The organism is Brachymonas moutaii (nom. illeg.) (assembly GCF_049977365.1).
Taxonomy (GTDB): Bacteria; Pseudomonadota; Gammaproteobacteria; order Burkholderiales; family Burkholderiaceae_C; genus Brachymonas.
Map to the genome: position 1 here is coordinate 1 of NZ_JBNGEN010000006.1, position 185421 is coordinate 185421.

At 66.0% G+C, this 185421-nt stretch carries 151 protein-coding genes, 1 tRNA gene, 2 pseudogenes and 3 riboswitches; of the genes and pseudogenes, 82 read left to right on the forward strand and 72 right to left on the reverse strand.

Annotated elements, in window-relative coordinates; translation table 11 throughout:
- Nucleotides 1-1081: 1081 nt before the first annotated feature.
- From ACP2WS_RS07885 to ACP2WS_RS07905, 5 genes are read left to right on the forward strand one after another with little or no spacing between them, the layout of a single operon-like run.
- Complete coding sequence (locus tag ACP2WS_RS07885; RefSeq protein ID WP_426460305.1) at nucleotides 1082-2734, forward strand: efflux transporter outer membrane subunit; 1653 nt, start codon at nucleotides 1082-1084, stop codon at nucleotides 2732-2734.
- Nucleotides 2731-3843: an efflux RND transporter periplasmic adaptor subunit gene (locus ACP2WS_RS07890; protein WP_426460306.1), complete on the forward strand. Its 1113-nt coding sequence runs from the start codon at nucleotides 2731-2733 to the stop codon at nucleotides 3841-3843. The genes ACP2WS_RS07885 and ACP2WS_RS07890 overlap by 4 nt, the downstream gene beginning before the upstream one ends.
- A gap of 51 nt (nucleotides 3844-3894) precedes the next feature.
- Nucleotides 3895-4350: an SRPBCC family protein gene (locus ACP2WS_RS07895; protein WP_426460307.1), complete on the forward strand. Its 456-nt coding sequence runs from the start codon at nucleotides 3895-3897 to the stop codon at nucleotides 4348-4350.
- On the forward strand, nucleotides 4347-7520 hold the full coding sequence (locus ACP2WS_RS07900; protein WP_426460308.1) for an efflux RND transporter permease subunit: 3174 nt from the start codon (nucleotides 4347-4349) through the stop codon (nucleotides 7518-7520). Before ACP2WS_RS07895 ends, ACP2WS_RS07900 begins: the two co-directional genes overlap by 4 nt.
- A 1-nt stretch (nucleotide 7521) precedes the next feature.
- Nucleotides 7522-7866 carry a DUF3147 family protein gene (locus tag ACP2WS_RS07905; RefSeq protein ID WP_374494066.1) on the forward strand — a complete coding sequence of 115 codons (345 nt, stop codon included), beginning with the start codon at nucleotides 7522-7524 and terminating at the stop codon, nucleotides 7864-7866.
- Nucleotides 7867-7943: 77 nt separating this feature from the next.
- On the opposite strand, the gene ACP2WS_RS07910 is transcribed toward ACP2WS_RS07905, so the two are convergent.
- The 6 genes from ACP2WS_RS07910 to ACP2WS_RS07935 form a co-directional block, all read right to left on the reverse strand.
- Nucleotides 7944-8789, reverse strand: coding sequence for an FTR1 family iron permease (locus ACP2WS_RS07910; protein WP_426460310.1), 846 nt, complete (start codon nucleotides 8787-8789; stop codon nucleotides 7944-7946).
- Nucleotides 8790-8794: 5 nt separating this feature from the next.
- Nucleotides 8795-9118, reverse strand: coding sequence for a cupredoxin domain-containing protein (locus ACP2WS_RS07915; RefSeq protein ID WP_374494068.1), 324 nt, complete (start codon nucleotides 9116-9118; stop codon nucleotides 8795-8797).
- Nucleotides 9119-9340: 222 nt separating this feature from the next.
- Nucleotides 9341-10105: a 3,4-dihydroxy-2-butanone-4-phosphate synthase gene (gene ribB, locus ACP2WS_RS07920; protein ID WP_374494069.1), complete on the reverse strand. Its 765-nt coding sequence runs from the start codon at nucleotides 10103-10105 to the stop codon at nucleotides 9341-9343.
- Nucleotides 10106-10324: 219 nt separating this feature from the next.
- Nucleotides 10325-10504: riboswitch (FMN riboswitch) on the reverse strand.
- A gap of 104 nt (nucleotides 10505-10608) precedes the next feature.
- On the reverse strand, nucleotides 10609-12051 hold the full coding sequence (locus tag ACP2WS_RS07925; protein WP_426460311.1) for a TolC family protein: 1443 nt from the start codon (nucleotides 12049-12051) through the stop codon (nucleotides 10609-10611).
- Nucleotides 12052-12068: 17 nt separating this feature from the next.
- Nucleotides 12069-13964, reverse strand: a complete 1896-nt coding sequence (locus tag ACP2WS_RS07930; protein ID WP_374494078.1) for a MacB family efflux pump subunit — start codon at nucleotides 13962-13964, stop codon at nucleotides 12069-12071.
- 451 nt (nucleotides 13965-14415) lie between these two features.
- The gene (locus tag ACP2WS_RS07935) at nucleotides 14416-15618 is read right to left on the reverse strand and encodes an efflux RND transporter periplasmic adaptor subunit (RefSeq protein WP_426460312.1); all 1203 of its coding nucleotides are present in this window, start codon (nucleotides 15616-15618) and stop codon (nucleotides 14416-14418) included.
- Nucleotides 15619-16384: 766 nt separating this feature from the next.
- Here ACP2WS_RS07935 and ACP2WS_RS07940 point away from each other — a divergent pair.
- Together ACP2WS_RS07940 and ACP2WS_RS07945 are read left to right on the forward strand one after the other, a co-directional pair.
- Nucleotides 16385-16816, forward strand: coding sequence for a hypothetical protein (locus ACP2WS_RS07940; protein ID WP_426460313.1), 432 nt, complete (start codon nucleotides 16385-16387; stop codon nucleotides 16814-16816).
- 48 nt (nucleotides 16817-16864) lie between these two features.
- On the forward strand, nucleotides 16865-17839 hold the full coding sequence (locus ACP2WS_RS07945) for a hypothetical protein (RefSeq protein ID WP_426460314.1): 975 nt from the start codon (nucleotides 16865-16867) through the stop codon (nucleotides 17837-17839).
- 278 nt (nucleotides 17840-18117) lie between these two features.
- On the opposite strand, the gene ACP2WS_RS07950 is transcribed toward ACP2WS_RS07945, so the two are convergent.
- The 3 genes from ACP2WS_RS07950 to ACP2WS_RS07960 all read right to left on the reverse strand — a co-directional run bounded on the left by ACP2WS_RS07950 (nucleotide 18118) and on the right by ACP2WS_RS07960 (nucleotide 20968).
- Nucleotides 18118-19635 carry an acetyl-CoA hydrolase/transferase family protein gene (locus tag ACP2WS_RS07950; RefSeq protein WP_374493353.1) on the reverse strand — a complete coding sequence of 506 codons (1518 nt, stop codon included), beginning with the start codon at nucleotides 19633-19635 and terminating at the stop codon, nucleotides 18118-18120.
- Between the two features lie 563 nt (nucleotides 19636-20198).
- Complete coding sequence (locus ACP2WS_RS07955; RefSeq protein WP_374493351.1) at nucleotides 20199-20603, reverse strand: barstar family protein; 405 nt, start codon at nucleotides 20601-20603, stop codon at nucleotides 20199-20201.
- Between the two features lie 62 nt (nucleotides 20604-20665).
- Nucleotides 20666-20968: a ribonuclease domain-containing protein gene (locus tag ACP2WS_RS07960; protein WP_374493368.1), complete on the reverse strand. Its 303-nt coding sequence runs from the start codon at nucleotides 20966-20968 to the stop codon at nucleotides 20666-20668.
- A gap of 622 nt (nucleotides 20969-21590) precedes the next feature.
- On the opposite strand from ACP2WS_RS07960, the gene ACP2WS_RS07965 reads away from it, so the two are divergent.
- Nucleotides 21591-22295, forward strand: coding sequence for a metallophosphoesterase (locus ACP2WS_RS07965; protein WP_426460315.1), 705 nt, complete (start codon nucleotides 21591-21593; stop codon nucleotides 22293-22295).
- A 200-nt stretch (nucleotides 22296-22495) separates the two neighbouring features.
- Here ACP2WS_RS07965 and gcvP read toward each other — a convergent pair whose 3' ends face one another.
- The 3 genes from gcvP to gcvT all read right to left on the reverse strand — a co-directional run bounded on the left by gcvP (nucleotide 22496) and on the right by gcvT (nucleotide 27263).
- Entirely contained in the window at nucleotides 22496-25399 is a 2904-nt protein-coding gene (gcvP, locus tag ACP2WS_RS07970; protein WP_426460316.1) for an aminomethyl-transferring glycine dehydrogenase, read from the reverse strand.
- 177 nt (nucleotides 25400-25576) lie between these two features.
- A complete protein-coding gene (gcvH, locus tag ACP2WS_RS07975; protein ID WP_426460317.1) occupies nucleotides 25577-25948 on the reverse strand; it encodes a glycine cleavage system protein GcvH in 372 nt (123 codons plus the stop codon).
- 184 nt (nucleotides 25949-26132) lie between these two features.
- Nucleotides 26133-27263, reverse strand: coding sequence for a glycine cleavage system aminomethyltransferase GcvT (gcvT, locus tag ACP2WS_RS07980; protein WP_426460318.1), 1131 nt, complete (start codon nucleotides 27261-27263; stop codon nucleotides 26133-26135).
- Between the two features lie 84 nt (nucleotides 27264-27347).
- A riboswitch (glycine riboswitch) is annotated at nucleotides 27348-27458 on the reverse strand.
- Nucleotides 27459-27468: 10 nt separating this feature from the next.
- Nucleotides 27469-27564, reverse strand: a riboswitch (glycine riboswitch).
- Nucleotides 27565-27880: 316 nt separating this feature from the next.
- On the opposite strand from gcvT, the gene ACP2WS_RS07985 reads away from it, so the two are divergent.
- Nucleotides 27881-28096 (forward strand): glycine zipper 2TM domain-containing protein, encoded by a 216-nt coding sequence (locus tag ACP2WS_RS07985; RefSeq protein WP_374493341.1) that lies wholly within the window; start codon nucleotides 27881-27883, stop codon nucleotides 28094-28096.
- Nucleotides 28097-28292: 196 nt separating this feature from the next.
- Here ACP2WS_RS07985 and ACP2WS_RS07990 read toward each other — a convergent pair whose 3' ends face one another.
- Nucleotides 28293-28790 carry a YqaA family protein gene (locus ACP2WS_RS07990; RefSeq protein ID WP_426460320.1) on the reverse strand — a complete coding sequence of 166 codons (498 nt, stop codon included), beginning with the start codon at nucleotides 28788-28790 and terminating at the stop codon, nucleotides 28293-28295.
- A gap of 176 nt (nucleotides 28791-28966) precedes the next feature.
- On the opposite strand from ACP2WS_RS07990, the gene dusB reads away from it, so the two are divergent.
- The 3 genes from dusB (at nucleotide 28967) to purH (ending at nucleotide 32128) form a co-directional block, all read left to right on the forward strand.
- A complete protein-coding gene (dusB, locus tag ACP2WS_RS07995; protein WP_374493335.1) occupies nucleotides 28967-30112 on the forward strand; it encodes a tRNA dihydrouridine synthase DusB in 1146 nt (381 codons plus the stop codon).
- The gene (locus ACP2WS_RS08000; RefSeq protein ID WP_374493334.1) at nucleotides 30067-30318 is read left to right on the forward strand and encodes a helix-turn-helix domain-containing protein; all 252 of its coding nucleotides are present in this window, start codon (nucleotides 30067-30069) and stop codon (nucleotides 30316-30318) included. Before dusB ends, ACP2WS_RS08000 begins: the two co-directional genes overlap by 46 nt.
- Before the next feature lie 220 nt (nucleotides 30319-30538).
- Complete coding sequence (gene purH / locus ACP2WS_RS08005) at nucleotides 30539-32128, forward strand: bifunctional phosphoribosylaminoimidazolecarboxamide formyltransferase/IMP cyclohydrolase (RefSeq protein WP_374493332.1); 1590 nt, start codon at nucleotides 30539-30541, stop codon at nucleotides 32126-32128.
- A gap of 157 nt (nucleotides 32129-32285) precedes the next feature.
- On the opposite strand, the gene ACP2WS_RS08010 is transcribed toward purH, so the two are convergent.
- The gene (locus ACP2WS_RS08010) at nucleotides 32286-33170 is read right to left on the reverse strand and encodes a metal ABC transporter substrate-binding protein (protein ID WP_426460321.1); all 885 of its coding nucleotides are present in this window, start codon (nucleotides 33168-33170) and stop codon (nucleotides 32286-32288) included.
- Between the two features lie 192 nt (nucleotides 33171-33362).
- Between ACP2WS_RS08010 and ACP2WS_RS08015 the strand changes: the two genes are divergently transcribed.
- The 4 genes from ACP2WS_RS08015 (at nucleotide 33363) to ACP2WS_RS08030 (ending at nucleotide 36757) form a co-directional block, all read left to right on the forward strand.
- Nucleotides 33363-34148: a transporter gene (locus ACP2WS_RS08015; protein WP_426460322.1), complete on the forward strand. Its 786-nt coding sequence runs from the start codon at nucleotides 33363-33365 to the stop codon at nucleotides 34146-34148.
- Between the two features lie 88 nt (nucleotides 34149-34236).
- Nucleotides 34237-34749: a Fur family transcriptional regulator gene (locus ACP2WS_RS08020; protein ID WP_426460323.1), complete on the forward strand. Its 513-nt coding sequence runs from the start codon at nucleotides 34237-34239 to the stop codon at nucleotides 34747-34749.
- Nucleotides 34750-34916: 167 nt separating this feature from the next.
- Nucleotides 34917-35342 (forward strand): universal stress protein, encoded by a 426-nt coding sequence (locus tag ACP2WS_RS08025; protein ID WP_426460324.1) that lies wholly within the window; start codon nucleotides 34917-34919, stop codon nucleotides 35340-35342.
- A gap of 119 nt (nucleotides 35343-35461) precedes the next feature.
- Nucleotides 35462-36757: a solute carrier family 23 protein gene (locus tag ACP2WS_RS08030; RefSeq protein ID WP_426460325.1), complete on the forward strand. Its 1296-nt coding sequence runs from the start codon at nucleotides 35462-35464 to the stop codon at nucleotides 36755-36757.
- A gap of 63 nt (nucleotides 36758-36820) precedes the next feature.
- On the opposite strand, the gene ACP2WS_RS08035 is transcribed toward ACP2WS_RS08030, so the two are convergent.
- Nucleotides 36821-37378 (reverse strand): lipocalin family protein, encoded by a 558-nt coding sequence (locus ACP2WS_RS08035; RefSeq protein ID WP_426460326.1) that lies wholly within the window; start codon nucleotides 37376-37378, stop codon nucleotides 36821-36823.
- A gap of 1 nt (nucleotide 37379) precedes the next feature.
- Nucleotides 37380-37910, reverse strand: coding sequence for a ferritin-like domain-containing protein (locus tag ACP2WS_RS08040; protein ID WP_374493321.1), 531 nt, complete (start codon nucleotides 37908-37910; stop codon nucleotides 37380-37382).
- Nucleotides 37911-38487: 577 nt separating this feature from the next.
- Here ACP2WS_RS08040 and ACP2WS_RS08045 point away from each other — a divergent pair.
- Together ACP2WS_RS08045 and ACP2WS_RS08050 are read left to right on the forward strand one after the other, a co-directional pair.
- The gene (locus tag ACP2WS_RS08045; RefSeq protein WP_374493319.1) at nucleotides 38488-38952 is read left to right on the forward strand and encodes an Lrp/AsnC family transcriptional regulator; all 465 of its coding nucleotides are present in this window, start codon (nucleotides 38488-38490) and stop codon (nucleotides 38950-38952) included.
- 239 nt (nucleotides 38953-39191) lie between these two features.
- Nucleotides 39192-39740 carry an RrF2 family transcriptional regulator gene (locus ACP2WS_RS08050; RefSeq protein ID WP_426460328.1) on the forward strand — a complete coding sequence of 183 codons (549 nt, stop codon included), beginning with the start codon at nucleotides 39192-39194 and terminating at the stop codon, nucleotides 39738-39740.
- A gap of 75 nt (nucleotides 39741-39815) precedes the next feature.
- Here the strand turns inward: ACP2WS_RS08050 and ACP2WS_RS08055 are convergent, their stop codons facing one another.
- Genes ACP2WS_RS08055 through ACP2WS_RS08070 form a run of 4 tightly spaced genes read right to left on the reverse strand, consistent with a single transcriptional unit; the run spans nucleotide 39816 to nucleotide 46474 of the window.
- The gene (locus tag ACP2WS_RS08055) at nucleotides 39816-40997 is read right to left on the reverse strand and encodes an ABC transporter permease (RefSeq protein ID WP_426460330.1); all 1182 of its coding nucleotides are present in this window, start codon (nucleotides 40995-40997) and stop codon (nucleotides 39816-39818) included.
- 1 nt (nucleotide 40998) lies between these two features.
- On the reverse strand, nucleotides 40999-43842 hold the full coding sequence (rbbA, locus tag ACP2WS_RS08060; RefSeq protein WP_426460331.1) for a ribosome-associated ATPase/putative transporter RbbA: 2844 nt from the start codon (nucleotides 43840-43842) through the stop codon (nucleotides 40999-41001).
- Nucleotides 43839-44912: an HlyD family secretion protein gene (locus tag ACP2WS_RS08065; RefSeq protein WP_426460332.1), complete on the reverse strand. Its 1074-nt coding sequence runs from the start codon at nucleotides 44910-44912 to the stop codon at nucleotides 43839-43841. The genes rbbA and ACP2WS_RS08065 overlap by 4 nt, the downstream gene beginning before the upstream one ends.
- A complete protein-coding gene (locus ACP2WS_RS08070; RefSeq protein WP_426460333.1) occupies nucleotides 44909-46474 on the reverse strand; it encodes an efflux transporter outer membrane subunit in 1566 nt (521 codons plus the stop codon). Before ACP2WS_RS08070 ends, ACP2WS_RS08065 begins: the two co-directional genes overlap by 4 nt.
- Nucleotides 46475-46760: 286 nt before the next feature.
- Between ACP2WS_RS08070 and ACP2WS_RS08075 the strand changes: the two genes are divergently transcribed.
- Nucleotides 46761-47453, forward strand: coding sequence for a TetR/AcrR family transcriptional regulator (locus ACP2WS_RS08075; RefSeq protein ID WP_426460334.1), 693 nt, complete (start codon nucleotides 46761-46763; stop codon nucleotides 47451-47453).
- A 13-nt stretch (nucleotides 47454-47466) separates the two neighbouring features.
- On the opposite strand, the gene ACP2WS_RS08080 is transcribed toward ACP2WS_RS08075, so the two are convergent.
- Complete coding sequence (locus ACP2WS_RS08080) at nucleotides 47467-48075, reverse strand: P-loop nucleotide/nucleoside kinase family protein (protein ID WP_426460335.1); 609 nt, start codon at nucleotides 48073-48075, stop codon at nucleotides 47467-47469.
- A gap of 193 nt (nucleotides 48076-48268) precedes the next feature.
- Between ACP2WS_RS08080 and ACP2WS_RS08085 the strand changes: the two genes are divergently transcribed.
- Nucleotides 48269-48958, forward strand: a complete 690-nt coding sequence (locus ACP2WS_RS08085) for a DUF2238 domain-containing protein (RefSeq protein ID WP_426460336.1) — start codon at nucleotides 48269-48271, stop codon at nucleotides 48956-48958.
- A gap of 29 nt (nucleotides 48959-48987) precedes the next feature.
- Here ACP2WS_RS08085 and ACP2WS_RS08090 read toward each other — a convergent pair whose 3' ends face one another.
- The 5 genes from ACP2WS_RS08090 to ACP2WS_RS08110 form a co-directional block, all read right to left on the reverse strand.
- Nucleotides 48988-49209 carry a DUF2788 domain-containing protein gene (locus tag ACP2WS_RS08090; RefSeq protein WP_374493303.1) on the reverse strand — a complete coding sequence of 74 codons (222 nt, stop codon included), beginning with the start codon at nucleotides 49207-49209 and terminating at the stop codon, nucleotides 48988-48990.
- A 246-nt stretch (nucleotides 49210-49455) separates the two neighbouring features.
- Nucleotides 49456-49902, reverse strand: coding sequence for a Spy/CpxP family protein refolding chaperone (locus ACP2WS_RS08095; protein ID WP_426460337.1), 447 nt, complete (start codon nucleotides 49900-49902; stop codon nucleotides 49456-49458).
- Between the two features lie 150 nt (nucleotides 49903-50052).
- Nucleotides 50053-50526: a Cu(I)-responsive transcriptional regulator gene (gene cueR, locus ACP2WS_RS08100; RefSeq protein WP_426460338.1), complete on the reverse strand. Its 474-nt coding sequence runs from the start codon at nucleotides 50524-50526 to the stop codon at nucleotides 50053-50055.
- Nucleotides 50523-51104, reverse strand: coding sequence for a YceI family protein (locus ACP2WS_RS08105; protein ID WP_426460339.1), 582 nt, complete (start codon nucleotides 51102-51104; stop codon nucleotides 50523-50525). The genes cueR and ACP2WS_RS08105 overlap by 4 nt, the downstream gene beginning before the upstream one ends.
- Nucleotides 51105-51256: 152 nt before the next feature.
- Nucleotides 51257-51466, reverse strand: coding sequence for a heavy-metal-associated domain-containing protein (locus tag ACP2WS_RS08110; protein ID WP_374493297.1), 210 nt, complete (start codon nucleotides 51464-51466; stop codon nucleotides 51257-51259).
- Between the two features lie 251 nt (nucleotides 51467-51717).
- Between ACP2WS_RS08110 and ACP2WS_RS08115 the strand changes: the two genes are divergently transcribed.
- From ACP2WS_RS08115 to ACP2WS_RS08165, 11 genes are all read left to right on the forward strand, one after another.
- The gene (locus ACP2WS_RS08115; protein WP_426460340.1) at nucleotides 51718-54129 is read left to right on the forward strand and encodes a heavy metal translocating P-type ATPase; all 2412 of its coding nucleotides are present in this window, start codon (nucleotides 51718-51720) and stop codon (nucleotides 54127-54129) included.
- A 1019-nt stretch (nucleotides 54130-55148) separates the two neighbouring features.
- On the forward strand, nucleotides 55149-57107 hold the full coding sequence (mnmG, locus tag ACP2WS_RS08120) for a tRNA uridine-5-carboxymethylaminomethyl(34) synthesis enzyme MnmG (protein ID WP_426460341.1): 1959 nt from the start codon (nucleotides 55149-55151) through the stop codon (nucleotides 57105-57107).
- A complete protein-coding gene (rsmG, locus tag ACP2WS_RS08125) occupies nucleotides 57104-57790 on the forward strand; it encodes a 16S rRNA (guanine(527)-N(7))-methyltransferase RsmG (RefSeq protein ID WP_426460343.1) in 687 nt (228 codons plus the stop codon). Before mnmG ends, rsmG begins: the two co-directional genes overlap by 4 nt.
- A gap of 89 nt (nucleotides 57791-57879) precedes the next feature.
- Nucleotides 57880-58650, forward strand: coding sequence for a ParA family protein (locus ACP2WS_RS08130; RefSeq protein WP_374493288.1), 771 nt, complete (start codon nucleotides 57880-57882; stop codon nucleotides 58648-58650).
- A gap of 17 nt (nucleotides 58651-58667) precedes the next feature.
- Nucleotides 58668-59252: an RBBP9/YdeN family alpha/beta hydrolase gene (locus tag ACP2WS_RS08135; RefSeq protein WP_374493286.1), complete on the forward strand. Its 585-nt coding sequence runs from the start codon at nucleotides 58668-58670 to the stop codon at nucleotides 59250-59252.
- 7 nt (nucleotides 59253-59259) lie between these two features.
- Nucleotides 59260-60213 (forward strand): ParB/RepB/Spo0J family partition protein, encoded by a 954-nt coding sequence (locus ACP2WS_RS08140; protein ID WP_426460344.1) that lies wholly within the window; start codon nucleotides 59260-59262, stop codon nucleotides 60211-60213.
- A 250-nt stretch (nucleotides 60214-60463) separates the two neighbouring features.
- Nucleotides 60464-62275 carry a PglL family O-oligosaccharyltransferase gene (locus ACP2WS_RS08145; protein WP_426460345.1) on the forward strand — a complete coding sequence of 604 codons (1812 nt, stop codon included), beginning with the start codon at nucleotides 60464-60466 and terminating at the stop codon, nucleotides 62273-62275.
- Between the two features lie 238 nt (nucleotides 62276-62513).
- Nucleotides 62514-62789, forward strand: a complete 276-nt coding sequence (gene yajC / locus ACP2WS_RS08150; protein ID WP_426460412.1) for a preprotein translocase subunit YajC — start codon at nucleotides 62514-62516, stop codon at nucleotides 62787-62789.
- 255 nt (nucleotides 62790-63044) lie between these two features.
- Nucleotides 63045-64958, forward strand: a complete 1914-nt coding sequence (gene secD, locus ACP2WS_RS08155) for a protein translocase subunit SecD (protein WP_374493279.1) — start codon at nucleotides 63045-63047, stop codon at nucleotides 64956-64958.
- Between the two features lie 5 nt (nucleotides 64959-64963).
- The gene (gene secF / locus ACP2WS_RS08160; protein ID WP_374493277.1) at nucleotides 64964-65920 is read left to right on the forward strand and encodes a protein translocase subunit SecF; all 957 of its coding nucleotides are present in this window, start codon (nucleotides 64964-64966) and stop codon (nucleotides 65918-65920) included.
- 127 nt (nucleotides 65921-66047) lie between these two features.
- Nucleotides 66048-66809, forward strand: coding sequence for a sulfite exporter TauE/SafE family protein (locus ACP2WS_RS08165; protein WP_374493275.1), 762 nt, complete (start codon nucleotides 66048-66050; stop codon nucleotides 66807-66809).
- Nucleotides 66810-66871: 62 nt separating this feature from the next.
- Here the strand turns inward: ACP2WS_RS08165 and ACP2WS_RS08170 are convergent, their stop codons facing one another.
- Nucleotides 66872-67567: a DUF4124 domain-containing protein gene (locus tag ACP2WS_RS08170; protein ID WP_426460347.1), complete on the reverse strand. Its 696-nt coding sequence runs from the start codon at nucleotides 67565-67567 to the stop codon at nucleotides 66872-66874.
- A 166-nt stretch (nucleotides 67568-67733) separates the two neighbouring features.
- Entirely contained in the window at nucleotides 67734-68447 is a 714-nt protein-coding gene (gene pyrE, locus ACP2WS_RS08175; RefSeq protein ID WP_374493271.1) for an orotate phosphoribosyltransferase, read from the reverse strand.
- Nucleotides 68448-68471: 24 nt separating this feature from the next.
- On the opposite strand from pyrE, the gene ACP2WS_RS08180 reads away from it, so the two are divergent.
- The 3 genes from ACP2WS_RS08180 to ACP2WS_RS08190 all read left to right on the forward strand — a co-directional run bounded on the left by ACP2WS_RS08180 (nucleotide 68472) and on the right by ACP2WS_RS08190 (nucleotide 71531).
- The gene (locus ACP2WS_RS08180) at nucleotides 68472-69263 is read left to right on the forward strand and encodes an exodeoxyribonuclease III (protein WP_426460348.1); all 792 of its coding nucleotides are present in this window, start codon (nucleotides 68472-68474) and stop codon (nucleotides 69261-69263) included.
- Between the two features lie 13 nt (nucleotides 69264-69276).
- The gene (locus ACP2WS_RS08185) at nucleotides 69277-69915 is read left to right on the forward strand and encodes an MBL fold metallo-hydrolase (protein ID WP_426460349.1); all 639 of its coding nucleotides are present in this window, start codon (nucleotides 69277-69279) and stop codon (nucleotides 69913-69915) included.
- A gap of 191 nt (nucleotides 69916-70106) precedes the next feature.
- Nucleotides 70107-71531 (forward strand): AmpG family muropeptide MFS transporter, encoded by a 1425-nt coding sequence (locus tag ACP2WS_RS08190; protein WP_374493266.1) that lies wholly within the window; start codon nucleotides 70107-70109, stop codon nucleotides 71529-71531.
- Here ACP2WS_RS08190 and ACP2WS_RS08195 read toward each other — a convergent pair.
- From ACP2WS_RS08195 to radA, 8 genes are all read right to left on the reverse strand, one after another.
- Complete coding sequence (locus ACP2WS_RS08195; RefSeq protein ID WP_426460350.1) at nucleotides 71420-72769, reverse strand: O-antigen ligase family protein; 1350 nt, start codon at nucleotides 72767-72769, stop codon at nucleotides 71420-71422. The genes ACP2WS_RS08190 and ACP2WS_RS08195 overlap by 112 nt on opposite strands.
- A 145-nt stretch (nucleotides 72770-72914) precedes the next feature.
- Nucleotides 72915-73856: a glycosyltransferase family 32 protein gene (locus tag ACP2WS_RS08200; protein ID WP_426460351.1), complete on the reverse strand. Its 942-nt coding sequence runs from the start codon at nucleotides 73854-73856 to the stop codon at nucleotides 72915-72917.
- Nucleotides 73857-73864: 8 nt separating this feature from the next.
- Nucleotides 73865-74902, reverse strand: a complete 1038-nt coding sequence (locus tag ACP2WS_RS08205; RefSeq protein WP_426460352.1) for a glycosyltransferase family 2 protein — start codon at nucleotides 74900-74902, stop codon at nucleotides 73865-73867.
- 13 nt (nucleotides 74903-74915) lie between these two features.
- Nucleotides 74916-75962 (reverse strand): glycosyltransferase family 2 protein, encoded by a 1047-nt coding sequence (locus tag ACP2WS_RS08210; protein WP_426460353.1) that lies wholly within the window; start codon nucleotides 75960-75962, stop codon nucleotides 74916-74918.
- Nucleotides 75963-75972: 10 nt separating this feature from the next.
- Entirely contained in the window at nucleotides 75973-77088 is a 1116-nt protein-coding gene (locus ACP2WS_RS08215) for a glycosyltransferase (RefSeq protein ID WP_426460354.1), read from the reverse strand.
- A 37-nt stretch (nucleotides 77089-77125) separates the two neighbouring features.
- Nucleotides 77126-77344, reverse strand: coding sequence for a zinc-finger domain-containing protein (locus ACP2WS_RS08220; RefSeq protein WP_426460355.1), 219 nt, complete (start codon nucleotides 77342-77344; stop codon nucleotides 77126-77128).
- A 54-nt stretch (nucleotides 77345-77398) separates the two neighbouring features.
- Complete coding sequence (locus tag ACP2WS_RS08225; protein WP_426460356.1) at nucleotides 77399-78334, reverse strand: branched-chain amino acid transaminase; 936 nt, start codon at nucleotides 78332-78334, stop codon at nucleotides 77399-77401.
- A gap of 207 nt (nucleotides 78335-78541) precedes the next feature.
- Nucleotides 78542-79942 (reverse strand): DNA repair protein RadA, encoded by a 1401-nt coding sequence (radA, locus tag ACP2WS_RS08230; RefSeq protein ID WP_374493250.1) that lies wholly within the window; start codon nucleotides 79940-79942, stop codon nucleotides 78542-78544.
- A gap of 210 nt (nucleotides 79943-80152) precedes the next feature.
- On the opposite strand from radA, the gene ACP2WS_RS08235 reads away from it, so the two are divergent.
- The 3 genes from ACP2WS_RS08235 (at nucleotide 80153) to ACP2WS_RS08245 (ending at nucleotide 84078) form a co-directional block, all read left to right on the forward strand.
- Entirely contained in the window at nucleotides 80153-81361 is a 1209-nt protein-coding gene (locus ACP2WS_RS08235) for a polysaccharide export protein (protein WP_426460357.1), read from the forward strand.
- Between the two features lie 74 nt (nucleotides 81362-81435).
- Nucleotides 81436-81876, forward strand: coding sequence for a low molecular weight protein-tyrosine-phosphatase (locus ACP2WS_RS08240; RefSeq protein WP_426460358.1), 441 nt, complete (start codon nucleotides 81436-81438; stop codon nucleotides 81874-81876).
- 21 nt (nucleotides 81877-81897) lie between these two features.
- Nucleotides 81898-84078 carry a polysaccharide biosynthesis tyrosine autokinase gene (locus ACP2WS_RS08245; protein ID WP_426460359.1) on the forward strand — a complete coding sequence of 727 codons (2181 nt, stop codon included), beginning with the start codon at nucleotides 81898-81900 and terminating at the stop codon, nucleotides 84076-84078.
- Between the two features lie 111 nt (nucleotides 84079-84189).
- Here ACP2WS_RS08245 and ACP2WS_RS08250 read toward each other — a convergent pair whose 3' ends face one another.
- Nucleotides 84190-85107, reverse strand: a complete 918-nt coding sequence (locus tag ACP2WS_RS08250; protein WP_426460360.1) for a LysR family transcriptional regulator — start codon at nucleotides 85105-85107, stop codon at nucleotides 84190-84192.
- Between the two features lie 158 nt (nucleotides 85108-85265).
- Here ACP2WS_RS08250 and ACP2WS_RS08255 point away from each other — a divergent pair, with 158 nt between their 5' ends.
- The 7 genes and pseudogenes from ACP2WS_RS08255 to ACP2WS_RS08285 form a co-directional block, all read left to right on the forward strand.
- On the forward strand, nucleotides 85266-86138 hold the full coding sequence (locus tag ACP2WS_RS08255; protein ID WP_426460361.1) for a DODA-type extradiol aromatic ring-opening family dioxygenase: 873 nt from the start codon (nucleotides 85266-85268) through the stop codon (nucleotides 86136-86138).
- A gap of 210 nt (nucleotides 86139-86348) precedes the next feature.
- Entirely contained in the window at nucleotides 86349-87911 is a 1563-nt protein-coding gene (locus ACP2WS_RS08260; RefSeq protein WP_426460362.1) for a class I SAM-dependent DNA methyltransferase, read from the forward strand.
- Nucleotides 87901-89265 (forward strand): restriction endonuclease subunit S, encoded by a 1365-nt coding sequence (locus tag ACP2WS_RS08265; protein WP_426460363.1) that lies wholly within the window; start codon nucleotides 87901-87903, stop codon nucleotides 89263-89265. The genes ACP2WS_RS08260 and ACP2WS_RS08265 overlap by 11 nt, the downstream gene beginning before the upstream one ends.
- Nucleotides 89262-92006 carry an McrB family protein gene (locus ACP2WS_RS08270; protein ID WP_426460364.1) on the forward strand — a complete coding sequence of 915 codons (2745 nt, stop codon included), beginning with the start codon at nucleotides 89262-89264 and terminating at the stop codon, nucleotides 92004-92006. The genes ACP2WS_RS08265 and ACP2WS_RS08270 overlap by 4 nt, the downstream gene beginning before the upstream one ends.
- Complete coding sequence (locus ACP2WS_RS08275) at nucleotides 92003-93340, forward strand: McrC family protein (RefSeq protein ID WP_426460365.1); 1338 nt, start codon at nucleotides 92003-92005, stop codon at nucleotides 93338-93340. The genes ACP2WS_RS08270 and ACP2WS_RS08275 overlap by 4 nt, the downstream gene beginning before the upstream one ends.
- A gap of 153 nt (nucleotides 93341-93493) precedes the next feature.
- Nucleotides 93494-95683: pseudogene (locus tag ACP2WS_RS08280) on the forward strand (type I restriction endonuclease subunit R); the annotation flags it as partial.
- A gap of 66 nt (nucleotides 95684-95749) precedes the next feature.
- A pseudogene (locus ACP2WS_RS08285) lies at nucleotides 95750-96742 on the forward strand (DUF3387 domain-containing protein); the annotation flags it as partial.
- Nucleotides 96743-96840: 98 nt separating this feature from the next.
- On the opposite strand, the gene ssb reads toward ACP2WS_RS08285, so the two are convergent.
- The 12 genes from ssb to ACP2WS_RS08345 form a co-directional block, all read right to left on the reverse strand.
- Entirely contained in the window at nucleotides 96841-97380 is a 540-nt protein-coding gene (ssb, locus tag ACP2WS_RS08290; protein ID WP_426460366.1) for a single-stranded DNA-binding protein, read from the reverse strand.
- 218 nt (nucleotides 97381-97598) lie between these two features.
- Nucleotides 97599-98855 carry an iron-containing alcohol dehydrogenase gene (locus ACP2WS_RS08295; protein ID WP_426460367.1) on the reverse strand — a complete coding sequence of 419 codons (1257 nt, stop codon included), beginning with the start codon at nucleotides 98853-98855 and terminating at the stop codon, nucleotides 97599-97601.
- 144 nt (nucleotides 98856-98999) lie between these two features.
- A complete protein-coding gene (locus tag ACP2WS_RS08300; protein WP_426460413.1) occupies nucleotides 99000-100208 on the reverse strand; it encodes an MFS transporter in 1209 nt (402 codons plus the stop codon).
- A gap of 241 nt (nucleotides 100209-100449) precedes the next feature.
- Nucleotides 100450-100761 carry a hypothetical protein gene (locus ACP2WS_RS08305; protein WP_374493225.1) on the reverse strand — a complete coding sequence of 104 codons (312 nt, stop codon included), beginning with the start codon at nucleotides 100759-100761 and terminating at the stop codon, nucleotides 100450-100452.
- 65 nt (nucleotides 100762-100826) lie between these two features.
- Nucleotides 100827-102668, reverse strand: coding sequence for a potassium transporter Kup (locus tag ACP2WS_RS08310; RefSeq protein ID WP_426460414.1), 1842 nt, complete (start codon nucleotides 102666-102668; stop codon nucleotides 100827-100829).
- A 268-nt stretch (nucleotides 102669-102936) separates the two neighbouring features.
- A complete protein-coding gene (locus ACP2WS_RS08315) occupies nucleotides 102937-104814 on the reverse strand; it encodes a potassium transporter Kup (RefSeq protein WP_426460368.1) in 1878 nt (625 codons plus the stop codon).
- Between the two features lie 539 nt (nucleotides 104815-105353).
- Nucleotides 105354-106940 carry a sensor histidine kinase gene (locus tag ACP2WS_RS08320; RefSeq protein WP_374493362.1) on the reverse strand — a complete coding sequence of 529 codons (1587 nt, stop codon included), beginning with the start codon at nucleotides 106938-106940 and terminating at the stop codon, nucleotides 105354-105356.
- 75 nt (nucleotides 106941-107015) lie between these two features.
- The gene (locus ACP2WS_RS08325; protein WP_374493221.1) at nucleotides 107016-107690 is read right to left on the reverse strand and encodes a response regulator; all 675 of its coding nucleotides are present in this window, start codon (nucleotides 107688-107690) and stop codon (nucleotides 107016-107018) included.
- 164 nt (nucleotides 107691-107854) lie between these two features.
- Nucleotides 107855-108088, reverse strand: a complete 234-nt coding sequence (locus tag ACP2WS_RS08330; RefSeq protein ID WP_374493219.1) for a GlsB/YeaQ/YmgE family stress response membrane protein — start codon at nucleotides 108086-108088, stop codon at nucleotides 107855-107857.
- Nucleotides 108089-108372: 284 nt separating this feature from the next.
- Nucleotides 108373-109353, reverse strand: a complete 981-nt coding sequence (locus ACP2WS_RS08335) for a WaaS/CpsH family glycosyltransferase (protein ID WP_426460369.1) — start codon at nucleotides 109351-109353, stop codon at nucleotides 108373-108375.
- 127 nt (nucleotides 109354-109480) lie between these two features.
- Nucleotides 109481-110365: an orotidine-5'-phosphate decarboxylase gene (gene pyrF / locus ACP2WS_RS08340; protein WP_426460370.1), complete on the reverse strand. Its 885-nt coding sequence runs from the start codon at nucleotides 110363-110365 to the stop codon at nucleotides 109481-109483.
- Between the two features lies 1 nt (nucleotide 110366).
- Entirely contained in the window at nucleotides 110367-111182 is an 816-nt protein-coding gene (locus ACP2WS_RS08345) for a helix-turn-helix domain-containing protein (RefSeq protein WP_426460371.1), read from the reverse strand.
- 229 nt (nucleotides 111183-111411) lie between these two features.
- Here ACP2WS_RS08345 and ACP2WS_RS08350 point away from each other — a divergent pair, with 229 nt between their 5' ends.
- Both ACP2WS_RS08350 and ACP2WS_RS08355 read left to right on the forward strand, forming a co-directional pair.
- Nucleotides 111412-112806: a DUF3422 family protein gene (locus tag ACP2WS_RS08350; protein WP_426460372.1), complete on the forward strand. Its 1395-nt coding sequence runs from the start codon at nucleotides 111412-111414 to the stop codon at nucleotides 112804-112806.
- A 396-nt stretch (nucleotides 112807-113202) separates the two neighbouring features.
- Entirely contained in the window at nucleotides 113203-115170 is a 1968-nt protein-coding gene (locus tag ACP2WS_RS08355; protein ID WP_426460415.1) for an MFS transporter, read from the forward strand.
- Nucleotides 115171-115404: 234 nt separating this feature from the next.
- Here the strand turns inward: ACP2WS_RS08355 and ACP2WS_RS08360 are convergent, their stop codons facing one another.
- From ACP2WS_RS08360 to glnE, 3 genes are all read right to left on the reverse strand, one after another.
- Nucleotides 115405-116172, reverse strand: a complete 768-nt coding sequence (locus ACP2WS_RS08360) for a hypothetical protein (RefSeq protein ID WP_426460373.1) — start codon at nucleotides 116170-116172, stop codon at nucleotides 115405-115407.
- Nucleotides 116173-116182: 10 nt separating this feature from the next.
- Nucleotides 116183-116683 carry a Pycsar system effector family protein gene (locus ACP2WS_RS08365; protein WP_426460374.1) on the reverse strand — a complete coding sequence of 167 codons (501 nt, stop codon included), beginning with the start codon at nucleotides 116681-116683 and terminating at the stop codon, nucleotides 116183-116185.
- Nucleotides 116684-117373: 690 nt separating this feature from the next.
- Nucleotides 117374-120307, reverse strand: coding sequence for a bifunctional [glutamate--ammonia ligase]-adenylyl-L-tyrosine phosphorylase/[glutamate--ammonia-ligase] adenylyltransferase (glnE, locus tag ACP2WS_RS08370; RefSeq protein ID WP_426460375.1), 2934 nt, complete (start codon nucleotides 120305-120307; stop codon nucleotides 117374-117376).
- 46 nt (nucleotides 120308-120353) lie between these two features.
- Between glnE and ACP2WS_RS08375 the strand changes: the two genes are divergently transcribed.
- Nucleotides 120354-124925, forward strand: coding sequence for a YhdP family phospholipid transporter (locus ACP2WS_RS08375; protein ID WP_426460376.1), 4572 nt, complete (start codon nucleotides 120354-120356; stop codon nucleotides 124923-124925).
- 79 nt (nucleotides 124926-125004) lie between these two features.
- Here the strand turns inward: ACP2WS_RS08375 and gorA are convergent, their stop codons facing one another.
- The 3 genes from gorA to ACP2WS_RS08390 are packed head-to-tail and all read right to left on the reverse strand — an operon-like array spanning nucleotide 125005 to nucleotide 128601.
- On the reverse strand, nucleotides 125005-126390 hold the full coding sequence (gene gorA, locus ACP2WS_RS08380; protein WP_426460377.1) for a glutathione-disulfide reductase: 1386 nt from the start codon (nucleotides 126388-126390) through the stop codon (nucleotides 125005-125007).
- Nucleotides 126380-127915, reverse strand: coding sequence for a heavy metal sensor histidine kinase (locus ACP2WS_RS08385; protein ID WP_426460378.1), 1536 nt, complete (start codon nucleotides 127913-127915; stop codon nucleotides 126380-126382). Before ACP2WS_RS08385 ends, gorA begins: the two co-directional genes overlap by 11 nt.
- Entirely contained in the window at nucleotides 127912-128601 is a 690-nt protein-coding gene (locus ACP2WS_RS08390) for a heavy metal response regulator transcription factor (RefSeq protein WP_426460379.1), read from the reverse strand. The genes ACP2WS_RS08385 and ACP2WS_RS08390 overlap by 4 nt, the downstream gene beginning before the upstream one ends.
- Before the next feature lie 180 nt (nucleotides 128602-128781).
- Between ACP2WS_RS08390 and ACP2WS_RS08395 the strand changes: the two genes are divergently transcribed.
- From ACP2WS_RS08395 to ACP2WS_RS08420, 6 genes are all read left to right on the forward strand, one after another.
- A complete protein-coding gene (locus ACP2WS_RS08395; protein ID WP_426460381.1) occupies nucleotides 128782-130680 on the forward strand; it encodes a copper resistance system multicopper oxidase in 1899 nt (632 codons plus the stop codon).
- A 93-nt stretch (nucleotides 130681-130773) separates the two neighbouring features.
- A complete protein-coding gene (locus tag ACP2WS_RS08400; protein ID WP_426460382.1) occupies nucleotides 130774-131925 on the forward strand; it encodes a copper resistance protein B in 1152 nt (383 codons plus the stop codon).
- Nucleotides 131926-132184: 259 nt separating this feature from the next.
- The gene (locus tag ACP2WS_RS08405) at nucleotides 132185-133591 is read left to right on the forward strand and encodes a DUF2130 domain-containing protein (RefSeq protein WP_426460383.1); all 1407 of its coding nucleotides are present in this window, start codon (nucleotides 132185-132187) and stop codon (nucleotides 133589-133591) included.
- A 12-nt stretch (nucleotides 133592-133603) separates the two neighbouring features.
- On the forward strand, nucleotides 133604-135565 hold the full coding sequence (locus ACP2WS_RS08410) for a site-specific DNA-methyltransferase (protein ID WP_426460384.1): 1962 nt from the start codon (nucleotides 133604-133606) through the stop codon (nucleotides 135563-135565).
- A gap of 10 nt (nucleotides 135566-135575) precedes the next feature.
- On the forward strand, nucleotides 135576-136691 hold the full coding sequence (locus ACP2WS_RS08415) for a Fic family protein (protein ID WP_374493921.1): 1116 nt from the start codon (nucleotides 135576-135578) through the stop codon (nucleotides 136689-136691).
- 208 nt (nucleotides 136692-136899) lie between these two features.
- Entirely contained in the window at nucleotides 136900-140028 is a 3129-nt protein-coding gene (locus ACP2WS_RS08420; protein ID WP_426460385.1) for a type III restriction-modification system endonuclease, read from the forward strand.
- A 23-nt stretch (nucleotides 140029-140051) separates the two neighbouring features.
- On the opposite strand, the gene ACP2WS_RS08425 is transcribed toward ACP2WS_RS08420, so the two are convergent.
- The 3 genes from ACP2WS_RS08425 to rsmI all read right to left on the reverse strand — a co-directional run bounded on the left by ACP2WS_RS08425 (nucleotide 140052) and on the right by rsmI (nucleotide 146027).
- On the reverse strand, nucleotides 140052-140579 hold the full coding sequence (locus ACP2WS_RS08425; protein WP_426460386.1) for a 4'-phosphopantetheinyl transferase family protein: 528 nt from the start codon (nucleotides 140577-140579) through the stop codon (nucleotides 140052-140054).
- A 44-nt stretch (nucleotides 140580-140623) separates the two neighbouring features.
- Nucleotides 140624-144691 (reverse strand): Pls/PosA family non-ribosomal peptide synthetase, encoded by a 4068-nt coding sequence (locus ACP2WS_RS08430; protein WP_426460387.1) that lies wholly within the window; start codon nucleotides 144689-144691, stop codon nucleotides 140624-140626.
- Nucleotides 144692-145058: 367 nt separating this feature from the next.
- The gene (gene rsmI / locus ACP2WS_RS08435; RefSeq protein ID WP_426460416.1) at nucleotides 145059-146027 is read right to left on the reverse strand and encodes a 16S rRNA (cytidine(1402)-2'-O)-methyltransferase; all 969 of its coding nucleotides are present in this window, start codon (nucleotides 146025-146027) and stop codon (nucleotides 145059-145061) included.
- A 20-nt stretch (nucleotides 146028-146047) separates the two neighbouring features.
- On the opposite strand from rsmI, the gene ACP2WS_RS08440 reads away from it, so the two are divergent.
- Nucleotides 146048-146470: a YraN family protein gene (locus tag ACP2WS_RS08440; RefSeq protein ID WP_374493929.1), complete on the forward strand. Its 423-nt coding sequence runs from the start codon at nucleotides 146048-146050 to the stop codon at nucleotides 146468-146470.
- 89 nt (nucleotides 146471-146559) lie between these two features.
- Nucleotides 146560-147288 carry a BON domain-containing protein gene (locus ACP2WS_RS08445; RefSeq protein WP_426460388.1) on the forward strand — a complete coding sequence of 243 codons (729 nt, stop codon included), beginning with the start codon at nucleotides 146560-146562 and terminating at the stop codon, nucleotides 147286-147288.
- 13 nt (nucleotides 147289-147301) lie between these two features.
- Here ACP2WS_RS08445 and ACP2WS_RS08450 read toward each other — a convergent pair whose 3' ends face one another.
- Both ACP2WS_RS08450 and proC read right to left on the reverse strand, forming a co-directional pair.
- Nucleotides 147302-147817 carry a methyltransferase family protein gene (locus tag ACP2WS_RS08450; RefSeq protein WP_426460389.1) on the reverse strand — a complete coding sequence of 172 codons (516 nt, stop codon included), beginning with the start codon at nucleotides 147815-147817 and terminating at the stop codon, nucleotides 147302-147304.
- A gap of 11 nt (nucleotides 147818-147828) precedes the next feature.
- On the reverse strand, nucleotides 147829-148662 hold the full coding sequence (gene proC, locus ACP2WS_RS08455; protein ID WP_426460390.1) for a pyrroline-5-carboxylate reductase: 834 nt from the start codon (nucleotides 148660-148662) through the stop codon (nucleotides 147829-147831).
- A 379-nt stretch (nucleotides 148663-149041) separates the two neighbouring features.
- Here proC and rplN point away from each other — a divergent pair, with 379 nt between their 5' ends.
- From rplN to ACP2WS_RS08550, 19 genes are all read left to right on the forward strand, one after another.
- Nucleotides 149042-149410 (forward strand): 50S ribosomal protein L14, encoded by a 369-nt coding sequence (gene rplN, locus ACP2WS_RS08460; protein ID WP_374493937.1) that lies wholly within the window; start codon nucleotides 149042-149044, stop codon nucleotides 149408-149410.
- Nucleotides 149411-149421: 11 nt separating this feature from the next.
- Entirely contained in the window at nucleotides 149422-149742 is a 321-nt protein-coding gene (rplX, locus tag ACP2WS_RS08465; protein WP_374493939.1) for a 50S ribosomal protein L24, read from the forward strand.
- A 2-nt stretch (nucleotides 149743-149744) separates the two neighbouring features.
- Complete coding sequence (gene rplE, locus ACP2WS_RS08470; RefSeq protein ID WP_374494004.1) at nucleotides 149745-150284, forward strand: 50S ribosomal protein L5; 540 nt, start codon at nucleotides 149745-149747, stop codon at nucleotides 150282-150284.
- 8 nt (nucleotides 150285-150292) lie between these two features.
- Nucleotides 150293-150598, forward strand: a complete 306-nt coding sequence (gene rpsN, locus ACP2WS_RS08475; protein ID WP_374493940.1) for a 30S ribosomal protein S14 — start codon at nucleotides 150293-150295, stop codon at nucleotides 150596-150598.
- An 18-nt stretch (nucleotides 150599-150616) separates the two neighbouring features.
- On the forward strand, nucleotides 150617-151012 hold the full coding sequence (rpsH, locus tag ACP2WS_RS08480; RefSeq protein ID WP_374493941.1) for a 30S ribosomal protein S8: 396 nt from the start codon (nucleotides 150617-150619) through the stop codon (nucleotides 151010-151012).
- Nucleotides 151013-151033: 21 nt separating this feature from the next.
- On the forward strand, nucleotides 151034-151567 hold the full coding sequence (gene rplF / locus ACP2WS_RS08485; RefSeq protein WP_374493942.1) for a 50S ribosomal protein L6: 534 nt from the start codon (nucleotides 151034-151036) through the stop codon (nucleotides 151565-151567).
- Between the two features lie 11 nt (nucleotides 151568-151578).
- The gene (gene rplR / locus ACP2WS_RS08490) at nucleotides 151579-151944 is read left to right on the forward strand and encodes a 50S ribosomal protein L18 (RefSeq protein WP_374493943.1); all 366 of its coding nucleotides are present in this window, start codon (nucleotides 151579-151581) and stop codon (nucleotides 151942-151944) included.
- A gap of 17 nt (nucleotides 151945-151961) precedes the next feature.
- On the forward strand, nucleotides 151962-152483 hold the full coding sequence (rpsE, locus tag ACP2WS_RS08495; protein WP_426460392.1) for a 30S ribosomal protein S5: 522 nt from the start codon (nucleotides 151962-151964) through the stop codon (nucleotides 152481-152483).
- An 11-nt stretch (nucleotides 152484-152494) separates the two neighbouring features.
- Complete coding sequence (gene rpmD / locus ACP2WS_RS08500) at nucleotides 152495-152677, forward strand: 50S ribosomal protein L30 (protein WP_374493946.1); 183 nt, start codon at nucleotides 152495-152497, stop codon at nucleotides 152675-152677.
- 9 nt (nucleotides 152678-152686) lie between these two features.
- Nucleotides 152687-153118, forward strand: a complete 432-nt coding sequence (gene rplO / locus ACP2WS_RS08505) for a 50S ribosomal protein L15 (protein WP_374493948.1) — start codon at nucleotides 152687-152689, stop codon at nucleotides 153116-153118.
- Nucleotides 153119-153148: 30 nt separating this feature from the next.
- On the forward strand, nucleotides 153149-154468 hold the full coding sequence (gene secY / locus ACP2WS_RS08510) for a preprotein translocase subunit SecY (RefSeq protein ID WP_374493950.1): 1320 nt from the start codon (nucleotides 153149-153151) through the stop codon (nucleotides 154466-154468).
- A gap of 3 nt (nucleotides 154469-154471) precedes the next feature.
- Nucleotides 154472-154690 carry a translation initiation factor IF-1 gene (gene infA, locus ACP2WS_RS08515; protein WP_374493952.1) on the forward strand — a complete coding sequence of 73 codons (219 nt, stop codon included), beginning with the start codon at nucleotides 154472-154474 and terminating at the stop codon, nucleotides 154688-154690.
- Nucleotides 154691-154712: 22 nt separating this feature from the next.
- Nucleotides 154713-154826 (forward strand): 50S ribosomal protein L36, encoded by a 114-nt coding sequence (gene rpmJ / locus ACP2WS_RS08520; RefSeq protein WP_012348927.1) that lies wholly within the window; start codon nucleotides 154713-154715, stop codon nucleotides 154824-154826.
- 21 nt (nucleotides 154827-154847) lie between these two features.
- Entirely contained in the window at nucleotides 154848-155213 is a 366-nt protein-coding gene (gene rpsM / locus ACP2WS_RS08525) for a 30S ribosomal protein S13 (protein WP_374493956.1), read from the forward strand.
- Between the two features lie 22 nt (nucleotides 155214-155235).
- Nucleotides 155236-155637, forward strand: coding sequence for a 30S ribosomal protein S11 (gene rpsK / locus ACP2WS_RS08530; RefSeq protein ID WP_374493958.1), 402 nt, complete (start codon nucleotides 155236-155238; stop codon nucleotides 155635-155637).
- Between the two features lie 92 nt (nucleotides 155638-155729).
- Nucleotides 155730-156353 (forward strand): 30S ribosomal protein S4, encoded by a 624-nt coding sequence (rpsD, locus tag ACP2WS_RS08535; protein WP_374493960.1) that lies wholly within the window; start codon nucleotides 155730-155732, stop codon nucleotides 156351-156353.
- Nucleotides 156354-156517: 164 nt separating this feature from the next.
- Nucleotides 156518-157507: a DNA-directed RNA polymerase subunit alpha gene (locus ACP2WS_RS08540; RefSeq protein ID WP_374493962.1), complete on the forward strand. Its 990-nt coding sequence runs from the start codon at nucleotides 156518-156520 to the stop codon at nucleotides 157505-157507.
- An 89-nt stretch (nucleotides 157508-157596) separates the two neighbouring features.
- Complete coding sequence (gene rplQ / locus ACP2WS_RS08545) at nucleotides 157597-157998, forward strand: 50S ribosomal protein L17 (protein ID WP_374493964.1); 402 nt, start codon at nucleotides 157597-157599, stop codon at nucleotides 157996-157998.
- Nucleotides 157999-158022: 24 nt separating this feature from the next.
- Nucleotides 158023-158099 (forward strand) — tRNA-Met (locus ACP2WS_RS08550).
- 681 nt (nucleotides 158100-158780) lie between these two features.
- On the opposite strand, the gene ACP2WS_RS08555 is transcribed toward ACP2WS_RS08550, so the two are convergent.
- The 3 genes from ACP2WS_RS08555 to ACP2WS_RS08565 all read right to left on the reverse strand — a co-directional run bounded on the left by ACP2WS_RS08555 (nucleotide 158781) and on the right by ACP2WS_RS08565 (nucleotide 160760).
- Nucleotides 158781-159293: a GNAT family N-acetyltransferase gene (locus ACP2WS_RS08555; protein WP_426460394.1), complete on the reverse strand. Its 513-nt coding sequence runs from the start codon at nucleotides 159291-159293 to the stop codon at nucleotides 158781-158783.
- Nucleotides 159294-159326: 33 nt separating this feature from the next.
- Nucleotides 159327-160031, reverse strand: coding sequence for a cytochrome b/b6 domain-containing protein (locus ACP2WS_RS08560; RefSeq protein ID WP_374493967.1), 705 nt, complete (start codon nucleotides 160029-160031; stop codon nucleotides 159327-159329).
- A gap of 111 nt (nucleotides 160032-160142) precedes the next feature.
- Complete coding sequence (locus tag ACP2WS_RS08565) at nucleotides 160143-160760, reverse strand: glutathione S-transferase family protein (protein ID WP_426460395.1); 618 nt, start codon at nucleotides 160758-160760, stop codon at nucleotides 160143-160145.
- 290 nt (nucleotides 160761-161050) lie between these two features.
- Here ACP2WS_RS08565 and purB point away from each other — a divergent pair, with 290 nt between their 5' ends.
- The gene (gene purB, locus ACP2WS_RS08570; RefSeq protein ID WP_374493970.1) at nucleotides 161051-162445 is read left to right on the forward strand and encodes an adenylosuccinate lyase; all 1395 of its coding nucleotides are present in this window, start codon (nucleotides 161051-161053) and stop codon (nucleotides 162443-162445) included.
- A gap of 147 nt (nucleotides 162446-162592) precedes the next feature.
- On the opposite strand, the gene ACP2WS_RS08575 is transcribed toward purB, so the two are convergent.
- From ACP2WS_RS08575 to ACP2WS_RS08590, 4 genes are all read right to left on the reverse strand, one after another.
- Entirely contained in the window at nucleotides 162593-163903 is a 1311-nt protein-coding gene (locus tag ACP2WS_RS08575; RefSeq protein WP_426460396.1) for a tryptophan--tRNA ligase, read from the reverse strand.
- Nucleotides 163904-163998: 95 nt separating this feature from the next.
- Nucleotides 163999-164901, reverse strand: a complete 903-nt coding sequence (locus tag ACP2WS_RS08580; RefSeq protein ID WP_426460397.1) for an NAD(P)-dependent oxidoreductase — start codon at nucleotides 164899-164901, stop codon at nucleotides 163999-164001.
- A 115-nt stretch (nucleotides 164902-165016) separates the two neighbouring features.
- Nucleotides 165017-165802: a type IV pili methyl-accepting chemotaxis transducer N-terminal domain-containing protein gene (locus ACP2WS_RS08585; protein ID WP_426460398.1), complete on the reverse strand. Its 786-nt coding sequence runs from the start codon at nucleotides 165800-165802 to the stop codon at nucleotides 165017-165019.
- 244 nt (nucleotides 165803-166046) lie between these two features.
- Entirely contained in the window at nucleotides 166047-166754 is a 708-nt protein-coding gene (locus tag ACP2WS_RS08590) for a dienelactone hydrolase family protein (RefSeq protein WP_374493979.1), read from the reverse strand.
- A gap of 339 nt (nucleotides 166755-167093) precedes the next feature.
- On the opposite strand from ACP2WS_RS08590, the gene ACP2WS_RS08595 reads away from it, so the two are divergent.
- The 4 genes from ACP2WS_RS08595 to ACP2WS_RS08610 all read left to right on the forward strand — a co-directional run bounded on the left by ACP2WS_RS08595 (nucleotide 167094) and on the right by ACP2WS_RS08610 (nucleotide 176504).
- On the forward strand, nucleotides 167094-168440 hold the full coding sequence (locus ACP2WS_RS08595) for an MdtA/MuxA family multidrug efflux RND transporter periplasmic adaptor subunit (RefSeq protein ID WP_426460401.1): 1347 nt from the start codon (nucleotides 167094-167096) through the stop codon (nucleotides 168438-168440).
- Nucleotides 168441-168530: 90 nt separating this feature from the next.
- Nucleotides 168531-171818: an MdtB/MuxB family multidrug efflux RND transporter permease subunit gene (locus tag ACP2WS_RS08600; RefSeq protein WP_426460402.1), complete on the forward strand. Its 3288-nt coding sequence runs from the start codon at nucleotides 168531-168533 to the stop codon at nucleotides 171816-171818.
- Nucleotides 171815-174946 carry a multidrug efflux RND transporter permease subunit gene (locus tag ACP2WS_RS08605; RefSeq protein WP_426460417.1) on the forward strand — a complete coding sequence of 1044 codons (3132 nt, stop codon included), beginning with the start codon at nucleotides 171815-171817 and terminating at the stop codon, nucleotides 174944-174946. Before ACP2WS_RS08600 ends, ACP2WS_RS08605 begins: the two co-directional genes overlap by 4 nt.
- Complete coding sequence (locus tag ACP2WS_RS08610; RefSeq protein ID WP_426460403.1) at nucleotides 174933-176504, forward strand: efflux transporter outer membrane subunit; 1572 nt, start codon at nucleotides 174933-174935, stop codon at nucleotides 176502-176504. The genes ACP2WS_RS08605 and ACP2WS_RS08610 overlap by 14 nt, the downstream gene beginning before the upstream one ends.
- A gap of 126 nt (nucleotides 176505-176630) precedes the next feature.
- Here the strand turns inward: ACP2WS_RS08610 and ACP2WS_RS08615 are convergent, their stop codons facing one another.
- From ACP2WS_RS08615 to ACP2WS_RS08630, 4 genes are read right to left on the reverse strand one after another with little or no spacing between them, the layout of a single operon-like run.
- The gene (locus ACP2WS_RS08615) at nucleotides 176631-177569 is read right to left on the reverse strand and encodes an alpha/beta hydrolase (protein ID WP_426460405.1); all 939 of its coding nucleotides are present in this window, start codon (nucleotides 177567-177569) and stop codon (nucleotides 176631-176633) included.
- 25 nt (nucleotides 177570-177594) lie between these two features.
- Nucleotides 177595-178488 carry a sterol desaturase family protein gene (locus ACP2WS_RS08620; protein ID WP_426460406.1) on the reverse strand — a complete coding sequence of 298 codons (894 nt, stop codon included), beginning with the start codon at nucleotides 178486-178488 and terminating at the stop codon, nucleotides 177595-177597.
- A gap of 10 nt (nucleotides 178489-178498) precedes the next feature.
- Nucleotides 178499-178891 (reverse strand): EF-hand domain-containing protein, encoded by a 393-nt coding sequence (locus ACP2WS_RS08625; protein WP_426460407.1) that lies wholly within the window; start codon nucleotides 178889-178891, stop codon nucleotides 178499-178501.
- Nucleotides 178892-178934: 43 nt separating this feature from the next.
- Nucleotides 178935-179456: a hypothetical protein gene (locus ACP2WS_RS08630; protein WP_426460408.1), complete on the reverse strand. Its 522-nt coding sequence runs from the start codon at nucleotides 179454-179456 to the stop codon at nucleotides 178935-178937.
- Nucleotides 179457-179761: 305 nt separating this feature from the next.
- On the opposite strand from ACP2WS_RS08630, the gene ACP2WS_RS08635 reads away from it, so the two are divergent.
- Both ACP2WS_RS08635 and ACP2WS_RS08640 read left to right on the forward strand, forming a co-directional pair.
- The gene (locus tag ACP2WS_RS08635; protein WP_426460409.1) at nucleotides 179762-180517 is read left to right on the forward strand and encodes a response regulator; all 756 of its coding nucleotides are present in this window, start codon (nucleotides 179762-179764) and stop codon (nucleotides 180515-180517) included.
- Nucleotides 180514-181911, forward strand: coding sequence for an ATP-binding protein (locus ACP2WS_RS08640; RefSeq protein ID WP_426460410.1), 1398 nt, complete (start codon nucleotides 180514-180516; stop codon nucleotides 181909-181911). The genes ACP2WS_RS08635 and ACP2WS_RS08640 overlap by 4 nt, the downstream gene beginning before the upstream one ends.
- Here the strand turns inward: ACP2WS_RS08640 and ACP2WS_RS08645 are convergent.
- Nucleotides 181868-182935, reverse strand: coding sequence for a homocysteine S-methyltransferase family protein (locus ACP2WS_RS08645; RefSeq protein WP_374494001.1), 1068 nt, complete (start codon nucleotides 182933-182935; stop codon nucleotides 181868-181870). The genes ACP2WS_RS08640 and ACP2WS_RS08645 overlap by 44 nt on opposite strands.
- A gap of 596 nt (nucleotides 182936-183531) precedes the next feature.
- Between ACP2WS_RS08645 and ACP2WS_RS08650 the strand changes: the two genes are divergently transcribed.
- A partial coding sequence (locus tag ACP2WS_RS08650) for an ESPR-type extended signal peptide-containing protein (protein ID WP_426460411.1) occupies nucleotides 183532-185421 on the forward strand: 1890 nt, incomplete at its 3' end.

Here is a 185421-nt window from a genome sequence, read left to right on the forward strand (position 1 = left end):
ATCAATCCTGATGGTTATCTCATAGACATGCTGTGGATGCTTTTTGCGGTGCCCGTACACAGGGCCGTCACCTGAAAAGACATTGAGCAGAATATCCGATGGTGTGCCCCCATTGGGGGTGATGGAGTTTTGCATATGGCACGCAGAAAGAGAGAAGATGGAAAGAAGGGCTGCACTTCCGCGGACCAGGTGCCGAAAGAGCGGATGGCGGTGCAGGCGCGTCAGAGGGGGAGAGGGTGGTCTCAATGGGGGCTCCTGTCCGGTGGGGAGATGTGCATCTGGGTAAGGCTGGCGGGGTGTTTTCTGCCGACAAAGGGTGCTCGGGTCTGGGAGGGCTGCGATCGGGAGGGGGCGGTTCGGGATGCCCTGTTCCGTGCCCTCCGGGAAGACGTGGCAGGAGGAACGCCTGACAGGCACAGTTCCCGTACGAAGCGCACGGCGCTTTCTGGATGCACTGGCGCAGGCATGGCACGATCTATCGTAGCAATGAATTCTCACTAACTACAACTTTGAATTTAATACAGACCGTGCCCCATGGGGGATGATGCCCGCAGCTCCCAGTGGATTGATGCCCCCAGCGGGGATGTGTCTCCGGGTGGTGCCGGATGCTGCCGGTGTGCTGCGCCGCCAGGCCGCTTCCTGGCACAGTGCAGGGGATGCCGGGCATTCAAAATGCATCACAGCGTTCTGCCGCTCCGTGGCAGGGCTGCCCCGTGCGGGGTGGGCATGGCTGTGTCTGGTGCGGAAATCGAAAAATTGCAACGCGCATGCACAGCCAGGAGGCAAATATTCCTGACGGTGCCAGAATGCGCGGGTGGCGTGCTGCCGCATGCGCCTGAAGCATGCCGTCCCGACACGGTGGGAGGCGGTCAGAGGGATCTGTATGATTTCTGCCGTGTGGTGGTGCCGCTCGAGGCGGCCGTGCCCAGGGGACGCCTCCATGCCGATACCCTCTCCTTTCATGGGCATCGCCCCGCTTTCTTTCATGCCGTTTTTTTCTTTTGTGTGCCTTCGCTCTGGAGACACGCCTGTGCCATGGCGCAGGCCTGCGGGGAAATGGCCAGCAGGCATCGCAGTGGGCATGGCCCTGGCCCTGCTTGCGGGATGCATGCATGTGCCGCCCCGCACGGTGGACGCCGATGAGGCGCAGGTGCCAGAGCGGTGGCATGCGCCGCTGACCGTCGAGCCTGCAGCCTCTGTGGCGGTGCCCAAAGAGGCCGCTTCGGCTGCATCCACGCCTGCCACGGGCGCACAGGCTCCGGGTCTCGATGCCCTCTACGACTGGTGGGGACGCTGGAACGATCCCGCCCTGCTGACGCTCATCGGTGCTGCCGAGGAGGCCAGCCCCACGCTGGCGACGGCGGCGGCCCGCATTGCCCAGGCCCGTGCGGCAGTCGTTGGGGCACAGGCAGCGCTCGCCCCTTCGGTAGATGCGCAGGCCAGCGTATCGCGCGGCACCTACAACCAGCTGCCCGATCCCTCGCTGCTGATGACCACGAAGCAGCTGGGAGGCCAGCTGCAGTGGGAGCTGGATCTGTTCGGCCGTCTCCGCCAGGCCCGCTCGGCCGCCGATGCGCGGCTGCAGGGCGCGCAGGCCCAGTGGCACGATGCACGGCTCACGCTGGCGGCCGACACGGCACGGCAGTATTTCGCCCTGCTGGCCTGCCAGGACCAGCGCGACATTGCACTGGCCGATGCACGCTCGCGCACCGACACCGAACGCCTCACCCGGCATCTGGCGGGCGCGGGATTCACCGCTGCGGCCAATCTGGCGCTGGCCGAGGCAGGCACTGCCCAGGCCGAGGCCCAGCGGCAGGAGGTGGCGACCCAGTGCGCAGCGGCACTCAAGAGCCTGTCGGCCCTCACGGCGCTCGATGCCTCCCGCCTGCAGGAGCGGCTGGGCAGCGCCCGCCTGGGCACGGCGCCGGTGCCGAATCTCACGCTCGTGGCGGTCGACCGGGTGCCGGCCGATGTGCTGGCCCACCGGCCGGATGTGTACGCCGCCGCGCAGGCGGTGGCGGCCGCCAGCGGCGATGTGGGGGCGGCCGAGGCGGCCCGCTACCCTTCGCTGGGGCTCAGTGGCAGCATTGCCCGCATGCAGGTGGGCCTGGGTGGCTACGGCCAGGCCTCGGGCTCGACCTGGAGCTTCGGCCCCCTGGCGCTTGATCTGCCCCTGTTCGATGGGGGAAGACGCCGCGCCCAGGCCGCTGCAGCCCGCACCCAGTATGAAGCCGCCGTGAGCCAGTACCGCGCCACGGTGCGCGATGCCGTGCGCGAGGTGGAAACGGCGCTCGATGCCCTGGCGGGTGCCCGCGCACGCAGCCAGCACATGGACCAGGCCGTGGCAGGCTTCCGGCGCCAGTTCGAGGCTGCGCAGGCCCGCTACCGCGCCGGCATGGGCAGCCTGCTCGATCTGGAACAGGCCCGCCACGACCTGCTCGCCGCGCAGACCGCCCAGACCCGCCTGCGGCAGGAGACCCGTGACGATGCGGTGGCGCTGTACCGGGCACTGGGGGGAGGCTGGGATGCCCGCATGCTGCCCGACACCCAGCCGGACCGCACGCTGGTGGCCGAGGGAGAGGCACGCCGCCTGCTGGCTGCCCAGCGCCGCGCGGCCACCGTTTCTGCTCCGGCACGCACGGCGGCTCTGCCTGGCTCCACGGCTGCCGCACCCAGGCTGGCGGCCAGCGCCACGGGGTCTTCCTCTGCCTCTCTTACACCTTCTGTCCCATGAATCTCAAAGCCTTTTCGATCATCGCCGCGTCCGTGGTAGCGGCCCTGGTGGGCGGCTACTGGATCACGCAGCGCAGCTCGGTGCCTGCCCCTCCGCCGGGCACGGCGGCCGGCCCGGCCCGACCCGCCCTCACGGTGCAGACCGTCACGCCCGTGCGCGGGCAGGTGCCGCTGACGCTCACGGCACAGGGCGGCATTGCGGCCTGGCAGGAGGCCATCGTCGGCGCCCAGAGCAACGGACTGCGGCTCACCCGGCTGCACGCCCAGGTGGGCGACTGGGTGCGCAAGGGCCAGCTGCTCGCCGAGTTTGCCGCCGATACGGTGCATGCCGACCTGCTGCAGGCCCGCGCGGCACTGCTCGAAGCGCAGGCCCAGGCGGCCGACGCGCGCTCCAACGCCGACCGCGCACGCAGCATTGCCGACACGGGAGCCCTGAGCACGCAGCAGATCCACCAGTTCGACACGGCGGCCAAGGCCACCTCGGCCCGTGTGGAGGCTGCCCGGGCCGCGCTCGATGCCCAGCAGCTCCGGCTGGGCTACACGCGCGTGCTGGCTCCGGATGCGGGGGTGATTGCCGCCCGCAGTGCCACAGTCGGCGCCGTGGTGCCGGCAGGCACCGAGCTGTTCCGCATGGTGCGACAGGGCCGCCTCGAATGGCGGGCCGAGGTGGTGGCCCGGGATCTGCCGCTTCTGCAGCCCGGGCAGAAGGCCCGCGTGCGCACGCCCGCTGGCACCATGCTCGACGGCACCGTGCGCCAGATCGCCCCCACGCTCGATGCGCAGCGCCGGGTCGCACTGGTGTATGTGGATCTGCCCGATGCCATGGCGCACGGCACGCGCGCGGGCATGTATGCCAGCGGCACCTTTGTGCTCGGCGAGGCAGCCGGCTGGCTGGTGCCGCAGAGCGCAGTGGTGTCGCGCGACGGGCTCAGCTACGTCTTTGCCGTCGGCCCCAACGGCCGGGTGCAGCAGCGCCGGGTCGAAACGGGTGCCCGCATGGGCGAACAGGTCCAGATTCTGCAGGGTGTGGACGGCTCCGCGCCGCTGGTGCGCACCGGCGGCGGATTCCTCAACGACGGGGACACGGTGAGCATCCAGTCGGCCCGATGACGATGCTGCTCCCGCCTCCTTCCGCCCTCCCGTTTCCGAAAGGCGCACGCCATGCTGGTGCTTGAAACCTCGATCGATATTCCAGTCCCCCGCGCCCAGGTGTGGGCCATCCTGACCGACCTTGCGGCCTATCCGGAGTGGAATCCCTTCATGCGCGCTATTCAGGGCCCCCTGCAGCCTGGCGCACGTCTGCAGGTGGATCTGCAGCCTCCGGGCGGCCGGAGCATGCGCTTTCGGCCCCGGGTGCTCGCGTGCCGCGAGGGGCATGAACTGCGCTGGCTGGGGCGCCTCGGCATACCCGGCCTGTTCGATGGCGAACATGCGCTCCTGCTGACCGACGCGACTCACGGCCACACGCGCTTCACCCAGCACGAACGCTTCACGGGCCTGCTGGTTGCGCCGCTGCGGCGCAGTCTGCTGGGGGCCACCCGCCAGGGGTTCGTCGCCATGGACGAGGCCCTGCGGCAGCGCGCCATGGCCCGGGCCAGTGCCGGAGGGCCGGCGTGAACTTTTCAGCCTTCTCCATCCGTAACCCGGTGCCGGCGATTCTGCTGTTCGCACTGCTCACGCTCGCCGGGCTGCTGGCCTTCCGCATGACGCTGGTGCAGGACTTCCCGGACATCCAGCTCCCGATCGTCACCGTGACCGTCACCCAGCCGGGCGCCGCACCCGCCCAGCTCGAAACCGAGGTCGCGCGCAAGATCGAGGACTCGGTCGCCACCGTCACCGGCATCAAGAACATGTACACCACGGTGCTCGACGGGGTGACGACGATCACCGTCGAATTCCAGCTCGAAAAGAACATCACCGATGCCGTCACCGAGGTGCGCGACGCCGTCTCGCAGGTGCGCTCCGACCTGCCCGCCGACATCCGCGAGCCCATCATCAGCAAGCTGCCCACCTCCGGCCGCGTGGTGGAGGTGTACGCGCTGCGGCTCGAACCCGGCTCCGGCTGGGACGCGCAGCAGCTCTCGTGGTACGTGGACCATACCGTCGCCAAGCGCCTGCTGAGCATTGCCGGCGTGGGCGCGGTTAAGCGCGTGGGGGGCGTGACACGCGAGGTGCAGGTGGTGCTCGATCCCGACCGCATGCAGGCCCTGGGCGTGACGGCGGCCGAAGTCTCGCGCCAGCTCGCGCTGGTGCAGCAGGACGCTCCCGGCGGCCGTGGCGATGTGGGCGGCGCCGAGCAGACCGTGCGCACCGTGGCCTCGGCCCAGACGGCCGACCAGCTCGCCGGCATGGCCATTCCGCTCGCCAGCGGCGCCACGGCCCGGCTCGGCGACGTGGCCGATGTGCGCGACACCGTGGCCGAGCCGCGCGCCGTGGCGCTGGTCAACGGCCAGCCCGTGGTGGCGGTCGAGATCTTCCGGGCCAAGGGAGCGAGCGAGCTGGAGGTGGCCCAGGCCGTGGCGCGTGCCATGGACGAGCTGCAGGCCGGCCATCCGCAGGCGGTCATTGCCCGCATCGTGGACAACGCAGCCCCGGTGCAGGAGAACTTCGACGGCAGCATGCACCTGCTCTACGAGGGCGCGCTGCTGGCGGTGCTGGTGGTGTTCCTATTCCTGCGCGACTGGCGGGCCACGCTGGTGGCCGCCACCGCGCTGCCGCTGTCGATCATTCCGACCTACCTCGGGCTCTACCACTTCGGCTACAGCCTCAACGGCGTCACGCTGCTCGCCCTGGCGCTGGTGGTCGGCATTCTGGTGGACGATGCCATCGTCGAGATCGAGAACATCTCGCGCCACCTCGCCATGGGCAAGACGCCCTATCAGGCCGCGATGGAGGCCGCCGACGAGATCGGTATGGCCGTGATCGCCACCACCTTCGCCCTGGTGGCCGTGTTCCTGCCCACGGCCTTCATGAGCGGCATCTCGGGTCTGTTCTTCAAGCAGTTCGGGTGGACGGCCGTGCTCGCCATTCTGGCGTCGCTGGTGGTGGCCCGGCTGCTCACCCCCATGATGGCCGCCTACCTGCTCCGCCCCCAGGCCGGCGCCGGGGGCCATGCCACGCACACCAACGCCCTTTCCCCTTCCGGCAACGCACCAGCGGACGACGGCCCCCTCATGCGCCGCTACATGGCCACCATGCGCTGGTGTCTGGATCACCGGCGCTTCACGGTGCTGGCAGCGGTGGGCTTCTTCGCCGCCTCGCTGACCCTGGTGCCGCTGCTGCCCACGGGCTTCGTGCCCCAGGCCGACCGGGGCCAGACGCAGGTCACCATCGAGCTGCCCCCTGGCGCCACCCTCGCGCAGACCCGGGCCCTGGCCGAAACCGCCCGCCAGCGCATCGCGCAGGACCCGGACGTGGTGAGCGTGTACGCCTCGGTGGGCGGGGGATCGAGCGGCGACGGCTTCCACCCCGGGGCCGCCGCCGAAGTGCGGCGTGCCGTGCTCACGCTGGTGCTGCTGCACCGGCGCGACCGGGCCGACACCATTGCCGACATCGACGCGCGCATGCGCACCCTCGTGCAGACCCTGCCCGGTGCCCGCTTCCAGATCGGCAGCGGCGACATGGGCAGCAAGATGGAGCTCACGCTGCTCGGCGACGAGCCGGCCACCCTCACCGCGACGGCCCGCGAGGTCGAACGCCAGCTGCGCACCCTGCCCGGCATCGGCGGCGTGACAAGCGACGCGGCCCTGGTGCAGCCCGAACTCATCGTCCGCCCGGACAGTGCCCGCGCGGCCGAACTGGGCGTGACCACCGCCGCCATTGCCCAGACCGTGCGCGTGGCCACGGCAGGCGACTACGAACAGCAGCTCCCCAAGATGAACCTGCCCGACCGGCAGGTGCCCATCCGCGTCAAGCTGCCCGACAGCTTCCGCGCCCACGTGGGCGACCTCGAACGCCTGCTGGTGCCGGGTCGCACCGGGCTGGTCCCGCTCGCCGATGTGGCGAGCATCCGGCTCGAGAGCGGCCCCTCGGTCATCAACCGCATCAACCGCAGCCGCAGCGTGCGCTTTCAGATCGAGCTGGGCTCGCGCACCCTGGGCCAGGCCAATGCCGCCGCCCGTGCGCTGCCCGCCATGCAGCACCTGCCGCCCGGCATCCGCATCGCCGAGCTGGGCGATGCCGAGGAAATGCAGACCCTGTTCGCCAGCTTCGGCACCGCCATGGCCATCGGGGTGCTGTGCATCTACGGCGTGCTGGTGCTGCTGTTCCGCGACTTCATGCAGCCGGTGACCATCCTCGGCGCGCTGCCCATGGCCATCGGGGGCGCCTTCGTGGCCCTGCTGCTCACACACCGCGCGCTGTCCATGCCCTCGATGATCGGGCTCATCATGCTCATGGGCATCGTCACCAAGAACTCCATCCTGCTCGTGGACTACGCCATCATGGCGCGACGCGCAGGCATGGACCGCCGCGCCGCCCTCGTCGATGCCTGCCACAAGCGCAGCCGCCCCATTCTCATGACCACCATCGCCATGGGCGCCGGCATGCTGCCGCTCGCGCTCGGCCTGAGCAAGGGCGACCCGAGCTTCAACTCGCCCATGGCCATCACCGTCATCGGCGGCCTGCTCACCAGCACCCTGCTGAGCCTGCTGGTGGTGCCTGCCCTCTTCACCTACGTCGATGACCTCAAGCTCGCGCTGATGCGGCGCATGCGGCACACACCGCCGCCCACCCGCACGCCACCGGCCTCCTCATCCCCTGATCCAGCCCCCGAGGAAGCCGTCTGACATGACTGCCCTGCTCCTCAAGACCCTGCTGTCTGCCGTGCTCATCGTGGCCATCTCGGAGCTGTCGCGCCGCAGCAGCTTCTGGGGTGCGCTGCTCGCCTCGCTCCCCCTCACCTCGCTGCTGGCGCTGGTCTGGATGCACCTGGACGGCGCCGGCAGCGAGCGCATCGCCACCACCACGCTCGACATCTTCTGGCTCGTGCTGCCTTCGCTGGTCTTCTTTTTGCTGCTGCCCGCGCTCCTGCGCGCAGGGGCGGCCTTCTGGCCCAGCCTGCTGCTGAGCTGCGCAGCCACGGCCGGCGCCTACGGCCTCATGGGACTGTTCCTGCACCGCGCGGGGAGTTGACGCGAGCGCACAGAATCTGGCCGCCCGAGGCGACCGGACCGGCACAGAGACGGGAGGCCAGCCCCGCCCGCCCGGTGTCAGTGCGTGGCCGGCACAGCACTCGGGGCACGCGGCGCCCCGGCAGGCACACGCGTGAGCCGCATGCCAACCAGAATCGCCACCACCGTGCCCACCTGCACCAGCACCTGCATGCCAGAGGGCATGGCCTCGTAGCCCACGAGCGTGTGCAGCACCCGGCCAGCCAGCGCGTCATCCCCGAGCAGCCAGGAACTGTCCCACAGCGGTGTGGCCAGACTCGGCAGCCAGTCCGCCTGCACCAGAAAGCGCGCCGCCTGCCCGGCCATGGCCGCTGCCAGCAGCACGATGAAACCGCCTGTCGCCGCAAAGAAAACCCGCGTCGGAATCCGCACGAATCCCGCATACAGCCCCACTCCGGCCAGCGCCCCGGCCAGCAGGCCCAGCGCCCCACCGCCTGCCACCTGCATGGGAGTCTCGCCCCCGCCTGCCAGCAGGCCGTAGAGGAACAGCACCGTCTCGGCCCCTTCGCGCAGCACGGCCAGCGCCACCACCACCGCCACGGCCGACATCTCGCGTGCACCGGCCTGCACCTCGGCCCCCAGCGCATGCACCTCCTGCGCCATGCGGCGGCCGTGGCGCGCCATCCAGATGACATGCCAGGCCAGCATGGCCGCCGCCAGCAGCAGCACACCCGCATTGAGCAGCTCCTGCCCCACGCCGTCGGCCAGATCGGCAATGGTGCGCATCAGCGAGGCCACGAGCACCGCGCCCAGCACCCCCGCGCCCACCCCGCCCGCAAGCCAGCGTCCCCGGCCCGGCAGCGCACGGGTGGCTGCAGCCACAATGCCCAGAATCAGGGCAGCTTCCAGCGTTTCACGAAACACGATGATGGCAGCTCCGATCATGGCATTCACTCCGCAATGACCACGCCGCGCGCGGTCTTTTCATGAAACTCGCCAAAGAACGGGTAGCGTCCCGGCTTGAGCGGACCGATCGGAATCTGCACCGTGGCCCCAGGCGCCACGATCTTCTCGCGGTGCAGCGTGTAGCTCTCGAACTCCTCGGGCGTGGGGTCCTGGTTGTGCACCATCAGCCGCACCTTCTGCCCCGCCGGCACCTTCACCTCGACGGGCATGAAGCGATGGTTGCGAATGGTCAGCGCCACCTCCGGGTCGGCCGCGAGCGCACCGGTGGCAACGAGGCACAGCCCCAGCGAAATGAACAGGCGTGTCATGCGTCTCTCCTTGGTCAAAGATGCGCATGATAACGATTCTCATTTGTAATGCAACCCCAAGGGGCTTTTCCCACACACCGCTCCATCGGCCGCACAGGTGCGGCCAGCAGCAAATGGAATGCGGAATGCATGGCCGGGAAGAAACCGGCCATGCGGCCTGCCAACCTGTCCAGCGTTCGGCGTTCGGCGTTCGGTTCGGTCAGGCTCGTCTCCCTGCCCGCCTCAGCAGGCCGTGCAGGCCTCGTCTGCCGGCACCGGCGTGCTGCGGCCCTGCCGCGCGCCGCGTGCATCCGCTTCCAGAGCGGCACGGTACTGGGCCAGTTCCGCCACCGACAGCTGGCACAGCCCATGCTGCGCGGCATAGTCCCGCACCTGGGCGCCGCGCATCATGGTGCCGTCCGGATTCATGAGCTCGCACAGCACCGCCATGGGCGCACAGCCCGACAGCCGGGCCAGATCGACGGACGCCTCGGTATGCCCCCGGCGTTCCAGCACCCCGCCCGGACGCGCCACGAGCGGAAACACATGCCCCGGGCTCACCAGCCGTCCGGCATCGCGCGTCTGCACCCCGGCCAGCGCGGCCCGGATGGTCGTGAGACGGTCCGTGGCGCTCACGCCGGTCGTCACGCCCGTGGTCGCCTCCACCGACACCGTGAACGCCGTGCCCTGGCGGCTGCGGTTGCGCGCCACCATGGGCGCCAGCCCCAGCACATCGGCATCGGCCTGGGGCATGCACACACAGACAATGCCGCTGCCGTCGCGGATCATCTGCGCCATCTGCGGCACGGTCATGTGCTCAGCCACGGCGATGAGATCGACTTCGTCCTCGCGCTCGGGATCGTCGTGCACCAGCACCATCGCCTGCTGCCGCAGGGCCTGCAGCCCGGCCTGCACGCGCTCGCGCACCCGCGCCGGCAGGGCCGCCACAGCAGCACCAGCACCGAGTGCAGACAGGGAGGAAAGGGAAGAATCAAGGGAAGTGGACATGTGAAAGCTCCTTCATGGGAAATCCAGGAAAAACGCTTTCAAGGCGTGAAGCCTCCACCCGTGCCCGGGCAGCGCAGACATGCAGACGATGCACGCCCACCATGCGCAGCCCTGCCGCCCTGGCCGGACAACCCGAACCGGGGCAGATGCAGGGGCCGCACAGACACGGCGGACACGGTGCGCCAGCCAGACAACTGGCGACCGCGGTCCAGGGGTGGAGCTGGTCTTCTTTCATCCGGACTGTCACCGTCGGCCGGGGCTTTGCACCCCGTCTGCTGACCTCCGGGCCACCACATGTTTCCATGCGCGGCACACCGGAGCGCTCGCGGGCTCGCGCCGGGTGACACCCACCCTGCGCCTACCGCCGGTAGGGAATTGCACCCTGCCCTGAAGACGTGCCGGCAACCGGCCACCCGGCCGATCCCCGACGCAGACCAGTGTACTCGGCAGCCCATCCCCCTGCCAGCGGCAGTGGTTCCGGCATGCGGGAAGGAATCGCCCCGTTACCGTGCAGGTCCGCCGACAGGCACCGCCTGCAACACGGGTGCGCCACCCAGTGCCTGGTAGGTGGTGACCAGGTTGTCGGCGCGGTTGAGCTGCACGTCGAGGAGGGCCATTTCGGCAGTGCGGCGGGTTTCCTGCGCGTCGAGCCAGGTCTTCATGGCCACGGCCCCTGCGCGGTAGCGGATGCGGGTGAGCTCCTCGGCGCGACGGGCCTGCGCCAGCGATTCGGTCAGCCGCGCCTCCTGCGTCTGGAGCTGGGTGCGGTTGGAGAGCGCGTTCTCCACGTCCGCCAGCGCGCTGTAGAGCGTCTTGCGGAAGGAGATGATGGCCTGCTCGTAGCTGCTCTGCGCAATGGCGGTGTTGCGCTGCATCTCGCCGAACTTCAGGAAGGGCAGCACCAGCCCTGCCCCCAGCGTGGCCACCGGATTGCCGAGCACGTTGGCCAAGCTGGCACTGCCGCTGCCGAGCGTGCCGGTGAGCGTGAGCGTGGGGTAGTAGCTCGTGCGGGTGGCGTCCACATTGGCGAGCGATTCGCGCAGGCGCATCTCGGCGGCCTGCAGGTCGGGGCGCCGCCCCAGCACGTCTGCCGGCACTCCGGCCGGTATGGCCGGCAGCGCTGCCAGTGCGGGCAGACGTGGATGCTGCGCCGCCTCGGGCAGCGATTCGGGCGGTGCGTCGAACAGAATCGACAGCGCATGACGCTGCTCCACGCGCTGCTGCACATAGGTGGTGAGCGCCGCTTCCTGACTCGCCAGGGTCTGGCGGCTCTGGGCCAGATCGAGCCCCGAGATGGATCCGGCCCTGTACTGCACCTCGGCAATCTGCAGGGTCTTGCGGGCGGTGTCGATGCTGGCGCGCTGGCGCTCGATCTTCTGGTCCAGGGTGGCGATCTGCCAGTAGGTCTTGGCCACGGTAGCCACCAGCGCCTGCGCGGCGGCCTCGCGGTCCTGCTCGGTGGCAGCGGCTTCCCAGTCGGCCATGCGCTTGCTGGCGGCCAGCCGACCCCACAGATCCACCTCCCAGCTCACGCCCAAGCTGGCCGATGAGCTGCGGCTGCTGTTGGCTGTATCGCTGTCGAGGGCACGGCTGCTGGACACCGACACGTTGGCCGACGGCGTGGGCAGCATGTTGCCCACGGCATTGCCCACGGCCAGGCGCGCGCTGCGCACCTTCCAGGCCGCCACGGCCAGGTCGGGATTGCGGGCGAGCGCATCGTCGATGAGCGCCGTGAGCTGGCTGTCGCCCAGGCTGGTCCACCAGCGGCTGCCGTACACGCCCTCGCGGGTATGGCCGGCCGCCTGCTTCCACTGGTCGGGGAGCTGCACTGCAGGGGTGTGATAGGGCGTGCCGGCACAGCCGGCAAGCACGGCGCCCGCCACCAGTGCCGCCACCAGGCGGACAGATGGCACGGCGCGAACGGAACGAAATGCAGAATTTTTCATGGTGGCAGACACAGGCATCATTGGCGCGAAAGCGCCTCCACAGGATCGAGTTGGGCAGCACGGCGCGCCGGCAGAAAGCCGAACAGCACCCCGATGAGCGTGGAGCAGCTGAACGCGGCCACGATGGACGACACCGAGAACACCATGCTGAAGCTGCCTCCGCCGAGCGTATCGAACGCCCAGCCGATCATCAGTGCCAGCGCAATGCCGCCGAGCCCGCCCACCAGACACACCAGCACGGCCTCGATCAGGAACTGCCGCAGAATGTCGCTCTGCCGCGCTCCCACTGCCATGCGCACGCCGATTTCCTGCGTGCGCTCGATCACCGACACCAGCATGATGTTCATCACGCCGATGCCCCCCACCACCAGCGAGATCACGGCAATGGCCGAGATCAGCAGCTTCATGGTCTGGGTGGTCTTCTCGACCGTCTGGCGGATGCTGTCGGAGTTCTGGGTGAAGAAGTCCTTGGAGCCGTGACGCTGGGTCAGCAGGCTGATGATGCCCTCCTCGGCCGCGCTGCTGTCGGAGCCGTCGGCCACGCGCACGGTGACCGAGCGCAGATAGTCCGTGCCCATGAGGCGGTTCATCACGGTCGAATACGGCAGCCAGATGTTGAGCGCATCGGAGTTGCCGAAGGGGCTGTCCTTGGGCGCCGTCACCCCCACCACCCGCGCGGGCATGCTGCCGATGAGCAGCACCTTGCCGAGGGGATTCTCGTCATCGCCAAAGAAGGCATTGCGCGTGTTGGGGTCGATCACCGCATCCTGCAGCTCGCGCCGCACGCTCTCGTCGGTGAACGAAGCGCCATCGGCAATCTCGTAGCCGCGCACGCGGAAGTAGCTCTCGCCCACGCCATTGATGGTGGCCGTCTTGCTCACGTTGCCCCGCAGCACCGTCTTGCTCGTGCTCACGTTGGGCGAAACGCTGTCCACATACCCCAGCTTGGAGAGCGCGGTCGCATCGCCCGGCTTGAGCGTGCGGATGCGCCCGGCCGTGCGGTCGCCAAAGCCGGTGCCCGGCATGATGTCGATGGTGTTGGTGCCCATGCTGGCAATGTCGGCCAGAATCTTCTGCTGCGAGCCGTTGCCCAGCGCCACCACCGACACCACCGAGGCAATGCCGATGATGATGCCCAGCATCGTCAGCAGCGTGCGCAGCTTGTGGCCCACCATGGAGCGCACGGCCATGTGCAGTGCCTCGCCGAACTGCGCCAGGCTCGCGTGCCAGCCCGGCTTGGGCGGCGGCACCGGCTCGTGCGGCTTCTGCACGATGCCGGGCTGGTCCTTGTTGAGGTAGTCGCGCACGATCCGGCCATCGGTGATCTCCAGCACGCGCTCGGCCTCGGCCGCCACCTTGGCATCGTGCGTCACGAGAATGATGGTGTGGCCATCGGCATGCAGCTCCTTGAGAATCTGCATCACCTCATGCCCGCTGGCCTGGTCGAGCGCCCCGGTCGGCTCGTCGGCCAGGATCACGTCGCCCCCGTTCATCAGCGCCCGGGCAATCGACACCCGCTGCTGCTGCCCGCCCGAAAGCTGCCCCGGCTTGTGGTCGAAGCGCTGCCCCAGCCCCAGCCGCGTCAACAGCTCCTCGGCACGCCGTGCCCGCGTGCCGGCATCGACCCCGGCATAGATGGACGGAATCTCCACATTGCCCACCGCCGTCAGGTCGCCCATGAGGTGATAGCGCTGGAAGATGAACCCGAAATGCTCCCGCCGCAGCCGCGCCAGCTCGTCGGGCTGCATCTCGCGCGTCTCCTTGCCCGCCACGCGATAGCTGCCGCGCGAGGGCCGGTCCAGACAGCCGAGAATGTTCATCAGCGTCGACTTGCCCGAGCCCGACGGCCCGATGATCGCCACCATCTCCCCGGCCCGGATGGTCAGGTTGATGTCCTTGAGCACGGCCACCATCTCGTCGCCCGCCGGAAACTCGCGCACCAGGTTGTGCACCTCCAGCAGCGGATGACGGCTGTCGTCCTGGCTGAAATCGGCATCGACCCCCACCGGCCCGGAAGATACAGACGCAGAAGCCGCTGCGGGAGCCGACTGCCCCGCCGCTTCTGCAGTGGTGGAGGACGCGGAAACGGAAACAGGAGCGGCAACGGCTGCGCCTTGCACCGCCCCGGCGGCCTCAGCCGACGGCAAGGCAGGCACAGAGGGAGATGCGGGCTCCGAGACCAGCGCAGAGGCTGGTGCAGTGGGCGTCACCGGCACCGCGCCAGCTCCGGTCGCCGCCCCTGCCACCGTCTCAGGAGACAGATCGTCGTGGTTCTTCATGCGATCCTCCCCGTCAGGGAGTCGCCCGGCAGCGCAGCCCATGCCACGCCCCCGGCCAGCAAAATGTGCGGACAGCGGCTCATCGTCAGAACATCCTCGGGCCACGCGTGGAACTCGTGCCGGTGTTGGCGCTGGCATCGCCCACCACCACCTGCTCGCCCTCGGACAGGCCGGACTTCACCTCCGCCTGCACGCGGTTGTTGAGCCCGATCTGCACCGCACGCGGCGTCACCTTCTGCTCGCCCTTCTTGCCCGTCACCACACGCACCGTGTAGCTGCCGTCCTTGTTGCGCTTGCGGCTCAGCGCCCCGGAAGGAACCGTGAGCACGTTCTTCGCCTGCTGCAGCACCACCGTCACCTGCGCCGTCATGTTGATGCGCAGCCGGTGATCCGCATTCGGCACCTTGAAAATCCCGTTGTAATACACCGCCGTGCTGCTCGAACTGTCGGTGTTCGTACCCTCGTAGGAACTCATGTTGATCGGGCCCGGCTCGATGCTCGCGAGCGACGTGTCGTACTTGCGGTCCGGATCCCCCAGAATCGTGAAGTACGCCGGCATGCCCGTCTTGATGCGCGGCACATCCGCTTCCGAAATCTGCGCCTCGATGCGCATCGTGTCCAGATTGGCCAGCTTGATGATCGTCGGCGCAGACTGGCTCGCACTCACCGTCTGCCCTTCCTTGGTCACAATCGCCACCACCGTCCCGTCCGACGGCGCCGTGATGCGCGTATAGCCCACGTTGGCCTGCGCCGTCTCCACCTGCACGCTGTACTGCTTGATCAGCGCATCCGTCGCCTTCACATCGGCCACCGCCGCATCCAGCGCCTGCCTGGCGCTTTGCATGTCGGCCTGACTGCCCGCGTCATGTTCGTACAGATACTTCTGCCGCGTGTAGGTCTGCTGCGCCAGCACCAGCGTGCTCTGCTTGGACGCCTTCTGTGCCTTGTAGTTCGCCACTGCCTCCTGTGCCGCAATCAGGCTGTTGTGCTGCGTGGTCGAGTCGATCTGCGCAATCAGCTGCCCCTGCTTCACGTTGTCGCCCACCTTGACGTAGAGCTTCTTGAGCTGCCCCGACACCTGCGAGCCGACATCCGTGAGCTGCGCTGCCTGAATCGCCCCCGTGGCCAGCACCGAATCCTCGATGTCCCCCCGCGTCACCGTGGCCGTAATGAGATTCGGCCCCGGCTTGGGTGCGAACCACTGCCGATAGACCAGCCAGACCACGGCCGCGATCAGCACCACGGCAATGACCGTCCACCAGGGATGCGTCTTGATTTTTTTCCACATGATCGGGAGACAGAAAGAGATGAAAGAAGAAGAAAAAGAGGAAGGAGAAGAAGAACCCCCCTTCATCCCGCGCCCCAGCCACCACGCAGGCCCCAGAGTCACCCCCAGAAGCCCACCAGCCAGCCGCCAGGCTGCACAGGAACATTGTGACCGATCCCGCAGGAGGCAAAAGGTTCCTCTGCCTCATCAAAAAATACAGAGGTTGATTCAGTTTTTGCGCTGTGATTGCCCATTGTCAGCCCACAGGCACCCGTGTTCACCTCGCACGGGCAAGTGGGTCGCAAACACCCTTCTGAGGGCGGGAAGGTCACGCCTGCGCCTCATCCCTGCGCCCACAAAGATCGGGGGCTGATGCCCAAATATGGAGCACATCGGCACAGCTGCAAAAGCAGGCGTTTTATGACCACAAGCCTCAGGAACCCATAGGGATGCTGGCCGCGTTCCAGCGCAAGCGTTTGGGCATCACTCGCAACATGGAGACACACCCACTACGGCCCAGCCCACCACTTGACCGAGCGGGAGTGTAGGCCTACTACCAGCGGCCAAGCAGAACTACAGGAAAGCAGAGGGACCATACCCAAAAATACAACCTTAGTAGTCAAATAATTTGCATGAATTTACCTTTTGTTGGTAGCATGTTCCATGCATGGACATCTTCGACGTCTACGTTTCGACATGAATGCAGATCATGCAATAAAAATCGTGACAAACTCCCACATACATTTCTTTCATACAACCATGAATAAAATATCTGGCAGATATTCTCATGAACACCACTGACCACAAAAAAAACAGATCAATAGCAAAGAAATTTGCTTTTTTGTTTTTTCTTCTCCTGATGTTGATCATGCCTTTTTTCACATTAATGATTCAGTACAAAAACAGGGATGGAGAATTTTGGAACAAATACATTGTGGCAGATTATTTTTTTTGGGCAGCTCCAATATTACTGCTTGAATTCCTGGCAATATGGAAAAAATTCCGCACACATGCTCTTATTGGAATTCTTTTTTTAAACAACTTACTTCAAATAAGCGTCATTGCATTTTTTAATTCACATCCATCCGATGATGATGCCCTGGCCATGGGACTCATTTACCCCATGGCCTCCATATTTATTTCATCAATATTCATGTTCATTTGGCTATTTTTCTCAAGAGAAGAAAAAAGCAATGCCGATGGAAATAATGTCACCTGAAAATCATTTATTCATGATTTCATCAAATATTCACTAAAATAAAATGCGATGGCATATACGGTAACAATTTACGTGGCGGCGCCCGGCACTCCTCTGAAAGAAGGTGGCACTTCTATGCCTGGGCATATGTATTACGTGACGAGCAACGGAGAGAAAAAAGAGTCCTATGGGTTTGCCCCCATCCATCATGGTTCTGTTCATGGCTCTGGAAAGAGGTATGACAATGACTTGGAAAATTATCGCAATCCACATTACTCCCGCACCATCGAAATCACAAAAAATCAATACGAAAAATTAAATGACTTCGGGAAAAATCCAGAAAAATATGGATTTGATACAACCTACGGTCCTGCAAATAATTGCGTAGACTATGTATGGAAAGGACTTAATTTATCTGGAATGCATGCACACGTAGGCACACCAACTCATGGAAAATACATTGATGGTTCAGGGGCATTACGTCCAAACTACAACATCCATGCCATTCGCAGCATCGATTCTCCTCTAAAAAGCAGCCCACTCAATGCCGAGCATTTCAACAAAGAACCAAAGATTGAAATCTATGAAGATCCCCTGCGCTGGTTATTAAGCGAAGAAGAAAAAAATACACCGAAAACAACTGCTGTTCATGAAACCGAACTTCTAGCGAGACACAGCAATTCTGCGATAGTCACTTTCCACGACCGGGTGCAGAACGAATCCACGCTAGCCAGCTATTCCGAAACGGACCGTTCCCGCATAGCCGCAGCCGCTTGCCTGGAATGCCAGAAGACCGGCAAGAACATCGCAAGCATGACCGAAGTGGAGTGCTACGAATACAAGGGCAAGGCCATATTCCTTGCGGACGATCCGGTGAAGGCCGCCCACAACCCCTACATCAGCAGCGCAGCGGTAGATGTAGCCAAGGCTGTAGATACTCCGGTACAGGACAGTCTGAACCAGATGCAAAGCGTGCACATCGCACAAGTCCAGGCCCAGGAACAAGCCCAAACCCGCGCAGCCGGCGGCCCCGTTATTTCCTGAACTCTTCAAGAAATGCCATGAAAACTTCCGTCCATGCGACGGTGCTTGCTACTGCATGGCTACTTTCCAGGTCCAGGAATCGCCATTTACGTTCCATGCATCCTTGCACGTTCGGTCACCCTCTCGCAGTTGCGTTTGACTTTGCTCACTGTGACAGGCTCACAGCGGGACCGCTTCCACAGGTGTGCCCCATGATGAGCCACAAAAAACCCGCACAGCAACCAGGTCGCCATGCGGGTGTGAATCATGCAATGGGGGCTGTGCCCCTTGTGGTGTAGTTAGGCATGCATGGTGCCTGTCTCCTCGAAACGCTGGTGCCACGAGAGGGCCTCGGGCAGGAGGTGGGGGGTGTGCTTGCCGTGGGAATCACGGAGCGCACGTTCGTAGTAGTCGCTGATCTGGTCGCGGTAGCTGGGGTGGGCGCACTTGTCGATGATGAGGCGGGCGCGCGCCTTGGGGGCGAGGCCGCGCAGGTCGGCAAGGCCCTGTTCGGTGACGAGCACCTGCACGTCGTGCTCGGTGTGGTCCACGTGGCTGACCATGGGGACGATGCAGGAGATGGTGCCACCCTTGGCGGTGGAGGGAGTCATGAACGCGGAGATGTAGGCGTTGCGGGCAAAGTCGCCGGAGCCGCCGATGCCGTTCATGATGCGGGTGCCCATGACGTGGGTGGAGTTGACGTTGCCGTAGATGTCGGCCTCGATCATGCCGTTCATGGCGAGCACGCCGAGGCGACGGATGATTTCGGGGTGGTTGCTGATTTCCTGCGGGCGCAGCATGATCTTGCTGCGCAGTTCTTCGAGGTGTTCCTTGAAGTACTGGAACTTGGGCCCGCTCAGGCTCACGGCGGTGGCCGAGGCAAAGGCGAGCTTGCCGCTGACGATCATGTCGAGCATGCCGTCCTGCAGCACCTCGGTGTAGGAGGTCATGTTGTTGAAGGGGCCCTTGTTGAGCCCGGCGAGCACGGCGTTGGCGATGTTGCCCACGCCGGACTGCAGCGGCAGCAGGCTGGGGGGCAGGCGGCCGACCTTGACTTCGTGCTGGAAGAAGTCGAGCAGGTGCTCGGCGATGCGCTCGGAGTCGGCATCGGGCTCGGAGAAGGCGGTGTTGCGGTCGCTGGCATCGGTTTCGACCACGGCCACGACCTTGGCAGGATCGACGCGCAGATAGGCATCGCCGATGCGGTCGCTGGCGCGCGTCATCATGATGGGCTGGCGGTTGGGCGGAACCTGCGTGCCGTAGTAGATGTCGTGCATGCCCTGGAGCGCGAGGCTCTGGTGGCTGTTGACTTCGAGGATGACCTTGTCGGCCTGGTCGAGCCAGGTTTTGTTGTTGCCGATGGAGGTGGAGGGCACGAGGGAGCCGTCTTCCAGCACGGCGGCCACTTCGACCACGGCGACGTTGAGCTTGCCGTAGAAGCCGAACCACACATACTGCGCAACGTGCGACAGGTGGATGTCGGCGTACTGCATGGTGCCTTCGTTGATCTTGTGGCGGCAGATGGGGTCGGACTGGTAGGGCAGCCGCATCTCGATGCCGTTGACCTTGGCGAGGGCGCCGTCGAGTTCGGGGGCAGTGGAGGCCCCGGTCCAGACGCTGATGCGGAAGGGTTCGCCGCGTGCGTGGGCGCCTTCGATGCGGCGGGCGAGTTCCAGCGGAACAAGCTTGGGCGCACCGGAGCCGGTGAAGCCGCTCATGCCGACGTTGTCTCCGGGCATGATGTGGGCGGCTGCCGCTTCGGCGGACATGATTTTTTGACGGAACGCAGGGTGCAGGACGCGCGAGGAAGCTGTCATGGCATGGAACTCGGTTGCGAGAGAGAGCCGGCGACCAAAATCAGGAAGGATTGCAAGGCTGGCCAGCCGGTGCGGTGCTTGAATCTCCTAGGGGTTTCCCTCTTCGTGGAAACCCTCAAAGCCAGAAAATTCTAGGCAGGCAATCCTACCCTCTGCTTACAGATTGAACGCAACTGGACGCAAATTCCATGCGGAATTACCCCTCATCTGGCGGCATTTTTATGCTGCAATGCAGCATCTGCGCTTATCTTGCACTGCAGCACGCAAGAAAAAACCGCCGGCAAGCGGCGGTTGAGAGGGGTGGGGCGGAGGAGGTGAACCGGGCCGCCCCGGGAGAAGCGCAGGGCTTGCTCAGGCAGCGGCCACCGTGTCGCCATCGACGGCGGAGAGCCAGTACTGCGCGTTGAAGGGGCTGCTCATGCGCAGCGCCATGGGGGTGACGTCCACGATCTTGTCGGTGGGCATCTTTTCCTCGGATTCTGCTGCCTCGACTTCGGCAGCTTCTTCATGTTCGGCGTGGGCCAGGTGCGCCCGTTCTGCTTGGCCAGCGTGTGCAGAACGGGCTACTGAAAAGAATAGAAGCACCTGAAGGGGACCTTGCGGTCCGACCAGTAGTCGGCGGCATCACGGAAGATGTCGAGCAGCTGCTCGCGGCTTTCCTTGTCGAACTTGGCGTTGGTGGGGATCTGTTCGAGCACCACGATGAAGCCGGGCTGGGGGCCAGACTTGTGCAGGGGGTCGGTGATGCAATCGTAGAGGGCGTCGAAGTTCTTGCCGTAGTGGGCAGGCAGGTTGAACTGTTCGCCGAGCAGGTCGAGCACGTCCTGCTTGGTGTGGGCCTCTCCGAGGTTGGCGTACAGGAAGTGCTGACCCAGGCGGGCTGCGGTGGCCTGCAGGTCGGGCACCCGGAATGCCCGGATGGACTGGACGATGTTGCTGCGCACATTGCCCAGGAGGTTGTCGTGCATGGTTGCTTCTGGATTCACGGTGATTTCGGGCGACCGGGTAAGAGGCCGCCCCCTTGGTTACGTTATGGCTCTATCTTCTGGAAACTCGCGTAGTGGTCGGCGCTGTAGTAGCACGCGTCCGGCTGCTGTCTGGGGCCACCGCACACGATGCGGCGCGGGCCCCGGTTGCGGGCATCGGGTTCGGCCACGGTGTATTCGCGGTAATAGCCACGCGGGTGGGCGGGCAGAATGCGTTCGCGGTTGGCAAAGATGACGCCGTCCTTGTCGAAGGCGTAGGGGCCTCCGCCAAGGATGGCGGCATAGACCTGCTGGCCGCGCGGCGGCAGCTGGGCCAGGGCGATGGTGGAGCCACCGGAGGGCAGCAGCGCACGCGCTGCGGGTGCAGCCCAGCGGCCGCGCGATGCAGCAGCGGCAGGCGCGGTGGCGTGCGCCACAGAAGAGGGAACGGGAGAGGAGGGCGCCTGCTGCTCGCGTGGAGAGCAGCCCGCCCACAGCACGGACAGGGCCGCGAGGAACGGGAGCACGAGGGCAAGGGAGGCCCGGAAGCGTCCCTGCTGCGTTCTGCTGCTGCCCGGAGCCTGGCGCGGCGCGCGGCAGCCTGTGGGCAGTTCGGCAGTCTTCGGGGCGGTGGGAGCCATGGGCAGGGAGTAACGCAAAACCTGTGCAGATGACCATGGCGGCATCTGCGGATTGTTCTTTTGGAAGGCCCGCATCCGGCCCGTGAAAAGGCGGGGCGGGGCAGGTGTTTCGGGGCGCAAGTTTGCCCCAAACGTCTCGAAAGATCAATACTTTCGCTGCATTGTGGGGGCCTGTGCATGGGTTACGGCAAAAGCTTGCAGGGGGCAGGGGGATGTGCTATTGCGCCGCATCATGGCGACCCGATCTGCAGCATGGAACGACGGGAGACAGGGCCGGCGGCCGGTCTGCTGGGTGTCCGGCAAGGGCCGGGGGTGGATGGAAGGCGGAGGGTGGGCACATACTATGCACATGGCTTCCTTTTTCGTGCGGCATGGCCGCAATCTCCGGGGCACGGATTACGCGGTGGGGGATATTCACGGCTCCTTCACGGCGCTGGCCGCGATGCTGGAGCGGGTGGGATTCGATCCGGCACGCGACCGGCTGTTTTCGCTCGGCGATCTGGTCAACCGCGGGCCGGATTCGGCACGGGTGCTGGAGTGGCTGGACAAGCCGTGGTTCCATGCGGTGAGCGGCAACCACGATTTCATGGTCTGGCGCGATGCGGCGGGTGATCCCTACCCCTATGTGGATCACCGCGAGCATGGCGGAGGCTGGTTCGCGCGGCTGCCGGCGGGCGAGCGCCGGCTCATTGGCCAGCGGCTGCGCGCGCTGCCGCTGGCAGCCGAGGTGGAAACGCCCGACGGGCCGGTGGGGCTGCTGCATGCCCAGTGCCCGACGGATGACTGGGACGATGTGCGCGAGGGCCGCCTCTCGCCCGAGCAGTGGCACACCTGTCTGTGGGCGCGCACGCGCTACCGGGCGCAGGACCCGGCCGTGATTGCCCATGTGCGGGCCGTGGCGCACGGCCACACCACCATTGCCGAGGCCCGCCGGCTGGGCAACCGCCACTATCTGGACACGGGGGGCTGGATGCCGGGGCAGGGGCATTTCACGCTGCTGAACCTGCACACGCTGGAGACGGTGAAGGAGCCGGATGCACCGTCCCTGAAATAAGAAGCGGGGGTGTGAGCAGGACCAAGGACAGCCCCTGTCCCGGGACGACCCGAGACGGATCAACACCAGACGAGACAGGGCCCCTGACTCCCGGAAGGTTCCGGAAGGGCAGGGGCCCTGCAGATCCAGCAGCCGGTGACTGCCCGACGCCCACGATGGACGCCGGCCAGCGATCACGCTGCCGGAGGGACTGTAGCGGCTCAAAGGCCGTCGGCGTAGGCACTCACGGGCACGCAGCTGCAGAACAGGTGGCGGTCGCCGTAGACGTTGTCGATGCGTCCCACGGGCGGCCAGTACTTGGCCTGGGCGCCGACGCTGCCGGTGTGGCGTGCCGCCGCGATGTCGCGCGGGTAGGCATGGGGCCAGTCTCCGGCCAGGAGGCTGTCGGCGGTGTGCGGGGAGTGCTTGAGCGGGTTGTCGTCCTGCGGCCATTCGCCCTGTTCGACGCGGCGGATTTCGTCACGGATGGCGAGCATGGCGTCGATGAAGCGGTCCAGCTCCTCGCGGGTTTCGCTCTCGGTGGGCTCGACCATGAGGGTGTTGGGCACCGGGAAGGACAGTGTGGGGGCATGGAAACCGTAGTCCATGAGCCGCTTGGCCACGTCTTCGGCCATGACGCCGCTGGTGTCCTTGAGCGCGCGCAGGTCCAGGATGCACTCGTGTGCCACATGGCCGCTGGCGCTGGCGTACAGCGTGGGGTAGGCGTCGGCCAGGCGGGTGCTGATGTAGTTGGCACTCAGGATGGCGGCCTCGGTGGCATGGCGCAGGCCGTCGGCGCCCATCATGCGGATGTACATCCAGGAGATGGGCAACACGGAGGCGTTGCCGTAGGGAGCGGCACTCACGGCACCGCCCTGGCTGGGTACGCCGCCGGTGCGATGGCCGGGCAGGTAGGGAGCCAGATCGGCCACGCAGCACACGGGACCCACGCCGGGACCGCCACCGCCGTGGGGGATGCAGAAGGTCTTGTGCAGGTTGAGATGGCTCACATCGCCGCCGAATTCGCCGGGAGCGGCCACGCCGACGAGTGCGTTCATGTTGGCGCCGTCGACATAGACGCGGCCACCGTGGCGGTGCACCAGCTCGCACAGCTCCTTGACCTGGGTCTCGAACACGCCGTGGGTGCTGGGGTAGGTGATCATGACGCACGCAAGGCGGTCGGCGTACTCGGCGCACTTGGCGGCCAGGTCGGCCATGTCCACGTTGCCCTGGGCGTCGCACGCGACCACCACCACGTCGAGCCCGGCCATGTGTGCGCTGGCGGGGTTGGTGCCGTGGGCACTGCTGGGAATGAGGCAGATGGTGCGGTGTGCATCGCCACGCGCGGCGTGGTAGCCACGGATGGCCAGCAGTCCGGCGTACTCGCCCTGCGAACCGGCGTTGGGCTGCAGGCTCACGGCGGCATAGCCGGTGGTCTGGGCCAGCCAGGTGCAGAGCTGGTCATTGAGCTCGGCATAGCCTGCCAGCTGGTCGGCCGGGGCGTAGGGGTGAAGGTTGGCGAACTCGGGCCAGGTGATGGGAATCATCTCGCTGGTGGCGTTGAGCTTCATGGTGCAGGAGCCGAGCGGGATCATGCTGCGGTCGAGCGCCAGGTCCTTGTCGGAGAGCATGCGCAGGTAGCGCAGCATGCCGGTCTCGGAGTGGTAGCGGTGGAATACCGGATGCGCCAGGTAGCCGCTGGTGCGCAGGAGGTCTTCGGGCACGAGGGCCGGGGCGCTGGCGTCGAGGGCGTCGATGTCCGGCAGGGCGGCACCGTCCTGCCCGAAGATGCGCCACAGCAGGGCGAGGTCGTCACGGGTGGTGGTTTCGTCGAGCGACACGGCGACCAGATCGGCGGCCACGCGGCGCAGGTTGGCGCCCAGGGTCACGGCACGCGCCTGCAGGCGGTCGGCCTCGGCAGCGCCCACGCGCAGGCAGAGGGTGTCGAAGGCGCTGTCGTGGTGGTAAGCGGTCCAGCCCAGGCTCACCAGGCCGGCCTTGAGGATGGCGGTGTAGCGAGCCACGCGGCTGGCGATGCGGCGCAGGCCGTCGGGGCCGTGGTAGACCGCGTACATGCTGGCAATGACGGCAGGCAGCACCTGCGCCGTGCAGATGTTGCTGGTGGCCTTTTCGCGGCGGATGTGCTGCTCGCGGGTCTGCAGGGCCAGCCGGTAGGCGGGATTGCCGTGCACGTCCTTGCTCACGCCGACCAGACGGCCCGGCATGGAGCGCTTGTAGGCATCCCGGCAGGCCAGATAGCCTGCGTGGGGGCCACCGGCACCCATGGGCATGCCGAAGCGCTGGGTGGTGCCCACGACGATGTCGGCTCCCATCTCGCCCGGCGCCTTGAGCACGGCAAGGGCCAGCAGGTCGGCCGCGAGGATGAACGCTGCGCCCTTGGCATGGATAGCCTCGGCCGAGGCGCTCCAGTCGGCCAGCCAGCCGGTGCTGGAGGGGTACTGCTGCAGGGCTGCGAAATAATCGTCCCCGGCCAGGGCCTGCCACCATTCCTCCTGGCTGCGCAGAAGGCGCAGGGTGAGGCCCAGCGGCGCAGCGCGGGTCTGCAGCACCTCGATGGTCTGGGGATGGCAGTCGGCCGACACCAGCAGCACCTGCCCCTTGGCCTTGACGGAGCGGCGCGCCAGGGTCATGGCCTCGGCGGCGGCGGTGGCCTCGTCGAGCATGGAGGCGTTGGCGATCGGCATGGCGGTGAGATCGCTGATCATGGTCTGGAAGTTGACCAGCGCTTCCATGCGGCCCTGGCTGATTTCGGCCTGATAGGGCGTGTAGGCGGTGTACCAGGCGGGATTTTCCAGAATGTTGCGCAGGATCACGCCAGGCAGGAAGGTGCCGTAGTAGCCCTGTCCGATGAAGCTGCGGAGAACCTGGTTGCGGGCTGCGATGGTCTTGAGCTCGGCCAGGGCGGCGGCCTCGGTCGTGGCAGGCGGCAGATCCATGGGGGCGGCACGGCGGATGGTCGCCGGCACGATGGCGTCCATCAGCGCGGCACGGCTGGCCACACCCACGGCGGAGAGCATGTGGGACTCGTCGGTGGCGCTCAGGCCGATGTGGCGGGCGACGAATTCGGAGGGATTTTCAAGAGCGGCAAGCGTGGGGGAGGTCATGTGCGCACCGGAGAAAGGGAAGGGGCAGAGAGCGCCCCGGCACCAGGCGGGGACGTCAGGAAGAAACGGCCGTGCAGCCGCAGGCCCTCCCGCAGCGGCGGAAGGAGCGGCACCTCACGGCAGGGCACAGCCAGCCGGCACCCGCGCAGGATGCCGGCGAAGGGCCCGGGAGCTGCCTCAGGCAGCGTCTGCGAGGCGGGTGTAGGCGGTGGCGTCGAGCAGGGCGTCGAGCTGGGACGGATCGGCAAGGCGCACCTTGAAGAACCAGCCGGCTTCCATGGGGTCGCTGTTGGCCAGGGAGGGGTCGTCACGCAGGGCCTCGTTGACCTCGGTGATCTCGCCGGACACCGGTATGTAGACATCGGCGGCAGCCTTGACGGACTCGACCACGCCAGCCACGGCCTTCTGGTCGTAGGACGTGCCGACTTCAGGCAGCTCGACGAACACCACGTCGCCAAGCGCATCCTGCGCGTGGTGGGTAATGCCGACGGTGGCGATATCGCCGTCGACCTTGATCCATTCGTGGTCGGGGGTGTATTTGATGGTCATGTGTAGTCTCCGCAAGACGAGGACAGGAAGAAAGGAAGAGAAGAAAGGAAAGAAAAGATTCCAAGGGGGCCGCAGCCGCAGCGGGGCTCGCAGCCCCTCCCTGCCTGTGCCGGCCGCGCCATGCGCCGGGCGGACACGAGGCAGGAGAGTCGGAGCGCTGGCCCAGCCGGCGCCCCTGCGGCCATCAGCCGCGGTAGTACCGGGTGGGCACGAAGGGCATGGAAGCCACCACCATGGGCACCGGCTTGCCACGCACGATGGCCAGCACCTCGGTGCCAATGGCGGCAGAGCCAGCCTGTACATATCCCATGGCAACGGGCTGGTTGAGGCTGGGGCTCAGCAGCCCGCTCGTGACATGGCCGATGGGGGTGCCGTCTGCCGCCTGCAGCGGGGCGGGCTCGCGCACCGGCACGCGCTCACGCGCCACCAGCCCCACGCGCACGCGCTCGGGCGGAATGCGGCCATCGAGCTGGTCGAGCACGATGCCGGCACCGGGGAACCCGCCTGCACGCGCGCCACCGGTGCGACGCACCTTCTGGATGGCCCAGGTCAGGGCAGCTTCCACCGGCGTGGTGGTGGTGTCGATATCGTTGCCGTACAGGCACAGGCCCGCTTCGAGGCGCAGGCTGTTGCGTGCGCCCAGACCGGCGGGGCGCACTTCGGGCTCGGCCAGCAGCGCACGGGCAAAGGCCTCGGCCTGTTCGCCGGGCACGGAAATCTCGAATCCGTCCTCGCCGGTATACCCGCTGCGGGTGACGAACAGATCGACCACGCCCCAGCGGAAGCGACCGCCCGTCATGAACACCAGCGATTCAACCCCGGGCACCAGGCGCGACAGGGCCGCGACGGCCTGCGGCCCCTGCAGCGCAAGCAGGGCCTGGGTGGGCAGGGGCACCACTGTGCAGCGCGCGCCGATGCGGTCCTGGATATGGGCGATGTCACCGGCCTTGCAGGCGCCGTTGACGATGACGAACAGATCCTCGCCCGTGTTGACGAACATCAGGTCGTCGATGATGCCGCCTGCATCGTTGAGCAGAAGGCCATAGCGCTGGCGCCCCGGAGCCAGACCGACCACATCGACGGGCATGAGGGTTTCGAACGCGGCAGCTGCATCCGACCCCACAAGGCGCAGCTGTCCCATGTGAGACACATCGAAGAGACTGGCCGCCTGGCGGGTGTGCTGGTGCTCGGCCAGCAGGCCGGCGGGATACTGCACCGGCATGGAGTAGCCGGCAAAGGGCACCATGCGGGCACCGAGTTCGAGGTGCAGTGCATGGAGAGGGGTGAGGAGCAGGTCGGTCGAGGGAGCAGACATGGGAGATCTCCGGTGGGGACTGCGGAATCCGTCGTTGAAGGGGGCGGCCGATCCGTTGCGCCATGCAACGGCGTGCGGCAAGCCGCTCACCCCGCTGTCCACTTTACCTGAGAGATTCGCCGGCACGATGGTCGGCTTGCTCCTTCGGTGGCGGTGGGGTGTCGCTCCCCACGCGCGCTCTCCAGCGAAGAACATTCCCGCCTGGGAATGGCTGCCAGTCCTGGTGCCTGAGCGTTGCTGTGCGCCTTCGGCGGTCCGGCTGATCGATGTACGCTCCCGGACGCTCTCCTGACAGGGCCCGATTATAGGAGGAGGCGCCCCTGCGGCGGCCAGCAATCTGCAGGCGGCCGTGGCGCGCCCGCCGCAGTCGCGGCCCCATCGGCCGCCCATGCCCCCACAGAATTTGTGAACGAGTGCGACGCATGTCACAGAAAGATCGTCCCCGGGGCTTGACGACAGACAGCACAGGCCACTCCACCCCACAATTTGTAGCAATCCTGCCGGCGCCCCCGGCGCGGAACTTTTACCATGGAGGCGTCTGCGATACGGGAGGACTGTCAGGAGCCTGCGTCGCAGGTTCCTGCTAGGTCTATATCCCTTTTCCAAGGAGAACGATGATGAAAAAATGGATCGCCCTGCTGGCCGTGGCCAGCCTGTCTACCCTGGCCACCGGTTGTTCCACGTGGAACGGCATGAGCCGCTCCGACAAGGGTGCCGTGATCGGTGCCGGTGCTGGCGCCGTGGTGGGTTCCAACCTGGGTGACGGCAGCCTGCTCAACACCGTCGGCGGTGCCGCAGTCGGTGGCCTGATCGGTCACGAAGTGGCCAAGTAAGCCGACAGCAGCTGCGCACACACAGCCGGTGCCCAGATGCACCGCACAAGGCGAATCCACACGGGTTCGCCTTTTTTCATGCGCCCAGTCGCTGGTGGTGGCTTCCCTACTGGGCTCCGCAGAGGGATCCGTATCGGTATCCACCGTCGGCGGGGGCAGTGCCCAACCCACAGGTCAACAGGCCTCCCTCATCTCCTCAGCCCGCAAGCAGGCGGGCAGCCCATTCGGGGGGGAGGCCCCAGAGGAGCAGGCTGGTCATGAGCACGTAGCGCACGAACTTGCCGAGGGCCATCCAGCCCATGCAGGGCCAGCCCGGCATGCGCAGCCAGCCGGCCACGGCGCACAGGGGGTCGCCGATGACCGGGAGCCAGGCCAGAAAGCAGGCCTTGGGGCCCAGTCGATGCATCCATGCGAGTGCCCGCAGGTGCACCCGGCCATGCCGGGCTTTTTCGGCGAGCTCGTTGGCACCCAGGCCCATCCACCAGGTGAGCATGCCGCCCAGGGTGTTGCCCAGGGTTGCGACGCCGATGGCGGGCCAGAACAGGTGCGGATTGAGTGCCACCAGCCCATAGACCGCAGGCTCCGATCCCATGGGCAGCAGGGTGGCGGAAACGAATGCCACCACAAACACGGTGCTGAGACCGTACTGGGGCATGGCGAGCGCGTGCAGCAGCGACGTGAAGAAGGCGTCCATGCCGCCGGAGTATACGGGGCACGGCAGTCCCGACAGACTCGGCAGCGGAGTGCCGCGCCGGTCAGTCGGGTGTATGCCGCAGCTTGATTGCGTAAAAAACAAGCAGTACAATCGATCCCCTTTCTCCCCCGCTCGCGCCGTTCGCGCGCGTCGCTCTCCCCCGCCTTTTCCTGTTCATGCAACTCGCCCAGTTCACCCTGCCGAATCGGCTGTTTGTCGCCCCCATGGCGGGCGTGACGGACCGACCGTTCCGCCAGCTGTGCCGGCGCTTCGGCGCCGGGCATGCCGTGAGCGAAATGGTGACCTCGCGCAAGGAGCTGTGGCACAGCCTCAAGACTTCGCGCCGTGCGGACCATGACGGCGAGCCAGGCCCGGTGGCTGTGCAGATCGCCGGCGTGGATGCGGCAGAGATGGCCGAGGCCGCACGCTACAACATCGACCGGGGCGCCCAGATCATCGACATCAACATGGGTTGCCCGGCCAAGAAGGTGTGCAACAAGTGGGCCGGCTCGGCCCTGATGCAGAATGAGGCGCTTGCGCTCTCCCTCATCGAGGCGGTGGTGGCAGCCTGCGCGCCGCACGACGTGCCCGTGACGCTCAAGATGCGCACGGGCTGGCGCCATGACCAGCGCAATGCGCCCCGCCTCGCACGACTGGCGCAGGAGGCAGGGGTGGCGCTCGTGACGGTGCATGGCCGCACCCGCGAGCAGGGCTACGGTGGCGAAGCCGAATACGCCACCATCGCCGCGATCAAGTCGGCGCTGCGCATTCCGGTGGTGGCCAATGGCGACATCGACTCGCCCCGCAAGGCCGCTGCGGTGCTGCGCGCCACAGGTGCCGATGCACTGATGATCGGCCGTGCGGCCATGGGCCAGCCCTGGATCTTCCGCGACATCGACCATTACCTTGCCACGGGCACCCTGCGGGAGCCGCCCACGGTGCGCGAGGTGGGCTCCGCACTGCTCGACCACCTGCGCGATCACTATGCGCTGCATGGCGACTGGGCCGGCGTGCGCAGTGCCCGCAAGCACATCGGCTGGTACGTGGCTGGCCTGCCCGGAGGCGATGCCCTGCGGCAGACGGTGAATGCCCTGGAAGACGCCGAGGCGCAGTGGCAGGCCGTGCACGACTGGCTCGATGCCCTGGGAGAACACCACCTGCACTGGCCCTCGCCAGCCGCCGATGCCGCACGCACCGTGGAGAACTGGCGTCCCGCCACGCCGCGTGCTGCCGCCGGCCCCGATTCAAGAAATACGACAAAGGAAACCGCAATCCCATGGGACATGAACGTCTTGAAGAATGCGTGCGCAGCAACCTGCTGACGTACCTGGATGACCTGCAGGGGCAGGAACCGAGCAACATGTACGACATGCTGCTGCGCGTGGTCGAGAAGCCGCTCCTGGAGCTGGTGATGGAACAGGCACGCAACAACCAGAGCCGGGCCGCGCAATGGCTCGGCCTCAACCGCAACACCCTGCGCAAGAAGCTCGTCGAGCACGGCCTCCTGCCTACCACCGACAAGGATTGACGCCATGGAGCCGCAAGTTCCCGTTCGCCCGCATCCGCTGCCCGTGCCGGGCCCCGCCCCCGATCCGGCCCCGGAGCCCACTCCCGCACCGGACGTGCCCGATCCTGCGGCCCCGCCGGCCTGAGGGGGCGGGAATCCGTTCCGCCCTGGCCTTTTTTTCCTGGCACCTTTTTCTGTCCGTCTGATTTTTTTTCGTTGATTCGTTTCTGGAACCTGAAACATGACCCAACTGACTGCCCTGCTGTCCGTGTCCGACAAGACCGGCATCGTCGACCTCGCCCGTGAGCTGCATGCTCTGGGCATCAAGCTGCTGTCCACCGGCGGCACCGCCCGTCTGCTCGCTGACAGCGGCCTGCCCGTGACCGAGGTGGCCGATCACACCGGCTTCCCCGAGATGCTCGACGGCCGCGTCAAGACCCTGCATCCCAAGATCCACGGCGGCCTGCTGGCCCGCCGTGACCTGCCCGAGCACATGGCTGCGCTGGCCGCACACGACATCCCCACCATCGACCTGCTGGTGGTGAACCTCTACCCGTTCGAGGCCACCGTGGCCAAGACGGGCTGCACGCTGGCCGACGCCATCGAGAACATCGACATCGGCGGCCCGGCCATGGTGCGCAGTGCCGCCAAGAACTGGAAGGACGTGGCCGTGCTGACCGACGCCAACCAGTACGCAGGCGTGATCGCCGAGCTGCGCGACGCCGGCCAGGTGAGCCTGGCCACGCGCTTTGCACTGTCGGTGGCTGCGTTCAACCGCATTGCCCAGTACGACGGCGCAATCAGCAACTACCTCTCCTCGGTTGCGTTCGACGCTGCCGGCATCGAGGGCACGCCCGTGCGTGGCGAGTTCCCCGGCCAGGTCAACCTCGAATTCGCCAAGGTGCAGGACCTGCGCTACGGCGAAAACAGCCACCAGCATGCCGCGCTGTACCGCGAACCGCAGCCGCCGGTGGGCTCCATCGTCACGGCCGAGCAGCTGCAGGGCAAGGAGCTGAGCTACAACAACATTGCCGATGCCGATGCCGCCTGGGAATGCGTCAAGCAGTTCGACGTGCCCGCCTGCGTGATCGTCAAGCACGCCAACCCCTGCGGCGTGGCCATGGGCAAGGATGCCGCCGACGCCTATGCCAAGGCCTTCCAGACCGATCCCACGAGCGCCTTCGGGGGCATCATCGCCCTCAACCGCCCGCTCGACCGCGCGGCAGCCGAGCACATCGTCAAGCAGTTCGTCGAAGTGCTGATGGCTCCGGACTTCACGCCCGAAGCCCTGGAAGTCTTCAAGCCCAAGACCAATGTGCGCCTGCTGCGCATTGCGCTGCCCGCCGGCACCTCCGCCACGGCCAACGCCCACGACTACAAGCGCGTGGGCGGCGGCCTGCTGGTACAGACCTCCGACAGCCACGAGCTCCACCTCTCCGACCTCAAGGTCGTCACCCAGCTCCAGCCCACCGAGCAGCAGCTCCAGGATCTGCTGTTTGCCTGGAAGGTGGCCAAGTTCGTCAAGAGCAACGCCATCGTCTTCTGCAAGGACGGCATGACCATGGGCGTGGGCGCCGGCCAGATGAGCCGCCTCGACTCGGCCCGCATCGCCAGCATCAAGGCCCAGGCTGCGGGCCTGAGCCTGGCCGGCACGGCCGTGGCGAGCGATGCCTTCTTCCCGTTCCGCGACGGGCTCGACGTGGTGATCGACCACGGCGCCACCTGTGTGATCCAGCCGGGCGGCTCCATGCGCGACCAGGAAGTGATCGACGCCGCCAACGAGCGCGGCGTGGCCATGGTGTTCAGCGGCGTGCGCCACTTCCGCCACTGATCTCCCTGACCGGTCCCGCAGGGCCGTGCCTTCCGGCCGGCCCCGCGGCCCTGGCCCATGCACAAAGCCGGCAGTTCCCATCGGGAGCTGCCGGCTTTGTGCATGGGCACACCGCCCGGACACCCCGGGCAGCACAGTGCTGCCCCGGGAACACCCCTTACCGCATGGCGCGGGCCAGCAGCTGCACGTTGTGGCGCACCAGCTGCAGGTAGGTCGGGGCGGGTCCGCCTGCGCGGCTCAGGGCGTCGGAATACAGCTCGCCCTGCACCTGCACACCTGCCTCGCGGCCGAGCTGCTGCACGAGACGCGGGTCCTTGATGTTTTCGACGAACACGGCCTTGATGTGCTCGCGCCGCACCTGCTGCACGATCATCGCCACCGTGCGGGCGGAGGCCTCGCTCTCGGTGCTCACCCCCTGCGGCGCGATGAAGCGCAGCTGGTAGCGGCGCGCGAAATACCCGAACGCATCATGCCCCGTGAGCACTTTGCGCTGGGCCACCGGAATCGGCGCGAACTGCTGGCGCACCCACTGGTCGAGCGCCCTGAGCTGCCCCTCGTAGGCCGTGAGGCGCTGGGCATAGTAGGCACGGCCCGCCGGATCGGTGCGCATGAGCGCAGCCGCCACATTGCGTGCATAGGTCTGCATGAGCACCGGATCGTTCCACACGTGCGGATCGAACACCGCATGTCCGTGCTCGTCGGTCATGCGCGTCGGGGTGATGCCCTGCGAGGCCACGGCCACCGGAATGTGGCTGGAGGCAAAAGCCCGCTGCATCCCCGCGCCCTCGAAACCCAGGCCGCTCAGGAGCCCGAGACGGGCAGCGCGCAGCTTGCGGATGTCGGCCGGGCTCATCTGGTAGACGTGCCCGTCCTGATCGGGACCCACGAGCGTCTGCACGCTCACCCGGCTGCCCCCCACCTCGCGCGCCACATCGCCGAGAATGCTGAAGCTCGCCACCACCGGCATCGGCGCCGCCCAGGCGGCGGCCGCCCACAGACCACAGGCTGCCAGCAGCCCCTTGAACCAACTCGTTTTCTTCATGTCCATTCTCCTCGGTGACAGCGAAGACCGGAATCGCGCAGACCTGCATCCGATGCGTTTCATCGCGCAATAGATGAAAACGGTTATCGTTTGCATTATCATCTGCAGCACCTTCCGATCTGTCTATAATTGCAACACAGTTGCGATAATAGCACCGTTTGTCTTTTCATTTCCGACTCTGCAAGGCTCCCCATGTCCCTGACATCCCTCCGCTCGCTGTCCCGTGCACTCCTGGTTCCGCTCGCCCTTGGCGGGGCGGGGCTGGCCGCTTCGCTGCCCGCACAGGCCGCCCATCCGCTCATCACCGATGACACCGGCACCCAGGGCACCGGCCACTGGCAGTTCGAGCTCAACACCGACCAGACCCGTGTGCGCGACGAGGACGGAACTTCCACCCACACCCAGGCCGTCAATGCCACCCTGACGCGCGGCATCACCGACACCCTGGATCTGGCCATGAACCTGCCCTACCAGCACCTCCGCACGGATGGGGACGACGCGGTCAGCGGCGTGGGAGACATCACGGCCCAGGCCAAGTGGCGCTTCCACGAGGCCGGCAACTGGTCATTCGCCCTCAAGCCGGCCGTCACCCTGCCCAGCGGCAATGCCTCGAAGGGGCTCGGCACCGGCCGCAGCACCCAGGCGCTCAGCCTCATCGGCCAGTACCAGAACGGCCCCTGGACCTGGCTCACCAATGCCGGCGCCACCCACTACGACAACAATCAGGGCCTGCGCACCGGCCTGTGGAGCGCCTCTACCGCCGTGCTCTATGCCCCCAGCGAGCGCTGGAGCCTTGCTGCCGACGTCGGCGCGAGCCGCAACCCGGATGCGACCGGCCCCTCCACGCTGTCCTATGCCCTTGCCGGCGCCATCTACCACTGGGGCAAGAACGTGGACCTCGATGTGGGCTACCGCCAGAGTCTGCAGAGCGGCCCCATCGAGCGCACCCTCGGCGCCGGCGTGACCATGCGCTGGTAAGCAGCGCACGGGAACGGATACGGCCCCGACCTGCACACAAGCGCGCTGCCAGTGGCGACGCCCGGGGCCTTGGTGTAGAGTGGGGGTGATGTCTGCGATTTCCTCCGTTCCTTCCCGTTCTTCCGCTCCCGTCCTGGCGCCCGTGCCGGATGCAGGGCATGACCATGGGTGGGCCCACGTACTGCGCGAACGCGGACTGCGCGCCACGCGGGCAGGCGTGCGGGTGCTAGAGATCGTGCACGAGGCACGCGTCCCGCTGAGCCACGACGATCTCATGCAGGCCCTGCAGGCCAGTGGCGGACATGATTCGGTCACCGTTCCCAACAAGGTGACGCTCTACCGCCTGCTCGACCGCTTCGTGCACGCAGGGCTGCTGCGCAAACTCCAGGGCAGCGACCGCACGTGGCGTTTTGCCATGGCCGAGCTCGCGGGCGCTGGGCTGTTCGAGTGTGACAAGTGCCACCAGATTTCGGCCCTGCCCGACACGCCCGAGCTGCCCGCGCTTCTGTCCCGCATCCAGAACGTGCTGCGGCAGGAGGGGCTGGCCGGCAACGATCTCGCCCTCACCGTGCACGGACTGTGCAGGGACTGCAATCACTGACCTCTCCCCGCTGGGAGCCCTGTGCCACGGCAGGAGCAATGTGGTCCAATTCTTCCTGACGGAGACAGAGGTGCCGATGGTCTGGCTTGCCCGGGCGGTGCATGGTGCGCCTGTCTCCTCCACCGGCAGCCCCGTGTCCGGGGACTGTTGTCTCACAGGAGATTGCCATGAAAGTCCTGCTCGCCGTCGACGGCAGCCCCTACACCAAGAAAATGCTGGCCTATCTCGTGGAAAACCGCGAGATGTTCATGTCCGACCGCAACGACTATGTTCTGCTGACCGTCGTGCCCCAGCTGCCCAACCGGGCCACCAGCGCCATCAGCAAGGAAGTCCTGCTGCAGTACTACGCCGAGGAATCCGCCAAGGTGACGGACCCGGTGGTCAAGTTCCTGGCCATGCATGACATCCACCCACGCGTCGTGGGCAAGGTCGGCACCCCCGGATCGATCATCGCGCAGGTCGCCCAGGAAGGCGACTTCCACCTCGTGGTGATGGGCTCGCACGGCTACGGGGCGCTCGGCAGCCTGGTCATGGGCTCGGTCGCCACCAAGGTACTGGCGGAGTGCACGGTGCCCGTGCTGCTGGTGCGCTGAGTCTTTCTGCGGCGCCTCTTCCTCGTTCTGCAGCTCCTCCGTGCCCTGCGCCAGCCCCCTGCCAAGCGGGGTGGGGCAGGGACGCAGAGGGGCTCGCTTGCTTGTTCAGGAGTATTCGGATGTCCTTTGTGCAATGGACGGAAAAGACCACGGCGGTGCTGCGCAACGGTGGCGTGATCGGGCCGGAGGAACGGCTCTCGTGGCCCCAGACCGGGCTGATGGGCATGCAGCACGTGGTGGCCATGTTCGGCTCCACGGTGCTGGCCCCCATCCTGATGGGCTTCGATCCCAACCTCGCCATTCTGATGAGCGGAATCGGCACGCTGATCTTCTTTGTGCTCACGGCCGGCCGCGTGCCGAGCTATCTGGGCAGCAGCTTTGCCTTCATCGGCGTGGTGATCGCCGCCACCGGCTATTCCGGCAAGGGCCCCAACATGGGCATCGCGGTAGCGCTCGGGGGCATCATCGCGTGCGGACTTGCGTATGCCCTCATCGGGGCGGTGGTGCAGGCCATCGGCACACGCTGGATCGAGACCCTGATGCCGCCGGTGGTCACCGGCGCGGTCGTGGCCGTGATCGGGCTCAACCTCGCCTCCATTCCCGTCAAGAACATGGCCCACGGTAACTTCGACAGCTGGATGCAGGCCGTCACCTTCCTGTGTGTGGCACTGGTGGCCGTGATGACGCGCGGCATGCTGCAGCGCCTGCTGATCCTGCTGGGGCTGCTGGTGGCGACGGCCGTGTATGTGCTGCTCACCAACGGGTTCGGCCTCGGCACCCCGATGGATTTCTCCGGCATCGCGCGGGCCGCCTGGCTGGGCACGCCGACCTTTGCCCACCCTGTGTTCCACAGCGACGCCATGCTGCTCATCGTGCCGGTGGTGTTCATTCTGGTGGCCGAGAATCTGGGCCACATCAAGGCCGTCACGGCCATGACGGGCCGCAAGCTCGATGCCTACATGGGGCGCGCCTTCATCGGCGATGGTCTGGCCACCATGGTGAGCGGAGCCGCCGGCGGGCCCGGGGTGACCACCTATGCCGAAAACATCGGCGTGATGGCTGCCACCCGCATCTATTCCACCGCCGTGTTCGTGGCCGCAGCCTGCATTGCCATCGTGCTCGGGTTCAGCCCCAAGTTCGGGGCGGTGATCCAGGCCATTCCGCTGCCGGTGATGGGGGGTGTGAGCATCGTGGTGTTCGGCCTGATCGCCGTGTCGGGGGCCAACATCTGGGTGCGCAACCACGTGGATTTTGGCGATACCGGAAACCTCATGGTGGCAGCCATCACGCTGGTGCTGGGCACCGGGGACTTCACACTGGCGTTCGGCAACTTCCGGCTCGGCGGCATTGGCACTGCCACGTTCGGCGCCATCCTGCTGCACCAGATGCTGCGCCTGCGACGCGCAGCGGAGTGATGCATCCCCGCTCCCCCGCAGGCCAGGGCCCGCTCCTGCAGCCAGGAGCCGGTACGGTAGAGTTCAGGGCTGGGCCGCCTGCTGGCGTGGGTAGACGAGGCGGTCGGTGTCGAAGCCCGCTGCCCGTGCCTGCAGCAGCAGAAGATCGAGCTCTCCTGCGGGCAGCGTGGGCGTGCGCGACAGCACCCACAGATACGACCGGTCTGCCCCGCTCACCAGGGCATAGCGGTACTGCGGATCGAGCACGAACACGCCGTAGGCCCCATAGAACGGACCAAAGAACGAGACCTTGAGATGGGCCACATCCGGCCCCTGCACGAACCGGGCCTTGCCGGTGGCCTGCTTCCAGCGCCCGGCGCGGGGATCGAAGCCCCGGTTGACCACCTGCACGCTGCCATCAGACTGGAGGCTGTAGGTGGCAGTGGTCTGCTCAAGCCCGCGCTCGAACGAGTGGTCGAGCCGGGCAATCTCGTACCAGGTGCCCAGATAGCGGTCGAGGGCAAAGTGGCGCACGGGCTCGATGCCCGCAGGCAGGCGGGTGGCGCAGCCCTGCAGAGCCACGGCCCCCGCCACTGCACCAGCCACGCCCAGGGCTCCCCAGGCCAGACGGCGGGCACGCATGTCAGTCCTCCAGCCAGTCAGAAAGCTCCTCGGCGTGTTCCTCTTCCTGTTCGAGGATGCCTTCGAGCATGCGCTTGGTGGTGGGGTCCTTGTCGGCCACGAGTTGGATGATCTGGCGGTAGGTTTCCACCGCGACGCGCTCGGCCACCAGGTTGGCCCGGATCATGGCCTTGAGGTCGGTGCTGTCGTCGTAGTCGGCATGGCTGCGCTTGGACAGGGTATCGGGGTTGAGATCGGGCGAACCGCCCAGCTGCACGATGCGCTCGGCCAGAAGGTCGGCATGGGCCAGCTCCTCGTTGGCATGCACCAGAAACTCCTCGGCGATCTTGGGGGAGGCCAGCCCCTTGGCGGTGCAGGCATGGCGGCGATAGCGCAGCACGCAGACCCACTCGGTCGCGAGCGAAGCATTGAGCAGCGCACAGATGTCTGCGGCCCACGGCGCAATGCTGGGGGTGACGGCACCGTCATCCAGACTTTTCTTGGACTTCTCGATAGCCGACTGATCCAGCTTGAGGGAAGAATGACTCGTCATGACAGATTCCTTTACAAGAATTGAAAATGAAAAGATCCAACTGCCCTGAAAATATAGCGCCAAGGCACTCAGTGGAGAACGGATTGCTGCAGTTGCTGGCGTCTCTTACAAAATGACAATCCTGCCGCTGTGCCGGCAGCGGCAGAGAAGGCTGAGCCAGCAATCCCCGGACACAGGCCACGCCACACAGGCCCCGAAAGTCCCCTGCAAGGGGCATCGTCCAGGATGGGGGAGGAAAAAAAGCAGGAAGGGGAAAGAGGAGAAGAAGCAGCCGGGGCAGCCCTGCAGGGCGCCCGGTGCAGACGGGTATGCGCCCGAGTCCCTCGTGAGGAGCTGGCCGCCTGTGGGCTCCCTCTCGTGAAGGGGGTACAGGGTGGAAGCTGCCGTGTCGTGTGTCACACGGAGTGGCCGGTGGGCGATCCCTTTGGCATCGTGCGGCAGAAGCCGGAGCGGTTGCCGATGCGATATCCAATGTGTGTATGGTAGGCCGCACGCTGCGCAATATGCTGGCGTTGTGCAGGCAGATTCGCCAAAATGAAGCAGATAATTTCTCTTTTCATCGAAAGTGAGCAATTTCATGGAAATGGACCGTTACGACCGCAAGATTCTCGCCGTGCTGCAGGAGCATGGACGCCTGAGCAACCAGGAGCTCGCCGAGCAGGTGGGACTGTCTCCTTCGCCCTGTCTGCGGCGTGTGCGGGCGCTGGAGGAAAGCGGCCTGATCGCAGGCTACCGGGCCATGCTCGATGCCCACAAGATGGGATTCACGCTCATGGCCCTGATCGGCATTTCCATGGACAAGCACACGCCCGAGCGGTTTGCCCACTTCGAGACGCTGGTGCAGGACATCCCGGAAGTGCTGGAGTGCCTGCTCATCACCGGACAGCAGTCCGACTACCAGATCAAGGTGGTGGTGCGCGACATGAAGGACTTCCAGCAGCTGCTGCTCGGCAAACTCACCCGCATCGAGGGGGTGACGGGGGTGCACACCAGCTTCGTGCTGCGTCCGGTGTTCATGCGCACCTCGCTGCCGGTGGACTGAGAAACGCCTGTTCGGCAAGCGGAGGACCGACCCGGCAGGGGAGGCCGATGGACAAGGACAGAGGGCTGCATCACGATCTGCAGGTTTCATGACATAGGTCACGCAACAGAGCAGAAGCTGTTGCAGAACACCCCAGACAGGGGGAAAAGGCGCCCCGAAAGCAAGGTAAGGCAACGTGACAGCAAAAATTCCCCCACGTATACTGCCTTGCATTCATTTGCAGTTCTCTTTCCCTCACCGTGCACATTACCCAGCATACGGATTACGCGTTGCGTGTCCTGATCTATCTGCAGGCCAATGGCCACCGGCTGGTGACCATCCAGGAAATCTCCGATCGCTTCGGCATTTCCCGCAGCCATCTCATGAAAGTCGTCAACCAGCTCATCCGCGCCGGCTACGTGGATGGCCTGCGGGGCAAGGGAGGGGGCCTGCGGCTGGCACGGGAGGCCAGCAAGATCGTCATCGGCGATGTGGTGCGCCACATGGAGCGGGACTTCCATCTGGTCGAATGCTTTGCGGACGGCAGCCAGTGCCTGCTCACCGGCAGCTGTCACCTGCGCGGGGTGCTGGGCAAGGCCCTGCATGCCTTTCTGGTCGTGCTTGACCAGGTCACGCTGGAAAGCATCATGTCCGAGCACGAACAACGCATTCTGTTCATGCCCTCGATGGGCACGGGCCTGCGCAAGCCCGTGGATGCCGAGGACCCCCTCATGGCCTGTCGGCGGGTACCTGTCTCTGCCTCGCTCGACGCAGCCAACGACGCCGACGACGCCCTTTCCGGCACCTGAGGGCGCGGCACCAGCCGCCTTCGTATCCCGCCGCCGTCACACGGGGCAGCGCTCTCCTGCGGGTGGCGCCTGTGCCTATTCCATTTCGCCGATGGTCTTGCGCAGCCGGACGTTGGCGATCCAGAAGAAGACCGATCCCGTCACGCAGATGGCCAGGAGCGAGGGCCAGATGGTCTCGATCCCGGCGCCCCGGAACAGCACGCCCTGTGCGAAGCTCACGAAGTGGATGGTGGGCGTCGCCGACATGAGCAGGCGCACGGCCTCGGGCATGCTTTCGAGCGGCGTGATGGACCCCGAGAGCACGATGAGCGGCAGCAGCACCAGGATGGCCAGCAGGCCGAACTGGGGCATGCTGCGCGCGAGCGTGCCGAGAAAGATGCCGAGCGAGGTGGTGGAGAACAGGTAGATGAGCGTGCCGAGGGCGAACAGCGCCACCGAGCCGTTGACCTGCACGCCGAGCACCCCCCGCACGATGACGGTGAGCGCCAGCAGCGCTCCCCCGAGCACCACCACGCTCATGCTCCAGACCTTGGAGAGCATGATCTCCAGCGAGGTGACGGGCATGACCAGCAGGTGCTCGATGGTGCCGTGCTCGCGCTCGCGGATGAGCGCCGCCCCTGCGAGCACGATCGACAGCAGGGTGAGGTTGTTGATGATGCTGGTCAGCCCCCCGAACCACGAGCCGTAGAGGTTGGGGTTGTACTTGACGCGCACCACCAGATCGGTGGGCAGGGGCAGATCGGCACTGCGGTGGTTCTGGGCCCAGGCGAGCACTTCCTCGACCAGGATGGTCTCGACGTAGCCGGGGCCGGAGAGGGCCTGGCTCTGCCGGGTGGCATCGACGTTGAGCTGCAGGGCCGGATGCCGGCCTGCCACCAGATCGCGCTGGAAGTTGGGCGGGATGTCGAGCACGAAGGTGTCCTCGCCCATGTCCATGACGCGGTCCATCTGCTCCCGGCCTATGAGACGCGGGGGCATGAAGTAGGGGGGACGCAGCGCGTCGATGAGCCGCTGCGAGAGGGCTGACTGGTCCTCGTCGACGACGGCGATGGCCGCGTTGCTCAGGGTGTCGGGCTTGGCGCGTGCATCGGCGAGCACGGCCCCGGTGAACATGAAGACGATCACGCCCATCATGGCCCAGTCGCGCAGCAGGCTGAAGAATTCCTTGATCCCCAGGAAGTAGATGTTCTGCAGGCTGCGCCGCACGCTGGCGCGCGCGGCCTGCAGGCGGATGGCGGTGCGGTCGTCGTCGGACATGTCAGTCGGCCTGTTTCTTGAGAAAGCGCACAGACAGCAGGGTCAGCACGGGCACCATGAGCAGCAGGGGCCACAGGGCGCTGGCGAGTTCGCCAAAGCCCAGCGCCTTGGAAAAGGCCCCCCGGCTGATGGTGAGGTAGTAGGAGGTGGGATAGATCATGCCGATGAAGCGTCCCAGCCCCTGCAGCGAGCTGACCGGGTCGATCAGCCCTGAGTACTGGATGGCCGGGATCATCGAGGCAATGGCCGTGCCGGCAATGGCAGCCACCTGGCTGCGGGTGAGCGAGGAGGCCAGCAGCCCCAGCCCCGTGGTGGCCGTGACATACACCAGCGTGCTCAGCACATAGGCCGGCAGGCTGCCGGTGAAGGCCACCCCGAACTGCAGCAGGGCCTGCAGGAACACGAGCAGGAAGCTCATCATGGCAAGGGCGATGTAGGGCAGCTGCTTGCCGAGCAGGAACTCCACCCGCGTGACCGGGGTGGTGTACATGTTCATGATGGAGCCCAGCTCCTTCTCGCGCACCACTCCGAGCGCCATGAGCATCGAGGGGATGAAGACGAGCAGGATGGGGATCATGGCGGGCACCATGGCCACAAGGCTCTTCATGTCCGGGTTGTAGCGGTAGCGGGTATCGACCGACAGCGGCACCTGCATCGACTGCCCGGTGAACTCCCGGGCCCAGGTCTGCAGCGTCTGCAGATGCATGGCCTGCAGGTAACCGGACACGGTCTCGCCACGCAGCGGCATGGAGCCGTCCACCCAGGCCCCGATCTGCGGACGGGCACCGCGTTCCAGATCGCGCCCGAATCCCGGCGGGATCTGCAGCGCCAGCGCCAGCTCGCCGGTCTTCATGCGTGCATCCAGCTCCTGCAGGCTGTGCAGGGCAGGGCGCTGCCGAAAGTAGCGCGAGCCCGCGATTTGCAAGGTGTAGTCCTGGCTCAGACGGCTCTGGTCCTGGTCGAGGACGGCGTAATTGAGGTTTTCCACATCGAGCCGGATGCCGTAGCCGAGCACCATCATCAGCAGCACGCTGCCGAGCAGCGCCATGGCGAGGCGGATGGGATCGCGGCGCAGTTCGAGCGTTTCGCGGGCGCTGTAGCTCAGCAGCCGCGCCAGGCTCCAGCGCGGCGGGGCCGCCACCACAGCAGGCCGTGCTGCGGGCACCGGGGACGAGGCTGGGGAAGACGGGGCTGGCACAGCTGCCTGGGCCGCTTCTTCCGGCAGGGCGGCCTCGCCGCTGCGGCCCATGGCGTCTTCCAGGTAGTCGATGAAGGCCGCCTCCAGCGTGGGCGCTCCGCGCGCGGCCACCAGCGCGGCGGGGGTGTCGCAGGCCAGCACATGGCCGGCATGCATGAGCGAGATGCGGTCGCAGCGCGCCGCCTCGTTCATGAAGTGGGTGGAGATGAAGATGGTGACCCCGTCCCGGCGGGACAGGTCGATCATGAGGGACCAGAATTCGTCGCGGGCGATCGGATCGACCCCCGAGGTCGGCTCGTCGAGGATCAGCACATCCGGATGGTGCAGGACGGCCACGGCGAGCTGCAGCCGCTGCCGCATGCCGAGCGGCAGGGCATCGGGCTGCTGGTCGAGCACGTCGTCGAGGCCAAATCGCTCGGTGAGCTCGCGCATGCGCGGCGCGATCCGCTCGGCCGGCAGGTGGAACAGCCGGGCGTGCAGCAGCAGGTTCTGCCGCACCGACAGCTCCGAATACAGCGAGAACCCCTGCGACATATAGCCCACCCGGCTGCGGGTGGCCATGTTGTCGGCGTCCATGCGCTCGCCGAACAGCAGGGCTTCTCCCCGGGTCGGCGGCAACAGGCCGGTGAGCATCTTCATGGTGGTGGACTTGCCGCAGCCGTTGGAGCCGAGAAAGCCGAAGATCTCGCCCCGGCGCACCTGCAGCGTCACGTCATCCACAGCCACGAAGTCGCCGAAGGCTTTGCGCAGCCCCTTGGCGTCGATCACCACCGGAGCCTGTGCCACGTCGAGCGGTGGAATGACCAGGGCCTCGTGACCCTGCAGGCGCTCGGGGGGGAGCAGGTGCAGAAAGGCCTCCTCCAGGGTGGCCGTGCCGGTGCGTGCCCTGAGCTCCCCGGGCGTGCCGGTGGCCAGCACCCGCCCTGCATCCATGGCCACGAGCCAGTCGTACTGCTCGGCTTCTTCCATGTAGGCGGTGGCAACGAGCACGCTCATCTGCGGCCGTCCCCGGCGGATGCGGTCGATGAGTTCCCAGAACTGGCGCCGCGAGAGCGGGTCGACCCCCGTGGTGGGCTCGTCGAGGATGAGCAGATCGGGATCGTGGATGAGCGCACAGCACAGCCCGAGCTTCTGCTTCATGCCCCCCGAGAGCTTCTGGGCAGGGCGATCGGCAAAGGGCGACATGCCGGTGGCCGCCAGCAGCTCGGCGATGCGGCGCCGGCGCTCGGCCCGTGTCTGCCCGAACAGGCGCCCGAAGAAGTCGATGTTCTCGAACACCGACAGGGTGGGGTAGAGATTCTTGCCGAGTCCCTGCGGCATGTAGGCAATGCGTCCGCAGCTCACACGGCGGTGCTCGGCATCGGCCATGTCGCCATCGAGCACGCGCACCTGTCCTTCCTGGATCCGGCGGGCGCCCGCAATGAGCCCCAGCAGAGTGGACTTGCCCACCCCGTCCGGCCCGATCAGGCCCACCATGCATCCGGCCGGCAGGTCGAGGTCGATGTGGTCGTTGGCCCGCGTGGCGCCGTAGCGGTGGGTCACTCCGCGCAGGCTGGCCACGGACGGAACCGCAGGCGCCCCGGCCGGAGTCGCGGGAGCAGAAGGAGCGCTCCCCACGGCAAGAGGGGCGTCGGAGGCAGCGGTCATGGCAGATGGACTTGCAGGTTCTGCGGCCAGTCATGGCGCGCATCGAGCCGCACGTGGGCCACGCCGGTCATGCCGGACTTGACCTGGTTCTGGTACTTCTGGAGCAGTGCCGGGTCCACCCGCGCCTTGACACGGAACATGAGCTTCTGGCGCTCGTTCCGGGTCTCCACCGCCTTGGGCGTGAACTGCGCCACACCCGCCACATAGCTCACCGTGGCCGGAATCACGAACCCGGGCGCGGCATCGAGCACGATGCGCACCTCGTTGCCGAGTCCGACCTGCCCTGCCACCTCGTCGGGCAGGAAGAAGGTCATGTAGACATCGTGCAGATCGAGCATGCTGAGCACACGCCCCCCTGCACCCACCACCTCGCCGGGCTGCACCACACGGTACTGGATGCGGCCGCTGCGGGGCGCCTTGAGATCGGTGTCGTCGAGCTCGCTGCGGATGCGGGCCACCCCTGCCTGGGCCGCATCAATGCCGGCCTGCGCCTGCCGCACCTGGGCCTGTGCCACCTGCAGCCCTTCCTTGACGGCCTGAATCTGGGCACGTGCCACCGACACGGCCGATTCGGTGCTGTTCACGCGCGTGCGGTCCTCGTCGACCTGCTGCTGCGAAATGGCCCGATCGGCCAGCAGCGACTGGGTGCGCCCGAGCGTGGTGCGCGCCATGCCGCGCTCTCCCTCGCGCTGGCGCAGCACGGCCTCGGCGGTGACAAGGTCGGCACGGGTCTTGGACACCAGCGCCAGGGCCGACACCTTCTTGCTCTGCGCATCGAGCAGCTGGGCCTCGGCCTGGTGCAGCACCGCCTGCATGGAGGCGTTGTCCATGTGGGCCACCACCTGCCCCACCTTCACCGGATCGCCCTCATTGACCAGAATGTCCTGCACCCGTCCGGCGCCCTTGGCGGCAATGTCCACCTCGGTGGCCTCGATGCGGCCGTTGCCCGACGCAAAGCCCTCCGGATCGCGGCCAGCCTGCTGGTGCTGCCAGTACCACCAGCCCCCGGCAACCACGGCGACTGTCGCCGCTGCAGCTGCCAGCCATTGTTGCTTGCGAGTGAATGTCACGGTTGAATTCCTTCCTGAACGGTGGCCGCCGGTGCGGCGGCACGCATGGATGCCGATGCAGCCCCTGCGGGCGCCGTGGGCACGAACGCAATGGCCGCATCGCCGCCGAGCGCCTTGTACAGTCCCACCAGACTGCTCAGGCGGGCGCGGTGCAGCTGCACCAGCCCCTGTTCGGCCGCAAAGCGGGAACGCTCGGCATCGAGCACCTCGAAATAGCTGTTGTAGCCACGGTCATAGCGCTTCAGGGCAATGCGCTCGCGATCGCCCTGCGCCGCCACCAGCTCCCGGACGTCCCTTTCCTGCTCGGCCAGCCAGTGCCGGGCCGCCATCAGTTCGGACACTTCTCGAAACGCCCCACGGATGCTGCTCTCGTACTGCGCCACCAGCTCGTTGCGCCGGGCTTCGGCCAGATCGAGATGCGCCTGGGTGCGTCCGCCGTCGAACAGCGGCATGTGAATGCTCGGCACAAACAGCCACGCCCCGTAGGCATGGTCGAACAGATTGGAGAAGGAATCGCTGATGGCGCCCCCCGCCCCCGTGAGCGTGACGCTGGGCAGAAATGCAGCCCGGGCTGCCGCGACATTGGCCCGCGCGGCGCGCAGCTGCCATTCGGCCGCACGGATGTCCGGTCGCCGCGTCAGCAGCGTGGAAGGCAGCCCCGCTGGCAGCGGGCGGTCTGCCAGCCGGGTGAGCGGATGCTCGCCCTGTGCCTTGGGGGGATCGGGCAGGTGCGTGAGCTGGGTGAGCAGGGCGCGGTTCTGTGCCAGACTGCGTTCGAGTGCCGCCACATCGGCGCGGGTGCTCGCCACCAGACTCTCGGTCTGGCGCACCTCCATGTCCGAAATCAGTCCCACCGCTGCCCGGCGCCGCATGATGCGGTGGCTTTCCTCGTTGGCCGCCAGCGTGCGGTGCGCCAGCGCCAGCCGCTCCTGCAGCTCCAGCCCCTGCAGCCAGGTGTCGGTGACCAGCGCCATCAGGCTGGTGCGGAATGCCTGCTGCGCCTCGGCGCTGGCCAGATAGGTATCGCGCGCGGCCTGATTGAGCTGGCGGATCTTGCCCCAGAAGTCGATTTCATAGGGCGTGAGCACCACCCCGGCCTGGTAGGTGGAAAGAATCTGTGTGCGATCGACCGATTGCAGCATCGAGGCCCATGGCTGCGGCAGCGCCCCCGAGGGCACCTGATCGATGGGCAGATCGACCCGGCTGCGGATGCCCTGCGCTCCCATCCCGATGGCGGGCAGCGAATTGGCCCGCTGCAGCCCGGCCGAGGCGCGCGCCTCCTCCACACGGGCGACGGAAGCCCGCAGGTCGCTGTTGTAATCGAGCGCCGCCTGCAACAGCCGGTGCAGGTCCGGATCGGGAAAAAGATCGTCCCAGCGCAGCACCGGCGCAGCCGCTTCCTGCTGCTCCTGGGCTCGCACGGCCACCGGATAGGAAGAGGGCAGGGCCGCCACCGGCGGCTCGGGCCGGGGAGCGGATGCACACCCCAGAAGCCCCAGGGCCACCATGGTCCCCGCCATGATCGTGCGCAACGGACAGAAAGAATGCTCGGGCAAGTTCATGACACCTCATCATCTCAGGCCACAATACCCGCAAAGATCCCGGGCAGCCTGCAGGACACAGCCCCGCTCCGGCGCGAGGCACCACGGCAGAGGCAGGTCATGGAATCATTATGGGAGGAAACCGGGGACCCGTCTGTCAGGCGGCAGACCACAGATCCACACCTCTTTCCACATGCACCAGCGCGCCACAGCATCTTGCACCGCAGCCCCGGACCTCCGATGATCCGCATTGTAATTCAACACATGTTGAATAAATGAGTCCGACATCCTTCCGAGCCGTTTCGCCATGACCGACGTCCTTGCTTCCTCGCCCCCCCGCACCACCCGGCGCCCGGGTCGACCGGCTGCTTCGCAGACCCCCTGTGCGGACGGCCGATCCCGGCTGCTGGAAGTGGCTGTCACCATCTTCGGCCAGCACGGATTCGATGGCGCCAGCCTGCGCACCATTGCCGAAGGTGCCGGACTCGACCCGGCCATGGTGAGTCACCACTTCGGCTCCAAGGCGCGACTCTGGCAGGCGGCCCTCGGCGCCATTGTCGAACGGCAGGAGGAGCATGCCCCCACCCTGCGCGCCATCATCGGCGGGGCAGAACCGCTCGTGGCCCGCATGCATGCCGCCATCGATTTCTTCATCGGCCTGGCCGCGCAGCGGCGCGAGGTCTTTCTCTTCTTCAGCCGCGAGCTGCACTCCCCGGGCTGGCGGCTCGATGCGCTCAACACCAGCCTGGCAGAACCTTTCTACCGCATCTGTGAACCCCTGTGGCAGGAGGCCATCGACGCCGGCATCGTGCAGAGCCAGCACCCGGCCGTCTTCCATACGCTGGTGCTGGGGGCCATCTGCATCACGCTCGATTCCAGCCCCACCATCACCCACCTGGCTGGCCAGGAGATCGACCGTCCTGCCATCACCCGGGCGCTGCGGGCCATTCTGCAGGGGCACTTTCCGGCCACACCGGACGCGGGCGGCTCTGCCATCTGACTCCTGTCCACGCCTACCGGAAGGCCGGGCCTCTCCCCATGCGGGCGTCGAGCGCCGTGCACAGCCGCTCCCATCCGGCCTCTCCCGGCTCCGTGTTGTCGAACACCAGCAGCTCGGGATACTCGGCCGGCTCCGGCCGAAAGAGGCGCGGATGGTACTGGTCCCAGTGGGCCAGCTTCCAGGCATCGCTGGGATGGGCACGCCGCTCGATGCGACGCCGGGCCTCCGCTTCCGCAAGCTGCACCCACACAATGCTGATCTGCACCTCGGGCCCCACCCCCAGCCATGCCCGGTCGATGAGCCGGTGCGCCCGCACCTCGCGCGACAGCGGCCCGACCACCACCACATTCCCTCCTGTGGCCAGGTTGTCACGTGCCGTGTCCAGCAGCCCCCGGTACTCGGGATCGCGCAGATGCTGGAGATACACAGGGCTGTCCCGGTCGTTCGGGTCGCCCGTGAGCAGGCCCATCACCTCGGCGCTGTAGGCGCCATAGAGCGTGTCCTTGTCGAGCAGGCACCACGCTCCCGCCGCCGGCTGCGCATGCCAGTGGCGCACCAGACGTCTGGCCAGCGTGGTCTTGCCCGTACCGGCATGGCCACAGAAAAAGAGAAGTTGCGACATGGGAAACGTCCTCCTGCAGGCAGGGCCACCATGGCCCGCCCGGGTGATCGGGAAACTCGACTATCCAGCCCCGAAGCATAGGCCATGGCAGCAACCAGCCCCGCTCCCAGCCTGTTCCCACACACAGAGCCCAGGGCATACTCGGGACATCCTCCCTTTCCTGCACCTCCGCATCCTCCGGAACAGACCTGCCATGGACCTTTCTTCTCTCTCCCGGGACGCCTCGGCAGCCTCCCGCACCGATCCCCGCACCCCCTGGCTGGTGGCGGGGGGACTCCTCCTGCTGTGCATCATGATCGCCACCTGCTGGCAGACCGCCGACCGGCTCACCTGGTTCCTCGAAACCTTTCCGGTGATGGTGGTGGTGCCGCTGCTGGTGGCCACCCACAGGCGCTATCCCCTCACCACGATGCTCTACGCCCTGATCTTCGTGCATGCGCTGGTGCTGATCCACGGTGGGCTCTACACCTACGCCAAGGCTCCCCTGGGCTTCTTCATGGAACACTGGCTGGGCACCTCGCGCAACCCCTACGACAAGGTCGGGCACTTTTTCCAGGGACTGGTGCCGGCCCTGGCGGCACGCGAGATTCTGGTGCGGGCGCGCTATGGCCTGGGGCCGCGCATGCTGGCCTTTCTGTGCGTGTGCATCGTGATGGCCGTGAGCGCCTGCTATGAACTCGTCGAATGGGGCGTAGCCGAAGCCTCGGGCCAGGCGGCCGATGCCTTTCTCGGCACCCAGGGCGATCCGTGGGACACCCAGTCGGACATGGCCTTCGCACTCATCGGGGGCCTGTGCGCCATGCTGTTTCTGCGCCGGCTGCATGACCGGCAGCTCGCGCGGCTGCCCGGTGCATGCCCTGGGCGCGTGGCATCCGAGGTCTGAATCCGGGGCACGGAGGCCTCTCCTCGGCCTCAGAGCAGGTGGCGGGATTCAATCACATATTCGATCAGCAGCTTGGCCACAAAACCGGTAAAGCCAAGGCCCAGAGCCAGAAAGAGCCAGAACGTCCCCGCCTTGCCGGCCTTGGACTTCCAGGCCAGATTGGCAATGATGAAGATCATGTAGAGCATGAAGGCACCGACCCCGAAGGTCAGGCCGAATTGGGAAATCTGGGCTTCAGTCAGTCCGAACATGGGTCAGGGTCATCCAGCAGGTCAGGGAGCGGATCAGGGGCGGTCGACAGCATAGCCGCAATCCCGGCACCCCATATCCGCGGTTGCGCCAAGTCCTTGCCCCGACACGGGAAATCACGGCGCCTCCGAGTGCGCACTGCGGCACAGTCGGCTGCCGCAGGCATGAAAAATCCGCCTCGTGGGCGGATCGGGTGCAGGCATGCCATGCACACCACCCGGTGACACCACCGGGCGGGAGGCAGATGCTTACTTGTGCTTCTTGCCCTTGGCAGGCGCAGCCGGCTGGTTGCTGGCCACGGGGGTGGCAGTCATCATGTCGAACTGCTTCTTCTGTTCGTCGTTGAGCTGGCCATAGAGCGCCACGGAAGCGTCATAGCGCTTGTTGATGAAGGCGGTTTCCTCGCCGCGCAGGCTCTTGAGGAAATCGACGCGCTGGGGAGTCTTCCAGCTGTTGAATTCCTGGGGAGAGGGGTTGCGGCTCGGCACGAAGCGGTTGGAATAGGCCGCCACGAAGTTGTTCCAGGCTCCTTCCTGCGCGGAGGAGATCTTCAGTGCGGACTTGAGCTGCATCATGGGATTGGCCTGCTTCTGGGCAGCCGGAGCAGCCTTTTCTGCGGCAAATGCGGCACCGCCGAGCAGGCCGAACATGGAAGCAGCGATCAGGGACCGCGTGAACAGTTTTTGAACAGACATGGTAATCCTCGGGTTGTCTAGCAATGCGGCGGTGCCTTTGTGGCCTGGGCCGCCTCGCGCACAGTATGCCCTGAAAGTTTGCCTCCCGACTACCCGGGGCGGTACGTTTGTAACAGAATCGCGGATTCGGCGCCTCTGGCTGCGGATCCGTTACATTCTGCCGCCCTCGCAGCAGGCAGGCTCCTGCGCGCTGCCCAGCGAATCGAGAATCGCACACTCGGGACGCTGGTCGCCATGGCAGGCATGCACCAGCGTCTCGAGTGTGACCTGCATGGCCTGCAGGTCGGCGATGCGGCGCTCCAGGCGTTCGACCTGCGCCTGCGCAAGCGCCTTGACCTGCGCACTGCTGCGCGTGGGGTTGTGCCACAGATCGAGCAGGCTGGCCGTCTGCTCCATGTCGAATCCCACGGCACGGCTGCGCCGGATGAAGCACAGGGCCTGCACCTCCGACTGGCCATAGAGCCGGTATCCCCCCTCGCTGCGGGCAATGTCGCCCAGCAGCCCCAGACTCTCGTAGTACCGCACCATCTTCGGGCTGAGGCCCGCGAGACGCGCAGCCTGGCCGACATTCACCGGCCAGCTCACCGAAGCCAGGGAGGGGAGGGGGGCTACCGGGTGGCTCACTTCTGCACGGCCTCGATCTGCGTGATGAGGTGCACGGAAGTGGGCATGCCCATCTTCACGAGGTAATCCATGCCCCACTGGGTACGGTCGATGGTGGTCTCGAAGTCGCCGCCGCAGACTTCACGGCCATTGAACATCGGGCTCTTGTAGCAGTTGAAGTGCACAGCCTTGAGCGTGACCGGATGGGTCTTGCCCAGCAGGGTGAGCTGGCCCGGAACCGACACGAGCTTGTCGCCCTGGAACACGAAGCGGTCCGACACGAAGCGGACGGTCGGATAGCGTGCGCTGTCGAACAGGTCGGCGCTCTTGAGATGGGCATCGAAATGCTCGGTGCCGGAGCTGATGGTGTCGGTGTGGATGGAGACATCGACACGGCCGCGATGGTGGGCACGGTCGAGCTCGATGGAGCCCGTGGTCTTGTCGAAGCGCGCACGGTTGGTGGAAGTCCCGAAGTGGCCGATCTCGAACGTGGTGTGCGTATGGGCGGGATCGATTTCATAGCTGGCGGCCTGCGCCGCTGTGGCGCCCAGGGCCAGGGTGGCCGCCACGGCCATCAGGGAAAGACGAACTGTCTGCATGTCATTGCTCCTTGCATAGGGGGCAGCCCTGTCTGCATCCCCATGATGTGGACAAGGCTGTGTATAAAGTGTGCATCAGGACGGGATAACCGCCTGCCATACGGGGACAAGCCAAACTGCTCTATAGGAGAAGGGCGCATCCCCTTGCCGAATCAGGCCTGGGGCGCAGCCTGGTAGCCCTCTTCGGTGATGGCGGCACACAGGGCCTGCGGATCGGCCGAGGTCTTGACCTCGACCAGATTGGCGGCTCGGTCGATATGGACTTCGGCCTGGGCATCGAGCTGGTGAATGGCACGGGTCACGGCTTTCTCGCAGTGGCCACAGGTCATGCCGGTGACCGTCAGACGAAGGGCTTCGCTCATGGATATCTCCTCAACAGAAAACGACGAAAAATGAAAACCACGCATCAGTCTCCACCTTGCCACCATGGCAAGGTCAAGGTCAAGACACAGCCCGCCTCCGGGCAGGGGAGATGCCATCGGGTTGACCTTTCCCTCATGGCAAGGTCTAGCCTCTGCGCTGTCGGGGCTCCTCCCACGCCAGGAACCGGGCTTCCATTCTCCCCTTTCCGGCCGGACCCCCTCCCGCTTCCTCTTTTTCCCCCTGCATCGCCATGAACAGTTCCTCTCGTCCTCCCACCCCCGCTCCCGTCCCTGCACCGACCTTTCCAACCCACTCCCCCGACGGCGCGGCGCAGTGCACCCTGGACATCGGCATCGACGGCATGACCTGTGCCTCCTGCGTGGCCCGCGTCGAACGGGCCCTCAAGAAGGTCGACGGCGTGGCGGATGCCAATGTCAATCTCGCCACCGAAACGGCCCGGGTCACGCTCACGCCCGCCCTCGCGCATACGGCCTCCTCGCCCACGCAGGCCCCGGCCGCGCTGCTGCGAGCCATCCGCAACGCCGGCTATGTGCCCCGCGCCCACGCCGGGCTCCAGCCGCTGTCGCAGGAGCGGGTATTCGGCATTCCACGCGATTTTCTGCCTGTGCTCGCAGGCCTGATCCTGTGCATCCCGCTGGTGGCCCCCATGCTGGCCATTCCCTGGCTGGGCAGCGAGCGCGCCCACATGCTGGTCCCCGTGTGGCTGCAGTTCCTCCTCGCCACCCTGGTGCAGTTCACTCTGGGCCTGCGCTTCTACCGCGCCGCATGGCATGCCCTCCAGCAGCGCACCGGCAACATGGAACTCCTGGTTGCCCTGGGCACTTCCGCAGCCTGGCTCCTGTCCGTCTGGCTGTGGATGCGCCACGGCATCACGATGCCTGTGCACGGCGACATGCCCATGGCATCCGGCGGCCCTGCCACGGAGACGGCTCCCCATGTGTACTTCGAGAGCTCCGCCGTGGTCATCACGCTGGTACAGCTCGGCAAGTGGATGGAAGGCCGCGCCAAGCGCCAGACCACGCAGGCCATTGCAGCGCTGCAGTCGCTGCGCCCGGATGTCGCCCACTGGCTCTCGCCGCTCGACGGCGAACAGGACGTTCCCGTCGCCGAGCTCATGCTGGGCGACACCATCGTCGTCAAGCCCGGTGAACGCATCCCGGCAGACGGCCTCGTCCGAAACGGCGCAAGCCAGGTCGATGCCAGCATGCTCACGGGAGAACCACTCCCCGTCGAGGTGTCTGCCGGAGACCGCGTGACCGGAGGCACCCTCAACGGCGATGGCGTGCTGCAGGTGGATGTCCGAGCCACCGCCTCCGAAAGCGTGCTCGCCCACATCATCCGGCTCGTCGAGGACGCCCAGGCCGCCAAGCCTCCGATTCAGAAACTCGTCGACAGGGTGGCGGCCGTGTTCGTGCCCACCGTGCTTGCAGTGGCCACCATCACCTTCGTGGGCTGGCTGCTGGCAGGGTTGCCCATGGAACCGGCTCTGCTGCGTGCCGTCGCCGTGCTGGTCATCGCCTGCCCCTGCGCACTCGGCCTGGCCACGCCCGTCGCCATCATGGCCGGCACCGGAGTCGCCGCACGCGCCGGCATTCTCATCAAGGACAGCATTGCACTCGAACGCGCCCACCAGGTCCGTATCGTCGCCTTCGACAAGACCGGCACCCTCACAGTCGGCGAGCCCCGGCTCGCCGCCACGCTGGATCTGCACGCCACTGCGTCCTCGTCCGCACCTTCCGTCCTTGCCATCGCTGCGGCACTGCAGGCTGGCAGCACCCATCCTCTGGCACATGCCATCCTGCTCGAAGCCCAGAAACAGGCGGTGACGGCGGCAGAAGGAGCGCATGCGCTCCAGACCACACCGGGTCGCGGCATCGAAGGCCGCATCGGCGACACCCTCTGGCTACTCGGCAGCCTGCGCTGGATGCAGGAACTCGGTGCAGCGCTCGATGCTCCTGCCTGCAGGGACTTCATTGCGCACTGGCAGAGCCAGGGCGCCACACTGTCCGCCCTGGCGCTGCGCTCCCATCCCGATGCTCCCGTGCAGCTGGCGGCACTCTGGGCCTTTGCAGATCACCCGAAACCCGAAGCTGCCAGCGCCGTGCACACTCTGCAGTCCCGCGGCATCCGCACGGTGCTCATCAGCGGCGACAACCGGGCCGCTGCCCTGGCCCTGGCACAGCAGGTCGGCATTCCATCCGACGCGGTCCATGCCGACGTCCTTCCCGGCGACAAGGCCCTCACCATTGCGCACCTGCAGCACCCTGCACGGGCAGGCGATGCACCGCAGGTCGTCGCCATGGTGGGCGATGGCATCAACGACGCTCCTGCCCTTGCACAGGCAGATGTCGGAATGGCCATGGCCAATCCACAGGGAGGTACCGACGTTGCCCTCCATGCGGCCGATGTCACCCTGATGCGTGGAGATGTACGGCTCGTGGCCGCAGCACTCGATGTTTCCAGAGTCACCGTCCGCAAGATCCGCCAGAACCTGTTCTGGGCCTTTGCCTACAACGTGGTCGGCATTCCACTCGCGGCTTTTGGCTACCTCAACCCCATGCTCGCCGGTGCCGCCATGGCACTCAGTTCCGTTTCCGTTGTCAGCAATGCGCTCCTGCTTCGTCGATGGAAGCCGTTCTGACAGCCCGTTTTCTTTCTGACTTCTTCCCGAACCGGACCGCGAGGTCCGGTTTTTTTTTGCTCTCTGCTCCTGACCGACTGCAGCGAGCGTTCTGCCTGCTCAAACGCCGTTTTTTGCCCTGAGCCCATTGTAGGCAGTCCGTTCCTTGCGGTCAGCCCCCTCGTCCTGCAGGCAGCCGGGAAAGTTGTCCAAGGTCTTTTTCTGTATTTTGATATATCAGTAGTGGTAGTAAATAGAAGCCCGACCGTTTCTGTGGATAACTGCATTTTTCTCAATTTCCGCGCGCAGTTGGAGAAAAAAAATCCCTGTGCAGCTCCGCCGTCGCGCCCTGTGCACGAACAGACCACAACCTGAGCACGTCCCCGCTTTCGGTGCACAACTCCTCATTTGCCCGCAAATTGCCCACAAGGTTGTGCCTGCACATTTTTTTTGGATGTTCTGTTGTTCCTGTGGCGTGCCGGCATCGAAATGCCACAGCGAAGGGGCCGGTGCTTCACAAAAGGTTCCCCGATCGCCCATGCGGGCAGCAGCAGGAGGGCGCGACAGGAGCAGAGGGGGCCGATAGAATCGGAAGCCTTGGGCAGGACGTGGAACAGCCTGGGTTCTGCTGTTGTCTGTGATCCAGTGGGCAGGGGCTGTCTGATCCCTGAAGTGAGCGAAAAAACCGGTCCTGCATGGCAGGCTGTTCTGGGAACTCTGTGAGCTCTGGTCAGGAAAGGGCACTGCAGCTTTCCCGTGCCGTCATGCGCGCATTCGGCCGGCGGAACGCCAGGCCAGGCTGTGAACGGGCCCATTACCTTCATATTTCGTATTGTGAAATATGAATGTGATTTTTCCACGTCTTTTCTGGATTGCCATGGTGTCCATGGCGTCCGATTGCGCGCTGGGCGCTCAAGCGCGTGCACCACGCCATTTCTTTGAATCTGTGGAACCCGTGGCTTCCGGAGCCAGGTTCCCGATGCCGTTCCCGATGCCCTGTCTGTCAGGGATGCATCGCACGGCGTGAAGGGGAGTCATCCGTGATCTATCCGGAGCAATTTGACGTCATCGTGGTCGGTGGAGGCCATGCTGGGACCGAAGCGGCCCTGGCCTCGGCGCGCATGGGGTGCCGCACCCTGCTGCTGACCCACAACATCGAGACGCTGGGGCAGATGAGCTGCAATCCCAGCATCGGTGGCATCGGCAAGGGGCATCTGGTCAAGGAGGTGGATGCACTGGGTGGGGCCATGGCTCTGGCCACGGACGAAGCCGGCATCCAGTTCCGCATTCTCAACAGCAGCAAGGGGCCCGCCGTGCGTGCGACCCGTGCGCAGGCAGACCGCCTGCTGTACAAGGCCGCCATTCGCCGCATGCTGGAAAACCAGCCCCATCTGCAGCTCTTTCAGCAGGCAGTCACTGATCTGGTGGTCGAAGGCGACCGGGTGACAGGCGCCGTCACTCAGGTGGGCATTACCTTTCGCGCCCGGGCGGTGGTGCTGACTGCCGGCACCTTTCTGGATGGGCGCATTCATGTGGGGCTCGACAACTACCAGGCTGGACGGGCAGGGGACCCGCCGGCCGTGGCACTGTCGGCCAGGCTCAAGGAACTTCAGTTGCCACAGGGGCGGCTCAAGACCGGCACGCCTCCGCGCATCGATGGCCGGACCATCGACTTCAGCCGCTGTGAAGAACAGCCCGGTGACGGCATGCCCGGCAGCCCCAATCCCCATATGCCTGTCTTCAGCTTCATGGGCCAGGCGCGCATGCATCCTCGGCAGCTGCCATGCTGGATCACCCACACCGACGCGCGCACCCACGAAATCATCCGCAGCGGGTTCGACCGCAGCCCGATGTTCACAGGACGCATCGAAGGGGTGGGCCCCCGGTACTGCCCGAGCATCGAGGACAAGATCAACCGCTTTGCGGACAAGGACAGTCACCAGATCTTTCTGGAGCCCGAGGGGCTGACCACCCATGAGTTCTATCCCAACGGCATCAGCACCAGCCTGCCATTCGACATTCAGCTGGCGCTGGTGCGCAGCCTGCCGGGTCTGGAACAGGCCCATATTCTGCGTCCGGGCTATGCCATCGAGTACGACTATTTCGATCCGCGCAGTCTGACCGACAGCTTCGAAACGCGCCAGATCAAGGGCCTGTTCTTTGCCGGGCAGATCAACGGGACCACAGGCTATGAAGAGGCCGCAGCCCAGGGATTGTTTGCCGGACTGAATGCCGCCCTGCAGTGCAAGGGGGAGCCGGCCTGGCTGCCGCGTCGGGATGAAGCCTATCTGGGCGTGCTGGTCGACGACCTGATCACCAAGGGAGTGACCGAACCCTATCGCATGTTCACGAGCCGCGCGGAGTTCCGTCTGCAGCTTCGTGAAGACAATGCCGACATGCGTCTCACCGAGACCGGGCGCCGGCTTGGACTGGTGGACGATGCGCGCTGGGATGCCTTCAACCGCAAGCGCGATGCGGTTTCACGTGAAACACAACGGCTTCGGTCGACCTGGGTGCATCCACAGACCCTGCCGGCGCATGAGGCTGAGGAGGTGCTGGGCAAGGCCATCGAACGCGAATACAACCTGGCCGATCTGCTTCGTCGCCCTGAAGTCGGTTACGCTGACCTGATGCGCATGCAGGGCGGACGTCATGCGAATCCCGAGATTCCTGTCAATGTTTCACGTGAAACAGAAGAGGGGGAAGCCCTTTCCCAGCTCATCGAACAGGTGGAAATCGGCATCAAGTATGCCGGCTATATCGATCGGCAACGGACCGAGGTCGAGCGGGCTGTCAGCTACGAAACGCTGGAGCTGCCCCGTGATTTCGACTACATGCAGGTGCCAGCCCTGAGCATCGAAGTGCGGCAGAAACTCAATCGCCACCAGCCTGCCACTCTGGGGCAGGCATCCCGCATCAGCGGGGTGACGCCAGCAGCCATTTCGCTGCTGCTGATCCATCTGCGCAAGTCGCGCAAGGATTTTGGAGTCCAGGCATGACATCTCCTGTTTCGCGGAATGGTGCAGTCGTCTCTGCTTCGCAGCTCGATGCCCGGCTGCGGGCGGGGCTGGATGCCATGGGCCTCTCGCTGGAAGAAGAGGGGGTCGAACGGCTGCTCGCTTATCTGGATCTGATGGGCAAGTGGAACCGGGTCTACAACCTCACGGCTGTGCGGGATCCCCTGGAAATGCTCACCCACCACGTGCTCGACAGCCTGAGCGCAGTGCAGCCTCTTCGGCGTCATCTGGGACAGACGCAAGGTCAGCCCCAGTTGCTGGATGTCGGTTCGGGCGGAGGCTTGCCAGGAGTGGTGTTTGCTGTCTGTCAGCCCGACCTGCGGGTTGACTGCGTGGACGCCGTGGGCAAGAAGGCTGCCTTTGTGCAGCAAGTGGCGTCTGCGCTGCAGTTGCGCAATCTGCGCGGTCTGCATGCACGGGTCGAGCAGGTGCGTGAGGTCTATGACGTGGTCAGCAGCAGGGCGTTTGCATCGCTGGCGGACTTCACGGCCTGGTCGCAGCAGACCGTGGCTCCTCAGGGTGTCTGGCTTGCCATGAAAGGGCGGCGACCCGACGAGGAAATGGCTGCATTGCCGTCCACGGTCGAGGTGTTTCACGTGGAACCATTGCAGGTGCCACAGCTCGATGCCGAACGCTGCATCGTCTGGATGCGCAAGAAATCCTGAAGCCGATGGCAGTCGGCAGGCGGACTGCCGGTTCCGGCATGGAGACGTGCTGGCTACAATTTCGATTTGTTTTGTGAGCGAGCAAGCATATGGCCAGAATTTTCTGTGTGGCGAATCAGAAGGGCGGAGTGGGCAAGACCACCACCGCGGTCAATCTGGCCGCCGGCTTGTCCAAGATCGGTCAGCGTGTCCTGTTGGTGGACCTGGATCCGCAGGGCAATGCCACCATGGGGTCGAGTGTCGACAAGCGCACCCTGCAGCCCAGCGTGTACGACGTGTTGCTGGAAGAGTGCAGCGTGAGCGAGGCCCGTGTGCATCCCGAGCGCTGCGGCTATGACGTGCTCGGAGCCAATCGGGAGCTGGCCGGAGCGGAAGTGGAACTGGTCGATCAGGATCGTCGCGATCGTCGTCTCAAGACAGCCCTGGAGGCTGTCGATGCCGATTACGACTTTGTGATCGTCGACTGCCCTCCGGCGCTGAGTCTGCTCACCCTCAATGGCCTGTGTGCAGCCGACGGGGTCATCGTGCCGATGCAGTGCGAATACTTTGCCCTGGAAGGGCTGACCGATCTGGTCAATACCATCAAGCAGATCCACGCCAACCTCAATCCCAAGCTCAAGGTCATTGGCCTGCTGCGGGTCATGTTCGATCCGCGCATCACCCTGCAGCAGCAGGTGAGCGAGCAGCTCTCCGAGCACTTCGGTGACAAGGTCTTTCATACCGTCATCCCGCGCAATGTGCGGCTGGCCGAGGCGCCCAGCTATGGAGTTCCGGGCGTGGTGTTCGATCCCTCGGCCAAGGGCAGCAAGGCCTTCATCGCCTTTGCCGACGAAATGGTCGAGCGCGTCCGCGCCCTCTGAAAGCGGGAGCGACGTACATGCACGATACAGACTCCCCGGCCTTCCGGGTGCTGACCCTGCCAGGGTGGCAGGGCAGTGGGCCGGAGCACTGGCAGAGCCGGTGGGAACGGCTGCATGGCTGCGTGCGCGTGGCCCAGCACGATTGGCAGCATCCCCTGCGGGGTGACTGGATGATCCAGCTGGAAGAGGCCGTGCTGGCATCTCCTGTTCCGGTGGTGCTGGCAGCCCACAGTCTGGGCTGCATTCTGGTGGCGGCATGGGCCGCCCACAGCCAGCAGGTGGCGCGGGTTCGGGCGGCTCTGCTGGTGGCTCCGGGCGATGTCGAGCAGCCAGCCCTCAGCTTCCTGCATCCAAGCTGGCGTCCCATCAGTCGGCAGCGGCTGCCTTTTGCCAGTGTGCTGGTGTCGAGCCAGGATGATCCCTACTGCAGTCCTGCCCGTGCCCAGGAACTGGCGCAGGGCTGGGGAAGTCGATGGGTGGATGTGGGCGCGCGCGGACACATCAACGCCGAGAGCGGCCTGGGCGACTGGCCCGAAGGATATGCCTGGCTGCAGTGGCTCATGGGGCAGGGGCAGGAGCCCCACCCGATCAACAAGGAGTAAGCCCTCGATGGCAACGAGCAAACGCAAGAGTGGGCTGGGGCGTGGACTGGAGGCCCTGCTGGGCCCCAAGGTCATGGACACCCCGGTGAGCGAAGATTCCCATGCAACGGCGGATGCCGTGCAGCCGCCGACCGTGCTTGCGCTCGACCGGATGGTGCCCGGGCAGTATCAGCCGCGCACGCGCATGGATGAAGGCGCTCTGTACGAGCTGGCCGAGAGCATCAAGGCCCAGGGCATCATGCAGCCCATTCTGGTGCGGCAGCTGGTTCAGGGCGACATGGCAGGACGCTACGAGATCATTGCCGGGGAACGCCGGTTCCGTGCTGCCCGTCTGGCAGGGCTGGCCGAGGTGCCGGTGCTGGTGCGCGATGTGCCCGACGAAGCTGCCGCCGCCATGGCACTGATCGAGAACATCCAGCGTGAGGATCTGAATCCGCTGGAAGAGGCGCAGGGGCTGCAGCGTCTGGTGGGCGAATTCGGCCTGACCCATGAGCAGGCAGCCCAGGCTGTGGGCCGCAGCCGCAGCGCTGCCAGCAATCTGCTGCGTCTTCTGCAGCTCGCCGAACCGGTGCAGACCATGCTGATGGCTGGCGATCTGGACATGGGGCATGCACGGGCGCTTCTGAGCCTGGACAAGGCCGAGCAGATCACGGCTGCGCACCAGATTGCAGGCAAGAAGCTTTCCGTGCGAGAGGCGGAAAACCTCGTGCGCCGCATGGGCAGCATGCAGGGCGATGCTCCGGCCCGGACTGCGCCCGAAAAATCCGGTGATGTGCGCAGGGTCGAGGAGGAGTTGTCCGACCTGCTGGCGGCGCAGGTCGAGATACGCATCAGGAAGCAGGTGCGCCGCGGAGGAAAGAGCGACCAGGCCGGAGAGCTGGCCATTCAGTTCGGCTCCATCGACTCGCTCAACGGGCTGATCGACCGGCTGCGCCTGCTGGCGCAGGATGCCGCCGACTGATTTATTTGAAATAAAATGTAATCTAACGGTGAGTGAACCCATTGGCCGGTGCCTTCGGGGGCAAGGGCTGCAGGCTGCATGGAGGGCGACCCTGCGCGGGGGGAGCTACGGCATAATCTGGAACCATTGTCTTTCCCACCGTGGTATCGCCATGCACGTTTCGGATTCTTCCGCGGGTTCTGTCAGCACTCCGCCCGGTTCCTCACGCAACGCCGCCTTTCTCGCGGCGTTTTTCTTGATCTGCGCATGCGTGCCCTGGCTCAATCCGTTTGCGGGAGGGGCCATGACGCCGGCCATTCCGCTGCTCACGGGCTGGATCTGCATTGCGATGCTGTTCACCGTGTTTCCGGCCCGGCGCTGGACGCCGGGCGCTGCGGTGCTGGCGGCAGTGCTGGTGGTGCTGTGCGCAGTCGGTGTTGCGGCGGATCAGCCCTGGCAGCTGCTGGCTTTCGGGTGCACGGCCATGGCCGCTTCCGCCGTGGTGGGGGCCCGCATGGCGCAGGATGCGGACAGCGCCCTGGATCTGCCGGAGGCGGGGGAACTGTTCATGCGCCACGGCATCACCCTGATTGCCTGGAGCTGGTTGCTTGCCGGCCTGGCCAATGCGGCCATCGGATTGCTGCAGTATTTCCAGAACACGGCCTGGCTCGGCGACTGGGTGAACCATGCGCCGCGCGGGCAGGTGTACGGCAACATCCGGCAGCGCAACCAGTACGCCACGTTGATGAACATCGCGCTCTGGGCGCTCTGGTTCGTGTGGCGGGAAGGCAGTCTGCAGCGCCTTGCAGCCCGGTGTCTGCCCCGCACTGCGCAGCAAGGCACTGCCGCTCTGGGCGCAGGGGTGCTGGCCTGGCTGTGCATGGTGCCGCTGGGCATCTGTCTGGCCCTCACGCTGTCGCGCACCGGGTTCATGCAGCTGCTGTTCCTTGCGGTGCTGCTTGCGGGCTGGACGTGGCGTTTCGATCGCGCGCGCATGGCGCGTGTCGGGTGGTGGCTGGCTGGCCTGATGGCTGTCTACGCCCTGGCCGGATATGTCATGCCGATGCTGGCGGGCATGACGGACATCTGGGTGCGCCTCGAAGGCAAGGACAGCCGCGCCTGCATCAGCCGCACGGTGCTGTGGGGCAACGTGCTGCAGCTGGTGGCGCAGAAGCCGCTGACCGGCTGGGGCTGGGGCGAGCTCGATTACGCCCATTACTATGCCGACTATCCCGGCATGCGCTTCTGCGAAATGCTCGACAACGCCCATGATCTGCCCTTGCATCTGGCCGTTGAACTGGGCGTGCCGGCCGCCCTGGCTTTCTGTGCGCTGGTGGTCTGGGGAGTGGTGCGCAACCGTCCATGGAGCGAGGCCCGGCCCGAGCGGCAGCTGATGTGGGGGGTGCTGGGAGCGATTGCCATCCACAGCCTGCTCGAATACCCCCTGTGGTACGCGCCCTTCCAGCTGGCCTGCGGGCTGGCCCTGGGGGTGCTGTGGACTACGCGCAGTGCATCGCCCCGGGCGTCTGCAGCTGCCGGGGAAGCATCCTTGCTGTGGACGCGCGTCCTGCCGCAGGGGCCTGTGCTCATGGCCCAGCTGCTCGTGGCATGCGCCATGACGGTGGCATTGATCTATGCCTGCTTTGATTTCGTCCGCGTCACCCAGCTCTATACCGACGCGGAAGAACGCATGCCGCCCTTCCGCCAGAACACTCTGGCCCAGGCCAGTCGCACCGTGCTGTACCAGAACGCCGTGCATTTTGCCCAGCTCACCACCGAGCCGCTCACGCCCGAGAATGCCGCCGTGCAGCTCGCGCGTGCCCAGGATCTGATGCACTACAGTCCCGAGGCACGGGTGGCCGAGCGCATTGTGGAGTCCCTGCGCATGCTGGGCCGCGATGCGCAGGCCGATGCTGCCGAACGCCATCTGGCACAGGTGTACCCGCAGGAATATGCCCACTGGAAGAAGAAGATGGAGGGCGATGCAGCCGAAGAGGCATCGGGCGACGAAGGAGAGGCCCTGACCGATGACGCCAGCGCAGCGACACAGGAGTCTGGTGGCGCTTCCGGAGCGCAGGAGTAAGACGGGCACCGGCTGCGGGAGCCCGTGCCAGTGTGCGCAGGCGTTCCGCGCGCCTGTTTCCTTGCCTTCGCTCCCACCCCTTACAATAGATTTTCTGCATGCGGGAGATACCGGCGGCACGGCACGTGTCTGGCTCGGGCTTTCGCATCGTGATGTTCACTACAGGAGTATGTCCGTGTTTCTGATTTCCGACGCGTATGCGCAGGCAGCCGCGCCTGCCGGAGCCGCTGCTGGCCCGATGGGGTCGATCATGTCGTTCCTTCCTCTCGTTGCCATGTTTGCGGTGCTGTACTTCATCATGGTGCGCCCGCAGATCAAGCAGAACAAGGAACGCCGCTCCATGATCGATGCCCTGGCGCCCGGCGATGAAGTGGCTACCCAGGGCGGTCTGATGGGTCGCGTCACCAAGGTGCGCGACGACCAGGTGGATCTGCTGCTGGCACAGAACGTCACGGTGCATGTGCAGAAGCATGCGGTCGTGCAGCTGCTGCCCAAGGGCACGCTGAGTCTGTGAATGGTGCCGCCCCGTTTCCGGGGCGGCAGTCACATGGAGATGCCCCGTGGCCTGGTTCTCCGTGTCCGGAGGTGCATTCGCCTGGAGGTGGATGCACTGCAGGGGGCGGGACCATCTTCACGGTATGGTGGCCGCGCAGCGGGTGCAGAACCCATGCGCGGCATTTGTGTTTGACGGACAGGCTCGACGGGGAGGCGCCTTCTGCGGAAGCGCTCTCCGGGTCGGCCACCGTCAGTTGTTGGAAAGACGCTTGCCATGAACCGTTATCCGGTCTGGAAATACGCCATCATGCTGGTGGCGCTGCTGGTGGGGCTGATCTACACCCTGCCCAACTTCTTCGGCGAGGCGCCGGCGGTGCAGGTGTCGCCGGCCAAGTCGGTGGTCAAGGTGGATCCGTCCGTGCAGGACAAGGTGAAGGCGGCCCTGGCGGCTGCCCAGCTCAGTCCGGACATGACCACGGTCGAGGCCGATTCGATGCGGGTGCGCTTCACCTCCACCGATGCGCAGATCAAGGCGCGCGACGTGATCGAGAAGACGCTCAACACCGATCCCACCGATCCCTCCTACGTGGTGGCACTCAATCTGGTGTCCCGGTCGCCTGCCTGGCTGACGGCGCTGCATGCAGCGCCGATGTATCTGGGGCTGGACCTGCGGGGGGGCGTGCACTTCATGCTCCAGGTGGACATGAAGACTGCAGTGTCCAAGCGGCTCGACACCATTGCCGGCGACGTGAAGGCGCTGCTGCGCGACAAGAGCCTGCGCTATGACGCCGTGGCCCGTGCGGGAGACACCGTGCAGGTGAACTTCGCCGATGCCACTGCGGCCGAAAGTGCCAGGAACGCCATCGAAGACGCGATGCCCGACATGCAGGTGACGCAGGGGACGGCTCCGACCGGACAGGTGCAGCTCGTGGTGGGCTACAAGCCGCCGGCACTCGTCAAGTTCGAGGAGCAGGCTCTCAAGCAGAACATCATGACCCTGCACAACCGGATCAACGAGCTGGGCGTGGCCGAGCCGGTGATCCAGCAGCAGGGGCTCGACCGTGTGGTCGTGCAGCTGCCGGGCGTGCAGGACACGGCCAAGGCCAAGGAAATCCTCGGACGCACCGCGACCCTTGAGGTGCGCATGGTCGACGAAAGCACCGAAGGCCATGCTGCAGAAGCCGGCAGCGGACCGGTGCCCTTCGGCAGCGAGAAGTTCAATGACCGCAGCGGCCACCCGGTGATCGTCAAGAGCCAGGTGCTGCTGACGGGTGAGAACCTGACCGACGCGCAGCCCGGCTTCGACAGCCAGACGCAGGAACCCACCGTCAATCTCACGCTCGACAGCAAGGGATCGACCATCTTCCGCAACGTCACGCGCGACAACGTGGGCAAGCGCATGGCCATTCTGCTGTTCGAAAAGGGCAAGGGCGAAGTGGTGACTGCTCCCGTGATCCGTACCGAGATCGGCGGCGGACGCGTGCAGATCAGCGGGCGCATGAGCACGCAGGAAGCAGCCGATACCTCGCTGCTGCTGCGCGCCGGTTCGCTGGCCGCTCCCATGGACATCGTCGAGGAACGGACCATCGGCCCGAGCCTTGGGGCTGACAACATCAGCAAGGGTTTCCATAGCGTGGCCTGGGGCTTCCTGGCCGTGGTGGTGTTCATGATCCTGTACTACCACCTGTTCGGGCTGTTCTCGGCGCTGTCGCTGGCCATGAACCTGCTGCTGCTTGTGGCCATTCTGTCGATGCTGCAGGCCACGCTCACGCTGCCCGGCATGGCGGCCATGGCGCTGGCGCTGGGCATGGCCATCGACTCGAACGTGCTCATCAATGAGCGCATCCGCGAGGAGCTGCGCAACGGCGTGTCGCCGCAGGGGGCCATCCAGGCCGGCTACCAGCATGCCTGGGCGACGATTCTGGACTCGAACGTCACTTCGCTCATCGCGGGTCTGGCCCTGCTGACCTGGGGCACGGGGCCGGTGCGCGGCTTTGCCGTGGTGCACTGCCTGGGCATCGTGACGTCGATGTTCTCCTCGGTGTTCTTCTCGCGCGGTCTCGTCAATCTCTGGTATGGACGCAAGCGCAAGCTCAAGAGCCTGTCGATCGGTACGGTGTGGAAGCCTGCGGCCTCGCATACCGATTCGCTGGCTGCCCTGGCCGACAAGCGCGTGGACAAGGAGTAAGCGCCATGGAATTCTTCCGCATTCACAAAGACATCCCCTTCATGCGCCATGCGCTGGTGTTCAACCTCGTCTCGGCGGTCACCTTCGCGCTGGCGGTGTTCTTCCTGGTCACCAAGGGACTGCACCTGTCGGTGGAATTCACCGGCGGGACGGTGGTCGAGGTGGCCTACAGCCAGCCCGCGCAGATCGACAAGGTGCGCGGAGCCGTGGAAAAGCTCGGCTACAAGGACGTGCTGGTGCAGAACTTCGGCTCGTCGCGTGACGTGATGATCCGCCTGCCGCTGCAGAAGGGCGTGAGCTCCTCGCAGCAGAGTGGCAACCTCATGGCAGCCCTCAAGGCGCAGTCGCCCGACGTGGCCCTGCGGCGTGTGGAGTTCGTGGGGCCGCAGGTGGGCGAGGAGCTCATGGGCAATGGCCTCAAGGCGCTTGGCTTCGTGGTGCTCGGCATCATCATCTATCTGGCCGTGCGATTCGAGTGGAAGTACGCCGTGTCGGCCATCATCGCCAACCTGCACGACGTGGTGATCATCCTGGGCTTCTTCGCCTTCTTCCAGTGGGAGTTCTCGCTGGCGGTGCTGGCGGCGGTGCTGGCCGTGCTCGGCTATTCGGTCAACGAGTCGGTGGTGATTTTCGACCGGATCCGCGAGGCCTTCCGACGCTATCGCAAGATGAACACGGTGCAGGTCATCAACCATGCCATCACCAGCACGATCAGCCGGACCATCATCACCCACGGGTCCACGCAGATCATGGTGCTGTCCATGCTGGTGTTCGGGGGCGAGACGCTGCACTACTTTGCCATGGCCCTGACCATCGGCATTCTGTTCGGCATCTATTCGTCGGTGTTCGTGGCGGCGGCCATCGCCATGTGGCTCGGCATCCGGCGCGAGGATCTGGTCAAGGGCAATTCCCGCAAGGATGGCGGAGCCTCCAGTGACCCGAACGCCGGCGCGGTGGTCTGACGGAGCCTGCTGCAGAGAGGGGCTGCCCGGCGCCTTGTCGGGCGCTGTCTCTGCCTGAGGGGTCCCGCCGCCCGGGGAGGCGGCAGGGGCTCCTGTCTTTTTGTCCTGCATCCCCGAAGGCATCATCATGGATTGGCTGCTGGTCGTGACTGCTTCGCTGTTTGCGGGCTTCGTCGATGCGATTGTGGGGGGTGGGGGACTGATTCTGGTGCCGGCGCTGTTTGCCACCTTTCATCAGATGGCGCCGGCCACCCTGCTCGGGACCAACAAGTCGGCCTCGGTGTGGGGCACGGGTTTCGCGGCCTGGCAGTTCCACCGCCGGGTGCAGATGCGCCGTGCCGCCATGCTGCCGGCCGTGGCGGGAGGATTTTTGGGATCGCTGGTCGGGGCGTGGCTGGTGACGCAGATCGATCCCGGCTATCTGCGTCGGGCCCTGCCGTTCGTGCTCACGGCCATTCTGATCTACACGGTATTGCGCAAGGATCTGGGACAGCACCATGCACCCCGATGGCAGGGGAGGCAGGAAACCGCCATCCTGACCGGGATCGGGGTGGTCATCGGCACCTATGACGGCTTCTTCGGGCCCGGCACCGGCAGTTTCCTGGTGTTTCTGCTCGTGCGGGTGCTGGGATACGACTTCCTGCATGCCTCGCTGGGAGCCAAGCTCATCAACGTCGCCACCAATCTGGCTGCCATTGTGCTGTTCGCAAGCCAGGGCCATGTGTGGTGGCAGCTGGGGGCGGCCATGGCCGTGGCCAATGTGATGGGCAGCGTGCTGGGAGCCCGCATGGCCCTGCGGCACGGGGCAGGCTTTGTGCGGGTGATGTTCATTCTGGTGGTGGCGGCGCTGATTGCCAAGACCGGTTATGACGCCTTCCTGCGCGTCTGAAGAAGGTTCCTGCAGGTGCTGCGCATCGGGCGGATGCGCTCACGCTCTGGCACTCCCGGGTGTCAGAGCCGCCCGGCGAGTTTCCAGTAGGGGATGAGGCGGGCGTGCTCCTCGTCGAACCGCCGGTTGGTGTTTGCCAGGGCCTGCTGCTGCTGGGCCATGTAGCGCAGGACCATCTGCTGGCTGTCGGTGTTGGCCTGGATGCGGGCCCGCAGCGAGGCGGGGGCCCGGTCCGGCTGACGGCGATAGAACGCCATTTCCTGGTCCAGCTGAACCCGTTCCTGCCGCATGCCGTTGAGGCGTCGCTGGGCATCGGCAATGAGCGTGGCGATTTCGTCTCCGGCCCGCTTGCGGGCGGCCAGGTGGCTGGCCGGAGTGGGGTAGCGCTGCAGGAGCGCCGTGCGTTCGCGGGTCTGCAGGGCCTCGTGCTCGCGGGCCGCCTGTTCCGCGCGCTGGCGCTGGGCCAGCGCGGCGCGTTCCTCGCCGGTATAGCTCGGGGGAATGATGCGGCGCAGGGTCCCGTTGCTGCCGAGCTGCCGCTGCTCGCGGTCGATGCAGGCCGCGATGGGGCGATCCGAGGTGATGCGCTTGCCGTAGCGGTCCGTGCAGGTGTAGATGCCGCCCTTGCCTTCGGCCATGACCTGTCCTGCCACAGCCAGCAGGCCCGCCAGCAGCAGGGTGGTGCGCAGTCTTCGGGCTGGAAGCTGCTGTGCGCAGCTTCTCTGAAGGGGGGATCGATCCTCGCGGTTCATGTACATGGCGGGAGAAAAGGCAAGTTCCGGGCCATCGTGTCCAGCCGTTTCCGGTCTGCCTCAGGGAGCGGCCAGGACAGGAGAATGCAGGCTCGGCCCGCTCCCTGTTGAGGGAGCATGCCACAAATCGTCACCATGTCGACAAAAATTGGCAGTCTGGCGCGTGCGGGGGTCAGCGGGCGGTGGTGTCTCCGGCAGTCTGGGACACGCCATAGCGTTCGCGGTAGGCGAGAACCTGCGCCTTGTGGCTGGCCAGTGCGTTGTCCTGCGCAGCGGCCGGGCTGGAGAGGTAGCCCAGCAGGTCATCGAGGGTGGCAATGGCACACACGTCCATGCCCAGCTGCTGCCGCACGTACTGCACGGCGCTGTAGGGCACGTCATGGCCGTCCTCTGTGGCCATTTCCTGGCGGTCGAGTGCGACGGCCACGGCCGACGGAGTGGCACCGGCCGCACGGATGAGGGCAATGGACTCGCGCACGGCGGTGCCGGCGGACATCACGTCGTCCACGATCAGCACGCGTCCCTGCAGCGGCGCGCCGACCAGGCTGCCGCCTTCGCCATGGTCCTTGGCTTCCTTGCGGTTGTAGGCAAAGGGCAGGTTGTGGCCGAGGCGGGCGAGTTCGATCGCCACGGCAGCCACCAGCGGAATGCCCTTGTAGGCGGGGCCGAAGAGCATGTCGAAGGAGGTGCCGCTCGCCAGAATGCGCTGCGCATAGAATTGAGCGAGCCGGCCGAGCATGGCTCCGTCCTGGAACAGGCCGGCATTGAAGAAATAGGGCGACTGGCGGCCAGCCTTGGTGGTGAAGCTGCCGAAGCGCAGCACGCCGCAGTCGACGGCAAAAGCCACAAAATCCTGGGCGAGGGTGTCGGGGGAGGTGGTGCTCATGGAAAACGTAAGGGAGAAACAGCAGTGTTCCGGTTGACCAGCCTCAATCTCAACGGCATCCGCTCGGCCACGGCCAAGGGGCTGGAGCCATGGCTGGCCGCGCATGCCCCTGATTGTATGTGCGTGCAGGAAATCAAGGCGCAGCAGGCCGACGTGGTGAACCGCTTCGAGGAGCTGGCAGGGCTGCGGGGCTATTTCCACTTTGCCGAGAAGAAGGGCTATTCCGGCGTGGGTGTCTACACGCGGCATGCCCCGAGCGATGTGCGGGTGGGCTTCGGATCGGCCGAGTTCGACCGCGAGGGGCGTTATCTGGAGCTGCGCTTCGATACGCCCGCGCGCAGGTTCTCGGTCATCAGCTGCTATTTTCCGAGCGGGTCCTCCGGAGAGGAGCGCCAGCAGGCCAAGTACCGGTTTCTCGGCGAGATGGCTCCGTGGCTGCAGGAGCTGCGGCAGGAGCGCGAATACATTCTGTGCGGGGACGTGAACATTGCCCATCAGGAGATCGATCTCCGCAACTGGAAGGGCAACCGCAAGAACAGTGGCTTTCTGCCCGAGGAGCGCGACTGGATGACGCAGCTGCTGACCGCAGGAGGGCTGGTCGACGTATACCGCCTCCTGCAGCCCGATGCCACCGATGCCTGCTATACCTGGTGGAGCAACAGGGGTCAGGCCTATGCCAAGAACGTGGGATGGCGCATCGACTACCATCTCGCCACGCCGGTCATGGCCCGGCATGCGCGAACCGAATCCGTCTACAAGGGCGAGAAGTTCTCCGACCATGCCCCGCTGACCGTCGATTACGACTTTGCTCTCTGAAAGGCTGCCCCGCATGCTGCGCTACCACACGATTCCCGTCACGCCGTTCCAGCAGAACTGTTCCATCGTCTGGTGCGATGCCACCATGGAGGGAGCGGTGATCGATCCGGGGGGCGAGACCACGCGCCTGCAGGAGTATGCGCATGCCCACGGCATCACCCTGCGGCAGATTCTGGTCACGCATGGCCATGTGGACCACTGTGCCGGGGCAGCCACGCTGGCCGAGGCGCTACAGATTCCCATCGTGGGCCCGCACGAGGCCGATCTGTACTGGATCGAGGCGCTGCCTGCCACGGCGGCCCGCTACGGTTTTCCACCGGCCCGGAGTTTTGTGCCGGACCGCTGGCTGCAGGATCAGGACACCGTGCAGGTGGGACAGGTGGTGCTGCAGGTGCGTCATTGCCCGGGACACACCCCTGGGCATGTCGTGTTCCATGCGGCCGAGGCGCAGCGTGCGTTCGTGGGTGATGTGCTGTTTGCGGGATCGATCGGCCGTACCGATTTTCCCGGTGGCGACCATGACCAGCTCATCGACAGCATCGTCCAGCGCCTGTGGCCCATGGGGGACGACACGGTGTTCATTCCCGGTCACGGGCCGGAAAGCACCTTTGGCCGCGAACGCCGCACCAACCCCTACGTGCGCGGGACCTGACAGCCGGCAGGGCGCAGCCGCGGCTGTATCCTGCGGTAATCCCCCTGCCGATGGGCGGGGGTGGGTCGATAATGCACCGATGCCCGGAGCTCCTGCAGCCGGGTGCCGGGATGCGAGCCTTTGCTGCAGCAAAGGTCCGCCTTCCCTGCCTTGTTCGGGCGGATCGGTATCCTGACTGACGATCGCCCCTGATGGATGTACCCGTGACCGACACCCCCACCGAATCCCGCCCCTCTTCCGCTGCCCCCTCGTGGGCGCAGTCCATGCGCGTCTATCTGGAACCTGCGAGCGTGCGCATGCTGTTTCTGGGATTTTCCTCGGGGCTGCCCCTGCTGCTGGTGCTGGGGACGCTGGCCTTCCGGCTGCGCGAGGCGGGCATTGACCGCACCACCATTGGGCACATGTCCTGGGTGGGGTTGATGTACGGCTTCAAGTGGGTGTGGTCGCCGCTGGTGGATCGCATGCCCATACCCCTTTTCACCCGCTGGCTGGGCCGGCGCCGGAGCTGGCTGCTTCTGGCCCAGTGCGGGCTGGTGGCGGGGCTGGTGGCCATGGCCCTCGTCGATCCCCGCCAGGGGCTGGAGCCCCTGACCTGGGCGGCGCTGCTGGTGGCCTTCTGTTCGGCCACCCAGGACATCGCACTCGATGCCTACCGCATCGAATCGGCGTCATCCGACCGGCAGGCTGCGCTTGCCGCCACCTACCAGACCGGTTACCGGCTGGCCATGCTCTGGGCGGGAGCAGGGGTGCTGTGGCTGGCGGCCGGGGCCGAGAGCCAGGGTGCGGCGGCCATCTACCAGAACGGAGCCTGGCGTTTCGCCTATCTGACCATGGCAGCCTCCATGCTGGTGGGAATGGTGACGGTGCTGCTGGCGCCCGAACCCGATCCGCGTCCCCTGCCACCGGCACGCAATGCACGCGAATGGCTCCGGGGGGCACTGATCGACCCGTTCATGGATTTTTTCGAGCGCTACAAGTGGCATGCCCTGCTCATTCTGGCCCTGATCGGCCTGTACCGCATCAGCGACATCGTGCTCGGCATCATGGCCAATCCCTTCTATGTCGACATGCACTACACCAAGACCCAGGTGGCGCTCGTGACCAAGGTGTGGGGGGTGATTTTCACGCTGGCAGGGACCTTCATCGGCGGCGTGCTGGCGGTGCGCCTGGGTGTGATGCGGGTGCTGATGCTCGGCACCACCCTGTCTGCCGGCACGCATCTGCTGTTTGCCTGGCTGAGCACCTTCATCCAGGTGCAGGGTGACTGGTGGCCGGTGACCGTGGCCGGCCATGCCTTCATGCTGCACAAGATGGTGGCGCTGACGCTCGTCATCATCGCCGACAACCTCGCCAGCGGCATCACTTCGGCCGCCTTCATCGCCTTTCTCTCCGGGCTCACCAGCGTGAGCTACTCGGCCACGCAGTACGCCCTGTTCAGCTCCCTGATGCTGCTCCTGCCCAAGTATGTGGCCGGGTACGGGGGCGCGTTTGTCGACCACTTCGGCTACACCACGTTCTTCCTCTGTGCCTCGCTGCTCGTGGTGCCGGTGCTGGCACTGGTGTGGGTGGCGGGCAGGGTGCTGGGCGTGCAGGGACAGGCGCCCCGGCCGGCCTGAACGGCTGCGTCGTCGTGACCAGCCGCCGCCGTGCTGCGGGTGGCGAGAACGGCGATCAGGAAGAAGTACAGGGCAATGGGGCCGTTGTTCCAGAACAGAATGGCCTCCGTCAAGCCGAAGATGCCGTAGGCCAGCGGGATCAGCATTCCCAGCAGCGCGAGGGTGCGCGACAGGGAATCGGGTGCGGACCGACGCCACTGGCGTGCGAAGTAGGCCAGCGGCATTCCATAGACCAGCAGCAGAAACACGATGCCGACCACGCCGCTCTTGGCGGCTTCGTTCAGGAACTCGTTGTGCGGGTGGTGGAACTGTTCCATCATCGGATCGACGCGCTTTTGCCGCACGGCAATGTCGCGCTGGGCCTCATACCCCTGCTGGTTCCAGCCCAGCCAGGGCTTCTCGCAGAACAGCTCCCAGGCAAACTGCCACATCTGCAGCCGTGCGCCTACCGAGGTGGAGGCCACCTCTCTGGTTTCGTAGAGGGTGACTTCATGCTGCGCGGCGGCAATGCGCTCATAGACCTTGTGCGTGATGCCGGAGGGGCTGAGCACCGTCAGTGCCCCGATCAATGCGGCCATGCCGGCCAGCATTTTCAACGAGGGGCGGTAGCCCCCCCGCAGCATCACGGCGGGCACGAGCAGCAGAAGCAGCCAGGCTCCCCGCGTCATCGACAGCACCGAGGCCCCCGCAAAGGCCAGCGCACTGGTCCAGGCAAGCAGCTGCAGGCGGCGCGAGGCGGGCATGCGCAGCCCGGCTACCCACAGCAGCAGGGCGAACAGGGCCGACAGATCACCGAAGTGGATATAGAAGAAATCTCCCCCCTCTGCCCGGCGGTTCAGGTGCAAGAACTGGTAGGCGGCCTCACCCAGGGCAACGGGGGCCGCGATGCAGGCGGCCAGGACCATGGGCCGCAGGGAGGGAAGGGGGTGGCGCCACGTCCAGACCAGCAGGGGCAGGGCGGCCAGGGGCAGATACAGGCGGAATGAATTGATGTACACCGGCGCACTGGCTTCCCGCTGCCACCACCAGTACAGAGTGGCCAGCAGGCACAGGCCCACCAGGAGGGCACGTTCTCTGAGCGAGGCGCGGACAGGAGCCCATGCCAGAGCGGGCATGGACACCAGCAGGCCGATGTCCATCAGCAGGCGGTAGCCGTTGGGAATGCTCACGGCGCTGAAGATCAGCAGGAACAGACCCAGGTAGAAGGCTTCCAGGTGGCGGGAATAGAACGAATCCATGGGCGATGCAGGGGAGAGGCGGTGGCCGCAGGCAAGGGGTGCGACCGGACGGGAGATTCTCCCCCATCCCGGTTCCGGGGATCGCCGGGGACACGAATTGTCACCAGAGTGCGGCAGCAGGCCGCATGTCGGGCCTGCTGGTGGGTCAGGTCAGGTAGCGGGCCACGAAGCTGTGGGGAGCATGGCGGTGTGCTTCCAGGTCCTCGTCGAAATGGCGCCGGTCTGCGCCGCGCAGCTTGACCAGGGAGGGAACCCCTGCCGAACAATTGCCCCGGAACAGCAGCCGGTGCAGCCTTCTGCGTTTCCAGTGGGCCAGCACATGGTAGAAGTAGGGGCCATCCTCGACACGCTGCAGGGTGAGGCGATAGTGCCCCTGCGTCTGCAGGATCTGCTGGAAGGCCAGGTGCATGCTCAAGTAGTCGAGATAGAGGATCTTCTGCCGGATCCGGTCGAAGTGCCCCTGCTGCTCCAGGTGCCGGACATAGGCCGCGCCACTGTCCACGATGGCATGGCGGGTGAATTCCTCCTGCCATTCCTCGATGAGCGGGCTGTGGGCCGGTGCGGCCAGAAACCAGTTTTCCACCACCGGATAGCGGGGCAGGGAGGTGAATCCCTCCAGGTAGAACCCCACGAAGTCGCTCTGCTGTGCCTCCTGCAGCGCATGCACCCAGTCCAGCGGGCGGGTCAGAACGATGGAGGCATCCAGCCAGATGCCGCCATGGCGGCGCAGCAGTTCCAGTCGGATCCAGTCGGCCCGCTTGGCGGGAATGAGCCGCTCGACTGCGGCAGGCAGGTGGGGAATGTAGCGGGAGAGCTCCGCATCGGAGAGCACACGGATGTCGTGCTCCGGGTGCAGCCGCTTCCATCCGGCGATGCAGCGCTGTACCAGCAGGGGCGGGGTACCGCCGGTCCAGTAGGACCAGATCGTGGCGGGGATGGCTTGGGTCTGCGGCCGGGAGCCAGGGTAGTCGTAGAGCGTGAAGACCGGTTCGGGGGGAGCCGGAAGACGCGGCGAAAACGGCAGGGGGAGCCCCAGTGCTGCCGGCAGATGGGGGAGGCGATGGGAAAAGGAGGACAGCAAAGACATGATGGCGTTCAGCCTTGGGCCAGAAAGGCCAGCCAGCGGCGGAAGCGCCGGTAGCGCCCCCACCATCCCCTGCACAGACAGGCCTTGAGCCATGCGGCTGGGGCGAGGGGCGAAATGGCCTCGAAATCCTGTTCTGCACGCTGGGCCAGAGCCCGGATGTCGGAGGCCGGAAGGCTGCCATCCGTGCGGCGCTGGCGCAGGAAGGACAGGATGCCCTGCACATTGCGGGCTGCCGCCTGCGCCAGGGCCAGCCGGACCGCAGGGGTGTGTGCCCAGGGGCTGGCATCGAGCTCGGTGCGGAACGTGCGCAGGGCCCGGGACCAGTCCTGCACCTTCTGCGTGGACATGGTGGCCAGAATGCTGGAGGGATGCTGGCGGTAGGCAATCCAGGCCGAGGGCTCGTAGTAGAAGGAACGGGCGATCAGTGCCAGTCGGGGGCTGGTGGCCATGTCCTCGAAGTAGCAGCCTTCGGGAAACTGCAGCCCCTGGGTCTGCCACAGGCTGCGGCGTGCGATCTTGGACCAGACGTGGGTTTCGCCTGCCTGCAGCATGCCTTGCAGCAGCCGCGCCCTGTCGCTGGACAGGGTGCGCACGGGCCCTCCCCGGAAGGTGTGGACCTGGCTTCTGCCCCCGATGCGGCGCGGTACCGGGAGGGGGCCTTCCTTCCAGGAGAGATAGTCGCACAGCACCAGATCGGGCACTTGCTGCGTGACGATGCGGTGCAGGGCCGCCATGGCGCCGGGCATGAGGCAGTCATCTGCATCCAGAAACCACAGATAGTCGCCTTGGGCCTGGTCTATGAGCGTGTTGCGGGTGGCGCCGGGCCCCCTGTTGCGGGAGTGGGTGCCGATGCGAATGCGTTGCGGATGGCGGTCGGCATAGCGCTGCAGCAGTGCCAGAGAGTCATCCGTGGAACAGTCGTCCATGGCGATCAGTTCCCAGCCATCGGTCTGCTGACTGATCACGGAGTCGAGACAGGCCTCCAGATGCGGGGCCGAATTGAAGACCGGCACGAGGATGCTCAGCCAGGGAGAGGAGTGCTGCATGGGGCGGTGCGCTTCAGCGCAGGCTGAAATGGCGGTGAAACTTGAGCCCCCGCAGCCACCAGCCGCGCGTCACATAGGCCCGTTCGAGCTGAGCGGGAGACAGGGGCGACTGCTGCAGAAAATCATCCCGGCAGCGGGCCATGGCAGTGGTCCATTCGGCAGGCGGCATCTGCGTGCGGCAGCGCGCCAGATGGCCTGCAGCTCCGATGAAGTTGCGGGCCGCCACGTGTGCGACCGCAAACCGCACTGCCGGCTCCGCGTCCCACTCTGTGCCCTGCAGGGCATGGCGAAAAGTCGTCAGGGCGCCCGACAGGTCACGGGCCTTGGCCGGCGTCATCTGCGACAGGATGCTGCTGCCCCGCTGCCGGTAGGCGACCCATGGCAGGGGTTCGTACCAGACGGTGCGTGCGCGCAGCGCCAGATGCGGCATGGTGGCCATGTCCTCGAAGTACGCGCCTTCGGGAAACCGCAGGTCTGCGCTCCACAGCGCACGGCGCGAAATCTTGGACCACGCGTGCAGCTGGCCCGGCCGCAGCAGGTCGGCCAGAAAGCGGGCAGGCCCGGTAAGCAGCGTGCGCGCCGGTCCCGCAAACGAGCGGCGGTGCCGTTCGCCTCGCAGCCGGTGCTTGAGACGCGGAGACTCCCGCCAGACCGCAAAGTCACACACCACCATGTCGGGATGCTGCTGCCCGACGATGCGCTGCAGTGCCGGAATGGCGCCGGGCAGCAGTTTGTCGTCGGAGTCGAGAAACCACAGATAGTCGCCGTGTGCCGCCTCGATCAGGGTATTGCGCGCGGCGCTCAGTCCCCGGTTGCGGGTGTGCTGCAGCAGCTGCAGGCGTCCCGGCCAGCGGGCTGCCAGCGCATGCATGCGTGCGGGAGAGGCATCGGTGGAGCAGTCGTCGAGCAGGAGCACTTCCACGCCAGGGTCGGCCTGTGCCATGACCGATTCCACACATTCGACGAGATACGCCTCGACGTTGTAGACCGGAATGAGCACGCTCAGCCAGGGGGCCGGAGCGGAAGCGGGAGCAGGAGAGGAGGAGGAGGAAGAAGACATGGGCCGTGGGTCAGTCTTCGGGCAGGATGTCGGGGATTTCGTCGTGCTGCACCCGCATCAACAGATGGGCATACCGCCGCTGCATGAGCCCGATGTCGAAGGCGCGCAGGGCTTCCTGTCGCGCAGCCTGTGCCAGGCGGCGGGCCTCGTCAGGATGCGCGAGCAGGCGCTCCAGCGCATCGGCGAGGGCCTGGGCATCGTTCTCGGGCACCAGCAGACCGGTCTGGTCTGGCCGGATCACCTCGCGGACGCCGACCACGTTGGTACCGATGCAGGCGCAGCCGGCCGCCATGCCCTCGACGAGCGACAGCGGCATGCCCTCGTAGTGGGTGGACAGCACACAGATGCGGCTGTGCATCAGCAGATTCGGCACATCGGACACCTGCCCCAGAAAATGCACCTGCCCGGCGATGCCCAGCCTGGCAGCCAGAGCGCGATTGCGCGCGAGCAGCCTGGACTTGCCCAGGCCGGCCAGCTGCAGGGCAGGATGCCACCCACGCTCCCCCAGCAGGGCCACGGCGCGGATCAGTGTGGCGTGATCCTTCTGGCGCGCAAAGCGGGCCGCCATGACGATGGAGACCTCCCGGTCTTCCCAGGGAACGAGGGACGCCTGCGGAAAGCGGCCGGTGTCGATGCCGTTGGGAATGGCCACGCACTGTGCGGCAGGGAATCCCAGGTCGACCAGATGGCCGCGCACCCCTTCGGACACACCGACACTCACGGCCGTCCGGCGTTCGAGCCACAGGGCCTGTCTGAGCCGCCAGGGGGTGTAGCGTTCGCGCGAATTGTGCTCCACGTGCACCATGTGCGGCACCCCTGCGAGCCATCCCGCATAGCGTCCCCACAGATGCTCGCTGAAGCCGTGCGCCACCAGAATGTCCGGTTTCCACTCCAGGGCCAGGCGGCGGACGGCCAGCACGGTGGCCAGATGGTTCCATCCCGGCACGAGACGGACATCCAGCCCTTGGGCACGGAGCGCCTCGACGCGCCGCATGTCCGTGTGGCGCTTGCGGCGCAGCACCAGCAGCACCTCCATGGAGCCCGATCGCTGGGCTTCGAGGCACAGATCCACCGCCACCTGCGTGGCGCCGGAGAACCCTCCGGTGACGAAATGCAGGACGCGCATCGGGCCGGCGGCGCGGGGGGAACCGGACGGCACCCGCTCAGTGCCCGTGCGCCACGACCTCACCCGCCGCCAGGCGGTAGACGGTGCCGCAGTAGGGGCAGCGGGCCTCGCCAGTGGCGGCCACCTGCAGGAAGACACGCGGGTGGCCGTTCCACAGCTCCATGTGGGCCAGGGGGCTGGGGCAGGCGATTTCACCCTGTTCGGTCAGGTCGCTGGCCTTGACCTCGACGGGGGCGGAGGAATGGGAGGTGCTCATGTCTGGAAACTCCGGAGAGAGGGGAGGGGGCGGGCAGGCACGCGGCGGTGCCGGTCAGACCGCATCCAGCCAGTGGGCATAGCGGGGATTCTTGCCCTGCACGATGTCGAAGAAGGCCTTCTGGATGCGTTCGGTGACCGGGCCACGGTGGCCTGCGCCGATCTGCACCCGATCATATTCGCGGATGGGGGTCACTTCGGCAGCGGTGCCGGTAAAGAACATTTCGTCGGCGATGTAGCACTCGTCGCGCGTGATGCGCTTCTGCACCAGCTCGATGCCCAGGTCCTTGCAGACGTACTGGATGGTGTTGCGGGTGATGCCGTTGAGCGCACCTGCCGACAGGTCAGGGGTGTAGACCACGCCATCCTTGACGATGAAGACGTTCTCGCCGGAGCCTTCGCTCACGAATCCGGCGCTGTCGAGCAGCACGGCTTCGTCGTAGCCGTCATCGGTGGCTTCCATGTTGGCAAGGATCGAGTTGGTGTAGTTGCTCACCGCCTTGGCCTGCGTCATGGTGATGTTCACATGGTGGCGCGCATAGCTGCTGGTGCGCACGCGGATGCCGCGTGCCATGCCGTCCTCGCCCAGGTAGGCGCCCCAGCCCCAGGCGGCGACCATCACGTGGGTCTTGGTGCCCTTGGGGGAGACGCCGAGCTTTTCGGAGCCGAGCCACACCAGCGGGCGCAGGTAGCAGCTTTCCAGACCGTTGGCGCGCACGACCTCCTTCTGGGCCTCCATGACCTCTTCCTTGGTGAAAGGCATGGGAATGCGCAGGATCTTGGCGCTGTTGAACAGACGGTCGGTGTGGTCCTTGAGACGGAAAACGGCCGTGCCCTTCTCGGTCTGGTAGGCGCGCACGCCCTCGAACACCCCGCAGCCGTAGTGCAGGGTATGGGTCAGGACGTGGACCTTGGCATCGCGCCATTCCACGAGCTGGCCATCCATCCAGATTTTCCCGTCGCGGTCGGAAAGGTCGTTGGCGGCATTCATGATTTTTTCTTCCTTTGGTGTTGACGTCGGCACCTGGCGGCACGAAAGTGCCCGTCATGCCTGACGGATAACTGTCAAGTTTACGCCGTTTTCCCCGGGGCGGGGGGAGATTGGCGGCAGATGGGCACAGTTGCGCCCCGTTCGTGCCAGACGCCGTTTTGCCCTGGCCCTTCTTTCTCTCATGTCCCTGCAGGGGACGGAGCCGGGTCAGCTCCCCTGCAGCTGGCGCACCAGATCGAGGGCCTGCTCCACGCGGTCCACGGCATGGATGGTCAGCCCCTCGACCTCCCTGCCCAGCTTGCGGGGCACGTTGGCGCGCGGCACGATGGCCGTGGTGAACCCCAGCTTGGCGGCTTCCCTGAGGCGTTCCTGTCCCCGTGTGGCTGGACGCACCTCGCCCGCGAGCCCCACTTCGCCGAACGCGAAGAAGCCCTTGGGCAGGGCCTTGCCGCGCAGGCTGCTGGCAATGGCAAGCAGCACAGCCAGATCGGCCGCCGGTTCGCTGATGCGCACGCCCCCCACCGCGTTGACGAACACGTCCTGATCTCCCGTGGCCACGCCTCCGTGGCGGTGCAGCACGGCCAGCAGCATGGCCAGCCGGTCGCGCTCCAGCCCCACGCTCAGGCGGCGGGGGTTGGCTCCCGAGCCGTCGACCAGGGCCTGGATCTCCACCAGCAGCGGGCGGCTGCCTTCGAGCGTGACCAGCACGCAGCTGCCCGGCACAGGGTCGCCGTGCGTGCTCAGGAAGATGGCACTCGGGTTGCTCACGCCCTTGAGCCCCTTGTCCGTCATGGCGAACACGCCCATCTCGTTGACGGCGCCGAAACGGTTCTTGAACGCGCGCACCAGCCGGTAGGCGCTGTGGGTATCGCCCTCGAAATACAGCACCGTGTCCACGATGTGCTCCAGCACCCGGGGGCCGGCCAGCTGCCCGTCTTTGGTCACATGCCCCACGAGCACCACCGACGTGCCCTGGGCCTTGGCAAAGCGGGTGAGGTGTGCGGCGCACTCGCGCACCTGGGCCACGCTGCCGGGCGCGCTCGTGAGGGCGTCGCTGTACACCGTCTGGATCGAGTCGATCACGGCCACCTGGGGCCGTTCGGCCTGCAGGGTGGCCAGAATCTTTTCGAGCTGGATCTCGGCGAGCACGCGCACCTGAGAGCCCTCCAGCCCCAGCCGGCGCGACCGCAGCGCCACCTGGGAGGCACTTTCCTCGCCGGTCACGTACAGCGTGTGCAGGCCCTGCAGCTGGAGGGCATCGAGTGCCTGCAGCAGCAGGGTCGACTTGCCGATGCCGGGATCGCCGCCGATGAGCACCACGCCGCCTTCGACCATGCCGCCCCCGAGCACGCGGTCCAGCTCGGTCAGGGTGGTGGGAGTGCGCGCCACGTCCTCGGCCCGGATGTCGGCCAGCGTGGCCACTTCCGAGGCCCCTGCGAGCGACTGGTGCCCGCCGCTGAGCCGGTTCTTGCCCACCACGCCCTGGGCGGGGTTGAGGATGGTTTCTTCCAGACTGTTCCAGGTGCCGCAGGACGGGCACTTGCCCAGCCAGCGGGGACTGACGGCACCACAGGCGGTGCAGGTGTATTGGGATTTGGGGGCGGCCATGCGGGCATTGTAGGGAAGACGCCGCATCGCTCCGCGCGTGTCTCGGGGGGCAGCAGGGCCATGCAGACAGGCATCTCCGGGCACCGCCTGCAGGGTCGAGGGGGTTTGGGCCTATACAATCATTGCAATACTCCATGGGCGCATGGGGCCATGCCCTGCCCATGGAGAAATAGGCATCAACCCCTCTGTGCGATCTGAGACAATCGAACGATGTCGCCATTTCTCCTCAAACTTCTCATGCAGAAGAAAAGCCTTTGCCTTGCAGCCGTGGCGCTCCTCCTCGGGGGATGTGCCATTCCGGGGTCCCACCTCTCCCTTGCCAACAAGCATGTGGTGCCTCCGCCGGAAGCCCAGGCCGGTGGCACTCCCTTCGATCTCGACCGCCTCTTCGACGTGCACCTGCTCACTCCCGGCGTGATCGAGCAGCTGCAGGGAGAGCGCACCGCGCGGGACGACGCACCGGGCAGAGCAGGGGGCGCTGCACGCTACGAATATCGCGTGGGCCCCGGCGACATTCTCAATGTCGTGGTCTGGGATCACCCCGAGCTGGGCAGCCCCATGATCACCAATCCCACCCTGCCTTCGCAGGTGCTGAATGGCCAGAGCACGGCCACCGGAAATGAAACCGCCCGCACCGGCACCTGGGTGGACGCGCAGGGCAGCATCTTCTTCCCCTACGCGGGCAGACTGCAGGTGGCGGGGCGTACCCTGCCCGAGATCCGCTCGGCACTGGCGCGGCGGCTGGCCAAGTACATCCGCAATCCGCAGGTGGACGTGACCGTCATGGCCTTCCGGTCCCAGCGCGTCAACGTGAGCGGCGCCGTCGAAAAACCCGCCCAGCTGGCTCTCACCACCGTGCCCCTGACGCTCATGGATGCCATCAGCCAGGCCGGCGGATTCAGCAAGAATGCCGACACCACCCACGTGCGCTGGACCCATCGCGGGGTCGACCACGTGGTGTCGGTGTACGACTACATGAACCGTGGCGATGCCCGCAAGAATCCGGTCCTGGGCCCCGACGACGTGGTCTTCGTCCCGAACGGCGACCAGATGAAGGTCTACGTCATGGGCGAGGTCAAGAAGCAGAATGCCCTGCGCATGAGCGAAGGAGGCATGAGCCTGACCGATGCCCTGGCCCAGGCCGAAGGCATGAACCAGGAAATGGCCGATGCCAGCGGCGTGTTCGTCATCCGGGCACGTGCCCACGCGCAGGCGGGCCAGAAGGTGGCTGACATCTACCAGCTCAATCTGCGCGACGCCTCGGCCTTTGCGCTCGGCAACCAGTTCAAGCTCGAACCCAGCGACATCGTGTACGTCACGGTGGCGCCCATGGCCAAGTGGAACCGCGTGATCAACCAGATCCTGCCGAGTCTGACCAGCGTGGGCTGGGTGGCCACCATCTACAGTTCCGTCAAGTAACCCGGGGTGCCCCGAGCCCCGCAGGGGCGAGGGGAGCCTTTCCTTCCTTCTTTCCTCGCTTCTTCCGCTTACCCATGTTCAACAGGATTCTGGTGGTCTGTATCGGCAACATCTGTCGCTCGCCCCTGGCCGAGGCGGCTCTGCGCCAGCTGGCGCCGGTCGGGGTCAGCGTGCAGTCGGCAGGGCTGGGGGCTCTGGTGGGGCAACCCGCCGATCCCGAGTCGCTGCGCCAGGGGCAGCTCCATGGGCTGGACCTGAGCCAGCACGTCGCCCGGCAGCTCACGCCCGCCCTCTGCGCCGAGAGCGACCTCATCCTGGTCATGGAAGACGAACATGTCGATGCGGTCTGTCGGCTCAGCCCCAGCGCGCGCGGCAAGGTCATGCTGCTGGGCCGCTGGGAAAGCGGCAAGCAGATACCCGATCCCTACCGCAAGAGTGCCGAAGTCTTCGCCGATACCTACCAACTGATTGCAGCTTCCTCCGAGCAATGGGCCCGGAAGATGCAGTGGATCTGATTTCTCCAAGATTCCTTCCCTATGTCCTCCACGACGCATACCGCATCCCGCACGCAGGAAACCGATGACGAAATCGATCTGCGCAAGCTCTTCCACGCCATTCTGATCAACCGGTTCTGGATCGTCCTGAGCCTTCTGGTGGGGCTGGTGCTGGGCGTGATCTACGCCTTTGCCACCACGCCGGTCTACCAGGCCAATGCGTTGCTGCAGATCGAGCCCAAGAACAAGAACTCCCTGCTCGGCGATCTCAAGAATCTGCCTCTGGGTGGCGACACCAAGGGCGACGCCGATGCTGAAATCCAGATCATCCGTTCCCGCCTCGTGCTGGGCAACACGGTCTCGGCGCTGCATCTGGCCACGGAGCCGGTGTATGTACCGCCGCCCTTCTACACGCGCATGTTTGCCGATTCCGCACCCCGGCAACCCCGGCTGGGGCTGGAGCAGTTCGTGGCGCCAGCGGCCCTGCATCATGAAAAGTTCAGCATCGTGTTCAAGGATGCAGCAGGACACTATCAGCTGACTTTGCCGTCCGGCAAGGAATACACCGGCAGCACCGGCAATGTGCTCTCCACCCCCGAAGGCGTGGTCGTGCTGCTGGCGCCCTCGGCCGTGCAGACGGGCGATGTCTTCGAGGTGCGCCCCGTGAGCGAACAGGAAGCGCTGGAGCGCCTGTCCAAGAACCTGATGGTGGGCGAAAACGGCAAGAACACCAACATCCTGGGCCTGCAGCTCAACGACTACAGCCCCGACAATGCCCGCCGCGTGCTCGACACCATCGTCGACCTCTACGTCAAGCAGAACAGGGAATATGCCGCCCAGGTGGACGGCGCCAGCCTCGGATTCCTGGAGCAGCAGCTGCCCAAGACCCGCGAGGCCCTGGACCGTGCCGAAAACGCCTACAACGCCTACCGCCACAAGAACGCCACCGTGGACGTCACCGTGGAATCCAAGGGGCTCATCGAAGGGCTCAACCAGCTCGAAATGCAGCTCACGGACCTGAAGGTCAAGGAAACCGAAGTCACCCGGCTCTACACGCCCGACCACCCCATGGCGCAGGCCATTGCCGAGAAGAAGCAGATCCTGGAGAAGGCCCGCAAGCAGCTCCTGTCCAAGATCGAGGGCATGCCCGGCACCCAGCAGGACGTCATCCGCCTCAAGCGCAATGTCGACATCCAGCAGGCCATCTATCTCCAGCTGCTCAACAAGCAGCAGGAACTGGGCATTTCCCAGGCCAGCAAGATCGGCAACGTCCGCGTCATCGACCGTGCCCAGACCCTGGACAAGCCCGTCAAGCCGCAGAAGGCTCTTGTCATTCTGGCAGCGACCCTTGGCCTTGGCTTTCTGGCCGTGCTGGTCGTGATCATGCGCACGCTCTTCCGCCAGGGCATCGACGATGCCGAGGATCTGGAGAGCATCGGCATTCCGGTGCTGGCTTCTGTGCCCTTCTCCGAGATTCAGCGCAAGCGCGACAAGATTCTCAAGTACCTGCGCAAGCGCAACAAGAATGTCCGCTCGGACTTCCTGCTGGCTGCGAGCAAGCCCGACGACATTGCCGTGGAAGCCCTGCGGGCGCTGCGCACCAGCCTGTACTTCTCCATGATGGAGGCACGCAACAACATCCTGATGGTGACCGGGGCCACCCTCAAGGTGGGCAAGACCTTCATCAGTGCCAACCTGGCCACGGTGATGGCGCAGTCCGGCAAGCGCGTGGTGCTGATCGATGCCGACATGCGCAAGGGCTACCTCCACGAGCTCCTGCGCATGGAGGTCGAGGACGGGCTGGCGGACTATCTGGCGCAGAGCGGGGAAGGCAAGCCCCATGTGCGCGCCACCGAGGTGGCCAACCTGTCGTTCCTTTCGCAGGGCCATCTCAAGGACGGCAACAATCCGGCCGAGCTGCTGGGCCATGCCCGCATGCAGACCCTGCTGGAGCAGCTGGCCGCAGAGTTCGACTACGTGATCCTCGACGCACCGCCGGCCCTGGCCGTCACCGATGCCAACATCCTGGGGCAGCATGCCGGAACGGTGATCGGCGTCACGCGCTTCGAGATGACCACCCTCAAGGAAGTCGAGATGATGCTCAGCCGTCTCTCCAACAACCACATCGCGCTCACGGGCACGATCCTCAACGGCATCCAGCGCACTGCCGCGACCTACCACACCTACAAGGCCTACACCCACTACAAGAAGGACGAGGCCTGAGACGGAAGCGCCCCCATGGCAAGGCCCAGCCGAAGGGCCACCCCGCAAAGGGGCCCGCATGCGGGCCCTTTTGTCATTCTGTCAGCCTGCGGAGGATGAGGCAGGTGCCTCTCATACCATGGGGGGCAGGGCCTCGCCGCCCAGCTCCGTGGCCAGAAAGTCGATGAGCAGGCGCACCTTGGGGGCGAGGTGGCGGCGGCTGGCGTAGACGGCGTCGATGCCCAGCAGGTGGTGGGTGTCGTCGGCACAGAGGGGCACCAGGGTGCCGGCCTGCAGCGCACGTTCCACGATGAAGTCCGGCTCGTAGAGAATGCCTTCGCCAGCGACGGCCATGGCCACGCAGGTGTCCCCGTTGTTGCTCCGGAAAGCCGGAGCCACGCGCACCGTCAGCGGGGCTGCGCGTGCCTCCTGGCGGCGGAACACCCATTCGTCCCGTGCGGTTCCCACCAGGTGTCCCAGCAGGCGGTGGTGCGGCAGCTCTACCGGCGATGCAGGGGTGCCTGCGCGGGCCAGGTAGGCCGGCGAGGCGCACAGCCGCATGCGGGCCTGCCCGAGGCGGCGGGCGATCAGGTGCGGGCCCGGCTGGTGGGAGATGCGGATGGCCAGATCGAGCCCCTCGTGGGCCAGGTCGGCAAACAGGTCCGAGAGCGTCACTTCCAGCTGCACCTGCGGATGCAGGGCGGCAAAGCGGGACCACAGCGGCGCCAGCCGGCACAGGCCGTAGCTCACCGGCACACTCACGCGCAGCACGCCCATGGCCTTGCCGTGGTGTGCGCTCAGCTCGGCCTCGGCGGCGTCGAGTTCGGCCAGCAGGGTCCTGCAGCGGGCATGGAAGCGCTCGCCGTCGGCCGTGAGGGAGAGCCGGCGGGTGGTGCGGTGCAGCAGGCGCACGCCGAGCCGGGCCTCCAGCTCTGCCACCTGCCGCGACACGGCGGCCTTGGAACTGTCCAGCGCCTCGGCGGCCGCGACAAAGCTGCCGCTGTCCACCACCTGCACAAAGGCCCGCATCTGTTGGAATCTGTCGCTCATCGTTCGTATTATCGGAACAATGTGTTGAAGATTTCCATCTTTATCTCTCCTGCTGCTGCCAATACATTCAAGCCATCGCGCACCGTGCGCTGCGCCCATGCCCCCATCAAGGCGCGGGCGTCCCACGGGCATCCGTTCTGATCTCTGGAGTGATTGCCATGTCTGCTTCTTCCGTCTCTGCCCCCGTGGCTCCGGCTGCTGCCGGCACGCGCCTGCCGGTGTTCTACATTTCCCATGGCGGCGGCCCCTGGCCGTGGATGGCGGGCATGGTCCAGGGGCCCTACGCGCGGCTGGCCCAGTCGCTGGCGCGTCTGCCTGCCGATGCCGGTGGGGCGCCGCGTGCCATTCTGATGGTGTCGGCACACTGGGAGGAGCCTGCCTTCACGGTGCAGGCCCATCCGCACCCGCCCATGGTCTATGACTACTACGGCTTTCCGCAGGATACGTATGCGATCGAGTACCCCGCGCCGGGCGATGCGGCCCTGACGCGGCGCGTGGTGGAACTGCTGCAGACGGCCGGGCTGCCCGTGGCGGTCGATGCCGAGCGCGGCTTCGACCACGGCATGTTCGCCCCCATGGCCGTGGCCTATCCGCGCGCCGACATGCCCGTGGTGCAGCTCTCTCTGCGCACGGGGCTCGATCCCGCCGAGCACCTGGCGCTGGGCCGGGCGCTGGCGCCGCTGCGTGACGAGGGCATCCTCATCATCGGCAGCGGGCTGAGCTACCACAACCTGCGCGCCTTCGGGCCGGCGGCGCTGGGGGCGTCGAGCGCGTTCGACCAGTGGCTGCGCACCACCATGGCGCTGCCCGCCGCAGAGCGCGAAGCGGCCCTGCGCCACTGGGAGCAGGCCCCGGCGGCCCGGCTGGCCCATCCGCGCGAGGAGCATCTGCTGCCGCTCATGGTCGCGACCGGAGCCGCCCCCGACGAGGTGGGCGAGCTGGTCTATCACGAAGACCGCTTCATGGGCGGCGTCACGGCGTCGAGCTTCCGGCTGGGAGCACCCGCCCGGCAGGCACCTGCCGCAGCCTGATCGGCCCCTCCCGCAGGGCACCCCGGCATCGGCGCAGGTGGGGCGGGGAGGGGACGGGAGGTGCAGGCCCGGGCGGGACACAAATTCCGACGCAGACGCTCCCCCGGCCCCGCCATGTGCGGCAATGGAAATTAAGATGCATGCATCCGGCCACACCCCTGTGGCCGCCTTGCCATTTTTCCTTTTCCTTCCATTCCGCTCACGGGCCCCATGCTCGACGACATCAAGAAAACCCTCTGGGCCACCGCCGACAAGCTGCGCGCCAACATGGACGCTGCAGAGTACAAGCATCTGGTGCTTGGCCTCATCTTCGTCAAATACATCTCTGACACCTTTGCCGCCCGCCAGGCCGAGCTGCGCACCCGCCTCACCGACCCCGACGACGAATACTTCTACGGCAACGCTGCCCCCGAAGACATCGACGCCGAGCTCGAAGACCGCGACTACTACCGCGAAGTCAACGTGTTCTGGGTGCCCGAGCCCGCCCGCTGGGAAACCCTGCGCGCCGCCGCCAAGCAGCCCGCCATCGGCCTGCGCATCGACGAGGCCCTGGACCTGATCGAGACCGAAAACCCCCGGCTCAAGGGCATCCTCGACAAGCGCTACGCCCGCGCCCAGCTGCCCGACGGCAAGCTCGGCGAGCTGGTCGACCTCGTCTCCACCATCGGCTTCGGCCAAACCCCCGGCACCGCCCGCGACGTGCTCGGGCAGGTGTACGAATACTTCCTCGGCATGTTCGCCAGTGCCGAAGGCAAGCGCGGCGGGCAGTTCTACACCCCCGCCAGCATCGTCCGGACCCTTGTGGCCGTGCTCGCCCCGCATCGCGGCCAGGTGTACGACCCCTGCTGCGGCTCGGGCGGCATGTTCGTGCAGAGCGAGAAATTCATCGAAGCCCACGGCGGCCGCATGGGCGACGTGTCCATCTACGGACAGGAAGCCAACCCCACCACCTGGCGCCTCGCCGCCATGAACCTCGCCATCCGGGGCATCGACTTCAACCTGGGCCGAGAGCCCGCCGACACCTTCACCCACGACCAGCACCCCGACCTGCGGGCCGACTACATCCTGGCCAACCCGCCCTTCAACATCAGCGACTGGTGGCACGGCAGCCTCGAAGGCGACCCCCGCTGGCAGTACGGCACCCCGCCGCAGGGCAACGCCAACTACGCCTGGCTGCAGCACATGCTCCACCACCTCAAGCCCACCGGCCGTGCCGGCATCGTGCTCGCCAACGGCAGCATGAGCAGCAGCCAGAACAGCGAGGGCGCCATCCGCGCCGCCATGGTCGACGCCGACGTCGTCGAAGTCATGGTCGCTCTGCCGGGGCAGCTCTTCTTCAACACCCAGATCCCCGCCTGCCTGTGGTTTCTGGCCAAACAGAAGCAGCGCAGCGGCGAAGTGCTGTTCATCGACGCCCGCAAGCTGGGCAAGATGATCTCCCGCGTGCAGGCCGAACTCGACGATGCCGCCATCGCCCGCATCGCCGACACCGTTGCCGCCTGGCGCGGCGAAGCCCGCCCCGGCGCAGAAATGGCCGCCTATGCGGACGTACCCGGCTTCTGCCGCAGCGTCCCCCTGGCCGAAATCGCCCAGCACGGCCACGTCCTCACCCCCGGCCGCTATGTGGGCGCTGAAGAGGTGGAAGACGACGACGAAGCCTTTGCCGACAAGCTGCAGCAGCTCACCACCCGGCTGGGCGAGCAGATGACCAAGGGCGCGGAGCTGGATGCGCTGATTCGGGAGAAACTGGGGAGGCTGGGGTATGAGTTCTGAGTGGCTAATCAAGCGCTTGGGGGACTGTTGCGAAAAAATTGGTAGTGGAGCCACTCCAAAAGGTGGCAAAGATGCTTACCTCGATCAAGGGCCAGTCAGGCTGATTCGCAGCCAGAATGTCCACAACAATGGCTTCTCGTCGTCCGGGCTCGCTTACATCAGTGAAGAGCAGGCAAGAAAATTGGAAGGCGTTTCGGTCAAGGCTGGAGATGTCTTGTTGAACATCACTGGCGACTCAGTTGCTCGTGTATGTCAAGCACCACAACAATTCGTTCCGGCGCGGGTAAATCAACATGTAGCCATCATTCGACCAACACAGCGAGACTTCGACGCTCGTTTTCTTCGATACTTTTTGGCATCTCCGCAGCAGCAAGACCTGATGATGGGATTGGCCGCGGCAGGGGCTACGAGAAATGCGCTGACTAAGCGGATGATTGAGGATTTCCAAGTTCCCTGCCCACCGTTGTGTGTGCAGCAAAACGTCGCAGATACGCTGGGTTGTCTCGACGACCGCATCACCCTCCTGCGCGAAACCAACGCCACCCTCGAAGCCATCGCCCAGGCGCTGTTCAAGTCGTGGTTCGTCGATTTCGACCCCGTGCGCGCCAAAATGACCGGCCACCCCCCCGAAGGCATGGACGCCGCCACCGCCGCCCTGTTCCCCGATTCGCTGGAAGAATCAGAGCAGGGGCTGGTGCCGAAGGGGTGGAAGCTTGTTCCCTTTGGCAATTTGCTTTCGCACACGATCGGCGGGGACTGGGGAAGCGACGCCCCAGATGAGAAAAATGATACGCGAGTAGCGATCATTCGAGGGACTGATATCCCTGATCTGCAATCAGGCGGGGAAAACCGTGTTCCGATCCGATATACCAGTGCAAAGAAGTTGGCTTCGCGTGAGATACAGGACGGCGATATCGTCTTGGAGGTTTCTGGGGGCAGTAAAGATCAACCCACAGGTCGATCGCTCTACATGACGGAAATGTTGTTGCGGAAGTTTGAGTGCCCTGTTGAACCTGCCAGTTTTTGTCGCTTGTTCCGGCCGACAGACAGGGGGCTTGGCATCTTGTTGAGTCAGCACCTGACGTTCATATATGCGGCAGGCAAGACATGGGAGTATCAAAACCAAAGCACGGGAATTGCGAACTTCCAGACCACACACTTTCTCGAAAAGGAGTTGGTTGCTGTTCCTGGCGGGGGAGTCCTCGAATTATTTGCATCGCTAGTAAGGCCGATTTTTGATCGGGTGCAAGCTGCACAAATAGGTGAACTAGCTAAACTGCGCGACACCCTTCTCCCCCGCCTCATCTCCGGCCAGCTCCGCATCACCGACATTGCTGAAGAGGTTGCTGCATGAGCACGCATCTAGACGAGCCAACGGTAGACGAACGCGAGGCCTTGTGGACACATTTCCTGGCTCGCTGGCCACTGGAGCGTCTCTCAGAGATGACGCTGCAGCAGTACAACCAGGCGGGCGATGACGATCACTTCTGCCGCTGGCTGGAAAAACACACCGAAGCCTTGGGCTCCATCTGGGGCGGCTCTTCCCTGAAGTTCGGTATCTACTCGCGCAGCGGCACGACCTCGAAAGAGCCCTCGGCCCAAAAAGGCGTGCTGCAAGACGCCCACTACGGCTGGTACGCCAAGTACGGTGCCACCCCTGACGAAGCCTTTGCCAAGGTCCGTCAGTTGATTGTGCAAACCGCGCAGGCCGCCCGTGCGGGCCGTCTGGACGAGGTGGAAAGCATCGACCTGTGGCCCATCTTCCGCCGCAAGATCGCCTTCCTGTACCAAGACCGTCAGAACCCCTGCTTGCTGCCCATCTACCTGCGACCCATGCTGCAGTTGGCCTGGCAGGGCGATACCGATGCACCTCAAGATGCCGCATCGCTGTACCGCGGCATCATGGCCCAGCGCGGCAACCGGGGATTGATGGCGTTCTATCAAGACCTGCTCGTAAACATCAAGGCCGCGCAGGCTCAGCAAGCCACCGCGCAGGCGTCAGAAGTCCTGTCTCACTTTGCCGCTGTGCCCGACCTGGCCAATCGTCTGCAAGCCGCTGGGCAAGCCGAAGCCTTCTGTCGCCTAGCCCTGGCCTTGAACGAAGCCGGTCTGGACTGGTGGATCACCGGCACACAAGCCATGCATGCCGGCCGCACCGACGACCCCAAGGTGTGGCAAACCGCCGTGGCCTTGGAGCTGGAATGCACCGCGCAAGGCCTAAGGGGGCGGCTCAACACACCGGCCGATGGCGCACCGCCACCGGCTTGGCAGATGTTGGACAGCACCTTGGCCGAGCATTGGGCTGAACAGGCCGCTGCAGACAGCCGGGTGTCTGACCTGATCAGCCGAGAGGCCTGCTGGCCTGACGACTACAACCAGTCCAGCACCACACTCACGGTGCTGTTGAGCGGTGGTGCGGTGCGCAATGGCTACATCAAGGTGCCCAAGTTGCAGGCGTTGTTCCCTGAGCACGTCATCGCGGCTGACGAGAAGGCGACCTCTGGCACCTTCCAGCTCATCTTGCCCAACGGCACGCAGATTGAAACCTGTTTGCTTGCCAATCGAGGTCGGATCAAGGCGCGCTTCAATGGCCTGTTCAACCAGCTCGGCGTGCAAGAAGGCGACCGGGCGGTGATTCAAAAAGAAGCCGACGGCCTTTACCGCCTGCTGATCAACGCCGTGCCGCACGCTGCGGCCGCTCCCGCCTCATCCACCAGCGCACCGCCCACCTCAACATCCTCTCAGGCCAGCCCCATGAGCTCTGAACCCTTGAACCAGATCCTCTATGGCCCGCCCGGCACCGGCAAAACCTACGCGACCATTGAGCGCGCCCTGCGCATCCTGGACCCCGCGCTGCTGGCTGCGCTCAAAGCCGAGACCAACCCTGATCAGCGTCGCGCAGCCATGAAGGCGCGTTTTGATGCGCTGAAGGCGGCTGGCCGTGTGCGGTTCGTCACCTTCCACCAAAGCTTCAGCTACGAAGACTTTGTCGAAGGCATCCGAGCCCAGTCCAGCCCGGAGGGGCTGCGCTACAGCGTCGAGCCCGGCGTGTTCAAGCAACTGTGCCAGGACGCGGCAGACATGCCCGATGTGGACAAGGTCATCCAGCAGTTTCTGGACGATGCCGCCGACACGCCCCAGACTTTGACAACGCCCAAAGGCAAGCCCTTCACGGTCACGTATCAGGAAGGCAATGAAACGGTGGCGTGCTTGCCAGCCTCGTCCACCACCAACAAGGCGTTACCGGCCAACATTGACGCGGTCAAGCAAGTGCTCAGGGGGCAGCCTCCGCAGAAGATCTACTGCGAAAGCTATGTCCTGGGTATCGCGAACCACCTCAAGCCCAAGCTACCGGCCAGCGGTGCGGCTGCGCAGGTGCGTCAACCTCATGTGCTCATCATCGACGAAATCAACCGGGGCAACGTGTCTCGCATCTTCGGTGAGCTGATCACCCTCATCGAGCCCTCCAAGCGGGCCGGTCAGGCTGAGGCCTTGTCCACCACCTTGCCGTACTCGCGCGAACCGTTCACCGTGCCTGACAACGTGTACCTGATCGGCACCATGAACACGGCCGACCGCTCGCTGGCCAGCCTGGATGTGGCCTTGCGCCGTCGCTTCGTGTTTGAAGAACTGCCTCCTGAGCCAGCTTTGCTCAATGGCGTGAAGGTGGCGGGCCGCGTGCCGGCCGATGCACTGCTGTCGGTGATGAACCAACGCATCGAGGCCTTGCTGGACCGTGACCACCTGATCGGCCATGCCAGCTTCATGCCCCTGGTCGCCGAGCCCACCTTGTCCAAGCTGGCCGAAGTGTTCAGACGCCAGGTGCTGCCCTTGCTGCAAGAGTACTTCTTCGAAGACTGGCAGCGCATTCAGTGGGTGCTCAACGACCACCGCAAGCCCAAGGCCTTGCAGTTCGTACGTCAAAGCCCGGTGAAGGTGGCGGACCTGTTCGGCGCCAACGTGCAGGTGTCTGCCCGCCCCTTGTGGGACATCAACGAGGCCGCGTTTGACAACATCGAGGCGTATGCCGGCGTGATCAACAGCCCTACGTCGTCAGCCGAAGAGGCTGGTGCACAGGCTGAGGACGCGCCGTGAGCCACGTCATCGTCTGCGAGCATGCCTCGTTGACGACCGAGGCGTGTGTGCCCACGCTGAGCTTGGCCGGGGTCTCACCCACGGCTTTTGATTACCTCTGCCAGCTCAGCGAAGGCTTCAAGCGCAGTGGAGCAAGCTTGTTGCAGATCGAGGGGCAGCAGCGTTTGCGCCTGGATGGCTATGTGGGTGTCATTCAGACCCCATGCGGCACCACGGTGGAGGTGCTACCCAAGCACATGGACGCGGAAGCCCCCGAAGCCGCGCCGGCATGCCGTCGGCTTCTGCACAAGCTGATTCAGTCGTTCTTCGATGTGCCTAGCCGCGAGGTGGGCGCTGCCAGCCTGGAAACCTTCAAGCTGCCACTGCATGAGTGGTTGATGCAGCGCTTTGTGGAAGAGCTGGACCGCATCGTCCAGCGTGGGGTGCGTTTCAGCTACCAGCGCGTGGAAGAAGAGCAGTCATTCTTGCGTGGGCAGCTGAACGTTGTGGCTCAGCTACGCCAGCCTCTCGGTCGGGCTAACCACTTCCAGATCCGACATGATGTGTTCACGCCTGATCGCCCGGAGAACCGTTTGCTCAGGACGGCGTTGGAGCGTGTCTGCAAGCTGACTCAGCAGCCCGATACTTGGCTCTTGGCGCACGCACTCAGTCTGAGGCTGGCGGACATCCCTATCAGTACCCAGATCGAAGCCGACTTCAAAGCCTGGCGCAACGATCGACTGGCGGCGCATTACCAGGCCGCGCGGCCGTGGTGCCAACTGATCTTGCGCCAGATGATGCCTCTGGCCGTGCATGGGTCAACCCAAGGCATGAGCCTGCTGTTCTCGATGGACAAGCTGTTTGAGCGGTATGTGGCTGCTTGGTTGCGCAATCGGCTGGATGGTACCTGCCGCATCAGAACCCCAGCAGCCAGCAAATACCTGTGCCGGCAAGGCAGCGAGCAAATGTTTCGCCTGGAACCAGACATCTTGGTAGAGCATGGCCAGCAGCGTAAATGGGTGCTTGATGTCAAGTGGAAGGTGCTGGATGAAAGCGACCGAGATGGCAAGTACGGGATGTCTCAGCCTGACCTTTATCAGTTGTTTGCCTATGGGCACAAGTACATGGGCGGTGCGGGTGACATGGCACTGATCTACCCCATGAGCCCCAGATTCCGTAAGCCCTTGCAGCCGTTCTGCTTCTCGGATGAACTGCGGCTGCACGTAGTGCCATTTGATCTGGAGGCAGACCAATTGATTGAGTCATCGCAACTGACGCTTCCAATGGCCCGGCTTCGAGCTTCGCGGAGCACTGATACTGCTCACCTCAGTTTTCCTTATCAGCCAATCTACTGATGACTTACCCCAAAGTCCTAATCACCGACGAGTGGGTGTTGCCGGTTTCATCTCGAGGTTTGCCGATGAACTGGATGGCTGACGCCAAGCCTCTTCTGCAACAATTTCAACTGATACACCTGATTCTGGGTATCTGAAGGGGCTGGGAGGCCTATGACCGAAGACCAACTTGAAAAGGATGCTCTGAGCTGGCTCGTCGAGGTCGGCTATACCCATCTGAGCGGGTACGACATCGCCCCTGATGGCCCCGCTCCTGAGCGCGACCACTTCCGCCAGGCGCTGCTGCCGGAGCGCCTGCGCGATGCCATCGCCCGCCTGAATCCGCACATTCCGCCTGCGGCGCGGGAGGATGCCTTCCGGCAGGTGCAGGATCTGGGCGTGCCCGCACTGCTGTCGGCCAACCGGCGTTTTCACCATCTGCTGGTGGGCGGGGTGCCGGTGCAGTACCAGAAGGACGGCGAAACGCGGGGCGACCTTGTGCGGCTGGTGGACTGGGAGCATCCGCAGGCCAATGTCTGGTGGGCGGTGAACCAGTTCTCGCTCAGGGGGCCGCACCACACGCGCCGGCCCGACATCGTGCTGTTCCTCAACGGTCTGCCCGTGGTGCTGCTGGAGCTGAAGAACCCGGCCGACGAGAACGCCGATGTCTGGAAGGCCTACGAGCAGATCCAGACCTACAAGGAGCAGATTCCCGATGTGTTCCAGTACAACGAGGTGCTGGTGGTGTCGGACGGCTCCGAGGCCCTGATGGGCGCGCTGTCGAGCACGGCCGAGCGCTACATGGCCTGGCGCACCATCGACGGCGTGACGCTCGATCCGCTGGGCGCGTTCAACGGGCTGGAGACGCTGGTGCGCGGGCTGCTGGCGCCGGCGAACCTGCTGGAATACCTGCGCTACTTCGTGCTGTTCGAGGATGACGGCGGGCTGGTCAAGAAGATTGCGGGCTACCACCAGTTTCATGCGGTGCGTGCGGCCATCGAGCATGTGGTGGCGGCCTCCCGTCCGGGCGGCTCGCACAAGGGGGGCGTGGTGTGGCACACCCAGGGCAGCGGCAAGAGCATCACCATGACCTGCTTTGCGGCGCGGGTGATGCAGGAGCCGGCCATGCAGAACCCCACCATCGTGGTGCTGACGGACCGCAACGATCTGGACGGCCAGCTCTTTGGCGTGTTCAGTCTGGCGCAGGATCTGCTGCGCGAGCAGCCGGTGCAGGCGCACACCCGGCAGGACCTGCGCGCCAGGCTGGCCAACCGTCCTTCGGGCGGCATTGTGTTTGCCACCATCCAGAAGTTCATGCCGGGGGAGGACGAGGACACCTTCCCGCTGCTCTCGGACCGCAGCAACATCGTGGTGATTGCCGACGAGGCGCACCGCACGCAGTACGGCTTCGAGGCCCGGTTCAAGACCCTGCGGCCCCGGGCGGCTGTGGCGTCGGCCGCAGCCGATGGCCGCACGCCTGCCCTGACGACCGGCCACAGGCGCGGAGCCGGGGAGGCGCTGGCAGCGCGTCTGGCGCCGCCCGCCGCGTATGGCGTGACGCCTGCCGCAGCGCCCGAGGTGCACAGGTACCAGGCCGGCTATGCCCAGCACCTGCGCGATGCGCTGCCCCATGCGACCTTCGTGGCGTTCACCGGCACGCCCGTGTCCAGCGCGGACCGCGACACGCGGGCGGTGTTTGGCGACTACATCCATGTCTACGACATGCAGCAGGCCAAGGAAGATGGCGCCACGGTGGCCATCTACTACGAGAGCCGTCTGGCCAGGCTCAGCCTGAAGGAGGACGAGCTGCCCCATCTCGACGAGGAGGTGGACGAGCTCACCGAGGACGAGGAGGAAAGCACCCAGGCCCGCCTCAAGACCCGCTGGGCTGCGCTGGAAAAGGTGGTGGGGGCGGAGCCCCGGGTGGCGGCGGTGGCGGCCGATCTGGTCAGCCACTTCGAGGAACGCAACCGGGCGCAGAGCGGCAAGGCCATGGTCGTGGCCATGAGCCGCGACATCTGCGTGCACCTGTACGACGCCATCGTCCGGCTGCGCCCCGACTGGCACGACCCCGACCCCGCCCGGGGTGCCATCAAGATCGTGATGACGGGATCGGCCAGCGACAAGGCGCTGCTGCGCCCGCACATCTACAGCGCCCAGGTCAGAAAGCTGCTGGAACGGCGCTTCAAGGACCCGGCCGACCCGCTGCGTATGGTGATCGTGCGCGACATGTGGCTGACCGGCTTTGACGCCCCCTGCGTGCACACCCTGTATGTCGACAAGCCCATGAAGGGCCACACCCTCATGCAGGCCATTGCCCGCGTGAACCGCGTGTTCCGCGACAAGCAGGGCGGCCTGGTGGTGGACTACATCGGCATCGGCAACGAGCTGAAGGCCGCGATGAAGGAGTACACCGCCAGCCAGGGCCGTGGCAAGCCCACGCTCGATGCCCACGAAGCCTACGCCGTGCTCGAAGAAAAGCTCGACGTGCTGCGCAGCATGCTGCATGGTTTCGACTACAGCGGCTTTCTCACGGGCGGACACCGCGTGCTGGCCGGCGCGGCCAACCACATTCTGGGGCTCCGGGGAGACGGCCCGCGCGACGGCAGAAAGCGCTTTGCCGACGCGGCGCTGGCCCTGGGCAAGGCCTTCACGCTGTGCTGCACGCTCGACGAAGCCCGTGCCGTGCGCGAGGAAGTGGCCTTCATGCAGGCCGTGAAGGTGATTCTGACCAAGAAGGACACGACCCGGCAGCGCAAGACCGACGAGCAGCGCGAGCTCGCGATTCGCCAGATCATCGGCTCGGCCGTGGTCTCGGACAGCGTGGTGGACATCTTCGATGCCGTGGGGCTGGACAAGCCCGACATCGGCCTGCTCGACGACGACTTTCTGGCCCAGGTGCAGAACCTGCCGGAACGCAATCTGGCTGCGGAGCTGCTGGAGCGCCTGCTGGAGGGCGAGATCAGGAGCCGGTTTGCCACCAACCTGGTGCAGGAGCGCCGGTTCTCGGAGCTGCTGGGCAACGTCATCCGGCGCTACCAGAACCGCTCCATCGAAACCGCGCAGGTCATGGAAGAGCTGGTCGACATGGCCCGCAAGTTCCGCGAGGCCGCATCACGCGGCGAGCGCCTGGGACTGAGCGAGGACGAGGTGAAGTTCTACGATGCGCTGCTCGCCAACGAGTCCGCCGTGCGCGAGATGAGCGACGAAACGCTCAAGAAGATCGCCCACGAGCTGACCCACAACCTGCGGCAGAACATCAGCGTGGACTGGGCCCAGCGCGAGAGCGTGCGGGCCAAGCTGCGGCTCATGGTCAAGCGCATCCTGCGCAAGTACAAGTACCCGCCCGACCTGGCCGACGCGGCAGTGGAGCTGGTGCTGGAGCAGGCCGAGACCATTGGGGACGAGTGGATGCCGGCCTGAGAGCGCAGGGCCTGCGCCCGCCTGTCCGCCCGCACGGCAAAAAGCCCGCGTCCTTGCGGGAGTGCGGGCTTGCAGCATGTGGCCGGGAGGCGGGGCGATCAGAACGGGATGTCGTCGTCCATATCGCCGAATCCGCCTGCGTCGGCTGCCGGGGCCGGAGCGGCGGGGGCTGCTGCGGGGCGGGGAGCCGGTGCGCGGGGGGCGGCAGCGGCACGGGCCGGGGCGCTGTAGCCGCCGGCGGACTGGCCGTAGCTGTCGTCCTCGCCATAGCCGGAGCCGCCGCCTTGGCCGCCCATGCCTTCGCGGCGGCCGAGCATCTGCATCTGGTCGACGCGGATTTCGGTGGCGTAGCGGTCCTGGCCGGTGGCCTGATCCTGCCACTTGCGGGTGCGGATGCTGCCTTCGACGTAGATCTGCGAGCCCTTGCGCAGGTACTGGCCGGCGATTTCGGCCAGGCGGCCGTTGAAGACGAGACGGTGCCACTCGGTGTGCTCGCGGCGCTCGCCGGTCTGCTTGTCCTTCCACTGGTCGGTGGTGGCCAGGGTGACGTTGGCGATCTGGTCGCCGCTGGGGAAGCTGCGCATTTCGGGGTCGCGCCCGAGGTTGCCCACCAGAATGACTTTGTTGACGGATGCCATGGAATTCGTTCCTTCCTAGTCCCTTGCCTGTCAGCCGGAGGGAGGCAAGGGGGGTGATGAAAAAATAAGGACACATTCCCGCCGCAGGCGGCCGGTGCGCATGCCTGCGGGAGACGCATGGCATTGTGCAGGATGCGGAAGCCCTTGCCAATTCCCCGGACGGCGGGGGCATGGGGTGGCAGGAAAGGACCGGGATGATACCGCGTGCGGAATGCGGATCACGCCGGCGATGCCGGAAAGGAGGCTGCGGGCGTCGCTGTGGCCTCGGGCGATGCCGGGAGCAGGCGGGCGAGCAGGGCGCGGGCGGTGGGGCGGTCGAGGTAGCGGGGAATGCCGTAGGTGCCGTGGGCCTCGGCAAAGGCGCGGTCGATGAGCAGGTCGACATCCTGCGCCCGCAGCGCCTGCACGGTGGAGGGAATGCCCATGGCGGCGTTGAGCTGGCGGATGTGGGCGATGAAGGCCGTGGCGGCATCGGCATCGGGCAGGGAGGCCTGGGCCACACCGGCGCAGCGGGCCAGATCGGCCAGCCGGTGCGTGCAGGCCGGCAGGGCGTGGGCGAGCACTTCGGGCAGGACGATGGCGTTGGCCAGCCCGTGCGGCACGCCATAGAGCCCGCCGAGCTGGTGGGCGAAGGCGTGCACATACCCTACGCCGGCCCGGGTGAAGGCAAGACCCGCCATGCTGGAGGCCAGGAGCATGTCCTCGCGGGCGGTCAGGTCATGCCCGTTGCGGAAGACCTGCGGCAGCGTGCGCACGAGGGTGGCGCAGGCGGTGCGGGCGAGGGTGTCCGTATCGGGCCGGGCCAGCGTGGAGAGGTAGGCCTCGATGGCGTGGGTGAGGGCATCCATGCCGGTGCAGGCGGTCAGAAAGGGCGGCAGCCCGAGCGTGAGCAGCGGGTCGAGCGCCACCATGTCGGGGGTGAGTCTGGGGTCGATCAGGGCGATCTTGGTGTGGCTGTCGCGGTCGGCGATGACGGCCGCAATGGTCACCTCGGAGCCGGTGCCTGCCGTGGTGGGCACGGCAAAGAGCGGCAGCCCCCGGCGGCGGGGGCGCGCATACAGCCACAGCCCGCGCAGCTCCGCCGGGGGGCGGTGGTTGGCATGGCACAGCACCATGGCCTTGGCGCAGTCGATGGAGGAGCCACCGCCGACCGCCAGCACGGCATCGGCGCCGGTCTGGCGCAGCCGTGCCACGCCGCGCAGCACCAGCGCATCGTCGGGATCGGGCTGCACCTCGTCGAACAGGTTCATACGGACGCCGGCATCCTCCAGCGCATGGCGCAGCGGATCGACCAGACCGAGCTGTACCAGCGGCGCATCGGTGACGAGCAGCACCTGTCGGGCACCGCTGCGGGCGATGGTGCGGCACAGGCTCAGGGCAGCATGCGGCCCGACCAGGGACAGCGGCCGGGGAAAGACGAGAAAGGGCAGGGCGGCGCGGTTGATGGCCACGCGCAGGCGGCTTGCGAGGTACATGCAGGAGCTCCCGGAAGAGGGCCATCTTCGCATGGGGAGCTTCTTTTTCCGCACGGTCGTGCAGAAAACCGGGTTTTCCCCGGATGTCCGGCTTTCCGCAGGCCCCGGCGGGCCTGCTGGGGCCGAGGCCGGGATGCGGGGGCCTCAGGCCGCGCGAGCCGCTGGACGGGGCGGGCGGGCCGGCGGGCGCAGGCCCCACACGGCCACGAGCCACAGCACGGTCAGGGCCGCGCTGCCCAGGAACAGGGCCTGGGCACCGGCCACCTTGAGCAGCACGCCGCCGAGCGCACCACCCGTGAACAGGCCGAGCGACTGCATGGTGTTGTAGACGCCCAGGGCCATGCCGCGGGTCTGCGGCGTGGCCAGGCGCGACATGATGCTGGGCTGGGAGGCTTCGAGCATGTTGAAGCCGCTGAAGAACACCAGCAGCGCCAGCGCGATGCTCCACATCGAGGGTGCGATGCCGATGGCCTGGCGGCCGGCGAGCCACCACAGCGCGAGCTGCACCAGCCCCACGAGCACGATGGAGGTCAGGAACACCTCGCGCAGCCGGCCCTGGCGCTCCATGCGGAACAGCACGCCGCCCATGACCACGAAGGAGCCGATCACGGCCGGGAGGTACACCTCCCAGTGGTGGTTCTTGTCGAGCCCGGCCTGCACCAGCAGCATGGGCACCACCATCCACATGGCCAGCTGCACGGCATGCAGCACGAACACGCTGACGTTGAGCCGCAGCATGTCGGGGTGGCGCAGCACGGCCGCGAGCGAGCCGCCGACGGCGTGGCCCTTGTGCAGCGGGGGTTCGTCCGGCACGATCAGGTACAGGCCGGCGATGGCCAGCAGGGCGAGCACGGCCACGAGCCAGAACATGCCCGACAGGCCCATGAGCGCGTCGAGCAGCGGGGAGAGGATCAGCGCCACCGAGAACACCAGGCCGATGCTGCCGCCGATGATGGCCATGGCCTTGGTGCGCACCGCATCGCGGGTGAGGTCGGCGAGCAGGGCGGTCACGGCGGCCGACACGGCTCCCGCTCCCTGCAGGGCACGGCCCCAGAGCAGGCCGTCGAGCGAAGTGGCCAGCGCAGCCACTGCGCTGCCGATGGCAAAGACCACCAGCCCCAGCGTGATCATGCGCTTGCGCCCGAAGCGGTCGGACGCCATGCCGAAGGGCAGCTGCAGCACCGCCTGGGTGAGGCCGTACACGCCCATGGCCAGGCCGATGCTCGCCGGATTGGCGCCGGGGTAGTGGCTCGCCTCGATCTCGAAGACCGGCACGACCAGAAACAGGCCCAGCATGCGCAGGGCGAAGATGAGCGCCAGGCCCAGACTGGCGTGGCGCTCGGAGGGATTCATCTTGCTGGAGGAGTCCGCGTCGCCAGCGGCGGGGACGGAGGAGGCAGGGGTGTTCACGAAGGCGGTCCTTGCAACGGAAGTGCCGCCCGGCAGCCGTCCTTCGCGGGGGGAGGGGCTGGCGTGGCGGCAGGAGCTGTGCGTGTCGCAGGACAGGGCGGCACGCAGGGCGCTGAAAACGCCATTTTCAGGGATTTTACGGATATCGGAGCACAAAGGCCCTGATCGTGCCGTGGGGGTGGCGTCAGCGGCAGCCGTGGTAGTTCTTGCGGCCGGAGGGCGTCAGGGTATAGCGGCCGCCGCGTTTGCCCACCAGGCAGGGGCGCGCCTCGCCGCGTGTGCTGCGGCGGTGGGTGGTCACGCGCGTGACCTTCTGGCGGCCCGAGGCACAGGCCGACTGCTGCATGGAAGTGCGGCCGTCGGGCGTCTGGCAGTGGTAGACGTACATCTCGGTGGGGGCCGAGGGCGCGGCGGAAGCTGCCAGGGGGGCCATCAGCAGGCCAAGCACGGCAGCCAGCAGGCATCGGAACGGACGGGATGGGAGCAGGGCATGCATGTCAGAACGGAGCGTGTGAGAGGAAGGGAAGGAGGCAGGGCGCCCCCGCATGAGCGGCAGGAGGTTCAGATTTCCACCTTGGAGCCGAGTTCGACCACCGCGTTGCTCGGCAGGTGCAGGAAGTCGGCGGCGCCGCTGGCGTTGTGGTGCATCTGGGCAAAGAGCTTTTCGCGCCAGGGTGCCATGCCGTCGCCCACCGTGGGCACCACGCTGTCGCGCGAGAGGAAGTAGCTCGTGAGCATGGGGTCGAGCTGGCAGCCGTGGGCCGTGAGCACGGACAGCGCCTGGGGCAGGTTGGGCTCGTCCATGTAGCCGTAGTTCACCACGACCTGCCAGCAGTCATGCCCGAGCGACTCCACCGTCACGCGCTCGGCCGGGTCGATCCAGGGCGACTCGTGGTTGCAGACGGTCACGAAGATGTTCTGCTCGTGCAGCACCTTGTTGTGCTTGAGGTTGTGCAGCAGGGCGTTGGGCACGTTCATGCGGTTGGCGGTCAGGAACACGGCGGTGCCGGCCACGCGCGTGGGCGGGGCCATGAAGACCGCATCCAGAAAGGGCTTGAGCTCCATGCCTTCCGAGACGAGCTTGCGGTTGAGCAGGGCCCGGCCGTCGCGCCAGGTCACCATGAGGGCGAACACCGACCCCGCAATGAGCAGCGGAAACCAGCCCCCGTGGGCGAGCTTGAGCAGGTTGGAGCCCCAGAACGCCAGATCCACCACCAGGAAGAAGCTCGTGGCCAGCAGGGCCGGCAGCATGCGCATGTGCCAGCCGTAGTGGATCACCACAAAGGTGAGCAGCGTGGTGATGAGCATGTCGGTCGTCACCGCAATGCCGTAGGCAGCCGCCAGGTGGCTCGACGAGCGGAACAGCATCACGGCGAGCACGATCATCACGAACAGGCTCCAGTTCACCAGCGGCACGTAGATCTGGCCCGCCTCACGCGCGCTGGTGTGCAGCACCTGCAGACGGGGCAGGAAGCCGAGCTGCACCACCTGCTTGGTGACGCTGAAGGCGCCCGAGATGAGTGCCTGCGAGGCGATGACCGTGGCGGCGGTGGCCAGCACCACGAGCGGCACCAGGCCCCAGGTCGGCGCGAGCAGGAAGAAGGGGTTCTTCACGGCCGAGGGGTGGGCCAGCAGCAGGGCGCCCTGCCCGAAATAGTTGAGCGTGAGCGCGGGCATGACCATGAAGTACCAGGCCAGCCGGATCGGCCGCTTGCCGAAGTGGCCCATGTCGGCGTACAGCGCCTCGCCGCCGGTGACGCACAGCACCACGGCCCCCAGGATGATGAAGGTCACCTTGGGCTGGCTCCAGATGAAGTGCAGGGCGTAGGTGGGGCTGATGGCCTTGAGGATTTCCGGGTGGCCGGCGATGTGCCAGATGCCGAGCGCGGCGATCACCAGGAACCACAGCGACATGACCGGCCCGAAGAAGCGCCCGATGCCGGCCGTGCCGTGCTTCTGCACCCAGAACAGCACCAGCAGCACGACGAGGGTGATGGGAATCACGTACTCCTGAAAGGTCGGGGAGACGACTTCGAGCCCCTCGACCGCCGAGAGCACCGAGATGGCCGGGGTGATGACCCCGTCGCCGTAGAAGAGGCAGGTGCCGAAGATGCCCACCAGCAGCATCCAGTGGCGCAGCCGGGGCCGGTCCTGCACCGCCTGCGAGGCGAGCGTGAGCATGGCGACCAGACCCCCTTCGCCGTTGTTGTCGGCGCGCAGCACGAGCGTCACGTACTTGAGCGTGACGATGACCGTGAGCGTCCAGAAGAAGATCGAGAGAATGCCGTAGACGTTGGTGGGCGTGAAGGGCACATGGCCCGACCCGAACACCTCCTTGACCGCGTAGAGCACGCTGGTGCCGATGTCGCCGTAGACGATGCCCATGGCACCGAGGATGAGCATGGGCAGGGAGGTGGGGGCGTGGTGTTCCTGATTCTGCAAGGGCGATGCGTGTGCCAGGGGCCCTGACCCGTGCAGGACGGTCCACGGGCCATGGCGCACGTCCATGAAAGGGGAAAAGGCTCGGGGTCCCGTGGGCACACGTCTTGCAGGCGCAGGCCGGGGACCGGCGTGTGATCAAGTGTACCGAATTGTGAACGGCACTCCCACCCCGCGTTTCCCCCGCGCGTGCCCGCTCCCCCGTGGTGCGGGCACAGCGGGAGCCGCAGGCTCAGATTTCGACCTTGGAGCCGAGTTCCACCACGCCGTTGCTGGGCAGGCGCAGGAAGTCGGCCACCGAGCTGGCGTTGTGGTGCATCTGGGCAAAGAGCTTTTCGCGCCAGGGCGCCATGCCCTCGCCCAGCGTGGGCACCACGTTGTCGCGCGAGATGAAGTAGCTCGTCTTCATGGGATCGAGCGGGCAGCCCTGCTCCTGCAGAGGCTGGATGGCCAGCGGCAGGTTGGGTTCGTCCATGAAGCCGTAGTTGAGGCAGACCTGCCAGCAGTCGTGCCCCAGGGGGGTGACGGTCAGGCGGTCTTCGGGGGCGATCCACGGCACCTCGTGGTTGCGCACGTTCACGAACAGGTTGTAGCGGTGCAGCACCATGTTGTGCTTGAGGTTGTGCAGGAGCGCGTTGGGCACGGTGCCCGGGTTGGCGCTCAGGAACACCGCCGTGCCGTTGACGCGTACCGGCGGCTCCAGAAAGAGCGCGTCCAGGAACTCCGACAGCCCCAGGCTGTCGCGCCGCAGCTTGCTCGTGAGCAGCGTGCGCCCCTGCTTCCAGGTCAGCATCAGGATGAACAGCGCCCCGGCGATGAGCAGCGGAAACCAGCCGCCTTCGATGAGCTTGAGCAGGTTCGACGACCAGAAGGCGAAGTCGATCAGTATGAAAAAGGACGTGGCCCCCAGCGCCACCGGCAGCGGGTAGTGCCACACATGACGCACCACGAAGTAGGTCATGAAGGTGGTGATGATCATGTTGGTCGTCACCGCGATGCCGTAGGCACCCGCGAGGTTGGCCGAGGAGCGGAACAGCACCACCGCCAGCACGATGGCCACGAACAGCGCCCAGTTCACGAAGGGCAGGTAGATCTGGCCGGTTTCCTGGGCGTTGGTGTGCAGCACCTGCAGGCGCGGCAGAAAGCCGAGCTGGATGATCTGCTTGGTGGCGCTGTAGGCCCCCGAGATCAGCGCCTGCGAGGCAATGACCGTGGCGGCGGTGGCCAGCCCCACCAGCGGCAGCGTGAGCCAGGCCGGAGCCATGAGGAAGAAGGGGTTCTTCATGGCGGCCGGATGGGCGAGCAGCAGCGCGCCCTGCCCGAAGTAGTTGATCGTGAGTGCGGGCATCACCAGCGCATACCATGCGATCTGGATCGGGCGGCGGCCGAAGTGGCCCATGTCGGCATACAGGGCCTCGCCGCCGGTGACGCACAGCACCACGGCACCGAGCGTCACGAAGGTGACGAGCGGCTGGCGGGCAATGAAGCGCAGGGCAAACAGGGGGTTGATGGCACGCAGGATGTCGGGATGTCCGGCGATCTGCACTGCGCCCATGACCGCGATCACGATGAACCACAGCACCATCACGGGCCCAAACAGTCGCCCGATGCCGGCCGTGCCGTGCTTCTGCACCAGAAACAGCCCCAGCAGGATCACCAGCGTGAGCGGAATCACCCAGGGCTTGAAGGCGTGCGAGACCACCTCCAGCCCCTCGACCGCCGAGAGCACCGAGATGGCCGGGGTGATGACCCCGTCGCCGTAGAACAGGCAGGCTCCGAAGATGCCCAGCAGCAGCAGCAGGTTGCGCGTGCGCGGGCGGTCATGCACCGCCTGGGTGGCTAGGGCCAGCAGGGCCACGAGGCCGCCTTCGCCGTGGTTGTCGGCACGCAGCACCAGCGTCACGTACTTGAGCGAGACGATGAGGGTGAGCGTCCAGAAGAAGAGCGACAGTATCCCGTACACATTGGCCGGAGTGGGGCTGATCTGCCCCACGTCGAATACCGTCTGGACGGCATACAGCACACTGGTGCCGATGTCGCCGTAGACCACGCCGATGGCGCCCAGGATGGCGGCGCCCATGGCCGTCTTTGCGTTGTCATGGTGTTGCATGCATGTGCCACGCACCGTCGGAGGGGCCGGTCTGCGCGCACCGTGCAGGCACGGCGGCAGCGGCGGGTGGCCCGCTCCTCTCCTGCCGCACAGGGGCAGCAGGTAACCTGCACCCATTTCCGGCAGGCCGGGAATGGACAAGGCGGTGATAGATCGCGTCCTTGAAACAAGATGTGTGCATTGTGCCGTTTCGCATGCAAATGGCAACAGGATGCTGAATGGATTTTCTGTGCCCCAGGCAGGGGGCTGCTGCGCGGTGTGTGGCGTGCGATCGACAGAAATGCTGCCCTGCAGCATGCTTTTGCACTGGAGGGCGGCGCTGCGTGCGCAGTTCCTGCAAGCGGAAGTATGCAGCGCGGTCGCTGCGGGAGCTGGGGGGAGGGGCACGGGATGCCTCCCGGATTTTTCGGAGCCCGGCCCGGCATGCATGCCGGAAGACACGGCACGGCCTGGCATGGTGGGGGTGCTGCGCGGCAGATGCGGTGGAGGATGCCATGTCGGGCGATGGCCGGCGGCGGCCTCGTCCCGTGGCGTGGGCTTTACGCGGCAGGGGCGGGCGGGACGGGAGGATCGTCCGCTGCGCTTCCCACGGCTGGCGTCGTGGGAGCTGGTGTCGGCGTGGCGTCAGGCCTTTCCGCCAGGGGGGCGGTGGGCAAAGGTGCAGGAGCAGCCGGGGACGGCGCACGTCCCGGCGGGTCGATGGATTCGAAGCGCACCGAGAACAGGGCGCCACGGCGGGTGGCGCGGGGCTGGGCGTCTTCCAGCGTGATGGTGGCACCGTGGCGGCGGGCGATCTCGCGCACGATGGGCAGGCCCAGCCCGGACCCGTCCGCCCCGTTGCCCAGCGTGCGGTAGAAGGGCTTGAACACCTCCTCGCGCTCGCTCGGGGCGATGCCGGGGCCATTGTCTTCCACCTGCACCATCAGCACCCGGCCGTAGGGGTCGGAGAGCACGCGCGCCGTGACCATGCCGGGCAGGCTTTCGTCGTCGGCAGGGGTGTAGTTGATGGCGTTGTCCACCAGATTGCGCACCAGTTCCTGCAGCAGCACGGGGTTGCCTTCGACCCAGGCGCCTTCGTCGCCGGGGCCGATGCCCTCGTAGCCGAGGTCGATGTGCTTGTCGAGGGCGCGCGGCAGGCAGTCCTGCACCACCTCGCGGATCAGCCTGGGCATGTTGCAGGGCAGGCGTTCGAGCGTGCCGTTCTCGGCGCGCGACATGGCCAGCAGCTGGTTGACCGAGTGCGTGGCGCGCATGCTGGAGCGGCCGATCTGTTCGAGCGTGTGCTTGAGCTCCTCTGCGCTGGTGCCGGTGCGCAGCGCCAGGTCGGCCTGCATGCGCAGACCTGCCAGCGGCGTCTTGAGCTGGTGGGCCGCATCGGCCAGAAAGCGCTTCTGGTTGGCGGCCAGCTGCTTCTGGCGGTCGATGAGCTCGTTGACCGAGCCCACGAGCGGCGACACCTCGATGGGCACCGAACGCGCATCGAGCGGGCTCAGGTCGTCCGGCGAGCGGGCGCGGATGCGCTCCTGCAGCTCCCCGAGGGGCCGTATGCCGCGCGACAGCGCGAGCCAGATCAGCACCAGCGTGATGGGCAGGATGATGAACTGCGGCAGCATCACGCCCTTGATGATCTCGGTGGCCAGCAGCGAGCGCTTCTCGCGCGTTTCGGCCACCTGGATGGTGATGGTGTGGTCGGCGATCTCGCCCCGGGAGGCATAGGGGGCGAGGGCCGTCTCGCCGGCCAGCACGCGCAGCTCCACGATGCGCACATCGAGCGACTGCCCCTGCCCGGTGTGCATCACGCCGTCGCGCAGCTGCACCTGGCCGATGGGGGGCTCGGGCAGGTCGGAGTCGGGCGGCGGAAAGCCGCTCTCGCCGCCCATGAGCTCCCCGCGCGGGCCCCGGATCTGGAAGAACACCTGGTCGGTGCCGTCGGCGCGCAGCAGGTCGCTCGCCTGGGGCGGGAGCGAGAACGAGGGGTGGCCCTGGGCATCCATGCCCACGAGCTGGGTAAGGGCCTGGGCGCTGTTGATGAGGGCGCGGTCGAAGGGCTTGTTGGCGATGTTCTGCGCCACCAGCCACGTCAGGCCCAGGCTGATCGGCCACAGGAGCAGCAGCGGCGTGAGCATCCAGTCGAGAATCTCGCCGAACAGCGAGCGTTGCTCGCGGCGGAACAGTCTCCAGCGCACGCGGGGCCGCTCCGGTCAGGGGGCGATCTTTTCGAGACAGTAGCCCAGTCCGCGCACCGTGGCGATGCGGATGGGCCCCTTCTCGATCTTCTTGCGCAGGCGGTGGATGTACACCTCAATGGCGTTGTTGCTCACCTCCTCGCCCCACTCGCACAGGCGCTCGACGAGCTGGTCCTTGCTGACCAGTCGCCCGCTGCGCTGCAGCAGCACTTCCAGCAGGCCCAGTTCACGCGCCGAGAGATCGATCATCTTGCCGTCGATGGTGGCCACGCGGCCGGTCTGGTCGTAGACGAGCGGGCCGTGGCGGATGATGGACGATGCTCCACCCATGCCACGCCGCACCAGCGCACGCACCCGGGCTTCGAGCTCCTGCAGGCTGAAGGGCTTGGCCATGTAGTCGTCGGCACCGTAGTCGAGCCCCTTGACGCGCTCTTCCACGCTGTCGGCGGCGGTCAGGATGAGCACGGGCATGTGCGAGCCGCGGGAGCGGAGGTTGCGCAGCACCTCCAGCCCGTGCATCTTGGGCAGACCGAGGTCGAGGATCAGGAGGTCGAATTCCTGGCTCGTGAGCAGCGCCGCCTCGGCCTCGCTGCCCGTGCTGACATGGTCCACGGCCGCACCGGCGCTGCGCAGGCTGCGCATCAGGCCATCAGCCAGCACCTGGTCATCTTCGGCGATCAGAATTCGCATGTCATCTCCTGCTCTCGTGGCGTGCGGCGCCTTGTCTCTGGGCGTTTTATCGAATTGTAAAACGGTCTTTCAACGCCCGAGGACAAGGCCCCTGATGCGGACCGGCCACAGGGGCCGGCGCACGCGGGACATGCAGGAAACGGCAGGGGCTGTTCCGCCCCGCTTCACGCTCGCTTGATGAGGCGCAGCACCACGATGAGGATCACGGCGCCGAGCGTGGCCACCAGGATGCGGCCCAGCAGCCCACCGCCCGAGCCGCCGAAGATGAAGCCGCCGATGAGGGCACCGAGCACCCCCACAGCCATGTCTCCGGCCATGCCAAAACCGCCACCCCGCATCAGCGTGCCTGCCAGCCAGCCTGCCACGAGACCCACGAGAAGAAGATAAAGGATTCCCATGATCCATGACTCCCATCTCCGCACTTTGGGGCATTCCGGGTGGAATGCGCCTTCCGAGTCCGGTGCAACCAGTCTAGTGCGGGCATGGCTGCGCCTTATGGAACATGGCGTAAATGTCTGTTTCGGTCACTACGATCCGTAGGTGGGCAGGTGTTCTGTCGTTATCGGAATGGATCGGCGGTCATCTTGTGGTGATTTTTCAGGGTGCGCCATGGATCTCGGCGTCTGGGGGAGCGGGCTGGAGGGGGCAATTGGCCCAGCCACCCGGGAGCGGGCCACCCGGTTCAGGGGCTCTGGAAGTGCTGGAGCCAGTGGTTGATCTCGTGGGCCTGCAGGGCCTGATCGTCGGGCGAGCCCAGAGGCGTGTCCATGAAGGAGGCTATCCGGGCCATGTCGATGTGTGCCCCGGCAGGGTCTGTGCCATCGAGCACCAGCACGCGCCGCGCATCGAAGCCGGGCTCCTGGCGGGCCAGAGGGCTGGTGGTGATGATTTTCCTGTGGAAGAACAGCGCTTCCACGCCGCGCATGGTGCTGCCGAACTGGTTGTGCTGCACGATTTCCAGCAGGCAGCGCGAGCGGGCGACGTACTCCAGATTTTCGGCATAGGTGAGCGATGCGTGGCTGAGGAAGGTGCGTTCCTCGGCGGAATACACGGCCCCCCTGTCCGGCACGATGCGAAAGAAGCACCGGTAGCCGTTCTGTTCTGCCAGTGTCTTGAAGCGCATCAGAAAAGGCAGGCGCCCCTTGTCCATGCCGATGAAGCAGAAATCGTAGTCCATCGCGGCAGACGCCGTGGCGGGCAGGGCGACATGGCGAAATGGCTGGGGCAGCAGCGTGAATCCGTACGTCTGCGCATCCTGGGCATCGAAGGTGGTGACGTGGTCCGAGACCTTCCGTATGGCGCGCAACCGCTGTGCGATCCTGAACTTCTTGCCCCTGAATTCCACGACCGGATTCCACAGGAATGAAAAAATCCGGCCGCGTCCCACGTACTTGTGGAGCAGGCGCAGATCCTTGGCATTCATGACGGAAAAAAGAATCACCACGTCCTGCGGCGTGATGTCCTTGGCCAGTTGCATGAGATCGGCCGAGCCATACAGGTTCAGCGGAACCACCGGGAAGAAGGATTCCAGCCAGCGCCGGATTTTCTGCGCCAGTCCCTTTGTCTTGGAGCTGTACTGCACCAGACGCACATCGGTGCGGTGCAGCCCTTCAAAAATGAAGCGGGTCAGGTCTGAGCTGAAGTCGGCAATGACGTAGATCATGGTGAGTTTCTGCGTCCCCGGTGGCGCATGGTGCTGTGGTTTTCGGAGCGCAGCGCAGTGCAATCTGCCACCCTGCGGTGGCGACAGGCGCGTGCCTTGCCCGTCCACCGCCTTGAGGGACGTGAAGTCAGCCTGCGCAGGCCTGGCGCTGGGCCTGCTGCAGCAGGGTGCGCGTGCGCAGGGCCTCGGCGCGGGCGGCGGCAGCATAGTCCTCGCCTTCGGAGGCGTACAGAATGGCCCGGGACGAGTTGACGATGGCGAAGGCCGTGCTGCGGGCGCTGCCGTCGGCGGCCAGGCTGCCGCGCCAGCCGGCCGCGATGGTGGCATGGGCGTCTCCGCCCTGCGCGCCCACGCCGGGGATGAGGAGCGGCAGATCGGGGGCAAGCTCGCGCACGCGGGCAATTTCGCCGGGGTAGGTGGCGCCGGTGACCAGACCCAGCTGGCCGTTGCGGTTCCACGGGCCCTGGGCGAGGCTGGCAATGTGCTCGAACACGCGGGGCTGGCCTTCCACCGAGGCGAGACGCTGGAACTGCAGGTCGTCTCCGCCGGGGTTGGAGGTGCGGCACAGCAGAAAGGCGCCCTTACCATGGCGGCGCAGGTAGGGCTCGACCGAATCGAAGCCCATGAAGGGCGAGAGCGTCACGGCGTCGCAGCCGTAGCGCTCGAACGCCTCAATGGCGTACTGCTCGGCCGTGCTGCCGATGTCGCCGCGCTTGCTGTCGAGGATGACGGGCATGTGTGGGGCCACTGCGCGGATGTGGGCCACGAGCTGTTCGAGCTGGGCCTCGGCACGGTGGGCGGCAAAGTAGGCGATCTGCGGCTTGTAGGCCAGCGCCAGGTCGGCGGTGGCGTCCACGATGGCGGCGCAGAAGTCGAAGATGCGTCGCACATTGCCGCGCAGTGCGGCGGGAAAACGCTTCGGGTCGGGATCGAGTCCCACGCACAGCGAGGACTGGTTGCGCTGTTCTGCCGCGCCAAGCATCTCGAGGAAGGTCGGGGTCATGCGCGCCATTCTAGAGCCAGTCAGGGGGCTGCGCGGGAGGGTTTTGAGGGGCTTTTTTGGGGGCGGCCCGGTGATCGGGAGGCGGCGGGCGCCGGGGGCGCTGCAGACGGGCAAAGGCGCTGAATTCCCAGGCGCGCATGGTCAGCAGCAGGGTGTAGCCCTCGCGGTCGCGGGCGGCCACCTTCTGGTCGGCCAGATGCTGCTGGCTGAAGTCGGCCGCGAGCTTCTGCATGCGTTCCACGAACAGCGGGGCGTCGGCGCGGGTGATGCTGCCGTGCACGAACAGCAGGCATTCGTCCTCGCCCGCGAACGGGCCGCCGAAGTATTCGAGCAGCGCGTGCTCGCGGAAGTAGGTCATCACCGGCCCGTTCGGCCGCCAGCGGAAGCCCTTGGCGATGCGCAGGCGGTAGCGGTTGAGCGGGCGCAGCTCCAGGATGCCGAGGTGGTCGAGCTGCACCAGCAGCGCCGTGCATTCGGCCTCGCCAAGGCGGTAGTGCGCCACCATCTGCTCGAAGGTCCAGTGGCTCAGGGCGCAGATGGCCACGAGCAGGAGGCGCTCGTCGGCCACCACGGCGTGCTCCTGTTCGGCGGTGAGTTCGATGAGTTCGGGCTGGTGCTCGACCACGCGGCGGGCCAGGTCGGCAAAGTCGAGGTGCAGCACGCGGCAGATGGCGTCGATGCGGGTCAGGGGCATGTCGGCGCGGGCGAACATGCGCTTGACGCTCGATTCGGCCAGCCCGAGCTGGCGGGCCAGACCCGCATAGGTCACACCGGCCTGCCGGAGTTCGGCCTTGAGGGCGGCAATCAGGTCGGCGGTGCTGGACATGGCGGCAGAGAAGGGCGGGAGTGTGTGTGGGACGGCCACAGGCGGGCAGAGCGGCCTGCGCGGGCATTGTGGCATGTTCGTGCCGTGCACAGGCCTGCGCGCATCGCGTGGATGCCACGTGGATGCCGGCCTGGTGCCACGCCGGTGCCATGACCAGCCCCTAGAATGGAATGGCCCTCATCCCCCTTTCTTCTTCGCGCATCGTGCGCGTTCCTGCGAGCTGTCTGCCATGTCTTCCGCCTCCCTCTATGCTCCCCGCCTGCCGGCCGACGATGCCCTGCGGCATGTCGTGCACAACGAGGTGCACACCCGTCCCACGGCTCTCATCGAGATGCCTGCGCGCGTGCTCTACATTGCCGTGCTCAACCGGGGGGTGGACAAGGCGCAGGAGCTGGCCCACCTGCAGGCGCTGCCCGGCCATGCCGGCCTGACGCTGCGCGACCTGGACACCAGCTTTGCGCGTTTCACCGTGGCCGACCCCGCCGATCCCGCCCGCACTGTGACGCTGCAGTGGGAGCGCCACACCGAGTTCACCCGCTATGCGGTGCTGGTGCCCCTGCCCGAGGCGTCGGAGGAGGACTGCATCCCCGCCCCCGCTCCGGCCGATGCTGCTCCGCTGCCACCGGACTGGATCGCGGGCATTCCCGGAGCCACCTTCGCCGCCATCGACCTCTGGATGTGGCACGACGAGCTGGTGCCCGAGCACAAGGCTGCCCGCATGACCGAGGCGCGCCGCTGGTTTGCCCGCATGCACGGCGACGACGGCCGCAAGGTGCGTCTCTTTGGCTCGCAGATGGGCAACGGGCACTCCTGGGGGCTGAGCGATTTCCGCATCGGGGCCGACGGCTTCGAGCGCCTGCTGGTGCTCGCTCCCTCGGACACCAGCGACGAGCGCGCCGGCCGCATTGCCCAGCGTCTGCTGGAGCTCGAAACCTACCGCCTCATGGCCCTGCGCAGTCTGCCCACGGCCAAGAAGCTGGCGTCCTTTCTGGCCCAGTCCGAGCAGGAGCTGGTGCAGATCACGGGGCTGATGGAAGAAGGGCGGCAGATCTCGGAGCAGGTGCTCATGGACCGCCTGACCGCTCTGGCCGGCGCCGTGGAACGTGCCACGGCCGAGCATGACTGGCGCTATTCGGCCAGCCGGGCGTACTTTGCGCTGGTGCATGCCCGCATGGACGAGTTGCGCGAGAAGCCCATCACCGGCACCCAGACCATGCGCGACTTCATCCAGCGCCGCACCTCGCCTGCCATGGCCACCGTGGCTGCCTCGGAGCGGCGGCTCGCCACCCTGGCCGAGCGCATCGGACGGGCCAGCGCGCTGCTGCGCACCCGCATCGACATTGCCGCCGAGCAGCAGAACCGCGAGCTGCTCGAACAGCTCACCAAGGGCCAGACCCTGCAGCTCAGCCTGCAGTCCACGGTGGAAGGGCTGTCCATTGCGGCCATCTCGTACTACATGGTGAGCCTGGTGCTCTATGCCGGCAAGGCAGCCAAGGATCTGGGCTGGCTGCCCGTGGCTCCCGAGCTGGTGGCGGGGCTGTCCATTCCGCTCATTCTGTTCGGGGTGTGGTGGATCACCCGCCGCATCCATGACCGGCTGCACCATGCGCTCGGCGAGCATTGAGCCGCCGCCTCGGCCCTTGCTCTGTCTCCTGTCGCTGCGGTCGTTTCTGCCGCTCTTGGGGCCTGTCCGGTGTGGCGGGGGCCGCAGGGACTGCAGGGGGAGCGGGCGGGAGGCGCGTGTCTGGTATCGCCCAGTGCTCCCGGGCGGGGCGCAGTATCGTTCCGTGATGTTTCGGGCGCTGCCGCAGCTCTCAGGGGCGGCAGCATGAATGCACCTTCCGCACCGTCGGGCGTGGGTGCTGCCCCAGGTTTGCAGCCGTCCGTGCGACCGGAGCAGGCGTCCGCGTCGGAGCCTGCATCGTCCCGTCTCCCTTCCTGTTCCATGCCGCCCATGTCCTCTCTGCCGTCTTCTTCCTCATCTTCCGCTTCTTCCCTGGCTGCGGCCGCGTGCAGCGACATGGGCGCAGGCCCAGATGCCGCTGCCGGGCTGCCCGCGCCTGACGGCCGGGGCGCTGCCCCTGCGGCGGCGGGGCATGCGAGCCAGTTTGCCCTGCTGCGCGAGCGGCGCTTTGCGCCCTTCTTTCTCACGCAGTTCCTGGGGGCGGCCAATGACAATCTCTTCAAGTTCGCCCTCACGGTGCTCGTCACCTACGAGCTGCAGCTGGCATGGCTGCCGCCCGCCACGGCCGGGCTGGTGATCGGGGCGCTGTTCATCCTGCCGTTTCTGCTGTTTTCGGCCACCAGTGGCCAGCTCACCGACCGCTACGCCAAGGACCGCATGATCCGCGCCGTCAAGACGCTGGAGGTCGGCATCATGGGGCTGGCGGCGGTGGGCTTCGTCACCGCCAACGTGCCGGTGCTGCTGGCCTGCGTGTGCCTCATGGGCGTGCACTCGACCCTGTTCGGGCCGGTCAAGTACGCGCTGCTGCCCCAGGTACTGCAGGAGCGCGAGCTCACGGGGGGCAACGGGCTGGTGGAGACCGGCACCTTTGTCGCCATCCTGCTCGGCAACATGGCAGGGGGACTGCTGGTGGCCGTGCCCGGCGTGGGGCCGAGCCTGGTGGCGGGCGTCTGCTTGACGCTGGCCGTGGCCGGGTGGCTGGCCGCCCGTGCCGTGCCGCCCGCGCCGTCGGCCCAGCCCGACCTGCGCATCAACCCCAACCCACTGAGCGAGACCTGGCGCAATCTGGCCGTGGCACGCGCGCATCCGGCCGTGTTCCGCTCGCTGCTCGGCATCAGCTGGATGTGGTTTGTGGGCGCCGTGTTCCTGGCCCAGTTTCCGGCGCTCGCGCGCGAGGTGCTGCACGGCAACGAGCAGGTGGCATCGCTGCTGCTCATGACCTTCTCGGTCGGCATCGGGGCCGGATCGCTCCTGTGCGAGAAGCTCTCGCGCGGCCATGTCGAAATCGGCCTCGTACCGCTCGGTGCGCTGGGCATGACGCTGGCTATGCTCGACCTGTATCTGGCCCTGCAGCCTGTGCTCGGTGCTCCGGCGCCTGCCGCATCGCTCACCGTGCGCAGCTTCGTGGCCCAGCCCGGCCACCTGCGCATTCTGGCCGATCTGCTCGTGCTGGCCCTGTCTGCGGGCGTCTACAGCGTGCCCATGTATGCGCTGGTGCAGCTGCGCAGCCCCGCCACGCACCGCGCCCGCATCATCGCCACCAACAACATCCTCGGCGCCCTGTTTATGATCGCCAGCGCCCTGCTCGTGGGGGCCCTGCTGCACGCCGGCTGGAACTTTGCCCACGTCGTGCTGCTGCTCGCGCTGCTCAATGTGGCCGTGACGCTCTACGTGTTCGTGCTGGTGCCGGAATACTGGCTGCGCTTTGTGGCGTGGTTTCTCACCTTCTGCGTGTACCGCTTCCGCATTCGGGGCAGCGCGCACATTCCGTCCGAAGGGCCCGCCATCGTGGCCTGCAACCATGTGAGCTTTGCCGACGCCGTGCTGCTCATGAGCGCCAGCCCCCGGCCCATCCACTTCCTCATGGACCACCGCATCTTCCGCACGCCAGTGCTGGGCTTCATCTTCCGCATGGCGCGCGCCATTCCCATCTGCAGCCCGCGCGAGGACGAAGCCATCTACCACGCCGCCATGCAGCGCGCCGCCCAGGTCCTGGCCGAGGGCGACCTGCTCGGCATCTTCCCCGAAGGCCGCCTCACCCCCGACGGCCAGCTCGGCGAATTCAAGGGCGGCATCATGAAGATCCTCGCCCAGCACCCCTGCCCCGTGGTGCCCATGGCCCTGTCCAACCTGTGGGGCTCCTTCTTCAGCCGCATCGAAGGCGGCCGCGCCATGGTCCGCCCCTTCCGCCGAGGCCCATGGACCCGCGTCACCCTCACCATCGGCACCCCCATGCCCCCCGACACCGTTACACCCGCCACGCTGCGTGCGCGGGTGGCGGGGTTGATGGGGGAGGGAGAATGAATAGTTCGATGATTTCTTGCGAATTCTCGTTAAATAGAAATACGAATTTTGTGTAAACGTACTGTGCCGTTTTTACGGCGGGGTTGTGCTTGATTGATTAACTAGAGTGTGTTGTTAATGCTGAGATTTTCTTTTGCAGCAACCACTTCGCATGCTTTGTAAAAGTGAGATTCTTGGAATTTCTCATTGAAATCAATAGTTTGTTGGGCTTATAACGCGCCTTAACGGTTATTTTTATTTAAAGCGCAAGCAGCTGCCATCAATTCCCCTTAATTTTTTAATTTCACCAAAAGAAATTCTTCCCCCTGGGCTTGATGGCCAACGCTCACGAAGTTTTTTGGAAACATAAATTTCATTAACTCCGGAGCTTAATTTTGTTGCCTCCCATACACACTCTCCGAAAACTTTTGGCTGTCTATTTTCTGTGGAGCCAACAAGAGTAACAAGAGCGTTTCCTATGGACAAGCCAACCCCCAATTGAAGGGGGGGAAGATTATATCTTCTATCAATCTCTGAGTTAATTAAATTCCTTGTGTCGACAATGCAATTTCTAGCAGCTCGGCTAGCCGCCCTTATCGTATCAAAAGCGGAATTCTTATCCACTCTAAAAAGGGCCAATGCTCCATCGCCTAGGTATTCTGTAACAGCACCATTTTCGAATGCGACTGTCTCAGCAATTGCCGGAAGCAATGCTGATGTTTCGTAATAGAGTCGTTGCAATCCATCTTCCAAAAGAGATTCCTTGCATTTTGTCTTAAGACGACTAGAAGATTTTCTCATGTCTACCACCAAGGCAATAAATTGATCTGCCTTAGGAACCTCGTTCACATTGCTATACCCTGGAATTTTCGATGGCTGAGATTGATCTGCGGCAATGCACTCTAAAGTTATGCTCTTTTGCGTAAGATAATCTCCATGCATTTCCCAGGCTTTCTCTGATTTTTCAAGATTATCCTGTATGGATTTCAATACAATATACTTTTGATTTTCCGATAAACTCAATTTATTGGCCTCATTTTATAAAAAATTGAAACACTATATGAATCAATATAAAAGATATGGTTGCTGTAGTGAGATAAAGAGCCACATCCACCCATCTACACTTGGATTCTCTTATTATTGAAAGCTTCATCGCCTCGTAAAGTAGTTCGTCTTCCCATTGTGTTTCTGCTATTTTTTTCTTCAACTCGGTATGGGATTTTGGAGTTTGCAGTATTTTTTCCAAATAAAACACCCCGCTCGGAATATATCCATTTAGCATCATTCCTTTGAATGGATTTTTTCTAGGCAGTAAAACAAGCGCGCAAGCCAAAGTTGCAAGCAATGCAAAAATCCAAGAGCATTTTAGCCAGCAAGATACAGGTTGATTAATCGATGCGATCGCCCCAAAATTAGTAATGGCAGTACTTAGTGTTAATATTATCCCTAGGACCTCAGCTTTTGTGTCGTAAGCCCGTATCGTCTCCTGAGTATCTCCAATAATAATTTTCAAATATTCAATCGAAGTATTCAATTGCTGCTCCTGTAGTTTTATCTTGCATTAAGAAAACTGTATTTCAGCGTTGATGGAAAATGGTTGGTTAAATTTTTTATGAATAAGAGCGTGATTATTATTTTTCAATAATGTCCTTTCTGAGTGGTTGTAAAATTTATGAATCACCAACCACTTTTGGTGTGTCTTCTGCCAAATGTGATCCACGCAAACTATTTTATTGCAGAAGATGGCACGGACTATTGCATGTGCTGAAGTGGTTAAATGTTGCATCCCATGTGATGCATATCCTGATCGCAGCAGGCTTGCTTTCAAGGTGCGAGATGTGCTGCGAAGAGTGATCGAATTGATTCGACAGAGACCGTTGCATGAGTCGGAGCCATCCGCAAGCCAAGACCATGCCGCGCACGCGTGCTGACACAAAGGCATTGGCTTCGTCGTTGAGCGAATTGGCCGAGCGTTAACACATCACCAAGGGAACGGTGCGCAAATGGAAGTCGCGGGAGACGACCGAAGACCGGTCCCACCGGCCGCGTCATACACAGACCAAGGGCATCGGCCAGACGCGCTTCAAGTCTGCCGAAAAGCTGGGAACGGTAAATTGTTACTTGCAACCAGCAGGTCTCCCTGCGGGCGCTGAAACACCTGCCCCCGTTCAGGTACTCAAACAATGTGCAAGTACAACGGCCTGACCTATTCAGCAGGCTGAGTCTATGCGCTTGTGGGACCTGCCCCAAACACCACCCCCCACAGCGCCATCCCCGCCTGGGCTTCGGAGGGTGGGGTGTCGGCGGGGAGGTCGGGGGTTTCCTCGTTGAGGCGGGCGCGGTGCTGGAGGCGGCGGAGTTCGCGGTAGGCGGCGGCTGCGGCGTGGCCGATGCCGGGGGGAAGGATGCCGAGGTCGTCGGCGCGTTCGAGCAGGCGGATGTTGCCCCGGTTCTCGGTCATGGCGGGGTAGTGGCGGCTGTGCAGGAGCACGAGGTACTGGGTGGCGAATTCGATGTCGATCATGCCGCCGGGGCTGTGCTTGAGGTCGAAGCGGCCGGGGCGCACGGGGTGGGCGCGGCGCATGCGCTCGCGCATGGCGGTGATTTCTTGCGCCAGGGCGGCGGGGTCGCGCGGGGCGGTGAGCACGGCGCAGCGGATGCGCTCGAAGTGGGCGCGCAGGGCTTCGCTGCCGAAGGCGCAGCGGGCGCGGGTCATGGCCTGGTGCTCCCACACCCAGGCGGTGTTGCTGCCGCGCTGGAGCTGGTAGTCGTCGTAGGCGGCCAGGGTGGTGCAGAGCAGGCCGGAGTTGCCGTTGGGGCGCAGGGCGGTGTCGATTTCGTAGAGGTCGCCTTCGCCGGTCTTGACGGTGAGGCTGGTGATGAGCTTGCGCACGAGGCCGGCGTAGATTTCGCCGGCGCGTTCGCTGGGGTCCTGGTAGACGAAGACGACGTCGAGGTCGCTGCCGTAGCCGAGTTCGAGGCCGCCGAGCTTGCCGTAGGCGATGACGGCGAAGCGCCGGGAGATGTCTTCGTCGTCTGTGCCTTCCCAGCCGAGGTGGCGGGCGCGGGGGAGGTAGCGCCGCCAGCACCAGCGGGTGGCGATGTCGAGCACGGCGTCGGCGAGGCTGCTGAGGTCGTCGGCAACCTGTTCGACGGTGAGGCGGTTGTCGAGGTCGCGGGCGAGGGTGCGGAAGGTTTCGGCGTGCATGGCGCGGCGCAGCAGGTCGAGGAGTTCTTCCTCGTTGTCTTCGCCGGTAGATTGCAGGGAGGCCAGGCGCTGGCAGAGGTCCTGCCGGAAGGCGGCGTCGTCGAAGCGTCCGCCGAGCAGGGTTTCGCTGGTGAGTTCGTCGATGACGCCGGGGTGCTGGATGAGGTAGCGTGCCGGCCACCGTGCCACGCCCAGGAGGCGCAGGAGGCGCTCGTGCACGACGGGGCGTTCGAGCAGCAGGGCGAGGTAGCTTTCGCGGCGCAGGAGGGTTTCGATCCAGTCGATGAAGCGCAGCAGGCCTTCGGCGGTGACGCCCTGGTGCGGGCCGTCGGTGTGGAGCCATTCGACGCTGCGCTGCATCAGGCGCATGAGGCGGGCGCGGGTGTCGGGGCGCAGGGCCTGCACGCGGGGGTGGTCGCGCCACAGGCCGATGCGGCGGGCGAGTTCGGGCGGGTCGCCGGCGAGCAGCTCGATGAGGGCGCCGATGTCGTCGCAGGACTGGGCGATGTCGGCGGGGGGGCTGCCGTGCGTGGCGGGGTCGGTGGCGGGCTGTGCGGCGCCGCCCAGGAGGATGTCGAATTCGCGCTCGACGATGGCGCGGTGGTGGGCGAGTTCGGCCAGGAAGGCGGGCAGGTCGGGGCTGCCCATGGTGCGGGCGATCCAGGCGAGGTCGGCTTCTGCGGTGGGCAGGACGTGGGTCTGGGCGTCGTCCAGGTACTGGATGCGGTGCTCGACGCGGCGCAGGAAGATGTAGGCCTCGGTGAGCTGGCGGGCGATGTCGGGGGCCATGAGGCCGGCGGCGGCCACGCGCTGGAGTGCGCCCAGGGTGTTGCGGGTGCGCAGCTCGGGGAAGGTGCCGCCGCGCACGACCTGCAGGAGCTGGACGGTGAATTCGATTTCGCGGATGCCGCCACGGCCGAGCTTGACGTCGTTGGCGCGCTCGGGGCGGCCTGCGCTGCGGCGGTTGGCGTGGTCGCGGATCTGGCGGTGCAGCACGCGCAGGCTCTCGAAGACGCCGTAGTCGAGGTAGCGCCGGAAGACGAAGGGCAGCACGATGTCGCGCAGGCGGCGGGCCGAGCCGTTGACGATGCTCGCGCGCGGGGCGACGACGCGGCTTTTCATCCAGGCAAAGCGTTCCCATTCGCGGCCCTGCACGACGAAGTATTCCTCCAGCGCGTCGAGCGAGCAGACGATGGGGCCGGAGTTGCCGTTGGGGCGCAGGGCCAGGTCGACGCGGAAGACGAAGCCGTGCTCGGTGACGTCGCCGATGAGGGTATGGAGCAGGCGCGCGGCGCGGCTGAAGTATTCCTGGAACGTGGTGGCGCCGGCGCCGCTGGAGGTGCCGTCGGGCTGGGGGCGGCCGCCGGTGTCGCCGTCGCATTCGTAGAGGTAGATGAGGTCGATGTCGCTGGAGACGTTGAGCTCGCGCGCGCCGAGCTTGCCCATGCCGACGATCCAGAAGTTGCAGCGCTCGCCGTCGGGCTTGAGGGGGGCGCCGTGGCGGGCGTCGAGCTGGGCGAAGGCGTCGATGCAGGCGAGGTCGAGGGTGACTTCGGCGAGCCGGGAGACGGCGAGGGTGATGTCCTGCACGGGGGCGCCGCCGTCGCAGTCGAGCACGGCCAGGCGCTCCATGACGAGCTGGCGCAGCACGCGCAGGGCGGCGCCGGCGTCGAGGCCGCGTGCGCGCAGGGCGGCATAAGTGGCGCGCAGGGTGTCGCGGTCGGGCACGCCGGGCGGGAGCAGGGCCAGTGCGTCGCCGTAGCGGCGGTGGATGCGCTGCACGAAGCGCGAGTGCAGGGCCTCGTGCGCCACGAGCGGGGCCGGGGGCGCTGCAGGGGCGGGTGTGGCTGCGGCTGCCGATGCTCCGCCTGCGGTAACAGGGCGTTGCCGCTCGGTGAGGGCGGAAGCGGAAGGTGATAATGAGGCCGGGTTGCCGTGCGTGTGTGTCATCGCGGCGTGCTCTCCATCTGTCGTGTGTGCCATAGCCTCGTCGTCCATGCAGGAAGAAAAAACGTCCCACCCCCGCACGCCGCCCTGCCGGTGGTGTCCGCTGGTGCGGCGCGTGGCGCGCGGACTGTGCCTGCTGCTCGCCGTGGGCGTGATGCTCGTGGGGCTGGCGGCGGTGGTGCTGTACGGAATCATTTTGCCCCGGATTGACGATTTCCGGCCCGCGCTGGCCCAGCTCGCGAGCCGCACCATGGGCCGTGCCGTGACCATCGGCCGGCTGGAGGTGACGCGCTACGGCTGGGAGCCGCAGATCGAGATGCACGACGTGGCGCTGGCCGATGGGCACGGGCATCCGGGCCTGCAGATTCGCAGCGTGGAGGCGGTGGTGTCGCTGCCGGCGGCGCTGCGGCGCGGCTTCGAGCGGCTCACGGTGATCGCACCCCGGCTGGAGGCGCGGCGCAATGCCGACGGCAGCATCGAGATGGCGGGCAACCGGCTCGAAGAGGGGCGGCGCGGCGATTCGGGGCCCATTCTGGGGTGGCTGCTGTCGCAGCCGGAGCTCTCGATCCGCGATGGCAGCGTGCGCTGGACCGATGCGCGCAGGCAGGTGCCGCCGCTCGAACTCACGGCCGTGCAGGCCACGCTGCGCAATGGCCGCTTCACCCACCATGCCCTGACGCTCAGTGCCACGCCGCCGCAGGGCTGGGGGCAGCCGATCCGGCTTCTGAGCGAGTGGGACCACCCGCTTTTTCGTGACCGCACGCTGTGGCGCAACTGGGACGGTGCGGCCTATGCCGACATGCCGCAGCTCGATGTGTCGCAGCTGCGGCGCTATGTGGACCTGGGGGCAGGCTTCGACCTGCGCAAGGGACGCGGGAGCGTGCGGCTGTGGGGAGATTTTCGCCACCTGCGCAACAGCACGCTGACGGTGCAGCTGCACCTCGACGAGGTGGACGTGGTGCTGGGACGCCGGTTGCCGCCTCTGGCGCTGCGGCAGCTCGACAGCATGGCGAGCGTGCAGTACGACGAGCCCGATGCCCACACCCGCACGGTGCGCTTTGCCACGCAGCAGCTCGATTTCACCACCTACAGCAACCGCCGCTGGCCGGGGGGCAATGTGCAGCTGGAGGTGACCAACGGTACTGGCAGCACCGACAGCTCGGGGCGGCTGCAGGGGGCGAACTGGGATCTGGGCATCATCGGCGAGCTGGCCGGACGGCTGCCGCTGGGCGATGCGCTGCTGCGCGCCCTGTACCGCTACCGGCCCGGTGGCACCATGCAGGCGCTGGAGATGGGCTGGAGCGGCAACCTCAACCAGCCCACAACTTGGTATGCGCGCGGCAAGGCCACGCAGCTGCAGTGGTCGGCCCAGGCCGGGCCCTACAACCGCCAGCATGGCCGCCAGGACCCGGGAGTGCCGGGGGTGGAGGGTGCGGCGGTGGACTTCTACGCCGGGCAGGCGGGCGGACGCATGCATATCGCGCTGCATGACGGGGCCGTGGTGCTGCCGGGGGTGTTCGAGGAACCCCGGGTGCCCTTTGACCGCTTTCAAGCCGAGGTGCGCTGGACGGTGAAGCCAGGGGGCGCGATCGAGGCACGGATGCCGAGCGTGCGCTTTGCCAATGCCGATGCCAGTGGCGCGCTCGCGATCGGCTGGCACACCCGGCCGCTGGCACCGGGCGAGGCACCGGCGGCGCGCTTTCCGGGCTTCATCGATCTCTCCGCCACGCTGGACCGTGCCCGGGCGGACCGGGTGCACCGCTACCTGCCGCTGTCGCTGGGCGAGGTGGCCCGCACGTATGTGCGCGACGCCGTGCGCGATGGCGACATCCGCCATGCCACAGTGCGGGTCAAGGGCGATCTGGCACAGGTGCCGTTTGCCCACCAGCCGCCGGGGGCGGGCATCTTCCGCTTCGAGGTGCCGCTGCACGATGCGCACTACCAGTTCGTGCCGCCGAGCCTGCAGCATGCGGGCGATCTGCCGTGGCCGGCGCTCACGCATCTGGACGGGCGGCTCGTCATCGACCGGCTGCAGCTGCGTGTGGTCGATGCCACGGGGCGGTTCAGCACGGCGCCCGACATGCGGGTGCGCAATCTGGCCGCCGTCATCCCGGATCTGTCGCACGGGCTGACGGTAGGGGTGTCGGCCACCATGGAGGGGCCGCTCGCGCAGGCGCTGCATCTGGCGACGACCTCGCCACTCGGGGGCATGTCTCACCATGCACTTGACCATGCCACCGCCACCGGCCAGACCCGGGTGCAGCTGGCGCTGGGGCTGCCGATCCACGCCATGCGGCACGCGGTAGTGCGTGGCGAGGTGGCGCTGCAGGGCAACGATGTGCGCATCACGCCGGGGTCGCCGCTGCTGGCGGCCAGCCATGGCACGGTGGCCTTCACCGAGACGGGCTTTCTGCTGCGCGAGGTGCGGGCCCGCATGCTCGGGGGCGAGTCCCGCATCGAGGGCGGCATGGCCTCGACCTTTGCGCCCGGCGCCTCGCACGAGGTGCGGTTCACGGCCGAGGGGCAGCTGACGGCCGAGGGGCTGCACCAGGATCGCAGCATCGCGCTGGTGTCGGCGCTGGCGCCCCACATGCGCGGCACCAGCCGCTACCGGGCCACGCTGCACTTTGCACAGGGCATGCCGGAGCTGGTCATCGACAGCGACCTGCAGGGCATGGCGCTCGACCTGCCGGTGCCGCTGGCCAAGGCGGCCGGCGCGCGGCTGCCGCTGCATGTCGAGAATGTGCTGGCCCATGCGGGGGGCACGTCGTCCACCCCGCGGCAGGACCGTCTGGCCATTCGGCTGGGCGACGTGGCGGCGGTGCACTACTTGCGCGACATCGCGCACGGCACGCCCCGGGTGCTGCGCGGCACCATTGCGGTGGGCCGCGAGGCGGTGCAGGACCCGCCCCCCATGCCCGCTTCGGGCGTGCAGGCGCTGCTCAAGGTGGACACCATCGACGTGAGCCAGTGGCAGCGCACCATCGACACCATTGCCGCCCGCATGGGCGCACGCACGGATACGAATACGGACACGCAGGCCGGCAAGGCGGCGGACAAGCCGGCGGACGCAGCCGCAGGGACACGCGACGGCACCTCCTCTGCTGCCTCCGCCTCTGCTGCTTCCCCGGCCGGGGCCACGGCATCCGGCTCGGCAGACGGGCAGGGCGGCTCTGCGGCGGACTACCTGCCGACCATCGTCGGCATCGAGGCGCGCGCCCTCATGCTGGCCGACCGGCGCATCGACAACCTGGTGGCTGGCGGCACACGCGAAGGCCAGCTCTGGCGCATCACGCTCGATGCCCGCCAGCTCAGCGGCTACCTCGAATACCTGCAGCCCACGGGCGACAACGCGGGCAGCCTCAAGGCGCGGCTCGACCGGCTGGTCATCGAGCCGGCGACGGTGCAGGACGTGCGCCGCATCGTGCAGGACACCCGCGACCCCGAGCGCCTGCCCGCACTCGACATCGACGCGGCCCATGTGGACGTGCTCGGCTACCGCTTCGACCGCGTCACCCTGCTGGCCAGCAACCGTGCCAAGGCGCAGGAAGCCGGGGCCACGCTGACCGACGAGGGCAATGTGCCCGTCACGGCGGCATGGCGCATCCACGATCTGGTGGCCACCACGCCGCACGGCCGTCTGCAGGGCAGCGGCCTGTGGGGTACGCCGGGCGGTGCACGGGCGGCTGCTGCCCGCACGGCGCAGGACGGAGAGGAAGCCCAGCGCAAGCGCGTGGCGCTGCGCGTGCGCGTCGAGACCGATGATCTGGGCGCACTGCTCGCACACTTCGGCCTGCCCGATCTGGTGTCGGGCGGGGCGGGGGTGGTGGCGGGCACCGTGCGCTGGCGCGGCTCGCCCATTGCGGTGGACTGGAACACGGTGGGCGGCACCATGCGGCTCGACGTGCGGCACGGCAGCATCACGCGGGTCGACCCGGGTGCGGCCCGCTTCATCGGGCTGCTGAGCGTGAACGCGCTCGCCCGGCTGGGGCAGATGGGGAGCAAGGGCCTGGCCTTCGACCGGGTGGACGGCACCCTGCAGGCCCGGGGAGGCGAGGTGCACAGCGACGACCTGGAGGTCACCGGGCCGCTGGCGGATGTGCAGGCGGTGGGCGACTTCCAGCTCCCGACGCAGACCATGCACGTCGATCTCATGGCGCGGCCGCGCATCGACCTGGGCGGGGCCGCGCTGGTGGCCACGGCGCTCAATCCGGTGGTGGGGCTGGGCAGCTATGTGGCGCAGCTGGTGCTCAGCGAGCAGATCCGCTCGGCCACCACGCAAGTCATGCGCGTGACGGGGCCCTGGCAGTCGCCGCAGGTGCAGCATCTGGCCGGGGACGAGGCGCACGCCGTGGCGCTGCGCATTCTCTCGGGCCACGCGCATCCGCAGCCCGTGGACCGGCTGTGGAACTGGCAGCCCGTCACCCATCCGCAGACCGATGCAGCGGTGCGGAGCCGGAATCTGGCCGCCGGGGCGGCACTGCCGGCATCGGCTGCAGCCTCCGCCGCTGCGGCCTCTGCGGCGGCGACGGGCATGGTCGCTCCTGTGTCCGGGACGGCTGCCCCGGCCTCTGCCCGTGCAGCGGCTTCGGTGCCGGCGCCTGCAGCGTCAGGCACGTAATACACAGGGACACAGGGACACAGGGCGGCCCGGGCCAGAACGGGACCGTAGGGCGCCCCCGGCCCGTGGGGACCGAAGGTCAGCCCGCGTCGGGGCTGCCGCCGACCGTGCGGGTGGGTTCGCGCATGAGCACGAATTCCTCGGCGATGGTGGGGTGGACCGCAATGGTGCGGTCGAAGTCGGCCTTGGTTGCCCCGCAGGACAGGGCCACGGCCACGAGCTGGATGATGTCCGCTGCGCCCGTGCCCACCATATGGGCTCCGAGCACCCGGCCGCTGGGTGGATCGACCAGCAGCTTCATGTAGGCGCGCCCCGATCCGTGGATGAAGGCTTCCTTCATCGGGCGGAAGTCGGTTTCGTACACGTCAACCGGGCCGCGTGCGGCGGCCGCTTCCTCGGTGAGGCCCACCGTGCCCACGGCCGGCTGGGTGAACACCGCCATGGCCACGAGCGCATGGTCCACGTGCCGGGGCTGGGCGCCGAACTCGGTGTCGGCAAAGGCACGGCCCTCGGCAATGGCCACTGGCGTGAGGTTGACACGGTGCGTCACGTCGCCGATGGCCCAGACGTGGTCGCAGGCCGTGCGGCTCCAGGCATCGACGGCAATGGCGCCATGGGGGCTGAGGGGAATGCCCACCTGCTCCAGCCCCAGGTCCTGCACCTGCGGGCGGCGCCCGGTGGCGTTGAGCACGGCGGCTGCGGTGATGCGGGAGCCGTCGCCGCGCAGCAGGGTGCAGCCGCCGCTGGCGTCGGTGCCGGGGTCGAGGCGTTCGAGCGGCTGGCCCGTGTGCAGCGTCACGCCGTGCGCCTGCAGGGCAGTGGCCACGCGGGTGCGCAGATCGTGGTCGAAGCCGCGCAGCGGCAGCGCGTCGCGGCAGGCCACCTGCACGCGGGAGCCAAGCCGCGTCATGATGCTGGCGAATTCCATGGCGATGTAGCCGCCGCCCACGATGAGCAGGCTCTCCGGCACCTCGTGCAGGGCGAGCATGTCGTCGGAGGTGAGCGCCTGGTCGATGCCGGGCAGGGTGTCGCGGCGCGGGGTGCTGCCCGTGGCCACCAGAATGCGGGCTGCCGTGTGCGTGGTCGCCCCCACCTGCACGGTGTGCGGGGCCACGATGCGGGCGTGTCCCTCTTCCAGCGTGACGCCGGAGGTGTCGAGCAGGGTGCGGTAGATGTCTTCGAGGCGCGTGATCTCGCCGGACTTGGTGGCGGTCCACTGCGCCATGTCGAAGCGCGGCGTGCCCTCGAACTGCCAGCCGTAGCCGCGTGCGGCGGCAAAGGCGTCGGCAAATTCGGCGGCGTAGACCATCAGTTTCTTCGGTACGCAGCCGCGCATCACGCAGGTGCCGCCCACGCGGCCGCTTTCGGCAATCAGGACGCGGGCACCCAGTGCGCTCGCGCGGCGCGCGGCGGCAATGCCGCCCGAGCCCGCGCCGATGACGATCAGATCGTAGTCATGGTTCATGCAGGTCATTCTCCCCGTATCGGTTCCCGGTGCGCGCGGCCGAGGGCTCCGGAATCGGGGAGGCAGGGGCCGGCGGGGGCCGGATGCCTGCATTATCGGCGCCTGCACATGGCCCTGTGCAGGCCGCAGGCTCCAGAATCAGCTCCATGGTGATGCAGGTGCCGTGTGGCGCACTGGTGGCGTGCACCGTGCCGCCATGCATGCGCGCCACCGCCGCCACGATGCTCAGCCCGAGTCCGTGGTGGTGCCGCGCGTGCGAGCGGGCCGGGTCGTCGGCCCGGTAGAAGCGATCAAAAATGCGCGCGAGCCGGGCTGCGTCGATGCCCGGCCCCCGGTTGGCCACCGCCAGCGAGAGGTGGCCGGGCGCCGGGTGCCCCACTGCGATGCGGATGGTCGAGCCCCGGTCGGCGTAGCGGCAGGCATTGCCCAGCAGGTTGGAGAGCGCGCGCTGCAGCAGGGGAGCGTCCAGCGCGCCGCTGCCGTCGCCTTCGACTTCCACGGTGAGTCCGGCTTCGTCGAGGAGGGCGTCGTGGTAGTCCACCACCGAGGCGATGAGCGCACGCAGGCTCGGCACCGGGCTGCGCCGGGCCAGGGCGCCGTGGTCGACCTGGGCGAGAAACAGCATGTCGCGCACCATGCCCGCCATGCGCTGCAGCTCCTCCAGGTTCGAGCCGAACAGGTCGAGCAGAGCCGGGTCGTCGCGGTAGCGTCGCAGGGCCACCTCGTGGCTCGCGCGCAGGGTGGCCAGCGGGGTGTTGAGCTCGTGGGCCACGTCGGCGTTGAAGCCTTCGAGCTGGGTGTGGGCGCGCTCGATGCGGTCGAGCAGGGCGTTGAAGTCCGCCACCAGCGGGCGCAGCTCGCGCGGCTGGAGCGAGTCGTCGAGCCGCAGGCCCAGATCCGAGGTGCCGAGCTGGCGGATCTGGCGCGAGAGGTCTGCCACCGGCCGGATGCCGCGCCGGATCAGCAGCAGGCCGCCCAGGGCGAGCAGGCCCGCGCCCAGCAGCGAGCTCACGGCCAGCGTCCAGGCCAGGTGCTGCAGCAGCTGCCGGTCCGGCGTGGTGTCGAGCGACAGGCGGGCCTGCAGCCCACCGAAGGCCGGCACCTCCGGGGCGATGCGGAATGCGAGCGTGTCCGCCTCGGTGGCAGCCATCTCATGGGGGGTGTGGTAGCGCACCGTCCCGTCGGGGCCCAGAATGCGCAGCGACAGGTCGGCATGCCCGGAGAAGTGGTCGTCGAGCCGCATGCCCAGCGTGTGCGGGTCATGGCTGGCGGCGCGTTCGGTGAGCAGGTGCACCACCAGCCGGGACATGGCCTGCAGCGATTCCTGCCGGCGCTGCGCCAGATGCGAGGCCGTGAGCCCATACACCCCCAGCGACACCAGCACCAGCCCCACCAGCGTGAGCAGCCCCATGCCCAGCCACTGCCGGCGCTCCAGCGACCAGGCCGCCGGCGCAGCAGCCGGGAATGGGGCAGCGTCAGGCAGGGCGGCAGGGGCCGGGGGATGCGTGTCGGGGCCGGCGGTCATGGGCTGCGTTCTTCGAGCACATAGCCCATGCCGCGCACGGTGTGCAGCAAGGGCGTGGGAAAGGGCACATCCAGCTTGGTGCGCAGGCGGCGGATGGCCACCTCGACCACGTTGGTGTCGCTGTCGAAATGCATGTCCCACACCTGCTGGGCCAGCTCGGTGCGCGAGAGCACCTGCCCCGCCCGGCGCATGAACAGCACCAGCAGCACGAATTCCTTGGCCGTCAGCTCCAGCCGCCGGCCGGCCCGCATGGCACGGCGGCGCACCAGATCGACCTCCAGATCGGCCAGATGCAGCCGCATGGGCTCGGCCCCGGCAGGGGTGCCTACCTGGGAGCGGCGCACCAGCGCCTGCAGCCGCGCGACCAGCTCCGAGAGCGCAAAGGGCTTGACCAGATAGTCGTCGGCCCCTGCCTGCAGGCCGCTCACCCGGTCCTCCACGCGGCCGTGGGCCGTGAGCATGAGCACCGGCGTGCGCCGGCGCGAGCGCAGGGCCGCGAGCAGACTCATGCCGTCGATGCCGGGCAGCATGCGGTCGAGCACGATCACCTCATGGCTGCCCTCCAGCGCCAGGTGCAGGCCGTCCACGCCGTTGTGGGCCACGTCGACCACGCAGCCCTCGCTGGCCAGGCCGTCGCGGATGTAGGCGGCCAGTTTGATTTCGTCTTCGATCAGCAATACCTTCATGTGCGGTGCGGAACGCGCGTGGGGCGACGCCCGGCAGCAGAGTGTCGCCCAATTCGGCCCGGCATGCGGGCTTCCTTACCGATTTGTCATCCGGCTGTCGGCTTTCCGTGGGGGGCCGCTCGCCACAATGGGGCTGCCTTTTTTCTCCTGCCCGGGTTCGGGCCTGCCTGCGAGTTGCCCATGCCGTCCTCTCCGCTCCTTCTGCCTCCCGACTTCTCCCGCCGCCGTCTGCTTCTGGGCATGGCCGCAGGCGGGGGGCTGCTGGGGCTGGGCGCGGCCGGCATGGCGCACGCCGCCGCACCGGCCTCCATGCCGCGTGCCCGGTGCGGCACGCCTCCGGAGCTGCGCGGCACGGAGTTCGATCTGGTGGTGTCCGAGGCCGCCGTCGACTTCACCGGCACCCCGCGCGTGGCCACTGTCATCAACGGCTCGTTTCCCGGCCCCGTGCTGCGCTGGCGCGAGGGCGACACCGTGACGATCCGCGTCACCAACCGCCTGCGCGAGACCACCTCCATCCACTGGCACGGCATCCAGCTCCCCTACCAGATGGACGGCGTTCCCGGGGTGAGCTTTGCCGGCATCGCGCCGGGGCAGACCTTCACCTACCGCTTCCGCGTGCGCCAGCACGGCACCTACTGGTACCATTCGCACTCGGGCATGCAGGAGCTCACCGGCATGCACGGCGCCATCGTCATCGACCCCGCCGATCCGGCCGACGACATCCGGGCTGACTGCGACCACGTCGTCCAGCTCTCCGACTGGACCGACACCGATCCCATGCGCGTGCTCATGCGCCTGCGCCAGCAGGGCAGCTACTACAACGACCGCCAGCCCACTGCGGCACAGTTCGCCCGCGATGCGGCTCACTACGGGCTCGACAAGGCCGTGGCCATGCGCCGCATGTGGAACGCCATGCGCATGAGCCCCGCCGACCTGGCCGATGTCTCGGGCCCCGCGCTCACCTGCCTCATGAACGGGCTGCCCTCGGGCGGCAACTGGACCGGCCTGTTCCGCAAGGGGCAGACCGTGCGCTTGCGCTGCATCAACGCAGCCGCCCACACCTTCTACGACGTGCGCATCCCCGGCCTGTCCCTGCGCGTGGTGGCGGCCGACGGCGTGCGGGTGGACCCCGTCTCGGTGGACGAATTCCGCTTCGGCCCTGGTGAAACCTACGACGTGCTCGTCACTCCCCGCGACGACGCCTGCACCCTCTATGCCCAGACCATGGCACGCGCCGGCCATGTGCGCGGCACGCTGGCCGTGCGGCCCGGACTCGCGGCACCCGTGCCCGCCCCCGATCCCTTCGAGCCCCTGACCATGCGCGACATGATGGGCGACATGGCCCACGGCGATGCCCCCTCCGGCACGTCCCACGCCCACGGCAGCCAGCCCCCGGCCGGTGCTGGTGCCGCTTCCGGCATGGACATGTCCTCCATGTCCATGGACGGCAGCGGCGGCAGCATGAGCGGACACGCCCATGCCCACGCCCATGCGCCCGAAGCAGGGACAGGTACCTCCCGCAGCACGCCCCCTCAGGCCACCCTGGCCGTGCCCAGCCGCACCGTGCACCACGCCCGCAGCGAATACGGCCCGGGCACCGACATGCGGGTGGACATGCCGCGCACCAACCTCGACGACCCCGGCGTCGGCCTGCGCCACACCGGCCGCCGCGCCCTCACGCTCGCCGATCTTCACACCCTCGGCGGCCCGCTCGACCCGCGTGGCCCCGAGCGCGAGCTCGAATTTCACCTCACCGGCAACATGGAGCGCTACGCCTGGCAGTTCGACGGCCTCGAATTCGGCCAGAGCACGCCAGTGCACTTCGGCCTCGGCGAGCGCGTGCGCATCATCCTGCACAACGACACCATGATGACCCACCCCATGCACATGCACGGCCTGTGGCAGGAGCTCGAAACCCCCGACGGCCGCTTCCAGGCACGCAAGCACACCCTGCCCGTGCAGCCGGCCCAGCGCGTCAGCTACCTCATGACCGCCGATGCGGCCGGGCGCTGGGTGTGGCACTGCCACCTCATGTTCCACATGGAAATGGGCATGTTCCGCGAAGTCGTCATCCACTGAGCCGAAACCAGCCCACCCGGCCTTCACGGCCTCGCCCGGCCTCTTGCCACGCGCATCCCGCGCGCCGTGCCGCCTCCCAAAGGAAGAACCCCCATGTCCGCGCAGTCCATTCCCTCCTGCCCCCGCCCGCTGGCCGGCACCGCTCTCGCCATGCTGTTCTGCACCCTGGTCGCCTGGAGTCCCACGGCACAGGCCCAGACCTTGCCCGCCAGCCTCTCCACCGAGCACACCGAGCACACCGAGCACACCGAGCACACCGAGCACACCGAGCCGTCCTCGGCTGCTACCTCCTCATGGCAGCCTGTGGCATCGTCCCATGCTCCTCTGACACACCACGGGCATGACCACGCAGCGGTGCAGAGCGCGGCACAGGGGCATGCGCATGCCTCTGAGCCTGTGCAGCCTCAGGCTCCCCTGCTGCCCTCCATGGCGGCTGCGCCATCCGCACCCGCTCCCTCCGCTGCACCCGTCCACTCCCACGGCGCCTCCATGGACGCCCAGAGTGGCGCCGCACCCGCCGATGCGCGCGACCCCCATGCCTACGCGGACGGCTATCGGCGCGGCATCGGTCCCTACGCCCTGCCGGGAGTTCCGCCCCTGCACCTCGACGACACCCACCCCTTCGGCACATGGATGATCGACCGCCTCGAACGCGGCCACAGCCCTGCCGGCACCTTCGGCGCCTACGACATGCAGCTCAGCTACGGCACCGCCTACGACCGCGCCCTCCTCAAGGCCGAAGGCGAAATCGCCCACAGCCGCCTGCACGAATCCCGCACCGAAGCCCTCTGGAGCCACGCCATCGCCCCCTTCTGGGATCTGCAGACCGGCCTGCGCGCCGACACCTTCTCGGGCGGCACCAGCCGCGCCTGGCTGGCCCTGGGCGTGCAGGGCGTCACGCCCTACTGGGTCGAAGTCGACGCCACCGCCTACTTCGGCGATGCCGGCCGCACCGCCCTGCGCCTGTCGGCCGACTACGACCTGCGCCTCACCCAGCGCCTCGTCCTCCAGCCCCGGGTCGAAGTGGCCCTCTACGGCCGCGACGACCCTGCCAACGGCATCGGCAGTGGTCTGTCCTCCACCACCGCCGGCCTGCGCCTGCGCTACGCATTCGGCCGCCAGTGGGCCCCCTACATCGGCGTCGAGCGCCGCCTCCTCTCCGGCCGCACAGCCGACATGGCCCGCACCGCCGGAGAACCCACCGGCGACACCCGCTGGCTCATCGGCCTGCGTCTGTGGTTCTGATCCTGCGTTTCCATCGCCGTCACCTGCATGGCGACTCTTTTCCCGGCACCCAGCAGTGGAGCTGCGTCCCGGCAACCCACCCCCAGCTCACCCCCGCCATCCCCACAGGCACCGTCACCGTGATGTCCTGAAGGCACACTCGCCCGGCTGCCCCCTCGGCAGCCCGGCCAGACGCCGCTTCCTCCGGCCGCCATCCGCATGACAAAATCGACCGGATGCGCGGCCCTGTGCCGCACGAGGTTCCGGAGGAAAAACACCCATGAATGACATCATCTGCCCCCACTGCCACAAAGCCTTCAAGATCGACGAGGCCGGGTACGCCGATATCCTGCGGCAGGTGCGTGACGATGCGTTCGAGCAGCAGCTGCACGAAAGGCTGGAGCTGGCCGAAAAGGACAAGCAAAGTGCGGTCGATCTCATCAGGGCTCAATTCGCCGCCGAGCTGCAACAAGCGGCCGCAGCCAAAGATGCCGCCATCCAGACCCTGCAGGCCAAGGTGGCCTCCGCCGGCCAGGAGCAGCAGCTGGCAGTGGCCCGGGCACTGGGCAGTGCCGAGAAAGAACGCGACGCGCTCGCCCACCAGTTGGCGCAGGTCCAGCGCGACCACGAAGCCGCAGCCGCACTGGCGCAGGCCCAGCGCATGGCCGAGCTGCAGCAGGCCGCAGCCGCCAGCGCGGCCAGAATCCAGGCCCTGCAGGCCCAGCTGGACGCCGCTACCAGAGACCAGCAACTGGCCGTCACCCAGGCCTTGGGCACGGTGGAAAAGCAGCGGGACGAGTTCAAAAGCCGCTTTGAGCAGGCCCAGCTCGAAAAGCGCTTGGCCGAGCAGTCCCTCAAAGAGAAATACGAGCTCCAGATCAAAGAGCGCGAAGACGCCATCGAACGCCTCAAGGACCTCAAGGCCAAGCTCTCCACCAAAATGGTCGGCGAAACCCTGGAGCAGCACTGCGAAACCGAGTTCAACCGCCTCCGCGCCACCGCCTTCCCGTGTGCCTACTTCGAAAAGGACAACGACGCCAGCAGCGGCAGCAAGGGTGACTACATCTTCAGGGACGCGGATCCGGCGGGCACCGAAATCGTCTCGATCATGTTCGAGATGAAAAACGAAAGCGACACCACCGTGACCCGGAAGAAGAACGAAGACTTCTTCAAGGAGCTCGACAAGGACCGCACCGAAAAAGGCTGTGAATACGCCGTGCTGGTCTCGCTGCTGGAACCCGAGAGCGAGCTCTACAACACCGGCATCATCGACGTGTCGCACCGCTACCCCAAGATGTACGTGGTGCGTCCGCAGTTCTTCATCCCCATCATCACCCTGCTGCGCAACGCCGGGCTGAACTCGCTCAAGTACAAGACCGAGCTGGCCCTGGTGAAGTCCCAGAACATCGACATCACGAACTTCGAGAACCAGCTGGAGAGCTTCAAGAGCGCATTCGGCAAGAACTACGACCTGGCGTCACGGCGCTTCCAGACCGCCATCGATGAAATCGACAAATCCATCGACCACCTGCAAAAGACCAAAGAAGCCCTGCAGGGCGCCGACCGCAACCTGCGTCTGGCCAACGACAAGGCACAGGACGTCACCATCAAGAAACTCACGCGAGGCAACCCCACCATGGCCGCCAAGTTTGCCGAGCTCAAGCAGGTCGCCAGGGATGCGGAATAACGGAACAGCACCATGGAAAAAATGAAAATGCACTCCCCCAACCTCACGCAGGACCACATCGCCCGCATGCGCGATCTGTTCCCGGGCTGCGTCACCGAGGCCCGGGGGCCAGATGGCCATGTGAAACTGGCAGTGGACTTTGACCAGCTGCGGCAAGAGCTGGCGGAGTCGATCGTCGAAGGCCCCCAGGAGCGTTACCAGCTGAACTGGCCCGGCAAGCGCGAGGCGCTGCTCACGGCCAATGCGCCCATAGCCAAGACGCTGCGCCCCTGCCGCGAAGAAAGCGTGGATTTCGATACGACGAAAAACCTGTTCATTGAGGGCGATAACCTGGATGCGCTGAAGCTGTTGCAGGAAACGTATCTCGGGAAGGTCAAGCTGATCTACATTGACCCGCCATACAACACAGGGAAGGACTTCATCTACAAGGACGACTTCAGCAGCGACGTTGGTGACTACCTGCAGCAGTCTAGTCAGACTGATTCAGAGGGCGGTCGATTGGTCGCCAATACCGAGGCAAACGGTCGCTTTCACTCTGATTGGCTGAGCATGATCTACCCGCGACTTAAGCTCGCACGCAATCTGCTGCGGGAAGACGGAGCGATCCTGATCTCAATCGACGACAACGAGGCCGACAACCTTCGCAAGGTTTGCGACGAAGTCTTTGGCGAAGAGAACTGCGTGGGTCAGATTGTCTGGCAGCGGTCCAAGAAGGGCGATTCGAAGCTGATCGCCAAGGTCCACGAGTACATCCTCTGCTACGTCCGTGACAAGGACTCGGTACTCGCCAATGGCGTTTGGCGCCGTCCGAAGGAAGGTGCCGATCAAGTGCTCGCGAAATATGCAGAGCTGCGAGCCAGCCTAGGGACAAATCACGAGGCCATTCGCGTGGAAATGCAAGCTTGGTACAAGCAACTTCCAAGCGATGATCCTCGCAAGGCCCACAAGCATTACAACTGGTCTGATGACCGCGGGTTGTACTTCGCGGATAACTTTGCAGGTCCGGATGACGGCCGTGAGTCTCGGCCACGCCACGACATCCTGCACCCAGTCACAGGAAAGTCGTGCAAGAAGCCGTCAACAGGTTGGCGGTGGGACGGGGAAAAGACCAAATGGGCTCTTGCGCAGACCCCGCCACGCATTCACTTTGGGCCTGACGAGACGACGATCCCGACGCGGAAGAGTTACCTGTTTGAAATCGACAGCGAGCCGTACTCGTCCGTGTTCTACCGAGACGGCCGTTCTGCAACGCTGGAAGTTGAAGAACTCGTCGGCAAAGGCTGGTTTCCTTTCCCGAAGAATACCGATGTCCTGACCGAGTTGATCGAGCTGATTACCAAGCCCGATGACATCATTCTTGACTTCTTTGCCGGTTCAGGCAGCACAGGGCATGCGGTCATGAAAGTGAACCAGGCGCACGGGTCCAAACGGCGATTCATCCTGGTACAGATTCCCGAGGAAACAGGGCGTACAGGCTACGCGACGATTGCCGACATCACAAAAAAGCGTCTGCGAGAGGCTGGCAAGAAGATCACCTCTGGCGGTGCTATCGGTGCCGGGGACATCGGCTTTCGGGCGTTGAAGATTGATACATCGAACATGGCCGACATCTTTTATTCACCCGATGCGTTGGAGAAGCCCAACCTCGACATGTTCGTCGACAACATCAAACCCGACCGCACGCCCGAAGACCTGCTGTTCCAGGTGATGCTCGACTGGGGCGTGGACCTTGCGCTGCCCATCGCCAGACAGACCCTGCAGGGCAAGGAGGTGTTTCTGGTGGACGGCAATGCACTGGTCGCCTGCTTCGATGCGCACGGCGGGGTGGATGAGGACTTCGTGAAAGAGCTGGCCAAGGTGCAGCCGCTGCGCGTGGTGTTCCGCGACGCGGGCTTCAAGGACAGTGCGGTCAAGATCAACGTGGAGCAAATCTTCAGGCTGCTGTCGCCAGCCACCGAAGTCAAGTGCATCTGAGGAGCCGGGCATGCAACCTTACGTACCAGACACCTTGCCTTTGACGGCGTTGGACTATCAACGGCTATTGCCCCTGGTGGGGCAGGCCAATGCCGCGCTGGCGCGTTACGATGGCCTGTTGCAGGGCATCCCCAACCCAGCGGTGATGCTCTCGCCTTTGACCACGCAGGAGGCTGTGCTCTCCAGCAAGATCGAGGGCACGCAGGCCACGGTAGACGAGGTGCTGGAGCAAGAGGCCGGCATGTTGAAAGAGGGCGAGAAGTTTCAGGATATTCAGGAAATTTCCAACTACCGTCAGGCGCTGTACGTCGCCCGTGACCATTTGCAGGAGTATCCCATCCGGTTGAGTTTTGTGCGCGAGTTGCACCGGATTCTGATGAACAGCGTGCGCGGCCAGGATAAGACGCCCGGCGAGTTTCGGCGGGATCAGAACTGGATTGGCAAGTACGGCTGCGCCATGGAGCAAGCCACGTTTGTGCCACCCAATCCGATCCAGCTGCCTGACCACTTGCAGGCTTGGGAGCGCTACGTGGATGGTGCGGATGTGGATTTTTTGTTGCAGACAGCTGTGGTGCATGCGCAGTTTGAACTGCTGCATCCATTCAAGGACGGCAACGGACGGATTGGACGCATTCTGATTCCCCTGTTTCTGTATCAGAAGAAGGCCTTGTCGCAACCCATGTTCTATCTGTCGGAGTATCTGGAGAACCATCGGGAAGACTACTACGAGAGACTCAAGGCCATCTCGGTCGATGGCGACTGGAACGACTGGATCGCCTTCTTTTTGCAGGCGATCGTGACGCAGGCCGGGCAGAACAGTGCCCGTGTGACCGCCATTCAAGCGTTGTATGAAGATATGAAGCTGGCTATTCAGGCGGCTACGCACTCGCAATACACCGTGCATGTGCTGGACGCCATTTTCAGCAAGCCGATCTTCCGTTCGTCCGACCTGACAGCTCAACTGCATCGGGACTTCGGTATCCACGAAAAGACAACGCCCGGCCTCTTGCGGCAGATGAAGGACGCCGGGATCTTGCGGGAGCTGGAGGCGGGCAGCGGTCGACGACCCGCGACTCTGTGCTTCCCCCGCCTGGTCAACCTGGCCGAGGGGCGTGATGTCTTCTGAGCATCTTGTGGAGCCTGGGTGAGTGACAACGGGATTTGTGGAGTCTGTTTTGTGTTTTGGGCTCCACAAGCTGTGTAGTGGAGTTTTCAGGCTCCACAAATCCGGGGCAATGGGAGATTGCTGATGGATTTCCGAATATTTTCAATGAAATCATATGGTTATTTGCTTTTTGGATTTCAGGGCCGCTGAGAGGTTGTGAGGGGAAACCATGAAACTCAAGTTCAAGACCCAGGCCTACCAGTCGGCTGCGGTGCAGGCCGTGGTGGACTGCTTCACGGGGCAGCCGCCCGCATCGGCGGAGGCTGTCAGCTACCGCGTGGATCCGGGGCATGTCGCCTGTGGCGGTATGCTGGGCAGCACGGTCACCAGCGAGGATGGCTTCAGGAACGCAGATCTGGCACTGACGGATCAGCAGGTGCTGCACAACATCCAGGAGGTGCAGCGCGGGCAGAATCTGCCCGTGTCGGGCACGCTGGATGGCTTCTTTACCCTGAACGCCAAGCGTGAGCGGGTGCCTGTGACAAGGCAGTACACGGAGGTGGCCAGGGCCATTTCCAGGGTGCACCTCGATATCGAGATGGAAACGGGCACGGGCAAGACGTACTGCTACATCAAGACGATTTTCGAGCTCAACCGCCGCTACGGCTGGAGCAAGTTCATCATTGTCGTGCCGAGCATCGCCATTCGGGAAGGGGTGGCCAAGTCGCTGGAGATCACCGCCGAGCACTTTCTGGAGTCCTACCAGAAGAAGGCGCGCTTCTTCATCTACAACTCCCGGCAGCTGCATCATCTGGAGAGCTTTGCATCGGACGCGGGCATCAACGTCATGGTCATCAACGTGCAGGCGTTCAATGCCAAGGGCAAGGACAATCGCCGCATCTATGAGGTGCTGGATGATTTCCAGTCCCGCCGCCCGATCGATGTCATCCGGGCCAACAGGCCGATCCTGATTCTGGACGAGCCGCAGAGAATGGAAGGCGCACAGACCCTGAAGTCTCTGGAAGAGTTCCATGCCCTGATGGTGCTGCGCTACTCGGCCACGCACAGAACCACGCACCACAAGATTCACCGCCTGGACGCGCTGGATGCCTACAACCAGAAGCTGGTGAAAAAGATCGCTGCACGGGGCATCTCGGTAAAGGGGCTGGCCGGCACCGCAGGCTACCTGTATCTGCAGTCCGTCGAGATTTCGAGCAAGAAGCCTCCCGAGGCACGCGTCGAGTTCGAGCGCAGGCTGGCAGGGGGGCGCATCAAGCGGGTTGTGAAGCTGCTGTCCAGGGGGGACAACCTGTATGACCTGTCTCACCAGTTGGACCAGTACCGCGACGGCTTCGTGGTGTCCGACATCAACGCCCATACGGACACCCTGAGCTTCACGAACGGGGTGCAGCTGCGGGTGGGAGATGTCACCGGTGACGTGACCGAGGCGGCGTTGCGCCGCATCCAGATCCGCGAGGCCATCAAGGCCCACTTCGACAAGGAGCAGGCTCTGTTCCAGCAGGGCGTGAAGGTCCTGACGCTGTACTTCATCGACGAGGTGGCCAAGTACCGCGACTATGCGCAGCCCGACACCAAGGGCGACTATGCGCGCATCTTCGAAGAGGAATACAACCTGTACCTCAACGAGATGCTGGACCTGGATGAGACGCCGTATGTCCAGTACCTCAGGGGCATCACGGCCGAGAAGACCCACAGAGGGTACTTTTCCATCGACAAGAAGACGAGGCGGGAAGTCAATCCCGACATCGAGAAGCGCGGCGAGAATGCGGGCCTGTCCAACGACGTGGAGGCATACGACCTGATACTGAAGAACAAGGAGCGTTTGCTGTCGCTGGATGAACCGGTGCGCTTCATCTTCTCGCATTCGGCGCTGCGCGAAGGCTGGGACAACCCCAACGTGTTCGTGATCTGTGCGCTCAAGCACAGCGACAACACGATCTCTCGCCGTCAGGAGGTGGGGCGGGGGCTGCGCATTTCGGTCAACCAGCAGGGTGAACGCATGGACGATCCCGTGACGGTCCATGACGTGAATGTGCTGACGGTGGTGGCGAGCGAGAGTTACGGGGACTTCGTTGCGGCGCTGCAGAAGGACATTGCCGAATCGCTTTCTGCCCGCCCGCAGGTGGCCGACGAGGCCTTCTTTACCGGCAAGATCCTGAAGACAGCCACAGGCAACGTGGAGGTCACCCCGCAGCTGGCCAGGCATATCTACAAGTACCTGCTCAAGAACGACTACACGGACGATGCCGACCACATCACGGGCACGTATCACGCTGCGAAGCAGACGGATGTCCTGGCCGAGCTGCCGCCAGAGCTCAGGCCCTATGCAGCCCAGGTCTACCAGCTGATCGACAGCGTGTTCAGTGTCAGCCAGCTGCCCGAGATCGGCGACGACCGCCGTCCCAAAAGGAATCCGCTCAACGCCAACTTTGACCGGCAGGAGTTCAGGGCTCTGTGGAACCGCATCAATCGCAAGGCGGCGTACAGCGTCAGCTTCAAGGAGTCCGAGCTGGTCCAGAAGGCGGTGGCGGTGCTCAACGACAGGGACGCTGGCCTGCGCGTTACGCCGCTGCAATATACGATCCAGCGCGGCGAGCAGGCCGAGTCCATTACCTACGAAGGACTGCAAGCGGGAGATGCGTTCAGGCTCAAGGCTTCGGAAACCGAGAGCAACTATGTGTCGGCGCACTCGGCCGTCAGGTACGACCTGATCGGCAAGCTGGCTGAGGGCACGCAGCTGACTCGCCGCACGATTGCTGAAATTCTGAAAGGCATGAACGCCGCAGTGTTTGCGCAGTTCAGAACCAATCCGGAGAATTTCATTGCCGAAGCCATTCGCCTGATCAACGAGCAAAAGGCCACGGTCATCGTCGAGCATTTGGCCTATGACGAGGTGGAGGACAAGTATGACCTGGATATTTTCACCGCCAGCCAGAGTCATCAGGACTTCAGCAAGGCTGGAGAAAAACTGCGGCATCACATCTACGACTATGTGCTGACCGATTCTCTTGTGGAACGTCGATTCGTGACGGAGCTGGACACCAGCAGCGACGTGGTGGTGTATGCCAAGCTGCCGCGTGGTTTTCTGATTCCTACGCCCGTAGGAAACTACAACCCGGATTGGGCCATCTCCTTCAGGGAGGGAACAGTCAAGCACATTTATTTTGTGGCAGAAACCAAGGGCTCCATGTCTTCCATGGAGCTGCGTGAGATCGAAAGAACCAAGATTCAATGCGCACGCAAATTTTTCGACAAAATCAACCAGCATGCCGGTGCTGCACACATCAGCTATGAGGTGGTGGACAGCTTCGACAGGCTGATGGAGCTGGTGAAGTAACGTGGACCCAAAAATGTACGCCCCTACCCCCGCCAGGCCCCCCATGCCACCAGCTCCGGCAGGTCGGGAGGGGTAGGGAGGGGGTAGAAGAGGCAGCTGGCGCGGGCGGCGTGGGTGGAGGGGGTGGCTTCGCGCAGGCCGGTGCGCAGGCACTTGTCGGCGGCTTCGAGGCGGGTCCAGGCCTGGGCACAGGTGCGGGCGCTGGCCGATGGCGGCGGGGGCGCGCCGTCGTAGAGCCGCAGCACGGCATGCCAGGCACTGGGGTCGAGCCAGCCGGCACGGGTGGCGTCCACGCCCAGGGCACCCCGGTCGGCCATGGCGATCAGGGCGAGTCGGCCGGCGTAGCTCCAGCCGATGCCTTCGGGAGGCAGGGCCTCGGTGTCGATGGCGTGCCCGCACCACCCTTGTGCGACGCGGCGCAGCAGCCGGGCGCGGTCGCAGGCCTGGGTGGCAGGGGGGCAGGGGAGCCACCCGTAGCGCACGTGCACGGGGGGCTGGCCCGGGGGCGTGAGGGTGCACTCCCCCTGTGCGATCCAGGGCACGTCGTGCATGTTCTGCACGGTGTGCGCTGGGAGTCGGGCGCCGGGATGCGGGATCACTGCTCGGCGGCGGCTTTCCACGGTGCTGCGGGCGAGCCGCACCAGTCGCTGTTGGGCGGGATGTTCTCGCCCTTCATGACCAGGGTCAGCGGGCCGAGCATGGCGCCCTCGCCCAGCGTGGCGTCATACAGCACGGTGCAGCGGGCACGGATGTTGGCGCCGCGTTCGATGACGACGTTGCCGATCTTCATGATGCGGTCCTCGAACAGGTGGGTCTGCGGGCCGCACAGGTTGTTGAGTTCGGCGTGGTCGCCCACGGTGACGCAGTCGTACTCGGTCATGTCGGTGGTGTCGAGGTAGACGTACTTGCCGACCTTGGCGCCGTACAGGCGCAGGGCCCAGGGCAGCATGGGGGTGCCGCGCAGGTAGTTGAGGAAGCTCATGACGGCCATGGATTCGTACATGTTGGTCACGGCCTCGCTGAACCACACGAAGGGGGTCCACATGGGGTGGGCCGAGGGCTTGTAGCGGCCAATGAAGATCCACTTGAGCAGCAGCACGAAGACCATCGAGCCGAGTCCGTAGAGGGCGCCGGACATGGCCAGGTGCCAGAACATGCCGGCCCAGTCCTCGTTGCCGACGTAGGGCATCACGCTGTTGACGATGGCATAGCCCACGCCCACGCTGTAGGCGAGCGGCACCACGATGCGGAAGCTCTCGACGAGCGTGCGTCCGGTCATGCGGGCGAATCCGGGGTGGAAGGTGGTGTCCTCGTCGAAGCCGGTCACCACCTCGCGGGCCGGGAGCTGGATCGGCGGGGTGCCGAACCAGGTGTCGCCCGGTTTCATGCGGGCGCTTTCGGGAGCGCGCGACTGCACCCCGATGAGCACGTTGGGCGGGATGACGGAGCCATCGGGCACATAGGCGCCGTTGCCGACGAAGCTGCGGTGGCCCACGGTGGTGCGGCGCAGGGTCATCCAGCCGCCTTCGACATCGTCGTCGCCGAGCATCACCGCGTCGGCGATGAAGGTTTCGTCGCCGAGCGTGAGCATGTCGGGCACCACGCCCATGGCGGTGGAGATTTCGGCACGCTTGCCGACCTTGGCGCCGAGCAGGCGGTACCACGAGGGGGCGAACACGGTGGCATAGACCGAGTGCAGGGTCTGCAGGCTGGTGTCCTGGATCTGGTTGATGATCCACTTGCGGTAGTAGGTGGAGCCGTGCACCGGGTAGCGGCCCGGCTCCATCTGCGGAATGGCCAGCCACCGCACGGTGGCCGACAGCAGGGCCGTGAACACGATCAGGATGGCCGAGGCCGGAATGGCCAGGGTCGAGTAGTGCAGGGCCTGGGCCCAGAAGCTGCTGAAGGGGCTCTCGGGCAGCAGCCAGTCCACGAACATGAAGGTCGGGAACAGCGGCATGAAGAAGATCATGCCGATGAGGAAGGTGTTGACGCCGTAGAAGCAGGTCTCGAACACCGCCTGGCTGAAGGTGTAGGGCGGGCGGGCCGGCAGGTGGCTGCGGTCGTAGCTGCCCACGCGCGCGGCGGGGCTGCCGAGCCAGCTCTCGCCCGAGGGTACGGACTGTCCGTCGGCCAGGGCCGACTGGCCTTCGAGCTTGGAGTATTCGCCCATGCGGGTGTTGCCTTCGAGCACGCAGTACGAGCCCACGCTGCTTTCGGCGCCGATGTCGATGCGTCCGAACACCAGTTCGCCGCGTTCGACCCGGGCATTCTCGAAGTTCACGGCTGCGCCGATGCTCACGCCGTCCCCAATGGAGATGAGCGAGGGCACGCGCACCAGCACGCCGCCCGGTGCCACGTCACGACCGAGCTGCACGCCCACGGCCCTGAGGTAGAAGTTCATCAGGATCGAGCCGTTGAGCAGGTACAGCGGGGCTGCGTTGACCATGCGGTCGGAGAGCCACCACCGGAAGTACATCCACCCCCACAGCGGGTAACGGCCCGGTCGCACGCGGCCGAGCACGTAGCGCCGCCCGATCACTGCCAGCAGCAGGCTGGCCAGGTGCACCAGCACGAACACGCCGAGCGAGTACAGCATGGCGCGCCAGATGCTGTCACCGGGGCTGCCGGTGAAGATGTGGTACGTGAAGAAGGGGGCGAGCCACTGCATCACCGAGATGAAGACCAGTACCGGCAGCGCCATGGCCTGGAACACGCCGCAGCGCAGGCGGCGCCACAGGGTGTTGTGCGGCGAGGGCTCGAACGGGGCGCTGGTTTCCTGCGCGCCGAGCATGTGTTCGAGCATGGCATCGGCGATCTTGCCGAGGCGGCGGTTGCGGTACACGTCCTGCACCGTCATGGAGGCGAGCCGCGCATCGGCGCGCAGCAGCGACACCAGCCGCGCCGCAAAGAGCGAGTGCCCGCCCAGGTCGCTGAAGAAGTCGGCATCGCGGCGCAGGGCCTCGCCGGGGAACATGCCCTTGAGCACGTCGAAGAGCAGGCGCTCGGCGTCGTTGTCGGGAGTGTCGGAGTCGGCGCTGTCCTGCGCCGGAGCGAGTTCGATGGCCTTGAGTGCCTTGCGGTCGATCTTGCCCGAGAGCAGGCGCGGGAGCACGTCCACGAATTCGTAGCGCACCGGCACCATGTACGACGGCAGACGCGCCTTGAGCGCCTCGCGCAGCTGGCTGGCCGCAGGCGGCGGCAGAGGCTGCCCGGCGTCGTCCAGATTCTGCTCGGGAGCGATCCAGGCCACGAGCTGGTCGATGTCGTTGATCTTGCGCACCAGCACGGCGGCCGTGCCCACGCCGGCCTGTTCGCACAGGGCTGCCTCGATCTCGCCGAGCTCCACCCGGAATCCCCGGATCTTGACCTGATCGTCCGCGCGTCCCAGACACTGCACGGCGCCGTCGTCCTGAATGCGCGCCAGGTCGCCCGTGCGGTAGAGGCGGTGCTCGCTCTCATGAGCGGCCCAGGGGTTGGGCAGGAACTTCTCGGCCGTCAGCTCGGGCCGGCCCAGGTAGCCCTGCGCCACGCCGGGGCCGATGATGCACAGCTCCCCGGTTTCGCCGGGCGGCACGGGCTTCTGCTGCTCGTCAAGCACCAGCATGCCGTAGTTGGGCAGCGGCCAGCCGATGGTCACCGGCCTGTCGCGGGTGAGCAGGGCCAGGCTGGCAGACACCGTGGCCTCGGTCGGGCCGTAGGTGTTGAAGATCTGCAGGCCGGGGCGGTCGAAGCGCGCCACCAGGGCATCGGGGCACATTTCGCCGCCCAGATTGATGATGCGCAGGCCTGGCACCTCGGTGCTGAACAGCGCCAGGAGCGTGGGTACGGCATGCAGCACGGTGATGCCGTTGTCCTGCAGGGCACGCGGCAGCGCATCCGGGTCGCTCACCAGGGCCTTGGGGGCTACCCACAGCGTGGCGCCCACCAGATAGCTGATCCAGATTTCCTCGAACGACATGTCGAAGGCCACCGAGAACCCCTGGTACACCCGGTCGTTCTCGGTCACGCCCAGCACCTCGTTCTCGCTGCGCAGGAAGTGGGTGATGTTGGCGTGCTCGATCACGATGCCCTTGGGCTTGCCCGTCGAGCCACTGGTGTAGATCACATAGGCCGGGTGGTGCGGAGCCAGCTCCGCGCGCCGCGTCAGCGGGCCTTCCACCTCGGCCAGCAGCTCCCCGTGCCGCCAGGTGACATAGGGTTCCTGGGCCAGACCTTCGGCCCAGTCGCTGTGGCACACCAGTCCGGCCGCGCTGGCGTCTTCGAGACACACGGCAATGCGGTCGGTCGGCACATCGGCATCGAAGGGCAGCCAGGCCGCCCCTGCCTTGGTGATGCCGAGCTGCATCACCAGCAGCTCCAGCCCGCGTGGCAGCCACAGACCCACGATCTGGCCGGGGTGCACCCCGTGGGTCATGAGGTGGTGGGCCACCAGGTCGGCCGCATGGTCGAGCTGCGCGTAGGTCAGGGTGTTGCCGCTTGCGCCATCGATCAGCGCCACCTTGTGCGGCAGCCGCTGCGCCGTGGCCTCGAAGACATCAGGCAGCATCTCGTGCCGCATCAGATCGGGCCGGCGCGGACCGCGCACGATCAGGGGCTCGACGCCGCCCTTGACAGGTTGGGGCGCCTCAGGCGGCAGGACGGCGTGGGAAGAAGGCGACAATTTTTATTCTCCGTTCGGTGCAGGTCCCGCCAGGCGACAGGCCCCATGGCTGCTCGGCAGTCGGATGGGGCATGCCATTGCATGCATTTCCGGTACTGGCGCGCTCCAGGGCTCCATTATCAGGAAAGAGACAGCATCCGTTCACAGATGGGAGGTGTTACAGAGGTGCCAAGTGGTTGCTGCAGACATGCAGTGTCCGGTTTCAGACGGCGCAGCCTGCAGAACTGAAAGTATTGTCCTCCATCGCTCCCGTCCGTGCAGGGCGGGGTGCGACGGCAGAGGTGCCTTCCTGCAGCAGCCTCCTGGCGTCTGCTTCATCCGGCGAGGCCGCACTGCTGTCGTTGCGGGTCGCGCTTGCGGGGGCGTTTCAGGTGGCGTCTTCGGCCTCGGTGCCTTCCTGCTTCCATGCCAGCGCCTGGGCATAGAGTGCGTTGCGCGAGGCACCGGTCAGTTCCGTCGCCAGACGCACCGCCGCCCGTGTGGGCAGCTCGGCAAGCAGCAGGCGCAACGCGCGCAGGGCGGGCTCGGGCAGGGCAGCATCGTTCCGGGATTCGGCAGGCAGGGCATGCACGACCACGACGAATTCGCCGCGTGCGCGCTCCGGCGCACCGCCGATCCAGGCATCCGCTTCATCTGCAGGCAGGGTCACGATGGTCTCGAACTGCTTGGTCAGCTCACGGGCCAGCGTGACGGGGCGTGCGCCCAGCACGGCCAGCTCCCGGCACAGGGCGGCAATGCGGTGCGGAGCTTCGAGCAGCACCACCGTGCGCCGCTCCGCCTGCAGGGCCTGCAGCGCCTGGGCACGCTCCCCGCCCTTGCCGGGCAGGAATCCGGCAAACACCCAGCCTCCCTCCAGTCCTGCCACGCCATTGCTGAGCTGGGTGGTATCTGCCCCCGACGCACACAGCGCCGTGAGCACGCTGCTCGCACCGGGCAGCGGCATCACCCGCAGGCCAGCCTCGCGCACGGCCTGCACCAGCCGGGCGCCGGGATCGCTCACGGCGGGCGTGCCGGCATCGCTCACATACGCAATCCGTTCCCCCTGCCGCAGCCGCGCCACCACGCCCTGCGCCGCCGTCTCCTCGTTGTGCTGGTGCAGCGCGAGCAGCTGGGGCTGCGGCCGGGCCAGGCCGTAGGCTCGCAGCATGGCCTGGGTGTGTCGGGTGTCCTCGCAGGCCACCGCATCCACCATCTGCAGCACCTGCAGTGCCCGTACCGTGATGTCGGCCAGGTTGCCGATCGGGGTGGCGACCAGATACAGGGTGCCTGCCGGATATGATTGGTGCGCAGCAGCGCCCGGCACGGCCTGCAGCAGCGGGCCAAAATCGGCAGTCAGGGTAGGAGCGACGGACGGCAATGGGATTCCTTTTCGGCGGAGCAGCAGGACGCGGGCGCACGGCACGCACGGACACGCGTGCCCAGGGAGACGCAGCCGAAGCCCAGGCCGTCGCCTGGCTGGAGCGGCGGGGCCTGCGTCTCGTGCAGCGCAACTACCGCACCCCCGGGCGGGGTGGCGGCGAAATCGACGCCATTATGCGCGCCCCCGACGGCACGCTGGTGTTCGTCGAGGTACGCCTCCGTCACGACGGTCTCCATGGCGGAGCAGCAGCCAGCATCGGCCCCATCAAGCAGCGGCGCCTCATTCTGGCCGCCCAGCATTTCCTGGCGTCCTGTGCACGTCTGCCAGCCTGCCGCTTCGATGTCATGGCAGGGCAGCCCGATGCAGCCGGCCACCTGCAGTGGGAATGGTTACAAGCCGCCTTCGACGCCTCGTTATGATGGCATGCGTTCCATCGGGCAGGGCGACGCCATCCGGACGTGCCTGCCCCGGCTCTGTGTTGTGCCTCACTGTCCCAGGAGTTCCTGTCATGCCCCGTTTCCCTGCCTCGTTCCCCCTGCGAGCCCTGTGCGCCACCCTGGTTCTGGGCAGCACTCTCACGGCCTGCGCTCCCCTGCTCGTTGGCGGTGCAGCCGGAGGCGCCATGCTGGCAGTGGACCGGCGCACCTCGGGCGCCCAGCTCGACGACGAGGGCATCGAGCTCCGGGCCAAGAACCGCATGGCCAGCGCCCTGCAGGAGCGCGGCCATCTCGACCCCGTCAGCTACAACCGCATCCTGCTGCTCACCGGACAGGTGCCCACCGAAGCCGATCGCCAGCAGGCCGAAGCCGTGGCCCGCACCGTGCCCAACGTGCGCAATGTGGTCAATGAGCTCACCGTCGGTCCGGCGGCCAGCCTGTCTCAGCGTACCTCCGACAGCCTCACCACCGGCCGCGTCAAGTCGGCCCTGCTGGGTACCAGGAGCCTGCAGTCCGGCGCCATCAAGGTTGTCACCGAACTCAGTACCGTCTACCTCATGGGCATCGTCACCCCACGCGAGGCAGACCTGGCCACCAGCACCGTGCGCGATGTCAACGGTGTGCTCAAGGTCGTGAAAGTGTTCGAAATCGTGAACGAATCGGCCCTCAACGGCGGCACCATCGACAGCCCTGCGGCTGCGCGTCGCACCCCCGATGCAGCCGCCTCGGCGGCCTCCGCCACCCCCGTCGCGGGCGCAGCCGTCACCACTCCCGTCACCTCCGGCTCCACCACACCGTGAGGCGGTGCCGCGCTCACAGCCAGCGCCGCACCCGGCGGCAGTAGCGCGCGTATGCTTCCCCAAAGCGGCTGTGCAGCAGCCGCTCCTCGGGCCGGATCTGGAAACGCTGCAGATAGGCCATGGCCAGCGGCACGCACAGCAGGGCCAGTGGGTGTGCCAGCCAGCACCCCCAGCCCAGCAGCACCAGCGCCATGCCCAGATACATGGGATTGCGCGTGTGCCGGTACACCCCGTCCTGTGCCAGCCGGCTCGCCCGCGCAGGATGCAGCGGATCCGGCGTGGTGCGCAGCTTGCGGAACATTCCCAGCCCGGACAGCGCCATCCCCATGCCACAGGCCGCTGCGCACAGCGCCAGCGTGATGCGCCACGCAACGGGCAGGTGCCACTCCCAGGCAGGAGTGCCGCGTGCTGCGCCGTACATGAGGGCCGCGCACAGCCCATCCACCACCGGAGGCGGAATTCGGCATTCCAGTCCCCTGGGCCGCACCTCCTCGGGCACAGCGGTTGCATCGGGCTGCAGCGAGCGCATCTCGGGAAGACTCAGCGGTACTGGGCGGCCATTTCACGCGCGCGGCGCCAGCACGCACGCATGGCCTCCACGATGTGTTCTCCCACCTGGTGCTGCTGCATGCTGGTGATGGCCTCGTGGGTCGTGCCCCCCTTGCTCGTCACACGGGCCCGCAGCACTTCGGGCGCCTCGTCCGATGCCTGCACCAGGGCTGCAGCGCCCGCCAGCGTCTGCGCGGCCAGCTCGCGGCTCTCGGCCTCGCTCAGCCCCAGCTCCACGCCCCCCTGCATCAGGGCCTCGATCCAGTAGAACACATAGGCAGGCCCCGATCCGGAAATGGCCGTCACCGCATCCAGCTGCGCTTCCCCCTTCACCCACAGCAGCTTGCCCGTGGGATGGAGCAGGGCATCCGTCAGCTCCCGATCGGCTGCGGTGGCTCCCGGCGCCGCGTACAGGCCCGACATGCCCTGCCCGATGAGGGAGGGTGTATTGGGCATGCAGCGCACCACGCGGTCGGTTCCCAGCCAGCGCGCCAGGGTCTCGGTGGTGATGCCAGCCGCCACGCTCAGATGCAGGGCGTCCGGCGTGTGCGGCACCACCGGCAGCGACGCCTCGTGAAACACCTGCGGCTTCACCGCCCACACCACCACATCGGCACCGGCCAGCTCCGGCCCCGCAGCGCCCAGTGTGTGCACCCCGAACTGCGCCGACAGTCGGGCGCGCGTCGCCTCCGTCGGGGCCACTACCGTCACCTGGTCCGGGCGCAGCCCTTCCTTGATCAGCCCTCCCAGAATGGCGGAGGCCATGTTCCCGCCCCCGATGAACACAAGACGAAGCTGGGGATGCGCAAAGGCGGAGGCGTGCATGGAGATGATCCTGAAGACAGAGCCCCGGCACCGACCGGCACCGGCAGCAGAAAAGAGAGGGAAAGGGCCTGCGCGCAGGCCATTGGGGATCGATTATGCAGCGCCCCTGCTTCCCTGTTCCTGCGTGCGGCACAGCCGGCGCTGCCGTGCGGCGCAACGACTGTTGCACACACGCGGCATCCAGGGCACCCAGCTTCGCCTGGATATTGACTTTGTCCCTTGCATCGGCGACAATGCAAAGCTTCGCATCATTTCAGGTGCGATATGTCTGCCCAACTGAAGCGTCGTGCGTTCTGCATGTGCGCGGATGACGGGCCCAAGACTGGCTTTTGGTGTGCACCGTCTCGGTGTGCTTCGAAGTACAAGTTGGGAACTCAAAATGATCCAAACAGAATCTCGTCTAGAGGTTGCCGACAATACGGGCGCCAAGTCTGTCCTGTGCATCAAGGTGCTGGGCGGCTCCAAGCGTCGTTACGCTAGCGTCGGCGACATTATCAAGGTCAGCGTCAAGGAAGCTGCGCCGCGTGGTCGCGTCAAGAAGGGCGAGATCTACAGCGCCGTGGTTGTCCGCACTGCCAAGGGCATCCGCCGTGGCGATGGCTCCCTGATCAAGTTCGATGGCAACGCCGCCGTGTTGCTCAATAGCAAGCTGGAGCCCATCGGCACCCGCATCTTCGGTCCCGTGACGCGTGAACTGCGTACCGAGCGCTTCATGAAGATCGTGTCGCTCGCTCCCGAAGTGCTGTAAGGAGAAGAGGCATGAACAAGATTCGCAAAGGCGACGAGGTCATCGTCCTCACCGGTCGCGACAAGGGCAAGCGTGGCGTCGTCGCGCAGCGCAAGGATGACTCCCACCTGCTGGTGGAGGGTGTCAACATGGTCAAGAAGCACGTCAAGCCCAACCCCATGAAGGGCGAGCAGGGCGGCATCGTGGAAAAGACCATGCCCATCCATCAGTCCAACGTGGCAATTTTCAATGCGGCAACCGGCAAGGCTGACCGCGTCGGCATCAAGACCCTGGAAGACGGCAGCCGCGTGCGTGTCTTCAAGTCCAGTGGCGAAGAAATCAAGGTGGCATGAACATGGCACGTCTGCAGCAACACTATCGCGAAAAAGTCGTGGCCGAGCTGACCAAGAAATTTGGTTACAAGTCTCCCATGCAAGTGCCGCGCATCACCAAGATCACCCTGAACATGGGTGTCGGTGAAGCCGTTGCCGACAAGAAGGTCATGGACAACGCCGTGGCCGACCTGACCAAGATCGCCGGTCAGAAGCCTGTCGTCACCAAGGCCAAGAAGGCCATCGCAGGCTTCAAGATCCGTGAAGGCCAGCCCCTGGGCTGCATGGTCACCCTGCGTGGCGTGCGGATGTACGAATTCCTGGATCGCTTCGTCACCGTGGCACTGCCCCGCGTGCGCGACTTCCGTGGTATCTCCGGCCGTTCCTTCGATGGCCGTGGCAACTACAACGTCGGCGTCAAGGAACAGATCATTTTCCCCGAAATTGAGTACGACAAGGTCGATGCCCTGCGCGGTCTCAATATCAGCATCACCACGACGGCCAAGACCGATGAAGAGTGCAAGGCACTGCTCGCCGGTTTCCGTTTCCCGTTCAAGAACTGAGGTGCTTTGTGGCTAAATTAGCTTTGATCCAACGCGAACTCAAGCGCGAAAAAATGGTGGCCAAGTACGCCAAGAAGCATGCCGAGCTCAAGGCCATCTTCAAGGATGTCTCCAAGAGCGACGAAGAGCGCGATGCCGCCCTTCTGGCCCTCCAGAAACTGCCCCGCAATGCCAGCCCCGTCCGCCAGCGCAACCGCTGCGAGCTGACCGGCCGTCCGCGCGGCACCTTCCGCCAGTTCGGCCTCGGCCGTTCCAAGATCCGTGAAATGGCGTTCGCCGGTGGCATCCCCGGTGTCACCAAGGCTAGCTGGTAATCGGCAGGAGAATCAACAATGAGCATGAGCGATCCCATCGCCGATCTGCTGACCCGCATCCGCAACGCGCAGATGGTCAGCAAGGCTACCGTGACGGTGCCGGCTTCCAAGGTGAAGACCGCGATCGTCCAGGTCCTGAAGGACGAAGGCTACATCGACGGTTTTGAAGTCAAGACCGAAGAAGGCAAGTCCGTTCTGGAAATTGCCCTCAAGTACTACGCCGGTCGCCCCGTCATCGAGCGCATCGAGCGCGTCAGCCGTCCCGGCCTGCGCGTGTACAAGAGCAGCAAGACTCTGCCGCAGGTCATGAATGGCCTCGGCGTCGCCATCGTCACTACCCCCAAGGGTGTGATGACCGACCGCAAGGCTCGCGCCAGCGGCGTGGGCGGCGAAGTCCTGTGCTACGTGGCGTAATCGAAGCGAGGAGAATGTCAAATGTCCCGTGTAGGTAAACTCCCCGTCGCCATCCCGCAGGGCGTCGATGTGTCCATCACCGCGGAAAGCATCCAGGTCAAGGGTTCCGGTGGCATGCTGTCCGCTGTGGCCAATCCCCTGGTCAAGGTCGAATCCCAGGACGGCAAGCTGTCCTTCGTCCCCGCCGACGAATCCCGTGAAGCCAACGCCATGTCCGGCACGCTGCGTCAGCTCGTGAGCAACATGGTGATCGGCGTGAGCAAGGGCTTCGAGAAGAAGCTGTCCCTCATCGGCGTGGGCTACAAGGCCTCCGTTCAGGGCAACAAACTCAATCTGAACGTCGGTTACTCGCATCCGGTGGTCATGGAAATGCCCGAAGGCATCACCGTCGTGACCCCGACGCCGACCGAAGTCGTCATCAAGGGTGCTGATCGTCAGCGCGTGGGTCAGGTGGCTGCCGAAGTGCGTGCCACCCGTCCTCCCGAGCCTTACAAGGGCAAGGGCGTGCGCTACGCCGACGAGAAGGTCATCATCAAAGAGACCAAGAAGAAATAAGGAACGGCATCATGTTGAACAAGAAAGCACAACGTATTCGCCGTGCACGCCAGACCCGCATCCGCATCGCGGGTCAGGGTGTGCCCCGCCTGACCGTGAACCGCACCAACCTGCACATGTACGCAGCCGTGATCTCTGGCTGTGGCACGAAGGTGCTGGCCTCCGCTTCCACTGCCGAAGCCGACATCCGCAAGGAACTCGGCACCTCCGGCAAGGGCGGCAACGTCGCTGCAGCAACCCTGATCGGCAAGCGCATTGCCGAGAAGGCCAAGGCTGCCGGCATCGAGAAGGTCGCCTTCGACCGCGCTGGCTTTGCCTACCACGGCCGTGTCAAGGCCCTGGCTGACGCCGCCCGCGAAGCTGGCTTGCAGTTCTAAGCAGATTGGAATCAAAAATGGCAAAAGTACAAGCTAAATCGCAAGACGACGCACGCGACGACGGCCTTCGCGAGAAGATGATCGCGGTCAACCGCGTCACCAAGGTCGTCAAGGGTGGTCGTATCCTCGGCTTCGCAGCGCTCACCGTGGTGGGCGACGGCGACGGTGGTGTCGGCATGGGCAAGGGCAAGTCCAAGGAAGTGCCCGCTGCCGTGCAGAAGGCCATGGAAGAAGCCCGCCACAACATGGTGAAGGTGTCCCTCAAGAACGGCACCATTCATCACGAAGTGATGGGGCACCATGGTGCCGCACGCGTCATGATGGCTCCCGCTCCCAAGGGTACCGGCATCATCGCCGGCGGCCCGATGCGCGCCGTCTTCGAAGTGATGGGCATCACCGACATCGTGGCCAAGAGCCACGGGTCTTCCAACCCCTACAACATGGTCCGCGCCACCTTCGACGCGCTGCGCAATGCCTCCACCCCCGCCGAGGTGGCCGCCAAGCGTGGCAAGAGCGTGGAAGACATCTTCGCCGCCTGAGGAAGAACAGCATGTCCGACAAGCAAACCGTCAAGCTCCAGCTGGTTCGCAGCCCCATCGGCTGCAAAGAAAGCCACCGTGCCACCGTGCGTGGCCTGGGCCTGCGCAAACTCAACAGCGTCAGCGAACTGCAGGACACCCCTGCCGTGCGCGGCATGATCAACAAGATCAGCTACCTGGTCAAAATCCTCTGAGGTCTGAAGATGGAACTCAACAACATCAAGCCTGCGGAAGGTGCCAAGCACGCCAAGCGTCGCGTCGGTCGCGGCATTGGTTCGGGCCTGGGCAAGACTGCAGGTCGTGGTCACAAGGGCCAGAAGTCCCGTTCCGGTGGTTACCACAAGGTCGGCTTCGAAGGGGGCCAGATGCCGATGCAGCGCCGCATGCCCAAGCGCGGCTTCAAATCGCATCTGCTCAAGTACAACGCCGAGATCAACCTCAACGAACTCAATCAGCTCGGGCTGGATGAAGTCGATCTGGCTGCTCTCAAGCAGGCCGGCTTCATCAGCCAGATGACCAAGGTCGTCAAGGTCGTCAAGAGCGGCGAGCTGACCCGTGCGGTCAAGCTCACCGGCATCGGTGCAACCGCAGGCGCCAAGGCAGCCATCGAGGCTGCTGGCGGCAGCCTGGCCTGATTGGACTGACGGAACACAAGGGCGCACAACGTGGCAACAAGTCTGGCAAACACGGCAAGCTCACCCAAGTACGGCGACCTGCGTCGCCGTCTGGTGTTCCTGCTGATGGCTCTGGTCGTCTACCGGATCGGAGCGCACATCCCGGTGCCTGGCATCGACCCCAACCAGCTGCATCAGCTGTTCCAGGGGCAGCAGGGCGGCATCCTGAACCTGTTCAACATGTTCTCGGGCGGTGCGCTGTCGCGCTTCACGGTCTTTGCTCTGGGGATCATGCCGTACATCTCGGCATCGATCATCATGCAGCTGATGACCTACGTCGTGCCCAGCTTCGAGCAGATCAAGAAGGAAGGCCAGGCCGGTCAGCGCAAGATCACCCAGTACACCCGCTACGGAACGCTGTTCCTGGCCGTCTTCCAGTCCTTCGGCATCGCCGTGGCACTGGAGAATGCCCAGGGCCTGGTGCTCGATCCCGGAATGACCTTCCGTCTCACGACGGTGGTCAGCCTGACGGCCGGCACCCTGTTCCTGATGTGGCTGGGCGAGCAGATCACGGAGCGCGGTCTCGGCAACGGGATCTCCATCCTGATCTTCGCCGGCATCGCTGCGGGTCTGCCGCATGCCATCGCCGGTCTGCTCGAGCTCGTGCGGACCAACTCCATGAGCATCGTCGTGGCACTGTTCATCCTCGTGGTGGTGGCGCTGGTGACGTACTTCGTGGTGTTCGTCGAGCGCGGTCAGCGCAAGATCCTGATCAACTATGCGCGCCGCCAGGTGGGCAACAAGGTGTACGGAGGACAGTCGTCCTATCTGCCCCTCAAGCTCAACATGGCCGGTGTGATCCCCCCGATCTTCGCATCGTCGATCATCCTGCTGCCGGCTACGGTGGTGAACTGGTTCAGCAGCGGCGACCGCATGCGCTGGCTCAAGAACATCGCCGCCTCGCTGACTCCGGGCCAGCCGATCTACATCGCGCTCTACGCTGCAGCCATCGTGTTCTTCTGCTTCTTCTACACGGGACTCGTCTTCAACAGTCGCGAGACTGCAGACAATCTCAAGAAGAGTGGAGCCTTCGTGCCGGGCATCCGTCCGGGCGATCACACGGCACGCTACATCGACAAGATCCTGCTGCGTCTGACGCTGGTAGGGGCGGTCTACATCACCCTGGTGTGCCTGCTGCCTGAATTCCTGATTTTGAAATACAACGTGCCCTTCTACTTCGGCGGCACCTCGCTGCTGATCATCGTAGTCGTCACCATGGACTTCATGGCCCAGGTGCAGAACTACATGATGACCCAGCAGTACGACGCCCTGCTCAAGAAGGCCAATTTCAAGACCGGAGGAGGGCGCTGAGAAATGGCAAAGGACGATGTCATTCAGATGCAGGGAGAGGTCGCAGAGAATCTCCCGAATGCCACCTTCCGCGTCAAGCTTGAAAACGGGCACATGGTGCTCGGTCACATCTCCGGGAAGATGCGTATGCACTACATCCGCATCCTGCCTGGCGACAAGGTCACCGTGGAGCTGACGCCCTACGATTTATCCAAAGCGCGCATTGTGTTCCGCGCCAAGTAAGCAAGAGTTTGAGGAGAGAAACATGAAAGTCTCGGCTTCGGTAAAGAAAATTTGCCGCAACTGCAAGATCATTCGCCGCAAGGGCGTGGTGCGCGTCATCTGCACCGACCCGCGTCACAAACAGCGTCAAGGCTGATCACAGTAACAGAGGAATCCCATGGCACGTATTGCTGGTATCAACATTCCGCCGCAACAGCACGCTGAGATCGGCCTGACCGCCATTTATGGCATCGGTCGTACCCGCGCCCGCGACATCTGCGACGCCTGTGGCATCGCCTATTCCAAGAAGGTCAAGGACCTGACCGACGGCGATCTCGAAAAGATTCGCGACGCTCTCGCGCACTACACCCTCGAAGGTGACCTGCGTCGCGAGACCACGATGAACATCAAGCGCCTGATGGACATTGGCTGCTACCGCGGCTTCCGTCATCGCCGTGGCCTGCCGGTGCGCGGTCAGCGCACCCGCACCAATGCGCGTACGCGCAAGGGTCCGCGCAAGGCTGCCCAGTCCCTGAAGAAATAATCGAGAAGGCTGAAGAATCATCATGGCTAAACCGTCCAACAACGCAGCATCCCGCGTCCGCAAGAAAGTCCGCAAGAACATTGCCGACGGCATTGCCCACGTGCATGCGTCGTTCAACAACACCATCATCACCATCACCGACCGTCAGGGCAACGCACTGTCCTGGGCTTCTTCCGGTGGTCAAGGCTTCAAGGGTTCCCGCAAGTCCACTCCGTTTGCTGCTCAGGTGGCTTCCGAAGTGGCTGGCCGCGCTGCCGTCGAGCAGGGCATCAAGAACCTCGAAGTCGAGATCAAGGGTCCCGGCCCCGGCCGCGAATCCTCGGTGCGCGCACTGGCTGCACTTGGCATTAAAATCACGTCCATTTCCGACGTGACGCCCGTGCCGCACAACGGCTGTCGCCCGCAAAAGCGCCGTCGCATCTGATTTTTTTACCAAGCCCACTGCCGCCAACGCTATTCAGGGTTGGCGGCTCCTGCTTTTTCTGAAAGCAGCAGTCATTCACAAGGAAAAACACCGTGGCACGTTATCTTGGCCCCAAGGCAAAACTCGCACGCCGTGAAGGCACCGACCTGTTCCTGAAGAGCGCACGCCGCTCCATCAGCGACAAGAGCAAATTTGAAGTCAAACCCGGTCAGCATGGCCGCATCTCCGGCCAGCGTACGTCCGACTTCGGTCTGCAGCTGCGCGAGAAGCAGAAGGTCAAGCGCATGTACGGCGTTCTGGAGCGTCAGTTCCGCCGCTATTTTGCCGAGGCCGAGCGTCGCCGTGGCAACACCGGTGCCAACCTGCTGTTCCTGCTCGAATCGCGTCTGGACAACGTGGTCTTCCGCATGGGTTTCGGTTCCACCCGTGCCGAAGCGCGCCAGCTGGTTTCCCACAAGGCCATCCTGGTCAACGGTCAGCAGGTCAACATCCCTTCCTACCAGGTCAAGCCTGGTGACGTGATCGCCGTGCGCGAGAAGTCCGCCAAGCAAAACCGCGTGGTCGAGGCCCTGCAGCTGGCCGGTCAAGTCGGTTTCCCGGGCTGGGTGGAAGTGAATGCCGAGAAGGCAGAAGGCGTGTTCAAGAAGACGCCGGATCGTGACGAGTTCGCAGCAGATGTGAACGAATCGCTGATCGTCGAATTGTATTCTCGTTAATTCCAGGAAATACGGCGTCAGCCGTATTTCCGCGTTTGGGCTTCGGCGCTCCCAGAGCTGGCAGACGCATCATATTGTTTCGGTTCCTGACGCCATTTGCATGCGTCAGGGGCTTCACCAGCCTTACCGGTGTAACGAGCCGGGGGTATTGAGAGGAAGTCGGAATGCAAACCAATCTGTTGAAACCCAAGAACATCCATGTGGAGCAGCTGGGCGGCAATCGCGCCAAGGTGACGCTGGAGCCTTTCGAGCGTGGCTATGGCCATACGCTGGGCAATGCCCTACGTCGCGTGTTGCTGTCTTCCATGATCGGCTATGCCGTCACCGAGGTGACCATCGCCGGAGTTCTGCACGAGTATGCCTCCATTGACGGCGTGCAGGAAGATGTGGTCAACATCCTGCTCAACCTCAAGGGCGTCGTGTTCAAGCTGCACAACCGCGATGAGGTGACTCTGAGCCTGCGCAAGGATACCGAGGGTGTCGTGACTGCTGCGGACATCCAGATTCCGCACGATGTCGAGATCATCAATCCCGAGCATGTCATCTGCACCCTGTCGCAGGGCGGCAAGATCGACATGCAGCTCAAGATCGAGAAGGGTCGTGGCTATGTGCCCGGCAACATGCGCCGCTATGGCGACGAGGCGTTCAAGTTCATCGGCCGTATTGTGCTCGATGCTTCTTTCTCGCCCGTGCGTCGTGTGAGCTATGCCGTCGAGAGCGCCCGTGTCGAGCAGCGTACCGATCTGGACAAGCTGGTCATCGACATCGAGACCAACGGCGCCATCTCGGCCGAGGATGCCGTGCGTTCTTCCGCCAAGATCCTGGTGGAACAGCTCGCCGTGTTTGCGCAGCTCGAAGGCGGTGCACTCGATGCATTCGACCAGCCCGCCTCCCGCAGTGCGGCACAGTTCGATCCGGTTCTGTTGCGCCCTGTCGACGAACTCGAACTCACGGTGCGTTCTGCCAACTGCCTCAAGGCCGAAAACATCTACTATATCGGCGATCTCATCCAGCGTACCGAGAACGAACTGCTCAAGACGCCGAATCTCGGCCGCAAGTCGCTCAACGAGATCAAGGAAGTGCTGGCCTCGCGTGGTCTCACGCTGGGCATGAAGCTCGAGAACTGGCCTCCTGCCGGCCTTGAGAAGCGCTGATCGTTTTTTAACCGGGCCTATGGCCCATAGTGTGCTCCCGGCAGTACCTGATACGGCTGCCGGTTTTTGATAAAGAAAGGAACAGCACCATGCGTCACGGACTCAAGCTCCGCAAACTCAACCGTACCTCCAGCCACCGTCAGGCGATGCTGCGCAACATGATGAATTCCCTCATCGCGCACGAAGCCATCAAGACGACGCTGCCCAAGGCCAAGGAACTGCGCAAGGTGATCGAGCCCATGATCACCCTTGCCAAGACCAACACCGTGGCCAACAAGCGCCTGGCCTTCGATCGCCTGCGCGACCGCGACAGCGTGGTCAAGCTCTTCGGCGAGCTCGGCCCCCGCTTTGCCACCCGTCCGGGCGGCTACACCCGCATCCTGAAGATGGGCTTCCGCGTGGGCGACAATGCCCCGATGGCCTACATCGAGCTGGTGGATCGTGCCGAAGTCGAAGAAAAAGCTGAAGAAGCTGCTGACAAGGCCGAGTAAACGGTGCTATAATTTCATTTCTGACGCGCGATGGAGCAGTCTGGTAGCTCGTTGGGCTCATAACCCAAAGGTCGGAGGTTCAAATCCTTCTCGCGCAACCAATTCAAACCCACCTGATTTTTCAGGTGGGTTTTTTTTATGGTGCGCCCAGCATGGGCGTATGCCTGCGGGTGCAAGTCCCGCTGCGAGCTGGTCACAGTGCGCAAAGTGAAACGCAACTGCATGAGAGCGACCGAGTGCGGAAAGGAATCGGGGCGCGTAAATCGTGGGCCGATGAACAGGAGCCGCAGAGAAAGCGCTGCCTGAGCAGGGTAAGTGGGCATGAAACCACGAAGCGCCTGTGACCAAGACGAGGCGGCATGGATGCGGCAGCAGGTGCGATGACGGTGTGCGCTCTGACGGGTTTCGCCTCGGCAGAGAGAGGTGCTCGATGCGGTCAAGAGTGCAGTGGCCGACCAGTGCCTTCAGGAGCCAGTCTCTGGGCTGCGTGCTGTGGATGGCCCAGGGCAAAGAAATCCCATGTTCAAGGTCCGAATCCGGTAACTCACGTGCCGCCCGGGTGGCGTGCCACGAGCGCAGTGGTGCAGAAACCATGCCTCTGTGTGCAGGGCTGGACGGCGTACCTTGGAGACGCAACAAACGCCACGGAGCGGGCGATGGCTGGATGCATGGCTGCGTCACCGTCTGCGAGGAATCCGGCGCAGGGGCTGAGCCTGCTCCAGGCAGCTGACGTCAAGGCGAGCAGCGGGAAAGAGGGGCCTGTGGCTGGCTGCAGCCTTCATTCAGTGCCGCAGCGATGCCATGAGGTAGTGGGCTCCGGCATGAGGGTTGTAGTAATACGGGGGGATTGCGACAAACCCCAGTTCGTCGTACAGGGTGCGGGCGGCTTCCATGTCGTCGAGCGTGTCGAGCAGCACATGCTGGTAACCCAGCAGGCGGGCGGCATCGAGCGTGGCTTCCGTGAGGGCTCTGCCCAGGCCAAAGCGGCGGAACTGGGGGCGCACGTAGAGCCGCTTCATTTCGGCGGCATCGTCGTAGTCGGTGTCGGGCAGGGCGCGCAGAGCGCAGCAGCCAGCTATGGCGTCATCGATGGTGGCCAGAAGCAGGGCCCCCCGGACGGGGTCGGCATAGTCGCCCGGGAGGGAAGCGAGCTCCTGCTTGAATTGCTGGAACTCCAGGTCGATGGGCAGGCTGGCGGCGTACTCGACGAACAGCTGCCGTGCCTCGGTGAGCAGGGTGGGCGTGTCGGCGCGGAGAATGTGCACCTGGGGAGAGGGCGGGGCAGAATCCGGCATGGCAGAGGAAAGCAGAGAACGGAGAAGTGCGGATCAGAATCCGTTGCCGCCTGCGGGAGGAATGGGGGCGCCGAGCCCGTGGATCCACCACAGGAGTCCTGCGCAGGCTGCAGCGATCACCAGGGCCAGCAGCCAGCGTGCCGGGCCATCCTGGCTCGCCGGAGTGGAGGGCGGGAGGGACTTGTTTCCGGTCAGCATGGCGGAGACCAGGGGGCGATGTCGCACGAGGCTATACCAGACGATGGCGGCAAGATGCAGCAGGATCAGCGCAAGAATGACATATTTGCCCAGCTTGTGCCAGCCGGTGAGGCGATCGACGAGGCCATCGGAGAGCAGGTGCGACAGGGGGCCGGCAAATGCGATGTCATCGTTGGAGAACAGACCCAGAATGCCCTGAGCCAGCAGGGCCAGCAGCAGGGCAAAGGTCGAGAGGGCGCCTGCAGGGCTGTGGCCGACTTCATCGAGCGGAGTCTTGTGGCCTCGCAGATAGCGCAGCAGATGGGCGGGGCTGTAGAGGAAGCTGGAAAAGCGCGACCACCGCCCGCCCACCAGTCCCCAGCAGAGCCGGAACAGCAGCAGGGCCAAGGCGGCTTCTCCCAGGCGCATATGCCATTCCATCCAGTCTCCTGCGGTCATGCCCGTGACCAGCAGGGCGCACACCACAGCGGCGAGCGTCCAGTGGAACAGGCGGGTGGGAAGATCCCAGATGCGGATCGACGTGGGAGAGGGGGAGGCCATGGCAACACCAGCAGCGGAACACGAAAAGTGTCCCTAGTGTACCCACTTGTCTCCTGACAAGGCCGGAGGGCGCCCCAGGCGGAACGGAAGCTGGCGGGAGGGGTCGACCGCTCAGCCGGGCATGGTGTCGACGAAGCTCGGGCGCTGTTCGAGCTTGGTCAGCAGCTGGGTCAGGGTGGGATGCCGGCTGCGCCAGTCCAGATCGGGGAAGCGGAAACTCAGCCAGCCCAGTGCACAGCCGACGGCGATGTCGGCCAGGGTGGGGTGCACGCCGCCGATGCAGTAGGGCTTGTCGGCGAGGAGACGGGCCATTTCGGCCAGACCGGCATCCACCTTGTGCATCTGGCGCTCGATCCAGGGCTGACAGCGCTGCAGGGTGCTGCGGCCTTCCCATGTGGCTTCGAGACGGGCGGCGACGGCCGCATCCAGGACGCCATCGGCCAGGGCTTCCCAGACCTTGACCTCGAGCCGGTCGCGCGCCACGGACGGGATGAGCTTGCCTACAGGGCTCAGGGTGTCGAGGTATTCGACGATGACGCGCGAGTCGTAGACCATGTCACCGGCCTTGAGTTCGAGCACGGGGATCTTGCCCAGCGGATTGAGCGAGGTGATCTGGGTATTCGCCGCCCAGACGTTTTCGGGTACGAACTGGTATTCCAGCTTCTTTTCGGCCAGGACGGCGCGTACCTTGCGGACATAGGGACTGGTGGTGGAACCGTAGAGCTTCATGCGAAAACGAACCGGAGAGCTGCCTGATGAGGAGTAAACGATTGTATCGGGGTCGGCTGAAAGGGGGCAGGAAGAAGTGTAAATGCCGGGAAGGCACGCAGGAATGCAGCCTGCCGGGGCGGAATCGGGAGTTGCCGGGGGATGCGCTGCCTGTCTGCGAAGGAGGCCGGGCGCGATGCGGCGTGCATGCAACGGTAAGGTTCGGCCATTCGGGGGAGGCCGACAGGACATGTGGCACAAAACAAAGACAAAACAAAGCGTGAGCGAATGCAACAAATTACAATCAGCGAATGACTTCTACACCTCTCGAACTTACCCCACTCACCGCCATTTCTCCGCTGGATGGGCGGTATGCGGCCAAGTTGCGCCCTCTGCGCGCCAGCATGAGCGAATACGGCTACATGCGCTGCCGCGTGCAGGTCGAAGTGGCCTGGTTCATGGCCCTCAGCGATGCGGGCATGGAGCAGTTCAAGCCCCTGACGCCCGGGGCACGCAAGTATCTGCTGGAGCTGGTCAAGAATTTCTCCCTGGAGGATGCCAAGGCCATCAAGGACATCGAGAAGACCACCAACCATGACGTGAAGGCGGTCGAGTACTGGATCAAGAGCAAGTTCGACGGCCGTTCCGAGCTGCAGAACGCCTCCGAGTTTGTCCACTTTGCCTGCACGAGCGAGGACATCAACAACACCAGCCACGCCCTGCAGCTCAAGATGTGCCGCGAGCAGGTGCTCTTGCCCGGCATCGATGCGATCTGCACGACCCTGCGCGGCATGGCCCAGCAGTTTGCGGCCGTGTCCATGCTGAGCCGCACGCATGGCCAGACGGCCAGCCCGACCACGGTGGGCAAGGAACTGGCGAACGTGCTGGTGCGGCTGGAGAAGGCGCGTGCCCGCATTGCAGGCGTGGCCCTGCTGGGCAAGATGAACGGTGCCGTGGGCAACTACAACGCCCACCTGAGCGCTGCGCCCGAGATCGACTGGGAATCCTTCAGCAAGGCAGTGGTGGAAACCGCCGAGCCGCTGGGTCTGGGGCTCACATTCCAGCCCTACAGCATCCAGATCGAGCCGCACGACTACATGGCCGAGCTGTTCGATGCCGTGGCGCGGGCCAATACGATCCTGGTCGACTTCTCACGCGATGTGTGGGGCTACATCAGCCTGGGGTATTTCAAGCAGCGGCTCAAGGAAGGGGAAATCGGCTCCTCGACCATGCCGCACAAGGTCAACCCCATCGATTTCGAGAATGCCGAGGGGAACTTCGGTCTGGCCAATGCCCTGCTGCGGCACTTGAGCGAAAAGCTGCCCGTGAGCCGCTGGCAGCGTGACCTGACGGATTCGACCGTGCTGCGCAACATGGGCGTGGCACTGGGCTATGCGATTCTGGGCCAGCAGTCGCTGCTGACGGGCATGGGCAAGCTGCAGATCAACGAAGAGCGCATTGCCGAAGATCTTGACCACGCCTGGGAAGTGCTGGCCGAGCCAATCCAGACCGTGATGCGCCGCTACGGTGTGCAGGGGGCCTACGAAAAGCTCAAGGCCGTGACGCGCGGCAAGACGGTGCACCCTGAGGATCTGCATGCCCTGATCCGTGGGCTGGAGATTCCCGAGTCCGAGAAGGAGCGCCTGCTGGAGATGACGCCGGCCACCTATGTCGGCAAGGCGGCAGAACTGGCACGTCGCGCCTGATCGACCGGGCGACGGACCCTGCAGAAAACCCCGGCACCGTGAGGTGGCCGGGGTTTTCTGCTGGTGGGCGTCTCTGCATGCGGTGCGGAACGCGCCGGTGACGGTGACGGCGTGCTCCGTATGGCAGGAGTCTCTCCTGCCTCCTGCTTATTCCTGCAGGGTGAGGAGCACGTCGAGGGCGCGGCGCACGGCGTGGAGCATGCCGTCCTGGGGGGGCTCGATCTGTTCGGCCAGGGTGTCGACGGCGGCGGCTCCGTGGGACTTGAGGTGGGCGATGGCGGCAGCGGCATCGCGCGGGTTGGCGTAGCCCTTGCTCTGCAGCAGGACGTCTCCGCGGGCGTTGGTCATCTTGAAGTAGAAGAGGCCGTCCTTTTCGCGGTACTGCTTGAAGACCGGGGGGGCCTCGGGGGCAGCAGACGGATCGGCCACCGGGACCGGGGCGGACTGGTGCAGTGCGGAGAGGCTGCGCAGGCCGGCTGCGGCGCGCAGCTCGCGCAGATAGGGAGCCGATTCCTCGCGGGCGCGGGTGGCGCCGGCCTGCAGGATGTCCTCGACCTGGGCCGGATGGGCCAGCAGGTCGGCGTAGCGTGCGCGCATGGGGGCGATTTCGCGGTCGATGCGCTCGAAGAGGGCGTGCTTGGCCTCGCCCCAGGCGATGCCCTGGGCATAGGCGTCGGCGAAGGCGGCGGTTTCTTCGGGGGTGGCAAAGGCGCGGTAGATCTGGAACAGGGCTGAGTCCTCGGTGTCCTTGGGTTCACCCGGAGCACGCGAGTCGGTCACGATGGAGAGGATGCGTCGGCGCAGCTCTTCCTGGGGCACGAACAGCGGGATGGTGTTGTCGTAGCTCTTGCTCATCTTGCGGCCATCGAGGCCGGGGAGCACGGAGACCTGTTCGTCGACCTGGGCCTCGGGCAGAACGAGAAGGTCCTTGCCGTAGAGGTGGTTGAAGCTGGCTGCGATGTCGCGCGCCATTTCGAGATGCTGGATCTGGTCGCGGCCGACCGGGACCTTCTGGGCCTTGAACATGAGGATGTCGGCGGCCATGAGCACGGGGTACATGAACAGGCCGGCGGTGACGCCGTCATCGGCATCCTGACCGGCTTCGGTGTTGCGGTCGACGGCGGCCTTGTAGGCGTGGGCGCGGTTGAGCAGACCCTTGCCGGTGACGCAGGTGAGCAGCCAGTTGAGCTCGGGGATTTCGTGGATGTCGCTCTGGCGGTAGAAGGTGACGCGTTCGGGATCCAGGCCCGAGGCGAGCCAGGTGGCAGCGATTTCGAGGGTGGAGCGTTGCACGCGCACCGGGTCGCTGCACTTGATGAGGGCGTGGTAGTCGGCCAGGAAATAGTAGCTGCGCACATCGGAGCGCAGGCTGGCCTGCACGGCTGGGCGGATGGCACCGACGTAGTTGCCCAGGTGGGGGGTGCCGGTGGTGTTGATGCCGGTGAGATAGCGGATCATGGAGTGCGGGAGATACGGAAGGTGGGGTCGACAGGGTCGACAAGCCCCGATTATCTCCCGCCCGCTCCGCTTGCGCAGGCCTGCGGGTGAGGGGCCTACTTGAGCCGCGTGATGAGGCTGGATGTGTCCCAGCGGTTTCCGCCGGCGGCCTGTACGTCGGCATAGAACTGGTCGACCAGGGCGGTGACGGGCAGGCGGGCGGCATTGTGGCGTGCCTCGTCGAGCACGAGGCCGAGGTCCTTGCGCATCCAGTCCACGGCAAAGCCGAAGTCGAAGCGGCCCTCGACCATGGTCTGGCCACGGTTGTCGAGCTGCCAGCTCTGGGCGGCTCCCTGTCCGATGGCCGAGAGCACGAGGGCCATGTCGAGGCCGGCCTTCTGGCCGAAGGCGATGGCCTCGGCCAGGCCCTGCACCAGTCCGGCGATGCAGATCTGGTTGACCATCTTGGCGAGCTGGCCGGTGCCGGTGCCGCCCATGAGGGTGCAGGCCCTGGCATAGGCGCCGAGCACGGGCACGACCTGATCGAAGGTGGCCTGCTCCGCGCCGCACAGCACGGTGAGCTGGCCGTTTTCGGCTCCGGCCTGTCCCCCGGAGACGGGGGCATCCATGAAGTGGAGCCGCTCTTCGCGTGCAGCCGCGTCGAGCTCGCGGGCGACGCGGGCCGAGGCGGTGGTGTGGTCGACGAACACGGCGCCGGCGTCCATGCCGGCAAAGGCGCCGTCAGGGCCGAGCACCACGCTGCGCAGGTCGTCGTCGTTGCCCACACAGCAGCAGACGATGCGGGCGCCGCTGGCCGCCTCGCGCGGGGTGGGGGCGTGCCGGCCGCCGAATTCCGCGCTCCATGCCTGGGCCTTGGCTGCGGTGCGGTTGTAGACCGTGACGCGGTGACCGGCGCGGGCAAGGTGGCCCGCCATGGGGTAGCCCATGACGCCCAGCCCGATGAAGGCAACGTCGGTGGGAGGGATGGGAATGTAGTCGCGGGCGGCAATGCGGGACATGATGGCGGAACCTCGGACAGGGAAAAGACTGCAGAAAAGGGGAGTGGCTGCAGCCATGGTAACGAAAAACCCCGGCCATGGCCGGGGTGAGCGAGGGGATGTGCCGAAGGGCGGGTCAGCCGAGGGCTGCGTACATGGCCGTGGCGTTGTTGAGCACGGTGAGGATGTTTTCGCTCGTGCTGAACACTTCCTGGTAGTGGCGGGGGTTGGGGCCGTCCTTCATGCTGTCGATGGCAGCGTTGAAGAACAGCCACTGCGTGGCGGCCATCTGCAGCTCGCGCTTGATGCGCGGGGTGGCCTGCGGGGCGTTGCGCAGGGTGTCAAAGGCCTTGAGGTACTCGTTGCGGGCCAGGCTGATCTCGTTCTGGGCCTGGGCGGCACCGATCTTGGCCATGGAGGCGTAATACAGCATGGCCATGCGCTGGGACAGCATCCGCTCGCGGCCGGAGATGTTCACCAGGCGGCCGATGGGCGAGGTGGACGTGCCTTCGAGCAGCTGGGTGGCGCGCTGGGCGGCAGCCAGGACGGGAGCCGACAGGGAGACGACCTTGGCGCCTCCATTGATGGAAGGCGCTGCGCTGGTGAGTGCAGCCCGGTAGGGAACCCATGCCGCAGCCATCTGCTGCACGGCCTGGGCAAAGGCCGGGGTGGCGGCCGTGGTGCGCAGCTCGGCCAGACTCTGGTCGAACAGCTGCACCGACTGTGTCAGGACCGCACGGGGTTTGGCGGCGGGCACGCCCAGCGCCAGGGCCAGATAGGCCTTGGCACAGCGCTGCGACAGCATCCGCTGGCGGCCGGATTTGTTGATGGCGTCACTGAGGGCGCTGGCGGTGGACCAGCCGGGTACGCTGAAGGCAGTCAGCGCAAGGCCCAAGGTGAATGTGCGTCGTTGAAAAGTCATGGATATTCTCGCTCCCTGTCGTCGGATATTGACTCATCCAATAGCGGATTGATTATGCCGGCGAAAAAAGCAGAAAGGGAATATATGGCCCTTCGAAGATTATTAATTAATGTTTAATTAATAATCTTCGAAGGAAGGCGACTCCAGACTTGTTGAAAATTTATTTATTAAATCTGCATGTCCGTGTATTCATATCGTGCGATATGGGCATCAGGGATGCCGGGGCTGTGCACAGAGAATGTGCTCAGGCCCCGAGTGCCTGCCGGAGCGCCTCCAGCGTGCGCTGGTGGGCCAGGGTGGCGGCTGCGGCATCGTAGTGGTCGCCGCGCGGGCGGGCGAAGGCGTGGTGCATGCCGGGATAGTCGTAGAGGGTGACCTGGGGATTGCCTGCGGTGGCGGCGTGCAGGGTCTGCTGTTCGGCAGGGGTGCTGAATTCGTCCTGTGCGGCCAGATGCAGCACGAGGCGGCCGTGCATCTGCGGCAGCTCGTCGAGCGCGCTGGAGATGCCGACGCCGTAGTACCCGACGGAGACGGCGGCATCGGTGCGGCAGGCAGCGAGATAGGCCATCTTGCCGCCGAGGCAGTAGCCCACCACGCCGACCTGCGGGTGGCCGGCGCATTCCGGCAGGGCGCGAACCTGCTGCAGGGTGGCGGCGATGTCCTGGGCCCCGACGTCCTGGTCGAAGTTCTGCATGAAGGCCATGGCGCGTTCCCAGTCCTCGGGGGTGTAGCCGAGCTCGACATCTGGTTCGAGGCGCCAGAAGAGGTCGGGTACCACGGCCACGTATCCGTCGCGCGCGAACTGGTCAGCCAGTGCGCGCATGGCGGCGTTCACGCCGAAGATTTCCTGGCAGAGGACCACGGCGGGACCCCGTCCGCTGGGCGGGGTGGCGAGGTAGCCATGAAAGGTGCCGGTGCCATCGGGGGACTGGATGTCGATGATGCGTGTCATGAAAGGCTCCTGGAAAAGGGAAGTGCAGAGGGCGCGGCGGGCGGAGAGGGCGCCGGCGGGTCAACTCAGGACACTATAGAGAGTTTTGACGGCCATACGCAAATGTTGGCTGCCTGAAGCGGGCAGAACCTTGAGCCAGCGCAGACGGCGGCAGCGATGGGGCTGGCAGAAAATGATGACAGCGCATGACCGGCACGGTGCGCGCAGGGGTGGGGAACTTTATGATGGCGGCGGATTCCAACCCCGCGCGTGGCGGGTGTCGATGGATGCCCGGATGGCGCTCCGGGGCCGCACTTCGTGCGGAAGGGGCGCGAGCTGCGATTTTTCAGAAAGCGTTTCATGGCCGAGACTGTCGCCGCAAGGCGTTTTTCCCGCTTCTCGATGGCTGCCGTGGTGGCAGCGCTGTCCCTGGCCGCCGGCGGGGGCTGGTGGTGGATGCACCGGGCTGCTGCCTCGGGAGCCGAAGGAGCGGCGTCGGCCGCGTCCGGGGGCAAGGGGGGCGGCCGCAGTGGGGCCGTGGCGGTGGGCGTGGCGCCCGTGGTGCGTGGCGATGCGCCCCAGCAGCTCTCGGCGCTGGGCACGGTGACGGCCAGCAACAGTGCGGTGGTGCGTGCGCAGATCACGGGGCCGCTGCAGCAGGTGCTGTTCCACGAGGGGGACTGGGTGCGCAAGGGGCAGGTGCTGGCGGTGATCGATCCGAGGCCGCAGCAGGCTGCGCTCATGCAGGCCGAGGGGCAGCTGCAGCGCGACCAGGCCCTGCTGGCCAATGCGCGCAATGATCTGCGGCGCTACCGCGAGCTGCAGGCGCTCAATGCGATTGCCACGCAGCAGGTGGATACGCAGGCGTCGCTGGTGCGGCAGTACGAGGGCACGGTGCGACTCGATCAGGGAGCGGTGGCGACGGCGCGCGTGAACCTGTCGTACACGCGCGTGGTGGCACCGGCGACCGGTCGGGCCGGGCTGCGGCAGGTGGATCCGGGCAACATGGTGACGCCGTCGGACACGAACGGGCTGGTGACGCTCACGCAGACGCAGCCCATTCATGTGCTGTTTGCCCTGCCGGAGGCGGACGTGGAGCGGCTGCAGCAGGCGCGGGGGGCCCATCCGGGGCTCCGGGCGGAGGCATGGAGCCGCGACAACACCCAGCGGCTGGCCGAGGGCACGCTGCTGGCGGTGGACAACCAGATCAACACCAGCACGGGGACGCTGAGTCTCAAGGCGCGGTTCGACAACGCGGGCAACCAGCTGTTTCCCAACCAGTTCGTCAATGTGCGGCTCGATCTGGGCGCGATTCCACAGGCGGTGATGGTGCCGACGGCGGCGATCCAGATGGGCAAGGTGGGGAGCTATGTGTACCGGGTCAATGCCGATGGCACGGTGAGTGTCCAGGCAGTGACGACCGGGCCGGTATCGGGCACGAATACCGTGATCGCCCAGGGGCTGCAGCCGGGACAGCTGGTGGTGGTCGATGGGCATGACAAGCTGCGAGATGGGGCCCGCATTCAGCGGGTGGACCGTTCGGCGCAGCGGGCGGCGGCGTTCTCGGGGGCTGGACGTGCCGGGCATGGCGGCGGCCATCGCGGGAGCGCAGCTTCGGCGCCGGGGGGCGGAGCCTCGGCTTCAGGGGCGGCGGCTGCCGGAACCGCGCCGGGGGCCTCGGCTGCCCGCCGGGCTGCGAGCCACTGACCGGGGCCGTGCCGGCGTGTGGCTCCTTTCTCCCTTTTTCTGCAGCTGCATGTTCAGACTGCTTCTGACTGACCCGCGCGAGGCTGCGGCATGAATCCTTCCCGCCATTTCATTCTCCGGCCGGTGGCCACGACGCTGCTGATGCTGGCCATTGTGCTCAGCGGGCTGGTGGCCTGGCGCCTGCTGCCGATTTCGGCCCTGCCGGAGGTGGACTATCCCACCATCCAGGTGGTGACGCTGTATCCGGGGGCGAGCCCCGATGTGATGGGGTCGTCGGTCACGGCGCCGCTGGAGCGGCAGTTCGGGCAGATGCCGGGGCTCACGCAGATGACGTCGAGCAGCTCGGGGGGATCGTCGGTGATCACGCTGCAGTTCGGGCTCGATCTCTCGCTCGATGTGGCCGAGCAGGAGGTGCAGGCGGCGATCAATGCGGCCAATACCCTGCTGCCGAGCGATCTGCCGAATCCGCCGATCTACAACAAGGTCAATCCGGCCGATACGCCCATCATCAGCATTGCGGTGACTTCCTCCACGCTGCCGCTCACGCAGCTGCAGGATCTGGCCGATACGCGGCTGGCGCAGAAGCTCTCGCAGGTGTCGGGGGTGGGGCTGGTGAGCATTGCGGGCGGGCAGCGGCCGGCGGTGCGGGTGCAGGCCAGTCCGCAGGCGCTGGCGGCGCGCGGGCTCACGCTGGCCGATGTGCGCACGGCGGTGGCGGCGGCCAACGTGAATGCGCCCAAGGGGAGTTTTGACGGGGCGTTCCAGGCGTCGACCATCGACGCCAACGACCAGCTCCGTTCGGCTGCCGACTACCGGGGGCTGATTGTGGGGAGTGCGTCCACCACGTCCACCGCCACGACGAGCGGCAGCAGCACCGCCGGCACCACCACCAGCAGCACGGCGACACAGGCGGTGGGGGCCACGGCCGGGTCGGGCGGGAGCGTGACGCGGCTCTCCGATGTGGCGCGGGTGATCGACGGGGCCGAGAACGTGCGGCTCGGGGCCTGGGCGGGGCAGCAGCCGGCCATCATTCTCAACGTGCAGCGGCAGCCCGGGGCGAACGTGATCGAGGTGACGGACCGCATCAAGGCGCTGCTGCCGCAGCTGCAGGCCACGCTGCCGGGGGCGGTGCAGGTGCGCGTGCTCAGCGACCGCACCCAGACCATCCGCGCTTCGGTGGAGGACACCGAGTTCGAGCTGCTGCTGTCGATCGTGCTGGTGGTGGGGGTGATCTTCGTGTTCCTGCGCAGTGTGGCGGCGACGGTGATTCCGGCGGTGGCGGTGCCGCTGTCGCTGGTGGGCACGCTGGGGGTGATGTATCTGGCGGGCTTCTCGATCAACAACCTCACGCTCATGGCGCTCACCATTGCCACGGGGTTCGTGGTCGATGACGCGATCGTGATGATCGAGAACATTGCCCGCTACATCGAGGCGGGAGAGACGCCGCTGCAGGCCGCGCTCAAGGGGGCGGGGCAGATCGGTTTCACGATCATCTCGCTCACGGTGTCGCTCATTGCGGTGCTGATTCCGCTGCTGTTCATGGGCGATGTGGTGGGGCGGCTGTTCCGCGAGTTTGCCATCACGCTGTCGGTGACGATTCTGGTGTCGGCGGTGGTGTCGCTCACGCTCACGCCGATGATGTGCGCGCGCCTGCTGCGGCATGTGCCGGCCGAGCGGCAGAGCCGCTTCTACCATGCGGCCGGGAACCTGTTCGACCGGCTGGCTGCCGGCTACGGGCGGCTGCTGGAAGTGGTGCTGCGCCATCAGCCGCTCACGCTGCTGGTGGCGGTGGGCACCATGGTGCTCACGGTGGTGCTGTATGCGGTGGTGCCCAAGGGGTTCTTTCCGCTGCAGGACACGGGCGTGCTGCAGGGGGTGACGGAGGCGCCGGGAGCGGTGTCCTACGGGGCCATGGCCACGCTGCAGGAGCGGCTCGCCGGCCGGGTGATGGAAGATCCGGCCGTGCAGGGGGTGACGTCCTTTGTAGGGGTGGACGGCACCAACGCCACGCTCAATGCGGGGCGGCTGCAGATCATGCTCAGGCCCAAGGGCGAGCGCGACGACATCCGTACCGTCATGGCGCGGCTGCAGCGCATGGCGGCCGACATGCCGGACGCGCCCGCGCTGTACCTGCAGCCGGTGCAGGATCTGACCATCGACACCTCGGTGGGGCGCACGCAGTACCAGTTCACGCTGCAGAGTCCCCAGGCGGCCGAGCTGTCGCAGTGGGTGCCGCAGCTGGTGGCGCGCCTGCGCCGGCTGCCGGAGCTGGCCGATGTGACGAGCGACATGGCCGACGATGGGCAGCAGGCCTATGTGCGGATCAACCGCGATGCGGCCTCGCGGCTCGGCATCACCACGGCGGCCATCGACAATGCGCTCTACGACGCCTTTGGCCAGCGGCTGATCTCGACCATCTTCACCCAGACCAACCAGTACCGCGTGGTGCTGGAGGCCGACCCGGCGCTGCACGGGGGGCTGCCCTCGCTCAAGGGCATCTATGTGGCCAGCGGCAGCGGCACGCCCGTGACGCTCGATGCGGTGGCGACGATCGAGCCGCGCCGCGCACCGCTGGCGCTGCACCATCTGGGGCAGTTTCCGGTGGCGACCGTGTCCTTCAACCTGGCGCACGGGGCTTCGCTGGGCGGGGCGGTGCGCGCCATTGAATCGGCCGAGTCGGCCATCGGCATGCCGGTGGGCATCGACACGCGGTTCCAGGGGGCGGCCATGGCCTTCCAGGCCTCGCTCACGAGCACGCTGTGGCTGATTCTGGCTGCGGTGGTGACGGTGTACATCGTGCTCGGGGTGCTGTACGAGAGCTATGTGCACCCGATCACGATTCTCTCGACGCTGCCGTCGGCGGGCATCGGGGCGCTGCTGGCGCTGCTCATGGCGGGCGATGACCTGAGCGTGATTGCCATCATCGGCATCATTCTGCTCATCGGCATCGTCAAGAAGAACGCGATCATGATGGTGGACTTTGCTCTGGAGGCCGAGCGCGAGCAGGGCCTCGCGCCCGAGGCGGCCATCACCCAGGCATGCCTGCTGCGCCTGCGCCCGATTCTGATGACCACGCTGGCGGCGCTGCTCGGGGCTCTGCCGCTGCTGCTGGGCTCGGGCATGGGCAGCGAGCTGCGCAACCCGCTGGGCGTGACCATGGTGGGGGGACTGCTGATGAGCCAGCTGCTCACGCTCTTTACCACGCCCGTGATCTACCTGTGGTTCGACCGGCTCGGTGCGCGGCTGCGCCGCTGGCGCGAACGCCGCAGGGCGGCGGCAGGAGGGGTGACTGGGGCTGGTGTCGGTGCGGACGCAGCGGCTGCGGGTGCGTCTTCCGGCACGGCGCCGGGCGGAGCGGCCGGGCGGGGAGAGGGCTGATGCTGTCCGAGACTTTCATCCGCCGGCCGGTGGCGACCGTGCTGCTCACGCTGGCGGTGGTGCTGGCGGGGGTGGTGGCGTTCCGGCTGCTGCCGGTAGCGCCGCTGCCGCAGGTGGATTTTCCTACCATCCAGGTGCGGGCGAGCCTGCCGGGGGCGAGCCCCGAGACCATGGCGGCCACGGTGGCCACGCCGCTGGAGCGGGCGCTGGGGCGCATTGCCGGGGTGAGCGAGATCACCTCCACCAGCACGCTGGGCAGCTCCAGCGTCACGCTGCAGTTCGACCTGAGCCGCGACATCAACGGCGCGGCGCGCGATGTGCAGGCGGCCATCAACGCGGCGCGGGGCCTGCTGCCCACGGGCATGCCGGGCAACCCGACCTACCGCAAGGCCAATCCGGCCGATGCGCCGATCATGATCATCGGACTCACGTCGCGGTCGCTCACGCCGGGGCAGATGTACGACGCGGCCGACACCATCATCGGGCAGAAGCTGCTGCAGATCGAGGGCATCGGCGATGTGACCGTGGGCGGGGGGGCACAGCCGGCGGTGCGGGTCGAGACCAACCCGCTGCAGCTTTCGCGCTACGGCATCAGCCTGGAGTCGGTGCGCACGACCATTGCGGGCACCAACGCGAACCGGCCCAAGGGCGTGGTGCAGGGGGGCGACCGCCTGTGGCAGGTGCAGGCCAACGACCAGGCCACGCATGCGGCCGACTATCTGCCACTCATCGTGGGCTACAGCAAGGGCGGGGCCGTGCGGCTCTCCGACGTGGCGGCGGTGCGCGACGGGGTGGTGGATCTGCGCAACGCGGGGCTGGTCAACGGCGAGCCGGGCGTGATGCTGATTCTGTTCCGGCAGCCGGGGGCCAACATCATCGCGACCATCGAGCGGGTCAAGGCCGCGCTGCCACGGCTGCAGGCCGAGATTCCGGCCGCGATCCACATGCAGGTGGTCATGGACCGCAGTCCCACCATCCGGGCCGCGCTCAGCGACGTGGAGCGTTCGCTCCTGATCTCGGTGGGGCTGGTGATTCTGGTGGTCTACCTGTTCCTGCGCAACGGGCGGGCCACGGCCATTCCGGCGATTGCGGTGCCGGTGTCGCTCATCGGCACCTTTGCCGTGATGTATCTGGCCGGCTTCTCGCTCAACAACCTGAGCCTCATGGCGCTGACGATTGCCACGGGCTTCGTGGTGGATGACGCCATCGTGGTGCTGGAGAACATCGCGCGGCATCTGGAGCAGGGGGAGCAGCCCTTCGAGGCGGCCATTGCCGGGGTGCGCGAGGTGGGGTTCACGGTGCTGTCGATGAGCGTGTCGCTGATTGCGGTGTTCACGCCCATTCTGCTCATGGGGGGCATCGTGGGGCGGCTGTTCCACGAGTTTGCGGTCACGCTCTCCACGGCCATTCTGGTGTCGCTGGCGGTGTCGCTCACCACCACGCCCATGCTGTGCGCGCGCTGGCTGCGGCCCCGTGCGGCGGCTGGAGAGCCGCCCCCGCGCGAGAATCTGCTGCTGCGCTGGAGCGGCCGCGCGCTCGACGCCATGCAGCGCGGCTACCGCCGTTCGCTGGGCTGGGCGCTGGGGCACGGGGCGTTCATGCTGGGGCTGCTGGCTGCCACCATCGTGTTCACCGGCTATCTGTACGTGGTGGTGCCCAAGGGCTTCTTTCCGCAGCAGGACACGGGGCGCCTGATGGGCACGCTCAAGGCGGACCAGAACATCTCCTTTCAGGCCATGCGCGGCAAGCTGCAGAGCGTGATGGCCCAGGTGCGCACCGATCCGGCGGTGGACACGGTGGTGGGTTTCACTGGCGGGGGCAACCGCAACGAGGCCCGCATGTTCGTGGGGCTCAAGCCGCTGGCCGAGCGCCGCGTCAATGCCGACGAGGTGATCGCGCGGCTGCGGCGCAAGCTCGCGCACGAGCCCGGGGCACAGCTCTTTCTGCAGTCGGTGCAGGACATCCGCATGGGCGGGCGTCCGGCCAATGCCCAGTACCAGTACACCCTGCAGGGCGACAGTCTGGAGGAGCTGCGCGACTGGACGCCGCGCGTGCAGCATGCGCTCGAATCGGTGCCCATGCTCAAGGATCTCAGTTCCGACCAGGATGCGCGCGGCCTGCAGACCACGCTGGTGTTCGACCACGACAGCATGGCGCGGCTGGGCGTGACCCAGCAGCAGGCCGACAGCATCCTGTACGACGCCTTCGGGCAGCGGCAGGTCTCGACCATCTACAACGCGCTCAACCAGTACCACGTGGTGCTGGAGGTGGCGCCGGAGTTCTGGCAGAGCCCGCAGGCGCTGGAGAACATCTACTTCACCAGCCGCACCGGCCAGCCGCTGCCGCTGTCGGCCATTGCCCGCTGGCAGCCCGACAACACCGCGCTCTCCGTCAGCCACCAGAGCCAGTTCGCGGCGAGCACCCTGTCGTTCAACCTGCCGCAGGGCGTGTCGCTGTCGCAGGCCACGGCAGCGGTGGACCGCGCGGTGGCGGCGGTGGGGCTGCCGAGCGCGATCCACGGCAGTTTCCAGGGGACGGCCAAGTCGTTCCAGAGCTCGCTCGACAGCCAGCCGATGCTCATTCTCGCGGCGCTGGTGGCCGTGTACATCGTGCTGGGCATGCTCTACGAGAGCTGGGTGCATCCGCTCACCATTCTGTCCACGCTGCCTTCGGCCGGGGTGGGGGCGCTGCTGGCGCTCATGGCCTTCGGCAGCCAGTTCGACGTGATCGCGCTCATCGGGGTGCTGCTGCTCATCGGCATCGTCAAGAAGAACGCCATCATGATGGTGGATTTCGCCATCACGGCCGAACGCGAGCGCCAGCTCGATCCGCGCGAGGCCATCCAGGAAGCATGCCTGCTGCGGTTCCGCCCCATCATGATGACCACCTCCGCTGCGCTGCTGGGGGCGCTGCCGCTGGCACTCGGACGCGGGGACGGGGCCGAGATGCGCCAGCCGCTCGGCATCGCCATTGTGGGCGGGCTGCTCCTGAGCCAGCTGCTCACGCTCTACACCACCCCGATCGTTTATCTCCATCTCGACCGGCTGCGGCTGGCGGTGCGGGCTCGCCTCGCCCGCCGCCGCGCGGGTCCTGCCGCCGAAGAGGCCTCCTCCCATGCGTCCGTCTGAGTCTGATCCGTTTTTCCGTTGTTCCCGGCTGCGTCCCGGGGCCCTGACGGCGCTGGGCGTGGCCCTGGCGGCTGCACTGGCCGGCTGTGCCGTGGGGCCCGACTACCACCGGCCCGATGCCCCCCTGTCCGACCATTACCGGGAAGAGGTGCCCGCGCCTGCGGCTGCCGCATCGGCCCGGGCGCTGACCGATGCCGGCATCTGGGTGCCGGCCACTCCGGCCGATACGGCCCCGCGCGGTGAGTGGTGGCGCGTGTTCGGAGATGCCACGCTCGACCGGCTCGAGCAGCAGCTCCTGCAGGGCAACCAGACACTCGCCGAGTACGAGGCGCAGTACCGGGCCGCGCAGGCGCTGCTGCAGCAGGCCCAGGGAGGGCTGTGGCCCACGCTCGGGCTGTCGGGCTCGGCCGCGCGCAGCCACAGCACGCCCGGCGGAGCTACCGCCAGCGTCTATGCCACCGGCCTGAGCGCAAGCTGGGAGCCGGACCTGTGGGGCAGCGTGCGCCGCAGCATCGAGAGCCAGCGTGGCAAGGTGCAGGCCAGCGCGGCCCAGCTGGCCGGGGCACGCCTGAGCCTGCAGGCTCAGCTGGCCACCGCCTATCTGCAGCTTGTGGTCACCGACCGCCAGCTCGCGCAGCTCCGCCAGAGCGTGGACACGCTGCAGGCCATGCTCACCTTCACGCGCCACCAGCTCAAGGCCGGCGTGGTGGCCCCGGACACCGTGGCGCAGGCCGAGGCCCAGGTGCGGTCGCAGCAGGCCCAATGGGTCGCCAGACAGCTCACCCGCGCCCAGCTGGAGCATGCCATTGCGGCCACGCTGGGGGTGCCGCCGGCCGGGTTTGCGCTGCCGGCCGCGCATGCCCCCCTCACCCTGCCGTACATTCCGCCGGGGCTGCCGTCCACGCTGCTGCAGCGCCGGCCGGACATTGCCGCAGCCGAGCGGACCATGGCGGCTGCCAATGCGCAGATCGGGGTGGCCGAGGCGGCGTACTTTCCTTCGCTCACGCTCAGCGGCAGCAGTGGCTTCAGCGGATCGGCCCTGTCGGGGCTGCTCTCGGCGCCGCAGCATGTGTGGTCGCTGGGGGCGGCGCTGGCGGCTTCGCTGATCGACGGCGGCCAGCGCCGGGCGGCCGTGGCCAATGCCGGTGCGACCTACGACGCGAGCGTGGCCGCATATCGCCAGACCGTGCTGTCGGCCCTGCAGGGCGTCGAAGACAATCTCGCCGCCCAGCGCCTCCTCACCGAGGAGGAACAGCAGCAGGCCGCCGCCGTGGCCGCTGCGCGGCAGGCCGAAACCGTGATCCAGCACCAGTACCGCTACGGCATGGTGAGCTATCTGGCCGTGCTCACGGCGCAGAACACCCGGCTCACGGCAGAGAACACCCTCTGGAGCGTGCGCAACAGCCAGTACACCGCTGCCGTGGCCCTCATTGCGGCGCTGGGCGGGGGCTGGGGGCCCCTCGCACCGCAGGCAGAATCGGCCGCCGCGCAGGCTGCAGGTACCGCAGGCGTACCCGCTGCCGCCGCGTCTGGTGCGGCGACGATGCACGGGGCCTGATCGGGGAGGTCAGAACCGACATGGCTGCCAGGGGCAGAGCGTGGCGAGGCCATGCCCGTCCGTCCGCTGCGCCGCATCAGTCGACCTTCACAGCCTCCATGCCTTCTGACGGGGCGGGGCCGTGAGTCAGCGCAACCCGAGCGAGGCGGCAAAGCGGTCCACGGCCTCAGTGTAGGGGCCGGGCAGCCCCAGCAGGGCGTTGATGTCGCGGTGCGACAGCGGCTGCGGCAGCACCTCGGTCCGCACGCCACGGGTCTGGGCAGCTTCTGCCATGCGGCGTGCGTCGCGGCAGGGAGCATCGGGCCGCACGGTCGAGCACACCAGCAGCATCGGAGACGCTCCGGGGGCGAGCCGGTCGGCGGGGGACAGAGTCTGCCAGTCCCGGGGATCGGCGCCGAAGACCCGGTCATAGAAACGCCAGTGGCGCTGCGCCATCACGGCGGGCAGATCGAGCGCAGCACTGTCGAGCAGCACCGTGCCGCGCCAGCGGCGCACTCCCATGGCCCGGAACGCCGAGGGCTGGGCCGCGAGCAGCGCCGCCAGATGCGCACCGGCCGAATGCCCCATGAGCAGCACCCGGTCCGGGTCGGCTCCCCAGCCCGCCGCTCCACGCTGGGCCCGTGCCAGGGCAGCGGCCACGTCCTGCAGCTGGTCGGCCACCGTCACCCGGGGCACCAGCCGGTAGCCGACCGACACCACCACCCAGCCGCGTTCCGCCACCCAGTGCGTGAGCTTGGCAGGCAGGCGGGCAGCACGTACCCGGTCGCCGGCCATCCAGGCTCCGCCATGCACGAACACCAGCATCGGCGCCCGGCCGGGATGGGGGTGGGCGGGCAGGTACACATCGATGCGCTGGCGGGCATCGGGGCCATAGGGCACATCGGGCAGGCGGCGCACACCGGCCGGCAGGGCCGATGCGGAGCCGGGCAGGGCGTCCTGCTCGTCGAGGCCCGAGGCCCATGCTCCCTGTGCCTGCACGGACGTGCCGCAGCAGGTGGCGCCCAGACCCAGCGCCAGCAGCAGGGCGGCCGAAGCCGGGCGGAATCGGAATGCGGCAGATGGCATGGCAGGTGCTCCCGGTGGAAAAAGGTCAGCGATGCGGCGCCGGGCCGGGTGGGCCGAACAGCACGGCCCAGCGGCTGCGTCCGGCGGGCGGATACCGCAGGTCGCGCAGCAGGCGCCCCCATTCGCGGAACGCAATGATGAGCGGATTGTGGCTCACGAGCGGATCGGTCAGCCCGAATCGGGGCACCACGTCCGGCCGCCGCGCCACAAAGCTGCCGAAGATCCGATCGAACACGATCAGCACCCCGCCATAGTTGCAGTCCAGGTATTCCGGGTTGCAGGCGTGGTGCACCGCATGGTGCGTCGGGGTGTTGAACACCCATTCGAGCGGGCCCAGCGACGGAATCCAGGGCGCGTGCAGCCAGAACTGGTAGAGCAGGTTGGCTGCCACCATGCCGAACACCGCCCACGGCGCAAACCCCAGCCACAGCAGCGGCGCAAAAAACAGTCCCGATCCCGTGAGCTTGCCCGTCCACCCCAGCCGCAGCGCCGCCGCCAGCGTGAGCGTGGGAGACGAGTGATGCACCGCATGCGTCGCCCAGAACCACCGCACCCGGTGTGCCGTGCGGTGGTAGACGTAGTAGCACAGCTCCTCGCCCAGCAGCAGGGCGATCCAGGCCCCGGGCCCCGCCATCGACCAGGTGTGCACCCGGTGCGCCCAGGCCCACAGCAGCACCGGCGTCGCCAGCGACAGCCCCAGCGCATCCACGCTGCGGCGCGCCACCAGATCGGCCAGCGAGGCGGCCGAGGCGCGCCAGTCATAGCCCGGCCCCCGTCCGTGCCGATGCCGTACCGTCAGCACCACGCCCTCCAGCATGGCAGCCACCAGCACCGTGGCCAGCAGGGCAGCCAGCCAGAGCCGCGCATGGGGCGGCATCGCTTCGGCAGGCAGGGGGCCATGCAGCAGCCACAGGAACATGACGGGCTCCTCAGGGTGCCAGACCCATGCCGCCAGCAGCCTTGCCGCCCCGGCGCCGGGCCATTTGCTGTGCGGCGTAGGCCTCGATGTCCTGCAGGCTCACGCTGCCCGCGTGCGCCGTGTCGATGGCTTCGAAGTGGCTCGCCACCCAGGGCATGTGCCCCTCGGCCTCCTGCCGGGTGAGGCGCCCGTCGTGGTTGGCGTCTGCGGCGGCAAAGCGTTTCTGCAGGGCACCCTGCAGGCGCGCGATGCGTGCATCCGACGGCGCTCCCGCCGTGGCTGGCGCGGCCGGAGGTGTCTGGGCCTCGGCCAGCAGCGCCGTGGCCCCAAGGGCCAGCGCCACACCGGCCCGCATCAGCCGGCTCCGCGTCGAAGAGAGAAATATCGGTGTCGTGAACGGCATGACAGCTCCTTGAAAAAACAAGCGGGTTCCCATCTGCCCCGCCTCACCGGCAGGCCGTCACGGCGCCCGAGGCGTCGTAGCAGGTGGCGCTGTGCGTCAGCCCGGTGCTGTTGCTGTACGAGGTGCTGCTGTTCACCGTCTTGCCCGTCACGGCATTGGTGGCGTTGGTGGTGCGGCTCTGAGAGACCGTGCCGTCCGCATTGCGCGTGGCACTGCCCGAGCTCTGCACCGTGCTGCCCTGGGCGCTCGTCGCACTCAGGCCGCTGCGGTGGGTGACCGAGCCATCTGCCCCCACCGTGGTGGTGCCGGCCCGTGCGCCATAGCCCCCCTGGGCTCCGTGCACCGCCATGCCGCTCACGGCCGTGGCGCCCCCCGCGCCATTGGTGGTGACGCTGCGGCCCCGCACCATCGAGCCGCGCGCTCCGCTGTAGCCCGACACCGTGCCCGCTGTCACACCGCCCTGCGCATTGGGGCGGGCATAGCGCAGCCGCGCGGCCTCTGCCTGACTGGCCGCCAGGGCCAGCACCATGATGACTCCCATCGGGATTGCACGACGCATCGACATGATCAACTCCTTGAGGCGGCCAACCCGCCGCCCAGCCTGACGTGATGAACGGAGCCGCCGCCTCCTGTCGTGGCCCATCGCCCGGCAGGAACCGCCGCTCCACCGGAACGCAGAGCTCCTGATGGAGGCTCCCTCGGTTCGCACCCTCACTGTCGCAGCCAGATGTGAGCAGCGCGTGAGCGCCACCCCCTGCTTCATGAGCGGACGTGACGGCAGGCCCCCGCTGTCACGGTTTGTCATCATCCGGGCGCCGTCCGTGCCGGAGGGCAGGGCGCCTGTGGCGAGCCCGCCGCTATCATGGCGCCATGAACGACGCCCTGGCCCGCATCCTGATCGCCGACGACGAGGCGGATCTCCGCGCGCTCCTGCAGCGCTACCTGGGAGACCACGGCTGTGCCGTGCGCACCGTCGCCGGCGCGGCCGACGTCGACCGCCTGCTCGCCCGCGAACGCTTCGACGTGCTCGTGCTCGACGTGATGATGCCGGGTGAGGACGGCCTGTCCATCTGCCGCCGCCTGCGCGCCCAGGGCGAAACCATCCCCATCCTCATGCTCACCGCACGGGGCGATCCGCTCGACCGCATCATCGGCCTCGAAATGGGCGCCGACGACTATCTGCCCAAGCCCTTCGAGCCGCGCGAGCTCCTCGCCCGCATCCAGGCCCTGGTGCGCCGCCAGCGCCTGCTCGGGGCCTACGAAGGGGCCGCCCCCGCGCAGGGCACCCTCACCTTCGGGCGCTACACCCTCGATCTCGATGCCCGCCGCCTGCTGCGCCACACCCCCGCGGGCGACCCCCAGGACATTCCCCTCACCAGCGCCGAATATGCCCTCCTGCGCACACTGGCGCAGCACCCCCGCCGTGCACTCGGGCGCGACCGCCTGATGGCTCTGGCGCGCGGGCCCGAACACGCCGCCACCGACCGCAGTATCGACGTGCAGATCATGCGCCTGCGCAAGCTCATCGAAGCCGATCCCGCCCGTCCGCAGCACATCCGCACCATCTGGGGGGCGGGCTACATGTTCGTGCCCGACGGCGCCGATGCGCCGGATGTCCGCGCATGAGTCTCCTGCCCCGCACCCTGCTGGGCCGCAACCTGCTGCTCATCGTGGCCCTCGTCGTGCTCGGGCAGATCGTGGGCGGACTGCTCGTGCGCGAGCTGCTGTTCAAGCCGCGGCTCGACCAGGTCGCTGCGGGGCTGGCGCACACCGTCGACGGTCTGCGCAGCGGTCTGGTGGGCCTGCCTCCCCAGGAGCGTGCCGCCTTTGTCGCCCGGTTCAATGCCCAGCAGCCTCCGGTATCCGTGCCTGGGGCCTCGCGCGAGACAGACCCCTCCTGGACCGAGCTCGCCCCGCTGGAGCGGCTCATGGTGCGTGCCGTCTCCCGGCATCTTGCCGTGCAGGGGGCAGACGTCATCTGGCGGCGCGAGGCGGGCGGCACGCTGGCGCTGCGCATCCCGCTCGACGGCGTCGACTACTGGGTCATGCTGCCGGGCGTGCTGCCGGTGCAGACCTTCACGGGCGCCTGGCTGTCCGCCTCCCTGGCCGGTGCCCTGCTGGCGCTCATCGGGGCCCTGCTCATCCAGCGGCACCTGCATCGCCCCCTGACCGACCTGACCCGCGCCGCGCGGCAGGTGGCGCAGGGGCATGATCCTGCCGCCCTGCCGGTGCAGGGCCCGCGCGAAATCGCCACCCTGGCCGCCAGCTTCAACCACATGGCCCGCAGCCTGCGACAGGCCGATCGGCAGCGCGCCCTCATGCTGGCAGGCATCTCCCACGACCTGCGCACCCCGCTCACCAAGCTGCGCCTCGGCATCGAAATCCTGCGCGAGCCCGCAGGCCCCGAGCTGGCCGCCCGCATGGAGCGCAGCATCGCCGAAATGGATGCCATCGTCGGCCAGTTCCTCGACTTTGCCCGCGCCGACGAAGACGAGCCCCTCACCTCCGTGGCCATCGACGCCCTGGCGCGCGAGGTGGCCCACACCTGCACCACCCAGGGCCAGCTCGTGCAGGTAGAGGAATGCCCCCTGTCGCACCCCAGCCTCCAGGCCCGCCTCCGGCTGCTGCGGCGTGCCGTCGTCAATCTGCTCGAAAACGTCTGGTGCCACGGCCAGCCACCCGTCATCCTGCGCACCGGTGGGGACGCCACCTGCTGCTGGATCGAGGTGGAAGACCACGGCCCCGGCATTGCGCCGGCCGATGCCCACCGGCTGCGGCAGCCCTTCGTGCGGGGCGAACCCGCGCGCGGCGGCGCTGCGCCCAAGGGAGCGGGGCTGGGACTGTCCATCGTGGAACGTGCCGCCCGTGTGCATGGCGGCACGCTCGACCTGCTGCAGGCTCCCGCCGGCACGGGCCTGCGGGCACGTCTGTCCCTGCCGCGGCAGGAGCCCTTGCCGTCGCCCCCGGCTCCGGTTCTTACTCCCGGCCGAAGCGGGCCAGCGTCACCCCCCGCGGCCTGAGCGGCTGCACCGCGTGGCCGATGGCGGCGATGTGGTCGGGCGTGGTGCCGCAGCATCCGCCCACGATGTTCACAAGCCCTTCCTCGGCAAACTCGTGAATCAGGCGGCTCGTCACATCGGGCGTTTCGTCAAACCCCGTCTCGCTCATGGGGTTGGGCAGGCCCGCATTGGGGTAGCAGCTCACGAACGTGTCGCCCGCCACCCGGTTGAGCTCCTGAATATAGGGGCGCATCAGCGCTGCTCCCAGCGCGCAGTTCAGCCCGATCGCCAGCGGCTGCACATGCCGCACGCTGTACCAGAACGCGCTCACCGTCTGCCCGCTCAGAATGCGTCCCGAGGCATCCGTCACCGTCCCGCTGATCATGATGGGCAGGTTCTCGCCGCTTTCCGCAAAATACTGTTCGATCGCGAACAGCGCTGCCTTGGCATTGAGCGTGTCGAAGATCGTCTCCACCAGCAGCAGATCCACCCCGCCCTCCACCAGCGCTTCCACCTGCTCGTGGTAGGACGCGCGCAGCGTCTCGAAATCCACGTTGCGTGCCCCCGGATCGTTCACATCCGGGCTGATGCTCGCTGTGCGCGGCGTGGGGCCCAGCGCCCCGGCCACAAAGCGCGGCTTCTCCGGCGTGCTGTAGCGGTCGGCCGCCTCGCGGGCCACCCGCGCCGACGCCAGATTCATCTCGCGTGCCAGCTCGGCCATGCCGTAGTCCTCCTGCGCGATCCGTGTCGCCCCGAAGGTGTTCGTCTCGATGATGTCTGCCCCAGCCGCCAGATACCCCTCATGGATCTGCCGGATCACATCGGGCCGTGTCACGCTCAGCAGCTCGTTGTTGCCCTTCACGTCGCGCGGAAAATCGCGGAACCGCGCATATGCCGCCGCATCCGGTCCCCCCTCGCCCCGGTACTGCGCCTCCGTGAGCCGGAAGCGCTGCACCATCGTCCCCATCGCCCCGTCGAGCACGGCAATGCGCTGGCGCAGGATGTCGGGAAGGGCTTGGGCACGGGTATAGGTAGGCAGAGTCATGCCCCGATTGTAAAAGCCCCTCCCATCTCCTGCCCCCGGTAGGGGCGGGCACAGGGCAGCACCACGCTGTTCAGAATTTCCCCATGCGGTCTGAAACGCCACGCATCGCTGAGCAGTGGGTAACCCCTTTCGGGATGGGGCCGCACACGTCCTTCCATGTGGCGCAATGAGTGCTGAGCATTCGCTAACCTCATGATTATGAAAGATTAATTTCCTTCTTGTGCAGGTGTTCATGTGCGCTCCGAGCACGCGATGTGTCTGCAGAACGCCACAGTGCATCACATCCCCTTACAGGCAACTTACTTAATTTTTACTACATGAAACACAAAAAATTAATGTTCATACATGTTTCGTTCGTGATACGGGTATCCTAGGCAATGAGCGAATGCCTAAAAAAGAAGCAAATTCGACGCATCTTCTGGAGAGGTTCTGAGGACCCATCGAGGAGTACGGGAAAGGCGGTTGTGATGCCCGTTGCGTTGAATTTGTCACGCTTGCGCTCTCTCTCCGCATGAAGAAGGGTCTGGTCGTCATGCGTTGTGTTAAGATGTGCAGGAAAGTAAACCTGCGTTACAACTTCCCGAGGATTCTCCGCTATGAACAAGATTTACCGCACCGTCTACAACGAATCGACCGGCACCTGGATAGCCGTGTCTGAGCTGGGCAAGGGACACATGCCGGCATCCGGCAGTGGCGTGTCGGCGCGCGGCGCGTCATGGGTTCTGCGCCCGCTGGTCATGGCCATGGGCATGCTGTTTGGGGGGCTGGGAAGTGCTTACGCCCAACAAATTGCTTACTGTACGGATAGTTCGGGATCCATTTCCGGCATGAACTATAACACTGTGGGAGCGACAAATGGTAATGAGACTGTCTGTGGAGCGAATGCGATGGTTGCGGGGGATCAAAGTGCCGCATATGGAACCAGTTCTGCGGCCACAGGCGATCAATCCACGGCGGTAGGAGCCAATGCCATGGCGCGTGGCAACAGCAGTATTGCGATCGGTGGAGATGATGTTGATGAGATCACGGGCGCGACCTATACCGCGGTGATTAACGGTACATCTTTGACGGGCACAGGCGCTGCCCTGTTTACCCAATTGACGGGTAGTACGGCGATTGCGCCGGGGATCTACTATGCCTCTACTGCGGGAGATGCATCTATTGCCTTGGGGGCTCAGGCGCGAGCTGGTGCTGTCAATAATACTTCTTATGGGAATGGTTCTTATTTGAATACAGGGGTATTCGATATTTCCATAGGAACGCAGTCATATTCTTCTGGATTTTCTTCTACGGCAATTGGAACGGGAGCTACAGCGAACGGTGATGCATCCACTGCATTGGGTCCGAACGCCCGGGCTACTGCACCGGCCAGCATGGCCTATGGCGCGTCGGCAAATGCATCTGCGGCCAATACGGTAGCCATCGGCAACTTCTCTGTGGGCGCTGGTATCGGCGCAGTGGCCCTGGGCGATCACGCCAATGCCAGTGGGGGACTGTCCCTTGCCATGGGCGGATACTCCATCGCCAGCGGGGCCAATGCCATTGCCATCGGCAACAAGGCGCAGGCCACGGGGGCCAATGCCATTGCCATCGGCACGGGCAATGTCGTGACCGGGCAGAATTCCGGCGCCATCGGCGACCCCACCACCATCAGGGGTACTGGCACATATACGCTCGGCAACGACAACGGCACGGTTCAGTCGAACAATTCCGGCATCTTCGGCAACAACAACACGGCCAGCACCGTGGGGGCGGACAACATCCGCATCGTCGGCAATGGCAACACCGTGCAGTCGGCCAATGCCATGGTCATGGGCAACAACGTCACCGTGGCCTCTGGGCTCGACGGTGCAGTGGTGCTCGGCAATAATTCCACGGTGTCTGCATCGACTCCCACCAGTTCCGCCACAGTCGGTGGCGTCACCTATGGCACCTTTGCCGGCAGCACGCCTGCCACGGGAGGGGTAGTGAGCGTGGGCAGTGCGGCTGCTCCCCGCCAGATTCAGAACGTGGCTGCGGGCCGTATCACTGCCACCAGCACCGATGCCATCAACGGCAGTCAGCTCTATGCCACCGATGTGGCCGTGGGCAATCTGGCCAACAGCACGGCCTCGGCCTTGGGCGGTGGTGCATCTGTCAGCTCTACTGGCGCAATCACTGCGCCGAGCTACACCATAGTGACCAATCCCGCCACCGGAGCCACCGGCACCTACAGCAACGTGGGAGCGGCGCTGAGCGCGGTCAGCACGGCGGCCTCGCTGCCGCTCACCTTCACGGGCAACAGCGGCACCACAGCCCAGAAACTCGGTAGCACCCTGTCGGTCAAGGGAGGAGCGAGCACGGCGGGCACCTACAGCGATGCGAACATCAAGACCGTAGTGAGCGCCAACGCCATCGACATCCAGATGTCGACCACCCCTGTGTTCACCAGCGAAACCCTGGGAAGCGCCAACACCGTCACCCTCACCACCACCACTGGAAGTGGA

Bases quoted from the DNA above. Each gene is read 5' to 3' on its own strand.
- ACP2WS_RS08625 (WP_426460407.1), bottom strand. From the start codon at position 178,891: ATGCCGTTCACGACACCGATATTTCTCTCTTCGACGCGGAGCCGGCTG.
- radA (WP_374493250.1), bottom strand. From the start codon at position 79,942: ATGGCCGCCCCCAAATCCCAATACACCTGCACCGCCTGTGGTGCCGTC.
- purB (WP_374493970.1), top strand. From the start codon at position 161,051: ATGACTTCTACACCTCTCGAACTTACCCCACTCACCGCCATTTCTCCG.
- ACP2WS_RS07950 (WP_374493353.1), bottom strand. From the start codon at position 19,635: ATGACAGCTTCCTCGCGCGTCCTGCACCCTGCGTTCCGTCAAAAAATC.
- ACP2WS_RS08355 (WP_426460415.1), top strand. From the start codon at position 113,203: ATGGGCGCAGGCCCAGATGCCGCTGCCGGGCTGCCCGCGCCTGACGGC.
- ACP2WS_RS08260 (WP_426460362.1), top strand. From the start codon at position 86,349: ATGCTCGACGACATCAAGAAAACCCTCTGGGCCACCGCCGACAAGCTG.
- ACP2WS_RS08000 (WP_374493334.1), top strand. From the start codon at position 30,067: ATGGGACATGAACGTCTTGAAGAATGCGTGCGCAGCAACCTGCTGACG.
- ACP2WS_RS08330 (WP_374493219.1), bottom strand. From the start codon at position 108,088: ATGGGAATCCTTTATCTTCTTCTCGTGGGTCTCGTGGCAGGCTGGCTG.
- ACP2WS_RS07915 (WP_374494068.1), bottom strand. From the start codon at position 9,118: ATGACACGCCTGTTCATTTCGCTGGGGCTGTGCCTCGTTGCCACCGGT.
- ACP2WS_RS07895 (WP_426460307.1), top strand. From the start codon at position 3,895: ATGCTGGTGCTTGAAACCTCGATCGATATTCCAGTCCCCCGCGCCCAG.
- ACP2WS_RS08595 (WP_426460401.1), top strand. From the start codon at position 167,094: ATGGCCGAGACTGTCGCCGCAAGGCGTTTTTCCCGCTTCTCGATGGCT.
- ACP2WS_RS08310 (WP_426460414.1), bottom strand. From the start codon at position 102,668: ATGCTCATCCTCGGTGCCATGGGCATCGTCTACGGCGACATCGGCACC.
- ACP2WS_RS08030 (WP_426460325.1), top strand. From the start codon at position 35,462: ATGTCCTTTGTGCAATGGACGGAAAAGACCACGGCGGTGCTGCGCAAC.
- rplQ (WP_374493964.1), top strand. From the start codon at position 157,597: ATGCGTCACGGACTCAAGCTCCGCAAACTCAACCGTACCTCCAGCCAC.
- gcvT (WP_426460318.1), bottom strand. From the start codon at position 27,263: ATGTCTGCTCCCTCGACCGACCTGCTCCTCACCCCTCTCCATGCACTG.
- gcvP (WP_426460316.1), bottom strand. From the start codon at position 25,399: ATGACCTCCCCCACGCTTGCCGCTCTTGAAAATCCCTCCGAATTCGTC.
- ACP2WS_RS08200 (WP_426460351.1), bottom strand. From the start codon at position 73,856: ATGTCTTTGCTGTCCTCCTTTTCCCATCGCCTCCCCCATCTGCCGGCA.
- ACP2WS_RS08075 (WP_426460334.1), top strand. From the start codon at position 46,761: ATGACCGACGTCCTTGCTTCCTCGCCCCCCCGCACCACCCGGCGCCCG.
- rplE (WP_374494004.1), top strand. From the start codon at position 149,745: ATGGCACGTCTGCAGCAACACTATCGCGAAAAAGTCGTGGCCGAGCTG.
- ACP2WS_RS07925 (WP_426460311.1), bottom strand. From the start codon at position 12,051: ATGAAAAATTCTGCATTTCGTTCCGTTCGCGCCGTGCCATCTGTCCGC.
- ACP2WS_RS08015 (WP_426460322.1), top strand. From the start codon at position 33,363: ATGTCCCTGACATCCCTCCGCTCGCTGTCCCGTGCACTCCTGGTTCCG.
- ACP2WS_RS08395 (WP_426460381.1), top strand. From the start codon at position 128,782: ATGCCGTCCTCTCCGCTCCTTCTGCCTCCCGACTTCTCCCGCCGCCGT.
- ACP2WS_RS07940 (WP_426460313.1), top strand. From the start codon at position 16,385: ATGAACACCACTGACCACAAAAAAAACAGATCAATAGCAAAGAAATTT.
- ACP2WS_RS08575 (WP_426460396.1), bottom strand. From the start codon at position 163,903: ATGATCCGCTATCTCACCGGCATCAACACCACCGGCACCCCCCACCTG.
- ACP2WS_RS08020 (WP_426460323.1), top strand. From the start codon at position 34,237: ATGTCTGCGATTTCCTCCGTTCCTTCCCGTTCTTCCGCTCCCGTCCTG.
- ACP2WS_RS08610 (WP_426460403.1), top strand. From the start codon at position 174,933: ATGCGTCCGTCTGAGTCTGATCCGTTTTTCCGTTGTTCCCGGCTGCGT.
- ACP2WS_RS07965 (WP_426460315.1), top strand. From the start codon at position 21,591: ATGGCTTCCTTTTTCGTGCGGCATGGCCGCAATCTCCGGGGCACGGAT.
- ACP2WS_RS08565 (WP_426460395.1), bottom strand. From the start codon at position 160,760: ATGAAGCTCTACGGTTCCACCACCAGTCCCTATGTCCGCAAGGTACGC.
- ACP2WS_RS08555 (WP_426460394.1), bottom strand. From the start codon at position 159,293: ATGCCGGATTCTGCCCCGCCCTCTCCCCAGGTGCACATTCTCCGCGCC.
- ACP2WS_RS08425 (WP_426460386.1), bottom strand. From the start codon at position 140,579: ATGCACGACGTGCCCTGGATCGCACAGGGGGAGTGCACCCTCACGCCC.
- ACP2WS_RS07890 (WP_426460306.1), top strand. From the start codon at position 2,731: ATGAATCTCAAAGCCTTTTCGATCATCGCCGCGTCCGTGGTAGCGGCC.
- dusB (WP_374493335.1), top strand. From the start codon at position 28,967: ATGCAACTCGCCCAGTTCACCCTGCCGAATCGGCTGTTTGTCGCCCCC.
- ACP2WS_RS08185 (WP_426460349.1), top strand. From the start codon at position 69,277: ATGCTGCGCTACCACACGATTCCCGTCACGCCGTTCCAGCAGAACTGT.
- ACP2WS_RS08165 (WP_374493275.1), top strand. From the start codon at position 66,048: ATGGATTGGCTGCTGGTCGTGACTGCTTCGCTGTTTGCGGGCTTCGTC.
- ACP2WS_RS07905 (WP_374494066.1), top strand. From the start codon at position 7,522: ATGACTGCCCTGCTCCTCAAGACCCTGCTGTCTGCCGTGCTCATCGTG.
- ACP2WS_RS08025 (WP_426460324.1), top strand. From the start codon at position 34,917: ATGAAAGTCCTGCTCGCCGTCGACGGCAGCCCCTACACCAAGAAAATG.
- ACP2WS_RS08195 (WP_426460350.1), bottom strand. From the start codon at position 72,769: ATGGATTCGTTCTATTCCCGCCACCTGGAAGCCTTCTACCTGGGTCTG.
- rplF (WP_374493942.1), top strand. From the start codon at position 151,034: ATGTCCCGTGTAGGTAAACTCCCCGTCGCCATCCCGCAGGGCGTCGAT.
- ACP2WS_RS07955 (WP_374493351.1), bottom strand. From the start codon at position 20,603: ATGCACGACAACCTCCTGGGCAATGTGCGCAGCAACATCGTCCAGTCC.
- ACP2WS_RS08415 (WP_374493921.1), top strand. From the start codon at position 135,576: ATGCAACCTTACGTACCAGACACCTTGCCTTTGACGGCGTTGGACTAT.
- gorA (WP_426460377.1), bottom strand. From the start codon at position 126,390: ATGAACCATGACTACGATCTGATCGTCATCGGCGCGGGCTCGGGCGGC.
- ACP2WS_RS08350 (WP_426460372.1), top strand. From the start codon at position 111,412: ATGTCTTCCGCCTCCCTCTATGCTCCCCGCCTGCCGGCCGACGATGCC.
- rpsK (WP_374493958.1), top strand. From the start codon at position 155,236: ATGGCTAAACCGTCCAACAACGCAGCATCCCGCGTCCGCAAGAAAGTC.
- ACP2WS_RS08205 (WP_426460352.1), bottom strand. From the start codon at position 74,902: ATGCAGCACTCCTCTCCCTGGCTGAGCATCCTCGTGCCGGTCTTCAAT.
- ACP2WS_RS08320 (WP_374493362.1), bottom strand. From the start codon at position 106,940: ATGCTCACGCCGCTGCTGCTCCTGTGGCCGATCAGCCTGGGCCTGACG.
- rpsM (WP_374493956.1), top strand. From the start codon at position 154,848: ATGGCACGTATTGCTGGTATCAACATTCCGCCGCAACAGCACGCTGAG.
- ACP2WS_RS08635 (WP_426460409.1), top strand. From the start codon at position 179,762: ATGAACGACGCCCTGGCCCGCATCCTGATCGCCGACGACGAGGCGGAT.
- ACP2WS_RS07930 (WP_374494078.1), bottom strand. From the start codon at position 13,964: ATGGTGGCCGTGCTCAAGGACATCAACCTGACCATCCGGGCCGGGGAG.
- ACP2WS_RS08580 (WP_426460397.1), bottom strand. From the start codon at position 164,901: ATGTCCCGCATTGCCGCCCGCGACTACATTCCCATCCCTCCCACCGAC.
- ACP2WS_RS08070 (WP_426460333.1), bottom strand. From the start codon at position 46,474: ATGAACTTGCCCGAGCATTCTTTCTGTCCGTTGCGCACGATCATGGCG.
- ACP2WS_RS08215 (WP_426460354.1), bottom strand. From the start codon at position 77,088: ATGCGCGTCCTGCATTTCGTCACCGGAGGGTTCTCCGGCGCCACGCAG.
- ACP2WS_RS08315 (WP_426460368.1), bottom strand. From the start codon at position 104,814: ATGCAACACCATGACAACGCAAAGACGGCCATGGGCGCCGCCATCCTG.
- purH (WP_374493332.1), top strand. From the start codon at position 30,539: ATGACCCAACTGACTGCCCTGCTGTCCGTGTCCGACAAGACCGGCATC.
- ACP2WS_RS08010 (WP_426460321.1), bottom strand. From the start codon at position 33,170: ATGAAGAAAACGAGTTGGTTCAAGGGGCTGCTGGCAGCCTGTGGTCTG.
- ACP2WS_RS08055 (WP_426460330.1), bottom strand. From the start codon at position 40,997: ATGTCCGACGACGACCGCACCGCCATCCGCCTGCAGGCCGCGCGCGCC.
- ACP2WS_RS07910 (WP_426460310.1), bottom strand. From the start codon at position 8,789: ATGATCGGAGCTGCCATCATCGTGTTTCGTGAAACGCTGGAAGCTGCC.
- ACP2WS_RS08600 (WP_426460402.1), top strand. From the start codon at position 168,531: ATGAATCCTTCCCGCCATTTCATTCTCCGGCCGGTGGCCACGACGCTG.
- ACP2WS_RS08630 (WP_426460408.1), bottom strand. From the start codon at position 179,456: ATGTCGATGCGTCGTGCAATCCCGATGGGAGTCATCATGGTGCTGGCC.
- ACP2WS_RS08540 (WP_374493962.1), top strand. From the start codon at position 156,518: ATGCAAACCAATCTGTTGAAACCCAAGAACATCCATGTGGAGCAGCTG.
- ACP2WS_RS08445 (WP_426460388.1), top strand. From the start codon at position 146,560: ATGCCCCGTTTCCCTGCCTCGTTCCCCCTGCGAGCCCTGTGCGCCACC.
- ACP2WS_RS08345 (WP_426460371.1), bottom strand. From the start codon at position 111,182: ATGTCCAGCACCGCCGACCTGATTGCCGCCCTCAAGGCCGAACTCCGG.
- rpmJ (WP_012348927.1), top strand. From the start codon at position 154,713: ATGAAAGTCTCGGCTTCGGTAAAGAAAATTTGCCGCAACTGCAAGATC.
- rpsE (WP_426460392.1), top strand. From the start codon at position 151,962: ATGGCAAAAGTACAAGCTAAATCGCAAGACGACGCACGCGACGACGGC.
- ACP2WS_RS08135 (WP_374493286.1), top strand. From the start codon at position 58,668: ATGCACGATACAGACTCCCCGGCCTTCCGGGTGCTGACCCTGCCAGGG.
- ssb (WP_426460366.1), bottom strand. From the start codon at position 97,380: ATGGCATCCGTCAACAAAGTCATTCTGGTGGGCAACCTCGGGCGCGAC.
- ACP2WS_RS08375 (WP_426460376.1), top strand. From the start codon at position 120,354: ATGCAGGAAGAAAAAACGTCCCACCCCCGCACGCCGCCCTGCCGGTGG.
- ACP2WS_RS08420 (WP_426460385.1), top strand. From the start codon at position 136,900: ATGAAACTCAAGTTCAAGACCCAGGCCTACCAGTCGGCTGCGGTGCAG.
- ACP2WS_RS08235 (WP_426460357.1), top strand. From the start codon at position 80,153: ATGTCGCCATTTCTCCTCAAACTTCTCATGCAGAAGAAAAGCCTTTGC.
- ACP2WS_RS08220 (WP_426460355.1), bottom strand. From the start codon at position 77,344: ATGAGCACCTCCCATTCCTCCGCCCCCGTCGAGGTCAAGGCCAGCGAC.
- ACP2WS_RS08095 (WP_426460337.1), bottom strand. From the start codon at position 49,902: ATGTCTGTTCAAAAACTGTTCACGCGGTCCCTGATCGCTGCTTCCATG.
- ACP2WS_RS08240 (WP_426460358.1), top strand. From the start codon at position 81,436: ATGTTCAACAGGATTCTGGTGGTCTGTATCGGCAACATCTGTCGCTCG.
- ACP2WS_RS08140 (WP_426460344.1), top strand. From the start codon at position 59,260: ATGGCAACGAGCAAACGCAAGAGTGGGCTGGGGCGTGGACTGGAGGCC.
- secD (WP_374493279.1), top strand. From the start codon at position 63,045: ATGAACCGTTATCCGGTCTGGAAATACGCCATCATGCTGGTGGCGCTG.
- proC (WP_426460390.1), bottom strand. From the start codon at position 148,662: ATGCACGCCTCCGCCTTTGCGCATCCCCAGCTTCGTCTTGTGTTCATC.
- ACP2WS_RS08265 (WP_426460363.1), top strand. From the start codon at position 87,901: ATGAGTTCTGAGTGGCTAATCAAGCGCTTGGGGGACTGTTGCGAAAAA.
- ribB (WP_374494069.1), bottom strand. From the start codon at position 10,105: ATGTCCACTTCCCTTGATTCTTCCCTTTCCTCCCTGTCTGCACTCGGT.
- rplR (WP_374493943.1), top strand. From the start codon at position 151,579: ATGTTGAACAAGAAAGCACAACGTATTCGCCGTGCACGCCAGACCCGC.
- ACP2WS_RS08090 (WP_374493303.1), bottom strand. From the start codon at position 49,209: ATGTTCGGACTGACTGAAGCCCAGATTTCCCAATTCGGCCTGACCTTC.
- ACP2WS_RS07935 (WP_426460312.1), bottom strand. From the start codon at position 15,618: ATGTGGAAAAAAATCAAGACGCATCCCTGGTGGACGGTCATTGCCGTG.
- rpsH (WP_374493941.1), top strand. From the start codon at position 150,617: ATGAGCATGAGCGATCCCATCGCCGATCTGCTGACCCGCATCCGCAAC.
- ACP2WS_RS08585 (WP_426460398.1), bottom strand. From the start codon at position 165,802: ATGACTTTTCAACGACGCACATTCACCTTGGGCCTTGCGCTGACTGCC.
- ACP2WS_RS08645 (WP_374494001.1), bottom strand. From the start codon at position 182,935: ATGACTCTGCCTACCTATACCCGTGCCCAAGCCCTTCCCGACATCCTG.
- infA (WP_374493952.1), top strand. From the start codon at position 154,472: ATGGCAAAGGACGATGTCATTCAGATGCAGGGAGAGGTCGCAGAGAAT.
- ACP2WS_RS08110 (WP_374493297.1), bottom strand. From the start codon at position 51,466: ATGAGCGAAGCCCTTCGTCTGACGGTCACCGGCATGACCTGTGGCCAC.
- ACP2WS_RS08225 (WP_426460356.1), bottom strand. From the start codon at position 78,334: ATGAATGCCGCCAACGACCTTTCCGACCGCGACGGGAAAATCTGGATG.
- rplN (WP_374493937.1), top strand. From the start codon at position 149,042: ATGATCCAAACAGAATCTCGTCTAGAGGTTGCCGACAATACGGGCGCC.
- ACP2WS_RS08450 (WP_426460389.1), bottom strand. From the start codon at position 147,817: ATGCGCTCGCTGCAGCCCGATGCAACCGCTGTGCCCGAGGAGGTGCGG.
- ACP2WS_RS07885 (WP_426460305.1), top strand. From the start codon at position 1,082: ATGGCCCTGGCCCTGCTTGCGGGATGCATGCATGTGCCGCCCCGCACG.
- ACP2WS_RS08590 (WP_374493979.1), bottom strand. From the start codon at position 166,754: ATGACACGCATCATCGACATCCAGTCCCCCGATGGCACCGGCACCTTT.
- ACP2WS_RS08410 (WP_426460384.1), top strand. From the start codon at position 133,604: ATGGAAAAAATGAAAATGCACTCCCCCAACCTCACGCAGGACCACATC.
- pyrE (WP_374493271.1), bottom strand. From the start codon at position 68,447: ATGAGCACCACCTCCCCCGACACCCTCGCCCAGGATTTTGTGGCTTTT.
- rplX (WP_374493939.1), top strand. From the start codon at position 149,422: ATGAACAAGATTCGCAAAGGCGACGAGGTCATCGTCCTCACCGGTCGC.
- secF (WP_374493277.1), top strand. From the start codon at position 64,964: ATGGAATTCTTCCGCATTCACAAAGACATCCCCTTCATGCGCCATGCG.
- ACP2WS_RS08080 (WP_426460335.1), bottom strand. From the start codon at position 48,075: ATGTCGCAACTTCTCTTTTTCTGTGGCCATGCCGGTACGGGCAAGACC.
- ACP2WS_RS08385 (WP_426460378.1), bottom strand. From the start codon at position 127,915: ATGACCGCCGGCCCCGACACGCATCCCCCGGCCCCTGCCGCCCTGCCT.
- ACP2WS_RS08390 (WP_426460379.1), bottom strand. From the start codon at position 128,601: ATGAAGGTATTGCTGATCGAAGACGAAATCAAACTGGCCGCCTACATC.
- ACP2WS_RS07990 (WP_426460320.1), bottom strand. From the start codon at position 28,790: ATGGACGCCTTCTTCACGTCGCTGCTGCACGCGCTCGCCATGCCCCAG.
- ACP2WS_RS08640 (WP_426460410.1), top strand. From the start codon at position 180,514: ATGAGTCTCCTGCCCCGCACCCTGCTGGGCCGCAACCTGCTGCTCATC.
- ACP2WS_RS08615 (WP_426460405.1), bottom strand. From the start codon at position 177,569: ATGCCATCTGCCGCATTCCGATTCCGCCCGGCTTCGGCCGCCCTGCTG.
- ACP2WS_RS07945 (WP_426460314.1), top strand. From the start codon at position 16,865: ATGGCATATACGGTAACAATTTACGTGGCGGCGCCCGGCACTCCTCTG.
- ACP2WS_RS08295 (WP_426460367.1), bottom strand. From the start codon at position 98,855: ATGTACCTCGCAAGCCGCCTGCGCGTGGCCATCAACCGCGCCGCCCTG.
- ACP2WS_RS08130 (WP_374493288.1), top strand. From the start codon at position 57,880: ATGGCCAGAATTTTCTGTGTGGCGAATCAGAAGGGCGGAGTGGGCAAG.
- ACP2WS_RS08190 (WP_374493266.1), top strand. From the start codon at position 70,107: ATGGATGTACCCGTGACCGACACCCCCACCGAATCCCGCCCCTCTTCC.
- ACP2WS_RS08560 (WP_374493967.1), bottom strand. From the start codon at position 160,031: ATGGCCTCCCCCTCTCCCACGTCGATCCGCATCTGGGATCTTCCCACC.
- rsmG (WP_426460343.1), top strand. From the start codon at position 57,104: ATGACATCTCCTGTTTCGCGGAATGGTGCAGTCGTCTCTGCTTCGCAG.
- ACP2WS_RS08040 (WP_374493321.1), bottom strand. From the start codon at position 37,910: ATGACGAGTCATTCTTCCCTCAAGCTGGATCAGTCGGCTATCGAGAAG.
- yajC (WP_426460412.1), top strand. From the start codon at position 62,514: ATGGGGTCGATCATGTCGTTCCTTCCTCTCGTTGCCATGTTTGCGGTG.
- ACP2WS_RS08405 (WP_426460383.1), top strand. From the start codon at position 132,185: ATGAATGACATCATCTGCCCCCACTGCCACAAAGCCTTCAAGATCGAC.
- ACP2WS_RS08045 (WP_374493319.1), top strand. From the start codon at position 38,488: ATGGAAATGGACCGTTACGACCGCAAGATTCTCGCCGTGCTGCAGGAG.
- ACP2WS_RS08250 (WP_426460360.1), bottom strand. From the start codon at position 85,107: ATGAGCGACAGATTCCAACAGATGCGGGCCTTTGTGCAGGTGGTGGAC.
- ACP2WS_RS08270 (WP_426460364.1), top strand. From the start codon at position 89,262: ATGAGCACGCATCTAGACGAGCCAACGGTAGACGAACGCGAGGCCTTG.
- gcvH (WP_426460317.1), bottom strand. From the start codon at position 25,948: ATGACCATCAAATACACCCCCGACCACGAATGGATCAAGGTCGACGGC.
- ACP2WS_RS07985 (WP_374493341.1), top strand. From the start codon at position 27,881: ATGAAAAAATGGATCGCCCTGCTGGCCGTGGCCAGCCTGTCTACCCTG.
- ACP2WS_RS08170 (WP_426460347.1), bottom strand. From the start codon at position 67,567: ATGTACATGAACCGCGAGGATCGATCCCCCCTTCAGAGAAGCTGCGCA.
- ACP2WS_RS08255 (WP_426460361.1), top strand. From the start codon at position 85,266: ATGTCTGCTTCTTCCGTCTCTGCCCCCGTGGCTCCGGCTGCTGCCGGC.
- ACP2WS_RS08105 (WP_426460339.1), bottom strand. From the start codon at position 51,104: ATGCAGACAGTTCGTCTTTCCCTGATGGCCGTGGCGGCCACCCTGGCC.
- ACP2WS_RS08245 (WP_426460359.1), top strand. From the start codon at position 81,898: ATGTCCTCCACGACGCATACCGCATCCCGCACGCAGGAAACCGATGAC.
- ACP2WS_RS08085 (WP_426460336.1), top strand. From the start codon at position 48,269: ATGGACCTTTCTTCTCTCTCCCGGGACGCCTCGGCAGCCTCCCGCACC.
- ACP2WS_RS08325 (WP_374493221.1), bottom strand. From the start codon at position 107,690: ATGCGAATTCTGATCGCCGAAGATGACCAGGTGCTGGCTGATGGCCTG.
- pyrF (WP_426460370.1), bottom strand. From the start codon at position 110,365: ATGGCGCGCATGACCCCGACCTTCCTCGAGATGCTTGGCGCGGCAGAA.
- rpmD (WP_374493946.1), top strand. From the start codon at position 152,495: ATGTCCGACAAGCAAACCGTCAAGCTCCAGCTGGTTCGCAGCCCCATC.
- ACP2WS_RS08620 (WP_426460406.1), bottom strand. From the start codon at position 178,488: ATGTTCCTGTGGCTGCTGCATGGCCCCCTGCCTGCCGAAGCGATGCCG.
- ACP2WS_RS08115 (WP_426460340.1), top strand. From the start codon at position 51,718: ATGAACAGTTCCTCTCGTCCTCCCACCCCCGCTCCCGTCCCTGCACCG.
- ACP2WS_RS08035 (WP_426460326.1), bottom strand. From the start codon at position 37,378: ATGCGTGCCCGCCGTCTGGCCTGGGGAGCCCTGGGCGTGGCTGGTGCA.
- rplO (WP_374493948.1), top strand. From the start codon at position 152,687: ATGGAACTCAACAACATCAAGCCTGCGGAAGGTGCCAAGCACGCCAAG.
- ACP2WS_RS08335 (WP_426460369.1), bottom strand. From the start codon at position 109,353: ATGATCTACGTCATTGCCGACTTCAGCTCAGACCTGACCCGCTTCATT.
- glnE (WP_426460375.1), bottom strand. From the start codon at position 120,307: ATGACACACACGCACGGCAACCCGGCCTCATTATCACCTTCCGCTTCC.
- ACP2WS_RS08305 (WP_374493225.1), bottom strand. From the start codon at position 100,761: ATGCATGCCCTGCTCCCATCCCGTCCGTTCCGATGCCTGCTGGCTGCC.
- ACP2WS_RS08300 (WP_426460413.1), bottom strand. From the start codon at position 100,208: ATGAATCCCTCCGAGCGCCACGCCAGTCTGGGCCTGGCGCTCATCTTC.
- ACP2WS_RS08440 (WP_374493929.1), top strand. From the start codon at position 146,048: ATGGGATTCCTTTTCGGCGGAGCAGCAGGACGCGGGCGCACGGCACGC.
- ACP2WS_RS08400 (WP_426460382.1), top strand. From the start codon at position 130,774: ATGTCCGCGCAGTCCATTCCCTCCTGCCCCCGCCCGCTGGCCGGCACC.
- rbbA (WP_426460331.1), bottom strand. From the start codon at position 43,842: ATGACCGCTGCCTCCGACGCCCCTCTTGCCGTGGGGAGCGCTCCTTCT.
- ACP2WS_RS08210 (WP_426460353.1), bottom strand. From the start codon at position 75,962: ATGTCTTCTTCCTCCTCCTCCTCTCCTGCTCCCGCTTCCGCTCCGGCC.